General features: G+C 70.8%; 203 protein-coding genes, 12 tRNA genes and 6 pseudogenes (1 of these 221 cut by a window edge). 128 read left to right on the forward strand and 93 right to left on the reverse strand.

The window, feature by feature from the left end:
* The 3 genes from HAV39_RS07710 to HAV39_RS07720 form a co-directional block, all read left to right on the forward strand.
* Positions 1–272, forward strand: the 3' end of a protein-coding gene (locus HAV39_RS07710) for a metallophosphoesterase (protein WP_373311703.1). Its footprint begins 982 nt before the window's first position; 272 of the gene's 1254 nt are visible here — the last part of the coding sequence; its start codon lies off the left edge, out of view; it ends in the stop codon at positions 270–272.
* 65 nt (positions 273–337) lie between these two features.
* The gene (locus tag HAV39_RS07715; protein ID WP_239120454.1) at positions 338–3376 is read left to right on the forward strand and encodes a UvrD-helicase domain-containing protein; all 3039 of its coding nucleotides are present in this window, start codon (positions 338–340) and stop codon (positions 3374–3376) included.
* 115 nt (positions 3377–3491) lie between these two features.
* A complete protein-coding gene (locus HAV39_RS07720) occupies positions 3492–4100 on the forward strand; it encodes a response regulator transcription factor (RefSeq protein ID WP_239120469.1) in 609 nt (202 codons plus the stop codon).
* 24 nt (positions 4101–4124) lie between these two features.
* Here HAV39_RS07720 and HAV39_RS07725 read toward each other — a convergent pair whose 3' ends face one another.
* The 9 genes from HAV39_RS07725 to HAV39_RS07765 form a co-directional block, all read right to left on the reverse strand.
* Entirely contained in the window at positions 4125–5045 is a 921-nt protein-coding gene (locus tag HAV39_RS07725) for a type II secretion system F family protein (RefSeq protein WP_203736180.1), read from the reverse strand.
* A gap of 2 nt (positions 5046–5047) precedes the next feature.
* A complete protein-coding gene (locus HAV39_RS07730) occupies positions 5048–6949 on the reverse strand; it encodes a VWA domain-containing protein (RefSeq protein WP_191838497.1) in 1902 nt (633 codons plus the stop codon).
* The gene (locus HAV39_RS07735) at positions 6946–8394 is read right to left on the reverse strand and encodes a TadA family conjugal transfer-associated ATPase (RefSeq protein WP_191838498.1); all 1449 of its coding nucleotides are present in this window, start codon (positions 8392–8394) and stop codon (positions 6946–6948) included. The genes HAV39_RS07730 and HAV39_RS07735 overlap by 4 nt, the downstream gene beginning before the upstream one ends.
* 4 nt (positions 8395–8398) lie before the next feature.
* Positions 8399–9637, reverse strand: coding sequence for a CpaE/TadZ family protein (locus HAV39_RS07740; RefSeq protein ID WP_191838499.1), 1239 nt, complete (start codon positions 9635–9637; stop codon positions 8399–8401).
* A gap of 9 nt (positions 9638–9646) precedes the next feature.
* Entirely contained in the window at positions 9647–10414 is a 768-nt protein-coding gene (cpaB, locus tag HAV39_RS07745; RefSeq protein WP_191838500.1) for a Flp pilus assembly protein CpaB, read from the reverse strand.
* 18 nt (positions 10415–10432) lie between these two features.
* A complete protein-coding gene (locus HAV39_RS07750) occupies positions 10433–11644 on the reverse strand; it encodes a pilus assembly protein TadG-related protein (RefSeq protein ID WP_191838501.1) in 1212 nt (403 codons plus the stop codon).
* Entirely contained in the window at positions 11632–12039 is a 408-nt protein-coding gene (locus HAV39_RS07755; RefSeq protein WP_191838502.1) for a TadE/TadG family type IV pilus assembly protein, read from the reverse strand. Before HAV39_RS07755 ends, HAV39_RS07750 begins: the two co-directional genes overlap by 13 nt.
* 69 nt (positions 12040–12108) lie before the next feature.
* A complete protein-coding gene (locus tag HAV39_RS07760) occupies positions 12109–12282 on the reverse strand; it encodes a Flp family type IVb pilin (RefSeq protein ID WP_120317664.1) in 174 nt (57 codons plus the stop codon).
* Between the two features lie 401 nt (positions 12283–12683).
* On the reverse strand, positions 12684–13406 hold the full coding sequence (locus HAV39_RS07765; protein ID WP_191838503.1) for a prepilin peptidase: 723 nt from the start codon (positions 13404–13406) through the stop codon (positions 12684–12686).
* A gap of 126 nt (positions 13407–13532) precedes the next feature.
* Between HAV39_RS07765 and HAV39_RS07770 the strand changes: the two genes are divergently transcribed.
* The 3 genes from HAV39_RS07770 (at position 13533) to HAV39_RS07780 (ending at position 16253) form a co-directional block, all read left to right on the forward strand.
* Entirely contained in the window at positions 13533–13979 is a 447-nt protein-coding gene (locus tag HAV39_RS07770) for an LppU/SCO3897 family protein (protein WP_191838504.1), read from the forward strand.
* A gap of 10 nt (positions 13980–13989) precedes the next feature.
* Positions 13990–14511 (forward strand): DoxX family membrane protein, encoded by a 522-nt coding sequence (locus HAV39_RS07775; protein WP_191838505.1) that lies wholly within the window; start codon positions 13990–13992, stop codon positions 14509–14511.
* Positions 14512–14822: 311 nt separating this feature from the next.
* Entirely contained in the window at positions 14823–16253 is a 1431-nt protein-coding gene (locus tag HAV39_RS07780) for a glycosyltransferase 87 family protein (RefSeq protein ID WP_191838506.1), read from the forward strand.
* 99 nt (positions 16254–16352) lie between these two features.
* Here the strand turns inward: HAV39_RS07780 and HAV39_RS07785 are convergent, their stop codons facing one another.
* The 3 genes from HAV39_RS07785 to moaCB form a co-directional block, all read right to left on the reverse strand.
* On the reverse strand, positions 16353–16775 hold the full coding sequence (locus HAV39_RS07785) for a molybdenum cofactor biosynthesis protein MoaE (protein WP_191838507.1): 423 nt from the start codon (positions 16773–16775) through the stop codon (positions 16353–16355).
* On the reverse strand, positions 16772–17959 hold the full coding sequence (locus tag HAV39_RS07790; protein ID WP_191838508.1) for a molybdopterin molybdotransferase MoeA: 1188 nt from the start codon (positions 17957–17959) through the stop codon (positions 16772–16774). The genes HAV39_RS07785 and HAV39_RS07790 overlap by 4 nt, the downstream gene beginning before the upstream one ends.
* Before the next feature lie 102 nt (positions 17960–18061).
* A complete protein-coding gene (gene moaCB / locus HAV39_RS07795; RefSeq protein WP_275413917.1) occupies positions 18062–19060 on the reverse strand; it encodes a bifunctional molybdenum cofactor biosynthesis protein MoaC/MoaB in 999 nt (332 codons plus the stop codon).
* Between the two features lie 302 nt (positions 19061–19362).
* Between moaCB and HAV39_RS07800 the strand changes: the two genes are divergently transcribed.
* Together HAV39_RS07800 and HAV39_RS07805 are read left to right on the forward strand one after the other, a co-directional pair.
* A complete protein-coding gene (locus HAV39_RS07800; protein WP_239120453.1) occupies positions 19363–21897 on the forward strand; it encodes a putative bifunctional diguanylate cyclase/phosphodiesterase in 2535 nt (844 codons plus the stop codon).
* Positions 21898–21970: 73 nt separating this feature from the next.
* Positions 21971–23268 (forward strand): annotated as a pseudogene (locus HAV39_RS07805) (glycosyltransferase 87 family protein).
* A gap of 6 nt (positions 23269–23274) precedes the next feature.
* On the opposite strand, the gene crcB (HAV39_RS07810) reads toward HAV39_RS07805, so the two are convergent.
* From crcB (HAV39_RS07810) to dnaB, 4 genes are read right to left on the reverse strand one after another with little or no spacing between them, the layout of a single operon-like run.
* Positions 23275–23637, reverse strand: coding sequence for a fluoride efflux transporter CrcB (crcB, locus tag HAV39_RS07810; RefSeq protein WP_191838510.1), 363 nt, complete (start codon positions 23635–23637; stop codon positions 23275–23277).
* 22 nt (positions 23638–23659) lie between these two features.
* The gene (locus HAV39_RS07815; RefSeq protein WP_120317653.1) at positions 23660–23983 is read right to left on the reverse strand and encodes a DUF190 domain-containing protein; all 324 of its coding nucleotides are present in this window, start codon (positions 23981–23983) and stop codon (positions 23660–23662) included.
* Positions 23965–24357: a fluoride efflux transporter CrcB gene (gene crcB / locus HAV39_RS07820; protein WP_191838511.1), complete on the reverse strand. Its 393-nt coding sequence runs from the start codon at positions 24355–24357 to the stop codon at positions 23965–23967. The genes HAV39_RS07815 and crcB (HAV39_RS07820) overlap by 19 nt, the downstream gene beginning before the upstream one ends.
* Before the next feature lie 16 nt (positions 24358–24373).
* Positions 24374–25801 carry a replicative DNA helicase gene (dnaB, locus tag HAV39_RS07825; RefSeq protein WP_425321543.1) on the reverse strand — a complete coding sequence of 476 codons (1428 nt, stop codon included), beginning with the start codon at positions 25799–25801 and terminating at the stop codon, positions 24374–24376.
* A gap of 294 nt (positions 25802–26095) precedes the next feature.
* On the opposite strand from dnaB, the gene HAV39_RS07830 reads away from it, so the two are divergent.
* On the forward strand, positions 26096–26770 hold the full coding sequence (locus HAV39_RS07830; protein ID WP_191838512.1) for a hypothetical protein: 675 nt from the start codon (positions 26096–26098) through the stop codon (positions 26768–26770).
* 169 nt (positions 26771–26939) lie between these two features.
* Complete coding sequence (locus HAV39_RS07835; protein ID WP_191838513.1) at positions 26940–28391, forward strand: vWA domain-containing protein; 1452 nt, start codon at positions 26940–26942, stop codon at positions 28389–28391.
* 90 nt (positions 28392–28481) lie between these two features.
* Here HAV39_RS07835 and rplI read toward each other — a convergent pair whose 3' ends face one another.
* From rplI to HAV39_RS07860, 5 genes are all read right to left on the reverse strand, one after another.
* Positions 28482–28931, reverse strand: coding sequence for a 50S ribosomal protein L9 (rplI, locus tag HAV39_RS07840; protein WP_191838514.1), 450 nt, complete (start codon positions 28929–28931; stop codon positions 28482–28484).
* 14 nt (positions 28932–28945) lie between these two features.
* Entirely contained in the window at positions 28946–29185 is a 240-nt protein-coding gene (gene rpsR / locus HAV39_RS07845; protein ID WP_120317647.1) for a 30S ribosomal protein S18, read from the reverse strand.
* A gap of 52 nt (positions 29186–29237) precedes the next feature.
* On the reverse strand, positions 29238–29753 hold the full coding sequence (locus tag HAV39_RS07850) for a single-stranded DNA-binding protein (RefSeq protein WP_191838515.1): 516 nt from the start codon (positions 29751–29753) through the stop codon (positions 29238–29240).
* Between the two features lie 97 nt (positions 29754–29850).
* Positions 29851–30141: a 30S ribosomal protein S6 gene (gene rpsF, locus HAV39_RS07855; RefSeq protein ID WP_120317645.1), complete on the reverse strand. Its 291-nt coding sequence runs from the start codon at positions 30139–30141 to the stop codon at positions 29851–29853.
* Positions 30142–30505: 364 nt separating this feature from the next.
* Positions 30506–31348, reverse strand: coding sequence for a hypothetical protein (locus tag HAV39_RS07860; protein ID WP_191838516.1), 843 nt, complete (start codon positions 31346–31348; stop codon positions 30506–30508).
* Positions 31349–31530: 182 nt separating this feature from the next.
* Here HAV39_RS07860 and HAV39_RS07865 point away from each other — a divergent pair, with 182 nt between their 5' ends.
* Both HAV39_RS07865 and HAV39_RS07870 read left to right on the forward strand, forming a co-directional pair.
* Positions 31531–32316 carry a deoxyribonuclease IV gene (locus HAV39_RS07865; protein WP_191838738.1) on the forward strand — a complete coding sequence of 262 codons (786 nt, stop codon included), beginning with the start codon at positions 31531–31533 and terminating at the stop codon, positions 32314–32316.
* 10 nt (positions 32317–32326) lie between these two features.
* Positions 32327–34207, forward strand: a complete 1881-nt coding sequence (locus tag HAV39_RS07870; RefSeq protein ID WP_191838517.1) for a hypothetical protein — start codon at positions 32327–32329, stop codon at positions 34205–34207.
* Positions 34208–34281: 74 nt separating this feature from the next.
* Here the strand turns inward: HAV39_RS07870 and HAV39_RS07875 are convergent, their stop codons facing one another.
* From HAV39_RS07875 to HAV39_RS07885, 3 genes are all read right to left on the reverse strand, one after another.
* Positions 34282–35709, reverse strand: coding sequence for a glycosyltransferase family 87 protein (locus HAV39_RS07875; protein ID WP_191838518.1), 1428 nt, complete (start codon positions 35707–35709; stop codon positions 34282–34284).
* A gap of 115 nt (positions 35710–35824) precedes the next feature.
* Entirely contained in the window at positions 35825–38761 is a 2937-nt protein-coding gene (locus tag HAV39_RS07880; RefSeq protein ID WP_191838519.1) for a transglycosylase domain-containing protein, read from the reverse strand.
* A 3-nt stretch (positions 38762–38764) separates the two neighbouring features.
* The gene (locus HAV39_RS07885) at positions 38765–39232 is read right to left on the reverse strand and encodes a DUF5318 family protein (RefSeq protein WP_170213130.1); all 468 of its coding nucleotides are present in this window, start codon (positions 39230–39232) and stop codon (positions 38765–38767) included.
* 213 nt (positions 39233–39445) lie between these two features.
* Here HAV39_RS07885 and HAV39_RS07890 point away from each other — a divergent pair, with 213 nt between their 5' ends.
* The 7 genes from HAV39_RS07890 (at position 39446) to HAV39_RS07920 (ending at position 46062) form a co-directional block, all read left to right on the forward strand.
* A complete protein-coding gene (locus HAV39_RS07890; protein ID WP_308440459.1) occupies positions 39446–40099 on the forward strand; it encodes a PadR family transcriptional regulator in 654 nt (217 codons plus the stop codon).
* 57 nt (positions 40100–40156) lie between these two features.
* Positions 40157–41236 (forward strand): inositol-3-phosphate synthase, encoded by a 1080-nt coding sequence (locus HAV39_RS07895; protein ID WP_120317638.1) that lies wholly within the window; start codon positions 40157–40159, stop codon positions 41234–41236.
* 188 nt (positions 41237–41424) lie between these two features.
* Entirely contained in the window at positions 41425–41892 is a 468-nt protein-coding gene (locus HAV39_RS07900) for a DUF6584 family protein (protein ID WP_191838520.1), read from the forward strand.
* An 83-nt stretch (positions 41893–41975) separates the two neighbouring features.
* Positions 41976–42473, forward strand: coding sequence for a DUF6584 family protein (locus HAV39_RS07905; RefSeq protein WP_120317636.1), 498 nt, complete (start codon positions 41976–41978; stop codon positions 42471–42473).
* Between the two features lie 77 nt (positions 42474–42550).
* The gene (locus tag HAV39_RS07910; protein WP_239120451.1) at positions 42551–43054 is read left to right on the forward strand and encodes an NfeD family protein; all 504 of its coding nucleotides are present in this window, start codon (positions 42551–42553) and stop codon (positions 43052–43054) included.
* 22 nt (positions 43055–43076) lie between these two features.
* Positions 43077–44555: a flotillin family protein gene (locus HAV39_RS07915; protein ID WP_191838521.1), complete on the forward strand. Its 1479-nt coding sequence runs from the start codon at positions 43077–43079 to the stop codon at positions 44553–44555.
* Between the two features lie 148 nt (positions 44556–44703).
* Entirely contained in the window at positions 44704–46062 is a 1359-nt protein-coding gene (locus HAV39_RS07920) for an MFS transporter (protein ID WP_191838522.1), read from the forward strand.
* Positions 46063–46087: 25 nt separating this feature from the next.
* Here the strand turns inward: HAV39_RS07920 and HAV39_RS07925 are convergent, their stop codons facing one another.
* Positions 46088–47530, reverse strand: coding sequence for a CCA tRNA nucleotidyltransferase (locus HAV39_RS07925; protein ID WP_191838523.1), 1443 nt, complete (start codon positions 47528–47530; stop codon positions 46088–46090).
* 58 nt (positions 47531–47588) lie between these two features.
* Between HAV39_RS07925 and murJ the strand changes: the two genes are divergently transcribed.
* Positions 47589–49325: a murein biosynthesis integral membrane protein MurJ gene (murJ, locus tag HAV39_RS07930; protein ID WP_191838524.1), complete on the forward strand. Its 1737-nt coding sequence runs from the start codon at positions 47589–47591 to the stop codon at positions 49323–49325.
* A 164-nt stretch (positions 49326–49489) separates the two neighbouring features.
* Here murJ and HAV39_RS07935 read toward each other — a convergent pair whose 3' ends face one another.
* Positions 49490–51013 carry a helicase HerA-like domain-containing protein gene (locus tag HAV39_RS07935; protein ID WP_191838525.1) on the reverse strand — a complete coding sequence of 508 codons (1524 nt, stop codon included), beginning with the start codon at positions 51011–51013 and terminating at the stop codon, positions 49490–49492.
* Positions 51014–51287: 274 nt separating this feature from the next.
* On the opposite strand from HAV39_RS07935, the gene HAV39_RS07940 reads away from it, so the two are divergent.
* The 7 genes from HAV39_RS07940 to HAV39_RS07970 all read left to right on the forward strand — a co-directional run bounded on the left by HAV39_RS07940 (position 51288) and on the right by HAV39_RS07970 (position 58437).
* Entirely contained in the window at positions 51288–52823 is a 1536-nt protein-coding gene (locus HAV39_RS07940) for a protein kinase family protein (protein ID WP_191838526.1), read from the forward strand.
* Positions 52820–53458 carry an RNA polymerase sigma factor SigM gene (gene sigM, locus HAV39_RS07945; protein ID WP_191838527.1) on the forward strand — a complete coding sequence of 213 codons (639 nt, stop codon included), beginning with the start codon at positions 52820–52822 and terminating at the stop codon, positions 53456–53458. The genes HAV39_RS07940 and sigM overlap by 4 nt, the downstream gene beginning before the upstream one ends.
* On the forward strand, positions 53458–54306 hold the full coding sequence (locus HAV39_RS07950; RefSeq protein WP_191838528.1) for a hypothetical protein: 849 nt from the start codon (positions 53458–53460) through the stop codon (positions 54304–54306). Before sigM ends, HAV39_RS07950 begins: the two co-directional genes overlap by 1 nt.
* Before the next feature lie 118 nt (positions 54307–54424).
* Entirely contained in the window at positions 54425–55348 is a 924-nt protein-coding gene (trxB, locus tag HAV39_RS07955; protein ID WP_120317627.1) for a thioredoxin-disulfide reductase, read from the forward strand.
* A gap of 124 nt (positions 55349–55472) precedes the next feature.
* Positions 55473–55796: a thioredoxin gene (gene trxA, locus HAV39_RS07960; protein ID WP_120317626.1), complete on the forward strand. Its 324-nt coding sequence runs from the start codon at positions 55473–55475 to the stop codon at positions 55794–55796.
* 200 nt (positions 55797–55996) lie between these two features.
* Positions 55997–57151, forward strand: a complete 1155-nt coding sequence (locus tag HAV39_RS07965) for an N-acetylmuramoyl-L-alanine amidase (RefSeq protein ID WP_120317625.1) — start codon at positions 55997–55999, stop codon at positions 57149–57151.
* Between the two features lie 2 nt (positions 57152–57153).
* Entirely contained in the window at positions 57154–58437 is a 1284-nt protein-coding gene (locus HAV39_RS07970) for a DUF2786 domain-containing protein (protein ID WP_191838529.1), read from the forward strand.
* 7 nt (positions 58438–58444) lie between these two features.
* Here the strand turns inward: HAV39_RS07970 and HAV39_RS07975 are convergent, their stop codons facing one another.
* Positions 58445–59113 (reverse strand): GNAT family N-acetyltransferase, encoded by a 669-nt coding sequence (locus HAV39_RS07975; protein ID WP_120317623.1) that lies wholly within the window; start codon positions 59111–59113, stop codon positions 58445–58447.
* Between the two features lie 168 nt (positions 59114–59281).
* Here HAV39_RS07975 and HAV39_RS07980 point away from each other — a divergent pair, with 168 nt between their 5' ends.
* Together HAV39_RS07980 and HAV39_RS07985 are read left to right on the forward strand one after the other, a co-directional pair.
* A complete protein-coding gene (locus tag HAV39_RS07980) occupies positions 59282–60640 on the forward strand; it encodes an aminotransferase-like domain-containing protein (protein WP_191838530.1) in 1359 nt (452 codons plus the stop codon).
* Between the two features lie 7 nt (positions 60641–60647).
* Positions 60648–61625: a D-alanine--D-alanine ligase family protein gene (locus tag HAV39_RS07985; RefSeq protein WP_191838531.1), complete on the forward strand. Its 978-nt coding sequence runs from the start codon at positions 60648–60650 to the stop codon at positions 61623–61625.
* 173 nt (positions 61626–61798) lie between these two features.
* On the opposite strand, the pseudogene HAV39_RS07990 reads toward HAV39_RS07985, so the two are convergent.
* From HAV39_RS07990 to rpmH, 10 genes and pseudogenes are all read right to left on the reverse strand, one after another.
* A pseudogene (locus HAV39_RS07990) lies at positions 61799–62392 on the reverse strand (hypothetical protein); the annotation flags it as partial.
* A 6647-nt stretch (positions 62393–69039) separates the two neighbouring features.
* Complete coding sequence (locus HAV39_RS07995; protein WP_191838532.1) at positions 69040–69285, reverse strand: hypothetical protein; 246 nt, start codon at positions 69283–69285, stop codon at positions 69040–69042.
* 652 nt (positions 69286–69937) lie between these two features.
* The gene (locus HAV39_RS08000; protein ID WP_191838533.1) at positions 69938–70984 is read right to left on the reverse strand and encodes a ParB/RepB/Spo0J family partition protein; all 1047 of its coding nucleotides are present in this window, start codon (positions 70982–70984) and stop codon (positions 69938–69940) included.
* Positions 70985–71024: 40 nt separating this feature from the next.
* Positions 71025–72296, reverse strand: coding sequence for a ParA family protein (locus HAV39_RS08005; RefSeq protein ID WP_373311821.1), 1272 nt, complete (start codon positions 72294–72296; stop codon positions 71025–71027).
* Between the two features lie 520 nt (positions 72297–72816).
* A complete protein-coding gene (gene rsmG / locus HAV39_RS08010; RefSeq protein WP_191838740.1) occupies positions 72817–73533 on the reverse strand; it encodes a 16S rRNA (guanine(527)-N(7))-methyltransferase RsmG in 717 nt (238 codons plus the stop codon).
* Positions 73534–73559: 26 nt separating this feature from the next.
* Positions 73560–74114: a Jag family protein gene (locus HAV39_RS08015; RefSeq protein WP_373311820.1), complete on the reverse strand. Its 555-nt coding sequence runs from the start codon at positions 74112–74114 to the stop codon at positions 73560–73562.
* Between the two features lie 224 nt (positions 74115–74338).
* Complete coding sequence (gene yidC, locus HAV39_RS08020) at positions 74339–75211, reverse strand: membrane protein insertase YidC (protein ID WP_373311819.1); 873 nt, start codon at positions 75209–75211, stop codon at positions 74339–74341.
* The gene (gene yidD / locus HAV39_RS08025) at positions 75208–75492 is read right to left on the reverse strand and encodes a membrane protein insertion efficiency factor YidD (RefSeq protein WP_191838534.1); all 285 of its coding nucleotides are present in this window, start codon (positions 75490–75492) and stop codon (positions 75208–75210) included. Before yidD ends, yidC begins: the two co-directional genes overlap by 4 nt.
* A complete protein-coding gene (rnpA, locus tag HAV39_RS08030; RefSeq protein WP_191838535.1) occupies positions 75489–75932 on the reverse strand; it encodes a ribonuclease P protein component in 444 nt (147 codons plus the stop codon). Before rnpA ends, yidD begins: the two co-directional genes overlap by 4 nt.
* A 20-nt stretch (positions 75933–75952) precedes the next feature.
* A complete protein-coding gene (rpmH, locus tag HAV39_RS08035) occupies positions 75953–76090 on the reverse strand; it encodes a 50S ribosomal protein L34 (protein WP_120317612.1) in 138 nt (45 codons plus the stop codon).
* Between the two features lie 668 nt (positions 76091–76758).
* Here rpmH and dnaA point away from each other — a divergent pair.
* Positions 76759–78393: a chromosomal replication initiator protein DnaA gene (gene dnaA, locus HAV39_RS08040; RefSeq protein ID WP_191838536.1), complete on the forward strand. Its 1635-nt coding sequence runs from the start codon at positions 76759–76761 to the stop codon at positions 78391–78393.
* On the opposite strand, the gene HAV39_RS08045 is transcribed toward dnaA, so the two are convergent.
* Both HAV39_RS08045 and HAV39_RS08050 read right to left on the reverse strand, forming a co-directional pair.
* Complete coding sequence (locus HAV39_RS08045; RefSeq protein ID WP_191838537.1) at positions 78380–79141, reverse strand: hypothetical protein; 762 nt, start codon at positions 79139–79141, stop codon at positions 78380–78382. The two genes, dnaA and HAV39_RS08045, sit on opposite strands and share 14 nt — an antisense overlap.
* The gene (locus HAV39_RS08050; RefSeq protein ID WP_191838538.1) at positions 79138–79674 is read right to left on the reverse strand and encodes a SigE family RNA polymerase sigma factor; all 537 of its coding nucleotides are present in this window, start codon (positions 79672–79674) and stop codon (positions 79138–79140) included. The genes HAV39_RS08045 and HAV39_RS08050 overlap by 4 nt, the downstream gene beginning before the upstream one ends.
* 646 nt (positions 79675–80320) lie before the next feature.
* Here HAV39_RS08050 and dnaN point away from each other — a divergent pair.
* The 5 genes from dnaN (at position 80321) to HAV39_RS08075 (ending at position 84734) form a co-directional block, all read left to right on the forward strand.
* On the forward strand, positions 80321–81469 hold the full coding sequence (gene dnaN / locus HAV39_RS08055) for a DNA polymerase III subunit beta (RefSeq protein ID WP_191838539.1): 1149 nt from the start codon (positions 80321–80323) through the stop codon (positions 81467–81469).
* Positions 81470–81506: 37 nt separating this feature from the next.
* The gene (gene gnd, locus HAV39_RS08060; protein ID WP_191838540.1) at positions 81507–82382 is read left to right on the forward strand and encodes a phosphogluconate dehydrogenase (NAD(+)-dependent, decarboxylating); all 876 of its coding nucleotides are present in this window, start codon (positions 81507–81509) and stop codon (positions 82380–82382) included.
* 1 nt (position 82383) lies between these two features.
* A complete protein-coding gene (recF, locus tag HAV39_RS08065; RefSeq protein WP_191838541.1) occupies positions 82384–83490 on the forward strand; it encodes a DNA replication/repair protein RecF in 1107 nt (368 codons plus the stop codon).
* Positions 83483–84013 carry a DciA family protein gene (locus tag HAV39_RS08070; protein ID WP_191838542.1) on the forward strand — a complete coding sequence of 177 codons (531 nt, stop codon included), beginning with the start codon at positions 83483–83485 and terminating at the stop codon, positions 84011–84013. The genes recF and HAV39_RS08070 overlap by 8 nt, the downstream gene beginning before the upstream one ends.
* A gap of 145 nt (positions 84014–84158) precedes the next feature.
* Complete coding sequence (locus tag HAV39_RS08075) at positions 84159–84734, forward strand: hypothetical protein (RefSeq protein ID WP_191838543.1); 576 nt, start codon at positions 84159–84161, stop codon at positions 84732–84734.
* Here the strand turns inward: HAV39_RS08075 and HAV39_RS08080 are convergent.
* Positions 84719–85273: a hypothetical protein gene (locus HAV39_RS08080; protein ID WP_120317603.1), complete on the reverse strand. Its 555-nt coding sequence runs from the start codon at positions 85271–85273 to the stop codon at positions 84719–84721. The two genes, HAV39_RS08075 and HAV39_RS08080, sit on opposite strands and share 16 nt — an antisense overlap.
* 450 nt (positions 85274–85723) lie before the next feature.
* Between HAV39_RS08080 and gyrB the strand changes: the two genes are divergently transcribed.
* From gyrB to HAV39_RS08105, 6 genes are all read left to right on the forward strand, one after another.
* Positions 85724–87682 carry a DNA topoisomerase (ATP-hydrolyzing) subunit B gene (gyrB, locus tag HAV39_RS08085; RefSeq protein ID WP_239120837.1) on the forward strand — a complete coding sequence of 653 codons (1959 nt, stop codon included), beginning with the start codon at positions 85724–85726 and terminating at the stop codon, positions 87680–87682.
* 148 nt (positions 87683–87830) lie between these two features.
* Entirely contained in the window at positions 87831–90323 is a 2493-nt protein-coding gene (gene gyrA / locus HAV39_RS08090) for a DNA gyrase subunit A (RefSeq protein ID WP_191838545.1), read from the forward strand.
* Positions 90324–90326: 3 nt separating this feature from the next.
* On the forward strand, positions 90327–91112 hold the full coding sequence (locus tag HAV39_RS08095; protein ID WP_191838546.1) for a DUF3566 domain-containing protein: 786 nt from the start codon (positions 90327–90329) through the stop codon (positions 91110–91112).
* 267 nt (positions 91113–91379) lie between these two features.
* A tRNA-Ile gene (locus HAV39_RS08100) sits at positions 91380–91453 on the forward strand.
* 24 nt (positions 91454–91477) lie between these two features.
* Entirely contained in the window at positions 91478–91606 is a 129-nt protein-coding gene (locus tag HAV39_RS42170) for a DLW-39 family protein (protein WP_222106000.1), read from the forward strand.
* 25 nt (positions 91607–91631) lie between these two features.
* Positions 91632–91707, forward strand: a tRNA-Ala gene (locus HAV39_RS08105).
* Positions 91708–92051: 344 nt separating this feature from the next.
* Here the strand turns inward: HAV39_RS08105 and HAV39_RS43590 are convergent.
* A complete protein-coding gene (locus HAV39_RS43590; RefSeq protein ID WP_239120836.1) occupies positions 92052–92303 on the reverse strand; it encodes a tyrosine-type recombinase/integrase in 252 nt (83 codons plus the stop codon).
* A gap of 85 nt (positions 92304–92388) precedes the next feature.
* Between HAV39_RS43590 and HAV39_RS42575 the strand changes: the two genes are divergently transcribed.
* The 4 genes from HAV39_RS42575 to HAV39_RS08125 all read left to right on the forward strand — a co-directional run bounded on the left by HAV39_RS42575 (position 92389) and on the right by HAV39_RS08125 (position 98288).
* Positions 92389–92706, forward strand: coding sequence for a hypothetical protein (locus tag HAV39_RS42575; protein ID WP_239120835.1), 318 nt, complete (start codon positions 92389–92391; stop codon positions 92704–92706).
* Between the two features lie 316 nt (positions 92707–93022).
* Positions 93023–94636: a hypothetical protein gene (locus HAV39_RS08115; protein ID WP_191838547.1), complete on the forward strand. Its 1614-nt coding sequence runs from the start codon at positions 93023–93025 to the stop codon at positions 94634–94636.
* Positions 94637–95291: 655 nt separating this feature from the next.
* On the forward strand, positions 95292–96077 hold the full coding sequence (locus tag HAV39_RS08120; RefSeq protein ID WP_191838548.1) for a maleylpyruvate isomerase N-terminal domain-containing protein: 786 nt from the start codon (positions 95292–95294) through the stop codon (positions 96075–96077).
* A 228-nt stretch (positions 96078–96305) separates the two neighbouring features.
* Positions 96306–98288, forward strand: a complete 1983-nt coding sequence (locus tag HAV39_RS08125) for a cell wall-binding repeat-containing protein (RefSeq protein ID WP_191838549.1) — start codon at positions 96306–96308, stop codon at positions 98286–98288.
* Between the two features lie 104 nt (positions 98289–98392).
* On the opposite strand, the gene HAV39_RS08130 is transcribed toward HAV39_RS08125, so the two are convergent.
* A complete protein-coding gene (locus tag HAV39_RS08130; protein ID WP_191838550.1) occupies positions 98393–99160 on the reverse strand; it encodes a class I SAM-dependent methyltransferase in 768 nt (255 codons plus the stop codon).
* Positions 99161–99346: 186 nt separating this feature from the next.
* Between HAV39_RS08130 and HAV39_RS43215 the strand changes: the two genes are divergently transcribed.
* The 10 genes from HAV39_RS43215 to HAV39_RS08175 all read left to right on the forward strand — a co-directional run bounded on the left by HAV39_RS43215 (position 99347) and on the right by HAV39_RS08175 (position 101823).
* Positions 99347–99472 carry a hypothetical protein gene (locus HAV39_RS43215; protein WP_275413958.1) on the forward strand — a complete coding sequence of 42 codons (126 nt, stop codon included), beginning with the start codon at positions 99347–99349 and terminating at the stop codon, positions 99470–99472.
* Between the two features lie 185 nt (positions 99473–99657).
* A tRNA-Glu gene (locus HAV39_RS08135) sits at positions 99658–99728 on the forward strand.
* A gap of 92 nt (positions 99729–99820) precedes the next feature.
* On the forward strand, positions 99821–100264 hold the full coding sequence (locus HAV39_RS08140) for an HNH endonuclease (RefSeq protein ID WP_191838551.1): 444 nt from the start codon (positions 99821–99823) through the stop codon (positions 100262–100264).
* Positions 100265–100326: 62 nt separating this feature from the next.
* Positions 100327–100399: transfer RNA gene (locus HAV39_RS08145), tRNA-Ala, on the forward strand.
* Positions 100400–100409: 10 nt separating this feature from the next.
* A tRNA-Arg gene (locus HAV39_RS08150) sits at positions 100410–100483 on the forward strand.
* An 11-nt stretch (positions 100484–100494) separates the two neighbouring features.
* Positions 100495–100571, forward strand: a tRNA-Pro gene (locus HAV39_RS08155).
* Between the two features lie 10 nt (positions 100572–100581).
* A tRNA-Glu gene (locus tag HAV39_RS08160) sits at positions 100582–100655 on the forward strand.
* Between the two features lie 18 nt (positions 100656–100673).
* A tRNA-Tyr gene (locus HAV39_RS08165) sits at positions 100674–100754 on the forward strand.
* A gap of 8 nt (positions 100755–100762) precedes the next feature.
* Positions 100763–100836: transfer RNA gene (locus HAV39_RS08170), tRNA-Cys, on the forward strand.
* A gap of 51 nt (positions 100837–100887) precedes the next feature.
* Positions 100888–101823 (forward strand): threonine/serine dehydratase, encoded by a 936-nt coding sequence (locus HAV39_RS08175; RefSeq protein WP_191838552.1) that lies wholly within the window; start codon positions 100888–100890, stop codon positions 101821–101823.
* A gap of 6 nt (positions 101824–101829) precedes the next feature.
* Here HAV39_RS08175 and HAV39_RS08180 read toward each other — a convergent pair whose 3' ends face one another.
* Together HAV39_RS08180 and HAV39_RS08185 are read right to left on the reverse strand one after the other, a co-directional pair.
* On the reverse strand, positions 101830–102687 hold the full coding sequence (locus tag HAV39_RS08180; protein WP_191838553.1) for a PIG-L deacetylase family protein: 858 nt from the start codon (positions 102685–102687) through the stop codon (positions 101830–101832).
* Positions 102688–102803: 116 nt separating this feature from the next.
* On the reverse strand, positions 102804–104090 hold the full coding sequence (locus HAV39_RS08185; RefSeq protein WP_239120834.1) for an MFS transporter: 1287 nt from the start codon (positions 104088–104090) through the stop codon (positions 102804–102806).
* A gap of 177 nt (positions 104091–104267) precedes the next feature.
* Here HAV39_RS08185 and HAV39_RS08190 point away from each other — a divergent pair, with 177 nt between their 5' ends.
* Together HAV39_RS08190 and HAV39_RS08195 are read left to right on the forward strand one after the other, a co-directional pair.
* Positions 104268–104792: a SigE family RNA polymerase sigma factor gene (locus tag HAV39_RS08190; protein ID WP_191838554.1), complete on the forward strand. Its 525-nt coding sequence runs from the start codon at positions 104268–104270 to the stop codon at positions 104790–104792.
* Positions 104789–105928: a WD40 repeat domain-containing protein gene (locus HAV39_RS08195; protein ID WP_191838555.1), complete on the forward strand. Its 1140-nt coding sequence runs from the start codon at positions 104789–104791 to the stop codon at positions 105926–105928. Before HAV39_RS08190 ends, HAV39_RS08195 begins: the two co-directional genes overlap by 4 nt.
* A 132-nt stretch (positions 105929–106060) precedes the next feature.
* On the opposite strand, the gene HAV39_RS08200 is transcribed toward HAV39_RS08195, so the two are convergent.
* On the reverse strand, positions 106061–106747 hold the full coding sequence (locus HAV39_RS08200) for a DsbA family oxidoreductase (RefSeq protein WP_191838556.1): 687 nt from the start codon (positions 106745–106747) through the stop codon (positions 106061–106063).
* A 104-nt stretch (positions 106748–106851) separates the two neighbouring features.
* Between HAV39_RS08200 and HAV39_RS08205 the strand changes: the two genes are divergently transcribed.
* Positions 106852–107625 (forward strand): SGNH/GDSL hydrolase family protein, encoded by a 774-nt coding sequence (locus HAV39_RS08205; protein ID WP_191838557.1) that lies wholly within the window; start codon positions 106852–106854, stop codon positions 107623–107625.
* Positions 107626–107687: 62 nt separating this feature from the next.
* Here HAV39_RS08205 and HAV39_RS08210 read toward each other — a convergent pair whose 3' ends face one another.
* The gene (locus tag HAV39_RS08210) at positions 107688–108470 is read right to left on the reverse strand and encodes a maleylpyruvate isomerase family mycothiol-dependent enzyme (RefSeq protein ID WP_191838558.1); all 783 of its coding nucleotides are present in this window, start codon (positions 108468–108470) and stop codon (positions 107688–107690) included.
* Between the two features lie 314 nt (positions 108471–108784).
* Here HAV39_RS08210 and HAV39_RS08215 point away from each other — a divergent pair, with 314 nt between their 5' ends.
* From HAV39_RS08215 to HAV39_RS08225, 3 genes are all read left to right on the forward strand, one after another.
* Positions 108785–111658, forward strand: a complete 2874-nt coding sequence (locus tag HAV39_RS08215) for a hypothetical protein (RefSeq protein ID WP_191838559.1) — start codon at positions 108785–108787, stop codon at positions 111656–111658.
* Positions 111659–111702: 44 nt separating this feature from the next.
* Entirely contained in the window at positions 111703–112305 is a 603-nt protein-coding gene (locus HAV39_RS08220; RefSeq protein WP_425321542.1) for a TetR/AcrR family transcriptional regulator, read from the forward strand.
* A gap of 173 nt (positions 112306–112478) precedes the next feature.
* On the forward strand, positions 112479–113816 hold the full coding sequence (locus HAV39_RS08225) for an acetyl-CoA carboxylase biotin carboxylase subunit (RefSeq protein WP_191838560.1): 1338 nt from the start codon (positions 112479–112481) through the stop codon (positions 113814–113816).
* 58 nt (positions 113817–113874) lie between these two features.
* On the opposite strand, the gene HAV39_RS08230 is transcribed toward HAV39_RS08225, so the two are convergent.
* Positions 113875–117108: a S8 family serine peptidase gene (locus HAV39_RS08230; protein WP_191838561.1), complete on the reverse strand. Its 3234-nt coding sequence runs from the start codon at positions 117106–117108 to the stop codon at positions 113875–113877.
* 190 nt (positions 117109–117298) lie between these two features.
* On the opposite strand from HAV39_RS08230, the gene HAV39_RS08235 reads away from it, so the two are divergent.
* The 6 genes from HAV39_RS08235 to HAV39_RS08260 all read left to right on the forward strand — a co-directional run bounded on the left by HAV39_RS08235 (position 117299) and on the right by HAV39_RS08260 (position 123978).
* A complete protein-coding gene (locus HAV39_RS08235) occupies positions 117299–118201 on the forward strand; it encodes a hydroxymethylglutaryl-CoA lyase (RefSeq protein WP_191838743.1) in 903 nt (300 codons plus the stop codon).
* A 116-nt stretch (positions 118202–118317) separates the two neighbouring features.
* Positions 118318–118812 (forward strand): SigE family RNA polymerase sigma factor, encoded by a 495-nt coding sequence (locus tag HAV39_RS08240; protein WP_191838562.1) that lies wholly within the window; start codon positions 118318–118320, stop codon positions 118810–118812.
* Positions 118805–119680: a hypothetical protein gene (locus HAV39_RS08245; RefSeq protein ID WP_191838563.1), complete on the forward strand. Its 876-nt coding sequence runs from the start codon at positions 118805–118807 to the stop codon at positions 119678–119680. The genes HAV39_RS08240 and HAV39_RS08245 overlap by 8 nt, the downstream gene beginning before the upstream one ends.
* A gap of 374 nt (positions 119681–120054) precedes the next feature.
* Complete coding sequence (locus tag HAV39_RS08250; protein WP_191838564.1) at positions 120055–120954, forward strand: chaplin; 900 nt, start codon at positions 120055–120057, stop codon at positions 120952–120954.
* Positions 120955–121273: 319 nt separating this feature from the next.
* Positions 121274–122794 (forward strand): acyl-CoA carboxylase subunit beta, encoded by a 1521-nt coding sequence (locus HAV39_RS08255; RefSeq protein WP_191838565.1) that lies wholly within the window; start codon positions 121274–121276, stop codon positions 122792–122794.
* A gap of 11 nt (positions 122795–122805) precedes the next feature.
* Positions 122806–123978, forward strand: coding sequence for an acyl-CoA dehydrogenase family protein (locus HAV39_RS08260; protein ID WP_191838566.1), 1173 nt, complete (start codon positions 122806–122808; stop codon positions 123976–123978).
* Positions 123979–124078: 100 nt separating this feature from the next.
* On the opposite strand, the gene HAV39_RS08265 is transcribed toward HAV39_RS08260, so the two are convergent.
* The 3 genes from HAV39_RS08265 to HAV39_RS08275 form a co-directional block, all read right to left on the reverse strand.
* Complete coding sequence (locus HAV39_RS08265) at positions 124079–124870, reverse strand: hypothetical protein (RefSeq protein WP_191838567.1); 792 nt, start codon at positions 124868–124870, stop codon at positions 124079–124081.
* A 187-nt stretch (positions 124871–125057) separates the two neighbouring features.
* A complete protein-coding gene (locus HAV39_RS08270) occupies positions 125058–125936 on the reverse strand; it encodes a hypothetical protein (protein WP_191838568.1) in 879 nt (292 codons plus the stop codon).
* Positions 125929–126423, reverse strand: a complete 495-nt coding sequence (locus HAV39_RS08275) for an RNA polymerase sigma factor (RefSeq protein WP_191838569.1) — start codon at positions 126421–126423, stop codon at positions 125929–125931. Before HAV39_RS08275 ends, HAV39_RS08270 begins: the two co-directional genes overlap by 8 nt.
* Before the next feature lie 154 nt (positions 126424–126577).
* Between HAV39_RS08275 and HAV39_RS08280 the strand changes: the two genes are divergently transcribed.
* Entirely contained in the window at positions 126578–129031 is a 2454-nt protein-coding gene (locus tag HAV39_RS08280) for an ATP-binding protein (protein ID WP_191838570.1), read from the forward strand.
* Positions 129032–129385: 354 nt separating this feature from the next.
* Here HAV39_RS08280 and HAV39_RS08285 read toward each other — a convergent pair whose 3' ends face one another.
* Positions 129386–129823 carry a MarR family winged helix-turn-helix transcriptional regulator gene (locus tag HAV39_RS08285; protein ID WP_239120833.1) on the reverse strand — a complete coding sequence of 146 codons (438 nt, stop codon included), beginning with the start codon at positions 129821–129823 and terminating at the stop codon, positions 129386–129388.
* A 190-nt stretch (positions 129824–130013) separates the two neighbouring features.
* Here HAV39_RS08285 and HAV39_RS08290 point away from each other — a divergent pair, with 190 nt between their 5' ends.
* Positions 130014–131489: a glutamate-cysteine ligase family protein gene (locus HAV39_RS08290; RefSeq protein ID WP_120317553.1), complete on the forward strand. Its 1476-nt coding sequence runs from the start codon at positions 130014–130016 to the stop codon at positions 131487–131489.
* A gap of 52 nt (positions 131490–131541) precedes the next feature.
* Complete coding sequence (locus tag HAV39_RS08295) at positions 131542–132840, forward strand: CapA family protein (RefSeq protein ID WP_239120832.1); 1299 nt, start codon at positions 131542–131544, stop codon at positions 132838–132840.
* 30 nt (positions 132841–132870) lie between these two features.
* On the opposite strand, the gene HAV39_RS08300 is transcribed toward HAV39_RS08295, so the two are convergent.
* The gene (locus tag HAV39_RS08300) at positions 132871–134115 is read right to left on the reverse strand and encodes a hypothetical protein (protein ID WP_191838572.1); all 1245 of its coding nucleotides are present in this window, start codon (positions 134113–134115) and stop codon (positions 132871–132873) included.
* 97 nt (positions 134116–134212) lie between these two features.
* Between HAV39_RS08300 and HAV39_RS08305 the strand changes: the two genes are divergently transcribed.
* Positions 134213–134899 (forward strand): PASTA domain-containing protein, encoded by a 687-nt coding sequence (locus HAV39_RS08305; RefSeq protein WP_191838573.1) that lies wholly within the window; start codon positions 134213–134215, stop codon positions 134897–134899.
* A gap of 78 nt (positions 134900–134977) precedes the next feature.
* Entirely contained in the window at positions 134978–135928 is a 951-nt protein-coding gene (locus HAV39_RS08310; RefSeq protein WP_191838574.1) for a PASTA domain-containing protein, read from the forward strand.
* A 67-nt stretch (positions 135929–135995) separates the two neighbouring features.
* Here the strand turns inward: HAV39_RS08310 and HAV39_RS08315 are convergent, their stop codons facing one another.
* Together HAV39_RS08315 and HAV39_RS08320 are read right to left on the reverse strand one after the other, a co-directional pair.
* Complete coding sequence (locus HAV39_RS08315; RefSeq protein ID WP_191838575.1) at positions 135996–136319, reverse strand: hypothetical protein; 324 nt, start codon at positions 136317–136319, stop codon at positions 135996–135998.
* A gap of 172 nt (positions 136320–136491) precedes the next feature.
* Positions 136492–136809, reverse strand: a complete 318-nt coding sequence (locus tag HAV39_RS08320) for a hypothetical protein (protein WP_191838576.1) — start codon at positions 136807–136809, stop codon at positions 136492–136494.
* Between the two features lie 384 nt (positions 136810–137193).
* Here HAV39_RS08320 and HAV39_RS08325 point away from each other — a divergent pair, with 384 nt between their 5' ends.
* Together HAV39_RS08325 and HAV39_RS08330 are read left to right on the forward strand one after the other, a co-directional pair.
* Positions 137194–138078 carry a helix-turn-helix domain-containing protein gene (locus tag HAV39_RS08325; protein WP_191838577.1) on the forward strand — a complete coding sequence of 295 codons (885 nt, stop codon included), beginning with the start codon at positions 137194–137196 and terminating at the stop codon, positions 138076–138078.
* Positions 138048–138266, forward strand: coding sequence for a DUF397 domain-containing protein (locus HAV39_RS08330; RefSeq protein ID WP_120321590.1), 219 nt, complete (start codon positions 138048–138050; stop codon positions 138264–138266). Before HAV39_RS08325 ends, HAV39_RS08330 begins: the two co-directional genes overlap by 31 nt.
* Before the next feature lie 100 nt (positions 138267–138366).
* On the opposite strand, the gene HAV39_RS08335 is transcribed toward HAV39_RS08330, so the two are convergent.
* Positions 138367–139140 carry a hypothetical protein gene (locus HAV39_RS08335; RefSeq protein ID WP_191838578.1) on the reverse strand — a complete coding sequence of 258 codons (774 nt, stop codon included), beginning with the start codon at positions 139138–139140 and terminating at the stop codon, positions 138367–138369.
* Between the two features lie 166 nt (positions 139141–139306).
* Here HAV39_RS08335 and HAV39_RS08340 point away from each other — a divergent pair, with 166 nt between their 5' ends.
* Positions 139307–139645 (forward strand): hypothetical protein, encoded by a 339-nt coding sequence (locus HAV39_RS08340; RefSeq protein WP_191838579.1) that lies wholly within the window; start codon positions 139307–139309, stop codon positions 139643–139645.
* Between the two features lie 105 nt (positions 139646–139750).
* Here the strand turns inward: HAV39_RS08340 and HAV39_RS08345 are convergent, their stop codons facing one another.
* The 4 genes from HAV39_RS08345 to HAV39_RS08360 form a co-directional block, all read right to left on the reverse strand.
* Positions 139751–140569 carry a WecB/TagA/CpsF family glycosyltransferase gene (locus HAV39_RS08345; RefSeq protein ID WP_191838580.1) on the reverse strand — a complete coding sequence of 273 codons (819 nt, stop codon included), beginning with the start codon at positions 140567–140569 and terminating at the stop codon, positions 139751–139753.
* Positions 140570–140598: 29 nt separating this feature from the next.
* Complete coding sequence (locus HAV39_RS08350; protein WP_191838581.1) at positions 140599–141663, reverse strand: NAD-dependent epimerase/dehydratase family protein; 1065 nt, start codon at positions 141661–141663, stop codon at positions 140599–140601.
* Between the two features lie 194 nt (positions 141664–141857).
* Positions 141858–143078 (reverse strand): sensor histidine kinase, encoded by a 1221-nt coding sequence (locus HAV39_RS08355; protein ID WP_239120963.1) that lies wholly within the window; start codon positions 143076–143078, stop codon positions 141858–141860.
* Positions 143075–143731 carry a response regulator transcription factor gene (locus HAV39_RS08360; protein WP_191838582.1) on the reverse strand — a complete coding sequence of 219 codons (657 nt, stop codon included), beginning with the start codon at positions 143729–143731 and terminating at the stop codon, positions 143075–143077. Before HAV39_RS08360 ends, HAV39_RS08355 begins: the two co-directional genes overlap by 4 nt.
* A gap of 165 nt (positions 143732–143896) precedes the next feature.
* Here HAV39_RS08360 and HAV39_RS08365 point away from each other — a divergent pair, with 165 nt between their 5' ends.
* From HAV39_RS08365 to HAV39_RS08380, 4 genes and pseudogenes are all read left to right on the forward strand, one after another.
* A complete protein-coding gene (locus tag HAV39_RS08365; RefSeq protein WP_191838583.1) occupies positions 143897–144436 on the forward strand; it encodes a hypothetical protein in 540 nt (179 codons plus the stop codon).
* On the forward strand, positions 144433–145554 hold the full coding sequence (locus HAV39_RS08370; protein WP_191838584.1) for a peptidoglycan-binding domain-containing protein: 1122 nt from the start codon (positions 144433–144435) through the stop codon (positions 145552–145554). Before HAV39_RS08365 ends, HAV39_RS08370 begins: the two co-directional genes overlap by 4 nt.
* Positions 145551–146198, forward strand: a pseudogene (locus HAV39_RS08375) (ABC transporter ATP-binding protein); the annotation flags it as partial. The gene HAV39_RS08370 and the pseudogene HAV39_RS08375, both read left to right, overlap by 4 nt.
* Before the next feature lie 125 nt (positions 146199–146323).
* Entirely contained in the window at positions 146324–147538 is a 1215-nt protein-coding gene (locus HAV39_RS08380) for an ABC transporter permease (RefSeq protein ID WP_203736673.1), read from the forward strand.
* A gap of 203 nt (positions 147539–147741) precedes the next feature.
* Here HAV39_RS08380 and HAV39_RS08385 read toward each other — a convergent pair.
* Positions 147742–147827 (reverse strand) — tRNA-Leu (locus tag HAV39_RS08385).
* 301 nt (positions 147828–148128) lie between these two features.
* Here HAV39_RS08385 and HAV39_RS08390 point away from each other — a divergent pair.
* From HAV39_RS08390 to pknB, 7 genes are all read left to right on the forward strand, one after another.
* Positions 148129–148875 (forward strand): FHA domain-containing protein, encoded by a 747-nt coding sequence (locus tag HAV39_RS08390; RefSeq protein ID WP_120317540.1) that lies wholly within the window; start codon positions 148129–148131, stop codon positions 148873–148875.
* Between the two features lie 6 nt (positions 148876–148881).
* On the forward strand, positions 148882–149373 hold the full coding sequence (locus tag HAV39_RS08395) for an FHA domain-containing protein FhaB/FipA (RefSeq protein WP_120317539.1): 492 nt from the start codon (positions 148882–148884) through the stop codon (positions 149371–149373).
* Positions 149370–150734, forward strand: coding sequence for a PP2C family protein-serine/threonine phosphatase (locus HAV39_RS08400; RefSeq protein WP_191838586.1), 1365 nt, complete (start codon positions 149370–149372; stop codon positions 150732–150734). The genes HAV39_RS08395 and HAV39_RS08400 overlap by 4 nt, the downstream gene beginning before the upstream one ends.
* A 154-nt stretch (positions 150735–150888) precedes the next feature.
* Complete coding sequence (locus tag HAV39_RS08405) at positions 150889–152208, forward strand: FtsW/RodA/SpoVE family cell cycle protein (protein ID WP_191838747.1); 1320 nt, start codon at positions 150889–150891, stop codon at positions 152206–152208.
* Entirely contained in the window at positions 152205–153725 is a 1521-nt protein-coding gene (locus HAV39_RS08410; protein ID WP_191838587.1) for a peptidoglycan D,D-transpeptidase FtsI family protein, read from the forward strand. Before HAV39_RS08405 ends, HAV39_RS08410 begins: the two co-directional genes overlap by 4 nt.
* Positions 153725–154993, forward strand: coding sequence for a serine/threonine-protein kinase (locus tag HAV39_RS08415; protein WP_191838588.1), 1269 nt, complete (start codon positions 153725–153727; stop codon positions 154991–154993). Before HAV39_RS08410 ends, HAV39_RS08415 begins: the two co-directional genes overlap by 1 nt.
* Positions 154990–156693, forward strand: a complete 1704-nt coding sequence (pknB, locus tag HAV39_RS08420; RefSeq protein WP_191838589.1) for a Stk1 family PASTA domain-containing Ser/Thr kinase — start codon at positions 154990–154992, stop codon at positions 156691–156693. The genes HAV39_RS08415 and pknB overlap by 4 nt, the downstream gene beginning before the upstream one ends.
* A gap of 72 nt (positions 156694–156765) precedes the next feature.
* Here the strand turns inward: pknB and HAV39_RS08425 are convergent, their stop codons facing one another.
* The 4 genes from HAV39_RS08425 to HAV39_RS08440 are packed head-to-tail and all read right to left on the reverse strand — an operon-like array spanning position 156766 to position 159799.
* Positions 156766–157413 (reverse strand): aminodeoxychorismate/anthranilate synthase component II, encoded by a 648-nt coding sequence (locus tag HAV39_RS08425; RefSeq protein ID WP_191838590.1) that lies wholly within the window; start codon positions 157411–157413, stop codon positions 156766–156768.
* A 5-nt stretch (positions 157414–157418) separates the two neighbouring features.
* Positions 157419–157700: a hypothetical protein gene (locus HAV39_RS08430; protein WP_191838591.1), complete on the reverse strand. Its 282-nt coding sequence runs from the start codon at positions 157698–157700 to the stop codon at positions 157419–157421.
* The gene (locus HAV39_RS08435) at positions 157700–158977 is read right to left on the reverse strand and encodes a class E sortase (protein ID WP_239120962.1); all 1278 of its coding nucleotides are present in this window, start codon (positions 158975–158977) and stop codon (positions 157700–157702) included. The genes HAV39_RS08430 and HAV39_RS08435 overlap by 1 nt, the downstream gene beginning before the upstream one ends.
* Positions 158978–158995: 18 nt before the next feature.
* Positions 158996–159799 carry a DUF881 domain-containing protein gene (locus tag HAV39_RS08440; protein WP_120321583.1) on the reverse strand — a complete coding sequence of 268 codons (804 nt, stop codon included), beginning with the start codon at positions 159797–159799 and terminating at the stop codon, positions 158996–158998.
* A gap of 115 nt (positions 159800–159914) precedes the next feature.
* Between HAV39_RS08440 and HAV39_RS08445 the strand changes: the two genes are divergently transcribed.
* The 6 genes and pseudogenes from HAV39_RS08445 to HAV39_RS08465 all read left to right on the forward strand — a co-directional run bounded on the left by HAV39_RS08445 (position 159915) and on the right by HAV39_RS08465 (position 166512).
* Positions 159915–160178 carry a cell division protein CrgA gene (locus tag HAV39_RS08445; RefSeq protein ID WP_120317532.1) on the forward strand — a complete coding sequence of 88 codons (264 nt, stop codon included), beginning with the start codon at positions 159915–159917 and terminating at the stop codon, positions 160176–160178.
* Positions 160179–160413: 235 nt separating this feature from the next.
* Positions 160414–162078 (forward strand): annotated as a pseudogene (locus HAV39_RS08450) ((Fe-S)-binding protein); the annotation flags it as partial.
* An 18-nt stretch (positions 162079–162096) separates the two neighbouring features.
* A pseudogene (locus tag HAV39_RS43595) lies at positions 162097–162636 on the forward strand ((Fe-S)-binding protein); the annotation flags it as partial.
* Between the two features lie 288 nt (positions 162637–162924).
* Positions 162925–164229 carry a hemolysin family protein gene (locus tag HAV39_RS08455; protein ID WP_244958761.1) on the forward strand — a complete coding sequence of 435 codons (1305 nt, stop codon included), beginning with the start codon at positions 162925–162927 and terminating at the stop codon, positions 164227–164229.
* Positions 164222–165232, forward strand: coding sequence for a hemolysin family protein (locus HAV39_RS08460; RefSeq protein ID WP_191838593.1), 1011 nt, complete (start codon positions 164222–164224; stop codon positions 165230–165232). Before HAV39_RS08455 ends, HAV39_RS08460 begins: the two co-directional genes overlap by 8 nt.
* Positions 165233–165513: 281 nt before the next feature.
* Entirely contained in the window at positions 165514–166512 is a 999-nt protein-coding gene (locus tag HAV39_RS08465; protein WP_191838594.1) for a C40 family peptidase, read from the forward strand.
* A 64-nt stretch (positions 166513–166576) separates the two neighbouring features.
* Here HAV39_RS08465 and HAV39_RS08470 read toward each other — a convergent pair whose 3' ends face one another.
* Entirely contained in the window at positions 166577–168556 is a 1980-nt protein-coding gene (locus HAV39_RS08470) for an N-acetylmuramoyl-L-alanine amidase (RefSeq protein ID WP_191838595.1), read from the reverse strand.
* A gap of 148 nt (positions 168557–168704) precedes the next feature.
* On the opposite strand from HAV39_RS08470, the gene HAV39_RS08475 reads away from it, so the two are divergent.
* Both HAV39_RS08475 and HAV39_RS08480 read left to right on the forward strand, forming a co-directional pair.
* On the forward strand, positions 168705–169535 hold the full coding sequence (locus tag HAV39_RS08475) for a LamG-like jellyroll fold domain-containing protein (protein ID WP_191838596.1): 831 nt from the start codon (positions 168705–168707) through the stop codon (positions 169533–169535).
* Positions 169536–169672: 137 nt separating this feature from the next.
* The gene (locus tag HAV39_RS08480; protein WP_191838597.1) at positions 169673–170614 is read left to right on the forward strand and encodes a C40 family peptidase; all 942 of its coding nucleotides are present in this window, start codon (positions 169673–169675) and stop codon (positions 170612–170614) included.
* Between the two features lie 113 nt (positions 170615–170727).
* On the opposite strand, the gene HAV39_RS08485 is transcribed toward HAV39_RS08480, so the two are convergent.
* Positions 170728–171417 (reverse strand): NUDIX hydrolase, encoded by a 690-nt coding sequence (locus HAV39_RS08485; protein WP_191838598.1) that lies wholly within the window; start codon positions 171415–171417, stop codon positions 170728–170730.
* Positions 171418–171513: 96 nt separating this feature from the next.
* Here HAV39_RS08485 and HAV39_RS08490 point away from each other — a divergent pair, with 96 nt between their 5' ends.
* The 7 genes from HAV39_RS08490 (at position 171514) to HAV39_RS08520 (ending at position 176805) form a co-directional block, all read left to right on the forward strand.
* Positions 171514–172551, forward strand: a complete 1038-nt coding sequence (locus tag HAV39_RS08490; protein ID WP_191838599.1) for an SPFH domain-containing protein — start codon at positions 171514–171516, stop codon at positions 172549–172551.
* A 78-nt stretch (positions 172552–172629) separates the two neighbouring features.
* Complete coding sequence (locus HAV39_RS08495) at positions 172630–173532, forward strand: diacylglycerol kinase catalytic domain-containing protein (RefSeq protein WP_191838600.1); 903 nt, start codon at positions 172630–172632, stop codon at positions 173530–173532.
* A gap of 82 nt (positions 173533–173614) precedes the next feature.
* A complete protein-coding gene (locus tag HAV39_RS08500; RefSeq protein ID WP_191838601.1) occupies positions 173615–174244 on the forward strand; it encodes a TetR/AcrR family transcriptional regulator in 630 nt (209 codons plus the stop codon).
* A gap of 10 nt (positions 174245–174254) precedes the next feature.
* Positions 174255–174692, forward strand: a complete 438-nt coding sequence (locus HAV39_RS08505; RefSeq protein ID WP_191838602.1) for an acyl-CoA thioesterase — start codon at positions 174255–174257, stop codon at positions 174690–174692.
* A 50-nt stretch (positions 174693–174742) separates the two neighbouring features.
* On the forward strand, positions 174743–175618 hold the full coding sequence (locus HAV39_RS08510) for a polysaccharide deacetylase family protein (protein ID WP_239120960.1): 876 nt from the start codon (positions 174743–174745) through the stop codon (positions 175616–175618).
* Between the two features lie 44 nt (positions 175619–175662).
* Positions 175663–176049 (forward strand): hypothetical protein, encoded by a 387-nt coding sequence (locus tag HAV39_RS08515; protein ID WP_191838603.1) that lies wholly within the window; start codon positions 175663–175665, stop codon positions 176047–176049.
* A 111-nt stretch (positions 176050–176160) separates the two neighbouring features.
* Positions 176161–176805, forward strand: coding sequence for a DNA alkylation repair protein (locus HAV39_RS08520; protein WP_191838751.1), 645 nt, complete (start codon positions 176161–176163; stop codon positions 176803–176805).
* A gap of 11 nt (positions 176806–176816) precedes the next feature.
* Here HAV39_RS08520 and HAV39_RS08525 read toward each other — a convergent pair whose 3' ends face one another.
* On the reverse strand, positions 176817–177569 hold the full coding sequence (locus tag HAV39_RS08525; protein WP_191838604.1) for a GbsR/MarR family transcriptional regulator: 753 nt from the start codon (positions 177567–177569) through the stop codon (positions 176817–176819).
* Between the two features lie 225 nt (positions 177570–177794).
* Here HAV39_RS08525 and HAV39_RS08530 point away from each other — a divergent pair, with 225 nt between their 5' ends.
* The 3 genes from HAV39_RS08530 to HAV39_RS08540 all read left to right on the forward strand — a co-directional run bounded on the left by HAV39_RS08530 (position 177795) and on the right by HAV39_RS08540 (position 179799).
* Entirely contained in the window at positions 177795–178463 is a 669-nt protein-coding gene (locus HAV39_RS08530) for a DUF4097 family beta strand repeat-containing protein (protein WP_191838605.1), read from the forward strand.
* Between the two features lie 17 nt (positions 178464–178480).
* Entirely contained in the window at positions 178481–179287 is an 807-nt protein-coding gene (locus HAV39_RS08535) for an alpha/beta fold hydrolase (RefSeq protein ID WP_191838606.1), read from the forward strand.
* Positions 179288–179433: 146 nt separating this feature from the next.
* Positions 179434–179799: a hypothetical protein gene (locus tag HAV39_RS08540; RefSeq protein ID WP_191838607.1), complete on the forward strand. Its 366-nt coding sequence runs from the start codon at positions 179434–179436 to the stop codon at positions 179797–179799.
* A 169-nt stretch (positions 179800–179968) separates the two neighbouring features.
* On the opposite strand, the gene HAV39_RS08545 is transcribed toward HAV39_RS08540, so the two are convergent.
* The gene (locus HAV39_RS08545) at positions 179969–180274 is read right to left on the reverse strand and encodes a hypothetical protein (protein WP_191838608.1); all 306 of its coding nucleotides are present in this window, start codon (positions 180272–180274) and stop codon (positions 179969–179971) included.
* A gap of 582 nt (positions 180275–180856) precedes the next feature.
* Positions 180857–181180: a hypothetical protein gene (locus tag HAV39_RS08550; RefSeq protein ID WP_191838609.1), complete on the reverse strand. Its 324-nt coding sequence runs from the start codon at positions 181178–181180 to the stop codon at positions 180857–180859.
* 231 nt (positions 181181–181411) lie between these two features.
* Between HAV39_RS08550 and HAV39_RS08555 the strand changes: the two genes are divergently transcribed.
* Positions 181412–182089: a hypothetical protein gene (locus HAV39_RS08555; protein ID WP_191838610.1), complete on the forward strand. Its 678-nt coding sequence runs from the start codon at positions 181412–181414 to the stop codon at positions 182087–182089.
* A 1684-nt stretch (positions 182090–183773) separates the two neighbouring features.
* Positions 183774–184727, forward strand: coding sequence for a tyrosine-type recombinase/integrase (locus HAV39_RS08560; protein WP_191838611.1), 954 nt, complete (start codon positions 183774–183776; stop codon positions 184725–184727).
* Positions 184728–184785: 58 nt separating this feature from the next.
* On the opposite strand, the gene HAV39_RS08565 is transcribed toward HAV39_RS08560, so the two are convergent.
* Both HAV39_RS08565 and HAV39_RS08570 read right to left on the reverse strand, forming a co-directional pair.
* Positions 184786–184859, reverse strand: a tRNA-Gly gene (locus HAV39_RS08565).
* Positions 184860–184934: 75 nt separating this feature from the next.
* The gene (locus HAV39_RS08570) at positions 184935–185441 is read right to left on the reverse strand and encodes a pyridoxamine 5'-phosphate oxidase family protein (protein WP_239120852.1); all 507 of its coding nucleotides are present in this window, start codon (positions 185439–185441) and stop codon (positions 184935–184937) included.
* Positions 185442–185616: 175 nt separating this feature from the next.
* On the opposite strand from HAV39_RS08570, the gene dcd reads away from it, so the two are divergent.
* Together dcd and HAV39_RS08580 are read left to right on the forward strand one after the other, a co-directional pair.
* Positions 185617–186195, forward strand: coding sequence for a dCTP deaminase (dcd, locus tag HAV39_RS08575; protein ID WP_191838612.1), 579 nt, complete (start codon positions 185617–185619; stop codon positions 186193–186195).
* 180 nt (positions 186196–186375) lie between these two features.
* Positions 186376–187503 (forward strand): PP2C family protein-serine/threonine phosphatase, encoded by a 1128-nt coding sequence (locus HAV39_RS08580; RefSeq protein WP_191838613.1) that lies wholly within the window; start codon positions 186376–186378, stop codon positions 187501–187503.
* On the opposite strand, the gene HAV39_RS43220 is transcribed toward HAV39_RS08580, so the two are convergent.
* Positions 187500–187634, reverse strand: a complete 135-nt coding sequence (locus HAV39_RS43220; RefSeq protein WP_275413961.1) for a hypothetical protein — start codon at positions 187632–187634, stop codon at positions 187500–187502. The two genes, HAV39_RS08580 and HAV39_RS43220, sit on opposite strands and share 4 nt — an antisense overlap.
* A gap of 258 nt (positions 187635–187892) precedes the next feature.
* Between HAV39_RS43220 and HAV39_RS08585 the strand changes: the two genes are divergently transcribed.
* Entirely contained in the window at positions 187893–189728 is a 1836-nt protein-coding gene (locus HAV39_RS08585; protein ID WP_191838614.1) for an acyl-CoA dehydrogenase, read from the forward strand.
* 189 nt (positions 189729–189917) lie between these two features.
* On the forward strand, positions 189918–190430 hold the full coding sequence (locus HAV39_RS08590) for a SixA phosphatase family protein (RefSeq protein WP_191838752.1): 513 nt from the start codon (positions 189918–189920) through the stop codon (positions 190428–190430).
* A gap of 117 nt (positions 190431–190547) precedes the next feature.
* Here the strand turns inward: HAV39_RS08590 and trhA are convergent, their stop codons facing one another.
* Positions 190548–191228, reverse strand: a complete 681-nt coding sequence (gene trhA / locus HAV39_RS08595; protein ID WP_191838615.1) for a PAQR family membrane homeostasis protein TrhA — start codon at positions 191226–191228, stop codon at positions 190548–190550.
* 71 nt (positions 191229–191299) lie between these two features.
* Here trhA and HAV39_RS08600 point away from each other — a divergent pair, with 71 nt between their 5' ends.
* From HAV39_RS08600 to HAV39_RS08610, 3 genes are read left to right on the forward strand one after another with little or no spacing between them, the layout of a single operon-like run.
* Positions 191300–191878, forward strand: a complete 579-nt coding sequence (locus HAV39_RS08600) for a 5-oxoprolinase subunit B family protein (RefSeq protein WP_191838616.1) — start codon at positions 191300–191302, stop codon at positions 191876–191878.
* A complete protein-coding gene (locus tag HAV39_RS08605; RefSeq protein ID WP_191838617.1) occupies positions 191871–192791 on the forward strand; it encodes a 5-oxoprolinase subunit C family protein in 921 nt (306 codons plus the stop codon). The genes HAV39_RS08600 and HAV39_RS08605 overlap by 8 nt, the downstream gene beginning before the upstream one ends.
* Positions 192775–193509: a LamB/YcsF family protein gene (locus HAV39_RS08610; RefSeq protein ID WP_191838618.1), complete on the forward strand. Its 735-nt coding sequence runs from the start codon at positions 192775–192777 to the stop codon at positions 193507–193509. Before HAV39_RS08605 ends, HAV39_RS08610 begins: the two co-directional genes overlap by 17 nt.
* 103 nt (positions 193510–193612) lie before the next feature.
* Here HAV39_RS08610 and HAV39_RS08615 read toward each other — a convergent pair whose 3' ends face one another.
* From HAV39_RS08615 to HAV39_RS08655, 9 genes are all read right to left on the reverse strand, one after another.
* Positions 193613–195418 (reverse strand): NHL domain-containing thioredoxin family protein, encoded by a 1806-nt coding sequence (locus tag HAV39_RS08615; RefSeq protein WP_191838619.1) that lies wholly within the window; start codon positions 195416–195418, stop codon positions 193613–193615.
* A 73-nt stretch (positions 195419–195491) separates the two neighbouring features.
* Positions 195492–196778 (reverse strand): MFS transporter, encoded by a 1287-nt coding sequence (locus HAV39_RS08620; protein WP_191838620.1) that lies wholly within the window; start codon positions 196776–196778, stop codon positions 195492–195494.
* A 99-nt stretch (positions 196779–196877) separates the two neighbouring features.
* Complete coding sequence (locus HAV39_RS08625) at positions 196878–199292, reverse strand: hypothetical protein (protein WP_191838621.1); 2415 nt, start codon at positions 199290–199292, stop codon at positions 196878–196880.
* Between the two features lie 232 nt (positions 199293–199524).
* The gene (locus HAV39_RS08630) at positions 199525–199668 is read right to left on the reverse strand and encodes a hypothetical protein (protein WP_191838622.1); all 144 of its coding nucleotides are present in this window, start codon (positions 199666–199668) and stop codon (positions 199525–199527) included.
* Positions 199669–199756: 88 nt separating this feature from the next.
* Entirely contained in the window at positions 199757–201364 is a 1608-nt protein-coding gene (locus HAV39_RS08635) for an ABC transporter permease (RefSeq protein ID WP_191838623.1), read from the reverse strand.
* A complete protein-coding gene (locus HAV39_RS08640) occupies positions 201355–202110 on the reverse strand; it encodes an ABC transporter ATP-binding protein (protein WP_191838624.1) in 756 nt (251 codons plus the stop codon). Before HAV39_RS08640 ends, HAV39_RS08635 begins: the two co-directional genes overlap by 10 nt.
* 67 nt (positions 202111–202177) lie before the next feature.
* Complete coding sequence (locus HAV39_RS08645; protein WP_191838625.1) at positions 202178–204097, reverse strand: DUF4153 domain-containing protein; 1920 nt, start codon at positions 204095–204097, stop codon at positions 202178–202180.
* Entirely contained in the window at positions 204060–205214 is a 1155-nt protein-coding gene (locus HAV39_RS08650; RefSeq protein ID WP_239120854.1) for a sensor histidine kinase, read from the reverse strand. Before HAV39_RS08650 ends, HAV39_RS08645 begins: the two co-directional genes overlap by 38 nt.
* Positions 205211–205888, reverse strand: coding sequence for a response regulator transcription factor (locus HAV39_RS08655; RefSeq protein ID WP_120317501.1), 678 nt, complete (start codon positions 205886–205888; stop codon positions 205211–205213). Before HAV39_RS08655 ends, HAV39_RS08650 begins: the two co-directional genes overlap by 4 nt.
* Positions 205889–206083: 195 nt before the next feature.
* Here HAV39_RS08655 and HAV39_RS08660 point away from each other — a divergent pair, with 195 nt between their 5' ends.
* Positions 206084–206641 carry a Uma2 family endonuclease gene (locus tag HAV39_RS08660; RefSeq protein ID WP_191838626.1) on the forward strand — a complete coding sequence of 186 codons (558 nt, stop codon included), beginning with the start codon at positions 206084–206086 and terminating at the stop codon, positions 206639–206641.
* Between the two features lie 54 nt (positions 206642–206695).
* Here the strand turns inward: HAV39_RS08660 and HAV39_RS08665 are convergent, their stop codons facing one another.
* Together HAV39_RS08665 and HAV39_RS08670 are read right to left on the reverse strand one after the other, a co-directional pair.
* Positions 206696–208264, reverse strand: a complete 1569-nt coding sequence (locus tag HAV39_RS08665) for a sugar transferase (RefSeq protein ID WP_120317500.1) — start codon at positions 208262–208264, stop codon at positions 206696–206698.
* Between the two features lie 208 nt (positions 208265–208472).
* Positions 208473–209327, reverse strand: coding sequence for an Fpg/Nei family DNA glycosylase (locus HAV39_RS08670; protein WP_191838627.1), 855 nt, complete (start codon positions 209325–209327; stop codon positions 208473–208475).
* 50 nt (positions 209328–209377) lie between these two features.
* Between HAV39_RS08670 and HAV39_RS08675 the strand changes: the two genes are divergently transcribed.
* Positions 209378–210535: a glycosyltransferase family 4 protein gene (locus HAV39_RS08675; protein WP_191838628.1), complete on the forward strand. Its 1158-nt coding sequence runs from the start codon at positions 209378–209380 to the stop codon at positions 210533–210535.
* A gap of 82 nt (positions 210536–210617) precedes the next feature.
* Here the strand turns inward: HAV39_RS08675 and HAV39_RS08680 are convergent, their stop codons facing one another.
* The 4 genes from HAV39_RS08680 to HAV39_RS08695 are packed head-to-tail and all read right to left on the reverse strand — an operon-like array spanning position 210618 to position 214616.
* Positions 210618–212063 (reverse strand): ATP-binding protein, encoded by a 1446-nt coding sequence (locus tag HAV39_RS08680; RefSeq protein WP_191838629.1) that lies wholly within the window; start codon positions 212061–212063, stop codon positions 210618–210620.
* Between the two features lie 54 nt (positions 212064–212117).
* Positions 212118–212822 (reverse strand): CDP-alcohol phosphatidyltransferase family protein, encoded by a 705-nt coding sequence (locus tag HAV39_RS08685; protein WP_191838630.1) that lies wholly within the window; start codon positions 212820–212822, stop codon positions 212118–212120.
* Entirely contained in the window at positions 212809–213879 is a 1071-nt protein-coding gene (locus tag HAV39_RS08690; protein WP_191838631.1) for an iron-containing alcohol dehydrogenase family protein, read from the reverse strand. Before HAV39_RS08690 ends, HAV39_RS08685 begins: the two co-directional genes overlap by 14 nt.
* A complete protein-coding gene (locus tag HAV39_RS08695) occupies positions 213867–214616 on the reverse strand; it encodes a phosphocholine cytidylyltransferase family protein (protein ID WP_191838632.1) in 750 nt (249 codons plus the stop codon). The genes HAV39_RS08690 and HAV39_RS08695 overlap by 13 nt, the downstream gene beginning before the upstream one ends.
* Positions 214617–214828: 212 nt before the next feature.
* Here HAV39_RS08695 and HAV39_RS08700 point away from each other — a divergent pair, with 212 nt between their 5' ends.
* The 3 genes from HAV39_RS08700 to corA all read left to right on the forward strand — a co-directional run bounded on the left by HAV39_RS08700 (position 214829) and on the right by corA (position 218048).
* Complete coding sequence (locus HAV39_RS08700) at positions 214829–215227, forward strand: CBS domain-containing protein (protein WP_120321578.1); 399 nt, start codon at positions 214829–214831, stop codon at positions 215225–215227.
* Positions 215228–215378: 151 nt separating this feature from the next.
* Positions 215379–216473: an aminotransferase-like domain-containing protein gene (locus tag HAV39_RS08705; RefSeq protein ID WP_120317493.1), complete on the forward strand. Its 1095-nt coding sequence runs from the start codon at positions 215379–215381 to the stop codon at positions 216471–216473.
* A gap of 435 nt (positions 216474–216908) precedes the next feature.
* Complete coding sequence (gene corA, locus HAV39_RS08710) at positions 216909–218048, forward strand: magnesium/cobalt transporter CorA (protein ID WP_191838633.1); 1140 nt, start codon at positions 216909–216911, stop codon at positions 218046–218048.
* 76 nt (positions 218049–218124) lie between these two features.
* On the opposite strand, the gene HAV39_RS08715 is transcribed toward corA, so the two are convergent.
* Positions 218125–218805: a hypothetical protein gene (locus tag HAV39_RS08715; protein ID WP_191838634.1), complete on the reverse strand. Its 681-nt coding sequence runs from the start codon at positions 218803–218805 to the stop codon at positions 218125–218127.
* A 222-nt stretch (positions 218806–219027) separates the two neighbouring features.
* On the opposite strand from HAV39_RS08715, the gene HAV39_RS08720 reads away from it, so the two are divergent.
* From HAV39_RS08720 to HAV39_RS08750, 7 genes are all read left to right on the forward strand, one after another.
* Complete coding sequence (locus HAV39_RS08720; protein ID WP_275413962.1) at positions 219028–219552, forward strand: peptidylprolyl isomerase; 525 nt, start codon at positions 219028–219030, stop codon at positions 219550–219552.
* Between the two features lie 10 nt (positions 219553–219562).
* Positions 219563–220507, forward strand: a complete 945-nt coding sequence (locus HAV39_RS08725; protein WP_191838636.1) for a rhomboid family intramembrane serine protease — start codon at positions 219563–219565, stop codon at positions 220505–220507.
* An 89-nt stretch (positions 220508–220596) separates the two neighbouring features.
* Positions 220597–221091 carry a hypothetical protein gene (locus HAV39_RS08730; RefSeq protein ID WP_239120855.1) on the forward strand — a complete coding sequence of 165 codons (495 nt, stop codon included), beginning with the start codon at positions 220597–220599 and terminating at the stop codon, positions 221089–221091.
* 161 nt (positions 221092–221252) lie between these two features.
* Positions 221253–221933, forward strand: a complete 681-nt coding sequence (locus HAV39_RS08735; RefSeq protein ID WP_191838637.1) for a response regulator transcription factor — start codon at positions 221253–221255, stop codon at positions 221931–221933.
* Complete coding sequence (locus HAV39_RS08740; protein WP_191838638.1) at positions 221926–223338, forward strand: sensor histidine kinase; 1413 nt, start codon at positions 221926–221928, stop codon at positions 223336–223338. The genes HAV39_RS08735 and HAV39_RS08740 overlap by 8 nt, the downstream gene beginning before the upstream one ends.
* 34 nt (positions 223339–223372) lie before the next feature.
* Entirely contained in the window at positions 223373–223930 is a 558-nt protein-coding gene (locus HAV39_RS08745) for a hypothetical protein (RefSeq protein WP_191838639.1), read from the forward strand.
* A gap of 153 nt (positions 223931–224083) precedes the next feature.
* Entirely contained in the window at positions 224084–224782 is a 699-nt protein-coding gene (locus HAV39_RS08750; RefSeq protein ID WP_191838640.1) for a glycosyltransferase family 2 protein, read from the forward strand.
* On the opposite strand, the gene HAV39_RS08755 is transcribed toward HAV39_RS08750, so the two are convergent.
* The gene (locus HAV39_RS08755; protein ID WP_191838641.1) at positions 224742–225710 is read right to left on the reverse strand and encodes an NAD(P)H-quinone oxidoreductase; all 969 of its coding nucleotides are present in this window, start codon (positions 225708–225710) and stop codon (positions 224742–224744) included. The genes HAV39_RS08750 and HAV39_RS08755 overlap by 41 nt on opposite strands.
* A 75-nt stretch (positions 225711–225785) precedes the next feature.
* Between HAV39_RS08755 and HAV39_RS08760 the strand changes: the two genes are divergently transcribed.
* Positions 225786–225872, forward strand: a tRNA-Ser gene (locus tag HAV39_RS08760).
* Between the two features lie 187 nt (positions 225873–226059).
* Here the strand turns inward: HAV39_RS08760 and HAV39_RS08765 are convergent.
* Positions 226060–226332 (reverse strand): hypothetical protein, encoded by a 273-nt coding sequence (locus tag HAV39_RS08765; protein ID WP_155369362.1) that lies wholly within the window; start codon positions 226330–226332, stop codon positions 226060–226062.
* A gap of 224 nt (positions 226333–226556) precedes the next feature.
* On the reverse strand, positions 226557–227339 hold the full coding sequence (locus HAV39_RS08770) for a (2Fe-2S)-binding protein (RefSeq protein WP_191838754.1): 783 nt from the start codon (positions 227337–227339) through the stop codon (positions 226557–226559).
* Between the two features lie 320 nt (positions 227340–227659).
* Between HAV39_RS08770 and HAV39_RS08775 the strand changes: the two are divergent.
* Positions 227660–228613: pseudogene (locus tag HAV39_RS08775) on the forward strand (helix-turn-helix domain-containing protein); the annotation flags it as partial.
* Between the two features lie 73 nt (positions 228614–228686).
* On the opposite strand, the gene HAV39_RS08780 reads toward HAV39_RS08775, so the two are convergent.
* The gene (locus tag HAV39_RS08780) at positions 228687–229799 is read right to left on the reverse strand and encodes a globin domain-containing protein (protein WP_191838642.1); all 1113 of its coding nucleotides are present in this window, start codon (positions 229797–229799) and stop codon (positions 228687–228689) included.
* 63 nt (positions 229800–229862) lie between these two features.
* Here HAV39_RS08780 and HAV39_RS08785 point away from each other — a divergent pair, with 63 nt between their 5' ends.
* A complete protein-coding gene (locus HAV39_RS08785; RefSeq protein ID WP_191838643.1) occupies positions 229863–230660 on the forward strand; it encodes a CPBP family intramembrane glutamic endopeptidase in 798 nt (265 codons plus the stop codon).
* Positions 230661–230686: the final 26 nt, after the last annotated feature.

The raw sequence follows: 230686 nt of genomic DNA on the forward strand, positions 1-230686 counted from the left end.
CGGGCAAGCCCGTGGTGCTGCTGGCGCACCAGCCGATCCAGGCGTTCGAGGCGGCGAAGCACGGCGTGGACCTGCAGCTGTCGGGGCACACCCACGGCGGCCAGATGGTCCCGTTCAACCTGATCGCGGCCCTGCAGCAGCCGGTCATCTCGGGCCTCGGCGAGGTCGACGGCACCCAGGTGTACGTGACCAACGGCGCCGGGTTCTGGGGCCCGCCGGTGCGGGTCGGCGCGCCGCCGGATATCACATTGGTGGAACTGCGCGCGATGTAGGTAACAACTCTCACGGACGCGCGTGGCGGGTGCCGCCGGACGGGCCGGGCATGTCAGGATGCTGCGTGCCCCCCGTCTGGACTGCTGATCTGCATATCCACTCGCGGTACTCGCGTGCGTGCAGCAAGGACCTCGACCTGCCCACGTTGGCCTGGTGGGCACGGCGCAAGGGCGTGGCCCTGCTCGGCACCGGCGATGTCACCCACCCCGCCTGGTTCGAGCACCTGCGCGAGCAGTTGCGCGAGGCCGAGCCCGGTCTGTTCCGGCTGTCGCCGGAGGTCGAGCGGGACGTCGCGCAGCGGCTGCCCGCGCGCCTGGCGGCGGGGGAGCCGGCCCGCTTCATGCTCAGCTCGGAGATCTCCACGATCTACAAGCGGGGCGACCGCACCCGCAAGGTGCACCACCTGATCTACCTGCCGGACCTCGACGCCGCGCAGCGCTTCCGCGACCGGCTCGGCCGGGTCGGCAACCTGGCCAGCGACGGCCGGCCGATCCTGGGCCTGGACTCCCGCGACCTGCTGGAGATCACCCTGGAGGCCAGCCCGGACGCCTACCTGGTGCCCGCGCACATCTGGACGCCGTGGTTCTCCGCGCTGGGCAGCAAGTCCGGCTTCGACGCGATCGCCGACTGCTACGCCGACCTCGCCGAGCACATCACCGCCGTGGAGACCGGCCTGTCCAGCGACCCGGCGATGAACCACCGGGTGTCCAGTCTCGACCGGTACACCCTGGTCTCGAACTCGGACGCGCACTCGCCGCAGGCCCTGGCCCGGGAGGCGACCCGGTTCGACTGCGCGCTGGACTACTTCGCGCTGAAGGCGGCGCTGGCGGGCGCGCCCGGCCTGGCCGGGACGATCGAGTTCTTCCCCGAGGAGGGCAAGTACCACGGGGACGGGCACCGCGACTGCGGCGTCAACTGGACTCCGGCCGAGTCCCGCGCGACCGGCGGCATCTGCCCGGTGTGCGAGCGGCCGCTGACCATCGGCGTGCTGGCCCGGGTCGAGGCGCTGGCCGACCGGCCCGACGGCACGCCCGCGCCGAACGCCCGCCCGGTCACCCACCTGGTCCAGCTGCCCGAGATCGTCGGCGAGCTGGAGGGTGTCGGCCCGAAGACCCGCACCGTCGAAGGACGGGTGAACGGGCTGGTCGCGGCACTGGGCTCGGAGCTGTCCATCCTCATGGAAGCGCCGCTGGCCGAGGTCACCGCCGCCGGCGGCGAGCTGCTCGGCGAGGCGCTGCGCCGGTTGCGGGCCGGGCAGGTGCACCGGGTGCCCGGCTACGACGGCGAGTACGGCGTGATCCGGCTGTTCGAGCCGGGCGAGCTGCGCCCGCAGGACACCGCCGACACGCTGTTCGACCTGCCCGCCGCGCCGGTGACACCCGCGCCGCGCAAGGCCCGTGCGCCAAAGCAGGCCGCGAGCAAGCCTGCGGTACGCCGCACCAAGCCGGTCTCCGCTCCGCCGCTGCCGCCGGAGCCCTCGCCGCACGAGCCGTTCGAGCCGATGCTGGCCGGGATGGAGGAGGTCGGCACCGGGCTGCTGGACCGTCTCGACGCGATGCAGCGCGTCGCCGCGTCCGCCCCGGGCGGCCCGCTGCTGATCGTCGCCGGACCGGGCACCGGCAAGACCCGCACGCTGACCCACCGGCTGGCATACCTGTGCGCGGAGATGAACGTCTACCCCGAGGACTGCCTGGCCATCACGTTCACCCGGCGCGCCGCGGAGGAGCTGCGGCACCGGCTGCGCGGGCTGCTCGGCCCGGTCGCCGAGGACGTCACCGTCTCCACGTTCCACGCGCTGGCCCTGTCGCTGCTGCGCGAGCAGGAGCCCGACCTGGTCGTCGCCGACGAGCCGGGCGGCGAGGGCGTGCTGCTCGACGAGCTGATCCCGCGCCTGGTGGCGCTGCTCAAGGCGCAGCCGTCGCTGCAGGACAAGCTGCGTTCGCGCTGGCCGTGGGTGTTCGTCGACGAGTACCAGGACGTCGACCCGGACCAGTACGCGCTGCTGCGGCTGCTGGTGCCCAGCGACGGCAACCTGTGCGCGATCGGCGACCCGGACCAGGCGATCTACTCGTTCCGCGGCGCGGACGTCTCGTTCTTCCTGCAGTTCTCCCGCGACTTCGTGGACGCCCGGGTGGTCCGGCTGACCCGCAACTACCGCTCGTCCGCGCCGATCCTGGCCGCCGCGGTGCAGGCGATCGCGCCCAGTTCGCTGGTGCCCGGCCGCCGCCTCGACCCGGCGAAGGTCGACCCGGAGGCCGCGCTGATCGGGCAGTACGCCGCGAGCAGCCCCGCCGACGAGGCCGCGTTCATCGCCCGCAAGGTCGACGAGCTGGTCGGCGGCGTGTCGCACCGGACGAAGGCCGACGTGCGCGGGGTGACCGGCACGACGGTCTCGTTCAACGACATCGCGGTGCTGTACCGCACCGACGCGCAGGCCGCCGCGATCGTGGACGCGCTGTCGCGGGCGGGCGTGCCGGTGCAGAAGCGCTCGCACGACCGGCTGCGCAGCCGGGCCGGGGTCAACACCCTGCTGGCCGAGCTGCGCCTGGCCACCGGGCTGACCGGCTCCGTGGCGGCCCGGCTGAAGCTGACCGCGAAGGTGCTCATCGAACGGCCCGCGCTCGGCGGCGGCTCACCCGAGCCGGACGAGGTGTGGGCCGCGGTGGACCTGCTCACCCCGCTCGCCCTGCGCTGCGGGCAGGACCTGCAGCGCTTCCTGGGCGAGGTCGCCACCGGCGCGGAGGTCGACGCGCTGGACCCGCGCGCGGAGGCGGTCACCCTGCTCACCCTGCACGCGGCCAAGGGCCTGGAGTTCCCGGTGGTGTTCCTGGCCGGGTGCGAGGACGGGCTGCTGCCGCTGCGTTTCCCCGGCACCGCGCCGACCGAGGCGGAGGTCGCCGAGGAGCGCCGGCTGTTCTTCGTCGGGCTCACCCGGGCGCAGCGGCGGCTCTACCTGAGCCACGCGGCACGGCGGGTCCGCTACGGCAGCGAGCGGGACTGCCGGCCGACGCCGTTCCTGGCGGCGGTCGACGCGGGACTGCTGGAGCAGCTCGGCGACCTTACCCCACGACGGCCCCGTGACCAGCAACTTCGCCTGATCTGACGAAGGGTGCGGTCCGAACGAACGAGTTCGGTGACGTGACCAGTGACACCGGGAGCCCTGGCGGCGCTCAGTAGGACGGAAGCGTCCGCAGCGGCACCAGGAGCACCCCTTGTCAGTGAAGCTGATCACGGTTGACCCCGTCACGCTGGTGCGGTTGGGATACAGCGCCGCCTGCGCGACCTACACAGACATCGACCTGGTCGGTCAGGCCGCCACGGGCGAGGAGACCCGCGACCTGGTCGGTGACCTGGAACCGCACGTGGTCACCATCGACGCGGCCGTCCCCGGCGAGGGCGGGCTGCAGCTGGCCGCCGAGCTGCGTGCCGCGCGGCCGCGACTGGGGCTGGTCCTCACCGGCCCCGCCGAGGACGGGCTGCTGCTGCAGGCGCTGCAGGCCGGGCTGTCGGCATACCTGCCCCGCTCCGCGCCGGTCGAGCTGTTGATGTCGGCGGTGCGGCACGCCGCGGTGGCCCCGGCCTCGTTCACCGCGCCCAACCTCGCCGAGGCGATGGCGCGCCGCCGGACCCGGTCCACCGCGCTCAGCCCGCGCGAGGAGCAGATACTGCAGCAGCTGAACACCGGTGGCAGCCTGGCCGCGATCGCGGTGCGCATGCGGCTGACCGAGTCCACGGTGCGCACCTACGTGGCACGCCTCTACGACAAGCTGGGCGTGCACAACCGGACCCAGGCCCTGCAGGCCGCGGCCCGGTTGTACCTCATCTAGCCGACCGGCCCTGGTCGGGCCGGGTCAGAAGGCATCCATGATGCCGATGATGCCGGGCCCGAGGATGACGATGAACAGGGCAGGGAACAAGCAGAAGATCAGCGGGAAGAGCACCTTCACCGGCAGCTTGCGTGCTGTCTCCTCGGCGAGCTGGCGGCGCTTGACCCGCATCTGCCGCGCCTGTTCCCGCAGCACGCCCGCGATCGGGATGCCAAGCTCACCGGCCTGGACGAGGGCCAGGGTGACGGTCTTGAGTTCGCGGACCGTGGTCCGCGCCGCGAGCGCCCGCAACGCCGCGGACCGGCGCTGGCCCATCTGCATCTCCTGCAGCACCCGGGCGAATTCCCGGGACAGGGCACCGGGCATGGTGACGGCCACCTGCGCCAGCGCGGCGTCGAAGCCGAGTCCGGCCTCGACCGACAGCGTCAGCAGGTCCAGCCCGTCCGGAAGCCGGCGGCGGATCTCCTGCTGGCGGCGTACCCCCAGGTCGTAGACGACCAGGAACGGCACCCAGAAGCCCAGGGCGCCCCCGCCGACCACCCACGCCACGACTGCCCCCGGCCCGAAGTCCAGCGCCAGCGCCGCCGCCGCGCCCAGGGCGGCGAAGACGAGCAGGCCGAGGCCCTGCATCTCGACGATCCGCTCCGGCGGCCAGGCCACCGGGTTCCCGGCGTAGTCGAGCCAGTGCTGTAGCCGGGCGCCGGCACCCCTGGGTGTCAGCAGCCGGCCCAGGGCCGACATCTGCTGCGCCGCCGGCCGGAGCCGGTCACCGAGCTTCTCCTCGGCGGCTGCGGCGCTGCCCGGCGCGTAGACGGTGTCGATCGTCTCCAGCGCCTTGGCGACCCCGGCCCGGCCGATACTGGCCGACACCAGCGTGATCACCGCAAGCGCGATGGCGGCGAAGATGGCTCCGATGCCGACGTTGAGAATCAGCTGCGTGCCCACGGTCACACCTCGATCTTGATCAAGCGGGACAGCCAGAAGCCGCCGGTGAGCAGGAGGAGGACACCCACCACCAGCATCACGATGCCGCGCATGTCGGTGTAGAGGGGCCGGACGTACTCCCCCCGGCTGAGGAACATGAACGCACCGGCGCCGATCGGCAGCGCGAGCAGCACCCAGGCGCTGAGGCGCCCCTCGGCCGACAGCGAACGCACCTCGCGGTACAGCGCCTCGCGCTCCCGCATCGTCTCGACCGTCGTGCTCAACACCTCGGCCAGGTTGCCGCCGATGTCGCGCTGCACCCGGATCGCGACCACCGCCCAGGCCAGGTCCTTGCTGCGCATGCGCACGGCGACCCGGTCCAGGGCGTCCTCGATGTCGACGCCGAGGCGTGCCTCGCCCAGCGCGCGGCCGAACTCCGACGCGATCGGCTCGGGCAGCTCGCGGGCCATCGCGTCGATGGCCTGCGTCAGCGAGAAGCCGGACCGCAGCGAGCCGACGATCAGCTGGAGCGCCTCCGGCATCAGCTCGCGGAAGGCCTCGACCCGCTTCGTGGCGCGATTGCGGTGGTAGAGCGAGGTGAACAGCCAGCCCACGAGCGGGCCGAGCACGACACCCGCCAGCGGTGCCAGCATCACGCCGATCAGCACCGCGGCCACCACACAGGCGAGCGCGCGCAGCAGCAGCCACTCGTGCGGCCGGAGCCGCATGCCTGCCCGGTCGAGCTGCGTCGCGAGCCGGCCTTCCACGTTCGCCGACTTCACCACCTGCTCAGACAGCGCCAGCGCGGCGGCGGTGACCTGGCTGGAGCCGTCGACCGGGGCGGCGGAGCGGCGCGGCGCGACGAACTGGTCCAGCTGTGACAGGCGGCGCCGGCGGTCGGACGCGGAGAGCATCGGCCCCACCACGAGCAGGGCCGTGCCCAGCAGTCCGGCGAAGACCACCCCGCCGATCACCAGCAACCAGGTGTTACCCGGCGCGCCGCCGGGCACACCGACGAGCGGCCCGACCGCGCGGGTGTCGACGGCGAAGGCGACGGGCACCTCGGTGCTCACCCCACCCGCCGCCACCGTGAGCCGCAGCTGCTGCCCCGACAGCTCCGCCGGCACGGTCACCCGCACCAGCAGCTGCACCGCGAACGAGCCGGACGCCTCGGCGAAGGCCGCGCCGAGCGCCGCGGCGTCAGCCGCCGTGAACGCCCTGCCGCCGGTGGCGGTGGACAGCCCCGCGAGGATGCCCGCCGTGGTGTCCGGGGTGGCGAAAGCGATCGTGTCGACCGCAACCGCACCCGCCCCCTGCCGGGCCGTCGCCAGCGTGGCCTTCGAGGCGGTGTCGGCGCCGTCGGAGAGTGCGACGATGCGCCGCTGCCCCCACTCACCCTTGTTCATCAGGCCGGCCGCCAGCCGCACGCCGTCGTACAGGGCCGTCTCGCCCTTCGCCGCCAGCGCGTCGACCGCCCGGTTCGCGGCGGCGCGATCCTTCGTCGGCGCGAGCGCCACGGTCGCCGGGGCGCCCGCGGTCACCAGGCCGATCTCGACGTCGGCCGGGATCAGCTCCAGGTAGCGCCGCGCGGCGGTCCGGGCGGCGTCGATCGGACCGCCGGTCATGGAGCCCGACGTGTCCAGCACCAGCACGACGCCGCGCCGCGCCGCAGTGGTCTCCGCCGAGGCGACCTGCGTCGACGTGGCCTCGAAAGTGCGGTCGCCGGCCTTGACCGCGACCGTGTCGAACGCGGTGCCGGCCGGCAGGTCCTGTGCCGACAGGTAGAACTCCAGCAGTCCCGCCTCCTGGCGCAGGCCGGAGATGCTCAGCGCGGGATCCGCCGCCGCGGCGGGCGTGGCGACCAGCCAGACCATCGTGGCGAAGACCGTGGCGGACAGCGCCCCGAAGCCGAATCGGCGCTTCACTGGCCCCTCCCGAAGAGTTCCGGGGTGATGACGATGCCCTGGTCGGCGAGCTGATCCACGAATCTCGGGCGCAGCCCGGTGCTGGTCAGCGCACCCTGATGGCGGCCGTACTGGTCCTGGCCGGCGCGGTAGTCGAAGGCGAACAGGTCCTGCATGGTGATGACGTCGCCCTCCATCCCGGTGACCTCGGTGATGTGGGTGATGCGGCGGGTGCCGTCGCGGAGCCGGGCGAGCTGCACGACCACGTCGACGGCGCTGGCGATCTGCTCGCGGATGGCCCGGACCGGCAGGTCCATGCCCGCCATCAGCACCATGGTCTCGAGCCGGGCCAGCGAGTCGCGGGGCGTGTTCGCGTGCACCGTGGTGAGCGAGCCGTCGTGGCCGGTGTTCATCGCCTGCAGCATGTCCAGCGCGGCGCCGTCGCGGACCTCGCCGACGACGATGCGGTCGGGCCGCATCCGGAGCGCGTTGCGGACCAGGTCGCGGATGGTGACCTCACCGCGGCCCTCGATGTTCGGCGGGCGGTACTCCATCCGCAGCACGTGCTCCTGGGCCAGGCGCAGCTCGGCGGAGTCCTCGATGGTGATGATGCGCTCGTCGGACGGCAGGAACGAGGAGATCACGTTCAGCAGGGTGGTCTTGCCGGTGCCGGTGCCACCGGAGATCAGGATGTCGAGTCGGCCCTGCACGCAGGCGCGCAGCAGTTCGGCGACGCGCGGGCTCATGGTCCCGAATCTGACCAGGTCGTCGACCGTGTACGGGTCGGCGGCGAACTTGCGGATCGTCAGCGCGGCGCCGTCCAGGGCGATCGGCGGCACCACGGCGTTGACCCGGCTGCCGTCGGGCAGGCGCGCGTCGACCATGGGCGAGGACTCGTCGACGCGCCGGCCGACCCGGGACACGATCTTGTCGATCACGCGCCGCAGGTGCGACTCGTCCATGAACGCCGCGTCCACCGCGTGGATGTGGCCGAACCGTTCGACGTAGATGCGGTCCCAGGCGTTCACCATGATCTCGGTGATCTCCGGGTCGCGCAGCATCGGCTCGATCGGCCCGTGCCCCAGAATCTCGTCGAGGATCTGCCGGTATGCCGTGGCCCGGTCGCCGGCGGTGAGGTTGGCCTCCTCCTTCGACAGCACCTCGGGCAGCGCGTCGCGGACCCGCCGCTCCAGCTCGGCGTCGTCGGACACGGTGTCGTAGAGCTGCGGCCCGAGCAGGTCCAGCAGCGCCTGGTGGGCGCGCTTGCGCACGGCCGCCAGCGGGTCGTACGCCCGCCGCGTGTTGCGGCGGCCGAACTGGATGCCGCTGACCGGCATGGCCGACACGGGTGCGGCGTGCGCGGCCGAGGCACCGGAGGCCTCGTTCGCGCTGCCGATCCGCTCGCTGAGCACGCCGCCGCCGGCGACCGCGGTGGTGCGCTGTCCGAGACGATCCTGCAGGGACATCGGGTCAGCCCTTCTTCCGAGCGAACATCCCGCGCTTGGCGGGTGCGGCGGTGCCGAGGAATCGCTTGACGGCCAGGTCGCGGATGGCCACGCTGACCGCGTGCTGCGGCTGAGCCGCGGCCAGCGGCACACCGCGGTTGGCGGACAGCGGCACGTCGCGACTGCTGGGGATGAACCCGGTGATCGGCATCCGGATCACCTTCTCCACCTCGGCCATGGAGATGCCCACCTTGGAGTCGGCCCGGTTCAGCACGACGGTGCGGGCCTCGCGGCGGTAGTCCAGCAGCTCGAACATGTCGAGGGTGACTCGCAGGTTCTTCAGCGAGGGCAACTCCGGCGTGGCGACCAGTACGTAGTGGTGCGTGGCGTCGAGCGCGGCCAGCATCTGCTCGGTGAACGCGCTCGCCGTGTCGATGACGACGAAGTCGTACATGTCCCGGGCCAGGTGGATGATCTCGGTGATGAGGTCCCGGGTCACCTCCTCGGCGATTGCCGGCTGCACCGGGGCCAGCAGCACGTCCACCTCCGCGCCGCCATGCTGGTAGCGGGTGAGCAGGGTGCGCAGCCCGGTCTCGTCGATCCGGTCGGCCACCGGGATCGCGTCAGCGATCGTCCGCTGGGGTGTCAACTGCATCATGATCGCCACGTCGCCGAAGGCGAGATCGAGGTCGATGAGGCATACGCGGCGGGGCCCTGATGCCTTGGTGCCCTGCGCCAGGGTGATCGCCAGGTTGGTGGCGACGGTGCTCTTGCCGCACCCGCCCTTGGCCGCGAAAACGGTGATGACCTGGCTCTCGGCCGACTCACTCGGCACTGCCGCCGCAGGCGGGGCGGCCGGGGCCGCCGGGGGCGCCTGGGCCGGCACCGGGGCGCGGCCGGTGGGCCGGCTGAGCAACTGCCGGGACAGGTCCAGGGACCGGGCCGTCGCGGACAGCACCGCCGCATGATCTGAAGGATCGACCACTTCTCGCACACCCGCTTTCAGGGCATCGGCCAGCACGGCGACGTCGAGGGAGGAACGCAGCAGGACGACCCCGAGCTCGGGCCGCCGCAGTCGGCACTGGTCCGCGAAGGCGAACGCCTCCGCCAGCGGCGTGCTCGGCCCGAACAGGACCAGCTGCTCGGCGCGGTCGGAGTTGACCCTTTCCACCAGATCCGCAGCGGTCGGCACCGCCACCGCCTCGCCCAGCAGGAGGGTCAGCTGCTGGGCGAGGCCGTGCTCGTGCTCGTAGATGATCGTCATGAAGGGCTCTCAGCGCAGGATGGTGCGGTTGTCCACGGCGGTGCCGGGCTGCGTGCGGGTCTCCGACGAGTCGGTGAGCAGGGCCAGGTAGAGCTCCGCGATCCGCACCGAGTGGATCAGCTTCTCGGCCTGCTCCTGGGTGACCGCGACGGTCACCAGCAGGGTCACCTTGCCGGCCTCGGCCGGGGCGTCGTTGCGCTGCGCGGACGTGACACCGTCGTCGCCGTACGCACCGACGGCCAGCACCTCGACGCGGGGAAGCAGCAGCTTGGTGCCCTTGTTGTTCTCCCCGACGACCTTCTTGTAGGGCTCGTCCACCAGCGTGTACGTGCTGAAGACGGCGATCTGCGAACCCGGCCGGACGAAGCCGCCGACCTCCTCCTCGACCGCCATCTTCAGGCTGACGGCCATCATCTTCTCCGGCACCGCGATGCCGCCGGAGAGCGTGGTCGGCGCGCCGAACATGCCCTTGAGCAGCAACTGCCGGGGCTGGACGTCGTGCGTCAGCACCAGTTCGTCGAGCTCGGCGGGCAGGGCGGTCAGGCTGTCGGCAGGCAGGGCGCCGGCCGGCATCACGACTTCGTCGAACAGCTCGCGGGTCTTGATGGACGCGCCGCTGGTGCCGGCGGAGATGCGCTGCTTGGCCACCAGGACGGTCACCGCCGTCTGGCCCTCCGCCACCGAGCTGCGGGTCTTGCTGACGTAGAGGAGCACCGCGCCCGTCCCGATGACAGCCAGGACGATAGCGAGCACCACACCGAGAATGCGCCGGGTCATAGAGAGGTCCTTCGAGTTTCAGCCGATGGTCTTGATGACGGTCGCCCCGAGGTTCGGCGTGGATCCGAATTCGCCGTCCCACGGCACGAGAGCGTTGGTGAAGTAGCCGAAGATGCAGTCCTCGCCGTTGTCGCAGAGGGTGCTGGCGGCCCGGCCGGTCAGGGTGGAATCCGCACTGTGGAGTCCGTTGGGCAGGTTGCCCCAACCCGTGACCACGAAGGCGGCGAAGCCTTCGATGCGGTACGAGCCGGTGTTGCCGGTGCCGGTGTTCTGGTTGAAGATCGGGATCGAGACCGGCTGGCCACTTGCCCGCGCGTCGCGCAGCGCCTGCTCGCACGCGTGGGACACGTTCGCGCCGGGTTCGACCGTGTAGGAGCCGACTGCCGTCACGACGGTTCGGCAGAGACCCCGGTCCGGAGTGTCCGTCCAGCCGAAGCCGCCGGGCAGATCGCCACCGGACGGGCCCGCCTGGCAGGGATCGGCCGGTCCACCGCCGCCGTGGTTGCCGCCGCCGTTGCCGCCGCCGTTGTTACCCCCGCCGTTGCCGCCGCCGTTGTTTCCGCCGCCGTTTCCGGGGTCCTTGGTCTTCAGCACCACCTCGAACGACGCGGCCGGGACAGCCGGCGGAGCCGGTGCGTACCCGCCCGCGGTGCCTTCTGTCCACTCGCTCAGGCAGAAGGTCAGGGCGAGGCCGCCGCTCGGTGATCCCCAGCCGACCCGGGCGCACGCTTCCACCGTGCTGCCGGAGTATCCGCCGGCCAGCGTCTGGGCGAAGCTGGGAGGCAGGATGAAACTGCCGCTCGGCAGCCGCGTGCTCGTCCGGACCTCCACCCACGTGGCGTTCGCGGGCGGCTGCCCCAGGCAGTCCGTGAGATTGCCCTGCCCCCCGCCGGCACAGCCGGGCAGCCGGGGGTCGGTGCCGCAGACGTGGCGGACTCCGCTGGTGCCGTCACCGGCATTGTTGTTGGCATAGCCAGGTGCGGTGCCGGCCGCGGCACGGCATTCCCGATCACGGTCCGGGTCGTTCCGCTTCGCGCAGTCGAGCGCGACCGCCATGGCGGCGGCATCAGCCCCCGACTGGAGGTCCTCACGTTCGACGTAGAGCCTTCCCACGTCGACGACCAGGGCGGTCATGCCCAGCAGCACGCCGCCGGCCAGCAGGATGGTGACGATCGTCGCCGCGGCGCCCCTGTCCCGATCGGCGCCGGCGCGTGACTTCAGGAACGGCATGGCATGACTCCTGTCGCGCTCAACTGCACCGTGCCGGGGCTGGGGCCGCGGCCGAGCAGGGCTGCTATCGCGGAGATCGGCGTGACGAAATTGAAGCTGTGGTCGACGCGCACCGTGGCGTCGGTGCCTGGGACCGCATTGGCGCAAGGGGCGCTGCCGCCGGAGACGCTCACGGTCACCGGCGTGGTGCCGAGCACGGTGGCGACTCGGGCCCGCGCGGCGGTGCTGGTGTTCAGGATCGTCGCGGCCCGCGCGCCCTCGCGGGCCGCTTCAGTGATCTTGATTTGGGTGCTGAGCATCCGCCCGAAGTCGATGATGCCGAAGACGAGCAGCAGGAGGATCGGCAGTACCAGTGCCATCTCCACCGCGGCTGCGCCGCGATCGCGCCTTGTCATCGCTGCCTCGTAACTCTCCGCTGGAGGTGACAGCAGGACCGGCGGCGTGGCCGGCCCTGCTGCAGGGATTCAGATCGCGGCCGTGACGGCGTCGAAAGCCGCGTCGATGTCGACGCCGAGCGCCCGGACCGCGACGATGATGACCACCGCGATCAGGGAGACGATCAGGGCGTATTCGACGGCGGTGGCGCCACGGTCCCGGTTGGCCACAACGGTCTGGGCCTTGGTGATGAGCTTGCGCATGTGCGAGTGCACCCCCAGCTACGGCCGATCCGCATCCAGGCGGGCCGGTCCACGACGGATGCCGGCCTATTTGGCCGACGACTGGGAGCCTGCCCACTGAGCTACGGGCCGTCACTCAGTTGTCACGTCATGCTCACGGCGCGATCAAGATGGCCTCGGTTGGCGTTCAGTTGAACACTCAACGTGATCGTGGGCCCGACATCCGCCCGGAGGCGACGTACCCCACGTGACACGGGTCGGATGATCGGGCGAGGCGATAGGGCTTCGAAAAGGAGCGAAAGGGACACGCTGCGGCACTGCCGGGACCGCACCTGACAACCGCCGCCATGGGCCCCGCCGCGGAGTCGGGTTGCCGACACCACGGGCCGCGGTTCGTTCGTCCGGGTGAGACGGATGCCTGTTCAGGCCGCCGGGGGCAGCATCGGGCCGATCGCCACGACGGTCAACAGGGCAGCGGCGAGAATCGAAGGTCCCATCGGGAGCGAGCCGCGCCAGCTGATCCGGCGCAGCACCAGCAGCACCACGGCGACGGCTCCGTTCAGCAGCAGCGCCAGCAGGCCGCCGAGCAGCACCGGGCCCCAGCCGTACCAGCCGAGCAGCAGGCCCAGCACACCGGCGACCTTGGCGTCGCCGAGTCCGATCTGGCCGCCGGTCAGCAGTGCCATCAGGCCGAACACGGCCAGCAGGGCGGCACCGCCGCCGAGGGCGCGGCCATACGCCGCCCAGCTGCCGCCGGTCGCGGCGGCGAGCGCCAGCAGTCCGGCGACGGCCACGGCCAGCCGCCACACGATGGGGTCGGGCAGCCGCTGCACGGCGAGGTCGATCGCGGCCAGCAGCACGCCCACGACACTCAGCAGGACGCCGGCGACCAGCACCCAGCCCTGCCCGGCGAGGCTGGTCGCGGTCAGCCCGGCCGCGAGCGCCCCCACCGGCACGGTCCACCACAGGCTCGGTCCCTGGCGTACGCCGCAGGAGGCGCACCGGGCCGCGAACCGCCACCACCCGGCGGTGCCGGCGGCGAACGGCGCGCCGCACTCGGCGCATCCGGCCAGCGCCGGCTCGCCCCAGGTCACCGACAGCCGGTATGCCGTGCGCGGCGTGAGCGCGCCGAACAGTGCCCCCACGGCTAATGACAACATCGTGACGGAGGAGTCGACGGCCATGTCGCGCACGGTACCTTGGCACGCACCCCGATCTCGTCCCCGCGGAGCACCGCTTTGCACACCCCTGACCGATACCCGTCCGAGCCCTTGGCGCAGCCGACCGAGCTGCTGCCGATCGTGCAGCCACCACCCCGGCCGCGCATGGGCGGCCGAGGCCCCGCGATCATCGGCATCGCGCTGCTGGCGGCATCGCTGCTGATCTTCCTTGGTGTGCTCGTCGCACTGAAGATCATCCCGAACCCGTTCGGCGCCGAGGCCCCGCCGATCCCCGTCACCACCGCGACCCCCTCCGGGCCGCCGCGCACGGCGCGGTTCGCCCAGCCGGGTGACTGCGTGGCCAATCAGGGCACGGAGAAGGATCCGGACCTGGTCCTGGCCGAATGCTCGCCCGGCGCGCTGGAAGTGCTGGCGCGGTTCGACGCGACGAGTGACACGGGCGAGTGCGCCGCCGTGAAGGACTACCGCTACCACTACTTCTTCGACAGCGAGTTGGAGGGTTTGGATTTCGTCCTATGCATGGGCGAACGTCCTTGATAATGGCGGTATGAGACCAGTACGAGGGGTCGCGCGCGCTCTGCTCGGTGGACTGTTCATCGCTGCTGGGGCGCAGGCGCTGCTGAAGCCCGACCGGTACGCCGTGAAGGCGGAGCCCCTCGCGGAGCAGGTCGTGCCGCTGCTGGAGGCGGTCGACCCGCGGCTGCCCACGGAGACCAAGACCCTGGTCCGGGTCAACGCCGGAGTCCAGGTCGTGGCCGGCGCGATGCTGGCCACCGGCACCGCCCCCCGGCCCGCCGCGGCCCTGCTGGCCGGCACTCTCATCCCCGCCACGCTGGTGGGCCACCCGTTCTGGCGCATCGAGAACCCCGAGGCGCGCAACAACGAGATGGTGCATTTCGCCAAGAATCTCGGCCTGCTGGCCGGCCTGCTCCTGGCTGCCGTCGACACGGCCGGGTCGCCCAGCCTCGGCTGGCGGGGCCGCAAGGCGGTGCACGACGCGCAGAAGTCCGCCCACAAGTCGCTGCGCAAGGCGCAGCAGAAGGCGTCGACTCAGTTACATCTCGGCTGATGCGGGTATCCGACCGGAGAGGTGCCCGGACATCGGCGTTTCTTCGTTCCCGTGTGTGCCGTTGCGCCATACGAAGGTGCGTTTTCGCAGCCAGAGGTGATGATGTGACGCCAATCACCTTAACTTCGCAGGCGGCGTTAACCAGCTAGAAATGTCGCAAAGTCGTGTGGGATCGGACACGGTCGGGTAACACGGGAGGTACTGGAGTGGTGCGCCGTTCTAGGCTGCTCAGCAGACACGAACGGCCCGGCTCCGGATCGTCGCTGCGCGACGATGCCGAGACCCGACCCCTTGAAGGAGGTGGCGACGCCATGCCGGCACGCGGCGTGCGCAGTCTGCCCCGCCTCGCCAGGAGCCCCCGATTCATCCGTGACTGGAGATCCCCGCAGTGGGATCGTCGCACGCTCGTCCGGGTCGGCATCGTCGCCGCCATCTGCTACGCCGCCTGGGTGACGGAGCAGAACTTCGGACGGTGGTACGACTTCTTCGACATGAAGATCTATCACGGCGCGGTGGTCTGGTGGAGCGGCGGCGGCGAGCTGTACGAGTTCATCGCGCCCGACACGACGCTCGGGTTCACCTACCCACCCTTCGCGGCGCTGCTGATGCTGCCCATGGCGGCGCTGACACCATCCGCCGCGGGACTGTTCAACATGGTCTTCGGCCTGGTCGCGCTGGGTATGGTGCTCGCCGCGCTGCTGATCCCGGTCGCCGACCGGTGCGGCTGGCCGCGCTGGATGACCGTCGCGGTCGCGCTGCCGCTGTTCGCCGCCATCGAGCCGGTGCGCGAGACGCTCGGCTTCGGACAGGTGAACCTGCTGCTGTTCGCGCTGATCATGGCGGACCTGGTGGCGCTCCGCCGCGGTTGGCGCTGGGCCGGCGTCGGCGTCGGCATCGCCATGGCGATCAAGCTGACGCCCGCGCTGTTCATCGTGTACTTCCTGGTCAGCAAGCAGTGGCGGGCCGCGCTCACGGCCACGCTGTCCGGCCTGGCCGCCACCGCCGCCGCCTGGGTCGCCGTCCCGCACGAGTCCGCCCTGTACTGGGGGAGCGTGATCTTCCAGACGGAGCGGGTCGGCGTCGCGGACATGACGCCCAACCAGTCCCTGGCCGGGCTGCTGTCGCGGCTGTACGACACCGCGACCGCGCCCAGCCCGCTCTGGATCGCGTTCGCGCTGGTGCTGCTCGCGGTCGGGTTGACCCGTGCCGCCGCGGCCCATGCCGAGGGCGACGAGCTGATCGCGTTCACCCTGGTCGGCCTGACCGCGAATGTGGTCAGCCCGATCTCCTGGACGCACCACCTGGTCTGGGTCGTGCCGGCCGTCATCGCGCTCGCCGACCAGGCGCTGCGCCGCCGGGCGGCAGGTCGCGGGCTCGCGGCGCGCGGACGGTCCACCCCGGGCCTGCGGGAGCCGATCTGGTTCCCGGCGCTGGTCGGCGCGCGGCACGCGGGTGCGGCGATAGCCCTCTACCTGCTGTTCCTGATCTCGCCGATCTGGCCGTACGAGCACCAGCTCCCGGCGGTGTCGCACTACGCCGACGGCCTGTTCGGCATGCTGGCCGAGAACTCGCTCGCCATCGCGCTCATCGTGCTGGTCGCGGCCCTGCCGTCGCGGCCCGGCGCCGAGCCGGCGTTCGGCGGTGCCGCCCCGCTGCGGGTGCCCGTCGCCCGCCCGGCCGTCGTCCCGGCTCGCCGCGGCGAACCGGCCTCGGCCACCGCGGGTGCGCCGACCGATCACTGACGCAGTTCCAGGCAAGCCGCCGCCTCCAAGCACCACGGAGGCGGCGGCTTGCCTTTTCTGCAGCCTGTCTCGGCCCCGGTAACGCGTGGGGGCGCGCCGTCACGGGCAGTTGACCCACTCGTCGGTGCCGTCGGTGAAGGTCTGGTGCTTCCAGATGGGCAGGCGCTGCTTGACCAGGTCGACCAGCCGCGCGCAGGCGGTGAAGGCGGCCGCGCGGTGCGCGGTGGAGACGGCGGCGGCGAGCGCGACGTCACCGATCCTCAGCGGGCCGTACCGGTGGGACACCGCCACCGCGTAGACGTCGGGGTCGTCGGCCAGTTCCTGGGCCACCTCGCGCAGCACCTCGGCCGCGCTGGGGTGCGACTCGTAGGTGAGCGTGTCCACCGACCGGCCGTGATCGTGGTCGCGGACCACGCCCGCGAAGCTGACCACCGCCCCGGCCCGCGCGTCGGCCACCGCGGCCTCGTGCGCGGCCACGTCCAGCGGCTCGGTGGTGAGCTCGGCCAGCACGACCCGGTTCACGGGACCTCCACCAGTTCGACGGCGTCGCCGGCGCGGCCGGTGGCGCCGGGCGGGATGACGGCGAACCCGCGCGCGCCGGCCAGGCCGCGCAGCATCGCCGAGCCCACATGGGACACCGGCCGGGCGAGCCCGTCGACGGGGTCGATCCGGACCAGCGCGAGATGGGTGTAGTCGCCGCGGCCGGGCACCGGCTCGCCGAGGGTGACCCGCGGCAGCGCCGGCTCGGGCCGGCCGGCCAGGCCCGCCAGCAGCGGGACGACCAGCGACACCAGGGCCACCACGGCCGACTGCGGGTTGCCGGGCAGCCCGGCGACGAAGCGGGTCCGCCCGCCGTGCGGCACCGCGGCGACCAGCATCGGGAAGCCGGGGCGCACCGCCACCGTGTTGACTACATATGACGCGCCCAGCTCGGCCAGGGCCGGGTGCAGGTGGTCGACGGGGCCGTGCATGGTGCCGCCGGTGGTGCAGACCAGGTCGACGCCGCTCTCCAGCGCCGACCGCACCGCGGCGACGTGCGCGTCCAGGGTGTCCTTGATCGGTGCCGCGGCGGGCTCGCAGGCCACCCCTAGCCGTCGCAGGTAGGCGGGGATGGACGGGCCCAGCGCGTCGCGGATGCGGCCGTCGGCGGGCGGCCCGGCGGTCAGCAGCTCATCGCCGAAGACCAGCATCGCCGCCCGGGGCGCGGGACGCACCGGCAGCGTGTCGTGGCCACAGGACGCGGCCAGCCCGATCACCGCCGGGGTGACCGGCGTGCCGGCGGGCAGCAGCGGCTCACCGGCCCGGGCCTCCTCGCCCGGCACCCGCCACTCCTGCTCGCTCTTCGGCGTGCCGTCGACCAGGTCACCGCTGCGGGTGGAGTGCTCGACCCGCAGGATCGCCTCCGTGCCCTCGGGCACCATGGCCCCCGTGGCGATCTCGACGGCGACGCCGTCGCCGGACAGCGGCGCGGGCACACTGCCGGCCAGCACCCGGCCGGTGACTCGCCACGGGCCGCGGCCGCGCAGTGCCCAGCCGTCGACGCTCGACGTGGGGAAGGCGGGCAGGTCGCTGCGCGGCGCCAGGGCGGTGGCCAGGGTCAGCCCGTCGGCCTCGGCCAGCGGCACGGTGACCGGTGCGAGCTGTGCCCGCCAGCCCGCGGCGTGCACCGCGCGGCGGGCCGAGACCCAGTCCTCAGGAGCGGTCATGCTCCCTCCCCGCTTCGCTCATCGTCCATTTGACCTGGCCCTACTCGCTCGCTCGCCGGATGACCCGGATCGAACCGGACACGCTCGCCCATCTCCTTGACCCTAGCCCTGCGCACCGGGGCCGGCCGACGCCGGATGGTCCGCGCCGCGCAGCTGTTCCACGGCGTGCGGCAGCACCTGCGCCAGCACGGCGACGCCGTCGCGCACCCCGCCGGTCGAGCCGGGCAGGTTGACCACGAGGGTCCGCCCGGCCACCCCGGTGACGCCGCGCGACAGGGCCGCCAGCGGGGTCGCGCCGCTGCCGCGCACCGCGTCGGCGATGCCGGGCACCTCGTAGTCGATGAGGTCCCGGGTGATGTCGGGCGTGCGGTCGGTCGGGCTGATGCCGGTGCCGCCCGTGGTGACGACGGCGTCGGGCCGTTCGGCCAGGGCGGCCCGCAGCGCCTCGCGCACCGGCTCGCCGTCGGGCACCACCACGACCTCACCCACCTCGCAGCCGAACGCGCGCAGGCCGTCCGCGAGCAGCGGGCCGCCCCGGTCCTCGTACACCCCGGTCGCCGCCCGGGTCGAGGCGACGATGACCCTGACCTTGGGCGCACCGGTGTTTGACGCGGGAGCCGCAGGGGAAACCGCGGGCATGGCTCCGCGCTCCCAGAGGCCGGTCTTGCCGCCCTCCTTGCGCAGCACCCGCACGGCGTCGATCGACGCCGCGGGATCCACCGCTTTGATCATGTCAATGAGCGCCAGCCCGGCCGCGGCGACGCTGGTCAGAGCCTCCATCTCGACACCGGTACGGTCAGCGGTGCGGACGGTCGCCTGGATGTCGACACCGTCGTCAGTGACGGTGAGATCCACGGTGACGCCGTGGATGGCAATGGGATGGCAGAGCGGGATGAGATCGGGAGTGCGCTTGGCGGCCATGATGCCGGCGAGCCGGGCCACGCCGAGTGCGTCGCCCTTCGGCACGCCCTGCCCGCGCAGCAGATCGAGCACGTCACGCGTGGTGACCACGCGCCCCGCCGCGACGGCGACACGCAGCGTGATCTCTTTGCCCGCGACGTCGACCATGCGGGCCTCCCCGCGGGCGTCCACATGAGTCAGTTGAGGTGAGGAGGGAGCTGTTCCTTCTGTCACGACATGAGCCTAGTTGCTTCACGGGCGAACACTGGAAGTGAACACAGTGCGTAGGCGACTCACCACTATTCGTGATAAATCGCCTTAGTTATTTGAAATGTGAACCCACTACTAGAAATCGACCGTGCAGAAACTACGCTCTGCATCAGGACTTGGCAAGCGCGGGGAAGTTTCTGAAGGAGGCACAGATGCGTACCACCGAGTGGATCTGAAAATCGCATAGGCTGTCGGCACTCACGACCATCTGTCTCTGACGGAAGAGGTCCGATGTGACCGGCCAGACAGCATCCTCGCAGCAGACCGACCAGCAGCTACGCCTGCTCGTCGGTCTCGTTGCGTGTGTGGCGGGCCTCACGCTCGTGACGGCCGTCGTCGTCGCGACGCGGATGCCGGTCACCTTCGACCTCGTCATGCGGGCCAGCGCCTTGGCCGTGCTGGTGGTCCTCGCCTCGCTGGCGCAGGTGTACGTTCGCATCCGCTCCACCCATCAGGCCGTGCATTGGGCCGACGCCGCCCTGCTGATCGCGGCCGTGCTGTTGCCCGCACCGTGGGCCGTGATCTGCGCCGCGGTGGGCACCGCAGCCGAAAAGGCGGTCACCCGGCTGACGCCGATCAAGTCGGTGTTCGCGGTGGCGAAACAGACCATCACCTGCGGCCTCGCCGCGCTCATCCTGACCACCGGCGACGGCATGGCCGAGAACCCGCTGGCGCATCTCGACCTGCTGGCGCTGGCCTACGCCGCGGTCTTCCTGGCCGACGAACTCCTGGTCATCCCGGTCATCGCGATCGCCACCCGCACCAGCGCACGAGACCGTTTCCTGGCCGACCTCGACCTCCGGCTGGGCGCGGGCATCGTGCGCTTCGCCGTCGCCGTGCTGGCGCTGGCAGTGCTGGCGCGCGAACCGCAGCTGCTCATCGCCATCCCTGCGATCGTGCTCAGCCTGCAGCTGACCTACCGCGGCAAGCTCCGGGCCCGGGCCGAGCGCATGGCCTGGCAGCAGCTCGCCGAGGCGACCGACGCCATGAACGTGGTGCAGATGGAGACCGTGCTGCACAACGCGGTCCGCAACGGCGCCCGCCTGTTCGCCGCCGACCGGGTCGAGGTCGAGGTGTGGCTCGACGGGGCGCAACAGCTGGTTCGCGGCACCCACAGCGCCATCACCTACCAGGGCCCGATCGACCAGGGCGCGATCGATCCGAAGACCACGGCTGTCGTGTCGCTGGTCGGGGACAACGACGGCGAGAACGTCGGCGAGCTGCGGCTGTGCTTCCTGTCGCCGGTGGCGCTCTCCGAGCGGGAGCAGTTCACGCTGCGGGCGTTCGCCGGCGCGCTGTGCACCGCGATCCGCAACGCCACCTCGTACGCCCAGCTTGAGCACCTGGCCGGGCAGCACCAGCACGACGCCACCCACGACCTGCTCACCGGGCTGCCCAACCGGCGGCGGCTGCAACTGGAGACCGAGGACGCCCTCGACCGGCGGCGCGGCGGGCGCGGGGTGACCGCGTTGGTGGTGCTGGACCTCAACCATTTCAAGGACGTCAACGACGCTCTCGGCCACGCCGCGGGCGACCAGGTGCTGATCGCCGTGGCGCAGCGGCTGTCCGCGGCCGCGGGCCAGGAGGCGCTGGTCACCCGGCTCGGCGGCGACGAGTTCGCAGTGCTGCTGCGGAACCTGCCCGCCCCCGCGCTCGCCCTCTACCAGGCCGAGCACCTGCTCTCCACGCTGCACGAACCGGTCGACGTCGACGGCATGCCGCTGGTCGTGTCGGCCAGCGCCGGGGTGGCCACCGGGCCCAGCGAGAGCGGCTTCGTGGAGCTGCTGCGCCGCGCCGACATCGCGATGTATCAGGCCAAGCGCACCGGGCGCTCGGTCGCCGCGTACGCCCCGGACAACGACACCGCCGACCGGGCCCGGCTCGTCGTCGGCGGCATGCTGCCGCGGGCGGTGGCGGAGAAGGAGTTCATCCTCCAGTTCCAGCCCATCGTCGACCTGGCCAGCGGTGAGCCGATCAGCGCCGAGGCGCTGGCCCGCTGGCAGCACCCGGACAAGGGCATGGTCGACCCGCGCAGCTTCCTCGGCTCCATCGAGCGGTCGGGCCTGCTCACCGCGTTCACCGACGCCGTGCTCGACCAGGCCCTGGCGGGCGCGGCGCGCTGGCGCGAGCTGGGCTGCCGGTGGCCGGTCGCGGTGAACATCTCACCCCGCAGCCTGCTCGACCGCCGGCTGCCCGCGCTGGTCACCCGGCGGCTGGACGACCACGGCCTGCCCGGCGACGCGCTGGTGCTGGAGCTGACCGAGTCGCACACCGTCAGCCAGCTGGACATCGTGGACAAGGTGCTGGCCGAGCTGGCCGAGCTGGGCTGCATGATCGCGCTGGACGACTTCGGCACCGGATACTCCTCGCTGTCCGTGCTGTCCCGGGTGCCCGCGAAGGAGCTGAAGATCGACCGCTCGTTCGTGACGCAGATGGAGAACACCCCCAGCGCCGCCGCCGTGGTCCGCTCGCACCTGGAACTCGGTCGCCACCTCGACCTGCTGGTGGTCGCCGAGGGCGTGGAGCGTGACAGCCAGCGGCGCATGCTCTGGGACCTGGGCTGCACCGCCGGGCAGGGGCACCTGTTCGCCAAGCCGATGCCGATCGAAGAGGTCGTCGCCCTGATCAGCGCCGACGACGGCCCGGTCCGGCTGGCCGAACCGCTGCACGACCCGGCCGCGGTGGTGCGGATGCCGGCCAAGCGCACGCCCGGCCGGACCGCCCGGTCCTCCGGCACCACCGGCACGACCGGCGGCGAGCGGGTGTAAGACTCGTCCGCATGAGCGAGCGGATCATCGGCACGGCGGCGCGGGACGGCGCGCCTTTCCCCGAGGCGACGGCGTGAGCAGCGCACCCGGCCGCAGCTGGCGCCGGATCGACCGCGCCGCGGACGGCCTCGCCGCCGACCTGGGCCTGTACGCCCTGTCCGCGCTGTTCGCCTGGCTCACGATCGGCTCCACGCTCACCTCCCACCGCGCCTGGGGGGCCGTCGCCGTCTGGGGTTACGCCGCCGCGACCCTCGCGGTCCTCGTCCAGCTCATCCTCCGCCGCCAGGCCGCCACGCCCGTCGCGCGCGCAGGGGTGACGGCCGGGGCGTGGATCGCGGTCGTGCTGGTGCCGCTCGTCGGGCAGGCCGCGGAGCGGGCGGGCGGGATGAGCGGGCGGCGCAGGAGGAGGTGCACGTCGTCGAGCAGTCGGCGCGACTGCTGCTCGACAGCGGTACGCCCTACCTGGGGCGCGACGGCATCGCCGCGCTGCCGGACCCGCTGCTCGGATACACGCCGTACCAGCCGGGCATGTCGGTGTTCGGCCTGCCCCGCGCGGTCTTCGGCGACGTCTGGTGGACCGACGCCCGGATCTGGTTCGCGCTGGTCACCGCGGTCGTCCTGGCGCTCGCGGCGCGGCTGCTGCGCGACGGCACCGCAGCCCGCGACGCGCTGCTGGTGCGCGCCGTGCAGGCCGCGACCGTGCTGCCGCTGTGCGCGCTGACCCTGGCCACCGGCGGCGACGACCTGCCGGTGCTGGCGCTGTGCCTGCTGGCGTTCGCGCTCGCCGCCCGGGACCGGTTCGGCTGGGCGGGCTTGGCGATCGGCGCCGCGGCGTCCATGAAGCTGTTGGCCTGGCCTGTCGCGCTGGCGCTGGGCGGGTACGCCCTGGTCCGCCGGGCCGGCGGCCGCTACGCCGTGGGCGCGGCCGGCCTGCCGGTGCTGGTGCTGGTCCCGCCGATGCTGGTGGCCCCGGACGCGTTCGTCGAGAACGTGATCCGCTTCCCGACCGGCCATGGCCTGGTCACCAGCCCTGCCGCATCACCCCTGCTCGGCTACCTGATCGCCCAGCACGTCCCGGGCGGACGGCTCGTCGCGCTGACCCTGCTCGTGCTCGCCGGTCTGGCCATCGGCCTGTGGCTGCTGCGCCGACCGCCACACGACGCCGGCTCGGCAGCCCTGATCGCCGCCACCGGCCTGCTCGCGGCCATCATCCTGATGCCCGCCACCCGCTTCGGCTACCTCCTCTATCCCGCCGCCCTCGCCCTCTGGTCCCTCCCCCTCCGCCCACCCCCTCGCGTTGATCATGAACCCATGGCACGGCTCGACGGCGTGTCGGAGGAACAACTTCATGATCACCCAGGGCGGAGCTGAGCCGGTTCAGGCGATCAGGGCGTATCCCGTCGCGGCGGCGGCCAGCCCGGCCGCCACGCTGACGGCGACGTTGGCGAAGGCCTGGCCGAAGCTGCCCGTCTCGACGAGCTTGACCGTCTCGTACCCGAAGGTGGAGTAGGTCGTCAGCGCGCCGCAGAACCCGGTGCCCAGCAGCACCGTCACGCTGCCCGGCACCGCCCCGGCCAGCGCGCCGCCGGCCAGCAGGCCGAGCACGAACGAACCGGCCACGTTCACGGTCAGCGTGCCCCACGGGAAGACCGCGTCGTGCCGCGCCTGCACCGCCCGGTCCACCAGGTAGCGCAGCGGCGCGCCGACCGCCGCGCCGAGCGCCACCAGCAGGACGGTCACCACAGGACCTCCGGCGGCGCGGTCACCGCACCACCTCGACCGGGTCCAGCATGACCAGGCCCTCCAGGCTGAGTTCGGCGAGCTGCGGCAGGAAGCCGCGGACCCGTTCCTCCGCGTCCACGATGACGACCATCATGGGCAGCTCCTCGGCCAGCGACAGCAACCGGTCGGTATGGATGCGCGAGTGCGTGCCGAACCCCTCGACGCCGCGCAGCACCGACGCGCCCGCCAGTCCGGCCGCGTGGGCCCGGTGCACGATCTCGGTGTACATGGGGCGGTGCCGCCACCGGTCACCCTCGCCGACCAGGATCGTCAGTCGCAGGCCGTTCACCGTCGTACCAGCCATCTGGTCACCACCATCCCGCCGTACACCGCCGGCAGCGCGACCAGCAGCGTGCCCACCAGGTACGCCGCCGCGACCGCGACCGCTCCGGCGTCCGCCAACCGCACGATGTCGACGGTATAGGCGGAGAAGGTGGTGTACCCGCCCAGCACGCCGGTGCCGAGGAAGGGACGTAGCAGCCGCCGCCCGGGCCGCACGTGCGCGACCAGTGCCATCAGCACCCCGATGAGCAGGCAGCCGCTGACGTTGACCAGAAAGATCCCCCACGGGAACCCGGTGGGGGAGGCCGGCAGCGTCCGGCTCACCGCGTAGCGGGCCAGCGCGCCCAGCACGCCGCCCGCGGAGATCACCGCGAGCACGTCCCACTGCCTGCGCACGTCTACCGGCCTGCGGTCAGATCGCCATGTCCACGAAGCGCGAGAAGTGCAGCTGCGCGGCGACCGTGATGGTGTCGGTGGGGCCGTTACGGTGCTTGGCCACGATGAAGTCGGCCTCGCCCGCGCGCGGCGACTCCTTGTCGTAGTAGTCGTCGCGGTGCAGCAGGATCACGACGTCGGCGTCCTGCTCGATCGAGCCGGACTCACGCAGGTCGGACAGCTGCGGCCGCTTGTCGGTGCGCTGCTCGGGGCCACGGTTCAGCTGGCTGACCGCGATCACCGGGCACTCGACCTCCTTGGCCAGCAGCTTCAGGCCACGCGACAGCTCGGAGACCTCCTGCTGGCGGCTCTCGGTCTTCTTCGGCGAGCTCATCAGCTGGAGATAGTCGACGACAATCAGCTTCAGGTTGTGCCGCTGCTTGAGGCGGCGCGCCTTGGCCCGGATCTCCATCAGGTTCATGTTCGGCGTGTCGTCGACGAAGATCGGCGCCTCGGAGATCTCGCCCATGCAGCGGGCGAGCTTGGTCCAGTCGTCGTCGGACAGCTGCCCGGAGCGCAGCACGTGCAGGGGCACCCGCGCCTCGGCCGACAGCAGACGCATCACGATCTCGGTCTTCGACATTTCCAGCGAGAAGATGGCGCTGGCCATATCCGCTCTAACCGCAGCGTGGCGGGCAAAATCCATAGATGCCGTTGACTTGCCCAAACCAGGTCTTCCAGCAACAATGATCAATTGGCCCGGCTGCAGGCCGCTGAGCAGGCGGTCCAGGTCGCTGAAGCCGGTCGGCACGCCGCGCATGCTGCCGTCCGCGGCGCCCACCGCCTCGATCTCGTCCAGCGTCGGCTGGATCATGTCGGCGAGGATGGCGAAGTCCTCGCTGACCCGGCGCTCGGTCACGTCGTAGATGGCCTGCTGGGCCAGGTCCACCACGTCGTCGACGTCGCGGCCGGAGCCGGCTGCGGAGCCGTAGCCCAGTTGCACGATCTTCGTGCCGGCCTCGACCAGGCGGCGCAGCACGGCGCGCTCGCTGACGATGCGGGCGTAGTAGGAGGCGTTGGCCGCGGTCGGCACCGTCGAGATGAGCGTGTGCAGGTACGGCGCGCCGCCGATGCGGGCCAGGTCGCCGGCGCTCTCCAGCACCGCCGCGACGGTGATCGCGTCGGCGGGCTCACCGCGGCCGTAGAGGCCGAGCACGGCGTCGAAGATGGTGGAGTGGGCGGGGCGGTAGAAGTCGTTCGCCCGCAGGATCTCGACCACGTCCGCGATGGCGTCCTTGGAGAGCATCATGCCGCCGAGCACGCACTGCTCCGCGGCCACGTCCTGCGGGGGAGTCTTCTCGAAGGGCACCTGCTCGGCCGCCGGGGCTGCCTGGACCGCGGTGAACTGCCCGCGTACGCCGTCCCCGACCGATGTCACGGCGCCTCCCTCACAACCCGATTCGATTGACCCTAGGCGCGTGAATCACCCGGCACAAACACCCGTGGGGACGAGGCTGGGGGCAACCTGTGGACAACCCGCCCCAGGCTGTGGGGGACCCTGTGCACAGGGTGTGGACAACTTTCCCCCACACCCTGTGGATAACGCGCTGACCTGCTATTTCGATCCACACAGGCTGTGCAAACAAGATTCTTTCCAAGATTTTTCGCCCGGCGTGGCGCAGGTCATAAGATCGCCAGCCGCCTATTCTCGCCGGTTCGGGGGATTGCTTCGGATATCGGTCTCCGCCAGGCTCCCCCCGTGGGATATCCGGATTGGTCGGCGCAGGGCGACGGTTGGGGAGCGCAGCAGCCCGCCGCACCGAACATCAGGGCGGGCGGCTGGGCGGACCCCGCCGTGCCCCGGCAGCGCAACGCCGCCGACCGCTACGGCACGCCCGACGACCACGGTCCCGCCGACTACGGCCAGGCGATCGACTACGGCTCGGCCACCGACCACGACCCGGCCGCCGACGCCGGTTTCCACACCTATGTCAGCGCCGAGAGCTACGACAGCTACGACGACCGGTGGCCCGACAACCTCGCGAACCTCCGGCCGCCGGAGGTCTACGCCGGTCACGAGACGCGCTACGACGAGCCACCCCGCACCGAGCGCGACTACTGGACCGCCCTGCTGTGGGCGTCCGGCTTCTACGCCGTGCCGCTGCTGGTGCTGATCGTGCGGGCGCTGCTGCTGTCCGGCGAGTCCGACGCCGCCTGCGTCGCGGCAGGCCTGGGCGGCTGCGAGTCGGCGCGCTCGGCGGCCCTCGGCGATCTCATCGCCGGGTCCCCCCGCTGGGGCCTGGCGCTGCTCGGCGCCCTCGCCATGGCGGCGGTGCTCCGCTGGGCGAGCGACAGCTGGCGCGCGGCCACCATCGGCTTCTGCTCGGCCGTGGTGGCCGGCGGCGCGACCACTGTCCTGCTCAGCATCATCTGAGGCATTCTCGCCAGATCACGGCGAGCGCTCGGTTTGGTCACGGCCGGTTCCGCTTTCGTCTCAGGTGCGCCACGGAAGCGGTAAACGATCATCAATGCGCTTCCCATGAAGTCCGGTATCCGACCCGGCCGGAATCATCCGGCCCGGACCGGCTTCACGGGAGGTCCCGATGAGACTGAAGAGCGCCGCGGTCGTGTTCTGCACCCTGGTCGCCCTGGCGGGCTGCAGCTCCGCCGACGCACCGGACAGCGCCCCACGCCCACCCGGCAATGCTGACGGCGCGCAGAACGAGACGGGCCCGCAACGCCCCTCGCGGGACGACCTGTCCACCTTCGCCCTCGACGTCGACACCGCCTCGTACGGCTACGCCGCCGGGCGGCTGCGCGACGGCCGGCGTCCCGACCCGGACACCGTGCGCCCGGAGGAGTTCGTCAACTCGTTCGACCAGCACTACCCGCAGCCGAAGGGCGACGGTTTCGCCGTGCACGTGGACGGGTCGCGGCTGCCCGCCTCGCACGAGGCGTCCCGGGAGACCCGGCTGCTGCGGATCGGCCTGCAGACCCGCGGTGAGGACAGCGAGCAGCGCAAGGACGCCGCGCTCACCTTCGTCATCGACGTGTCCGGCTCGATGGACGACCCCGACCGCCTCGGCCTGGTGCAGGACGCCCTGCACACGCTCGTCGACCAGCTGCGGCCCACCGACGCGGTCGCCATCGTGACGTTCAACGACCAGGCCAGGGTGATCCGCAAGATGACCCGGGTGACCGAGAAGAAGGCGCTGCACGCCGCCATCGACTCGGTGCGGGTCGGCGGCAGCACCAACCTCAACAACGGCCTGGTCGCCGGATATGAGACCGCCCGTGACGGCTTCCGCGAGGGCTACAGCAACCGGGTCATCCTGCTCTCCGACGGCCTCGCCAACACCGGCACCACCGACCCCGACCGCATGCTGCGGCGGGTCCGCGAGGAGGCCGACAAGGAGATCGCGCTGCTGGGCGTGGGCGTCGGCAGCGACTACGGCGACGACCTGATGGAGCAGCTGGCCGACCGCGGCGACGGCTTCGTGGTGTACGTCTCCGAGCGCCGCCAGGCGCGGGACGTCTTCGTGCACAAGCTCCCCGCCACGCTGGCGCTGCGCGCGATGGACGCCAAGGCGCAGGTCCAGTTCGACACCAAGACCGTCGCGTCCTACGAACTCATCGGATACGAGAACCGCCAGGTCGCCGACGAGAACTTCCGCAACGACCACGTCGACGGCGGCGAGGTCGGCCCCGGCCACGCGGTGACCGCCCTCTACCTGGTGCGGCTGAAGCCCGAGGCGAGCGGCCGGGTGGCGGAGGTGCGGGTGCGCTGGCTGGACCCGAGCACGAAGCAGCCGTCCGAGACGTACGAGTCGATCGCGGTCGGCGACCTGTCCGGGGACTTCACCGGCGCCGACGTGCGGCTGCGCGTCTGCTACGCGGCTGCCTTCTTCGCCGTCGCGCTGCGCGGGGGTGACGGGGCCCGGGACGTGAACCTGACCGACCTCGCGAAGATCGCCGACGAGGCGGCAGGCCGCCTGGACGAGCGCCCGGTTGACGACCTCGCCGAGCTCATCCGCACCGCGCAGCGACTTTCCTGAACGATGGCGACCGCCTCGCCGGTCGCCACACGTGAACGGCGGAAGGCCCCGGACCGAGTGGTCCGGGGCCTTCCCTGTGTTGCGAGTGCCTTACTTGGAGGCGACCACGTTCAGGTTGAACTTGGCAGTCACGTCCGGGTGCAGCTTGATCTGCACCGTGTAGCCACCGGTCGACTTGATCGCGGCCGGCAGCTCGATCTTGCGCTTGTCCAGCGCCGGACCGCCCGCGGTCTTGACCGCCTCGGCGACCTCGTTCGCGGTCACGGAGCCGAACAGACGGCCGCCCTGGCCGGCACGCGCCGACAGGGTGACCTTCAGGCCCTCGAGCTGCGACTTGATCTCGTTGGCGTGACCCAGGTCGCGGACCTCACGAGCCCCGCGGGCCCGCTTGATCGACTCGACCTGCTTCTCCGCGCCCTTGGTCCACAGGATCGCGAAACCCTGGGGGAGCAGGTAGTTACGGCCGAAGCCGTCCTTGACCTCAACGATGTCGCCGGGGGTGCCGAGACCGGACACCTCGTGCGTCAGAATGATCTTCATCAGGTGCCCTCCTCTCAGCGACCGGTGGTGGTGTACGGCAGGAGCGCCATCTCGCGGGCGTTCTTGACCGCCCGAGCGATCTGCCGCTGCTGCTGCGTGGTCACGCCGGTCACCCGCCGAGCGCGGATCTTGCCGCGGTCGGAGATGAACTTGCGCAGCAGCGCGGTGTCCTTGTAGTCGATGTAGGTGATCCCCTCCTTGTCGAGCGGGTTCACCTTCTTCTTCGGTTTGCGCAGGGCCGCAGCCTTCGCCATGATCTCTACCTCAGTCTGTTTCCACTGACCGGGGACCGTGCACGGTCACCTGTCAGAACGGTGGCTCGTCGTCGAAATTGCCACCCGAACCGCCTGCGGGAGCAGCCGTCGCCCACGGGTCGTCGGAGAAGCCTCCGCCGCCGGAGCTGTTGCCGCCGCCGCTGGAGCCGGAGCCGTAGCCCCCACCGCCTCCGCCGCCGGAACGCGACATCTTCTGCACCTTCGCCGTGGCATACCGCAGCGACGGGCCGATCTCGTCGACTTCCAGCTCGTAGACCGTGCGCTTCTCGCCCTCCTTCGTCTCGTACGACCGCTGACGCAGCCGTCCGGAGACGATGACGCGGGAGCCCTTCTGCAGCGACTCGGCTACGTTCTCCGCCATCTGCCGCCACATGTTGCAGGACAGGAAGAGCGGCTCGCCGTCCTTCCACTCGCCGGACGCGCGGTCCAGCGTGCGGGGGGTCGAAGCGAGACGGAACTTCGCCACTGCCGCACCCGACGGGGTGAAGCGCAGCTCAGGGTCGTCGACAAGATTGCCGATGACCGTGATGGTGGTTTCTCCAGCCATGACCTTCTCCTCGGTTCACATATGTTCTGCCGCAAAGGTTCCCACAGGGATGCGACAGCACACGTGAAGTGGTCCGGGCGTCGCGGGTGTCAGGAAGTCAGCGGACTTCCGGACGGATGACCTTGGTGCGCAGCACGGACTCGTTGAGTCGCAGCTGGCGGTCCAGCTCGGCAACGGCCGCAGGCGTGGCCTGCAGGTCGATGACGGCGTAGATGCCCTCGGCCTTCTTGTTGATCTCGAACGAGAGCCGGCGACGGCCCCACACATCGAGCTTCTCGACCGAACCACCCGACGTACGGATCACGTTGAGGTACGTGTCGAGCGACGGGGCGACGGTGCGCTCCTCGAGACTGGGGTCGAGGATCACCATTACTTCGTAGTGACGCAAGACGTACTCACCTCCTATGGGCTTGGCGAGACCGGTGACCGGCCTCTTCGGCTACGGACTGTCCGTAGCAGGAGGTCTGCGTCGTCCCATGCGAATGCCGCGGGATAGGCCCGCGGCACACGGAACCCGACCATGTTACCTGGCCGGCCGCCCACCCTCGGCGTCGCCGTCCCCACCACGGTCGATCGCCCCCCGGAGGGGCGTCGGGATGTGGACAGACGGCGAGACGCGGCCACCGTTGCGGTGGCCGCGTCTCGTTGAGGAGGACCGCGGAGCGCCCTATCCGAACTGCTGGGTGGGACCTGGGGAGGAACGACCACACCGACGATGTTGGAGAGAAGCGCTCCGCGGAGTATTTAATATTTTACGCGAACTCTGCCCGAGTTGCTCGCTGAGCGATAATAGCGCGTATTGCCCCGGCTGCAACACCAACGACACACACTGTCGCGATAATTGCAAGAAGTCCGATTGGACCCTTATCAGGCGAGTTCCTCGACACGCTGTCCAAGTTGATCTTATCCGGGTCCTGGCCGACCACCGTCACGTCCGAGGACGCGTCGGGCGCGGGCTCGGACTTGGACTGGGGCTCGGTCTCCGGGTCCGGGTCCGGGAAGAGGGTCCCGTCGGGCTCCGGCACGTTCACCGTCTGGTCACCGTTCCCCGACGCACCACCGGGGCTGGTCCGCCGGCTCGCGCTCGGCTGGCTCGCCCCCTTGGTCGGGCTGGGCTTGGCGGACGGCTTGCGGCTCGGCGTCGACCCGCTGCCCTGCCCGCTGCTGCTGGAACTGCTGCTCGACGGGGTCGACGTCGAGCGGTTGACGACCTCGACCGTCAGCGGCTCGAAGGTCGGGTTCAGGTTCAGCAGGCATTCGGGCACCATGGCCACCTTGACCGGCCCCCGGTGGAACTGGACCTCCACCGTCTCGCCGTCGGCGACCTCCGCGCTGTCCTTGCCGTCGATCTTCAGCGTGGCGCCCTGGCCCAGGCCGTTGGTGAGGCGCACCTTCGCCTCGGCGGCGACGGTGATCTTCGTGGTGGCCGGCTTGGAGCCGCACAGCAGCAGGCCGAGTCCGCCGCCGCTGAAGCTGACGCCGGGCGCCGCCTCGGGCTCCGCGGCTCCGGCCGGGCTGGCGGCGAGCAGCGGCAGGCCCGCGAGAAGGCCGGCCGCCGCGAAGGCCGCGGCTCGCCGACGAATGGCGTACGACATGAGCGCATCTCCCCCTGGGGCGTGCGCCCCGGATCCGGTCGCCTCGCGGGGGGCGAGGAGGCACGCCCCGCAAGGTCCCCGGCTGGGGGAGCACGGTGCGGCATAGAAATCAACGCAACAAACCGGCTCCGGTTGCGCATGCGACCCGAGCGCGTGCGGAGCGGAGCGGTAATACTGGTCGAATGCTTATCGGGGCTCACGTCGATTATGAAGATCCACTAGCTGAGGCGACCGCGCGAAACGCCGATGTCGTGCAGTTCTTCCTCGCCGATCCACAGGGCTGGAAGGCCCCGGTGATCCGCCCGGACGCCGAGGCGCTGCGGGCCAGTTCGGTGGAGATCTTCGTACACGCCCCTTATGTGCTCAATCTCGCATCGACGAACAACCGGATCCGCATCCCCAGCCGCAAGCTGCTCGGCCAGCACGCCGCCGCGGCCGCCACGGTCGGCGCCAGCGGCCTCATCGTGCACGGCGGTCACGTCAACAAGGGCGAGGACATCGCGGTCGGCATCGACAACTGGCGCAAGGCGCTGCAGAAGGCGCAGGACGACGGCGGCCTGCCGACCCGGGTCCTGATCGAGAACACCGCCGGCGGCGACAACGCCTGCGCCCGGCGCTTCGACGAGCTGGCCCGGCTCTGGGACGCGGTCGGCGAGTTCGGCGTGGGCTTCTGCCTGGACACCTGCCACGCACACGCGGGCGGGGAGAAGCTGCTCGACATCGTGGACCGGGTGAAGTCCATCACCGGACGGATCGACCTCGTGCATGCGAACGGATCGCGAGACGGATTCGACTCCGGCCGCGATCGGCACGACAATCTGACAGTCAAGAACGTTGAACCCGGGATGATCGACCCCGAGCTGGTGGCCGCCGTGGTGCGCGCCGCCGGCGCGCCCGCCGTGGTGGAGACGCCCGGCGGGGCGGAGGGTCAGTCCGCCGACATCGCGTACCTGCGCGCACACCAGTAGAGGGGAACCTGTGAACGGGACCGACGCCGCGCCCGCCAAGGAGCCGACCGCCGTCAAGGAACCGGTTGCCCCTCGTCACGCCGCACCCGAACCGGAGCCGGTCGAGGACGACGCCTTCGCCAGGTTCAGCCCGGCGACGGAGGAGGAGAAGCCGACCCGGCTGCGCCGGGTGCTCCGGGGCACCGGGCGTGCGCTGCTGCACGAGTGGGCCCTGGCCGCCTACGCGTCGCTGGCGCTCGCCGTGGCGATGACCTGGCCCACCCTGCGCTACCCGGCGTACACGATCCCCCAGGACACCGGCGACCCCACCCTGCAGGCGTGGCAGATGGCCTGGTCCGGGCACGTGCTCAAGACGGACTGGTCCCAGCTGTGGAACTCCAACAGCTTCTACCCGGAGAAGTACAGCTTCGCCTTCTCCGACACGCTGCTCGGCTACGCGCCTGCCGGCCTGTTCGGCACCGGGCTGGAGGCGGCGCTGGTCCGCTACAACATCATGTACGTGCTGCTGCACGCGCTCGCCTTCTTCGGGGCGTACGTGCTGGTGCGGCAGCTCGGCTCGGGCAAGACCGGGGCGGCCGTGGCGGGCGCCGCGTTCGCGTACGCGCCGTGGCGGCTGGCTCAGGCGGGGCACATGCACGTGATGTCGGTCGGCGGCATCGCCCTCGCGCTGGCCATGCTGGCGCGCGGCCACGGTTACTCGCTGCGCCACGGCTACCGGCCGGAGCTGCGCAAGCCGGGCTGGGTGCTGGCGGGCTGGCTCGTCGCCGCCTGGCAGATCAGCCTCGGCTTCGGCATCGGCCTGCCCTTCGCGTACGTGCTGGCGGCGATCGCGATCACGTCCTTGATCACGTACTTCGTGCGCCGGAAGTGGTTCTGGAGCGAGCCGAAGCCGTTCGGCTGGATGCTGCTGTCCTGCAACGCCGTCGGCGGGTTCTTCTTCGCCGCCACCGGCGGCCTGTTGGCGCTGGCCTACTTCAAGGTCATTGAGCTGCACCCGTACGCGGAGCGCTCCGACGTCGAGGTCAGCTGGTATTCGCCGCCGATCCTCGGCTTCTTCACCAGCCCCGCCCAGTCGATGCCGTGGGGCGAGGCGCACTCCGGCGCCCGCGAGGCGCTGGGCTGGGCGGCGGGGGAGACCAGCCTGCTGCCCGGGTTCGTGCTCTACGGCCTGGCCTTCGCCGGACTGGTCATGTCGATCTGGACCCTGCGCCAGCGGCTGCTGCTGTTCGGCGGCGTGGTGCTGACAGTGATCCTGGCCATGGGCACCAAGTTCTTCGGGGGCCGTCCCGGCTACCTGACGCTGTACGACATCCTGCCGGGCTGGAGCGGCATCCGCACCCCCGGCCGGCTCGTCGTCTGGGTCACGCTGCTGCTGGCGATCCTGGCCGCCGGCGCGGTGACCGCGTTCGTCGAGCAGGCCAAGACGGTCGCGGAGGACCGGGTGCCGTCCCGCCCGCACCCGCTGCTGCGGCTGGCCACCTTCCTGCCGCTGCTGCTGGTGCTGGCCGAGGGCCTGAACGTGACCGAGCACCCGGTGGTGCCGCTGCAGCCCCCGTCCATGGCGACCGCGCAGGCGCCGATGCTGGTGCTGCCCAGCGACCCGCTGACGGACATGAAGGTGATGGTCTGGTCCACGGACCGGATGGCGCCGATCGTCAACGGCAACAGCGGCTTCACCCCGGCCACGCTCACCGAGATCCGTGAGCTGACCAAGACGTTCCCGGATCAGGCCAGCGTCAACCGGCTGCGCGAGCTCGGCGTCAAGACCGTGCTGGTGCTGCGGGAGGAGGCCAAGGGCACGCCGTACGAGCCGGCCCTGACCGCGCCCGCGGACGGTCTCGGGGTGCAGCGCGCCGACGCGCCGGATGCGGTCGTCTTCACCCTGTCGTAGACAGGCGGTACGACGGAGCCCCCGCCACCCGGAGACGATCCCGGTGGCGGGGGCTCTTGCGTGTGGTCGGGCGGCTAGGCGAGCGCGGGGACCGCCCGCTCGGTGGCCGGCTCGGCCGGCGGCGGCTCGTTGGCCGGGCCGCCGTCCGGGTCGGGGGTGTCGGTGTCGGCGTACGTGCGCCGCACCACGTCCAGTTCCGGGCGGACCATGTCCCGGATCACCAGCACCACGAGCAGGATCACGGTGGACAGCCGCAGCACCGAGGCGAAGATGAACACGCCCTCGGGGAAGACCTGCTTGCCCGAGGCGCCCATCAGCTCGCCGTAGAAGGCGACGAAGTAGCAGACCTCGGCGAGCTGCCAGGCCAGGAACGCGGGCCACTTCGGGCGGGCCAGCACCAGCAGGGGCAGCAGCCACAGCGTGAACTGCTGCGACCACACCTTGTTGGTGATCAGGAAGATCGCGACGACGAGGAATGCCAGCTGCGCCAGCCGCGGCGGCGTCTTCACCCGCAGGCCGAACACCAGCAGCCCCACGCAGCACAGCACGAACAGGCCGAGCGACAGGTTGGTCACCAGCGGGACGTTGTTCCACAGCTCCAGCCCGAACGGGTCGAAGTGGCGGCCGACGTACCAGGAGGTGCCCCAGTCGATGATGCGTTCGGAGTTGAGGTCGAGGAAGCGGCGCCAGTTCTCGAAGTTGATCAGCATGACCGGCACGTTCACCGCCAACCAGGCGATCACCCCGGCCGCGACCGAGTTCACCAGCGCGGCGTACTGCTTCGAGCGCAGCGAGACGATCAAGATCGGCAGGAACAGGAAGGCCGGCCAGAGTTTCGCCGCCATACCCAGGCCGAGCATCACCCCCGCCGCGGCCGGATACTTCTTCGCCCACAGCCATATCCCGGCCACCGCCAGCACGATGGCCAGCATGTCCCAGTTGACCGTCGCGGTGACCAGCAGCACGGGGGACAGCGCGAACAGCGCCGCGTCCCACGGTCTGCGCCGTCGCAGCGACAAAATCATGGCGACCGAGGCGATGGCGAACAGGCTGAGCACGAACGCGTTCGTGTCGTAGAACAGCGTCGCCTGGGGGATCGCGCTGTTCTTCTCACCGAGCGCGTGGATCGGCAGCCCCAGCGCGCCCATGAACGCGCCGGTCAGCACCGGATACTCCACCGGGTAGTCGACGTAGGGCACCATGCCCTCGTTGAGGTGCTCGGCGTAGTACAGCGCCAGCACGTCGGTGTAGCAGAAATGGGTGTACTGGCTGTGGTCGGCCCACGCGCCGTCCCGGCAGGGCGACTTCTGGACCCAGTGCAGCGCCAGCGTCAGGCAGGTGAGCGCGAGCACGATCCGCGCGGCCGTCCAGAACCGCCCGCCGCGCGAGGGTGTCTCGGGCACGGCGTGCTCGCCGCGCGGGCCGCCGATCGCCTCGCTGAGCCCCCGGACGAAGCCGTCCTCCCCGGCAGGTGACACCACGTGCTCACGAACATCACTCATAGCCCGACATCCTGCCTCAGAAACCTGGGAAGTGCAGCAAGGCGCCTCCCGCGTCGTCGATGCCCGGACAGACGAAGAGGGACCCCAGCAGGGGTCCCTCTTCGTCAGCTGACCGTCACGGGCAGGTTTTGCCCGGCCGCGGTATGCAGATCCCACCACCGCCGGTGCCCGACGGCGACGGGTTCGGGTTCGGGTTGTTCGGGTCACCCGGGTTGCCCGGGTTGCCGGGCTGGTTCTCGCAGCCCGGCTGCTGCGGGTTGAGGAAGCAGGCGTTGGGGTCCGGGGTCGGGCTCTCCTTGCCGTCGCCGACACCCGTGTCGCCGATGCAGCCGCCGCAGCCGACATCGATCGGCTGGGCCTTGAAGCCGAGCACGTCGTCGGCCTTGTTCATGAACTGGGTCCAGATCGTCTTCGGCAGGTTGCCACTGCCGATCTTGTTTCCGTTGGGGTCCCGGATCGGCTCGGACTCGTGCAGGTAGTTGCCGACCCAGACCGCGGTCGCGATCTGCGGCGTGTAGCCGACGTACCAGGCGCTGGAGTTCTCGCCCTTGAACTTGTCGCTGGCCTGCCAGGTGCCCGACTTGGAGACCGAGTCACGGTCGTTCAGCCTGGTGCCGCTGTAGTTCTTCAGCACGGCGTTGACCTCGCCCACGATGCGCGACTCGATACGCTGCTCGCCCTTGGTCTTCGGGCCGGTGCCGGGCACCGGCGTATAGACGACCTTCTTGTCCTTGACCGACTTGCGCTCGACCTTCGCGATGAAGTGCGGCGCGTGGTAGGTGCCGTTCGCCGCGAAGGTGGCGATGCCCGAGGCGTGGTCGAGCACGGTGATCGGGTACTGCCCGAAGCCGACGTGGTTGCCGAGCGGGACCGAGGTCGGCTTCGTCTTGGTGAGGTCGTAGGCCTTGTTGCCGTCGTCCCAGATCATGGTGACGCCGGCCTTCTTGGCCATCTCCACCACCGCGGACGGGCCGATCTGCGCGGTGACCTTGTAGAACGGCACGTTGAAGGACTTCTGCGCCATCAAGGCGAGCGTGCAGTTCGTGCCGCAGCCCGCGTCGTTGCCGTCCCGGCCGGCGTTGCGGATCGTGCCCTTGGCGCCCTTCGGCGTGAACTCGCTCGGATCCCAGTGCGACTCCACCGAGATGTCGTGCGCGACCGCTGCGGCCAACGTGTAGATCTTGAAGGACGACGCGGGGGAGTGCCCACCGCTGACGAACGGGCCGCCCTCGCCGTTCTTGCCGGCCTTGTCGTACGTGGTGCCGTCCATGCCGCCGTAGTAGGCGAGCACCCCACCGGTCTGCGGGTCGATGGCGACGGCCGCCGCCGTGACGTTCTTCGGGTACTTGTACAGCAGCGAGTTCACCTTGTTCTTGGTGTCCACGGTCGCCGTGACGTCAGACCGGCACACCACCTTTTTCACATCGGTGGACAGCGGCTTGCCGTCCGCGCCCAGCTTGGTCTTCCCGTCCTCGGCCAGCGTGAACGGGATGACCTTCTTGGTCTTGGCGTCCTTGCAGCCCTCGGCGACCGTGTACTCCCGGTAGAGCCGCTTCTCCAGCTCCGCCTGTGCCTTGGCGTTGATGGTCAGCGTGATCCGGAGACCGCCGTTCTTCCAGTCCGTGATGCCGATGGCCTCCAGCGCCTTCTTGACCTCCGGAGTCTCCATCTCCTTCTTGATGTAGTTGATCACCGGACCGGTGCTGGACCCCTTGATGCCCCAGGTGGCGTTGTTCTTACCGCCGGGAGTGAACGGAATCGGCATGGGGTAACCCTTGGCCTTGACCTCGTCGATCTCCGGCTGGGTCAGGGTCTTCATCTTCACCACGCTGTTGAGCACGTAGTTCCAGCGGTCCTTGGCGGCGGCCTCGTCGTTCTGCGGGTCGTAGCCCTTGTACTTGCAGTCCTTGAGGTCCACGTCGCCGCACTGCGGCTCGGGCTGCTTGAGCACCGCGCCGAGCACCGCCGCCTGCCCGATGGTCAGCTTCTCCGCGTCAACGTTGAAGTAGGCCTTGGCCGCCGCGCCGACACCGGTCGCGCCCCGGCCGAAGTACGCCGTGTTGACGTAGTAGCCGAGGATCTGGTCCTTGCTGTACTTCTGCTCCAGCTCGCGGGCCCAGACCGCCTCGCGCAGCTTGCGGGCGTAGGTGACCTCGAGGTCCTGCGCCGCGGCGCGGGCGTACTGCTGGGTGATCGTCGAGGCGCCCTGGGTCGCGCCGCCGGTGAGGTTGTTCCACGCGGCGCGGGCGATGCCCCAGATGTCGATGCCGTCGTGGTTGTAGAAGTCCTGGTCCTCACCCGCGATCAGGGTGTCCTTGATCTTCTTGTCCAGCACGGCCATGTCGACGATGCGGCGGTTCTCCGTGCCGAGCTGCGCCAGCTGCGTCTTGCCGTCGGAGGCGAAGATCAGCGTGTTCTCCTGGGTCTTGAACTGGCCCGGCTCGGGCACGCCGCTCAGGAACGAGGTGAACGCGATCATCCCGCCGCCGGCGAGCATGATCAGCACGGCCACGGACGCGAGTGCGATGGTGAGCTTGTTGCGCTTCTTCCTGGGCTTGCCGTTCTTGCCGGCCTTGCCGTTCTTGCCCTTGCCGGCGGGCCTGTCCTCGTCGTCCGTGTCGAGGCCCGCGGGGCGCACGCCGGCACGGCCGGCGACGCTCGCGCGGCCCGCCGAGCCGCCGACGGATGCCGAACCGACAGCCGCCGAACCGACGGCCGCCCGGCCGCCGACGGTCGCACGTCCGGCCGAGGAGCCGACGCTGGCGCGTCCGGCCGCCGGGCTGACCGGCGGGTTCACCGGGGCCTGGCCGTAGCCCTGGTCGCCGTAGCCATTCTGGTCAGCGCCACCGTATCCGCCACCCTGGGGCGCGTATCCGCCGCCATTGGCGGAGTACTGCCCGTAGTCCGCCTGGTCGCTCGACGAGTAGTCGTAGCCGTAGTCGGCGGATGGCACCGAGGCGCGGCCCGAGCTCTGCGCCGGCGCCGGGTATGACTGACGATACTGCTCGTCGTCATACCCGGGGCCGGCGTTGGGGTCGCCGTACGAAGTCATCTGTCACACCGTTCCGGTCGGGGATGGGGCGGTGGCGGCAGCCGCTGACAGCTGGGGGGCTGTCCTGTGTGCGCGTCCCAGAAGGTACTGCTCCACCAGGTGGTTCCAGTCACAGCCGCGGCACACCTCGACCACGTAGACCTGGAACTCACCGAGCGTGTTTGCCAGCACCGCGAGTTCCGCGCGCGAACGCGCCTGTCCCGCGGAGTTCTTGAGCTGATCGCCGTAAATGTAGTGCACATTGATCACGAACTCGCGCCGGCATATCGGGCACCGTTTCTCGGTGGCCTCGCCGTGAAAACGAGCCGCGCTCTTCAGGTAGGGCGAGGCATCGCACACCTCTGACGTGCCCACCCTTCCCGCGTACACCTCACGTAGCAGAGCTCGCCGCTGGAGGGAATAGTCAACGAATCCGTCGCCCTGCCGCTGGGCGGCACGAGGCGACGCAGAGACCCGTTGCTGCGCGCGCATGGAAAGCAGGGTAACCCCTCGTTCGGCGAGCCGCGACCGCCGTTACACAGCGTGACCAGGGCGAAGCCCAGCGCTCAAAGATCATCGGCCCGGGTGATCGTCGGCACCGCCGTATTGCCTCGACAGGTCCGACCGTTCTAACGTAACGATGTATCGCCGCGATACATCGCGACGAACCCAGACCGCGAGACCGATCAGAGGGGGGTGGCCGACATGCTCGACCTGGCCATCCTCGGCCTGCTGCATGAGTCCCCGATGCATGGATATGAGCTGCGCAAGCAACTCAGCACCAAGCTGGGCGCGATCCGCGCGGCGATCAGCTACGGCTCTCTCTACCCCACACTGCGACGCCTGCAAACCGCCGGCTGGATCACCGAAGCCGGGGAGACCCCGGCCGGCGACGCCGACGTGCCGCCGCTGACCAGCCGCCGGGGCAGGGTGGTCTACAAGATCACGGCCGAGGGCAAGGAGCGGTTCCAGGACCTGCTGGCGCAGGTGGGGCCGGAGGCATACGAGGACGCCGCGTTCGGCGTGCACTTCGCCTTCTTCTCCCGCACCGACGTCGACATCCGCCTGCGCATCCTGGAGGGCCGCCGCCGCAAGGTGGAGGAGCGCCGGGAGGGCTTCCGGGAGGTGCTCGCCCGAGCCGCGGAACGGCTCGACGCGTACACCCTGGAACTCCAGCGCCACGGCCTGGATGCCGCGGACCGCGAGGTCCGCTGGCTGGAGGAGCTCATCGCGAACGAGCGCTCCGGCCGCACCCCGCCGCCGCGCGGGGCCGAGGGCGAGCTCCGACCGAGCCCGCGCACCACAGATTCCGCACGACCGCTCACGGCCCGACCGGGCCCTGACGACTCCGCCGAGTGAGTTGGGCGGCGCGGCCGACCGGCTGTCCGCCCGAATATGAAGAAGGAGGCAGGAGCTATGGGCTCCGTCCGCGTTGCCATCGTCGGTGTCGGTAACTGCGCCTCGTCCCTGGTCCAGGGCGTGGAGTACTACCGGGACGCCGACCCGTCCGAACGGGTACCCGGCCTGATGCACGTCGATTTCGGCGGGTATCACGTCCGCGACGTCGAGTTCGTCGCCGCGTTCGACGTCGACGCCAAGAAGGTCGGCCGGGACGTCGCCGAGGCCATCGTGGCCAGCGAGAACAACACCATCAAGCTGTGCGACGTGGCGCCCACCGGCATCACCGTGCAGCGGGGCCCGACCATGGACGGCCTGGGCCAGTACTACCGCGAGATGGTCGAGGAGTCCGACGAGACCCCGGCCGACGTGGTCAAGGTCCTCAAGGACGCCAAGGCCGACGTGGTGGTCTGCTACCTGCCGGTCGGCTCGGAGCAGGCGGCCAAGTTCTACGCCGAGGCCGCGATCGAGGCGGGTTGCGCCTTCGTGAACGCGCTGCCGGTCTTCATCGCCTCCGACCCGGTGTGGGCCAAGAAGTTCGAGGACGCGGGCCTGCCGATCGTCGGCGACGACATCAAGAGCCAGGTCGGCGCCACCATCGTGCACCGCGCCCTGGCGAAGCTGTTCGAGGACCGCGGCGTGGAGCTGCTGCGCACGTACCAGCTCAACTTCGGCGGCAACATGGACTTCATGAACATGCTGGAGCGCAAGCGCCTGGTCTCGAAGAAGATCTCGAAGACGCAGTCGGTGACGTCCCAGATCCCGCACGAGATGTCGAAGAGCGACGTGCACATCGGCCCGTCGGACCACGTGCCGTGGCTCGACGACCGCAAGTGGGCGTACATCCGCCTGGAGGGCCGCTCCTTCGGTGACACCCCGCTCAACGCCGAGCTCAAGCTCGAGGTGTGGGACTCGCCGAACTCGGCCGGCGTCATCATCGACGCGGTGCGCGCCGCGAAGATCGCGCTGGACCGCAAGATCGGTGGCCCGATCCTGTCCGCTTCGAGCTACTTCATGAAGTCTCCGCCGGTGCAGTACAACGATCACGACGCGCACGAGTCGGTCGAGAACTTCATCAAGGGCACTGTTAATCGTTGATTTCGGACCCGTTCTTGAAAAGTGTGAGCGGGCACACTCATTCATCTGACGATGGCCTGTCTACTGCGGAAATTGACGAACGTCACGCGGTAGATAGGCCATCGTCTGTACTAATAGGCCCCTGACGCGCACCTTTACGGCACGCTCGATGTATGGACCCTCGGCCCGCGGATATGCATAGTGGGGTCATGGGGAAGTCAGATCTGATGGATCGGGTGACCACGGACCTGTCACGTGGCCATACCTACCCGGCGATCCAGCGCATGCACAGCCTGGTCGCCGCGCATCCCACCGACCTGGATCTGCGGCGCAGGCTCGCCGCGATCTACCGGGCCACCGGCAACCTCGTCGAGGCCGGCCGCTGGTCGTACCTGGACGACACCGCCGAAGCCGTCGAACTCGAGGCGTTCGAGACCCGCTACCCGGCACACCGCCGCCTCGAGGCGCTGCGCTGGCCGACCGGCGCACCCGCGCCGACCGACATCTCCCGCGTGAGGCTGGCACCGCTGCTGGCCGCCGCCGCTTCGGCACGGTCGCCGAGGCCGGACGCCCGCCGGGGATCCCGTCTGCAGACCGCGGCCGCCGTGGCGGCACTGTGCGCACTGTCCACATTGGTGGTCATCGGTGCCCGGACCGCACTGGACTGGATCTTCTAGCGCCGAAACCTCGGTGTGATCTGTGACCCGGCCGTTATAAATGCCTCTGGCGTGATGCGCCACCGGTCCATAAGGATCAGTGAGTGGCAAAGGCGGACGTACTCGCCCGGGTGCGCGCCGATCTCGCGGCCGGGCATACCCATCTGGCTGTGCAGCGTCTGCGGACCCTGCTGGCCGTCCTTCCCGACGACATCGACATCCGCGCGCTGCTCTCCTCCATCTACCGGCAGACCGGTAATCCCGTGGAGGCGGGCCGGTGGGGTTTCCTGACCGACGAGGTGCGCGACGCCGAGTTGACGGCGTTCGCCAAGGCCAACCCTGATCCCTGGCAGCGGCTGCGGCTGCTGCACTTCCAGGGCGACACCGTGCACCTGTCCGCGACCGCGGCCCAGCGGCTGGTGCAGCTGGCCGACGAGGCGGAGCGGTCGGGCAAGCCGACGCAGTGGGCCGGCTCCTACCGGGCGCCCACGAAGAAGCGCGGTGTGGTGGTGCCGTGCCTGTTCACCTTCGTGGTGATCGGCGTCGCGCTGGTGCTGGCCGGCATCGGCGCCATCAAGGTCATCGGCTGGGTGGCCGACTGAGGGTCCGTCTCCCGCGACAGCACTGAACACGCTGCCGTGACGGCCTGCTGTTGCCCGAGGTCGCTACGGTTCCCGGCGTGGGTACGGCGACACTGGTCTTTCTGATCATCGGGGCACTCGGCATCGTCATCGCGGCGGTCGCCGTGCTCGGTGGTGACCTCCTCGACCTCGGCGACGGCTTCGTCTCCACGGAACTGCTCGCCACCTTCGTCGGCGGCTTCGGCTTCACCGCCGCCATCGTCAACGAGCTGACCGACGACGCCCTGGGCATCGCCGCAGTGGTGTTCATCGCTACAGTCGCCGCGATACCACTCGCCTTTCTTGCCAGCTACCTGGTAAAACGCATGTCGAACATGCGCACCGACGCCACCCCCACCCGCGCCGATCTGGTCGGCACCCGGGGCGTGGTGGTCACCCCCATCCCCGCCGGCGGCTTCGGCGAGGTCCGCGTACGCATCGGCGGGCAGCCGGTCAAGCTGTCCGCCCGCGCCGAGCGTCCCGTGCCGCTGGGCACCAAGGTCGTCGTGACGTCCGCCGTCAGCGACACCAGCGTGATCGTCCAGGAAATCCCGGAGCAGTAGCTCCCCCTGAAGAAGGAAGGCAATGACAGCCCTCACCATTGCGATCGCGGGCGGCGTACTGCTCGTGCTCCTGCTCATCCTCTTCGTGCTGTCCCGGATCAAGGTTGCCGGGCCCAACGAGGCCTTCATCGTGACCGGCCGCAAGGGCCGGACCACCGAGACCGCCGACGGCGCGCGCTCGACGGACCTCTCCGGCCAGAAGGTCGTCATGGGCGCCTCGGTGTTCGTGCTGCCGGTGGTCCAGAAGCTGCAGGTCCTCGACCTGTCCAGCCGCCGTATCCACGTCGAGATCACCGGCGCGGTGAGCAAGCAGGGCATCCGTGCCAACCTGCAGGGCGTCGCGATCGTGAAGGTCGGCGGCACCGAGGACGCGATCCGCGCCTCGGCCCAGCGCTTCCTGCATCAGCAGAACGAGATCGAGGAGTTCACCCGCGAGGTGCTGGCCGGTGCGCTGCGCTCCATCGTGGGCCGGCTCACCATCGAGGAGATCATCCGGGACCGGGCCGCGTTCGCCTCCGCCGTCGCGGAGGAGGCGGAGCACTCGATGACCAACCAGGGTCTGGTGCTCGACACGTTCCAGCTGCAGGACATCCTCGCCGAGGGCTCGTACCTGCAGGACCTCGGCCGGCCCGAGGCCGCCCGGGTGCTCAAGGACGCCGCCATCGCCGAGGCGCTGGCCCGCCAGCAGGCCGAGCAGGCCCGCCTGCTGGCCGAGGAGTCCATCGCCGAGGCGCAGCGCAACCTGGCCCTCAAGCAGGCCGCCATCCAGGCCGAGATCGACGCCGCCAAGGCCGTCTCCGCCGCGGCCGGCCCGCTGGCCGAGGCCGAGCGCCAGCAGGTGATCATCGCCGAGCAGCGCAAGGTCGCCGAGCAGAACGCCGAGCTCAAGCAGCGCCAGCTCGACACCGAGGTGCGCAAGCCCGCCGACGCGGCGCGATACAAGGTCGAGCAGGAGGCCGAGGCCGACCGCAACGCCCGGGTGCTCGCCGCCGACGCGGCCCGCCAGGCGACCATCGCCGCCGCCCAGGCCCAGGCCGAGCAGTCCCGCCTGACCGGTGAGGGCGAGCGGGCCCGCCGCGCCGCGCTGGCCGAGGCCAACGCGATCGAGGGCGCCAAGGAGGGTGAGGCCGAGCAGCGGCGGCGTACCGCGATCGCGGACGCGGTCGAGCGCGAAGGCACCGCCGACGCGGCCGCGATCCTGGCCAAGGGCCAGTCCGAGGCCGAGGCGATGCGCCTCAAGGCCGAGGCGTTCGCCCAGTACGGCGAGGCTGCCGTGCTCGACCTGCTGGTCAGGGTGCTGCCGCAGGTCGTCGCCGCGGCGTCCGCGCCGATGAGCGCGATCGACAAGATGACCGTCATCTCGACCGACGGCGCGAGCTCGCTGACCAAGTCCGTGGCCACGAACGTGGCGCAGGGCCTGCAGCTGGGCAACGACCTGACCGGCATCGACCTGCCGGCGCTGCTGGCGAAGGTGACCGGCGCGACGAGCAGCAAGGAGTGATCCGCCCGCTGCGGGCGTTCCGGTCACCGGTGACGGCGCGCCCGCGGTGACGCGGAAGTGGACCGCCGCTGCGGGCGTTCGGGTCGTGGATGACCGGAACGCCCGCAGCGTTCATGTACGGGGCGGTCTCGCCACGTAGGGTGGTGACGTGCCGCACCCCGTGATGCCGAACACCGTGCCGTCGCCGAAGGTCGCCGCGACGTCCCGCGCGATCCTGGCCGGAGGGCCGTTCCGGCGGCTGCTCGGGGTGAGACTGACCAGCCAGATCGCCGACGGCTGGTTCCAGGCCGGGTTGGCCGGGTCGCTGCTGTTCAACCCCGACCGGCAGTCCAGCCCGGTCGCCATCGCCGCCGGTTTCGCCATCCTGCTGCTGCCGTACTCGCTGCTCGGCCCGTACGTCGGCGTGCTGCTGGACCGCTGGGACCGCCGCGCGTCACTGTCGACGGCCAACCTGGCCCGCGCCGCGATGGTCCTGCCCGCCGCGGCGCTGCTCTGGTCCGGGGCGCAGGGCCTCGGGTTCGCGGTCTGCGCGCTCATCGTCATCGCGATCAACCGGTTCTTCCTGGCCGGCCTGTCGGCGGCACTGCCGCACGTGGTGGAGGAGCGCAAGCTGGTCCCGGCGAACGCGCTCGCGTCCACGCTCGGCACCATCTGCTACTCGGTGGGCCTGTTCACCGCGGCGTCCGTGGTCGCGCTGCACCTGGTCGGCACGGACCGGCACGGCTACGGCGTCATCGCGGCCACCGCCGCGCTCGGCTACCTGGCTTCCGGGCTGCTGGCCCGGCGCTTCTTCCGCCCCGACGAGCTGGGCCCGCTGGCCCACGAACGGGCCACCACGAAGCTCGGCGAGGCCGTGGTCGAGGTGTTCCGCGGCATGATCAGCGGCGCCCGGCACCTGGGGCAGCGGCGCAAGGCGCTGCGGATCATGATGCTTCAGTCGGCCTACCGCTTCCTCTACGGCGTGCTCACGCTCGCGGTGCTGCTGCTCTACAGCCGCTACTTCGGGCACGCGGCCGATCGGGCCGAGCAGGTGTCCGGCGCGGCGACGTCGATGGGTCAGCTGGGACTGGTGGTGCTGTCCGGCGCGGCCGGGGCGGCGCTGGCGGCGGTGATCACCCCACTCGCGGTCCGCTGGTGGGACGCGCGGCGCTGGCTGAGCGGCGTGGTCGCCGCGGTCGGCGTGGTGGTGCTGGTCTTCGGGCTGCCGTTCGTCGCGCCGCTGCTGCTCGTCGCCGTGTTCCTGGTGAACGTCGCCTCACAGAGCATGAAGATCATCGTGGACGCGACCATCCAGCGCGAGTGCCTCGACGAATACCGCGGCCGCATCTTCAGCGTCAACGACACCGCGTTCAACCTGTGCTTCGTCACGGGCCTGTTCACCGCGGCGGTGACCCTGCCGCCGAACGGCAAGTCCGCGCTCGGCCTGATCATCACCGCCACGGCCTTCGTCCTGCTGGCCGCCTGGTACTGGTTCGCCACCGCGGCCCGCCCCGCGGCCCAGGCCTGATCACCCGGCACCCCGGGGACGCGGGTCAGGGGATGAGGCCCTCGGTGCGAGCCCAGCGCTGGAGTTCGGCCTCGGCCTCGTCGCGGCTGAGCGGGCCGCGCTCCAGGCGCAGCTCCTTGAGATGCTTCCAGGCGCGGCCGACGACCGGGCCCGCTGGGACGCCGAGCAGCTCCATGATCGCGTTGCCGTCGAGGTCGGGCCGCACCCGGGCCAGGTCCTCCTCCTCCTGGATGCGGGCGATGCGCACCTCCAGCGCGTCGTAGTCCGCGGCCAGCAGGGCGGCCTTGCGCTTGTTGCGGGTGGTGCAGTCGGAACGGGTGAGCTTGTGCAGGCGGGTGAGCTGGTCCCCGGCATCGGTGACGTAGCGGCGCACCGCCGAGTCGGTCCACTCGCCGCGGCCGTACCCGTAGAAGCGCAGGTGCAGCCCGACCAGCGCGACCACCGGCGAGATCACGTCCTTGGGGAACTTGAGCAGCTTCAGCCGCGACTTCGCCATCCGTGCGCCCACCATCTCGTGGTGGTGGAAGCTCACGCCGCCGTCGCCGCCCACCGCCTTGGTGGCCGGCTTGCCGATGTCGTGCAGCAGCGCGGCCAGGCGCAGCACCAGGTCGGGTCCGCCGTCGGCGGTGTCGAAGCCGACCGCGTTGCTGACCACCTTGAGGGTGTGCTCGTACACGTCCTTGTGCTGGGCGTGCTCGTCGATCTCCAGCTTGAGGCCGGCCAGTTCGGGCAGGAACTCGTCGGCCAGCCCGGTGTCGACCAGCAGCCGCAGCCCGGTGACCGGGTCCGCGCCGAGCAGCAGCTTGGAGAACTCGTCGCGGATCCGCTCGGCGGTGATCCGGCGCAGGTCCTGCGCCATGTGCTCCATCGCGGTGACCACGGCCGGGTCGACGGTGAAGCGCAGCTGGGCGGCGAAGCGGGCCGCGCGCAGCATGCGCAGCGGGTCGTCGCCGAACGACTGGGCCGGGGTGCCGGGCGTACGGATCACCCGCGCGGCCAGGTCGGCGAGGCCGCCGAACGGGTCCGCGAACTCGTGGCCGGGCAGGCTGACCGCCATCGCGTTGACGGTGAAGTCGCGGCGCACCAGGTCGTCGTGCAGGTTGTCGCCGTACTGCACCTGCGGGTTGCGGCTCACGCCGTCGTAGGACTCCGCGCGGTAGGTGGTGATCTCCAGCCGAAGGCCGTCGCGCTGGAGGCCGATGGTGCCGAACTCGCGACCGGTCTCCCAGATCGCCTCGGCCCAGCCCTTGACGATCTTGAGGGTGTCCTCGGGGTGGGCGTCGGTGCAGAAGTCGAGATCGTCACCGAGCCGGCCGAGCAGCGCGTCGCGGACGGATCCGCCGACGAGGTGCAGCTCGAAGCCTGCCTTGGCGAACCGGCGGCCCAATTCGTCGGCCACGGGGGAGACGCGCAACAGCTCGGAGACGGCGTTGCGCTGGACGGCGGTGAGTTCAGGTGAGGGCGACATCGATCATCCAGCGTACTGGGGAGGCTGGTCACGCCCGTTCGCAGGTATGGTGCATCCCATGACAGCCCCCGATCGTCTCCCCCCGGTCGAGTCGGACCACACCATCGTGATCCCGCACGTGGTGGGTACGGCACTGCCCGCCGAGGAGCTCGAGGCCGCGGCCGAGCCTACCTTCGAGGACGAGCACAAGGGGGCGGCCGGCAACTCCGCCAAGATGGCCGTCGGCTCACTGGTGAGCCGAGGCACCGGCTTCCTGCGCACGGCCGTCATGGCGGCCGCGCTCGGCAGCACCGTGCTGGGCAACGCCTACACCACCGCGCAGATCTTCCCCGGAATGATCTACGAGCTGCTGCTCGGCGGCATCCTGTCCAGCGTGCTGGTGCCGATGCTGGTCCGGGCCCGAAAGCACGACCCCGACCGGGGCCAGGCGTACACGCAGCGGCTGCTCACCCTCACCGTGATCGTGCTGGGCATCACCACCGTCCTGGCCGTGGCCTGCGCGCCGCTGCTGGCGATGGCGTACGCGGGCGGCTCCCCGGCGAGCTACCAGAGCCTGATCACGTCGCTGTCGTACCTCATGCTGCCGACGATCTTCTTCTACGGCCTGACCGGCCTGTGCAGCGCGGTGCTCAACACCCGCGGGCAGTTCGCCGCCCCCATGTGGACCCCGATCCTGAACAACATCGTGGTCATCGGGACCGGCGTGCTGTACCTGGTGGTCTTCGGCGACAAGTCGATCGACGACGCCTCCGCGGTGTCCCGCGGGCAGATCCTCCTGCTGGGCGGCGGCGTCATGCTCGGCATCGTGGTCCAGGCGTGCGGCCTGCTGCCCGCGCTGCGCCGGGTCGGCTTCCGCTGGCGCACCCGTTTCGACTTCCGCGAGCTGGGCCTGCGCCGGCTGGCCAGGGTCGGCGGCTGGATGTTCTGCTACGTGATCGTGAACCAGCTCGCGCTGCTGGTGCTGACCAACCTGCTCAACCGGGCGCAGAAAGACGGCGCCGGCACGATGGTCTACAACAACGTGTTCCTGCTGATGATGATGGCGCACGGCATCGTCGCGGTCTCGATCATCACGGCGCTGCTGCCCCGGATGAGCGCGGCGGCCGCCGACGGCCGGGCCACCGACATCGCCGCCGACCTCAGCCGCGGCATCCGCGTGGTGACCGTGATGCTCGCACCGATCGCCGTCACCTACGTCGTGCTGGCCCTGCCGATCTCGATCGCGCTCTTCGAACGCAGCAACTTCACCCGGACCGCCTCGATCCACACCGCGCCGGTGCTGGCCATGGCCGGTCTGGCGCTGCTGCCGTTCGCGATCAGCCAGCTGTTCAACTTCAGCTACTACTCGATGCAGGACACCAAGACCCCGGCCCTGCTCAACCTGCCGGTGATCACCATGCGGTTGTCGATCCAGCTCGGCTGGTGGGCCTTGTTCGCCGCGGCCACCACCGCGGTCGGCATGATGGTCGGCAACGCGGTCTCGTACGTCTTCGCGGCGCTGCTCTCGGCCACCCTGCTCAAGCGCCGGATCGGCCTGATCGGCCTGCGCCGGATCTCGCTCACCCTGGCCAAGGTCCTGGTGGCCGGGCTGGTCGCCGCGGCGGCCGGCTACGGCACGGTCCAGCTGCTCTTCATGGGCGCCACCCAGTCGACGGTCGGCACGTTCACCAGCTGGGTGACCCTGATCGTCGGCGGCATCGTGATCTGCGGCGTCTACGGCGCGACCGCCCTCGCGCTCAAGGTCAGCGAAGTCCAGGACGTCGTCGGCATGGTCCGCCGCAAGATCGGCCGCTGAGCCCACCCGCACCCGCCCTGCCCCGAGGCCGCAGTTTCCCCGAAACTGCGGCCTCGGCTTCTGCGGTGCCCCCGTCTTCCCCGGAACCGCACCCTCGCTGCGCCCGGCCATGGGCGCACTTTCCCCGAAACCGCAGCCTCCGCGACCGGGCCGGCCGGACGCGGTCAGCGGCGGCGGGTGCCGAAGATCGAGCGGATGATGGCCGTGCCGGCCGCCGCGGCGGCCGTGGTCAGCAGGCGTTTGGTCGTCCTGGAGCCGAGGATCTGCTCGGCGAGGTTCGGCTCGGCCCGAGCCGGCGGGGGAGCGGGCGGCTGGGCCGGGGCGGGCGCGGCCGGGGCGGGCGGCGGGGCGAGCCGGGCGGCCAGCATCTCGTACGCCGACTCCCGGTCGACGGGCTGGTGGTACTTCGCGCCCAGCGGCGACCCGGCGACCAGCGCGGCCATCACCGCGGGCTCGACCGCCGCCATCAGCGACTGGGGCGCCCGCAGCCGGGTCCAGGCGACCGGCGTCGGCGCGCCCTTCTCGTTCAGCACGGTCACGATCGCCTCGCCGGTGCCGAGCTGGGTGAGCACCTCCTCCAGGTCGTAATCCGACTTCGGGAAGGTGGAGACGGTCGCCCGCAGCGCCTTCGCGTCGTCGGGGGTGTACGCCCGCAGCGCGTGCTGGACCCGGCTGCCCAGCTGGGCGAGCACGTCGGCGTGCACGTCCTTGGGGGTCTGTGTGACGAAGAAGACCCCGACGCCCTTGGATCGGATCAGCCGCACCGTCTGGGTGATCGACTCCAGGAAGGCCTTGGAGGCATCCCGGAACAGCAGGTGCGCCTCATCGAAGAAGAACACGAGTCTGGGCTTGTCCGGGTCGCCGACCTCCGGCAGTTCCTGGTACAGGTCGGCGAGCAGCCACATCAGGAACGAGGAGAACAGGGCGGGCTGGGCGACCACCCCGGGCAGCTCCAGGATGGTGACCATGCCCCGGCCGTCGGGGGCGTTGCGGAGCAGGTCGGTGGTGGCGAACTCGGGTTCGCCGAAGAACGCGTCCGCCCCGGCGTCGCTGAACGCGATCAGCTCGCGCAGCAGCACCCCGGCGGTCTGCTTGGACAGCCCGCCCAGGCTTTTCAGCTCGGCCGCGCCCTCCTCGGACACCAGGTATTGGATCACCGATCGCAGGTCCTTGACGTCGACCAGCGGCAGGCCTTTGGCATCGGCGAAATGGAAGACCAGGTTGAGCGAGGACGTCTGCACCTCGGTCAGGTCCATGACCTTGGCCAGCAGCAGGGGCCCGAAGTCGGTGACGGTCGCACGGACGGGCACGCCGACGCCCTTGCCGCCGAGGGTGAGGAACTCGCAGGGGTACGCGGTCGGGGTCCAGGACTGGCCGAGCTCGGCCATGCGCTCGCTGATCCGCTCACCGGGCACCGCCGGGGCGGCCATCCCGCTGACGTCGCCCTTGATGTCGGCGAGGAAGACCGGCACGCCCGCCGCGGACAGCTGCTCGGCCATCACCTGCAGGGTCTTCGTCTTGCCGGTGCCGGTGGCGCCGGCCACCAGGCCGTGCCGGTTGAGCATGGCCAGCGGGACCCGGATCGGGCAGTCGGGGTCGGCCTTGCCGCCGTCGCCCACGAGTGCGCCGAGGTCCAGCGCTGGGCCATCGAAGGTGTACCCCGCCGTTGTCGCCGCCGCGTCCACCATGAGTACGTCCCCTTGCCATATTTTGCCCGATATGGAGGAAGCGTAGCCATTTTGGGTCACGCGCACGGAGTATCCGTACCGGCGACTGATATACGTTCGAGTCCCGGAACCGGCCCCTTGCCGGTGCGCCGATTCGTCGGATAGCTGTAAGGTCGCACTCGGCAACCGAGCGGAGCGCCTAGGCTCTCTAGATAGCGGACAACAATGCGACGGCTTCGACACGCGCCAGAAGGCTGATCGAATCCGAGCCGAGCTGATAGAGAGCGACTGCTTGATGAGGGAGGACGGGGTGACCCAGGTCGGCGAGGGTCCAGCGGCCGGGTCCGCTGCCGGATCGCTGAGCGGACTTGCGGTGGGCGACGTGCTCGCCGAACGCTACCGCCTTGAGGAGCACATCAACGACGACAGCGCCGGTCGCCAGGTCTGGCGCGGAGTCGACATCGTGCTGCGCCGTCCGGTCGCTCTCGTGCTGCGCACGCCGGGTGGAGCCTCCGCCGAGGAGATGCTCTCCGCCGCGGTGACCGCCAGCCGCGTCGTGCACGGCAACCTGATCGGCGTCTACGACGCGATCGACGAGGGCGAGCGGGCCTATGTGATCCGCGAGTGGATCGACGGCACCGCCCTGCGCGACCTGGTCGCCGAGGAGGGCCCCTTCGACGCCGAGCGCACCACCTCGGTGCTGCACGCCGTCGCCGACGCGGTGTCCGCGCTGCACGCCAGCGGGATGGCGCACGGCAACGTGCACCCCGGCACGGTCCTGGTCGCCACCGACGGGCGGGTCGTGCTGGCCGACGCCCGGGTCGACTCGACCACCAGCAACGAGGCCGACGTGCGCAGCCTCGGCGCGCTGGCCTACTTCATGCTCACCGGCCACTGGCCGCGCGCCGAGGCCGACCGCGTCACCGCGCTGCCCGACGGCCGCCGCGACAGCACCGGCGCCCTGGTCGCGCCCCGCAACGTGCGGGCCGGCGTGCCGACCTACCTCGACGACCTGGTCATGGACCTGCTCGACGCGAAGCTGGCGCTGCCCACGGCGCAGGTGCTCACCGGCGAGCTGGCCCGGCTGGACACCGGCGACCGCATGCTGTTCGGCGGCAACGGCACCCTGCGCTTCGCCGACGAGACCGCCCCGGCGGAGCCCGCGCCCCGCGCGGCCACCCCGCGGCTGCTGGTCGCCGGCGGCGTCGCGCTCGCGCTGGTCGTGTCCGGCCTGGTGCTGGCGGTCCGCGCGCTCAACGCCGACGCGACCGAGCCCCCCTCGGGCCAGCCGACCGGCAACGCCGTCCAGGCCAGCGCCAGCGCCGCACCGAAGCCCAAGGCGCTCGACCTGACCAAGGACCAGGTCCGCATCATCGCTCCGTTTGGGGACCGGGACAACGCGACCCAGGCGCCGAACATGGTCGACGGCAACGCGAAGACGGTGTGGAAGACGACCGGCTACACGCAGCCGAACTTCGGCAACAACGGCAAGAAGGGCATCGGCATCCTGATCACGCTGGACAAACCGCAGCTGGTGTCCAGCGTGACGGTCGAGCTCTCCGCGCCCGGCACCTCGGCCTCGCTGCTTGGCGGCTCCGCGGACGCGCCGAACTCGAAGGCCGGCGACAAGACCATCGTCGACACCTTCAAGCCGGTCGCCGGGTCTCAGTCCTTCGGCAAGGACTCGGGCACCACCATGGTGTTCTCGACCGACGCCTCCACGCCGTACCAGTACCTGGTGGTCTGGATCACCGATCTGCCGCGGGACCCCTCCGAGTCGGAATACCCCTACCGCGTCGGCGTGCAGGAGATCGTGGTAGAGGTGCAGTGACCGGGCAGGACCCCCGCACGGACGAGGAGCTGCTGGCCGCACACGCCGCCGGCGAGCCCGACGCCTTCGGGGTGCTGTTCCGCCGCCATCGCGACCGCCTGTGGGCGGTCGCGATGCGCACCACCAACGACCGCGAGGACGCCGCCGACGCGCTGCAGGAGGCGATGCTGTCGGCGCACCGTGCCGCGGCCCGGTTCCGGGGCGAGGCGGCGGTCACCACGTGGCTGCACCGCATCGTGGTGAACGCCTGCGTGGACCGGCTGCGCCGCCGTCAGGCCCACCTGACGGTCCCGCTGCCCGGCCAGGCCGGCGCGGACGACGAGGACCGGCACGCCCCAGCCCGCAACGAACCCGCGGCGCCCAGCACCGACCACGACACGGCCATGGTGGTCCGGGCCGCACTGGCCGAGCTGCCGTACGACCAGCGCGCCGCGCTCGTGCTCGTGGACCTGCAGGGCTACTCGGTCGCGGAGGTCGCCCAGCTGATGGGTGTGGCCGAAGGCACGATCAAGAGCCGCTGCTCACGGGGCCGTTCCCGGCTCGCTGTGATGTTGGGGCACCTGCGCAACCTCAGCGACTCCCCTGACGTCGGAGGGACACGAGCACAGGACGTCACACCGGGAGGGGGGCTCTGATGAGCGCAGTTGATCTCGACTTGCTGGCCGACTACGTCGGCGGTGCGCTGGACGGCACCCCCGAGCACGACCGGGTCGCCCGGCTCGTCGCCGACGATCCCGCCTGGCGCTCCGCCGCCGCCGACCTGCGTTCGGCGCTGCTGCTGGTCGACGCCGACCTGGCGGCCCTGGCCGCCGCCGCCGAGCCGATGCCCGACGACATCGCCGCGCGCTTCGACACCCTGCTGGCATCCCCTGAGTTCGCCGCGTCCCCGGCAGCCCCGGCTCGGTCCGGGGTGGGGGAGCGGACCCTGAGCCGGGACGCCCGCGGTGCCCGCCCGGCCCGGCGCGGCTGGCGGCGCTGGGCTGCCCCGGTCGCCGTCGCGGTCGGCGTGCTCGCGCTGGCCGGCGTCGTGCTGCCCCTCGGCCCGCTGGCCACCACAAGGCAGGAGGCGGCCACCGGCATGAGCGCGGAAGACGCGCCCGCCGTGGCTCCCGCGGACGGCCGCACGCCGATCAGCGCCAGCGGCACCGACTACCTCCGTGAGCAGCTGGGCGACGCCGACGTCATGACGCAGAAGAGCGCCCCGAGCGCCTCGGCCGCCAGGACCGGCGACACGCAGCTGTACACCTCCCCGATGCCCGGCCTCGACCGCCTGTCCGGGTCCGCCGACGCGCTCGCGTCCTGCCTGGCCGCGATCCGGACCGCCCTGCCGGGCACGGTCACCGGAGCCGACTTCGCCCGCTTCGAGGGGCGTCCCGCCCTCGTCGTGACGGTCGACACGACCAGCGGCGGCTGGTGGTTCGTGGCCGGTCCGGGGTGCGGCCTGAACGGCGCTGACGAGCTGTTCCGCAGCCACCGCAACTAGACACAGTGAGCTGACCCACCGCTGGGGCCGTAATGGAATGCTCGCTCCGTACGATGGCGTTTCAGCCAGCGACAAGTACGGCGCGAACAGTTCGTGTCGACCCAAGGGAGCGCGTCTCGTGGAGAACGTCCGAAACCTGATCATTGTCGGCTCGGGTCCGGCCGGGTACACCGCCGCCGTCTACGCTGCACGGGCCAACTTGAAGCCCCTGCTCATCGAGGGCGTCGAGTCGGGCGGCGCGCTGATGACCACGACCGACGTGGAGAACTTCCCCGGCTTCCCGGACGGGGTCATGGGTCCTGAGCTGATGGACCAGATGCGCAAGCAGGCCGAGCGCTTCGGCACCGAGTTCATCACCGACAACGCCACCCGCGTCGAGCTGTCCGGCGAGGTCAAGAGCGTATGGGTCGGCGACCGGGAGTACCGTGCCCGCGCCGTCGTGCTGACCACCGGTTCGGCCTGGCGCCCGCTGGGCGTGCCCGGCGAGCAGGAACTGCTCGGCCACGGCGTGTCCTCCTGTGCCACCTGTGACGGCTTCTTCTTCAAGGGCCAGCGCATCGTGGTCGCCGGCGGCGGCGACTCGGCCATGGAGGAGGCGACGTTCCTCACCCGTTTCGCCGAGCACGTCACGATCATCCACCGCCGCGACGAGTTCCGCGCCAGCAAGATCATGGCGGAGCGCGCGCTGGCCAACGAGAAGATCTCGGTCGAGTGGAACACCGTGATCGACGAGATCCTCGGCACGGACGGCAAGGTCTCCGGCATCCGCGTACACAACGTGATCACGAACGAGTCCCGCGAGCTCCCGGCGACCGGCGTGTTCGTCGCCATCGGCCACGACCCGCGCAGCGAGCTGTTCCGCGGCCAGGTCGAGCTGGACGACGAGGGTTACGTGAAGGTCGACGCGCCGAGCACCCGTACCAACATCCCCGGCGTCTTCGCCGCGGGCGACCTGGTCGACCACACCTACCGCCAGGCCATCACCGCGGCCGGCACCGGCTGCACCGCGGCGCTCGACGCGGAGCGCTTCTTGGCGCACTAGTGCGCCAAGAACAGGCAGCACAGCTTGGCGCACCGGTACGAGAACCAGCGGTCTCCGGCCGACGGGGTTCCGGCAGCCGGGCCAGGCACACAAACGGAAAGATTCCGAGATAGGAGAGACCCGAATGGGATCCGCGAAGGCGGTCACCGACGCGACGTTCGTCAGTGACGTACTGCAGTCCGACAAGCCGGTGCTGGTGGACTTCTGGGCCGAATGGTGCGGGCCGTGCCGCAAGGTCGCGCCGGTGCTCGAGGAGATCGCCACCGAGATGGGCGAGAAGGTCACCATCGTCAAGCTGGACATCGACGCCAACCCGGAGACCGCGCGGGCCTACCGCGTCATGTCCGTGCCGACGCTGACCCTGTTCAAGGGCGGCCGGCCGGTGCAGTCGGTCGCGGGCGCCAAGCCCAAGGGCGACATCGTCCGGCTCATCGAGTCGGCGCTCTGATCTTGCGCCACCCCGTGGGGCTCTGAGCTGCGGCTCGGGGTCCCACGGGTTTGTCCGGGGCCGGACCGTGGAACATGGTCGTGGTCCGGTGGAACACACCGGCACGGCGCGTCGGAACGACTACAGGTTCGAGGTCCCTACCGGCCCGCGCGGCGCGATAGGCTCCGGTGGCATTTGTGAGGTTTACCAGGAGGTCCGCTGTGCGAGCCATCAAGCGCGGTGAGCGCGGCCCGGCCGTCACCGAGATCCGGTCGATCCTGGTCGCGCTGGGGTTGCTGGAAGCCCCGACCGACCCGGCCGAGGCGGACCACTTCAACCCGCCCGTGGAACGGGCCGTTCGGGCCTTCCAGCAGGACCGTGGGCTGTCCGTGGACGGCGAGGTGGGCGCCGAGACCTGGCGTGCCCTGGACGCGGCTCGGTGGACCCTGGGCGCCCGCACGCTCTACTTCAGCGTCTCCGACCCGCTGCGCGGCGACGACGTGCGCCAGCTGCAGGAGCGGCTGCTGGAGATGGGATACGACGTCGGCCGCACCGACGGCGTCTACGGGCCGCGCACCGCGCGGGGCCTGTCGGCCTTCCAGCGCGAGATGGGCCTCACCCCCGACGGCACCTGCGGCCCGCAGACACTGCACATGCTGCGGCGGCTCGGGCGCAAGGTGGTCGGCGGCTCCCCGCTGAAGCTGCGTGAGGAGGTCACCTTCCGGCAGACCGGGCCGAGCCTGGTCGGACGGCAGATCATCGTCGACCCGGGGCACGGCGGCTCCGATCCTGGCGTGGTGGTACCCGACGGCCCGCTGCGCTGGACCGAGTCCGACCTGGCATACGACCTCGCCACCCGGCTGGAGGGCCGGCTCGCCGCGGCCGGCATGCGGGTGCACCTGACCCGCGGCCCGCTGCCGATCGAGGCCCCCAGCGATCTCGACCGGGCGCAGCTGGCCAACGACCTGGCCGCGGACCTGCTGATCTCGCTGCACATCGACGGCCACCACAACCCGCAGGCCGACGGGGTGGCCACCTACCACTACGGCACCTCCAACGGCGTCACCTCGACGATGGGGGAGCGGCTGGCCGGCCTGGTGCAGCGCGAGATCGTGGCGCGCACCGGCCTGCGCAACTGCCACACCCACGCCAAGACCTGGGAGCTGCTGCGCTACACCCGCATGCCCGCGGTGCGGGTGGACGTCGGCTACCTGACCTCCCCCAAGGACCGCGCGCAGCTGATCGACCCGATGTTCCGCGAGCGCGTGGTCGAGGCCATCGTCGCCGCCGTGCAGCGCATGTACTTCCCGGTCGAGATCGACGTGAAGACCGGCACCATCGACGTGAGCGCGCTGCGCCTCGCCCTGCCGAGCTGACCGTGCCGACCACCCCCACCGCGGAGCAGGCGCGCCGGTACGCCGACCGCATGCTGGTCGAGATCGCCGCCGCGCTCCTGCAGCGCGACCACCGGCGCTACCGCGTCGTGTGCGACCAGGTGTACGCCAGCACGCTCGACCCGCAGGCCGTCGACGCCGCCGTGTCGCACGCGCTCGAACAGGCGGTGCAGCACGCGTGGAACACCAACTGGCGGCCCGTCGAGTTGGACCACACGCTGCGCCGCTTCGCCGTGCGCGCGGGAGCCCCGAAGTCCGCCGGCAACTGGATGGCGCAGCTACTCGCCGACGTGACGGCGAGCCGGATGCGGGCGCACGACCCGGCGACCGTCGACCGGCGCTGGGCGGCCGAACTGGCGGCCGTCGAAGCGACCGTGTGGTGGCACGACGACGCCGGCCAGCTGGCCCAGTTCGGCGCCAGGCACTCGCTGGACCGGCTCAAGGTGCTGGGCGGTGCCTTCGAGCTGATGCGCTGGCTCTACCAGGAACTGCCACCACTGGAGCACGCCGGGCACGCGCCGGGAGCGCCGGGCCGACCGCGCCGGGCCGCGACCGCAGCGACAGAACACGCAGATCAGCGCATGCTGGACCGAATAAGGGCATTGCTGGCCAAAGCGGAGTCCACTGACTTCCCGGAGGAAGCCGAGGCGTTCACCGCCAAGGCCCAGCAGTTGATGGCCCGACACAGCATCGACCACGCGCTGGTCGACGCCGCCGCCGGGATCAGCGACGGGCCCGAGAGCCGCCGCATCGTCATCGCCAACCCCTACGAGGGGCCGAAGGCGATGCTGCTGCAGGTGGTGGCCGAGGCCAACCGCTGCCGCGCGCTCAACTTCAAGGACCTCGGTCTGAGCACCATCGTCGGTTTCGGCCCCGACCTCGATGCCGTCGAGATGCTCTACACCTCGCTGCTCGTGCAGGCGATCCATGCGATGACCACGGCGAACCAGCGCGCCGACCGGTACGGACGCAAAGACGTGCGCTCGTTCCGGTCGGCGTTCCTCAGCGCGTACGCCCACCGCATCGGGGAACGGCTCACCGAGGTCCGCGAGGAGGTCGACGCGGCAGCGTCCCTGGGCACCGACCTGGTGCCCGTGCTGGCCGCCCGGACCGAGGCCGTCGACACCGCGTTCGAGGACCTGTTCCCACACCGCGTCAGCCGGACCTCGCGGGTCGCCAACGCCGCGGGCTGGGCCTCCGGCCGCGCCGCCGCGGACCGCGCCGAACTGGCGATCCGCAACCCGCTGCCCGCGACGACCGAGCGCTGACCGCGCCTCAGTTGGTGGTGCTGCGCACCGCCGGCCGCACACCCGGGCGCAGCAGTTCCGGGCTCATCGAGCCGAGCAGCTTCTCCAGTGCGTACTCCACGTCGGACTTCCACGACAGCGCGGTGCGCAGTTCCATCCGCAACCGCGGGAAGCGGGGATGCGGTCGCACCGTCTTGAAGCCGACCGCGAGGAAGAAGTCTGCCGGGGCGAGACAGCTGAACTGCTTCGCGTCCTCCTCGGCGTGGTCGCCGAACTTCGCGTCGCCGAACGCCTCGATGGCCCGGATGCCGCGCTTGGTCAGGTCACGCGCCACGGACTGGATCAGCACCCGGCCGAGCCCGCCGCCCGCGAACGCGGCGACCACGTGCGCCGTCATCAGCTGCACCGCGTCGGGGGAGACCGGGGAGGTGGGGAAGGCGTTGCCGCGCGGGACGTACATCGGCGGGGCGTAGAGCACGAACGCGGCGGGCATGCCGTCGACATAGGCGATCTTGCCGCAGGAACCCCACTCCAGCAGGGTCTGCGAGACCCACGCCTCCTTCTCCAGACCCGGGTCGCCCGCGGCGCAGGCACGCTCTGCGGAAACCGGATCAAGCTCCCAGAACACGCAGTTACGACAGCCCTTGGGCAGATCTTCCAAGGTGTCCAGCGTCAGATTCACCACTCTGCGTGACATGAGCAGCTCCGTGCCCTTACCGCGGCGCAGCCGCGATCGCCGAATTCGGCCCGTCACCGAGCCAACTAACTGACTTTACGCCCGATTAAGGCCTCGCTGCACCCTATCCCGTTGGATGGATTCGACCGAATGTCGGTTCAAGACCCACATGACCCAGCGTACGATTCGATGACCAACTGTTTGTCTGGCCGGGGAGGGACCGTGTCGGAGACGGGCACCACGCTCGACGACTACACCGATCGGTACGCGCAACGCATGATCGGGATGACCGCCTCGGAGATTCGAGCTCTCTTCGCCGTGGCCAACCGCCCCGAGGTCGTGTCACTCGCCGGAGGTATGCCGTACATCGCCGCCCTGCCGCTGGACGCGGTCGGCGAGGTCATCGGCGACCTGGTCGCCAAGCAGGGCACCAGCGCCCTGCAGTACGGGCTCGGCCAGGGCATGCCCGAGCTGCGCGAGCAGATCTGCGCGATGATGGCCGACGTCGGCATCGACGCCTCGGTGGGCGCCTCGCCCGACGACGTCGTCGTCACCATCGGCGGCCAGCAGGCACTGGACCTGATCGCCCGGCTGTTCCTCGACCCCGGCGACGTCGTGCTCGCCGAGGGTCCCACCTACGTCGGCGCGCTCGGCGTCTTCCAGGCGGCGCAGGCCCAGGTCGTGCACGTGCCGATGGACCACGACGGCCTCATCCCGGCCGCGTTGGAGACCGCCATCTCCGAGCAGCGCCGGCTCGGCCGCCGCGTCAAGTTCCTCTACACCATCCCGACCTACCAGAACCCGGCCGGCGTGACGCTGTCCGAGGAGCGCCGCGAGCAGGTCCTCGACATCTGCGAGCGGGCGGGGCTGCTGGTCATCGAGGACGACCCGTACGGCCGGCTCGGCTTCGAGGGCGAGGCGCCGCGACCGCTGCGCGCCCGCCGCCGCGACGGGGTCTTCTACCTCAGCACGTTCTCCAAGACCTTCGCGCCGGGCCTGCGGGTGGGCTGGATCCTCGCCCCCCACGCGGTACGCGACAAGTTGGTGATCGCCACCGAGGCGAACATCCTGTGCCCGAGCAACTTCGCCCAGTCCGTGGTGAGCACCTACCTGGCCACCATGCCCTGGCGTCAGCAGCTCAAGACGTACCAGCAGATCTACGCGGAGCGCCGCGACGCGCTGCTGACCGCGCTGTCCGACCTGATGCCCGAGGGCACCACCTGGACCCACCCCACGGGTGGCCTGTTCGTCTGGGCGACCCTGCCCGCCGGCCTCAACTCGAAGGCCATGGTGCCCCGCGCCATCGCCGCCCGCGTCGCCTACGTGCCCGGCACCGGCTTCTACGCCGACGGCACCGGGCAACAGCACCTGCGGCTGAACTTCTCGTTCCCGCCGCCGGAGCGCATCCGGGAGGGCGTGCGACGGCTGGCCGGCGTGGTCGAGCAGGAACTGGCCACGCGCGCGGTCTTCGGCGACACGGGGCCGCTGGACGCGGTCACCGACCTGCCGAGGCCCGGCGCGCACGCGCCCGGTCCCGACTTGGCATGATTCGAGGGTGACCGCACCGTCCACCGCGCCTGTCGTCCGAGCCGATCTCCGCTGCCTGGTGCTGGCGGGCGGCCTGTCCTACGAACGTGACGTCTCGCTCCGGTCGGGCCGCCGGGTGCTGGACGCCCTGCGCGCCGTCGGCGTCGAGGCGGAGATGCTCGACGCCGACGTGGCGCTGCTGCCCGCGCTGAAGTCCGACCCGCCGGACGCGGTGTTCATCGCCCTGCACGGCTCCACCGGCGAGGACGGCTCGCTGCGCGGCGTGCTGGACCTGTGCGGCGTGCCCTACGTCGGCCCCGACGCACGCTCGGCCCGGCTCGCCTGGGACAAGCCGTCCGCGAAGGCCGTGTTCGTCGAGTACGGCATCCCCACCCCCGAATGGGTCGCCCTGCCGCACGACCGGTTCTCCGAACTCGGCGCCGTCGCTGTGCTGGAGCGCATCGTCGACCGGCTCGGCCTGCCGTTGATGGTCAAGCCCGCCCAGGGCGGCTCAGGGCTGGGCGCCGCGGTGGTCCGCGACGCCTCCGCGCTGCCGGCCGCGATGGTCGGTTGCTTCGCGTACGACCAGACCGCCCTGGTGGAACGCTACGTCGAGGGAGTCGATGTAGCGGTCTCCGTGCTCGACCTCGGCGAAGGTCCGTTCGCGCTGCCGCCAGTCGAGATCGTGCCCAGCAACGGGGTGTACGACTACGCGGCCCGGTACACCGCCGGCCTGACCACCTGGCACACGCCCGCCCGGTTGTCGGCGGAGACGAGCGCCGAGGTGGTCAAGACGGCGCTGGCCGCGCACCAGGCGCTGGGCCTGCGCGACGTGTCCCGGGTCGACCTGATCGTGGCGCCCTCGGGAGAGTGCACGGTCCTCGAGGTCAACGTCGCCCCGGGTATGACCGAGACGTCCCTCCTCCCTATGGCGGTGCAGGCCGGCGGGCTCGACCTGGGCGACGTGATCGCCCGCTTGGTCATGCAGGCGGCCGAGCGCGGCTGATCGGCACCACCCCTCGACAGTGAAGCGCCCGGGTTCATGGGAACCCGGGCGCTCTGCTTTATGTCGCTGTCTTCTGGTGCCAATCCTCGTCGGGCCCGACGCACCGGCCGTGACGAACCTCGGGCGGTGCCGCTCGCTGAGGCATGTCGCCGTCGAGAGCGTCAGGAGTCGGTCAACTTCGCCGGCGCCTGCCAGTCGATCCGTGGCGGCTGCGCCAACGGCGTGCCGCCGAACTCCGCGAGCCACGCCGCGACGTGGGCAAGGCTCTCTCGCCACTGGTCCTCGGCGATCGGCGGCAGGATGTCGTCCCACAGCGGGAGGAACGTGCCACGCAGTTGCAACTGCCCGACCGGGCGAGCCATGAACCACACATGGAGGTGCGCGGCCCCGTCGCCCCACCGGTAGACGTGGACCCGTGCCACGTTGTCCAGCGAACGGATGGCCCGTTCGAGCCGCACCGTCATCACGCCGAGTTCGGCGGCGAGGAGGTTCGGCAGGTCACCCAGATCGAGGTGGGACCGAGGCTCCAGCATGAGCACCATCGGCAGGCCCGTGGGCCGGTCCATGGTGCGCACGCGCCAGCGCTCGTTCACCCAGATGTAGGCGTCGTCGGGTGCGGTGCAAGCCGTGCAGTCAGCCGAGTCCTCGCCCTTGCGGGCAGGTTCGGCGTCCACCGGCGGGTCAAGATGCTTGATCTTCAAGTCGCCCTCGAACGGGAACGAGGGCCAAGCAGTGAAGCCGGGAAGGGGCATGGGGGTATCGGCCACCTGCAGAATCTAGCCCAGCCAGGCGGTCCTGTCTCCCCCCGGCTGTGGATTCACCCGGGCCGGTTTCACGTGAAACCACAGCCCACAGGGTGCCTGTGGATAACTCTGTGGATAGGCGGGGGTGTGCCTGTGGAATGTGGCATGGTGACCCCCGTTACTCCGGCGTCACGCAGGCCGGCGTCACATCTGTTCACGTGCTGATCCCGTTGGCAGTACATGGATTCGGCTCGCCCGTGACGATGGTTTCACGTGAAACCAGGCCTGTGGATAACTTGCTTCCGGCTGTGGAAATCGGACGGTCCAGGGCTGTGGACAGCGGATACGTGACCTTCCTCGCACTTGGGCGGGCCGGTGGAGATCGTTGACCTTGGGCATGCGGGTTGTGGATAACTTCCTGGACCTGTGTACGGCCGCCCGTGGCCGGCTCGTCACCTGCTCGTCACAGTCCAGGTGCCTCGAAACCGGGCCTGCCCCGTGCCGATTGCCCCATCCGGCATCTATCAACTGGGTACGGCGCCCTGGGTGGAGACCAGGCCCACCAGGGATCGTGGCCGTGATTGTGGCCGACCCTCGGGACGGTCGGATGCGCTGAGGACGTCGAGAGTGTCCGGACCTGTCGACCTTCGACGACGGCCCTGCCCGCGCCGCACTGGAGCACGGCACCGGCGGCACAGTCCCGTCCGACGCGGCAACCGCACCCGATAAACAAAGTCGGCGTGGGGAAGAGGCGAACTCGCCCGATCACCGACACCGGCCCGCCTGCGCCGGGATCCCCATGGCGGTCGAGCCACGGTGGGCCGCTTCAACGGCTGCCCGACTCTGCCAAAGGCCGGACAGCCAAAGGCCGGACAGCCAAAGGCCGGACAGCCGGAGCCGGAGCCGGAGCCGGAGCCGGAGCCGGAGCCGGAGCCGGAGCCGGAGCCGGAGCCGGAGCCGGAGCCGGAGCCGGAGCCGGAGCCGGAGCCGGAGCCGGAGCCGGAGTGCAACTGATCGGCTCCCTGGCGGTGACGCCATGCGGCACCGGTCTGGTCGTGGCGGCAACTGAGGCACACACAGCCCCGGCCTGGTCAGCGCGCTCGCATGGTGCTGGCCCGCAAACGCACCGCTTGTCCTCAGGGCAGCAACATCCGCCTGCATGTTCCACGATGGCATCGACATGGGCGCGGTGGGCGTGAGGCGTTGGGCGGAAGGCAGTGGGCGGTGGGCGGTGGGCGGTGGGCGGTTCAGCCTGACGTGTGGCACCGGTCCGCTGGTACTTCGTGTGGTCCGCGTAGACGGCCGATCTGCCGCAAACCGGGGAAGCCCGCCAGCACCACGACTCGGCGCCCGGCAGTCTCGCCACCGCACTGACCGCTTGACCTCCGCCTGAACTGACGCAGTCCGTGGCCCTGTCATCCGAGGCCGCATTTGGGCCGGGTGTTGTCGAGAGTCGACGAGTGCGAAGACGCACAACACCAGAGGCGGTCTACCGATCAACCCTGTGCGTCGGGCGTCGGGCGTCGGGCGTCGGGCGTCGGGCGTCGGGCGTCGGGCGTCGGGCGTCGGGCGTCGGGCGTCGGGCGTCGGGCGTCGGGCGTCGGGCGTGACTCAACGAGTGAGGATGGCAGCCGACACTATTGGTCCGTTCGTGGCGTAAGTCGTACTCGCGCGCCGACACCGGGGGGACAGAAAGTCGCCGTCGCCCGGAGACCTGGCGGCCACTGTCTCGTGGCACACAATCGGTCTTGGTTGTTTCACGTGAAACCACGATCTGATGCTCTGGTTGGTGAGGCCGCTCTGCCGTGAGACACCACTGAGACTCGACCCAGTCAGAGGCAACCTCGCATCATGAACCGTCGGCGCCTGAAGGTCTCGCCGAGCCCGCAACGGTCCCTCCGCACCGAGGTGGGAAACCCCCGACCAACTAGGCGCATCCGAAGGCTCTGAACTTGAACAGCCAAAGTCGACCCAGTCGAACCCGCCTGAGGCATAACGTAGGGCGGTCCTACACACGGAAGGCTCACCCGCCGCCGCATCGCTCGGAATCTGACGACACCCGCTAATCGCGCTCATCGGGAAGTGCACCGACCACGACGCGTGCAGCACGCGCCAGCTCGGCTTGCCACGCGGGCGGGCATCAGAACCTGCCGTCGTGCAGGTGCCTAAGCAGACCGTCGACTGCGATCCTGTGCCGCTTCCCTACGCCTCCAATGCTCGTCTGCCCTCATCGGCGCAGACCGCGTGGCCGAGACTGGACCTGAAGGCGCGAGCCTGAAGGCGCGAGCAACCTGCAGCCGAGAGCCGCCGAAAGGTTGGACCGTCGGCGTGCGCGGCACCCTGCTCCTACGCCTCGGTGCAGGCGTGTTCGCGTGACCCATCACAGGCCGGTGCGCAACAACAGACTTGTCCATCAAGCGAAGCCCCCGTGCCTGTGTCCCCGATCCGCTGTAGTTCCGCGGCACGCTGTTCGGCCTTCCCATACGCACGACGCCCGGGCCGGACGTTTCTCCACCGACGCAGGCTGACGATGCCGCACCCATCGCCGCCAAACCGCTCGCTCTCAGAGTCACCGGCACCCACCGACGTCCGCCCGGCCGTTTCAACTTTGCTCCAGCGCCAGCGTCTTGGCTCCCCGGTCGACGACAGTTCGCGGCCCGGAGGACGGGTGCTCGTGCCGACGATGACCCAGAGGCCGGCGACCTCATGATGGAGTGCAACCGACAGTCCACCGCGTGGTCGCACCCGCCGCCAAGCGTGCTCGCGATGCTGTGCACACCTAGGACATCCCGGCGGTTCCCGCGTCACTCCCACGCTCGCCGGCAACTCGCGGGTTGCAGCGACTGTTCCGACACATGGCGCCCTGCGCGGTCCCCACGCCTCACTGGCTCACCCGCTCAGAGCCCTTCGCCTCAACGCCTTCCGCGTTCGTTTCCAGCTGGAGGCGGATGAGGTCCGAGACAGCCCTCCGCGAACCGACGATGCCGGTTACCCAGAACGTTCAGGGCCACAAACGCGATCATCGTGTTTCACGTGAAACGGCGCACACGCCGACGCCGCGCCACGGATTGCTCGACCCGTCGCTCCTGCGGAGCCGGCCCGATCCGAGCCGGGGCGTCCCGCCCCCCGAAGTCCATCGGTCCCGCAGGAGGCACTCGTCTACTTGCCGCCCCCAGCACCAACCGCCGCGCGTCCGAATCTGTCGGCTGGACCCGCGCACGGCCCACGGCATGATCCGAGCACCCAAGCCGGCCGCTCAGACCTCGTCGTAGCGGGCGCGTATTCCACTGCTCCTGGTTCGCGGATACCGTGCCCGAAGGAGGAGTTCGACTCGCTTGAGGGACGGAACAGACACCGTTGGGGGGACACTCGGGTCGGCACGATCGCGGCATCAGTCTCCCTGGAGTACCGCGCCGACGTTCCCTCAACTTCTCAACCATCTGTGTCGCCGGGTGGCACGCTGTCAGCGCGCCGGCAGCTGGGTCGCCGAAGACGATAGGCTCGCCTGCCCACGCAGTCTCTGGGTGTGGCCACCAGGGCGCGGTCGTGGATAGCACGCCCGATCGGAGTGCCGCGGGTCTCGCTGTTGGCCGTCCTCGTTCGCTTCGGTGAAGCCAACACACCCTTCGTCCACCGCGCACTTCCGGGGTGAGTGGGCACGAGCCGCCAGAAGCGCACGGCTTCCGCCCTCGGCACCGTCAATCCCCGGCCGCCGGGCACGGTGGGGGAGTGAGTTCGGCCAACTGCCTCCTTGCAGAACCGGTCACGGTTGGCCGGCATCGTCCGGCACTCGTAACGGCAACCGCCGTACGCCGCCGCGCGCCGCGCCATGGCGCTGTCGTCGCCGATGCCTCGCGTTGGCTGCCCGAGTTCGCGAGCCGAGTGGAGCCCATAACTCGTACACCGAGCGACGAATGGCCGGGGCGGCTGTTCCGAAAATCCCGTCCCTTGGCGTCCCCTGAGCCCTGGCGCTCCCACAGCGTCTGAAGTTGGTCGGCCGGCCCATAGGTTGTTCGACCACCAGGGCCGGCGAAGCCACTTCAACCGGGCCACGGACACAGACACCCGCTGTCCCTGACCAACCTGCAATGGCTGGGCGGCCATCCCCGTCGACCGCATCAGTTGCGGCTCACCCCGTGAGCCGCGCCCTCGGTCACCAACATCGGTCGGCCCACCGCGATGGCAGGCCAGCAGGATCGAACGCCCCAGGAGGTGCGATGCGCGATCGCCGGCCAATGCCAACCGGACGTCAGGCAGAAGGCTGGAGCCCGAGCGCGCCTACTGTGCCACGGGAACGCCCCGCACAAAGTCACCGGCTTTTGAACGGCCCGCCTCCCCGTGACCGCTACGCCGAACGTCATCCGCCTCGGCTTCGGGACCCACGCACTTTCGCCCGACCCGGGTCACGGACGAGACGACGCAGGACTCGCCCCAAAGCGTCATCGCGCACCACCACGGGATGCCGAACCCAGCGCCCGTTCTCCAGATGTACGAACCTCGCCGTGGGCCGTGGGCGCTCACGGCCCACGTCTCGCCGAGGTGCCGCGGTACCCACTCGCGTCAGGTTGGCGAACCCCGCGCGCGGCCAACCCCTTGCCAGTGAGGTGGTGCGCTGACAGACCCGGGCGTGCCATGGCTGGACGGACACGTGGCGGCGTGCACTCGGCCGACGAGGTGTCCACTCGATGGCACTCAACAGAGCCGACCTCGCGCCAGGACGGCGGCGTTGTCTCCTGTCACCCCGACACCCGTCGCGATCCGACGCCGGACCGCTCTTGCTCACGACTGCAGGCATATTCGAGCATCGCGGCCGGCCGGCTCGGGACCACCGGCGGAGACCATCGTGATCGCAGACCGCCGGCAGCCCGCGAGGGATGGCAGCTCGTGGTGGGGCGGCACGGCACCCCGATACCGAACGACCTCGCCGCTTCGGCAGCACTCGACAAAGGCACCGTCGCGCGAGTCTGCCCGAGGTTGAGGTTTCACGTGAAACCACGAGATCACCACCAGAACCCACGGGTGCACACGGTGCGGCATTCCCCGAGCGCCCACCAAACGTCCTCCCCGTCCACGCCCGGCATGCGGCGCTCCACGCTGAAGACCGCAATGCTGGTGCGACCACCGACCACCGTGGGCCGCCGCACTCGCCGGTCAACGCCCCGGATCGGCAGACTGCGTCGGCAGTACTCGTCCGCCCCTGCGGCGCACGTTGTCGAAGGCGGCTCGTGCCTCCACCGTCACACACCACCTGGTACTCCGGGGCGCCGGCACTCGCGGCCGAGTCCGGTCGGATCTTTCAGTGGGACGAACACGGACCCGGAACAGCGTCCGCACAGTTGGCGCACGTGCAGCCACGGTCGCCTGGACTCCCGCTCGTCTGGCGGAAGAGTCCGGGCGCTCGGTCCCAGCCCACGCCAGCGGCCGGCGCGGGGACGCGGGGACGCGGGGACGCGGGGACGCGGGGACGCGGGGACGCGTCGAAGGCTTCGACGGTAGGGCGTCGCCCGGCAAGCTCGACCCCACCAACGACGTCTGCCCGAGCCCGAAGGGCCGAGCGTCGCCATCGCCTTCGAAACAGCCACGCTCGACCGCCAGTTGAAACACACACAGTCCCCGCCAGGCCTCAACGTCAGTCACAAGTCGAGGTCCGCAGGCGCACCAAGTCTGGCGCTGAGCTGACTGCGCGGATGCGCCACAGCATCAACTGGTCCCCGCGCAAAGTCGCCTCGACCTCCGCGCTGAGACGATCTCTCGGTTTCACGTGAAACATCGCAACGTCACCGCCACGGCACCGACACTGCCACGGCACCGGCGCGGGAACGGGAACGGGAACGGGCACCGACACCGGCATAAGCCGGTGTTCCACCGTCGAGCAGGACATGACGCCGGCCATTAGTTGTGGAGATATGGCCAGCCGCATCGCCGATAGGGGATGCACCACGCGCCACACGGACGCCGCCGCCTGGTTGCTCCCCGGCAGCCGCCTGCCCACCCGGAAGACCAGTCCACGCTCTCACTGGAGATCCGTCCAACGCCGAGGCAACTCGTGGACCACGGATGCGGTTGACCTTCCAGCGCACCTGACGGTCAGCGGGCACCCGGGTCCAACATGTGCGTTCATCCGAGGAGGGCTCCTGGAGCGAGCCGTATGGGACCGGAGCGCGTCCTCGTCCGGCGGCGGCATAGGCCTCGCGGCGGGCCTCCCCGGTTCAGCCGGCGACGTCCTCACCCATGTCCGGCGCGACTGCGGGACCGCCCGTCACGCGAGGACCTGGCTGCGCTCAGCGCGCACCAACGAGAACAGCAACAGTCCCCGCCCAACACCGTGTCACAACGGGACTAAGTGGCCGTTGCGTCAGGCGGGAGAGGAAGGCGATTCTCGACGAGCGAGCGGAGGATGATCGGGACAGGATCGTCTGCCAAAGACTGTGCGCCACGGCGTTTGGGCCTGACCCGCGCACAGGACCGACCCCGAAGCCGACGCCCTACGCAGTCGAGCCACGTCGAGGTCCGAGGCGCGTTCGATCGGGCCGGATCGGAGCAACGCCGCGGACGGAGCCACGCCAGAACCGAACCACGCCGGATCGCGGGCACCGGAATCGGAGTGCCGGATCGGGTCGCGGAACAGCATCCCGGACTTCAGAGTTCTCGGACGTACGCCTCGCAACAGGTCACTGGCCCGGCCTCGTGGGCATCAGCCCGGGCTGGCGGAGCGACAGCATGGCCCCGGCGGGCCGGTTGATCGCCGTCGTGCCGTTCAGCCCCACGGTGGCGCTGCCGGTCGTGGGCGCGTCGGGTTGCTGAGCGCCGATCCACCAGGCGGCACCCGTAGGTCCCGCGGCGGTCGCGACCGCACCGGCCGCATTGGCACCCAACCAGGGTCGCCGGGCCCAGACGACGGAGGCGATCGCCAGCAAGGCACCGCGAGCCTGCCGAGACCGAGCAGCGGAAGGTCGGCGATCATGCCCCAGCCGAGTGGCGGTGATGATCGAGCGGCCGATTCCTCCAACTAGACCCCGTCGTCGTGCGCGGCCTGGTGCCGCTGGCCGCCATCCACCCGCCCGACCCGGACAGGTTTCGAGTCCAGCAGGCGACCAGCCCCATAACCGGGACCGCTTCAACACCCCCACCCGGCAAGGAAGGGGGACGCGGACGCGTGAACCTGCTGGCTTCGGCCGTCAGCCGACGGCCACGGCCGAACCCGATGGGCCTCAACTTCCGTCAGGAAGCCGGACGGTTCCGGTGCTGGAGTCGGAACTGGCTCCCACGAGCGATCACCGATCGACGCGCGGTCCAGCCCCACGGGCTGGACGATCCGCCGGCACGACCGTCGGTTCCTTCGACCCACCACCTCGATCCGACCACGATCCGACCCTGAGGACCGGGAACGGTGTTGCGGTCGACGGCACCCTCGTCCGGGAGCCGTCGGCTCTACCTATACCGACCGGCTCTGCCGCGAAGCGGGGCAGGGGACCGGGGACATCATCAGGACTCGTGGCAGGTCGACGAAGACCCAGAGACAGAAAAGCGGGCCGCCCCATCAAGGACGGCCCGCATCATCAACCTAGTCTATTCTTGCTGTTCCACGCCGATGATCCCGACAATCCGCTCCAGGTCGTCTACCGTCGCGAACTCTATCGTGATCTTTCCCTTGCTCCGGCCGATGTCGACCTTCACCTTGGTGTCAAACCGGTCCGACAGCCGATCGGCCAGATCGACCAGCGCCGGAGCATGCGGCTTGGCGCGCCGCTTGGCAGCGGGCTGCTTCGCCTCACCCTCGGCGTTGGCGAGCGTCACCAACTCCTCGGTCGCCCGCACCGAAAGGCCCTCGGCGACGATGCGGGTCGCCAGCTTGTCCTGGGCGTCGGCCTGGTCGAGGCTGAGCAGGGCCCGGGCGTGGCCCGCGGAGAGCACTCCGGCAGCGACCCGCTTCTGCACCTGCGGGGGCAGGTTCAGCAGGCGGATGGTGTTGGAGATCTGCGGCCGGCTGCGGCCGATCTTCTTGGCCAGCTCGTCGTGCGTGGCGCCGAACTCCTCCAGCAGCTGCTGGTATGCCGCAGCCTCTTCCAGCGGGTTCAGCTGTGCCCGGTGGATGTTCTCCAGCAGAGCGTCGCGCAGCATGGCGTCGTCGCGGGTGTCCCGCACGATCGCCGGGATCATCTCCTTGCCGACGGCCTGGGCGGCACGCCAGCGCCGCTCGCCCATGACCAGTTCGTACTTGTCCTGGCCGAGCTCGCGGACGACGATCGGCTGCAGGAAGCCGACCTCCTGGATCGAGATCTTCAGTTCGTCGAGCATCTCGTCGTCGAAGATCTGCCGCGGTTGCTTCGCGTTGGGCACGATCGAGCCGACCGGGATCTCCGCGAACCGCGCACCGGGCACGGGTGCCAGGTCCGAGACCTGCGCCGGGGGAGGCATCTCCACGGCCTGAGGCACCTGCGGGGCCTCCACGGCGGCCGTGGTGGCCGGGGGAGCAGAGACTGGCATGACCTCGACCGGAGCGGCCTGCGCAGGCACTGGGGCCGTTACCGGGGCCGCGGGCGCGACCGGGGCCGACGGGATCAGTGCGCCGAGACCACGGCCGAGGCCTCCCTTACGAACGGGGGGCGGGGTCATACCGGCGCCTCGCCTTCCGCAGTGATGCTGTTCCGCGTGGTCATGCCGCAACTCCGATCTTCGCGCCGCGCTCGGCGATCTCCTGCGCGGCCTCGAAGTAACTGGTGGCTCCGCGCGAACCGGGATCATAAGTCATGACCGACTGCCCGTAGCTCGGTGCCTCGGAGACGCGCACGTTGCGGGGGATGACAGAGGTCAGCACCTTCTCCCCGAAGTGGTTGCGCACGTCCTGCTCGACCGCGTCCGCAAGGCGGGTACGGCGGTCGTACATGGTCAGCAGGATCGTGGACACGTCCAGGTTCGGGTTGAGGTGGGCCTTCACCAGGTTGATGTTGTTCAGGAGCTGGTTGAGGCCCTCCAGCGCGTAGTACTCGCACTGAATCGGGATGAGCACCTCCTGGGCGGCGCACAGCGCGTTGACCGTGAGCAGGCCCAGCGACGGGGGACAGTCGATGAAGACGTAGTCGAACTCCATCGGGAAGCCCTGGATCGCGCGGCCGAGCCGCGACTCGCGGGCGACCACGGAGACGAGCTCGATCTCGGCACCGGCGAGGTCGATGGTGGCCGGCACGCAGTAGAGGTTCGGAATGCCCTCGACCGCCTGTGCCACCTCCTCCATCGGCACCTGGTCGATCAGACAGTCGTAGACGTCCGGCACGCCCGCGTGGTGCGGCACGTTGAGTCCGGTCGAGGCGTTGCCCTGCGGGTCGAGGTCGACCACCAGGACACGGTTGCCGTGCAGGGCCAGGGCCACCGCAAGGTTCACGGTCGTGGTGGTCTTACCCACGCCGCCCTTCTGGTTGGCGACGCACATGACACGCTGCCGGGTCGGGCGAGGCATGGTCACCTCGCCGCTCGGGTTCAGGATCTGTACGGCGCGCATCGCTTCCATGGCCAACGGTGGGTCCTCCGAACTACCGGACGCTGTCGTGTTCGCGTCAGAAGCACCGTACGCGGTCGCACTCTGATCCTCACCCGCGACATGCGTAGAACTGGGTTGAGGGCGGGGCGACGGCGGCCGGTTGGCCGGGGGAGCGGACACCGGCACGTAGCCGGTGGCGCCGTGCGGAGCTGATGAGAACTCCGCGGGCGGCACACTGCTCCCCGGTGGCGGCACCGAGGCCGTCGCGCGGAAACCGGTCGCGTCAGGACTCGCCGGACCACTGGGCACCGGGTAGGGGTCCACCGCGCTGGACGAATACGTGTTCGCGACGGTCGGCCTCATACCGGAGCCCGGGTTGGCGGCGCCTCGCTGCGCCGGGGTTGATGTTTCACGTGAAACAACGCCGTAAGAGCCCTGGGGGAGGCTCATGCCGTATTCCTGCACCGTGTCATCCCTGCCCGCATCGGATCGGATGGCTGCGCCGGCCGGTCCGGCGCGCGCTGGCGTCTCTGCCGGCGGTGCAACGACCGCACCCGCGACAGTCGGGTCCACATTATCGACGCGCGGCCAGCCTACGGCGGTCGGGCGACGGAAGCTACCACAGTCGTCCGGTTGGGCACGCCCGAGACCGCCTTCTGGCTGGACATACACCAAGAATCCCGGCACGAGTGACATGCGACATCCGAGTTGTCTCCGCGCCGCCGAAACACCCGGCCAGCCGCCGGCCACGGGAGCGACGGGCGCGGCGCGCATGACCCGTCTGGCAGGCGGCGTGCCGGTGGCGAGCACCGCACCGGACAGGGGTGAGCGGATGGCCGCGCCCGCACCGGGGAACGCCCCGGCGTAGGTACGGGGGTGCGGCACGTCGGCCGAGGCGGACGCACCGGCACCGTCGGTTTGTAGGACACCCATCGTCGTGCGCCCTCTCCGTGAGCGGAGGGCGCACCGCTCAGCGCCGCCGTCCTCCGCGCCCTGCCCGCCGGGACGGCTTGGCAGTCTTCGGCACGACTTCCCGCTCCCGGACGATCTCCACCACGGTGGTCGGCGGATCGATCAGCCCGACGCCGCACTGGTGGATCACGGGCGTTCCGCCGCCGAGCCGGGCGACGGCGTCGCCGTGCTCCACGATCTCGTCGGCGGCGGACACCCCCTTGAGCGCCAGCAGGCGGCCACCCAGTGAGGCCAGCGGCAGACACCAGCCCGCCAGCCGGTCCAGCGGCGCCACCGCGCGAGCGGTGACCACGTCCGCGCTGAGCTGGCCGATCTGCTCCTCCGCGCGGCCGCGTACCACGGTGACCTGGCCGGTCAGGCCGAGGGCTGCCACCGCCTCCTCCAGGAAGGCGGTCCGACGTGCCAGTGGTTCAACCAGAATGACCGAAATATCCGGTCTAGCCACTGCGAGCACGATACCGGGCAGACCCGCCCCGGAGCCCACGTCGACGACCGTGGCGGACGGGGAAATCAGCTCGGCCACGGCGGCGCAGTTCAGCAGGTGCCGATCCCACAGCCGCGGGGCCTCGCGCGGGCCGATCAGGCCACGCACCACGCCGTCGGTGGCCAGCAGCGCCACGTAACGCGTGGCGGTGTCGAGCCGGTCGCCGAACAGTGCCTCGGCGGCCGGACGAAGGTCGGGGGAGAGCACGGAGCCGGTCACCCCGTCGGGGATGACCGGCTCCGTCACGTCGTCGGAACTCACGCCGGACGTACCACGATCCGACGGTTGGGCTCGACGCCCTCGGACTCGCTCTGCACCCCCGCCGCGGCGTTGACCACGTCGTGCACGCACTTGCGCTCGAAGGCGGACATCGGCTCCAGCTTGACGGCCTCACCGTGCTGCTTGACCTTCTCGACCGCGTTCTTGGCCAGCGCGCCCAACTCCTTGCGACGCTGGTCGCGGTAGCCGCCGACGTCCAGCAGCAGCCGGCTCGGCTCGCCGGTCTGCTTGAAGATCGCCAGGCGGGTCAGCTCCTGCAGGGCCTCCAGGGTCGCCCCGCGCGGGCCGACGAGGGACTGCAGGCGGCTGCCGACCACCTCGACCACCGGGCGGCCGGCGGAGACCAGCTCGTCGATGTCGCCGTCGGCGTCCAGGATGTCCAGCAGGCCCTCGATGTAGTCCGCCGCGATCTCGCTCTGGCGGAACAGGTCGGCGTCGCTGGTGGCCTTGCGCTTGGGAGTGGCGGCCTCGTCGGCGCCCTCCTCGGTCTCGGCCGCGCCGTCCTCGGTCTCGGCGAGGTCTTCGACTGCCACGTCGTCCAGCTCAGTCTGGTCGGTCACGTTCTTCTCCGGGTGTTCGGTCCGATCAAAACCCCGTGATCGGCCCCGCGCCTCACGACGCGGGGATCACGAGCAGGTCTGTGTGGGGGTGGCAGTCAGCCGCGAGTTGCCTGCGGTAGCGGCCGCTCGGTGTCATCCGCAGCGGAGCGGAGGATGACACCGATTAAGGCGGCGGTAGCGGGCAACCATGTCACAGCTCAGCCGACGTTCTTCTTCACGGTCTTGCGCTTGGCGTTGGCCGGCTTGGCGCCCACCTTCGGCGCGAGCGCCTTGGCGACCTCCGGGTCGACGACCTTCGGCTCCGGCTTGCCGCCCATCTTCGGCGGCGGGTACTTCTTCAGCACCCACATCTGCTGGCCGAGGGTGAAGAGGTTCGTCGTGGTCCAGTAGATGATCAGACCCAGCGGGAAGGCCACGGCGGAGATGATCAGGGTCGCCGGGATGCCGTACAGCATCAGCTTCTGCATCATCTTCTGGGTGGGGTCCTCGGACCAGCCGGTCTTCAGGATCATCTGGCGGCTGGTCATGTAGGTCGTGATGATCATGACAACGCCGAGGATGCCGCAGAGCACGGCGGCGGTGCCGCCGTCACGGAAGGTCGCGCCGATGGAGACGCCGAACAGGTCGGCGGACATGCCGCTCTGGAACTGGGCCGCGGTCCACCCGTAGAGGGTCTCGTCGACGGTGCCCGTGCCCAGGCGCTTGATGACGTGGAACACGCCGAAGAAGATCGGCATCTGGATCAGCAGCGGCAGGCAGCCCATCAGCGGGTTGGCCTTCTCCCGCCGGTAGAGCTCCATCATCTCGCGCTGGAGCGTTTCCTTGTCACCCTTGTGCTTCTCCTGCAGCGCCTTGAGCTGCGGCTGGAGAGTCTGCATCGCCCGCTGTGAGCGGATCTGCTTGATGAACAGCGGGAACAGCAACACCCGCACCGTCAGCACCAGGAACACGATCGCCAGGACCCAGTCCCAGTTGGTGGCGAGCCACGTGCCGTCGCCCCAGAGTTTGTCGAAGAGACTGTGCCATAGCAGCAGGACCTTCGAGACGATCGTGTAGATCCAGTCCATCATGAGGGTGTTGCTCCAGTCACATCAGTACTACGGCGGGTGTTGGGTGGCACAGGGTCATATCCGCCCGGGTGAAAGGGATGGCAGCGACCGAGCCGCTTGACCGTCAGCCAGAACCCCCGCAGCGCGCCGTGGAGCGCTATCGCCTCCAGCGCGTACGCGCTGCAAGACGGGTAGAACCGGCAACGGGCCGGCAGGCCCGGACTCACCCAACGACGGTACGCGATGATGGGTAGGGCCAGCACGCGCCCGGCGAGTGTCGTGGGTCGCGACGGCTGCGTCATGGCTTACCCCCCGTTGACCTGCGGCGCGAGGCCTGGCCGGGGTCGCGCTTGAGCGCCGCGGCGAGCGCGCCGTCAAGGTCCCGGCCCAGCTGTTCGTACGAGGCGGACGCCGCCTGCGGCAGCGCGCGCACCACTACGGTGGACCCGGCAGGCAGCCGACCCAACCGGTCGGCCGCCAGATGACGCAGCCGGCGCTTCACCGTGTTGCGGGTCACCGCGTTCCCCACCGCCTTGGAGACCACGAATCCCGCCTGTGAGACCTGCCCGGGCACGACAACGGCGTGGCCGGGAGCGTCTCCCTGCCACGCCGTTTCATGTTCGGTTGCCGTTGCGGGCACCGTCAGGTGCACCACCACGGCGCCACGACCGGCTCGGCGGCCGGCCCGCACGGCGGCGGCGAAGTCAGCGCTTCGCCTCAACCTGTGCGCAGCTGGCAGCATCCGAGGCCCGTCCGGGGGTCTCAGACCGCCAGGCGGGCGCGGCCCTTGCCCCGGCGCGACGACAGCACCGCGCGCCCGGCGCGGGTGCGCATACGCAGCCGGAAGCCGTGGGTCTTCGCGCGCCGACGGTTGTTCGGCTGGTACGTGCGCTTGCTCACGTCAGGTCTCCTGGGGATCGCCCCGCCCTTGAGCGGGGATGTTCTAGCTTCTCGCGGATGCACCGCCCGGTTGACGGCAGGATCGGGACGAAAGATCTCGATCTTGTCTGAGTCAGGGCGGACGCCGCAACCGACACCCTAGCAGAGGGTGATGGAGCAACCGCTCCAGGGTACACGTGCGGTCGATGTCCGCCAAGAACTCTTCGCAGCTCACTCATCGTGTCAACAGCGGGCGCTCGGTGGCAACCGACAGTGTCGTTATCAACACTCACCGAGAGTGAAGCTGTGGACAACAGGTGGACGCCTGTGGATAACCCTGTTAGCGTGCCGGAGTGCCCGACTGACGGCGCTGCCCATTAATTGTGGCGGTTACCGCAAAACCGGGCAATAAGGTGGCTCGTTCGGCACGGTGGGCCGTGTTGCAGGCGCTCTTGCGCCGGATAGGGCGACCCACACCAGCCGGACCCCGGATACCGATCGACACACAGCCTGTGGATAACTTGTGGAGAACCTCGTTTATTCGGGGGATAACCCGGGGGAAAACCACGGACCGTGATTACACCGTCATTGATCGGAGCCGTCGTGCGGGAGCTGACGGGTAGCCCGGTCCGGAACCGAGCCCCCGCTACACGGAATCGAAGGGTCGAGCGCATGAACGAGGCTGACAGGTGAGCGACCTCAACGCCGTGTGGCTGGCTGCCACCGACGAGCTGGCCGACGAGATCGTCTCGGCGCAGCACCGCGCGTACCTGCGGCTCACCCAGGCCCTCGCGGTGGTCGACGACCTCGTGCTGCTGAGCGTGCCGGACGCGTTCATCCGCGACATCATCGAGACGAAGCTGCGCACCGCCATCACCGACACGCTGTCCCGGATCATGGGCCGGCCGGTGCAGGTGGCCGTGAAGGTGCGGCCCCCGGACGAGTCCGCGGCCCGCGCGACGCCACCGCCCCCGCCGCCGCTGCCCACCGAGTACACCCCGGTGGCGTACACCGCGCCCGTCTACACCCCGCCGCCCACCGAGCACCCCGTCGTGGCACCCGCCGCCGACGGCGAGGACGCGCTGTTCGCCGTCCCGGTGCCGCGGCACCCCGAGGTCGCCCCGGTGCGCGCCGCCGCGCTGCGCACCCCCGACCGCGACGGACCATCCGACTCCGGCCCCGGCCGGGGCACCGGCCCGATGGACAGCCGCGCTGTGCCGCACCCGCTCGCCGCGGTACGCGAGGAACGGGAGCGCCGTCCCGGCGCCACGCCCGGCTCGGCCGCGGGCGACGCCGGCGGCAACAAGCTGAACCCGAAGTACCGCTTCGAGACCTTCGTCATCGGCTCCTCCAACCGGTTCGCGCACGCCGCGTCGGTGGCGGTCGCCGAGTCCCCGGCGAAGGCCTACAACCCGCTGTTCATCTACGGCGGCTCGGGGCTGGGCAAGACCCACCTGCTCCACGCGATCGGCCACTACGCCCAGGAGCTCGGCCACGCCCGCAGCGTCCGGTACGTGTCGACCGAGGAGTTCACCAACGACTTCATCAACTCGATCCGCGACGACAAGGCCAGCGCGTTCCAGCGCCGCTACCGCGACGTGGACATCCTCCTGATCGACGACATCCAGTTCCTGGAGAAGCGCGACCGGACCCAGGAGGAGTTCTTCCACACCTTCAACACCCTGCACAACGCGAACAAGCAGATCGTCATCACCTCCGACCGCTCGCCCAAGGCGCTGTCGACGCTGGAGGACCGGCTGCGCACCCGGTTCGAGTGGGGCCTGCTGGCCGACATCCAGCCGCCGGACCTCGAGACCCGCATCGCGATCCTGCAGAAGAAGGCCGCCCAGGAGCGCCTGCACGCGCCCGCCGACGTGCTGGAGTTCATCGCCTCCCGGGTGTCCAACTCCATCCGCGAACTCGAGGGCGCGCTGATCCGCGTCACGGCGTACGCCAACCTCAGCCGCGAGCAGGTCAAACTGTCGATCGCGGAGGAGGTGCTGCGCGACTTCATCCCCGACGACGCCGCACCGGAGATCACCGCCGACCAGATCATGCTGTCCACCTCGGAGTACTTCGGCGTCAGCCTGGAGGACCTGCGCGGCCACTCCCGCTCCCGGGTGCTGGTCAACGCGCGTCAGGTGGCCATGTATCTGTGCCGCGAGCTGACCGACCTCTCCCTGCCCCGGATCGGGCAGGCCTTCGGCGGCCGCGACCACACCACGGTCATGCACGCCGACCGCAAGATCCGGCAGCAGATGGCGGAGCGGCGGTCCCTCTACAACCAGATTGCCGAACTCACCAACCGCATCAAGCAGATCTAGGGGGCAGCGGAGGCGGCGGGAACGTCGGTCCGCTGACCTGGACGAAAGCCCCATCGCGGTACGCGAACCCGCGCTCCTCGGGCTCGATGCGCTCGGCCCCGTCATCGTTGCCGCGACCCTCGATCCGCACCGTGACCACGTCCCCGCGTACCGACACGTGCGCGGGGTCGATCGACGGCCCGAACGCGAAAGTGGCCGGGTCGAGCACGAAACCGAGCGGGCGGAGCGTGCCGTCGGCGACGGTCAGCGCCAGCAGCTGATCGCGCGTGAAGATCCCGTCGATCCGGCAGCTGACCAGAACCACAAGCTCGTCGCCGGGCACCCCGTCGAGATCGGCGCGCACCGGCGGCGACAGCTCGGAGACGGACAGCCGGTTATAAGGAGGGTCCTTCTCGACGCCGTCGACGAAGGTCCGCCGGCCCGCCGTACACAGCACCAGTTCCGGCAACTCGAAGGAAGAGTTGCCGACGTCGACCTTCGGCGCGGACCGGGCCGCGGTGGGGGACGCCACGGCAGGCCCGGAAGCGGAGGCCGACGCGGAGGACGTGACCACCGGACTCCTCGACCGCCCGGCGTACAGCGTCGTCGCGGCGACCGTGCCGCCGGAGAGCACCGCGACGGCGACGAGCGCCGCGGCCGTTCTGCGCCGGGTCCGGCGGCGGGACGCGACGAGCACCCGGGGGTAGAGGTCGACAGGCTCGACCTGTGCCGCGAGGTCGGCGAGTCCGGCGCGGAAGAAGTCGTTCATCGCAGCTTCCTGTCGCTGATCGGGGAGTCGAGCAGATGCGGCGCGACCGTGCGCAGCCTCGCCAGGGCCTTGGACGACTGCGACTTGACCGTGCCGACCGTCACGCCGAGCAGCTCGGCGACCTCCGACTCGGTCCGGTCCTCGAAGTAGCGCAGGACGAGCACGGCACGCTGGCGGGCGCCGAGGTGGCCGAGCGCATCCTGGAGAGCGAGCCGGGTGACCGCCCGCGCCTGCTCGTCGACGGCGTGCCGCAGACCCGCACCCGGCTCGGGCGGCAGGTCGGTCAGCCGTTCCGGGGAGCGCTTGCGGCGACGCCACCACGAGATCTGCAGGTGATACATGATCTTGCGGGTGTACGCCTCCGGGCTGCTGTCGCGCAGACGGTGCCACACCTGATGGGTGCGGATCAGGGCGTCGTTGACGAGATCCTCGGCCAGATGCTGGTCACCGGTGAGCAGATACGCCGCTCGCAGCAGCGCCGGTGTCCGCCCCCGGACGAACGCCTCGAACTCGTCGGCGCGCGATGCGTCCATCGTGATCCGCCTTGTGGGTAGGGGGTGTTCCGAGCCGGGTACGCCCCCAGTAAGTCGTCCGCGGAGGGGAAAGGTTGCCCGTTGTCCACAGTGATCGTGGATAACTCCGTGGATAACCCGGTGGATTGCCTGTGGATCCGCTGTGGACGGATGTGGACAGAGATTCCGCCAAAAATCTTGCTGTGGAAAGAGTGTGGACGCCCGTGTGGACGGAGCCCTTGATCCGTGGACAGCGAGCCATGATCGGTGGATATCGCTGTGGAGAACGTGGATGGCCTGTGTCCACAGTTTGGGGAGAACCACTGGGGATTGCCGGTGGATAACCTGTGGACGCCGGTGGACAACCGGTGGACGAAGCTCGGGCTGTGGAGAACTCGGCCGGTTATCCACCGCCCGTCCACCGCTCCTCCACAGCCCTGCATGCGCACTGACCAGGGGTAACGGCGTTAATCCACAGTTTCCACAGCACCGATGATGAAGACGGGAGTTATCTCTAAGAGAGAAATCAAGAAATCATCGGGGTTCGGGAAGTTGTGGATGCTCGGCCGCCGCCGATCCACAGGGGTCGCCGAGGGGAGATCGCCCGGAGGTCCTAAGGTTTCAGTGGTCAGCTTGGCAGCATCGACGTGACCACAGGAGGGCTGAGATGAAGTTTCGGGTAGAGCGTGACGCGCTCGCCGACGCCGTGGCCTGGACCGCCAAGAGCCTTCCGAGCCGGCCCTCGGTGCCGGTCCTCGCGGGCGTGATGCTGCGGGTCGCCGACGGCCGCCTGCACGTCTCCGGCTTCGACTACGAGGTCTCCAACCAGGTGGACGTGGAGGTGCAGGCCGACGCGGACGGCGCGACCCTGGTCTCCGGCCGCCTGCTCGCCGAGATCACCAAGGCCCTGCCGGCCAAGCCGGTGGAGATCGCCGCCGTCGGCGCGCACCTGGAGCTGGTCTGCGGCAGCGCCCGGTTCACCCTGCCGACGATGCCGGTCGAGGACTACCCGACCCTGCCGGAGCTGCCCGCCAGCGCGGGCCGCGTCGACGCCGCGGTGTTCGCCTCGGCCGTGTCCCAGGTCGCCATCGCGGCCGGGCGCGACGAGACCCTGCCGATGATGACGGGCGTGCGGCTGGAGCTGTCCGGGGACACCCTGGCCCTGCTCGCCACGGACCGCTACCGGCTGGCCATCCGGGAGATCTCCTGGACGCCGGACGACCCGGAGATCAGCGTCAACGCGCTCGTCCCGGCGCGCACCCTGGCCGACACCGCCAAGACGCTCGGCCCGACCGGCGGCGACGTCACCATCGCGCTGGCCAGCGGCGGCGCGGGCGAGGGCATGATCGGCTTCCTGGGCGGTTCGAAGGTCGGCGGCTCCCGCCGCACCACCAGCCGCCTGCTCGACGGCCAGTCGTACCCGCCGGTGCGCTCGCTGTTCGCGCCCAGCTACGCCTCCGAGGCCCGGGTCACCGTCTCGGCGCTGGTCGAGGTCGTCAAGCGCGTCTCGCTCGTCGCCGAGAAAGCCACGCCGGTGCGGTTGAGCTTCAGCGAGGATGGTCTCGTGGTCGAGGCGGGCGGCACCGAAGAGGCACGGGCGAGCGAGGCGATGGACGCCACCTTCACCGGTGAGTCGATGACGATCGCCTTCAACCCGCAGTACCTCATCGAGGGCCTGGCCGCGCTCGGCGCGCCGACCGCGGTGTTCTCATTCAACGACCCGTTCAAGCCCGCGGTGATCACCCCCGCCGACGCCGACGGTGCGGCGATTCCCGGGTTCCGCTACCTGATCATGCCGATCAGGGTGGGCCGCTGACACAGCGGCCAGGCTCCAACGCACCAAGGGGGAAGACATGCAGCTCGGTCTGGTCGGACTCGGCAAGATGGGCGGCAACATGCGTGACCGCCTGCGCGAGGCGGGTCACGACGTCGTCGGATACGACCGCAACCCGGCACTGTCCGACGCCGAGAACCTGGCCGACCTCGTCGCCAAGCTGGCGGCCCCGCGCGCGGTGTGGGTGATGGTGCCCGCGGGCGTCACCGAGGCCACCATCGACGAGCTGGCCCCGCTGCTCAGCCCCGGTGACCTGATCATCGACGGCGGGAACTCGCGCTTCTCCTCGGACGGCCCGCGCGCCGGCCGGCTGAGCACGCGGGGCATCGGCTACATGGACGTCGGCGTGTCAGGCGGCGTCTGGGGCAAGGACAACGGCTATGGCCTGATGGTCGGCGGTTCCGACGAGAACGTCGCCCGGATGATGCCGATCTTCGACACGCTCAAGCCGGCCGGCGAGTTCGGGTTCGTGCACGCCGGCCCGGTCGGCGCCGGCCACTACGCCAAGATGGTGCACAACGGCATCGAGTACGGCCTGATGCACGCCTACGCCGAGGGCTTCGAGCTGCTGGAGGCCTCCGAGCTGGTCACCAACGTGCCGGGCGTGTTCCGGTCGTGGCGGGAGGGCACCGTCATCCGGTCCTGGCTGCTCGACCTGATGGACCTCGCGCTCACCGACGACGCGCACCTGGAGAAGCTCAAGGGCTACGCCGACGACACCGGCGAGGGCCGCTGGACCGTCGAGGAGGCGATCCGCCTCGCGGTGCCGATGCACGTCATCTCCGCGGCGCTGTTCGCCCGCTTCGAGTCCCGCCAGGACGACTCCCCGGCCATGAAGGCGATCGCCGCGCTGCGCAACCAGTTCGGTGGACACGCCGTGCAGCAGGCCGGCTGAGTTGTACGTCAGAAGGCTCGAACTCGTCGACGTCCGCTCGTACCCACGGGTGGGCGTCGACCTCGAGCCGGGGCCGAACGTGCTGATCGGCCCGAACGGGGTGGGCAAGACCAACCTGGTCGAGGCGCTGGGCTACGTCGCCACGCTGGCCAGCCACCGGGTCTCTACCGACGCCCCGCTGGTGCGGGTGGGCGCGAGCACCGGGGTGATCCGCTGCGCGATCGTGCACGAGCGCCGCGAGCTGCTGGTCGAGCTGGAGATCGTGCCGGGCAAGGCCAACCGGGCCCGGCTCGGCCGGTCCCCGGCCCGCCGCCCCCGCGACATCCTCGGCGCGCTGCGGCTCGTGCTGTTCGCGCCGGAGGACCTGTCCCTGGTTCGCGGTGATCCCGACCAGCGGCGGCGCTACCTGGACGACCTGCTCACGGCCCGGCAGCCCCGGTTCGCCGCGGTGCGGGCCGACTACGACCGGGTGCTCAAGCAGCGCAACGCCCTGCTGCGCACCGCGTACCTCAGCCGCAAGGTCGGCGGGGCGCGGGGCGGTGACCTGAGCACCCTCGAAGTGTGGGACAGCCACCTCGCCGAGCACGGGGCGCAGCTGCTGCGCGCCCGGCTCGCCCTCGTCGAGCAGCTCGCGCCCTACCTCGAGGACGCCTACCAGCAGGTCAGCGCCGGAATGGGCAAGGCGGTCGCGGAGTACCGCGCCTCGGTGCCCGAGCCGACACCGGAGGCGATGCTGGCCGCGCTGGCCGAGGTGCGCGCCGACGAGATTGCCCGGGGCACCACGCTGGCCGGGCCGCACCGCGACGACCTGGTGCTGCGGCTCGGCGACCTGCCGGTGAAGGGCTATGCCAGCCACGGCGAGTCATGGTCGTACGCGCTCGCGCTCCGGCTGGCCGGCTACAGCCTGCTGCGGGCGGACGGCATCGAGCCGGTGCTGGTCCTCGACGACGTGTTCGCCGAGCTGGACACCGGCCGGCGCGAACGGCTGGCCCAGCTCATCGGCGACGCCGCCCAGGTGATCATCACGTGTGCGGTGGAGGCCGACGTGCCGGCCGCACTGCGCGGCGCGCGATACTTCGTGACACCCGGGGAGGTGAACCGTGGCTGATCCCGTACCCCCCGCGGAGCAGCACGGCCCGGAGCTGGCGCGGGCCGCGCTGGACGCGGCGCTCAAGAAACGCGCGGCGCGGCACCAGGCCGCGGCGGAGGCCCGGGCCAAGGGCGACAGCCCCGCCCGCTACCGGCCGCGCGGCTACTCCGGCCCCGGGCCCGACCCGCGCGACCCGGCCAAGCTCGGCGACGTGCTGTCCCGGCTGATGAAGGCGCGCGGCTGGCAGCGCCCGACGGCCGAGGCGACCGTGTTCGGCGAGTGGGAGAAGTGCGTCGGCCCGGACATCGCCGCGCACAGCCGCCCGGTGAAGCTGGAGAACGGCGAGCTGACCGTGGAGGCCGAGTCCACGGCCTGGGCGACCCAGCTGCGCCTGCTCGCCCGCACGATCCTCACTCGCATCGCCGGCACCGTGGGCAACAACGTCGTCACCAAACTCCACATCCACGGCCCCGCCGCCCCCTCCTGGACCCACGGGCGCAAGCGCGTCCGCGGCACCGGCCCCGGCGACACCTACGGCTGACCCACCCGGCCACCCGCCTCATGCTGCCGTCGGACCGCACCTCCGGACCACAAACAGCGATCATCACCCGGCGGGAGGCGCCCCTGGTCGGCGGCCGGGCGATGGATCTTTGGAACCGGGGCGGCGGGTGGGGCATCTGAGGGCCATGCGGAGACTGTGGGGACATCTCGCGGTGCTGATGGTGCTGACCTCGGCGCTGGTGGTCGGACCGTCGGGGACGGCGTGCGCGTGCAGCTGTGCCGAACCCGACCCGGTGAAGAACACGGAATGGGCCGACCTGGTGTTCGTCGGGGTGGTCGTCGACGTCGACCGGCCCGCGTTCAGCATGTCGAGCGGCGACCTGATGACCGCCCGGCTCACCGTCGAGCAGGTGCGCAAGGGGAGCGCGACGGGCCACGTCGAGGTGAAGACCGCGATCGAGGGCCCGAGCTGCGGCTTCGACTTCGTCGAGGGCAACCGTTACCTGATCTACAGCCGGGAGGGTCAGACCAGCCTGTGTTCGGGCAACGAGTTGCTCGGCGCGGCTCCCGAGGTGGAGCTGGAGGGCGACGTGCCGGTCATCGCGCTGCTCGGTGGCGGCGCGGTGGTGCTGCTCGCCGGGCTGGCGCTCTGGTGGGTGCTGCGTCGTAGGTCAGCGTCGTCCGCTGCCGCCGTTGCCGACCCCGGACCTGCGACCGACGGACAAGGCGAGGCCCGCCCGGACGGTCAGGACTCGGCGTAGACGGCGAACCCGCGGTCGGCGCAGCGGCGGTAGAACTGGGCCAGCACCCCGAACTCCGACAGCGGGAAACTCCACTGCGGGTCGCCGTCGGTCTCCTCGCGCAGCGCCTCCAGGCGCTGTTCGAGCCAGCGCAGCTGCTGCTCCGGCAGTCGGGAATCGGTCAGTGCGGCACGAAGCACCGCGGCGACGCTGTCGAACGTGACGGTGTCGCCGTGCGGCGCGTGCCCCGCGACGAACTTCTCCAGGCCGCCGGCGATCCAGGCGCAGCCGTCGGGGTCGATGACCGGGTCCTCGTCCTCCTCGGCGGCCTCGGTGGCGTAGAGCACGCCCTTGAGCCCGAGCAGCAGGTCGACGACCTCGGTGTACGCCGTCGCGCGGACCGTGCCGGTGCGGGCGATGTGACCTGCCAGGGCGGCGGTCGGGGCGGCGGTGCTCGGCTGTTCGGCCAGGTCGGCGAAGTCGACGAATTCCGCGGGCGCCACCGGGTCGTAGAAGCGGCCGGTGGCCGGCCACTGCACCGCGACGTTGTCCAGACCCATGTCAGCCTCTCGAGCGCTTGAGTTCCAGGCCGTGCGCAACTTACGGCATACCGGGGACATTGCGCGACCCTCTGAACCGGTGCTTCTGGGCCCGCTCGCCACCGGCCCTCGGGAGCATCGTGCCCGTGGGGGGAGTTGCGACCGGAGGCTTTCGGGCGGCTACGGGGCTGCCAGGGCCTTGAAACGACGTTCTGTGGGTGCCGCGTGCGGCAGATGTCGGCACGACACAGTAGGATCGAGGGCGAGAGCAGAACACTGGGTGGACCGTGTACGCGACACCGGTGGGTTGTCCCGCACACCGCAGGTCCGCCCTGTGTTGTGCCGTGTGTCACCCCCGTCCCGCGTATGCCGATCCCGGCGAAGCCTGTCCCGGGTGCGTGGGTATGCGGACGCGGTAGGCAGGACTGGTTGTCGTCCCCGTCGCCTCGGGCGGCGGAGGAGGGATTGAGAGTGGCAACGCCGAAGCAGCAGAACAGTGAGTACACGGGTTCCTCGATCACCGTTCTCGAGGGCCTGGACGCGGTTCGCAAGCGTCCCGGCATGTACATCGGCTCCACCGGTGAGCGGGGCCTGCACCACCTCGTGTGGGAGGTGGTCGACAACTCCGTCGACGAGGCGCTCGCGGGGGTATGCGACCACATCTCCATCACGCTGACCGCCGACGGCGGGGTGCGGGTCGCCGACAACGGCCGAGGCATCCCGGTCGACATCCACCCCGTGGAGAAGCGGCCGACCGTCGAGGTCGTGATGACCGTGCTGCATGCGGGCGGCAAGTTCGACGGCAAGGCGTACGCGGTCTCCGGCGGTCTGCACGGCGTCGGCATCTCCGTGGTGAACGCCCTGTCGACGCGCATCGACCTGGAGATCCACAAGGACGGGTTCGTCTGGCGCCAGCGCTACGACCACTCCAAGCCCGGTCCGCTGGAGAAGGGCGAGCCGACCAACCGCACCGGCACGACCACCACCTTCTACCCGGACCCGAACATCTTCGAGACGGTCGAGTTCAACTTCGAGACCATCTACCGCCGCGTGCAGGAGATGGCGTTCCTCAACCGGGGCCTGACCATCGCGCTGCGCGACGAGCGCGCGCTGGCCGCCGACGGCGAGGACGCCGAGGTCCGCGAGGTGACGTTCTGCTACAAGGGCGGTATCGCCGACTTCGTGCGGCACCTGAACAACACCAAGAGCCCGATCCACAAGTCGGTGGTCGAGTTCGACGCCGAGGGCGAGAACATGTCGCTCGAGATCGCGATGCAGTGGAACGAGTCCTACGGCGAGTCGGTCTACACCTTCGCGAACACGATCAACACCCACGAGGGCGGCACGCACGAGGAGGGCTTCCGGGCGGCGCTGACGACCATCATCAACAAGTACGGCGCCGACAAGAAGATCCTCAAGGGCGACGAGAAGCTCTCGGGTGAGGACATCCGCGAGGGTCTCGCCGCGATCATCTCGGTGAAGCTGGCCAACCCGCAGTTCGAGGGCCAGACCAAGACCAAGCTGGGCAACACCGAGGTCAAGAGCTTCGTGCAGAAGGCCTGCAACGAGTGGCTGGCGGACTGGCTGGAGCGCAATCCCGCCGACGCCAAGATGATCATCACGAAGGCCTCGCAGGCCGCCCGTGCCCGTATCGCCGCCGCGCAGGCGCGCAAGCTGGCCCGCCGCAAGTCGCTGCTGGAGTCCGGCTCGATGCCCGGCAAGCTGGCCGACTGCCAGTCGACCGACCCGAAGGCCTGCGAGCTGTTCATCGTCGAGGGCGACTCGGCCGGCGGTTCGGCCAAGCAGGGCCGCGACCCCCGGGTGCAGGCGATCCTGCCGATCCGCGGCAAGATCCTGAACGTGGAGAAGGCGCGCATCGACAAGGTGCTGCGCAACAACGAGGTCCAGGCGCTGATCACCGCACTGGGCACCGGCATCCACGACGACTTCGACATCGAGAAGCTGCGGTACCACAAGGTCGTGCTGATGGCCGACGCGGACGTCGACGGCCAGCACATCCAGACGTTGCTGCTGACGCTGCTGTTCCGCTTCATGCGCCCGCTGGTCGAGCTGGGGCACGTGTACCTCGCGTCGCCGCCCCTGTTCAAGATCAAGTGGAACAAGAAGGGCGACGACGCGCAGTACGCGTACTCCGACCGCGAGCGCGACGGCCTGATCCGGCTGCGCCAGGAGACCAAGCCGAACGCCAAGCCGGACGACATCCAGCGGTTCAAGGGTCTGGGCGAGATGAACTACCCGGAGCTGTGGGAGACCACGATGAACCCGGGCACCCGGACACTTCGTCAGGTGACCTTGGACGACGCGGCAACCGCAGACGAACTCTTCAGCGTGCTGATGGGCGAGGACGTTGAGGCACGCCGCTCGTTCATCCAGCGCAATGCGAAGGATGTCCGGTTCCTGGATATCTAATCCGGGAGGGATGTCTGAGTTTGGGCATCTAAGGCCAGGAAATTGCCGACCTGTGGATAGACATACTGTTTATCCACAGGTCGGGCCCTGATCCACAGCGTTATCCACAGCTTCCTCAGCTTCATACGCAGGAAAAGAGTTTTGAACAGTGAGCGAGACTCCTGACACTCAGCCGGAAGAGGTCGGCGTGCACGGCCGCATCGAGCCCGTCGGGCTCGAGGTGGAGATGCAGCGCTCGTACCTCGACTACGCCATGAGCGTCATCGTCGGCCGGGCGCTTCCGGACGTGCGCGACGGCCTCAAGCCGGTGCACCGCAAGATCCTGTACGCGATGTACGACGGTGGCTTCCGCCCCGACCGCGGCTACTTCAAGTGCGCCCGCGTCGTCGGCGAGGTGATGGGTAACTACCACCCGCACGGCGACACCGCGATCTACGACTCGCTGGTGCGTATGGCCCAGCCGTGGTCGCTGCGCTACCCGCTGATCGACGGCAACGGCAACTTCGGCTCGCCGGGCAACGACCCCGCCGCCGCCATGCGGTACACCGAGTGCCGGCTGTTCCCGCTCGCGATGGAGCTGCTGCGCGACATCGACGAGGACACCGTCGAGTTCATCCCGAACTACGACGGGCGTAACCAGGAGCCGACGATCCTGCCGGCCCGGTTCCCGAACCTGCTGGTCAACGGCTCCGAGGGCATCGCCGTCGGCATGGCCACCAAGATCCCGCCGCACAACCTGCGCGAGATCGGCAAGGCCGTGCAGTGGTGCCTGGACAACCCCGAGGCCACCGAGGCCGAGGTGCTCGACGCCGCGCTCCAGATCGTCAAGGGCCCGGACTTCCCGACCCGCGGTCTGATCGTCGGCACCAGCACGATCGAGGAGGCGTACCGCACCGGTCGCGGCTCGATCCGGATGCGGGCCGTGGTCGAGGTCGAGGAGGACAAGAAGGGGCGCGCCTGCCTCGTCGTCACCGAGCTGCCCTACCAGGTCAACCCGGACAACCTCGCCGAGCGCGTCGCCGAGCTGGTCAAGGAGGGCAAGCTGGGCGGCATCGCGGACATCCGCGAGGAGTCGTCCGGCCGCACCGGCATGCGCCTGGTGCTCGTGCTCAAGCGCGACGCCGTGGCCAAGGTGGTGCTGAACAACCTCTACAAGCACACCCAGCTGCAGGAGACCTTCGGCGCGAACATGCTGGCGCTGGTCGACGGCGTGCCCCGCACGCTGAACCTCGCCCAGTTCCTCATGTACTACGTCAGCCACCAGATGGAGGTCATCCAGCGACGGACGGCCTTCCGCCTGCGCAAGGCCGAGGAGCGGGCCCACATCCTGCGCGGTCTGGTCAAGGCGCTGGACATGCTGGACGAGGTCATCGCCCTCATCCGCCGCGCGCCGAGCGCGGAGGAGTCGAAGACCGGCCTCATGGCGCTGCTCGACGTCGACGAGATCCAGGCGACCGCGATCCTCGACATGCAGCTGCGCCGGCTGGCCGCGCTGGAGCGTCAGCGGATCATCGACGAGCTGGCCCGGATCGAGATCGAGATCGCCGACCTCAAGGACATCCTGGCCAAGCCCGAGCGGCAGCGGAAGATCATCTCCGACGAACTCGGCGAGATCGTGGCCAAGTGGGGCGACGACCGGCGCACGAAGATCATCCCGTTCGACGGCGAGGTCTCCATGGAGGACCTCATCGCGCGCGAGGACGTCGTGGTGACCATCACCCGTACCGGGTACGCCAAACGGACAAAGGTTGACCTGTACCGCTCGCAGAAGCGGGGCGGCAAGGGGGTCTCCGGGGCCACGCTGCGCCAGGACGACATCGTCAGCCACTTCTTCGTGTGCTCCACGCACGACTGGATCCTGTTCTTCACGAACAAGGGCCGGGTCTACCGCGCCAAGGCGTACGAGTTCCCCGAGGCCTCGCGCATCGCGAAGGGCCAGCACGTGGCGAACCTGCTGGCCTTCCAGCCGGACGAGCAGATCGCCCAGGTCATCGAGATCCAGAACTACGAGGTCGCGCCCTACCTGGTGCTGGCCACGAAGAACGGCCTGGTCAAGAAGACCGCGCTCGGGGAGTTCGACTCCAACCGCAGTGGCGGCATCATCGCGATCAACCTGCGCGACGACGACGAGCTCGTCGGCGCCGCACTGATCGCCGCGGAGGACGACCTGCTGCTCGTCAGCAAGCAGGCGCAGGCCATCCGCTTCAATGCCACCGACGACGCGCTGCGCCCCATGGGCCGCGCCACGTCGGGTGTCATCGGCATGCGCTTCGGCGACGGCGACGAGCTGCTGGCCATGGAGGTGGTCCGGGACGGTATGGACGTCCTCGTGGCGACCAACGGCGGCTACGCCAAGCGCACCCCGATCGACGAATACCCGGTCCAGGGCCGGGGTGGAAAGGGCGTACTGACCGCAAAGATCACCGAACGCCGTGGCGGACTGGTGGGTGCGGTCGTTATCAGCCCGGAAGACGAGCTCTTCGCTATCACGAGCAACGGCGGAGTTATCCGAACTCCGGTGAAGCCCGTGCGGCGGACGCGCGATCGGAACACAATGGGTGTCAAGCTGATGGACCTCCCAGAAGGCGTAACCCTCGTCGCCATTGCCCGCAATGCCGATGAGCCGGACGAACAGGACTAGTGCATGACGGAGACACAGGCGATGTCGGAGACCGCGGGGGCTCCGGCGAGTCCGGTCGAGAAGGACGGCGGCGACGCCGCCTCGTCGACCGGCCGGGCGGCCGTAGGCCGCGCGACAGTCCCCGCTGATCAGTCCGAGCCGACCCCGGCCCGGTCCGCGACCGGGGGGGACGAGTCGGCCGGCAGCACCGCTGCTGCCGCCGCGACCACCACCGGCACCTTCACCCGGCCGGCGGGCATGCCCGCCCCGGACTCGGAGCCCACGGGCGCCATCGCGACCTCCGGGCGGCCTTCCACGGCCACCGGGCGGGCCGCGGCAGGCACCTCGACGCTGCGCTCGGTGGTCAACAGCGCCAGTGCCGGCGCGGTGCGGGTCACCGAAGCCGTGCGCGCGGCGCGCACCAGTGCCGGCTCGGCCGCCTCGCGCGGCCCGCGCCGGGCCCGGTTGAGCATCAAGCGCATCGACCCGTGGTCGGTCATGAAGTTCTCCTTCGCCGTGTCCTTCGTGCTCCTGGTCGTCATCGTGGTCGCCACCTCGGTGCTGTACCTGGCGCTGGACGCGATGGGCGTGTTCACCTCGCTGAACACGACCCTGGCCGACCTGTTCGCCTCGAACGGCAGCGCGGGAGACTTCCGCATCAGCGCCGGCGCGGTGATCGGGACCTCGGCCATCCTGGGCGCGATCAACGTGGTGCTCTTCACCGCGCTGATGACCCTGGGTGCGTTCATCTACAACGTCTGTGCCGACCTGGTCGGCGGCGTCGAGATCACGCTCGCCGAGCGCGACTGACCTCACGCCACACCCACAGCGGTCCGCGGCTCGCCCCCGGACCGCTGTGGTGTGCCCGCCCACCGGCGCCCTGCCGCACGCCTGCGCGGGCTCCGGCGGCCGGGGCGCAAGATCGCTGTTCGAGTCAGAATCGCGGGTGGGACGACAGATGCCGGCATCAAACGACGATCTTCATGGTCGGCCGGCGACCGGGGCGGGACACGCCACGCGGGAGGGGATACCGGTTTGGAAGAGCCGTCAGCGGTGCGGTAAGGTTCGTTGTCGCGCGGGGCTATAGCTCAGTCGGTTAGAGCGCAGAGCTGATAACTCTGAGGTCGCTGGTTCGATTCCAGCTAGCCCCACTCCCGAGCGTTAAGGTGCTCATCATGTGGAAGAAGTTGCTGATCGTCGCCGGAGTCGGCGTGGCGGTCGCACTGGTCGCCAAGAAGCTGCGGGCGGCCAACGACGAGCGGGCACTGTGGCACGAGGCCACCACCGCACCGGATCTCCGCTGAGTCAGACGGGTCGAGCCCGTCCCTCGGGGCCTTAGCTCAATTGGCAGAGCACCGCCTTTGCAAGGCGGGGGTTAGGAGTTCGATTCTCCTAGGCTCCACCAGCGAAAACTAGGCTGTACCGAAGGCTGTAGTACAGCCACCGGTACAGCCTAGAGTTTTACTCAGCTCGTTTCGTATGGGTCGTTAGGTACCAGGCACACTCACCTGTGCTCTCGAACAAGACCAGGTAACACGGGAACTTGCCGCCTTGGCCCATGCCGCGCGAGTCGATCATTAGGCCGACCTCTTCTCTCCCGTCTACCTGGAGGCGGGTCGACCCTGGGATCATGTAGCCCATTGGCTCTGTGGCTGTCATGAACCTTCAAACGGCAGCGTGTCGTTTTGAGCAACGTGCAACGAACTGTGCCGTTGAAATCACATTTCCGTGCCAGCGGGCCTGTGCTGGCTAGTCGTCGCCAATGACTCGGTCGATTCCGTCCGCAGCATCGCGGGACTTGGACGGCAGCACATGACCGTACGTATCAGCAGTAAGCCGGATCGTGGAGTGGCCGAGCAGGTCCATCACCGTTCGCATCTCCTGCCCATCGTGTAAAAGGAACGTCGCGAAGGCGTGCCTGAGGTCGTGCGACCTGAGCCACTCCAGCCCGACTGCCCTGCGCGCCTGCTCGAACCGGCGGTTGACATTCCGGGGCTCCATCGGGCCGCCAGCGTGTTGGCGAAACCAGGCCGGAGTCACGCCACAGCTCGGCTACAGCCGCCATTTCCCGGTCTTGCACCTCACGGTGACGCACCAGAGCTTCGCAGGCGAGCCGGGCCAGCGGCACGGGCCGCGCCGACCGGTGCGTCTTCGGCGAGACGATCTGGAGCTTGCCGCCGACTCGCTGGAGTGTCTGTCGCACGAAGAGCACCTTCTCGTCGGTTTCCACATCGACCCATCGCAGGCCGAGCACCGACACCGGGGCCGGGCCGCCGGTCATGACACCCCAACCCGCATCGTCCACGGGCTTGTAGACGCCCGATGGCAGCAGGCGTTCCTGTATGACGCGGGCCGGACCTGCCGGAACAACTGGGTGATGGACCTGCCCCGCGTCGCTGGATGACCGTGGGTGATCGGCGGACAGGAACGGGCGATCGTGCCGCCGTCTCGATCGCTCAAGCCTGCCGCAACCGCAGGAGCGGCTCAGCTCGCTTTCGGAAGACAGATTCCCCGCGCCCGGCCTCGCTGGAGCTGCCGTCGCGGAGGAAGGCGACGATCGAGGACGGGCCCGCGTGATCTGTCCGCGGACGCGACGGGCAAGCAGAGATGCCGTGCCGGATGTGGAGGCATCGTGAGAAGTCGTGTCGCCAACCTTTCCGCCGATAGTTACGATGCCGGGCGTCCCGCGTCGCGGGGCATCTTCATCACGGGAGGATCCCTTGGCACCCCTGCGCAAACGCATGCTCGCCGTGGCTGCGTTCGCATCCCTGGCCACGCTCGTGGCCGCCGGTCCGGCTGCGGCCGCGTCGGCCGGGGCTGACCGGAACAAGATCAACCTCACCTCGCTCGGCTTCGCGGCCGACCACGTGGACGCGACCGGCAACGACCCGGTCAGCTACCCCGCGGTCGACGTGAAGTGGACGATCACCGACGGCGACACCGCCGCAACGAAGATCCAGGGCAGCATCAAGCTGCAGCTGTTCCACGGCGACAAGGCCGTCGGGCCGGCGAAGGCCTACACCTGGGCGCTGGAGCCGGACGGCGTTGCCGACGTCTTCGCCGACGACTGGTGGCAGGCCCGGCCACAGGAGTCGTCGTACACGCTGACGTTCGTCGTGCCGCAGTACGGCCCGGCCGAGCAGGTCACCTGGCGGGTGACCAGCCTGGCGGCGACCGATGACCGCGGCAACACCCGCGAGTTCAGCGGCAAGGTGCTGTCCCAGCACGACGCTTCGGTGGCCGTCACCGAACTGGTCGACACCGCGAACCCGGACCTGCAGTCCTTCACCCGGGGCTGGGGCCAACTGTCGGAGCTGTTCGACCACGGCGGCCCGCTGACGTTGAAATACAACTTCTACGTCGCCGAGCAGGCGGGCTTCTGGAAGGGCCGGCTGAAGCTGGACGGGCCGGACCGGGCGAAGGCTTCCGCGTCGTTCGAGCTCACCAAGGCGAACTCGTACACCTGGATGTGCGGCGAGGGCCAGAACTACGACAACCAGATGGTGTGGTGCGAGGTGGCTGTCACCCTGCCGGCCGGGGCGCCCGCGGGCGTCTGGCGGGTCGCCGGCGTGGAGCTCACCGACACCGTCGGGCACCGTGGCACGTACACCGTGGACTCCACCACGGACGTGCGGGTCACCCGCAACGAGCAGCTGAGCGCGAGCGGGTTCGCGCTGAGCGCCACGGAGGTGGACAGCTGGCGCGAGAGCAAGACCGTGCGCCTGAGCATGCGCCCCGCCGGGGCGCAGGGTGCGGTCACCGCGGTGCGGCTGACCTCGCGCTGCTGGTCGGCTGACACCACGCCGCAGGTGGAGGCGGACGGCACCGTGTCGGTGGAGCTGGTGATGCCGACGATCTTCGACAAGTGCAGCATCGACGGCATTGCGATCGACGACGCCGCGGGCAACCTCGCCCTGTACGGCAGCCACTACGGCGGGCCGGACCTCGGTCTGACCGTGCGCCGCGTCGCCGACACCACCGCTCCGGTGGTGCTCAGCGCCGTGCTGAGCCGGACCACGGCGCCGTCGAGTGAGCTGTACGCGATCAGCGCCACGGTCACCGTGGAACGCTCGGTCGCGCCGATCCACCAGTACAGCTTCACGTTCTACGACAGCCGGGGCTGGTCCAGCGGCGGCGGTTCGGGCGGGATTCACGAGAACCCGGACGGCACCGTGACCATCACGGCGTGGCTCTACAACCCGCCACCCGGCGTGTACACGGGCGGTTTCACCCTAACCGACGCGGCTGGGAACCACGCCCAGTACGGATATCCGAACGGTGCCGGCAACCCGGTCCCGAATGGGCCGCTGGTGCTGACGGTCACCGAGGGGTGAGAGTGCGGTGGCGGGGGCACAGCCGTCCCTCCACCGCTCCTGCTGCCCGGTTGGCACGGGAGGCCGTGCCGACCGGGCGGTTGTGCTGCCAGGCCCTCAACCGAGCCGATCGGTCCGATCGATACCTGGGAACACCTGAAGCCTCTTGGTGCCCCCACCCCGTCCCGTGGACGGTCGGGTTGGGGCGCGGTTTCGCCACTGACCTGGTGACGCCCGAACCAGCGTCGTGCAAGGCGGGGTTAGGAGTTCGATTCTCCTAGGCTCCACTCAAGGCCCACGCCGGCTGGTCACCGCCGTCCCTCGGCGAGTGGCCAGTTTTGCTTTTCGGGTCGGGAAGATCCAAAGTCAGCATCTCGTCAGTGGCAGACCCGAAGACGTAGCGCACCCGGCGGCCGTAGTCATCCGGCGCGCTCTGCCTTCGGCCCGCGCGAGGGCGGTGCAGCCTCGGATTCCGCCGTGGCCTGTCTGCGCCCCGTGGGACGTCTTACGCTCGAATAATGATCTCCTTGCGGTGACACACGAGGGCGGCGGACACCGTCCCGACACTGTGGTTCAGACGGTCTTCGGTGGCCCCACTCGGACGGTTTCCGGTGGCCGCCGGGTTGGCTGCGAAATTGGCTGTCCGCTCGTCGGAGCACAGTGATAGAAAGCCGGGATGCACAAAGGCCTCACGTTCCCTGATCATCTGCGGCTGATCAACGAACGGTCGGCCGCCTTCCGCGCTGCGGTCGCCGCGGCACCCAGCCTCGACGCGCTGGTGCCGACCTCGCCCGAGCGGACGCTGTTCGATCTCGTGCAACACGTGGGGATGGGCCGCCGCAAATCAGCCGCCGTCGTCGCCGCAGGACCCGCGGACACGCCCCCGGAGAAGTCGGCTTGGGATGACGGCCTGGGTGCCCCTCGGGAACGCGAGGCTCTCCTGGCCTGGTGGACCGAGTCCGTCGAGCAGCTGACGAGCGCGCTGCGTGAGGCCGGCCCGGACCGCGGTTGCTGGACGTGGTGGGGGGACTCGCCGTCACCGCAAACCTCTGGTGCCTGGGCGCGGCGACAGGTTCCCGAGATCGCGGTGTACACCTACGACGCCCAGCTCACGATGGGTGCCCCGCAGCCGCTGTCGGACGAGGTCGCCCTCGACGGTTTCGACGACTGCCAGTTCACCCTCTGCGCGACGACAGTCGCCTGGCCACACGAACCCGCCATCGTCGATTACCACGCCACCGAGGGCCACTCCTGGCGCCTTCGGCTTTCCCGCGACGGCGCACAGGTCGCCCACCTCGCATCCGCGGCCGGCGAGGACCCCGACCCGGCCGACGCCTCCGCCCGGGGCACGGCCAGTGACCTGGTCCTGTTCTTCTACGGCCGCATACCGCTGGATTCGCTGACGTTCGATGGCGACCGTCGTATCTTCGATCAGCTCGCAGCCTGGGACCCGTCCGTGTGACAACCGACTGACACGGGGCGCGCGCTCTTGCCTCCACCGCCGCGCGGTCGCCCGCGCAGGGGACGGACGGGCAGGATCGCCCCGGCCGTCACCGTGTCACCGAATCCATACGAATCGCCGGTAGCGCCGCTTGACATCTGATCTTAAAGTCAATCCCTGCGCCGCCCGGAGCCGATAGATCGGCTACCACGTGGGACTGGTTCGGCGCACATCTCAGGGAGTTTCCCCTTGATCGCAAAGCCTCTCAAGAAGCCGCTGGCTGCCGCCTCCGTGCTGGCCACCGGTGCGCTCACCGCGCTCGGCCTGCCGGTGGCGGCTGAAGCCAGCTACCCGGGCAGCACCGGCGTGCTGACCGCAGGGTACGGGTCCAACATCAACTTCCAGGGCGGCGGTTCGCTGAAGCCGACCCACCCCAAGTACTCCGGCGTCGAAAGTGTCGCGTGGTCGCCGGACGGCAGCCGCGCGCTGTGGGCCAGCCACGAGGGTGCCATCCTGACCGTGCGGTTCAACGACGCGTCGAACGTCTGGTACGTCGAGGACGCGAAGTCCTCGGTGGAGCGGCGCCACGTGACCTGGCGGGGCACCGGCTCGGTCGCCTGGGCCGAGCGCTCGTCGGGCGGCCCGCACCGCATCATGACCGACAGCAGCTCGGACGGCTGGCTTGCCGAACAGGTCTCCGTGAACGACGGCGCCGACTACTCGAATCCGGACGGCGCCATCGACGGCCGGCTCGTGTACCAGCGGAGTGCGCCGGGAGCCAGCGGGTCTGACGTGATGCTGTACGACTACTACCTCGGTGACACGCCGGAGCAGCGTCAGCGGCTGTTGGTCACTGACGCGGCGCAGCCGGCGTGGTCGCCGGACGGCACCAAGGTGGCGTTCGCACGCAGCGGCAACATCTGGGTGCTGACCGTCGGGGACCCGACGAGTTCCGACGACGACTCGTTCCTCCAGATCACCAACACCACGGGGGACGGCAACCCCACCTGGTCCGCCGACGGCAACACCGTGGCCTTCACCCGTGGTGGCGGCAACAACGTGTTCACCGTTCCGGCGGCGGGCGGGACGGCTGCCGACTCCGGCATCGTCGGGTATCCGGCGTACCGGCCGGTGAACGCGAACCGGATGGTCCGGCTGTCCGGATCGAGCCGGTTCGGCACCGCGGTGGCGGTGTCGCGCTCGCTGTGGACCGACGGCGGCGCCCAGTCGGTGGTGCTGTCGCGGTCGGACAACTTCGCCGACGCGCTGGGCGGTTCGGCTCTGGCGGCGGCCAAGGAGGGGCCGCTGCTGATGACCCCGCCGACCAGCCTCAACCCGGAGATCCGGGCCGAGATCGTGCGGGTGCTGGGTGCCGGATCGGGCAAGACCGTGTACATCCTCGGCGGCACCGGTGCCATCTCGGCCCGCGTCGAGGCTGAGATCCGGGCCATGGGCTACGACGTCAACCGCCGGCAGGGCGCCAACCGGTACGAGACCTCGGTCAGGATCGCTGAGGCGATCAACCCGGACCCGCACCTGGTGCTTGTCGCCACGGGCCGGAACTTCCCGGACGCGCTCGCCGCGGGCGCGGCCGCCGGCTCGTACAACGTGCCCGGCAGCGACATGTCGGCCGTCGTGCTGCTGACCGCCGACGGCGCCCTCCCCACGGAGACCCGGGGTTACCTGAACACGGTGCTGGCGAATCCCGATGTCAGGACCGACGTGTACGCGATCGGCGGCCAGGCCGCGTCCGCGCTGCAGTCCAACTCCTACCAGTTCATGGACCTGGTCGGAAGCACCCGCTACGCGACGGCGTACTTCGTCGCCGAGGTGTTCTTCGGCGGACACCGGGTCGCAGGCGTCGCGACCGGCACGAACTGGCCGGACGCGCTCGCCGGTGGGGCGATGATGGCGACGCTCAACGGTCCGCTGCTGCTGACCCCCGGCACTTCGCTGGCCCTCCCGACCGAGTACCACGTCGACAACAACAGCGGAACGATCGACACGGGCTACGTGTTCGGCGGCGCTGCCGTGGTGAGCGACGGCGTGATGAACAGCGTCGGCACGTGGATCAGCCCGGGCATCGCCTTCACCCGCTTGGTGAACCCGGTCGCCGCCCCGGCGCCCGCGCTCCGTTCGGCGCGGGTCGAGCCGGCGGCGCCGGCCGTCACGCTGCCCACGGCAGACCAGATCAAGGCCGCGGCTGAGGCGCTGGACAACCACCAGCGCTGATCATCAGTCCGGTCACTCGCGGGTCCGGTTCCTTCGGGAACCGGACCCGCCGGTGTTTTCGGCCCGAGTTGCCGGGCCAGGCGGCGGTAAGCCGTGCCGGTGGCTCAGCGCGAAGCGGTGATCAGGACCGTGTGCTTGCGGACGCGGTAGGCGCCTTCCGCGTCGATCCGGGACTGGACGAGGTCGCGGGCGGCCGAGCGCTCCGCCGGCGTGAGCGGTTCGCCGGCCAGGCTGGCGAGGTAGGCGAGGATCGGCTCGGCGGCCGGGACGTCGAGGTCGCAGTGGTAGCGCTCGACGGTGACACCGGTGAAGTGGCGGGCCATGCACGCGGGGCCGGTCTGCGCGGTGAAGTCGTTCTGGGTGGCGTGCAGCGTGAGTTCGGGGCGGCCGATGGCGGGCCCGATCGCGTTGAGCTCGTCGAGGTGGTCGCTGCCGTTGACGGCGACGGCGACCCTTCCGCCCGGTCGGAGCACCCGTCGGAACTCCCGCAGCGCGGCGGCCGGGTCGTCGAGGTGATACAGCATGTGGTTGGCCACGACGGTGTCGAAGGCGACGTCGGCGAACGGAAGGTCGGTCGCGTCGCACTGCCGGACCTGTGCGCCGGGCACGGTGCGCAGTTGCTCGCACATGGCGGGGGAGAAGTCGGTCAGTGTGAGGTTGAGGCCCCGCCCGACGTGGTCGACGTGGGTCCACAGCTCGCCGGTGCCGGCCCCGACTTCGAGGACGTCGCCGCCGAGCGGAAGACGCCCGTCGAGCCAGGCGAACCAGCTCTGCGGGTTCGTGCCGTAGGCGTGCAGGGCGATGCGGGCGGTGAGGTTCCCGGTCGTGGTCGCGTACTGGCTGATGGCGTGGGCGGACGGCGTCGTCTTCATCGCCGGAGCTTAAATCGGATCACGGACTCGCGCGGGGTGGTGGTGTCGCGTGTGGCCGTCGACCGGAAAAGGCCATGAACTGCGCTTACTCCATGCGCGGAAAATGAGGTTGCCTCGCCGATGCGGCGGCCAATACCGTATGCCCACACCAAGAACGACACCGCGGGAAACGGACCGGAGACAGACATGAGCAGCTTCTCGTACGCGATGCAGCGGCTGACGCCGTGCGTCGAGAACGCCATGCCCGCCGCCGCCCGATGTGGTGAGCGTTATGGCTGGGAACTCGTCCCCGGACGAGGCGGATGGTGCTGACCAAGCACCATGACAAGCGGCTCCCGCCGCCCGCCTCCGGACTCGGAAGCGGGCGGTTTTCTTTTGTCCGGCACCGATGAGCAGCGAAGACAGCACGAAGCCCCGAGCTGGGGCCGGCGGGTCGCACCTTGAGAACTCCACAGTGGATGACGTATCAGAAGGCGCGTCGCATTTCGCGGCGCAGCGGTCGATTCGGCTATGGGTAGGCCTCCGCGCTCTCGACGCGGGAAAGCGGGTTCGAGTCCCGCATCGACTACGCAATGAAGCAAGCTCGCGGTTTTCGCACAGCGCCAGTGCGCTGCCGGCCACCGCTCCCTGTCCATCACAGCATTCCCAGGAGGTGACCCGATGAACGCAGTACTCGTCCTCAACGCCGATCTCGGCCCGCTCCACCGGGTCAGCCTGCGTCACGCCCTGCGCATGCTGTGGCGGCAGGTCGCGGTGGTGCACGAGGCGGAACCCGATCAGGCCATCGGCGTCTGGCCGATGCCCAAGGTGGTCCGCCTGGTCAGCTACGTGGTGACGCGTTGGCGCTACCACGGCGGCCCGGCCTGGTCGCGGCGCGGCGTGCTCGCCCGTGACCAGCACCGGTGCGCCTACTGCGGCGGTCCGGCGTACACCATCGATCATGTCCTGCCCAGCTCCCGAGGCGGGCGCAACACCTGGCTCAACACGGTGGCCGCCTGTGGCGGCTGCAATCAGCGCAAGGGTGACCGTACGCCCGCCGAGGCGCGGATGCCGCTGCGGTTCTCCCCGTCGGCACCGTCCTGGACGGTGCTGGCCAGGCGCTGACACGAGCTGCGGGGCCACGGGGGCCCGCAGCTCCGGGCTGCGGATGGGGGTCCGCAGCCTTCGGGCCCATAGCTCATCTGGTAGAGCGCCGCTCTTGCAAAGCGGAGGCGGCCGGTTCGACTCCGGCTGGGTCCACGGTTCACCCGCCCTGATGGCGCAACTGGACGGCGCACCGGTCTACGAAGCCGGGGGTTGCAGGTTCGAATCCTGCTCAGGGCACGCAGTGACAACGGGATGTGGCGCAGCTTGGTAGCGCGCTGCACTGGGGGTGCAGAGGCCGTCGGTTCGAGTCCGGCCATCCCGACCAGCAAGTCCACGGCGCGGTGGACGAAGGGAAGAGTCACCCGCCTTTCAAGCGGGAGTGTTGCGGGTTCGAATCCCGTCCGCGCTGCAGAGAAGGCAACACCACGCGGATGCGCCGACGTAGGAGAGTCGGGCCTGGCTGTAAACCAGGTGCTCTGCTGAGGGAGTTCGAATCTCCCCGTCCGCACGTTTCCCGGCTTCGTGACGTCCCGGGTGGGGCGCTCCGTCTGCAAAACGGATGACCTCGGGTTCGACTCCCGGCGAGGCCTCTTCTTCACGTCATCCACCGTGGGTTCTCGCGGCTCGGTTATGGTGCCCGAATGATCACCAAAGTCGACGTGGCCGACGCGGCCGCGCGCATCGCCGGGCGCTTCCGGCGTACGCCGCTGGCGGCGGTCGAGCCGGGCGGGCTGTTCGGCACGACCTGGCTCAAGTGCGAGTACATGCAGCACACGGGCAGTTTCAAGGCGCGCGGTGCGCTCAACCGGGTGCTCGCGGCGCAGCAGGCCGGTGAGCTGGACCCGGCGGTGGGCGTCGTCGCCGCGTCGGGCGGCAACGCAGGGCTGGCGGTCGCATACGCGGCCCGTGCCTGCGGGGTGCCCGCGACGATCTTCGTGCCGGCGACGGCTCCGGCGTTCAAGGTCGACAAGCTGCGCGAGCTCGGCGCGCGGGTGGAGCAGCGCGGCACCGAGTACGCGATGGCGTACGAGGCGGCGGTGAAGCACGCCGCCGACGCGGGCGCGGTCTACTGCCACGCGTACGACCAGGCGGAGATGGTCGCCGGGGCCGGGACGATCGGGCTGGAGCTGCTGGCCGACATTCCCGGCGGGTTCGACACGGTGCTGGTCGCGGTGGGCGGCGGCGGGCTGATGGCGGGGATCGCCACCGCCGTGGCGGGCCAGGCCCGGGTGGTCGGCGTCGAACCCGAACTCGCGCCGAGCCTGCATGCCGCGCTGGCCGCCGGCCGTCCGGTGGACGTCGCGGTTTCCGGCGTCGCCGCCGACTCGCTGGGCGCCCGCCGCGTCGGCGACATCGGGTACGCGGTCGCGGTACGCGACGGGGTGCGCAGTGTGCTGGTGAGCGACGACGACATCGTGGCCGCCCGGCGGGCGCTGTGGGCCGACCGGCGCATCGTGCTCGAACACGGGGCCGCGGCCGCGCTGGCCGCCCTGAGCAGCGGCGCCTACCGCCCCGCCGACGGCGAGCGGGTCGTCGTCATCGCCTGCGGCGCCAACACCGACCCCACCGGTCTCTGAGCCTGGTCAGAAGACCTGGGTGAAGTATTCGCGGCTGAGGATGCGGAAGTAGATCCAGGACGGGAGTTTGTCATAGCCGGGCTGGACGGCCTGGAGGACGGTGACCTGGCTGACGTGTGCGTCCAGGGCGGCGCGCTTCTCGCTCGCCACGCTGTCGATGGTCATGGCGACCGTCGGCTCGGGCAGGCCCTGCGCCGGGTCGGTCGGGTACATGTCGCGGAAGGTGGGGGACAGCTCCTTCGCCACCGAGATCATCGACTCGGGCAGGGTGGCCTGGTAGAAGTGCTTGACCGGGAAGTCGGGCGCGTGCCGGCGGGTGTTCAGCACGGTCTTGACCCACACCCCGACCTGCGCGTGGTCCGGGTGGCCGTAGAAGCCGACCCGGTCGTCGAAGCTGATCACGACGCTCGGCCGGTACTCGTCGATCAGGGCCGAGACGGTCTCCTGCGCCTTGGCGGCGTCGGCTGCGGGCAGCCCGCTGTCCCGGAAGTCGAACAGCTCGACGTTGTCCGCCCCAAGCACCTTGCCGGCGTTGTCCGCCTCGATCGTGCGCCGCTCCGCGAGGTCGGCGAGGGAGGTCTTGGGCACGTCCGCCGCTTCGCCGCGGGTGAGGTACGCGATGGTGATCTCGGCGTCGGCCTCTTCGCTCATCCGGCGCAGCGAGCCTGCCACGGTGATCTCGTCGTCGGGGTGCGCGAAGATCGCCAGCAGCCGCTTGGGCGCACTTTCAGGGAAAAGGCTGTCGGTCAGCGGCACCGAGGTGTCGTTGACATACCGGTTGAGTCCGAAGACCGTGACCGCCGGCAGGACCAGCAGGCATGCCAGCACCGACAGGAGGATCTTGTTTCGCCGGGTGACGCGCATGTGCTGTTCCGTTCCGAGGGGGTGGGCGGAACCGCCGCCCCCGGCGCGCCGCCCGGCCGCGCCCGGGCCAGCCCTGCTCCGGTCGGACCACCTTAATGGGTGTTCAGCGTTCCTCGTCAGCGGGCCGGTCCGCGGTAGCGCAGGAACGCGGGCACGGCCAGGGCGAGCACCGTCATGGCGACGATCACGAGCACGCCGCCGCCCGCCACCGCGGCACTCGCACCGGCCACCGGCACCGCCACGCCGTGCAGCAGGTCGGCCAGCCGGGGGCCGCCCGCCACCACGACGGTGTGCACGCCCTGCATGCGGCCGCGCATCTCGTCGGTCGCCGCGGCCTGCAGGATCGCGCCGCGGAACACCATGGAGACCATGTCGGCGACGCCCGCGATGCCGAGGAACACCACGGCCACCCACAGTGAACTGCTCAACCCGAAGCCCGCGATCGCCGCGCCCCAGGCGCAGACCGCGATGACCAGCATCAGGCCGTGCCGGCGGAGGTGCGAGAAGGTGCCCGAGAGCAGGCCGCCGAGCAGCGCGCCGATCGGCACCGCGGCGTAGAGCATGCCGAGCGCGAAGTTCTCGTTCACGCCGGGGAACGCGGTGTCGGCCAGCTGCGGGAACAGCGCCCGCGGCATGCCGAAGACCATGGCGATGACGTCCGCGGCCATGGACACCATGAGCAGCCGGTGGGTGGCCAGGTAGCGGAAGCCGGCCACGATGTCGGCCACGCCGGCCCGGCGGGCGACGCCGGACAGCGGGGGCAGCGAGGGCAGCCGCCACACGGCGTACAGCGCGGCGCACAGCGCGATGGCGTCGAACAGATACAGCAGGGGCAGGCCGAGCAGCGGGATCAGCGCGCCGGCCAGCATCGGACCGGCGATCTGCCCACCCTGCATCACGGTCGAGTTGAGCGCCCCGGCGGCGGGCAGCTCGGCGGCGGGCACCAGCCGGGCGACCGAGGCGGTGCGGGCGGGCATGTTCATGCCGAACAGCGCCTGCTGGACGGCGACCAGCACCAGCAGCAGGGGGATGGAGCGCACGTCGAGAGCCGCCTGCAGCCAGAAGACCACGCACAGCAGGGCGATGCCCGAGTTGGTGAACAGCAGCATCCGGCGGCGGTCGACGGTGTCCGCGATCGCGCCGCCCCACAGCGCGAAGACGATCAGCGGGGCGAGCCCGGAGATGCTGGCGATGCCGACCCAGACCGAGGACCCGGTCATGTCGTAGATCTGCTTGGGCACCGCGACCGCGGTCAGCTGGCTGCCCAGGGCGGTCACGATCGTCGAGGTCCAGAGTCGGCGGTACGGCCGGTGCCGCAGCGGCCGGGTGTCCATGAAGAACCGGCGGCGCGGCGCGGGGACGGCCGTGCCGGGGTCGGCCTGCTTCTCGGCTACCTCGCTCACGCGGGAACCTTAGCCGAGCAAACGATCTGCGGACCAGGGCTGGTGACCGACGCAACGAGTCCGCGAAGAAGATCTCGGAGACGGCGGCAACCTTCTTCGCGGAGCGCGCATCTTGCAGGTCGTCACTACGGCAGGAACACCTCGCCTGCCGCCACTCCTCAGCCAACGGGGGCATACGTGGTCGACTCGCATGCCGCGGAGTTCGACAGCTTCGTCAGGTTTCGCTCACCGGCGCTGCTGCGCGCCGCCTACCTGCTCACCGGCGACCAGCACCTGGCCGAAGACCTGGTGCAGTCGGCGCTCGCCCGGACCCACCGGTCCTGGCGGCGGCTGCACGACAGCGGCAACGCCGAGGCGTACACCCGCAAGGTCATGTATCACCTGCAGGTCGCCTGGTGGCGCCGCGGCAAGGTCGCCGAGGTCCTTCCGGGTGAACTGCCCGAACGGGGCCGGGGCGGCGACCATTCCGGCTCGTCGGCGCTCAAGCTCAGCCTGCGGGCCGCGCTGCTGAAACTGTCCGACAAGCAGCGCGCGGTGCTGGTGCTCCGCTTCTTCGAGGACCGCACCGAGGCGGAGGCCGCCGAGGTGCTCGGCGTCTCGGTCGGCACCGTGAAGTCCCAGACCGCCAAGGCACTCGCCCGGCTGCGTGCGATCGCCCCTGAACTGTCCGACCTCCACGTCGTGAACGGAGCCGCCCGATGAACGCCCCGATGGACAACCTCAGGTCCGGCCTGGCCGAGCTGGCCGGCGACGTCGACGCGGTGGACCTGCGTGATCGAGCACTGCGGACCTCACGCCGGATCGGCCTGCGGCGCACGGCGATGACGTCGGCGCTGTCGCTGGTGCTGCTGGGCGGCGCGGGCCTCGCCGTGGTCACGATGACCGGGGGCGGCGCGCCCGCCGAGCCTGCCACGATGCCTACCGTCTCGCCCACCGGTCAGGTGCCGCCCACGGACCCGGCGACCGCTCCCGTCGCGGGCGCCTACTACCTGCTCCGCATGGCCGGGGATACGAAGATCGAACTGCACGTGCTGCACGAGAGCTACCGCTGTGGCACGCCGGATCCCGGGACGTGTGCTCCGGACATCCGCCCCGAGCGGCTGCGCACGATCAACGTGCAGAAGGGCGACCGCTGCCCGTGGAACTCCGTCGCGGTGTCGCCTGACGGCGCCCAGGTCGCCTGGGTGGTCGGGACCGACCAGAGCGACGGCAGTGGTGATCTCATGGTGGCCGACACCCACGCCGGCGAGGCGCACAAGATGGCCACCGGTGTGCTCTGCGAGGGAAGCCGCGCGCTCGTGTGGGCGCGTGACTCGCGCCGGCTGTTCGTCGGCACGCTCGGCCACGCGGCGACCGTCGGCGTCGTCGACACGGCCGGCGGAGCGTTCACGCCCATGGAGCCGCAGGCGTGGAAGGAAGCGGAGACGCTGGCCAGCGGGCCGTTCCGGGGCTCGGTCCGCGACGGCCTGCTGACCGTCACCAGAGCGGACGGCACGGATCCCCGCTCGGTCGCCTACCGGGACGAGCACGACATGGACGCGGTGGTGCTCGGGGTGTCGGCCGACGGCCGGTTCGCCGCGGTGAGCACGGGAGCCGGCGATCCGAGCCGGCGCGTGTACGTCGCCGCGGTCGTCGACATGACCACGGGCAAGCCGGTCGAGTTCGCGGTCGGCAAGGTCAACCAGGCGTGGTTCCAGGCGGACGGGTCGATGGTCGTTCGGGTCGCAGGGGATGCCGGCACGTTCTATCGCCTGAACCCGGACCGCCGGCTGATCGCCGAGATCCCGGTCGAATCCGCGCTCACGAACGCCATGCCCTTCCAGGCCGTCTTCGGCTGAGCCGGGAACGGCGGACAGCGGTCCGCCAGGGCACTGCGCGACATCGGCAAGCGACGATCTTGTTTCACGTGAAACATCGACAAAAGGAACAAAAAGGCCCCCGCAAGGGGGCCTTTTTGTTGGTGTATCGGGTCACACCGTGCACGAGTCGTCGTCGCACGACTCGCCCTTCGGAGCCGACAGCACGGTCAGCGGCGAGCCGCCCTCGCGGCGGCGCACCTCGTCGAGCACCTCGCGCAGTGTCGACGGGTCCTGCGCGCCACTGATGGCGTACTTCCCGGCGAAGACGAACATCGGCACACCGGTGACGCCGAGCTCGCGGCCCATGGCCAGCTCACTCTGCACCTCGGCGACGCCCTCGGCCGACTCGAGCAGGGCGCGCATCTCCTGCTCGTCGTGGCCGAGGCCGGCCGCGACCGTCGCCAGCGTCGCGCGGTCGCCGAGGTCGAGGCCGTCGGTGAAGTGGGCGCGGTGCAGTGCCTCGACCATCGGGCGCTGCTCGCCGTGCCGGCCGGCCCACCAGATCAGCCGATGTGCGTCGAAGGTGTTCGCGTTGATCGCGCGGTCGAAGTTCATGGTGAGGCCCTCGCCCCGGCCGACCTCGGTCACCTGGGTGAACATGCGCTTCGCGTTGGCCTCGCCGCCGTAGCGGCGGCCCAGCCACTGCACCAGCGGCGCGGACTCGGCCGACGGGTCCAGCTGGAAGGCGCGCCAGGTCAGCGTCACCGGCTCGGCGACGCCGTCGAGGGCCTTCAGCAGGCGCCGCTCGCCGATCCAGCACCAGGGGCATACGACGTCGGAGTAGATCTCGATCTGCACGTGCTCATCCAACACGGCGGCGGCGGGTTCTGTTCCCCGCGCCACACGCGGGTGTGCGCAAGGGCACTACCCGCCGGTAGGCCCGGCGATGGCAAGATGTCGCGGTGAGTTGGAGCAGGTATGTGGCGCTGGGGGACAGCTTCACGGAGGGCATGGACGACCCGTACGCCGACGGAGTGTTCCGGGGCTGGGCGGATCTGGTCGCCGGACGGCTCAGCCAGGTGAGCGGGCCTGGGTTCGGTTACGCGAACCTTGCCATCCGCGGGCGGCTGTTCGACGGCATCGTCGGCGAGCAGGTCGAACCGGCGCTGGCCATGAAGCCCGATCTGATCAGCTTCGCGGCCGGCGCCAACGACGTGCTGCGCCGCAAGTGCGATCCGCCGACCCTGATGGCGCGCTTCGACGCGACCGTGGCCAGGCTCCGGGGCACCGGCGCCGACGTGCTGCTGTTCCGGTTCGCCGACGTGATGTCGCGGCTGCCCGGCAACAACCTGGTGGCCCCGCGCATCCGCTACCTCAACCAGGCGGTCGGCGAGGTCGCCGACCGCAACGGCGCCCGCCTGGTCGACCTGTGGCACGACGACGAGTACGCCAACCCGGCGCTGTGGAGCATCGACCGGCTGCACCTGTCGGCAGCCGGGCACCGGCGCACCGCCGCCCACGTGCTCGCGGCACTCGGCGTGCCGGCCGACCCGGCCTGGTGGGACGTGCCGGCCCGGCCGGCCGTGAAGTCCTGGCCCGCCGCCCGCGCCGACGACCTGGTCTGGGCAGGGCGTTACCTCGCCCCCTGGATCAAGCGCCGCCTCACCGGCCGCTCGTCCGGCGACTCCGTCATCGCCAAGCGCCCCGACCTCGGTCCCATCGACCCCACCGGCTGACCTGGTCCTCCCGGGCTCGGGCGACCGCCCTCACGCAGGGTCGACCTGATGTTCCGGAGGTGCTACGGGGCGATGTTCAGCTGGTCGAGGACGCGCTCGGCCAGTTCGATGTCACCGGTGAGCCAGACCTGCTGCCGGTCCCGGGTGCTGCGGCCCGTGGCGAGCAGCGCGTACGCCTCCCAGCTCAGCGTGGCGTGGGCGGTGGACCGGTGCGCGTCGCTGGGCACCACCGAGGCGCGGCCGTGCTCGTCGACGTACACGGTGAAGTCCTGGGGCAGCTCGCCGAGCGTGGTGAACCGCACCGCCGCGCCGGGCACGGCACCGGCCTTCTTGGCCACGATGCGGGGCAGCGCCTGCAGGACCAGGTCCCGGGCGACCTGCGCGCCTGCCGAACCCAGGTTGCCGGGGCGGCGCACGGCACGGCGCACGTCCTGCTCGTGCACCCACAGGTCGAACGCCCGCGCCGACAGTTGCACCGCGAACGGGACCGCCGCGTTCGCCCATCCCCACCAGCCCGGTGCGTCCGCCGCCCGCAGGTCGTCGGTGAGCTGACGTTCGCGTACCGGCAGCAGCGTGTGCAGGGCTTCCAGCACCGTGGCACGCGGGGCACCGCGCCACCGGGCGACTCCGGTGTCGATCAATTGCTGCGGCGGGCCGTCCGGGGCCTCGCCGCCGTCGGCCATCCACTGCTCCAGGCTCACCACATGGGCGTACACGTCGCCCACGGTCCAGCCGGGACAGTCGGTCGGAGCGGCCCACTGCTCGTCGGTGAGCTGGTCACCTATCTTGACGAGGGCGTGCAGGCTGTGACGGCAGGCCGCGGCGGCGCGGTCGTGTGCGGACATGGCCGCAGCTTTCCGCGTATGCACCTGCGGCGCAAGACTCGTGGCGGGTGCGGCGCAGGGGGCCCGCTCGTTCGTCACGCCGCGCGCGCACGGGCAGGTCCGGGGTACGGTGTCCGTCGTGGACCACTCGTTTCAGGTCGAGCCACGGGGCGCCGTCGACCTGTCGATCCCGCGCCGCCTCGCCGCGCGAGCCGTGCGGTCGTGTCCACAACTGGTCGCCCGTCAGCGCGACCCTTTGGCGCTGCCTACCGCGTCTTTACCGGAGCCGGACCCACGGAGCCGGTCGTGAGCACCGACGAGGAGAACCGCGCTCCATGACCACCCCCAACCCCGACCGGATCCGCGCGCTGATCGAACAGTGCTGGGACGCGCCCCATGGCGCGGGTCAGGTGGCGCTGGCCGAGGAGGCGATCGCGCAGGCGGACGCGCTGGGCGACGAGCAGCTGCGGTTCCACGCCCGGATGGCGGCGACTGAGGCGTATCAGCGCGGCGGCCTGCCGGCCAAGGGGTTCGCGACGTTCACCTGGTGCCTGGCCCGCTTCGACTCCTATCCCGAACGCCACGGCGACCAGGAGTACCTGCTGCTCTGGCACTACAAGTACATGGTCAACTCACTGACCCGGTTCCCTGACGTGCCGCTGACCCGGACCTATGCGGTGCTCGACGACATGCAGCGCCGCTACGCCGAGGGCGGGCACAGCCTGCAGGCCGTGCACAAGCACCGCTGGCTGGTGGCCTCCCACCTCGGTGACTGCGCCGCGGCCGACCTGCACTACGCGCAGTGGCAGGCCGCGCCGCGCGACGGCAACTCGGACTGCGTCGGCTGCGACCCGACCGACCAGGTGCGGCACCTGACCGACCGCGGCCGCGACGAGGAGGCCATCGAGCTCGTCGGCCCGGTGCTCGCCGGGGAGCTGACCTGCGTCGAGCAGCCGCAGGAGATCCTCACCGCGCTGCTGCTGCCGTACCTGCGCACGGGCCGGTTCGACGAGGCGCGCAGGGCGCATCACCAGGCCTACCGCGCGGTCCGGGCCGATCGGAGCCAGCTCGGCACGATCGCCGACCACGTGTACTTCCTCGCGGTGAGCGGCAACGCCGGCAGGGGCCTGGAACTGGTCGAACGGCACCTGCCGTGGCTGCCCGAGGCGTCCTCGCCGCTGGTCGAGATGGCGTTCGCCGCCGCGTCGTCGCTGGTGCTGAGGATGCTGGCCGCCGCCGGACACGGGGCGAAGCCGGTGCGCGGCGCCGAGCACGATGTCGCGGAACTGGCCGAGCAGCTCGCGGCACGCGCCGTCGCGCTGGCGAAGCGCTTCGACGACCGGAACGGCACCGCCGCGCAGAGCGAGCGGGTGGCCGCGACGCTGGCAGCCGAGCCGCTGGTGGAGCGGCTGCCGCTGAGCCTGACCGCGCGGGTGGGCGCGGCGCTGGGGCGTACGCCCGCGGGGTCGCCGCCGGCGTCGGTCCCGGTCGTGGCCGACCTGCCGGACGTGCCCCCGGACGCCGGCCTCGACCTGCTCCTCGATCTGATCGAGGAGGCGCTGCGGCGCGACGACGAGCCCCGCTCGGAGGCGCTGTGGCAGCTCATCGAGCCGTTCACGGTCGCGAGCGGGCTGACCTCGCTGCAGCTGGGCCGGCTGGCCGACCTGCGCGGCATGCGGCTGCACGGGGAGACGGCCGAGCAGACCGAGCAGGCCTGGACCGAGGCGCTGGAGCGCTACACGCAGGCCGGGGACGAGGTGCGCGGGCAGCGGATCCGGGGCCGGCTGGGGCTGCATCGCAGCCGGCACGGCCAACCGGAGGAGGGGCTGGCGCAGGTCCGCGCCTCGTCGGACTACCTGCTGGCCCACGGTGGGCCGAAGGACCAGGCCGGGGCGCTGCGGCGGCTCGCGGTCGCGCTGCTGCACGCCCAGCAGCCGGGCGAGGCGCTGCGGGAGCTGGACCGCGTCGACGCGGTCGGCGAGCCCGATCCGGGTGCCCGGGTGCGGCTGCAGGTCATGCTGCTGCGGGCGCAGGCGCTCGGTGCGGACGGCCGGGTCCAGGAGTCCGCCGACGCGGCGCGGGAGCTGATCGCGCGAGCCGTGGCCGAGGGCCAGGACGAGATGATCGGGCTGGGTGAGTTCTTCCTCGGCCAGGGTCTGAGCATGCTCGACGACAACGCGGGCGCGGCGGCCGCGTTCGACCGGGCGCTGGCACGGGTGCTGCCCGAGCCGCTGGAGCGCGAGGTCCGGGAGCGGCGGGCGGTGCTGCTGGCCGGGACGCCGCGGGCGCGGGAGGCGGTCGACGACCTGGCCGCCATGGTCGCCCGGCTCGGCGGCGAGCCGGCGGCCGGGCAGGAGCACGACGACGACGCCGAGCACGCCCGGTTCCACCTGGCCGTGGCGCTGTTCAACACGGGCCGGGTGGAGGAGGCCGCAGAGGTCGCCGAGGAGGCCGTGTACGGCGCGGACCGGGCCGGCAACCAGAACCTCGCCGACCAGGTGCGTCACCTGCTGGCCGCGATCCACCAGCGGTTGGGGGAGACCGACCAGTCGCTGGCCTACCTCGACGAGCTGGCGGCGAACCTGGACGGGTTCGACAACGCCGCAGGACGGGCCCGGGTCCTGGAGCAGGCCGGTGAGCTGCTGTTCGACCTCGACCGCGATGCGCTGGCGGCGACCCGGCTGGGTTCGGCCGCCGCGGCGTACCGGGTGGCGCGGCTGCCGCTGGACGAGATGCGCGCCCGCCGCCGCCAGGCCGTGGCCGCGATGTACGCCGACGACCCGGAGCGGGCCCGGCAGGCCGTGGAGCTGGCCGACGCCGCCGCCGCCGAGCTGCCGCCGGGGCTGGCCAAGGAACCGGAGGCGCAGTACGAGCTGGCCTGGCTCGCCCTGGACGGGGCGCGGGCCATGGTCGGCGTGGGTGATCCGGAGACGGCGCTGACCCGGGTGCGCGGGGCGGCGGAGCGCTTCCGCGGGCTGGAGGCGTTCGGGGAGGCGTTCCTCGCGGACCTGACCATGGGCGAGGTCCTGCTGACGCTGGGCCGGGCCGAGGCGGCGGAGCCGATCCTGCGCGAGGTGCTCAACGGCCTGCCGCGGGATTCCGCGACGCTGCCGCGGGCGGCGTACGCGCTCGCGCACACGCTGATGCAGTGTGACCAGGAGGAGGAAGCCCGCCGCCTGGCCGGGGAATATGGGTTCGAACTGGACTAAACGGACGTTAAGCTGCGGCTTGACCGGCGAGTAGCATGTCTCGGGTGACGGCAGTGGAGCAGCAGGTAGACACCCCCCCGACCAAGCCGGCGCGCAGGTCGCGACGTGAAGAGATCCTCGAGATCGCCGTCGGGTTGTTCGCCGCGCGCGGCTACCACGGCGTGTCCATGGACGACATCGGCACCGCCGCCGGCGTCACCGGGCCCGCCCTCTACCACCACTTCGCCGGCAAGGAGGCGATGCTCGTCGCGGCGCTGATGCCGGTGAGCGAGGGCCTGCTGGCGGGCGGCCGCGGCCAGGTCTCCGCGCACCCCGCCGACCCGCGGGCCGCGGTCGAGGCCCTGGTCGACTTCCACGTCGAGTTCGCCCTGGCCAACCCGGCCGTGATCGCGCTGCACCTGCACGAACTGGACCGCCTGCCCGAGGAGCCGCGCCGGGAGATCCGCCGGCTGCAGCGCCAGTATGTCGAGGAGTGGGTGCAGGTGCTGACCGCCGTGCGTGCCGACGTCACCGGCGGCGAGGCCAGGGTGCTGGCCCACGCTGCCTTCGGCCTGATGAATTCCACCCCCTTCCTCGGCGGTGAAGTCGAACGCCAACGCCGCGCCACCCTCCTGCGCGCCGCCGCCCTCGCCGCCCTCCTGGGCTGACACCCGCCGGCTGCGTTTCGCAGTTTCAGGGAAACTGCGCCTTCGGCGCGGCCCAAGCCAGCAGTTTCCCTGAAACTGCTGGTCACCCCTCGTGCCGCGGCCCGCCCGACGAGCAGAACTGAACGTGCGTTTAGGCTGGGTGTGGTTGTCTGGGCCCAGGAGGGGACGCACGCATGATCGAGTCATTGCTGGTCGCGAACCGGGGAGAGATCGCCCGGCGCATCATCCGCACCGCCAGAGAGCTGGGCATCCGCACCATCGCGGTGTACTCCGAGGCCGATGCCGAGCTGCCGTTCGTGCGCGAGGCGGACGAGGCGGTGTGCGTCGGCCCGGCCAACCCGGCCGAGTCGTACCGCAACACCGAAGCGATCCTGGCCGCCGCGAAGCAGACCGGCGCGCAGGCGATCCACCCCGGCTACGGCTTCCTCTCCGAGAACGCCGACTTCGCGCGCACCGTCACCGCGAGCGGCCTGATCTGGGTCGGCCCCGGCGCCGACGCCATCACCGCGATGGGCGACAAGATCAACGCCCGCAACCTGATGGCCGCCGCCGGAGTTCCGGTCGCCCCCGGCACCGCCGACCCGGCCGCCACGGTCGATGCCGCGCTGGCCGCCGCTGAGGAGATCGGCTACCCGGTCATGGTCAAGGCCGCGGCCGGCGGCGGCGGCATGGGCATGGCCGTCGCCGTTGACGCCGCGAAGCTGACCGAGCAGTACGAGACCGTCCGCGGCTTCGCCGAGCGCATGTTCGGCGACGGCTCGGTGCTGATCGAGCGGTACTTCCCCCGGGTGCGCCACGTCGAGGTGCAGATCCTCGGCCTCGCCGACGGCACCGTGCTGGCCCTGGGCGAGCGCGAGTGCTCGGTGCAGCGGCGCAACCAGAAGCTGGTCGAGGAGTCGCCGTCCCCGGCCCTCACCCCCGGGCAGCGGGAGAAGCTGCTGGCTGCCGCGGTCCGCGCGGGCGCGGCGGTCGGCTACCGCAACGCCGGCACCGTCGAGTGCCTGTTCGACCCGGCCACCGGCGAGTTCTACTTCCTGGAGATGAACACCCGGCTGCAGGTCGAGCACCCGGTGACCGAGGCGGTGTTCGGCATCGACCTGGTCGAGGCGCAGCTGCGCGTCGCGGCCGGACTGCCGGTGCAGTTCGACCCGGCCGCGCTGGTCTCCCGGGGCCACGCCATCGAGCTGCGGATCAACGCCGAGGACCCGAAGCGCTTCCTGCCCGGCCCTGGGGCGATCAAGACCTGGGTCGAGCCGGCCGGCGAGGGGGTGCGGGTGGACTCCGGCTACGCCGAGGGCAACGTCGTCACCCCGAGCTACGACTCGCTGATGGCCAAGGTCATCGTGTACGGCGCCGACCGGGCCGAGGCGATCGATCGGGCCAAGGCGGCGGTCGCGGAGTTCGAGCTGATCGGGCCGAAGAACAACCTGCCGTTCTTCGCCGAGCTGCTGGACAACGCCGAGTTCGTCTCGGGCGACTACGACACCGCCCTGGTCTCGCGGATGCGCTGACCGGGCAGCCGAAGGGCCCGGCGACCACGGTCGCCGGGCCCTTCCCCGTTGCAGGTGATCAGCGGATCTCGTACGCCCGGATGACGGTCTGGTCGAAGGTGTTGCCCTTCGCGTCAGCGCCCGACGCCTGCAGCGACACGAAGCCGCCCGCCTTCGGGTGCACCACCATGACCAGCCACTGCCCGCCCAGGTGCAGCACCGGCACCTTGACCCAGGTCTTGCCGTCGTCGTACGACGCCTTCACCGACAGCTTGACCACGCGGCCGGAGCCCTCGGTCTGGGTGAAGGTGGCCGGGTAGACGCCCAGGCCGCCGGCCTTGCCGACGTTCTGGACGTCGAGGCTCGGCGCGAAACTGACCGCGGTCAGCGGCAGCGACGCCGGCTTGTCCCCGCTGCCCGAACGGAACGTCCAGCTCACCGACATCTTCGTGGCGAGGCGGGAGTTCCGTTCCAGGCTGCCGTCGAAGCGGAACGAGGCGCTGGCCGGGTCCACCTCCTCGGCGTAGACGTACGGCCCGTCCGTGGCTTCGGCGACCAGGTCACCGTTGCGGTAGAGCGCACCCCGGCCGCTGGTGATCTGGCCGAAGCCCGCCCGGCCCTGGCCGTCGCCGAGCAGCGCCGGTCCGACGTACATGACGTCGCCGTCGCGCAGCGCCGGCTTCTCGCCCGGGAAGAACGGGGCCACGCTGGGCCCGAACGCGCCCTTGTTCCACTGCTCCTGGTAGGTCTTGCCGGCCCGGTAGTCCGCACCGGCGCTGTTGTCGGAGACCGTCTCCGGCCAGTCCTCGCCCTCGGCCGGCTTCTCCGCCATGAGCTCGACCTGCCACGGCACGTTGCTCGCGTAGTAGTCGGTGCGGGTGAACGGCAGCGGGACCGGCCAGCCGGTGGCCCAGCCGCCACCGCCGCCGGGCGGCGCGAGGAAGCTGAGCCGCACGCCGTTGGTGCCCTTGTCGACCACCGCGTGCGTCGCCTTCACCGTGGCGAGGTCGCTCCAGCGAAGGTGCTTGACCAGCCCCGGCAGCATGCCGTCGGCCTTGTGCCAGCCGAGGTTGTAGACGTGCGGCGCGAGCGCCGGGTTGCCCTCCTCGTCCATCTCGGCGAGCGTTCCGGAGAGCGCCGAGCTGAGCCCGGTCACCTTCTTCGGGCCGAGCTGCTTGGCGAAGATGTTGGCGAACGCGTCGCCCAGCGCACTGATGCTGAGGCCGGCGTTCTCGAACTCCATGTTGACGTCGTACGCGGCGAGCACCACGTCGGCCTTCGGGTCGGGCACGGTGACGTCGAAGGCGCCCGCGCCGCGCGCGTCCATCGACAGCGACTCCGCACCGTCGACCTTGAACACCGGGTAGACCACCTGCGTGGTCGAGTACACGCCGTCGTTCTCCTCGTCGACCCAGCTGAACGCGAAGAACTCGCCCGGCGGCAGGCGCAGGTCGGCGCCGGCCCCGAACACGATGTAGTCCCTGAACCGGACGGGGTCGAACAGCACGGTGAACGCGTTCTCCGCCGGGTCGCCGTCGCGCTCGGTGGCGGTGACGTGCACCGAGTGCTTGAGCTCCTCCCGGACCACGCCGAACGGCGTCTGCACGGAGACCCCGGCCGCGGTGGCGGTGAGCTGCCCGCCGATACCGCCGGTGAGGTCCCCGCCCTGGCGGGTGTCGGCGATGATGGTCACCGACGCGTCGCCGCCCGCCGGCACCGTGACGGTGGCGGCATTGAGCGAGAACACGCCGGCCGGAGCCCCGGTCAGCGCGAGCTGCAGGGTCACCGCCGCGCTGCCCCCGTTGTGGTAGGTGACCGTGCTGGTGCGCACCTCGTCGTCGTCGTGCGGCCACTCCTGCAGGCCGAACGTGACCGACGCGGGGCTGGTGGTCACCTGCTGGGTGATCGCCCGCGCGACGTCGACCCGGCCCGCGCCCTGCGCGAACACGCCGACCCCGGCGGACGGCTTGGCGGAGGCCATCAGCGCGGACTTGCGCTGCGCCGCGGTCCACTGGGGGTGCACCTGGGTCAGCAGCGCGGCCGCGCCCGCGACGTGCGGAGTGGCCATGGACGTGCCGTCCAGCGGCATGTACAGCTGGCCGGGTTCGCCGAGGAAGCCGTCCTTGCTCCGTGCGGCCACGATCTCCTGGCCCGGCGCGGCGATCTCCGGCTTGACCGCCCAGCCGTCGGCGCTGGGGCCCCGGCTGGAGAACTCGGCGAGCTCGTCGGTCTTGGTGAACGCCCCCACGGCCAGCGCCGCCTCGGCGGTCGCCGGGGAGCCGACGGTATCGTCCGCGCCGGAGTTGCCCGCCGCGATGACGAACAGGGTGCCGTACTGCGCGGTCAGGTCGTTGACGGCCTGCTCGAGCGGGTCGATCTCGGGGGTGTTGCCGCCGCCGAGGCTCATGTTCGCCACGTCGGCCCCGGACTCCGCGGCCCACTGCATGCCGGCCAGGATCCAGGACTCGGCGCAACCGCCCTCGACGCAGACCTTGCCGTCGAGCAGCGACGCACCGGGCGCGACACCCTTGTACTTGCCGCCGGAGCCGGCCCCGCTGCCCGCGATGGTCGAGGCGACGTGCGTGCCGTGGCCGACCCGGTCGAGGTCGTCCTCCTCACCCTCGGTGAAGTTCTGCCGGCCGCTGATCTTGCCGGCCAGGTCGGGGTGCGTGATGTCGATGCCGGTGTCGAGCACCGCGACGGTCACGCCGGTGCCGTCGAACCCGGCGGACCAGGCCGCGGGCGCGCCGATCAGCGGGACGCTCTGGTCGAGCGCCGGCTTGCGTACGGCGTCGAGCCAGATCTTGCCGGTGCTCGCCTTGCGGGTCGCCTGCCACTGCGTGGCCAGGGCCCCCTCGGGCACCTCGGCCGCGAAGCCCTTCACGGCCGGGAGCCTGCGCTCGGCGGTCAGGCCGGGCGCGGAGCTCGCGCCGGAGACGATGAGCGGCAGCGTCGCCTGGCGCGCGGCCTTGACCTTGAGCAGCTCGGTGACGTCGAAGAGCCGCTTGTCGAGGCGGTTCGCCGCGAGCAGCGGCACCGCGTCGGAGGGAATGACGTACTGGTGGTCCTTGACCCGGTAACTGCGGTACGTCACGCCGTGCCGCGGGGTCAGGCTGATCCGGTTGTCGCCGTGCACCGACACCCGGTCGCCGGTGATCAGCGACACGGTCTGCGTCTTCGTGTTACCGAGCGCGGGTCGGGCGGCCAGTGGTGCGGCGGCCTGTTCCGCGCCCGCGGTGCCGGGCGCGGCCGTCAGCAGCGCGGCGGCGATCCCCCCGGCCAGCAATGCCCTCGTTCCTCTGCTGGATCGCATGTTCCTCCCCGTCCGTTCGACCAATCCGCCTTGGACTGTCGTTTGTAGAGACGCCCCGAACGGTCGACGCGTTGTGCAGAGACATGAATGAATACCTCAAATCCATGTGAAGGGTCGGCGAACAGCGAGGTCAGGGGAGGGGTGGGCAGGTGAGGTTAACGAGGGTTAAGGTGGCGGCATGGGTGCTGTGCTGCCGGACCGGGTGTCGATTCGTGAGGTGGGCCCGCGTGACGGGCTGCAGAACGAGGACCCCGTGCCCACCGCCGACAAGGTCAGGCTGGTCGACGCGTTGAGCGCCACCGGCGTGGGGCGCGTCGAGGCCGTCTCGTACGTGCATCCCAAGGCCATCCCGCAGATGGCCGACGCCGACGAGGTGTGGCGCACCGTCGCCCGGAACCCGCAGGTGCGCTACAGCGCCCTCGTGCCCAACCTGCGCGGCGCCCAGCGCGCCCTGGCCGGCGGGTTCACCGAGGTCGAGGTGGTGGTGTCGGCCTCCGACACGCACAACCGCCGCAACATCAACCGCGCCACCGAGGAGTCGCTGGACGAGATCGCCCAGCTCATCCCGGCGTTGCACGAGGGCGGGTCCACCGCCGAGGTGATCATCGCGACGAGCTTCGGCTGCCCGTACGAGGGGGACGTGGACCCCAAGCGGGTGGCCGCGATCGTGGACCGGGTCGTGGCCGACGGCGCGGACCGGGTCGCCTTCGGCGACACCACCGGCATGGGCACCCCGCGCAGGGTCCGCGAGCTGCTGTCGGTCGTGCGCGAACGGCACCCCGACGTGCCGATGCTGCTGCACTTCCACAACACCCGCGGCACCGGCCTGGCCAACATCCTCACCGCGCTCGAGTTCGGCATCACCGAGTACGACGCCAGCGTCGGTGGCCTGGGCGGGTGCCCCTACGCGCCGGGCGCGTCGGGCAACGTGGCCACCGAGGAGGTCGTGCACATGCTGCACGACATGGGCATCGACACCGGGATCGACCTGGAGAAGCTGATCGAGGCGGCCCGGCTGGCCGAGCAGATCGTGGGCCGGGAGCTGCCCTCCGGCGTGCTGCGGGCGGGCCCGCGCAGCCGCACCGTGAGCTGACCTGGGCGGACACCGCCCCGCGGGAACGTCAGAACGAGACGAGCAACGCTCGCAACCGGGCACCGGGTGCGAGCGTGACTTGTGGTGACATGACAGCCACCAGCGGGGAGCCACGGATGTCACCACCCGTGTTCGACGATTTCTATCTGGGCAGCAGGCAACGACTGCTGCGCTGTGCGTACGCCGTCACCGGCGACCTGCAGGACGCGCAGGACGTGCTGCAGGAGGCGTACGCGCGGGCGTGGCAGAACTGGGGCAGGGTCGGCTCGTACGACGATCCCGAGGCCTGGGTGCGCACCGTGGCGTTCCGGATCGCGGTGAGCCGCTGGCGGCGGGCCCGCAACAGGTTCACCGCGCACCGCCGGCACGGCGTCGAGACGAGCGCGCAGCCCCCGGACGAGAACACCGTCGCGCTGGTGACCGCACTGCGCGGCATCCCCGAGGCGCAGCGCACCGCCATCGTGCTGCACCACATCGCGGGCCGCTCCGTCGCCGAGATCGCGGCCGAGACGGGCGTCGCCGAGGGCACCGTCAAGGCGCGCCTCGCCCGAGGGCGGCAGGCCCTCGCCCTTCTGCTCCGCACCGAGACGACGGGGAACAGCTATGCGTGACGACATCTCCCAGCAGCTCGACGGGTTCGGAGCGGACATGCCGGCGATGACCTGGGCCTCACCCGAAGAGATCCGCGGCCGGGGGGAGCGCCGCCGCCGCGTCCGCGCGGCGGGCATGACCACTGCGGCCGTGGTGGCCACCGTTCTGGTCGCGGGTACCGCGTTTGCGCTCGGCGCCCGGCCCGGCGATCCCGCGCCACCCGCCACGACGGCGACCCCCGCGGTCTCCGCGGTGCCACGGATCAACACGTCACCCTCGGCTCGACCGGCCCTGACCTCGCCGTCGGCCGGGCCGTCGGTGCCGGGAAGCACCTCGGCCGACCTGGTGATCCCGGCCGGAGCCATGCTTCGGGCGTCCGACGCCGGCCCTTCGTATCGCGTCGTCGACGGCGAATACATGGGTGAGAACTACCGGTACGTGACCGGACTGTGCCAGGAGAAGGGGCAGTGGGACGGCGAGCCGTCCGCGCCGACCGGCACGCGCCCACTGGGAGCATTCCGGCAGCAGGTGCTGGCGTCGGACAAGCTCCGCATGCAGCTGGTCCAGCAGGTCGACGGCTACGGGTCGGCGGAGCTGGCCCGCGCCCGGATGGCCCACGAACGTGCCGGGTTCGAGCACTGCGCGAAGGTCGACCACCGGGAGACGCACGTGACGTTCGACGTCGTCCGGAGGGGCTTCGCCGGCGCGGAGTCCCTGATGGTGCTGCAGAGCCCGAACGTGCTGCTGGTGCTCGTCCGGGTGGACCGGATGTACACCGAGATCTCCATCTTCTACCCCGGGACGCCGAGTGCCGTCAGCATGGCCACCGCCGGGAATCTTGCCGAGGCGGCGGTGGCGAGGATCTGCGCGGCGACCACGGCCTGCTGAAAAGACGGCGGGGCAACATGGACAGGGAGTGACCATGGGTCACTCCCTGTCAGCTATTTGACTGTTAATGGCATCTGAATCTAGAGCAATTCGGACATAAGCCGTAATTCGTGCAAGGAATGGCATTTGCCGCCAGGGGTGATCGGTTCGGTGATCCGTGTCCGAGGAATGGCAGCCTCGTTGACCCTTGCGATGTCATAAATGCCCTATTTGTACGAGCCGAATCAGGTGACTACGGGCGCACGTCGACAGCCGGAGTGATCGTGCTCCGGCGCGCTCACCGTGCACACAGGACGCTCCGCAAAGTGGCCGTGACATGGCAAGACACTGCATCTCCCCGTGGCAATTCCAGATCGAAAGGCACTGCGATTCACATGACTGCGACTTCGCTGGGCACGTGGACCAAGACGTCCGTGAAGGTCGGCGTCCTGTCCGCCGGCGTGCTGCTCGTCGGCGGTACGGGCGCGCACGCGGCTGACAACTGGAACACCTCCTTCAACAGCGGTATCGGCAGCGGCAACCAGATCAAGCTGCCGGTGCAGGCCCCGATCAACATCTGCGGGATCGCCATCGGCATCCTGGGCAACGCCAACGCCAGCTGCACCGGCGGCAGCGAGGCCAACTACGGCGAGGACGCCCTCGCCACCGACTGGAGCACCTTCGGCAACTCGGGCATCCTGAGCGGCAACCAGGTGCTGGCCCCGATCCAGGTCCCGATCGACGCCTGCGGCGTCGGCGTCGGGGTGCTCGGCAACGCCAACGCGTGGTGCGTGGGCGGCGCCGAGGCCAACCTGCCCGGCGAGCCCGGCGAGCCCGGCGAGGACGTCGACGACGACCCGAACCCGCAGCCCTACGGCGAGCCGAACTGGCACAAGCACAAGAACAAGAAGAAGGACCTCGTGTCCACGGCGGCTCCGATCGAGAGCACCGTGGCCGAGAGCTCCCCGCTCGACGTCATCACCGGCCTGCTGCCGATCAACGGGCTGACCAGTGGCCTGACCAGCGCGGTCGGCAACACCAGCGCCAGCGTCGGCATCGGCGCCAAGCAGCAGCAGATGCAGCAGCGGCTGAACCAGCGCAAGAAGTGGCAGCACGCCGCGCCGAGCACCTGCGACCTGAACTGGAACACCTTCGGCAACTCGGGGATCCTGAGCGGCAACCAGGTGTTCGTGCCGGTCCAGGCGCCGATCGACGTCTCCGGCGTGGCCGTGGGCGCGCTGCTGGGCAACGCCAACGCCTCCAGCGTCGGCGGCTCCACCGCGAACTTCTGCTGAACGATCTTCCCCACCGAAAGGGCCGGCGCGGACGCGCGCCGGCCCTTTCCCGCGTCCAGCGCCCCGCCGCCGAGCGACGAAAGCGCGCCACTCGCCCCGCGCCCCGCCGCTCAGCGGCCACGCCGCTGCACCGCCGCGCCGCCCGCCATGATCGCCCGACTTGCCAGGCACCTGTGCGAAAGCGGCCTCAAGATACGCACGATTGCCAGGCAAGTCGGGCGATCATGGGCGGTGCGTCCGGTCGGGGGAGGCGGGGCGTCTCACCTGGTGGTAACTTAACTATCGTTCAGGTCGGGGCTGTGGGAGGAGTGGCGCGGGTATGCACGAGGGGCTGGATGAGCTGAGAGAGCGCATCGGGGCCGGTGGGGCGCCGAAGTACCACCACGCCAACGAGGCCAAGGGCAAGCTGTTCGCGCGGGAGCGGATCGCGCGGCTGGTGGACAAGGGCTCGTTCGTCGAGGACGGGATGTTCGCCAACGCGCTGGCGCACGGGCTGCCCGCCGACGGGGTGATCACTGGCCAGGCCACCATCGACGGCCGCCCGGTCTGCCTGATGGCCAACGACTCCACGGTCAAGGCCGGCAGCTGGGGCGCGCGCACCGTCGAGAAGATCATCAGGATCATCGAGCGGGCGTACGGCCAGGGCGTGCCCATGGTCTACCTGGTCGACTCGGCCGGTGCGCGGATCACCGACCAGGTCGACCTGTTCCCCGGCCGCCGGGGTGCGGGCAACATCTTCTACCAGCAGGTGAAGTCCTCGGGCAGCATCCCGCAGGTGTGCGCCCTGTTCGGGCCGAGCGCCGCGGGCGGCGCCTACATCCCCGCCTTCTGCGACGTCGTCGCCATGGTCGACGGCAACGCCTCGATGTACCTGGGCTCGGACCGCATGGTCGAGATGGTCACCGGCGAGAAGACCACGCTGGAGGCGATGGGCGGCGCGAAGGTGCACACCGAGCAGTCCGGCGTCGGCCACTTCCTGTGCAAGGACGAGGACGAGGCGCTCGGCGTGGTCCGCCGCTACCTGTCCTTCCTGCCCTCGAACTGGACCGAGCAGCCGCCCGCGCTGGAGCCGATGCCCGCGCCGGAGACGGACCTGGCCGCGATCGTGCCGGAGAGCGAGCGCCGGGCGTTCGACATGCGCAAGCTGGTCAAGGGCCTGCTCGACGGCGGCGAGTTCTTCGAGATCCAGGCACGCTGGGCCAAGGAGCTGACGGTCGGCTTCGGCCGGCTCGACGGCCAGGTCGTAGGCGTCGTGGCCAACAACTCGTTGCACAAGGGTGGCGTTCTGTTCGTCGACTCGGCCGACAAGGCCAGCCGGTTCGTGCAGCTGTGCGACGCGTTCAACGTGCCGCTGCTGTTCCTGTGCGACGTGCCCGGCTTCATGGTCGGCAGCGCGGTCGAGCGGCAGGGCATCATCCGCCACGGCGCGAAGATGGTCACCGCGATCAGCGAGGCCACCGTGCCGAAGATCTGCGTCGTGGTGCGCAAGGCGTACGGCGCCGGCCTCTACGCCATGGCCGGACCCGGCTTCATGCCCGAGGCCACCATCGCGCTGCCCACCGCGAAGATCGCGGTCATGGGCGCCGAGGCCGCGGTGAACGCCGTCTACGCCAACAAGATCGCTGCGATCGAGGACGAGGCCGAGCGGGAGGCGTTCATCGCCGCCAAGCGCGCCGAGTACGAGACCGACATCGACCTGGTCCGGCTCGCCAGCGAGCTGGTCATCGACACGATCGTGGAGCCCGATCGGCTCCGCGACGAGCTCATCCAGCGGTACCGCGCCGCACACGGCAAGGACCGTCACTTCTCACGCCGCCGACACGGCGTGACTCCGGTTTAAGAGAGGCCGTGATGACCGACTTCGGGCTGTCCGAGGAGCACCGCGAGCTGCGCGACACCGTACGCCGTTTCGCCCAGGACAAGGTGGCGCCGGTGATCGGCGACCTGTACGAGCGGCACGAGTTCCCGTACGACCTGGTCCGCCAGATGGGCGAGATGGGGCTGTTCGGGCTGCCGTTCCCCAGCGTCGTGCCCGGAACGGGCACCATGATTGACGTTGGCGGCATGGACGGCGACTACCTCGCCCTGTGCATCGTGCTGGAGGAGCTGGCCCGGGTCGACTCGTCGCTGGCCATCACGCTGGAGGCGGCGATCTCGCTGGGCGCGATGCCCATTTACCGCTTCGGGAGCGATGAGCAGAAGCGGCGCTGGCTGCCGGCGCTGGTGCGCGGTGAGGCGCTGGCCGGGTTCGGCCTCACCGAACCGGGCGCGGGCTCCGACGCGGGCGGCACGCGCACCACGGCGCGGCTGTCCGAGGACGGCACCGAGTGGATCATCAACGGCAGCAAGGCGTTCATCACCAACTCCGGCACCTCGATGACCAGCCTGGTCACCGTCACCGCGCGGACCGGTGAGAACGAGATCTCCTCGATCATCGTGCCGTCGGGCACGCCCGGCTTCACGGTCGCGCCCGGCTATTCCAAGGTGGGCTGGTGCAGCTCGGACACCCACGAGCTGACCTTCGTCGACTGCCGGGTGCCGGTGGAGAACCTGCTCGGCGAGCGGGGCCGCGGCTTCGCGCAGTTCCTGCAGATCCTCGACGAGGGCCGGATCGCCATCGCCGCGCTGTCCACGGGCCTGGCCCAGGGCTGCGTCGACGAGTCGCTGAAGTACGCGTCGCAGCGTGAGGCGTTCGGCCACACCATCGGGTCGTACCAGGCCATCCAGTTCATGATCGCCGACATGGAGACGCGCGCCCACACCGCGCGGCTGGCCTGGCGGGACGCGGCTGCGCGGCTGGTCGCGGGCGCGGACTTCAAGCGCCAGGCGGCCATCGCCAAGCTGCACGCCAGCACGGTCGCGGTGGACAACGCCCGGGACGCTACGCAGATCCACGGCGGCTACGGTTTCATGAACGAGTTCCCGGTGGCCCGCATGTGGCGCGACAGCAAGATCCTCGAAATCGGCGAGGGCACCTCCGAGATCCAGCGCATGGTCATCGCCCGCGACCTCGGCCTGCGCTGACGCCGACCCCCTGCCGCAACTTTTAAGGAGTCGCGCCCATCCGGCCACCCGGAAGGCGCGACTCCTTAAAAGTTGTGCGGAGATGGGCGGCGTGCGGGGTTCAGGGGGTGGGGAGGAGGCGGGCGGATTGGGTGAAGACGGCGGTGATGGCGGGGGTGCGGGTGGGGGTGCCCTCCCAGCCGTGGTCGAACACGACGGCGACGTGGTCGCCGCGGCGGATCACGGCGATGAGGTATCGCGCCTCCCGCGGCATGCCTTCCTGGGGCTGCACGTAACGCCTGGCCAGGGCCAGCCGCAGCGACTCGTCGCCCAGCTTCGGCGCGCTGACCAGGGAGTAGTCGTAGCGGGCACCGTCGCGGGTGTACGCCCCGCAGCGGTTCACCGCCGCGCGCAGGTCGGCCAGGTAGTCCCGGGCTCCGCTGCCCGAGTAGCGGGTGACCGTGTGGTCGTACGCGTCGGTCGAGATCTCACCCGGGGTGCTGCTGCTGTTCCACAGCCTGCGGCCGCCGCGCCGGTCGGCGATCAGCGCCTCGCTGGGCAGCGTGCCGGTCGCGCAGACCCGTGGCAGATGGTCTTCCTCCGGCCACTCCTCCTCACCGGGCCGGGCGGGCCGGACCTCGTAGCAGAGGTCGCCTTTCTCCTCACCGAACGTGCCCGGCAGGAACGCCGTGTCGGCGATGGCGCCCGGGTACGTGTCCAGGCAGCGGTCGTCCGCCGACGGCTCGGGTGACGGCTGCGGGGATGCCGCCGCGCTCGTCGGCGCGGACGCCTGGGGTGTGCCGCTCGCCGGAGCCGACGCCGAAGGGGACCCCGGCCGGTCACAGCCGCCGGCCAGCGTCGCGGCCAGCGCCAGCGCGGCCAGCCCGCGCCACGGGATGGTCGGTGCGGTCATGAGTGCTCCCTCCCCGGCGGCCGCGGCACACCCGAGGTCCCCATCGGTTGACCGGACCGCCCCGTGACGGCCCGTTAACTGAAGACACTCGATGTGTCGGTATCCGGTTGCGGCCCTGTCGGCAGGCGGACAGCGTCACGCCCACCGGATCCGGGCGGCAGAGCCTGCGTCGCCCGGATCCGGTGGTTCAGAGCGCGGACAGCTTCGCCTCGGCTTGCGCCAGCACGGGGTCCAGCTCGACCTCGGCGTTCGACGTGGGCGATCCCTCCCAGCCGTGGTCGGTCACCACGGAGACGTACGCGCCGACCCGCACCACCCAGATCTGAAACATGGCCAGCTCCGGCATGCCCTCCGCGGGCGGGTCGACCTTGATGGTCCTGGTCAGAGTGAGGGACTCGTCGCCCAGCGGCGGGCCGTCGGTGACGGCGTAGTCGTAACGGAGGCTGCCGACCCGGTACTCGCCGCAGGCCGCCACGGCGGCGCGCAGCCCCGCCAGGTAGGCGGTCGCCGCCCCGGGAGCCGTGTACTCGGTGACCGTGTGGAAGTAGGTGTTCGGGGTGTAGCCCTCCTGCACCGGCTTGAGGTAGGCGAGGATGCCGCGACGGCCGAGGATCGAGGCAGCACCGGCGTCGGCCCCGTCCGGACACACCTTGGGCAGCGCGTGCTCCGCGTCGCCCGTCGCGGGTTCTCCGCAGCGGTACTCCAGCGGGATGTCCGGGGCGTCGCGGCTGGTGCCCGAGACCAGCGCCTTGGCGGGGATCGTCTTACCGAACCCCCCGCTGGGGCATCCCGCAGTCGGCGGCGAGGGCGGTGCCGACGTCTGCGTCACCGGCGAGCTCGTCGCCGTGCCGGACGGGAAGGCGACCTGGTCCGGTGCCTCGCGCCCCAGCTGCGGCAGCAGCACGGTGGCACCCGCCGCGAGCACGGCGGCGACGGCCAGCGTGCCCACCACGGCCCGCCGCCGGGTGCGCCGGTCACTGCGGGCACGCAGCTGCGCCGCCATCGGCAGCGCGCGGTGCTCGGCCTCGACCACCACCCGGGCGAATGCGTTCTCGATCTCACTCATCACGATCACCGTCCTTTGCCTGCAGCGCGGCCGCCAGGCCGGCACGTCCACGAGAGAGCCAGCTCTTCACCGTGCCCACCGGCACCCCCGTGTCGAGGGCGATCCGGGCGACCGGCATGCCGAACAGGTAGTGCATGGCCAGCGCCTGGCGCTGGACCCCGGGCAGGCCGCGCAGCGCCTGCTGCAGCAGCACCGCGGACTCGTCGGCGGGTGCGGCGTCCTCGCTCGTGCCCAGCAGGCGCATCGCCGCACGCCAGCGCTGCAGCCGCCGCCACACGTCGGTGGCCAGGCGCGACACGACCAGCCGCAGCCAGGCCTCGACGTCGTCGTACTCGGACAGCCGCCCCCACTGCCGCCAGGCCCGCATGTACGCGTCCTGGACCAGGTCCTGCGCCTGCGCCCAGTTCCCGGTCAGCGCGTACGCATAACCGAGCAGGCGATGCGATGTCGCCCGGTAGCACTCGTCGAAGCTCTCCGTGTCACGCACTGCTCACCCCTTTCCCTTTCCGTCGACAGGTGAGAGGAGACACGAACAGCTCGCCGGAAAGGTTGCGCTGTGACACCGGTCATGTCCCGTGAGTGCGCCAAAAAGTAGACGCTCGACTCCCACGTTCGGCTTCGGGTGCGTAGTCTTTGCGGCCATGGCCCCAGGTCACCCGGTTCCCGCAGAGGCCGCCGACGCGTCGGCGGCCTCCTTCAGCGCGCTCCTTCGCGCGCACCGGGATGCCGCGCGGCTGACCCAGTCGGAACTCGCCGCACGGGCCGGGCTCGGCGTGCGCACGGTCCGGGACCTGGAGCACGGACGAGCGGCCCGCCCGCAGCGCAGCACGGTGGAACTGCTGGTCGGTGCGCTGTCGCTGACCGGCGACGCGGCCGCCGAGTTCCACCTCGCCGCCCGCGGCCAGGTGTCCACGCCGCCCGCCCGGCCCGCGTTCACCCTGCCCGCGCCGCCGGAGCTGTACGGCCGCGCCGAGGAGTCCGCCGCCCTGATCGAGCACCTCGCCGCCCAGCCCGGCCTCACCACGCTGGTGGGCCTGGCCGGGGTGGGCAAGAGCGCACTCGCGATCACCGTGGCGCACCAGGCGCAGCAGCGGTTCCCGGCAGGCGTGCGCGCGATCAGCGTCGCCGCGGGGGACACCGTCAACGACGTCCGTGACGTGATCTGCGCAGTGCTGGAAGTCGCCCGGCCGGCCGACCTGCCGACCCGGCTGGCAGAGCCGGTGCTGCTCATGCTGGACGCGGTCGACCGCTCGCCGGACGCCTCCCGGACCGTGCTGGCCGAACTGTTCGCCGTCGCGCCCATGTTGCGGGTGCTCGCCTCGGCACGGGCTCCGCTGGGGCCGGTGGGCGAGCAGGTGTGGCCGCTGGGGCCGCTGGCGCTGCCACCCGCCGGGACGCGGTCGCTGGCCGAGGCCGAGCGGCACCCGGCGAGCGCGCTGTTCCTGGCCAGGTGGCGGCAGGTGCGTCGCGCGCCCGCCGACGTCGAGGTCGAGGCGCTGGTCACGCTGGTACGCCGGCTGGGCGGGCTGCCGCTGGCCATCGAGCTGGCCGCGGCGCGGGGCCGGGTGCTCGACCCGGCCGAGATGCTTGCCCGCTACGGCAACCGGCTGCTGGAGCTGGGCAGCGCCGACGTCGCCGCCTCCCCGCCGGTGGTGACCCTGCGCGACGTGGTGACCGCCAGCTACCGCCTGCTGGAGCCCGCGCAGCGGGAGGCGCTGCGGCGGCTGGCCGTGTTCGGCTACCGCTGGTCCGTGGAGCTGGCCGAGGACCTGCTCGGCCCGCAGGTCGACGTGGTGCCGGTGCTGGAGCGCCTGGTGGAGCTGGGGCTGGTGCAGGTGCGCGGCTCCGGCGCGTTCCGCTTCGTGCTGCTGGACGTCGTGAAGGAGTACGCCACCGAGCAGGCCGCGGTGGCCGGTGAGCTGGCCGAGGCACGGCGGCAGCACGGCGTGGTCTTCGCCCGGTTCGCGGCTCGCACCGCCCCGACGATGGTGGGGCCGACGCTGGCCGCGGCGGTGGCCCGGCTCGACGACGTGGCCAGTGATCTGTGGGCGGCGCTGGTCCACGCGGCCGAGCACGACCCGCACACGGCGCTGTGCCTGGCCTCGAAACTCCCCCGCTGGTGGCGTTTCCGCGGCCGGGACCAGCAGGGCAGGCAGTGGCTGCTGCGGCTGCTCGACGATCCGCGCACCGCCGACGCCGATCCGATCGTGCGGGCCTGGGCGAACCTGGGCGTGGTGCAGCTCGCGGCCGAGCACGGCGCGGGCCGGGCGGAACTCGCCCGAGGAGAGACCGCGCTGGCGGCGTTCCTGCTGGTGGGCGACGTGACCGGGGAGCTCGCGGCGCGCGGCGTGCTGCAGGTCGTGCACCAGAGCGCGGGGGAGTACGACGACGCCCGCCGCCACGGTGAGGCGACTCTGGCGCTGGCCACCCGCACCGGCCGGGTCGACGACATGGCGGTGGCCCAGCACAACCTGATCTGGCACGACCTGCGCGAGGCCGATCTCGCCGCGGCACAGCGGCGGCTGGCCGCGGTGGACCGGCTGTCGGCGCGGTCCGGCGAGCACAAGCTGCGCGCACTGGCGCGGGCCAACCTCGCCGAGGTGCTGCGCCTGGACGGCCGCTACGACGAGGCGGTGCGGGTCGGTTTGCAGGCCGCGGAGATGCTGGCCGAGGTCGGCAACCCGGGGGAGCGGCGGCGGCTGGTGGGCGTGGTCGGGCTGGCGTACGCCCAGGGCGGGCGGCTGGAGGAGGCGGAGAAGACGCTGTCCGACATCCGTGCGGCGCTGGTGGAGGAGCCCGGTCCGGGGCCGGACATGCTCGACGCGGCCGAGCCCGAGGAGGACTGGCACTGCGCGATGATCGAGGCGACGGTGGCCTGGCAGCGGGGTCACCGCACGCTGGCGGCCTCGTGGTTCGCAGCGGCGGCGCGGCTGACCAGCGGCCTCAACGACCGGCGGGACATGATGGAGGCGCTGGTCGGGCTGGCGGCGACCAGCAACGAACCCGCCGAGGTGGTGGCCCGGCTCTACGAGCTGCGGGACAGCACGGGCATCTCGCTGACGCCGCACGCGCTGGGACTGCTCAGCCATCTGTGAGCGCCGCCGTGGCTTGCCATGTGGATCCCGCCACGCGGTCTTGATCGGTGTCATCCTGCGCTGCGCTCCAGATGACACCGAGCGGCCGCTTCGAGGCGCTGGGTTCGGCGCGGGCGGCCCCCCGACGGTGATGTCCCTCCGCGGCCCGCCGTGGCGAACCGCGCCCCCCGCCGTCTCCGCCCGCGCCGATGCAGCCCCCGTGAAAAGGCCGGCCGGACCGTCCTCCCACAGGGCCATGACGCTAGCAGCCCGGTTCACCCGATTCGGGGCTTTAACCGTCCTTTCTGGCACGTCCTCGGCAGTTCTGCCGCCGGTTCTGCCGCAGCGGCAGCAGTGCCGCGCCGCAGAGGATCGTCACTGGTCATGAACGCCCGCGGTCGCCTCCGGGCGGACCGCGTCGCGCACCACGCGCAGGCCGACCAGCAGCCCCTGCAGTTGGCGCTGGGTCAGCGGGCCGACGAGCCATTCGTCAAGCAGTTCCAGGTGGCCGGGGATGGTCTCCTGCAGGCGGGCCAGGCCTTTGCTGGTGAGGGCGGCGTATGAGCTGCGCCGGTCGATGTCGCAGGGCACCCGGCAGACCAGGGCTTCCCGCTCGAGCCGGTCGATCATGCGGGTCACCCCGCTCGTGCTCATGGAGGTCTGTCGGGAAAGGTCGGTCATGCGCAGTCGTCGCGCGGGTGAGCGAGCCAGCCGCAGCAGCACTTCGAACTCGACCGGTGCCAGGCCGTGCGCGGCGAGCTGCTCCGCGCAGAGGGTGTTGAGGCTGGTGTACGCCTCTGTCAAAAGGCCCATGGCGGTGAGCCTCGAATCCTCGAGTAGCTCCATTTCCGCATCGTATATGGAGAGATGGCACATTTGTTGCCCTTCGTTTCCCGCAGAGTGGGACGACGGGCGTGCCAATCGGGACGACCACCCGATACGACTGTCGCTCGCGAAACGTACTCTGAGGGTTCGTTTGGTGACCGTGCGTCGGGGAGGGCTCATGGGCAAGGACGTTTCGCTGCAGACGTTCAGCCGCCAGGAACGGGAGCACTACCGCCAGAAAGTCAGGCGCTGCCTGGACGTGTTCGCGTTGATGCTCAACGACTTCAGCTTCGATGCCGACCACCCGACCACCGGGCTGGAGATCGAGCTGAACCTGGTCGACGCCGAGCACCTGCCGACGATGGTGAACGAAGAAGTCCTGCGCGACCTGGCCGATCCCCAGTTCCAGACCGAACTCGGACGGTTCAATCTGGAGCTGAACGTGCCGCCGCGGCTCATCTCGGGGGACGGGCTGGTGCAGTACGAGCAGCAGATCATCGAGAGCCTGCGCCGCGCGGACACGCACGCCCGCAAGCACGACGCGGCGCTGCTGACCATCGGCATCCTGCCGACGCTCACCACCGACCACACGGTCACCGAGAACCTGTCCGTGAACGGGCGCTACCGCTCGCTCAACGAGGAGATCCTGGCCGCCCGCGGCGAGCAGATCGGCGTCGACATCAGGGGAGCCGACCGGCTGCGCATCCGCACCGACTCCATCGCACCCGAGGCCGCCTGCACCAGCCTGCAGTTCCACCTGCAGGTGTCGCCCGCGGAGTTCGCCGCGTACTGGAACGCCTCGCAGGTCATCGCCGGGGTGCAGGTCGCGGTCGGCGCCAACTCGCCTTACCTGTTCGGTCATCAGCTGTGGTCGGAGACCCGGATCGCGCTGTTCGAGCAGGCCACCGACACCCGCCCGGACGAGCTCAAGGCCCAGGGCGTACGCCCCCGGGTCTGGTTCGGCGAGCGCTGGGTCACCTCGATCTTCGACCTGTTCGAGGAGAACGTGCGCTACTTCCCGCCGCTGCTGCCGATCGCCGAGGAGGAGGACCCGCTGACCGTGCTGCGCGACGGCGGGGTGCCCCGGCTGGGCGAGTTACGGCTGCACAACGGCACCATCTACCGCTGGAACCGGCCGGTCTACGACATCATGGGCGGCCGGCCGCACCTGCGGGTGGAGAACCGGGTGCTGCCGGCCGGGCCGACCGTGGTCGACATGCTGGCCAACGGCGCGCTCTACTTCGGACTGGTGCGCGCGCTGGTGGAGGAGGACCGTCCGCTCTGGACACAGCTGCCCTTCAGCGTGGCGCAGGACAACTTCCACGCCGCCGCCCGCCGGGGCATCGTCGCGCCGGTCTGGTGGCCGCGGCTCGGCGAGATCCGGGTGACCGATCTGGTGCTGGAGATGCTGCTGCCGAAGGCGGCGGAAGGGCTCGACCGCTTCGGCGTCGACCCGGCGCAGCGCGACCGGCTGCTCGGCATCATCGAGCAGCGCTGCCTCACCGGGCAGAACGGCTCGACCTGGCAGGTGGCCACGGTGCGGGCGCTGGAGGCGGCGGGCGCGACCCGGCCCGCGGCGCTGCGCGCCATGGTGGGCCGGTATGCCGAGCACCAGCGCACCAACGAACCGGTGCATACCTGGCCGGTGGGCTGACTCGGCCTGACAGCGGATGGCGTGATCGACGACCTCGGGGGAGTGTGCAGCCGTGACCGGTGAGCGGAGTGACGTCAGGCCCTGGGCGCTGCCGGCGACCCTGGCCGTGCTGCTGGCCGCGGTCGCCGCGGCGGCGCTGCCACCGTGGCTGCCCGGTCAGGCGCCACGGCCGTCGTCGACGTACCTGCCGACCGCGCGCGTGCCCGCTCCGCGACCCGCGCTCACCAGCGCCGGAGCCTCGCCGAACCGGGCACCCGCGCCGAGCCGTGTCGGGGCGTCGCCGAGCCGGTCATCCGTGCCGAGCGCGTCGGCCGCTTCGCCGACGCCTGCGGGCGGGCCGTTCGTGCCGCGCACGTTCACCGTGGTCGGCAGCGGCGATGTGCTGCTGCACGGCGGGCTGTGGCGGCAGGCGCAGCAGGACGCGGGCGGCCGCGGGTACGACTTCGCGCCGCTGCTCAAGGGCGTGCGCCCGGTGATCGAGGGGGCCGACCTCGCCATCTGCCACCTGGAGACGCCGCTGGGCGGCCCGCAGGGGCCGTTCACCGGATACCCGATCTTCAAGGTGCCGCCGCAGATCGTGCCCGCCCTGCGGCAGACCGGCTACGACGCCTGTTCCACCGCGTCCAACCACTCCCTGGACGGGGGCGAGGCGGGCGTGCGCCGCACCCTTGCCGCCCTGGACGCGGCCGGGATCGCCCACGCGGGCATGGCTCGCAGCCGCGCCGAGCAGGACCAGCCCACGATCGTCACGGTGCGCGGGGTCAAGGTGGCGCTGCTGTCGTACACCTTCTCGTTCAACGGACTGACCCGGCCCAAGGGCAAGGAGTGGCTGGTCAACTCGCTCGACCCGGAGCGCGTCCGGCAGGCCGCGAACGGGGCCCGGCGGGCCGGGGCCGAGGTCGTCATCGTCTCGATCCACTGGGGCACCGAGTACCAGCAGCGGCCGAACGAGCAGCAGGTGTCCGTCGCCCGCCGGTTGCTGCGCGACGGCGCGGTCGACCTGATCCTCGGCCACCACGCGCACGTGGTGCAGCCGTTCGAACGGATCGAGGGGCGCTGGGTCGTCTACGGCATGGGCAATCACGTCTCGAACCAGAGCTTCTCGGCCGTCACCCGGGACGGGGTGATCAGCCGGTTCACCTTCCTGGAAACGGCGCCCGGCCGGTTCACCGTGTCGGAGGTCGCCGCGCTGCCGACGTACATGCAGCTCGACAACGGGCCGGCCCGGGCGCTGCTGGTGACCGCGTGCCCTGCGGCCAGCCGTGCGGACTGCCGGGCCAGCGGCGAACGCTCCGCCCGCGTGCTGCGCTCGCGCGGTGCCGGCAACGTCGGCATGGTCGTGGTGCGCTGATAGGCGCCGGGTGAGCGGGTCTGGACCCCGTCAGCGCTTCTTGCGCGGCTGACGCGGGCCCGGCGGGTCCGCGACGGGGGATACCCCGCTCGGGCCCGTGGACGGCATGGCGCCGGTCGCGCTCGGCTCGTCCGCCGGTGGCTGCGCCGCGGTGTCGTCCGCGGTCGCCTTGGCGACGGTGGCCCGGCCGGCGGCGGTCCTGCCCGATGCGGGCTTGTCGGACGCGGCCTTGTCAGAGCTGTCCCCGGCCGCGCTGTTCTTGTCGGAGGCCTTCTTGCCGGAGCCGGTCTTGTCCGGGACGGGCTGTGCGGGCACGGCCGGAGCGGGCGCGGCGTCGGATCCGGTGTACTGCGGCGGGACCGGCGCGGCCGGCGCGGTGACCGGCCGGGGGCGGCGCGGGCCGCAGAGCACGAGCGCCAGCACCGAGCCGAGCAGACCGGTGACCACCGCGTACGGCGCCACCAGGTGTGCGGAGAGCTGATCCGGCAGCGCACCGGTCAGCCTCGGCGCGGCCAGCAGGTAGGCCACGGCGACCAGGGCCGGGCCGGCGGCGCCGGAGAGCGCCACGCCCGCCTGGCCGTCGCGGCGGCGTGCGGCGGGCAGCGCGGCGAGGAAGCCGATGACCACGGCGGCGACCGCGGCGATGGCCGCGCCGGGCAGGTAGACGCTCTTGAACCAGGGCCCGTCCGTGGTCACCGGCCAGGAGCCGAGCTGCGCGACGACGGGGTCGCGCCCGGCCGCGATGCCGTCGGCCACCGCGGTGACCGCGAGCAGCCACAGCCATCCGCCGGTGGCCAGCACGTTCGCGGCGATCGAGCGGGCGACCAGGGCGGCCACCGAGATGAACAGGCCGAGCAGCACCCCGGCGATGGCATAAGCGCCGACGATCAGGTGCGGCGCGAACGTGTCGGCGCGCTCGGCCACCCGGGCGGGCACCGCGGTCAGCGCCACGACGACCAGGCCGCCCAGCGAGGCGGCGATCGACAGCGCGGCGCGGCGCAGCACGCGGACCGCTGTCGACGACTGGACAGTCGGTTGGCCGACGCGATCGGCCACTACGGCACCGAGCACCACCGACAGGGCGGAAATCCACACCGTCCAGGCCAGACTCGCCAACCACGCGGCCTCGTCGCCGCCGTGCACGGTGGGCACCCAGGAGAAGACTCCCAGGCCGTAACCGACGCCCAACTGTGCTGCTCCCGCAGCGGCGGCAACGCCCGCCGCGACGGCGACCGAGCTCAGTCCCAGCCGCGTACCCGGGCCCTGAAGTGACATGACGCGAGCGTATAGCAATGCGAGGGCGGTTCGTGTGAACGGTTTACTCTCGTTGCGGCGTAGCGTTCGCCGGGCGTACCCCAAAGAGGAGACCATCATGACCGACCCGTGGGCACAGACGGCGCCGCTGACGCCGCAGCGACCACGCGGGTTCAGCCCCGGCACCGTCGCCATCCTGGCGACGGCCACCGTGCTGCTGGCCGTCGCGGGACTCGCGATCGGATGGTTCGCGGCCGGCGACGGCGATCCGGCCGCCCAGCCGAGCGCCAGCCCGACCGCGGTGATCTCGCCGACGCCTGACGCGTCGCCGAGCGAGCAGCCCTCGCCGAGCCCGACGGTCGCGCCGAGCGCCGCCTCGCCCGCACCCGGCGGCCAGGTGATGCCCGACGTGAGCACCCGGGAGTTCCGCGAGGCTCGCGCACAGATCATCAAGGACCTGAAGGTCAGCGTGACGGTCAAGTTCGTGGAGGAGGCCGGCACGCCGCACACCGTGCTGCGCACCGAGCCCGCAGCGGGCATGTCGGCACCGAGCGGTACTCACGTGCGTCTCATCGTGGTGGGTCCGGTTTTCGAATTCGACATGCCGAACGTCGTGGACAAGCCGTGCGACGCGGCGAAGACCGAACTCCTCGCGGCCGGCCTGCGGATCGGCAAGTACGTGAGCGGGCGTGACGGAACCGTGCGCGAGACCTCGATCCCGGCGGGCGACAAGGTCAAGTGGGACGACACGGTCGACCTGACCTGCTCGGTGGCGACCGAGCCTTCTCCCGCCACGGCAGGCTGACGACGGTGCGCGGGGTGCGCCGCACGCCACGTGCCCTGGTGAGGCTTAACCGGACCGGCGACGTGGTAGGACCTCTGCATGTCCGATGAGCAGCGGCACGACGACAGCGATCCGGCGGCGGGCGGGAGCGGCCCGGGGCCGTCTCCCGACGAGACCGCCCCCATGCCTGCTCACCGCCGGGACGGAGGGCCCGAGTCCGACGACGAGGCGACGACAGTGCTGCCCGCGGGCGGGTCGGCCGACGACGAGGCCACGACCGTCCTTCCCGCGGGTGGGCACAGCCCGGACGATGCGACGACCGTGCTGCCCGGGGGCGGCCGAACCGGCGACGAGGCGACGACCGTGCTGCCTGCGGGCGGGCCCCCGGGCGTGCCTCCGGGAGGCGAGCCGACCTCGGTGCTGCCGCCCGTCGCCGGCCGTCCGGCACCGGCGGACGAGCGCACCTCGGTGCTGCCGGCCCAGGACGTCTGGACCGGCCGTGCGGGCGTGCCCGCCCGGGAGTCCGGGCCGATGCGCGGTGCCACCCCGCCGCCGCCCGGCATCGAGTACGGCGAGGGCCAGCGCACCTGGCGTGCGCCCCTGGTCATCATCGGGATCGCGCTGCTGCTGCTGGCGTTGTTCGCGGTGGCCGCCTGGCTCGCGCTGCGCGGCGGCGGGCCCGCGCCGGTGCCGAGCACCTCGCCGACCCCCGCGCTGACCTCGGCCGCGCCCAGCAGCGCCGCGCCGAGCCCGTCGGCGTCGGTGTCGCCTTCACCGGCGGCGTCGACGGTCGCGGTGCCGTCGGACCTGGTGGGCATGTCGCAGCAGGAGGCCATCGACGCGCTGAACGCGGTGGGCCTGAGCCCGCGGATCACGCTGCGCGCCACCGATGAAGCCGATCCGGGCACCGTGGTCGAGGTGGACCCGGAAGGCGGCTCGGTGGTGGAGGCAGGGGACACGGTGACCATCGTGGTGGCCTCGGCCCCGGCCAGCCCGTCCGCCGAGCCGAGCCCGAGCGCGGAGGCGAGCCCCAGCCCGGACGAGGACTGACCGCAGCACACGAGCGCGCCCATGCCGTGCTCGGCATGGGCGCGTTCTGTTCCGGTAGGCCGGCGGGTCACCACTGGCGGCGCCGGTGGGTGACGATGACGATCCCGCCCAGCGCGAGACCGATGCCGATCATGCCGGTGGAGATGAGCGAACGTGCCATCAGCTCGGGTGGCACGGAGTGGGCACTGACCACGGCGGGCGCCGCTGCCTGCCGCGTGGTGGATGCGTCCGCGACCGTTGCGGCCCGCACCTCGGTCGTCCCGGCGGTAGCCGGCACCGGCGTGAAGAACGCCGCTGCCAGCGCCGCACCGCACAGTGCGGCCAGCCGGTGGGACCGATGTGGAATGGTCGCCCGGGACTCGCGTCCAGAAGCGATCGTTCGGTTGTCCATGGCGCCGTCCCCCGGGTGAGCGGGTGCCGTGCCACGCGAGGGCAGACGGTAGTGACTCGTCGCGGCCGCCTGCGGACCGCAGCCGACCGGGCGAGTCGCCACCGTCGTTCAACTAGGGTTATTCGAGCGTAGATCCGTTATGGCCGGGCCGGAGGCCGATCGCGAGAAATCCTCAGCGAGCGCCCGCGGTCGCGGGACGCAGGTGCGGGGTGCGGCTCAGTGCGGGGCGCTGGCCGATGCGGCCGGGCGCCGTGCGGGCGCGGGCCGAGGCGCTGTTGTCGGGCACGATGCGCAGGCCGGCGCGCTGTACGAAGATCGAGCGGCGTTCCACCGCGTCCCCGGCGGCGTTGAGCTGGTAACCGTCGAGCCAGACCCAGCCCTCGTACGTCGGCCAGTCGTGCACGCGGATCACCCGGAACATCATCGGGCGCAGGAACTGGACGCTGGCTTCGCGAGTGACGTGGAGGATGTCGCCGGCTTGGGGAGTCACCTTTTCTCCTTGCTCTCTCGTACCGGTGCGAATGGACAACACGTAATCGGGAGTCGCTCGTTGAACGCTAGAGGTGAAGCTCCGCCCACCGTGCGTGATCATGAAAACGGAAGATCAGCACAGCGGGGGCCATAACAGACACTGTGCCGGAAGACTTTGCTGAATGCAAGTTGCAAAGTGCGTATGCGCACTGGTGTCCTTCGTCCGGTATGTGACAAGCTGGTGTCGGTCTCCCCGGTGATGCCGAGTCGCACCCTCTGTGCGTTCGGCCGGTTGAAGATTCGCCGATCGTCGGAGCAGACTCGCAACACGACATAGGCAAGTTCCATCGGGCGGGGGCATCGACTTTCGTGCCTCCGCCGACGTGCGTCGCGGAGGTGCGCCGTGACAACCCGACAGAGCCCGACCGTGCGCCGACGAAGACTCGGTGCCGAACTGCGCAAGCGGCGCGAACATGCCGGCATCACGCTGGAGTTCGTGGCCGAGAGGATGGAGTGCTCACAGTCCAAGATCTCGCGGATCGAGACCGGGCACAGCTCGGTGACCAGTCGCGACGTCCGCGACATGCTGACGATCTACAACACGCCGGCCGACGAGGTCGACGTGCTGGTGGAGATCGCCAAGGAGGCACGGCAGAAGGGCTGGTGGCATCCCTACAGCAGCGTGCTCGTGGGCGCTTATGTCGGGCTGGAGGCCGCGGCCAGCTCCATCCGCGCGTACGAACAGCAGGTTGTCCCCGGCCTGCTGCAGTCAGCAGATTATGCCGAGGCGATGATTCGCGGCGCCTGGCCGGACTGGGACGAAGAAGCGATTATGAATCGTGTCCGTGTCCGGATGGGCCGTCAATCGTTGCTCACGCGACAAGACGATGCGATCAGGTTTCAGGTGGTGCTCGATGAGTCGGTGGTGAGCCGGCCCGTGGGCGGCGACGAGGTTATGCGAGACCAGCTTCGACTACTGGCCGAAGCAGCCTCGTGGCCTAACGTGACCTTGCAGGTGTTGCCGTTCGAGGCAGGTCCACACGCCGGTATGGACGGTACTTTCGCCATCCTGGAGTTTCCCGAACCGGGCGACTCAGATGTCGTTTACGCGGAGAATGCGACCGGGGGACTCTTCCTGGAGAAAAACGACGAGCTGGGGAAGTACACCAAGATCTTCGAGAACATCCGGAGGGCTGCGTTGAGCCCCGAGGAGTCCGCCGAGCTGATCGCACAACTGGCGGAGGAGCCACTATGGAAATCGAGACCAAGGGGTTTCGAGTCGATCTGAGCGAAGCGCGTTGGTACAAGAGCACGCGGAGTGGGCCGAACTGCGACAACTGTGTTGAAGTCGCGTTCGTTGGTGGTGCGATCGCGTTGCGCGACTCCAAGAATCCCACCGGGCCGGCACTGATCTTCACGCCGGACGAGTGGGACGCCTTTGTGGAGGGTGCCAAGGACGGGGAGTTCGATCTCTAGGTCGAATCCCGCACCTTGTGACAGCTCTGGATCACGCTTACGGAGGACCCTCTTCCGCGCCACCCTCAAGGGCGCCGGGGAGGGTCCTTCGCCATCTCGGTCACAGCAGCACCCGGTGCAGGTTGGCCCGCCGCCGCTCGATCATCGTCTCGCGGGCGTGCTGCAGCCACTCCCGGCGCGTGCCGGGCTCCGGGGGGTAGTCCAGCCCGAACTTGAACCAGGCGGGTGGCTGTGCCATCCGGGCGTACCGGTCGATCAGGTCGTCGAGCACCCGGGTCAGCTCCACCCGCGCGTTGCGCCCGGCCTCCAGCGTGGCGCGATGCGCCGTGAGGTAGTCGGCCCGCCGGTTGGCGACGGCGCGCAGCCGCCCTCGGATCTCCTCGATCCGCCCCCGCTGGATCGCGGTCAGCACCGCGGCGGCCCGGTCCTCACGCAGGTGCCGGGCGAGCGCGGCGCGGTGGCGGGGCCGTAGCCACGACGACGGCTGGGCGAGCGCGGTGATGGTCGCGTGGATGCGCGACTGGACCTTCTGCTCGGCCTCGTACGCCTCCTGGCAGCGCTGCTCGGCGAGCGCGACCTGGCGCGGGTCCGGACCGGGCGGCGCGGCCGCGGCGACACGCTCGGCCTCCTCGACCAGGCGCCACAGCCAGCGCTCGTCGTCGCCGATCTCGTCCAGCGGGTCGAGCGGGGCGACGTCGTCGTAGGGCTCCCGGGCCGCCGGGACCAGCGCCTGGGAGTGGGCGCGTGCGGAGTCGGCGCCCTCCTGGCCGCAGTGCGGACAGGGCAGCTGCCGGACGAGTCGGCTGATCTCGCCGATGAGCTGCGCCGGCGTGACCTGAGATGGCAATGGTGTGGACGCCGGTTCAGCGACCATGGTGGTTCCCCCGCACGTGATGCACAACTGGTTAGCTTGCGCTTAGTCACGCAAGCAACACGTGCAGTGACGATCGCGGGTAGACCGTCGCCTGCATTCCGTTGCGGTCGTTGTATCAGACGGCGCCCCACCACACCGCGAAACTCGCCGACCGGGTAGGACGAAGATGACGATGCCTGAACACGTGCCCAGCCAGAACGCCAGCCCCGCGCCGCGCGAGCGCGCCCTGCGCGACTCCGACCGGGTCCAGTTGCCGGGAGACACCCTGCTGGAGCCCGGCTCCGGGCCGCTGCAGGCGCTCGGCCTGGACCGGTTCGGCGAGCAGTCGTTCGCGCCGTCGAGCTGGCTCGACATGCCCGCCGAGTCGACCCTCGTCGACCACCCGCTGCTGCGCGGCCTGCTGCTGGAACTGCCGCCCCGCAACTCGCCGCCCACCGACGAGTGGTTCGACCGCTGGTTCGAAGCCACCCGCTCCGTCCTGGGCCTCATCTACCTGCGGCGCTGAACCGATCTTCCACGGCCCACGAGGCCTGGCGTCATCTGCGAAGAGCTCGCCCCGAGTGTCCTGGGGCGAGCTCTTCGCAGATGACTCGATGAGTGCCGGCCAGCGTCAAACGGCGAACGTCGACGGGGAGTCGGTGGCCGGGGTGACCGGGGTGGCGCGCCAGAGGCGGACCTTCTGGGCACCGAGGCGGGCCAGGTACTTCGGGTTGAGGATCAGGTAGCGACGCCACAGGCGCTTGGGTTCCAGGCCCAGCCGCCACAGCCACTCCAGGGCGTGCCGCTGCATCCACGCGGGCGGCTTGTGCAGCCCGCCGGCGTGGTAGTCGAACGCCGCGCCGACCGCCAGCAGCGGCATCGCCAGGTGCGGGCGCATCGCGTAGGCGAACTTCTCCTGCCGCGGGCAGCCGAGACCGACCAGCACGATCCGCGCGCCCGAGCCGGTGATGCGCGCCGCGATCTGCTCGGCTTCGCCGTCCTCGACGCCGCGGAACTTCGACGGCTCGCTCCCGGCGATCTTCAGCGCCGGGAACTTCGCGGTCAGTGCCGGGATCAGCAGGTCCAGCACGGGCTGGGTGGAACCGTAGAGGTAAACCGGCAGGCCCTGCTCAGCGGCCCGGCCGAGCACCCGCAGGGTCAGCTCCGGACCGTAGACCCGATCGCGCAGCCCGGCTCCGTGCAGCAGGTTGAGCGCCCAGCGCACCGGCTGGCCGTCCGGGGTGACCAGATCGAAGCTGTTGAGCTGTGCGCCGAGCGTGCCGTCGGCGACACCCTCCATCACCCCGTGCACCGCGAGCGCGGTGACCGCGTACGGCCGTCCGTCCGTGGCAGCGCGGATTATGCGCTCGGTGGCGTCGGTGTAGTCCGTGGCGTCGACGAGGACGCCGAGCACGTTGCGCTTGCTGCTGGTGTTCAGCGTCGTCGACATCGGGTTCCTCGAAGTTCGCGCAAGTGGGCCTACATCCACTTGTCGACGTTGGCCTCATAGATCTCGTTGAGAATAGCGGGCACGTCGTACGTCATCCGCCAGTCCGGGTAGTGCGCCTGGAACTTGGCCATGTCGCTGACATACCACTGGTGGTCGCCCATGCGGGCCTGCTCCACGTAGTTGACCTTCGCCTCCCGGCCGGTGATCTTCTCGGCGATGGCGAAGGCCTCGACGTGCGAGGTGTTGGAGAAGCGGCCGCCGCCCAGGTTGTAGACCTCGCCGGAGCGCGGGTTGCGGAAGAACGCCTCGAACGCGGTGAGCACGTCGTGCGAGTGGATGGCGTCACGGACCATCTTGCCCTTGTAGCCGAACAGGTTGTAGGTCCGGCCCTCCATCACGCAGCGCATCAGGTACGCCAGGAAGCCGTGCAGTTCGGCGGCGCTGTGCGCGGGGCCGGTCAGGGTGCCGCCGCGGAAGGAGGCCGTCTTCATGCCGAAGTAGCGGCCGTACTCCTGCACCGCCACGTCCGCGGCGACCTTGGACACGCCGAAGATCGAGTGCATGCTGTTGTCGATCGTCATGTCTTCGGTGATGCCGCCGGCGAACTGGTGGTTCGGGTCGATCTCGTACCGGGTCTCCTGCTCGACCAGCGGGAGGCGGTTCGGGGTGTCGCCGTAGACCTTGTTCGTCGAGCAGAAGATGAACGCGGCGTCGGGGCAGTGCTGGCGGGTGTACTCCAGCACGTTCAGCGTGCCGACGGCGTTGACGTCGAAGTCGGTGAACGGCTCCTTGGCCGCCCAGTCGTGGCTGGGCTGGGCCGCGGTGTGGATCACCAGGGAGATGTCCTTGCCGTACCGCTCGAAGATCTTGTTGAGCACGTCACGGTCGCGGATGTCGACGTCGTAGTGGGTGTACGAGTCGCCGAGCTTGCTGGTGAGGTTCACCAGGCTCCAGGCGGTCGAGCCGTCCTCGCCGAAGAAGTACTTGCGCATGTCGTTGTCGAGGCCGACGACGTGCATGCCCAGACCGGCGAAGTGGCGGGCTGCTTCGGAACCGATCAAACCGGCCGAACCGGTAACCAACGCAACGCTCACCAGAGACTCCCTGTACCAATCGACGATCGCGACCAGCGGAGAGCTTACCTGGCCAACCGCGCGTTGTGACCAGCTGCCAGTGGGGGCGCGGGGCAGCTCCGCCGGAAAGGGGCGAAGGCACCCGCCCGGACGTGACGCCCCGATCGGACGTGTACGTCCCCTACCCCGCTAGGAGATCTTGAAACAGGATGGTCCTAGCGAGGCAGCGAGACCGTCACCACGAGCCCGCCGCCCTCGCGCGGCCGGGCCGCGACCGTGCCGCCGTGCGCCCGGGCGATCGCGCGCACGATCGACAGGCCCAGCCCCACGCCCTGGTCGGAGCGGGTGCGCTCGCTGCCCCGGCGGAACGGCTCGAACAACCCTTCCACCTCATACGCAGCCACCACCGGCCCGCTGTTGGACACCTCCAGCTCCACCCGGTCGCCCCGGCCGGCGGTCGCGGCCCGCACCCAGCCGCCCGCGGCGTTGTGCCGGATCCCGTTGCCGATGAGGTTCTGCGCCACCCGCTCCAGCAGGACGGGATCGCCGGTGGTCTCGGCGGGGGCCGTCGCGACGGCGACCGACACGCCGGCCTCGGCCGCCGCACCCGCGCTCTGCAGCCCGACATGGTCGACGATGTCGGCGAGATCCACTGGCCGCCGCTCCACCACCTCGTTCTCCGAGCGGGCCAGCAGCAGCAGCCCCTCGATCAGGCGCTCGTGCCGGCCGTTGATGTCCAGCAGCGTCTCGCCGAGCCGTTTGACGTCGTCGGACGCGGTCCTGCGGTGCATGGCCAGCTCCACCAGCGACCGGTTCAGCGTCAGCGGCGTACGCAGCTCGTGGGAGGCGTTCGCGACGAAGCGGCGCTGCCCGTCGAAGGCCTGGTCCAGCCGGGCCAGCATGGCGTCGAAGGTGTCGGCCAGCTCCTGGATCTCGTCGTTGGGGCCGCGCAGCGCGATGCGCTCGTGCAGCCCTCGGTCGGCGGCCGGGGCGGTGCTGATCCGGCGGGCGGTGTCGGTGATCCGGTGCAGCGGCGACAGCAGCCGCCCGGCGATCAGCCAGCCCAGGGCGATGGCGACCGCCCCGACCACCAGCAGCGCGATCGCGCCCTGCTGGAGCAGCGCGACCATGGTCGCGTGGCGCAGCGACTCGGCCTGCTTGTCCATGTAGTAGACGAGGTCGGGGTTGTTGTCGATGAGCACCCGCACCCGCGTGCCGCCGCCCTGCCCGGCCATCCCCGCCACCCCGGGCGGCTGGCCGAGGTCGGGCAGTGGTGCCCGGAAGGTGAACTTCTGCAGCAGTGACTGGTCCACCAGGAAGTAGGTCACCACGAGCAGGGCCAGCCCGGCGAGGAAGAACAACCCGCCGTAGACGAGGGTGAGGCGGGCGCGGATGGTCAGGCGGTACGACGGCGGGCTGAACGGACGCAGCTTCACGGGAGGCGATACCCCACTCCGGCGACGGTGGTGATGACGGGCGGGTCGCCCAGCTTGCGGCGCAGCTTGAGGATGGTCAGCCGGACCGCGGAGGTGAACGGGTCGGCGTGCTCGTCCCAGACCTTCTCCAGCAGGCTCTCCGCGGAGACCACCGCTCCCTCGGCCCGCAGCAGCTCGGCCAGCACGCCGAACTCCTTGCGCGACAGCGGCACGTAGTGGCCGTCCCGGAAGACCTCCCGGCGGGCCTGGTCGAGCCGGATCCCGCCGCGGACCAGAGTCGGCGCGCTGGCCGGTCGGGCGCGCCGGCCGAGCGCGTGCACCCTCGCGGCGAGTTCGGCGAACGCGAACGGCTTGGACAGGTAGTCGTCGGCGCCCAGGGTCAGCCCCGACACCCGGTCGCCCACCTCGGCGGCCGCGGTGAGCATCAGCACCCGGGCGCTGGACTCCGAGCCGACCAGGGAGCGGCATACGTCGTCGCCATGCACCACCGGCAGGTCCCGGTCCAGCAGCACCACGTCGTAGTCGTGCACGGCCAGCCGTTCCAGCGCCGCGTCGCCGTCGTACACCACGTCGACGGCGTGAGCGTCGTCACGCAGCCACTCGGCGATGGCGTCGGCGAGCAGCGCCTCGTCTTCGACCACGAGCACCCGCATGTCGCGTTCCACCTCCCCGCCGGTCCTTCCGGCCTGCCAATAGTTACCCGACGTGATGTTTCCTCGGCGTTATCGCGAGCGGAAACGGCCGCGAAACGGTCGCCCGCGTGAACTGGGCCCCGTGCCGCCGGCGACCGGCCGGCGGCCCGACGAAGGAGACACGCGATGAAGCGAGGGCTGCTGGGGGCGGCGTTGGCGTTGCCCCTGATGGCGGCGCTGGCGCTGACCGGTTGCGCGCAGCAGGGCGGCGGCGACGGCATCGCCTCGGCCGGCGACGGGACCGCCGCGGCGACGCCCGGCGCCGGGCCGAGCCTGAGCCAGGAGGAGAAGGGCCTCAAGTTCGCGCAGTGCATGCGCGAGAACGGGGTCGACATGCCCGACCCCGACCCCAACGGCGGGCCGGTCCGGGTGCAGATCAGCGGCGGCCCGGTCGATCGGGACAGGTTCGAGAAGGCGCAGGAGGCGTGCAAGCAGTATTCGCCGTTCGCCGAGGGCGGGCAGGCGAACGCCGATCCGCAGATGGCGGAGAACATGCGCAAGTTCGCCCAGTGCATGCGCGACAACGGGGTGCCGAACTTCCCGGACCCGGACGGCGGCCGCGTGATGATCGACAAGTCGATCGGCGACGACCCGGACTTCGAGGCCGCGCAGAAGCTGTGCCAGGAGAAGTTCATGCCGGGCGCGTTCCAGAAGAAGGCGCCGTGACCGAGACCGCGGAGCTTGTCGCACTCCAGACCCCGAACGGCACGGCGCCCGCCCGGCGCCGCCGCCGTGGGGCACGTACCGCGCTGCTGGTGCTCGGCGCGCTGGCCGCGGGCGGAGCCGCCGCGGCGGCCGCGGTCGGCTTCGGCGGCGGGGACGGCGCCACCCCGGCCGCGAGCAACCTGCCGCCGGCCACCGCCCCGGTGACCCGGCAGACCCTGCAGGACACCCAGACCGTTGACGGCGAGCTGGGCTTCGGGCCGACCTACTCGGCCGTCAACCGGCTCCCCGGGACGGTTACCTGGCTGCCGGAGTCCGGCGCGGTGGTCTCCCGCGGCCGGCCCCTCTACAAGATCGACAACGCGCCGGCCGTGCTGATGTACGGGGACGTGCCCGCGTACCGCGAACTCAAATCGGGTGACGAGGGGGCCGACGTCAAGCAGCTGGAGCAGAACCTCCAGGCGCTCGGCTACCGCGGCTTCACGGTCGACGGCGAGTTCACGGCGTCCACCGCCGCCGCCGTGCGCAAGTGGCAGGACAAGCTCGGGCTGAAGGAGACGGGCCGGGTCGAGTTCGGCCGGGTCGTCTTCGCGTCGGCGCAGGTCCGGGTGGAGAGCCTGGAGGCCACGGTCAGCGCACCGGCGCAGCCCGGGTCGGCGGTGCTCAAGTACACGGGCACCGTCCGGGTCGTGGTGGTGCAGCTCGACGTCGCCGACCAGCGGCTGGCCGAGGTGGGCGCGGCCGTGCGGGTCGAGCTGCCCGCGGGCGGCACGGCCGCCGGCAAGGTGGCCAAGGCGTACACCGTGATCGAGGCCGGTGGCCAGGGTGAGGAGGCCACCACCAAGATCGAGGCGGTGGTGTCGCTCGCCGACCAGAAGGCGGTGGCGGGCTTCAACCAGGCCGCGGTCGACGTGACCTTCACCGCCGCGGAGCGCCCGGACGTGCTCACCGTCCCGGTGTCGGCGCTGGTCGCGCTGCGCGAGGGCGGATACGGCGTCGAGGTCGTCGAGGGCGGCACGAGCCGCTACCTGGCGGTGCGGCCGGGCCTGTTCTCCGGCGGCCGGGTCGAGGTCAGCGGCGCGGGCCTGGCCGAGGGCATGACCGTGGGGATCCCGCGATGATCGCCCTGGACGGCGTGACCAAGGTCTACGGGGGCGGCGTGACCGCCCTGGACGGGGTCTCGCTGACCGTGCGGCCGGGCGAGATGGCGGCGATCGTCGGGCCGTCCGGCTCCGGCAAGTCGACCATGCTGCACATCGTCGGCACGCTGGACCGGCCCGGCGCCGGGTCGGTGCGCATCGCCGGTTACGACGTGGCGGCCCTGTCGGACCGGCAGCTGTCGGCGCTGCGGGCGGCCCGGGTGGGCTTCGTGTTCCAGCAGTTCCACCTGGCCGCCGGGGTGAGCGCGCTGGACAACGTCGCCGACGGCCTGCTCTACGGCGGGCACGCCCTCGGCGAGCGCCGCCGCCGCGCGGTCGCCGCACTGGACCGGGTCGGGCTGGCCCACCGGATGGACCACGAGCCGCACGAGCTCTCGGGCGGCGAGCGCCAGCGCGTCGCCATCGCGCGGGCGGTGGTCGGCAACCCGCCGCTGCTGCTGGCCGACGAGCCCACCGGCAACCTGGACTCGGCCTCCGGCGCGGGGATCATGGCACTGCTGCACGAGCTGCACGCCGCGGGCACCACCGTGGTGATCATCACCCACGACCGGGAGATCGCCGCGGGCGTGCCCCGCCAGGTGCAGATGCGCGACGGCAAGGTGGTCGCCGACAACGGCCCGCCAGTCGCAGCCCTTTCCACGGCCACGGCCGGTCATCCGGTCCTCGGTGAAGCTCCGCGGTCGGCGGCCGGGCCGGCGGCGCACGCCCTGGGCACCGGCGGGAGGGCACGATGACGGCCCCCGCCCTGCCCAGGCTGCATCCGGCCCGGATGCGCCCCCGCGACGTGCTCCGCGTCGGGGGAGTGGGACTGCGCACCCGGCCGGTGCGGGCGTTCCTGTCGGCGCTGGGCATCGCGATCGGCATCGCGGCGATGATCGCCGTGGTCGGCATCTCCTCGTCCTCGCGGGCCGAACTGGACCGCACCCTGGACGCGCTGGGCACCAACCTGCTCACGGTCACCCCGGGCCGGACCATGTTCGGCGGGGACGCGCAGCTGCCGGTGGAGTCGGTCGCCATGATCTCCCGGATCGCCCCGGTGGAGCAGGTGTCGGCGATCGGCAAGGTCGACGGCGCCAAGGTCTACCGGTCGGACCGCATCCCCGCGGCGCAGACCAACGGACTGGCCGTGTACGCCGCCCGGCTCGACCTGCTGGACACGGTCGGCGCGAGACTGCGGGCCGGGACCTGGTTGAACGCGGCCACCGAGCGCTACCCGGCGGCGGTGATCGGGGCGGACACGGCCGCCCGGCTCGGCATCGGCGCGGTCGGTCCGGACACCCAGATCATGGTCGACGGCCGGCGCTTCACCGTGGTGGGCGTGCTGGAGCGGGTGCCGCTGGCACCGGAACTGGACGCGTCGGTGCTGGTCGGCTGGCCGGCCGCGGCGGACCGGCTCGCCTTCGACGGGCACCCGACGACCGTCTACACCCGCTCGGTGGAGTCGGCCGTCACGGCGGTGCAGGGCGTGCTCGCGGCGACCGCGAACCCGGAGGCCCCGAACGAGGTCGACGTGTCGCGGCCGTCCGACGCGCTGCAGGCCAAGCAGGCCGCCAACCAGGCGTTCACCGGGCTGCTGCTGGGCCTGGGCGCGGTGGCGCTGCTGGTCGGCGGGGTCGGGGTGGCCAACACCATGGTCATCTCGGTGCTGGAGCGGCGGGCCGAGATCGGCCTGCGGCGCTCGCTCGGCGCGACCCGGGGGCAGATCCGGCTGCAGTTCCTGGCCGAGTCGCTGCTGCTGTCCGCGCTGGGCGGGATCGGCGGGGTGCTGCTGGGCATCGTGGTGACGTCGGGATACGCGGCCTATCAGGGCTGGCCGACGGTGGTCCCGGCCTGGGCGATGCTCGGCGGTCTGGGCGCGACGCTGGTGATCGGCGGCCTGGCCGGCCTCTACCCGGCCGTCCGCGCCTCCCGGCTCTCGCCGACCGAGGCTCTCGCCACGCCGTGACGTGAGGAAGGGCACCTTTCCGAGGTGCCCTTCCTCACGTCCGGCCGCTGACACCAGATTGTGATCTTTGGGGTCGGGGTGAGGTGGGGGTGAGGCGGTTCTGACCGGAAACAGCGATCTTCCTGGGTAACCGCCGACAGTCGGGCGGCCGTTGCGGAGTCGAGACAAAAAGAAGAGGTCTCCCGGAGGAGACCTCTTCTTGCTGGTGGGGAAGGGGGGAGTTGAACCCCCACGCCCTTTCGGGCACACGGACCTGAACCGTGCGCGTCTGCCATTCCGCCACTTCCCCTTGCGGACGATGTTGCTGTCCCGCGGCGTGTGCAGGAACTTTAGCAGTCCCGGCGGCTCGCCCGGGAGTCACCTCCCGTTGCGTGCTGGCACAGCTTACGCTATGCCTGCCCCGCCACACCAACCGGTTATCCCGGTCGGCGTTGCGGGGAGAACACTAACACGACCACCTGGCCATGGGTGAAATCGGAGGCAAGGATGGTCGTCATGCTGGCGTGGCGTCGGCAACGGCGGACGTATTGGGCGAAGACGCGGGAGTGGAGGGCAGATAACATCATGTCCTCGGAACCCGAGGAGGACCGGTGAGCGTGTTGCAACGCTTCGAGAAACGCCTGGAAGGCCTGGTTGAGGGCGCCTTCGCGAAGGTATTCAAGGGGGTCGTCCACCCTGTGGAGATCCTGAATGCCATGCAGCGTGAGGCAGAAGCTCACAAGGCGATCCTGGTTGGTGGGCGCACGCTCGTGCCGAACCGCTATGTGATCGATCTCTCTCCGTACGACCACAGCCGGCTGGCGCCGTACGCGGCCGCGCTGGCTCAGGAGTTGGCGCAGTCGCAGGCCGAGTTCATCGGCGAGCAGGCCTGGACGGTCTACGGCGACGTGATCGTCGAGATCGAGCGTGGAGACGGGCTGGACACGGGCATGTTCCGGGTCTCGGCCGAGGTCTACACGGCCGACCAGGCGCCGCAGGCGAGCTACGAGGCCCCGCCGCAGTACCCGCCGTACGGCGGTCAGCAGGCCGGCCCACCGCCGGGTGGCGGCGGTGCCCGCAACATCCGCCTGGTCTCCGGTGACGGGCGCACGTTCCCGCTGGCCATCGGGTCGACCACGATCGGCCGGGGGGACCAGGCCAACCTGCGCCTGCCCGACGTCGGCATCTCGCGGCGGCACGCCCGGCTGGACTTCGACGGCGCCCAGGTGGTGCTGACCGATCTCGGGTCGACCAACGGGACGATGGTCAACGGCCAGCGGGTCTCCGCGGTCGCCCTGAACCCCGGCGACATGATCCAGATCGGCACCACGACCCTGACGTTCCGCGTGGACGGCTGATCGGCCTTGCCCGAAATCGTTCTCACCGCCGCCCGGTTCGGCTTCCTCGTGCTGCTGTGGATCTTCGTGTTCACGGTGGTCGGGGTCATCCGACGGGATCTGTTCGCCGGCTCGCGTACGAGTCGGCTGGTCGCCGCGCCCCGCGGAGTCGCGGGGGCCGCGCAGGCGGCGGGCAGCGCGCGCCCGGCCAAGGTCAAGAAAGGCCGGGCCGCGCACACCTTGGTGGTCACGGCGGGCTCGCTCGCCGGCACCAAGATCACATTGGGTGAGGCGCCGATCACCATCGGCCGGGCGGAGGACTCCACACTCGTCATCACCGACGACTACGCCTCCGCCCGCCACGCCCGCCTGGTCCCCCGGGACGGGCAGTGGATGGTGGAGGACCTCGGCTCGACCAACGGCACGTATCTGGACCGCAGCAAGGTGAGCGGACCTACTCCCGTACCCCTCGGCGTGCCGATTCGCATCGGCCGCACGTCCCTCGAATTACGGCCATGACAATCATCCTGCGCTACGCGGCCCGCAGTGACCGCGGCCTCATCCGAGACGGAAACCAGGACTCCGTCTACGCTGGGCCGCGGCTGCTCGCCGTTGCCGACGGCATGGGCGGCATGGCCGCCGGTGACGTCGCCAGCAACATCGTCATCGGCGCCATGGCCCCGCTCGACGAGGACGTCCCCGGCGATGCGATCGTCGACGCCCTCCGGTCGGCCGTCAACCTCGCCAACCAGCAGCTTCGCGACACCGTGGATGCCAACCCCCACCTGGAGGGTATGGGCACCACCCTGACCGCGATGCTCTTCACCGGCTCCAAACTGGGCATGGCCCACATCGGCGACTCGCGGGCCTACCTCCTGCGCGACGGCGAGTTCAACCAGATCACCAAGGACGACACGTACGTCCAGATGCTGGTGGACGAGGGTCGCATCAGCGCGGAGGAGGCCAGCAGCCATCCCCAGCGCTCGCTGCTCACCCGCGCCATGGACGGGCGCGACATCGAGCCGGACTACACGGTCCGGCCGGTGCATCCCGGTGACCGCTACCTGATCTGCTCCGACGGCCTGTCGGGCGTGGTCAGCGCGGACACCATCGGGCAGACCATGCGCGAGTACGTCGACCCGACGGCCTGCGTGGAGCGCCTGATCGCGCTCGCACTGCGCGGCGGCGGGCCGGACAACATCACCGTGATCATCGCGGACGCCACCGACGAGGACATCGTCGAGCAGGCGCCCGTCGTGGGCGGCGCCGCGGCCCGCGATCGTGGGAACACCAGCGAGGCGCAGGTCGAGTCGACCCCGGCGGCCCGCGCCTCGGCGCTGACCGCCACGCCGCGGCCCGCCGCGGCCGAGCCGCCGGTCCCGGCGGCGGAACCGGCGGCTCGGCGCGCCCGGCACCCGGTGCGTGCCGGGCTGCTCGTGCTCGGCCTGCTCGTGGTGCTCGGCACCGGTGTCTGGTTCGCCTGGGACTACTCCCAGTCGCGGTACTACATCGGCGCGACCGAGGCCGGGCAGGTGGCGATATTCCGCGGCGTGCCGGGCCAGATCGCGGGCTTCGACCTCTCCCAGGCGGAGCAGGTCAGCGAAGTCACGCTGGACGACCTGACCACCGTCGCGCAGGAACAGGTGCGCAAGGGGATCCAGGCCGACGACGAGGCCGACGCGGTCTCCCGGCTGGAGAACCTGATCCGCGACGATCCGGCCAACATGAACATCCTGCCCAGCTGCCCGAGCTCGGCCGACCCCTCGCCGTCGGCCACGCCGTCGCCCGGGGCCACGCCGTCGGCCACCCCGGCCGCCGACACGAGCAGCCCGCCCAGCGAGCCGGTGGTGCCGAGTCCGGTGCCCTGCCGGCCGAATTGAGCATGAGGACGTCGTGACCACCCCCCATACCGCCCCTCCCGCAGCAGCCGCCGCCGTCCCCGAGACGCCGGCGGCGCCGAAGCCGTCGGTGCTGCGTCTGGATCCGGCGGCCCGCAGGGTGCGCCGCACCGAGTTGTGGCTGCTCCTGCTCGCTATGGCCATGGTCGCCGGTTACCTGGCGGCGGTCGAGGCGAACATGCTCGACACGGTCACGATGGACTTCTGGTACCCGGCGGGTGTGCTGACCGCCGTGTTCCTGGCACTGCACGTGGTCATCCGGCTGCGCGCGCCGTTCGCCGATCCGGTGCTGGTGCCGACCGTGGCCCTGCTCAACGGGCTCGGCGTGGCCTTCCTGCGCCGGCTCGACCTGGGCCGGGCGAAGATCGACGACCGGCCCGAGCTCGCGATCTTCGCGGGGGACGGCGGCAAGCAGCTGCTCTGGACGCTGATCGCGGTCACCGGCGCGATGGCGCTGCTGTGGTTCGTCCGCGACCACCGCGAGGTCTCCAAGTTCGCCTGGACGCTCGGCCTGGCCGGCATCGTCCTGGTGCTGCTGCCGGCCGTGCTGCCGGGCAGCGTCTCCGAGGTCAACGGCGCTAAGCTGTGGATCCGGTTCGGCGGTTTCTTCGCCATCCAGCCCGGTGAGTTCGCCAAGCTGATGCTGCTGGCCTTCTTCGCCTACTACCTGGTCCGCAAGCGCGAGGTGCTGGCCCTGGCCAGCCGCCGCTTCCTCGGCATCGACTTCCCGCGCGGCCGCGACCTGGGCCCGGTCATCGTGGTCTGGGCGATGAGCCTCCTGGTCCTCATCTTCGAGAAGGACCTGGGCACCTCGCTGCTCTACTTCGGCATGTTCGTGGTGACGCTCTACATCGCCACCGAGCGGGTCAGCTGGCTGATCATCGGTCTGGTGCTGTTCTTCGGCGGCGCGGTGCTGGCGTACGTGCTGGCCGGCGCGGTCGGCGGCCCGTTCACCAACTTCGGCCAGCGCGTCGAGATCTGGCTGGACCCGTTCGCCGAGCCGTACGACCGCGGCTACCAGCTCGTCCAGTCCATGCTCGGCCTGGGCACCGGCGGCATGTTCGGCACCGGCCCCGGCGCGGGCAACCCGCTGCTGGTGCCCGAGGTGCGCAACGACTTCATCTTCGCCGGCATGGGCGAGGAGATCGGCCTGTTCGGCCTCACCGCCATGCTGGCGCTGTACCTCCTCGTGGTGTCCCGCGGCCTGCGCGCCGCGCTGGCCGTGCGCGACTCCTTCGGCAAGCTGCTGGCCGGTGGCCTGGCGTTCACGCTGGCGTTGCAGGTGTTCGTGATCATCGGTGGGGTGAGCAAGCTGATCCCGCTGACGGGGCAGACCACGCCGTTCCTGTCCGCGGGCGGCTCGTCGCTGGTGGCCAACTGGCTGCTGGTGGCGCTGCTGCTGCGGATCTCAGACGCGGCGCGCACGCCCGCATCGACGGGAGGTGTACGCCGGTGAACGCCCCTCTGCGCCGTGTCGGCGTGGTCGTGATGGTGCTGTTCGGCCTGCTCTTTGCCAACCTGAACTGGGTCCAGGCGTACAAGGGCAACGACTACCGGACCAGCCCCTACAACGGCCGCGTGCAGATCGACGAGTACGACCGGCAGCGCGGCTACATCATGGTGAGCAACCCCGGCAGCAAGCCGATCGCGCTCTCCGAGGCCACCAAGGGCAACCTGAAGTACCTGCGCAGCTACCCCAACGGCGCCGCGTACGCGCACGTCATCGGCTACAAGCCGGTCAACGGCACGGCGACCGGGGTGGAGCAGCTGGAGAACGACTTCCTCTCCGGTAGCTCCGACAAGCTCTTCGCCGACCGGCTGCGCGACATCTTCACCGGCTCGCACACCGCCGGTGGCAACGTGACGCTGACGCTGTCGAAGACCGCCCAGGACACCGCGTACAAGGAGCTGGCGAACAACAAGCTCGACGCGAAGTCGGGCGCGGTGGTGGCGCTGGACCCGAATACCGGCGGGATCCTCGCCATGGCGTCCTTCCCGAGCTTCGACCCGAACCCGCTGGTCGCCCACGACGGCAAGGCCGGTGACGCGTACAAGCGGCTGGAAGGCCAGGCCGGCAACCCGCTGCTGAATCGGGCGCTGCAGGAGACCTACCCGCCGGCGTCGACGTTCAAGGTGCTGGTCTCGGCCGCGGCGCTGTCCGCCAACCGCAACCCCGACACGCCGCTGCAGGCCGGTCCGGGCTACCAGGCGCCGGGCACCAGCCACATCATCCGCAACGCGACGTCGTCGACCTGCCCCCAGGAGCAGATGACGCTGAAGGAGGCGCTGACCGTCTCCTGCAACACGGCGTTCGCCCGCCTCGGCGTGGAACTCGGCGCGCAGCGGCTCAACGACACCGCGCGGGCCTTCGGCTTCTACGACAACAGCCTGCGCGTGGGCAACCTGTCCGCCACCGATCGCGGCCTGCGCGTCTCGGAGAGCGTGCTCGGCCCGCTGACCACCAGCTCGGGCGGCGACGACAAGCCGAACATCGCGATCTCGTCGATCGGCCTCAACGAGGTCCGGGTCACCCCGCTGCAGAACGCGATGGTCGCCGCGGCGATCGCCAACGACTGCTCGCAGATGCGGCCGTACCTGGTCGAGCGGCTGGTCGGGCCGGACCTCACCACCGGGCTCTACGCCGCTGCCCCGAAGGAGCTGCGGCGCAGCTGCACGGCGAGCGAGGCGGCGCAGCTGCGCGAGATGATGGTCAGCGTCGTGGAGAACGGCACCGGCAAGAAGGCGCAGATCAACGGATACGTGGTCGGTGGCAAGACCGGCACCGGCACCGCCGACGAGGAGGCCAACGCCGGATCCGACGGCTGGTTCATCGGGTTCGCCATGAAGGACGGCCGTCCGGTCGCCGCCGTCGCGGTGATCCTGGATGATGCCGGCAAGGGCGGCAGCGGGGAAGCGGCCCGGATCGCCGGGCTGGTCATGCAAGGCGTGATCAAGGACAAGGGTGGCAAGTGATGGTCTCCCCTGGCACCGTGCTGAACGGCCGCTACCGCATCGACTCGCGCATCGCCTCCGGCGGCATGGGCGACGTCTGGAAGGGCACCGACGACGTGCTCGACCGGACCGTCGCCATCAAGATCATGCTCTCGGCGCTGCTGGAGGAGCCGGGCTTCGTCAAGCGCTTCCACGCCGAGGCCAAGACGATGGCGGGCATCAACCACCCCGGCGTCGTGCGCATCTACGACTTCGGCAACGACCAGCACCTGGCGTACCTGATCATGGAGTTGATCGAGGGCGACCCGCTGTCGCGCACGCTCAACAAGGTCGGCCGGCTCACGCCGGCCCGCACCATGCTGCTGATCGCGCAGGCCGCCGACGCGCTGCAGGCCGCCCATGACAAGGGCATCGTGCACCGCGACGTGAAGCCGGGCAACCTGCTGGTGCGCCCCAACGGCACGCTGGTGCTGACCGACTTCGGCATCGCCCGTTCGGCGGCGGCCAGCCAGCTGACGGCCACCGGCGCGGTCATGGGCACCGCCTCCTACCTTGCCCCGGAGCAGGCGTCCGGGGTCGGCGCCTCGGCGGCCTCCGACGTGTACTCGCTGGGCGTGGTGGCCTACCAGTGCCTCACCGGGCACCGGCCGTACGACGGCGACACCCCGCTCGAGATCGCGATGAAGCACGTCACCGGCACGCCCAAGGCGATGCCGAACGACATCCCGCCGGTGGTGCGCCAGATCGTCGAGCGGGCCATGTCCAAGGAGCCCGGCAACCGGTGGCCGACGGCGGCGTCGTTCGCCAACGCCGCCCGCCAGGCCGCGGGCGCGCTGACCCACGGCAGCGGGCCGATGCTGCCGGTGCAGCCGGTGTCGCCGAGCCCGGTGTCGGCCACTCCGGTGTCGCCGGGGCCGTCGCGGCCGCTGAGCCCGGCGACCCCCGTTCCGGTTCGCCCCAACGGGGGCTACCAGCGAGGATCTGCGCCCGTCCCGGCTGCGCCTGCCCCACTGACCCCCGTCCACGCGGTACCGTACGGGCCGCAGGCTCCCGCGCCCGCCGGTGGTGGCGGCCGGACTGCCCTGACCGTGGTCCTGGTGGTCGTCGGGATGCTGGCGGTGCTCGCCTGCGCCGGTTGGCTGGGGTACCAGGCCAAGAAGGCCAAGGACGAGGAGAACCGGAGCAGTCCGGCACATTCCGAAATCGTCACACTTTCGGCTGGCGGATGGCTGAACGGGGCTGACCACGTGAGCATGGACCCAATGACCGAAGGACGACGTACGCGATGAACGCGCAGGCCCGCCTGCTGGGTGGCAGGTATCAAGTCGGCGAGTTGCTCGGCTACGGCGGCATGGCCGAGGTGCACCGGGGACGCGACCTGCGCCTCGGGCGCGACGTCGCGATCAAGTTGCTGCGCACGGACCTGGCCCGGGACGCGACGTTCCAGATGCGGTTCCGCCGCGAGGCGCAGAACGCCGCGGCGCTGAACCACCCGGCGATCGTCGCCGTCTACGACACGGGCGAGGAGCGAGCGCCCACCGGCGAGGTCCTGCCCTACATCGTCATGGAGTTCGTGGCCGGCCGCACCCTCAAGGAGGTGCTGGCCGCCGAGGGGCGGCTGATGCCCCGGCGTGCCATGGAGATCACCGCGGACATCTGCGCCGCGCTGGAGTTCAGCCACCGGCACGGCATCATCCACCGGGACATCAAGCCCGGCAACGTCATGTTCACGCCGAACGCCCAGGTCAAGGTCATGGACTTCGGCATCGCGCGGGCGCTCGCGTCCGGCGCGACCACCATGACGCAGACCTCCGCCGTCATCGGCACCGCGCAGTACCTCTCCCCGGAGCAGGCCCGCGGCGAGGCCGTGGACGCCCGCTCCGACGTGTACGCCGCCGGTTGCGTGCTGTTCGAGCTGCTCTGCGGGCACCCGCCGTTCGTCGGCGACTCCCCGGTGGCGGTGGCCTACCAGCACGTGCGGGAGGAGCCGCCGGCGCCGAGCGAGTCGAACCGGGACGTCACCCCCGACATCGACGCGGTCGTGCTCAAGGCGCTGTCGAAGAACCCGGCCAACCGCTACCAGTCGGCCGGCGAGATGCGCGCCGACCTGCTGCGGGCCTCCGCGGGCCGCCCCGTCCTCGCGACGCCGGTGCTCCGCGAGGAGCAGACGGTGCCGATGACCGCGCCCGCGCGGACCGGCACCAACCGCAACGCCCCGGCCCGGGTCGGCGACGCCCGCCGCCGCCGCGCCTCCGGCTGGGTCATCGCGACGCTGACCGCCCTGGGCGTGCTGGCCGTGGTGGCGCTGACCGCCGGCCTGATCCTGGCCAGCCAGCCCAAGGACGTGCCGGTCCCCGACCTGTTCGGGTTGACCGAGCAGCAGGCGAGGCAGGCCGTGACCGGGGCGGGTCTCAAACCGACCCTCGGCAATCCGCTGCGGCAGTCGAACTGCACGGAGAACACTGTCGCCAAGCAGGACCCGCCCAAGGGCCGCGAGGTCCGCGAGCAGAGCGAGGTCACCTACCAGATCTGCGGCGGCAAGCCGCAGGTCAAGGTGCCGCCGCTGATCGGCTCGAACCGCGCCAACGCGCAGAGCCAGCTGACCGCGCTCGGCCTGGTGCCGGAGTTCAAGGAGAAGGACAGCGAAGAGCCGGCCGACCAGGTGCTGGAGACCAGCCCCAAGGAAGGGGAGATGATCTCCGAGGGCGGCACCGTCACGGTGATCGTCTCCAAGGGCCTGGTCAAGGTCCCCCCGCTGGTGGGAAAGACCCAGGCCGAGGCGATCGCGATCCTGACCGGCCTGGGCCTGGGCAACAAGGTGGTGAAGGGTGACGAGGTCACGAATCCTGCCGAGGCGGGCATCGTGCAGGACACCGATCCCAACAAGGACGCGCTGAAGCCGAAGGGCACGGTCATCACGTTGCGGGTGTCGTTCCTCAAGGAGCAGGCGCCGCCGTCAGCGACACCTGACCCCTCGCCCTCGCCCTAGCGACACGAGAAGTGGCGCCCACCCGCTCAGGGTGGGCGCCATTTTTGATGCCGTGCGGGTCGACGGCGAGGATCAGGCGGGGAAGGCCGCGAGGCGGCGCTGCTCGACCTCTTCGGCCAGTTCGGGGGCGTGGTCAAGGGCCTCGGGGAAACCGCAGGAGGCCAGCCAGTTCGCCAGCATCAGGTGGCCGCCCTGGGTGAGCACCGACTCCGGGTGGAACTGCACGCCCTCGATGGGCAGCGTGCGGTGCCGCATCGCCATCACGACGCCCGACTCCGTGCGCCCGGTGACCTCGATCTCGGCGGGCAGGGTGTCCTCCAGGACGGCCAGGGAGTGGTACCGGGTGGCCGTGAACGGGTCCGGCAGGCCGGCCAGCACACCCGCGCCGGTATGCGTCACCTGGGACGTCTTGCCGTGCAGCAGCTCCGGGGCGCGGGTCACCGTGCCGCCGAAGGCCTGCCCGATGGCCTGGTGGCCCAGGCAGACCCCGAACAGCGGGATCTTCCCGGCGTACTCGGCGATCACGTCGAGGCAGATGCCGGCCGACTCGGGCGCGCCCGGGCCGGGGGAGAGCAGCACACCGGCCGCCCCGACCCGTCCGACGTCGGCGACGCTGATCTCGTCGTTGCGCCGGACCTCGCACTCCACCCCGAGCTGCCCGAGATACTGCACCAGGTTGTAGACGAACGAGTCGTAGTTGTCGATCACGAGAACGCGCATGGCCCTCACCTGCTCGGCGTCGGCGCCGGGGTCTCCCCGGTGTCGTACGGGATGTCGTGGCCGTCGCCCGGCTCCGGCGTGCCCGACGGATCCGGGAACGTCTCGTCCAGCTGCGTGTATCCGCTGTCCGGGTCGCCGACCTGGACATCGTCGAAGGGCAGCAGTGGCTCCGCCCACGGGAAGATCACGTACCACAGCAGCGCGCCGATCACACCCAGCAGCACCGCCGAGCCGGCCAGCTTGCCGCCGAGGCCGAACGGCAGCTTGCGCCAGATCCACGCGTACATCAGGCCATCCCCGCCAGTTCGACCGGACGTCCCTCGGAGCGCGGCTGCTCGTCGACGAGCTTCCCGTGGATGATCAGCCGCTGGTAGTTGTCGAACTTCGGGTTGCAGGTCGTCAGCGTGATCAGCTTGCCCGCCGTCATGGTCGGCGGCACCGCGCGCACCACCTCCACCGCGGTCGGCAGCACGATGCGCTGCTTGACCACCTCGTAGACGTAGAACATGGTGGGCGTCTCCACGACGATCTTGTCACCGGCGTGCAGCTTGTCCAGATCCCAGAAGGTGGCCCGGTTGCGGTGCCCGGCGACCGAGAAGTTGCCCTTCTGGCCGGGCATCGCGCTGTTGGGGTAGTGGCCGGGCGCGAACCGGATGTCCTTCTGGGTCACGCCCTGCACCACCACCCAGTGCTTCTTCAGCTTGGGCAGGTAGAGCTTCGCCACCGCGCCGCCGGGCAGCGGCGCCAGCGGGGCGGCGGAGGTCGTGGGGGTCGGCCCGACGGTCGGCTCGTCCCAGTTCAGCTGCTGCTCCAGCTCGCTCTGGTGGGCGTCGACGATGGCCGTCTTGCCCCACACCTCGTACCCGGCGAACAGCAGGATGACCAGGCCGAACGTGATCATGAGCTCGCCGGTGCCGCGCAGCGTCGTGCGGATCACCGATCCCACGGTGGTGCGGGTGTACTCGGAGTGGATGCTCCGGTAGTTCTTGTCGCCGGCCCGGATCGCCTTGACCGGGGCCGGCGGCGGTTCCCCGCTCCAGCGGGGCCGTGGTGACGGCTTGGCATCGTCCTCGGGCGACGAGGGCGGCGCGGGCGGGATCGCGCCCAGCAGGCCGGTCTCGTCGGTGGCCACGGCCCGTCCGGTCGCCAGCGCGGGCGCGGGCCGGACGATGCGCGGCAGCTGCGTGGTCTGGTCCGTGATCCTGGGCAGCTGGGTCGTCGCATCGGCCGCCGCGGGGCTCAGCGGTGCCACCGGGGCAGGCGTGGCTGCCGGGCTCGGTGAAGCCGGCTGAGTCGACGCTGCTGCCGGGATCAGTGGTTCCGCGGGGTTCCGTGGTGCCGGTGGGGTCTGCGGTGCCGCTGGCCGGGGTGACGGCGGTGCAGTGGCGGCGCTGATGACCGGGAGCACCGTGGTGGCGTCCGCGGGAAGCACCGTGGTGGCCTCCGCCGGGACCACCGGCAGCACGCTGGTGATGGAGGCGTCCGCTTTCGGCGCGGCCTCGGCCACCCGGGGGAACATGGTCGTCTCGTCGTCCTCGGGTTCGTGCGCCCGATGCCTGCTCATCCGTGTCTCCGGCTCTTACTAACGCGGCACCGAAGCATGGCGCAGCAGCACCGATCCCTGGTACGCGGGAGCGACGATGTCCGTCTCGCGGGTGACGCTATATCCCAGGCCGTACGCGCGTACAGCGTCCCGGAAGGCCTGCACGCCGGCGGCCCGGTCGAGCGACGCCTGCATCCGGGCCGGGTCGCCGATCGCCGAGATCACGAATTCGGGGGAGTAGCGCCGCCCGTCGAGCAGCAGGGTGTTGCCGACGCACAGCACGGCGGTCGTGGTGACCACCCGTACGCCCATGATCGTCATGGCTTCGGCCCCGCCCGCCCACAGCGCGTTGACCACGGCCTGCACGTCCTGCTGGTGCACCACCAGGTCGTCCTGGGTGGCCCCGGTGGACAGGCCGTTGCCACCGGACGGCGCGTCGTCCATGCGCACGGTCAGGCCGGGGCCGTGTACCGCGGTGAGGCCCGCGTCGGCCAGGTAGCCCTCGCCGCGGGTGCGCTCGGCCATCAGCGGGCCGTCGCCGCCAGCCTGCGTGCCGGTCAGCGCGTCGATGTCGGCGCGCAGCCGGTTCACGTCCTGGACGGCCGCGCTGACCTCGACCTCTTTCTTTCCCACCAGTTGATCCAGCCGAACGCTGTTGTCCTCGCGTAGCGTGGTTCCCTGGGAGGTGGTCGCGCTCACGGTGAACAGCAGACCGGCGGTGGCCGCGATCAGCGGCACGCCGAGGGTCCACCCGCTACGGCGCCGACCGGGTATGCGACTGAACGCGCGCCCGGCTCGGAGCACGGCTTTACGCCATGACGAGGTGCCGGATGTGTATTCCACCACTCCCCCTCCGTGCCAAAACGCGACGATCTGACTACGCTATCTGTCGAACATTATTCAGGCCCATGCTCGAGGTCATCGACCGGTGTGGGCAGGGCCCCTCCAGGAGACAACCGTGCCGAAGTCGCAGGTCCGCAAGAAGAAGATCTACACGCCGCCTACCGACGTGGTGCCCTCGGCGACCGCCGCGGACAAGAAGCCGAGCCCGATCTGGCTGCCGATCACCGCGGTCAGTCTGATCGTTTTCGGCATCGCCTGGCTGGTCGTGTACTACCTGTCCGAGACGCTGTACCCGGTGCAGGGCTGGGGGTACTGGAACCTCGCTGTCGGCTTCGGCGCCATGGTCGGCGCGCTCGGTCTGCTCTCCAAGTGGCGCTGAGCTTGCGCAGCGCTCCACGATAGCTCGCGATCCGGGGTCGCGGCCTGTTCGCGCGTTCGCGCGCACGGGCTGTGACCCCGGTTGCTGTCCGGAGCCGTCCGAGCCCGGGTGACCTGCCGCTGCCCTAGGGTGATGGGCAGCCCTGTGCGAACCCTCACATTACTGAACGGTAACTAGGGCGTAGGCTGCGGTGGGATTTATACACAGGGCTGTTCCGACGCAGGGAGGCGTGGGTATGGGCGGCGTACAGATCGTCAGCACGGTCATCGCGGTCGCCGTGACCGCGGTCGCGGTGGCGCTGGTCGTCCGGGCGGTGCGGCAGATGCTCGCCGTGATCAGGCTGGGCCAGCCCGACCCCACCCGCACCAACGACCGGGGCACCCGGCTCGCCACCATGTTCCGGGAGACCTTCGGCCACACCCGGATGTTCAAGTGGTCCGTGGTCGGCGCCGCGCACTGGTTCGTGATGATCGGCTTCATCGTGCTGTCGACGCTGGTCGCGGGCGCCTACTTCGAGGTCGTCAACCCGGCCTGGGAGCTGCCGATCCTCGGCGGCTGGGACGTCTTCGCCTTCGTGACCGAGTGGATCGGCATCCTCGGCATCCCGGCGATCATCGTGCTGATCGCGATCCGCCTGCGCCAGCGGCCCAGCCGCACCTCCAACTCGCGCTTCGCGGGCTCGACCATGTGGCAGGCCTACTTCGTCGAGTACGTGATCCTCGCGGTGCTGATCCTGGGTTTCCTGATCCGTGGGTTCAAGGTCGCCAACGGCATGTTCCACCACCCGGCCTGGGCGACCCCGCTGTCGCACGCGCTCGGCGCGGTCCTGCCCGCCTGGCCGAACGCCATCACCGTCACCGCGCTGGTCAAGATCCTGGTCTCCATGGCCTGGGCCATCACCATCGGCCTGAACGTGACCATGGGCGTGGCCTGGCACCGCTTCCTGGCCTTCTTCAACATCTACTACAAGCGCAACGCCGACGGCGCGCCCGCGCTCGGCGCGCTCAAGCCGATGACCTCCAACGGAGCCCCGATCGACCTGGAGGAGGCCGACCCGGAGAAGGACACCTTCGGCGTCTCCCAGGTCGAGCACTTCGGCTGGAAGGGCCTGCTGGACTTCTCCACCTGCACCGAGTGCGGCCGCTGCCAGTCGCAGTGCCCGGCCTGGAACACCGGCAAGCCGCTGTCGCCGAAGCTGGTCGTGCTGTCGCTGCGCGACCACGCGTACGCCAAGGCCCCCTACCTGCTGGCCGGTGGCGGCAAGGACCTGTCCGGCGAGGAGAAGGGCACCGCGGAGCAGCTGGCCGGGGTCAACGTGCTCGCGCTCGCCGAAGCCGAGCGGCCGCTCGTCGGGGGCGCGGCCGAGCTGGGCATCATCGACCCGGACGCGCTGTGGTCCTGCACCATGTGCGGCGCCTGCGTCGAGCAGTGCCCGGTGGACATCGAGCACATCGACCACATCGTCGACATGCGCCGCTACCAGGTGATGATCGAGTCGAGCTTCCCGTCCGAGGCCGGCGCGATGCTGCGCAACCTGGAGAACAAGGGCAACCCGTGGGGCGCGCCGCCCAACACCCGCGAGGACTGGACCAAGGGCCTGGACTTCGCCGTGCCGCGGGTCGGCGAGACCGAGGAGTTCGAGTACCTGTTCTGGGTCGGCTGCGCCGGCGCGTTCGAGGACAAGGCGAAGAAGACCACCCGCGCCGTCGCGACGCTGCTCAACGAGGCCGGGGTGAAGTTCGCGATCCTCGGCAACAACGAGACCTGCACCGGCGACCCGGCCCGGCGCATCGGCAACGAGTTCGTCTACCAGATGCTCGCCCAGCAGAACGTCGAGACGATCAAGGAAGCCGGAGCTTCGCGCTCATTGCCGCCCAACCTTCTGGGCCCAGACGCAGGCGCAGGCGCGTCGGGCGCGCTGAAGATCGTCGCGACCTGCCCGCACTGCTTCAACACCATCGGCAACGAGTACCAGGAGCTGGGTCTCGACGTCGAGGTGGTGCACCACACGGAGCTGCTGGCGCACCTGGTCAAGACCGGCAAGCTCACCCCGGTCGCGCCGGTCGACGGCGGGCTGACCTACCACGACCCGTGCTTCCTGGGCCGCCACAACCGCGTGTTCACCCCGCCGCGCGAGGTGCTCGGCGCGGCCATCGGCGCGGGCGCGACCGCGTCGGCTGGGAGCGGCACCGGGATCCTGGAGATGGGCCGCCGCGAGGAGCGCTCGTTCTGCTGTGGCGCCGGTGGCGCGCGCATGTGGATGGAGGAGCGCATCGGCAAGCGGATCAACGTCGAGCGCACCGAGGAGGCCCTGGCCACCGGCGCGAAGACGATCGCCGTCGGCTGCCCCTTCTGCTCCACGATGATCACCGACGGCGTCCGCTCCAAGGGCCAGGAAGAGGTCGAGGTCATCGACGTCGCCTCGGTCCTGCTCCGCTCGGTCAAGCCCACCACCTGACGCACCGGCGGAACCCACCACCTCCCGCCTCTTTCGGTGTCCGGCTCCGCGGACACGCGTCCTGCTCCGGCCGGACGCGCTCGGCGGGCCGGGACTGGCCAAGATCGTTCGACTTGCCTGGCACCTGTGCGTATCTTGCGCGTTGATACGCACAGGTGCCAGGCAAGTCCGATGATCTAGGGCGCCCACGCGACAGGGAGCGGGCGGGCCGGGTCGCGCCGGTGGTCGGAGAGGGGTTGGGCGGATCTGACTACAATCTGGCGCTGAGGTGATCTCGTCATCGACGCGTTGTCGGCAATCCTGCCCATTCTGTTCTTCGTGCTGCTCACGGTCGGCACCGCGTTCTTCGTGGCGGCCGAGTTCGCGCTGGTCACGGTCGACCGGGCAGAGATCGACACCCGGGCCGACCGAGGTGAGCGCCAGGCCCGCACGGTGCGCCGTGCGCTGCGGGAGCTGTCCTTCCAGCTCTCCGGCGCGCAGCTGGGCATCACGCTGACCGCGCTGCTCACCGGTTACCTGGCCGAGCCCGCGCTGCGGCCGCTGGTCGAGCCGCTGGGCGTGTCCGCCGGGCTGAGCCACGTGATCTCGCTCGGTATCGCGACCCTGTTCTCCATGCTCTTCGGCGAGCTGGTGCCGAAGAACGCCGCGCTGTCCCGGCCGATGCCGGTGGCACTGCGCACGGCGGGACCGATGCGGGTCTTCTCGCGGGTGTTCAAGCCGCTGATCTTCACGCTGAACGGCACCGCCAACTGGCTGGTGCGGCGGATGGGCATCGAGCCGCAGGAGGAGCTGGCCAGCGCCCGCTCACCCGAGGAGCTGGGCCTGCTGGCCGCGATCTCGGCGCAGGCCGGGGCGCTGCCCACGGACACCGCCCTGCTGCTGCAGCGCACGGTGCGCTTCGGCGACAAGCACGCGGCCGAGGCGATGACGCCGCGCATCGACGTGGTGGGCCTGGCCGGCTCGGCGACGGTCGCCGAGCTGTTCGAGGCCGCGCGGGAGACGGGACACAGCCGCTTCCCGGTGTACGAGCAGACGCTGGACACCGTCACCGGCGTGGTGTCGGTCAACGACGCGCTCGCGGTGCCGCCCGCTCGCCGCTCGTTGACCACGGTCGCCGCGGTGGCCCGCGAACCCGTGCTGGTGCCGGGCTCGCTCGACCTGGACAAGGTCGTCGCCGCGCTGCGGGCGGGCCGCTCCGACTTCGCCATCGTCGTCGACGAGTACGGCGGCACCGACGGTGTGGTCACCATCGAGGACCTGGTCGAGGAGCTGGTCGGGGAGATCGCCGACGAGCACGACACCGCCGAGGAGGAGGAGTCGGGCTCGATCGAGGTGACCGTGCCGGGCGGGGTGCGCACCTGGCTGGTCGACGGCATGCTGCGCGAGGACGAGCTGGACGAGCAGACCGGGTTCCGGCTGCCCGAGGGCCCGTACGAGACGCTGGGCGGATACCTGATGGCGGAGCTGGGCCGGATTCCGGTGGTGGGCGACGCGCTGGTCGCCAACGACTGGGAGTTCACCGTGGTGGAGATGGACCGGCACCGGGTGGAACAGGTGCGGCTGGTCCGGCTGGCGGGCGACGACGATGACTGAACTGCTGATCACCGCGGCGCTGCTGCTGGGCAACGCGTTCTTCGTCGGCGCCGAGTTCGCCCTGATCGCCTCCCGGCGTACCGTCATCGAGCCGAAGGCGCAGACCTCGCGCCCCGCGGCCTGGGCGCTGTCGGCGATGAACCAGATCCCGCTGATGATCGCCGGCGCGCAGCTGGGCATCACGCTGTGCTCGCTGGCGCTGGGCGCGATCGCGGAGCCGGCGCTGGCCCACTTCATCGAACCGGCGTTCCACGCCCTCGGCCTGCCCGAGAACATGCGGCACCCGATCGCGTTCGTGCTGGCCCTGCTTGTCGTGGTCTTCCTGCACACCGTGATCGGCGAGATGGTGCCGAAGAACATCACGCTGGCCGGGCCGGAGGCCAGCGTGCTCTGGCTGGGGCCGCCGATGCTGGCCTTCTGCATCGCCACCAAGCCGCTGCTGGTGGCGATGAAGTGGGCCTCGCGCAAGGTGCTGCGGTTGTGGCGGGTCGAGGCCGCGGACGCGGTGAAGACCGTCTTCACCGCGGAGGAGCTGGCGGGCCTGGTGCAGCAGGCGCACACCGAGGGTCTGCTGGACCCGGAGCAGCACGCCCGGATCGCGGGCGCGCTGGCGCTGCACCAGCGCACCGCCGCGGACGCGCTGCGGCCCTGGTCGTCGGTCACCATCGTCACCGACGACACCTCCCCGGCCACGCTGGAGGTGCTGGCGACCCGCACCGGGCGGTCCCGCTTCCCGGTGGTGGCCCGCGGAACCCGGCGGGTGCTGGGTTTCGTGCACATCAAGGACGTGATCGGGCTGGCGGGCGCGAGCCGTCGCGAGCCGATCCCGGGCAACCTGGTCCGGCCGCTGGCGATCGTGCCGCCGGACCGTTCGCTGGCCGAGCTGCTGCTGTCGATGCGCCGCGAGCGGCGGCACATCGTGCTGGTGAGCGAGGGCCAGCTGCCGCTGGGCGTGGTCACGCTCGATGATGTGCTCAACGCCATCATGGCCCCGGCGGTATGACGCCATCCTTACGGAGAGTGACTGTCCCGGACGCCCGTGCAGGTCAGGCCTGCCGCCGGCGCGACCCGCGGATCGAGAATCGTAAGGCACGCTGAGTGACATCAGTGCAGCTCAGCGAAGTTGTCCCGCTTCTGGCTTGAAACCGGCTCACCTTCTTTCCTAGGGTTGGTGACCGTCTGGTGCGTACGCCGGGTCGTGACCCCACGCGACCCCGCCCTGGACACCGCGCCCGGTTCCACCCCCGTGCTTCACCGGACGCGGTCGGCGGAAAAGGAGCTCCGGTGACCCCCCTCCGTACCGCGTCGCGCTCGCTCACCCGGGCGCTCGTGCTGATCGGCGCCTTGCTCGTCGGCCTCGCGCCCGCGCTGCCCGCACATGCCGAGCCGACCCTCCCCGAGATCGAGTCGCAGATCGCCAAGGAGTGGAACCAGCTCGAGCCGCTGATCGAGGAATACAACAAGGTCCACGGCGAGCTGAAGAAGCTGCAGAAGAAGGCCGCCGCGCTCGACGCCAAGCTCCAGCCGCTGCGGATGACCGTCGAGGTGACCCGGACCCGGGTCGGCGTGATCGCCGCCGAGTACTACAAGGGCGGCCGTAACACCGAGGTCAACGCACTGCTGGCCAGCGGCTCGCCCCAGCAGTTCGCGGAGCAGCTGATGATCCTGCAGCAGATCGCCCACGGCAAGCAGGAGCAGATCTCGGCGACCTCGGAGGCCAAGGCCAAGTTCGACGTCGAGAAGGCCGCGCTGGACAAGGCCATCGCCGACCAGAAGGCCAAGGACGAGGAGATGGCCAAGAAGAAGCAGGCCATCGAGGCGGACATGAGCAAGCTGCAGGCGCTGCGCCTCAAGGCATACGGCAGCGGCGCGCCCGGCGGCAGCTACAAGATCGGCTCGCTGTGCCCGGCGACCGCCATCGGCGGCAAGGGCCAGACGGCGGCCACCTGGGCGTGCAAGCAGATCGGCAAGAGCTACGTCTACGGCGCCGACGGGCCGGATCACTTCGACTGCTCCGGCCTGACCCAGTGGGCCTGGGCCAAGGCGGGCGTGAGCCTCTCCCACTACACCAAGGCGCAGTGGGGCGAGGGCACCCGGGTCAGCACGCCGCAGACCGGCGACCTGGTGTTCTTCTACCCCAACGACGGGCTTCACCACGTCGGCATGTACGTCGGCACGGTGAACGGCAGGCGGGTCATGGTGCACGCACCGCACACCGGTGACGTGGTGCGCATGGCCTACATCGACACGATGCCGCTGGCCGGATACGTGCGCCCCAGCTGACCGACCCCGGACATGGAGAAGGGCTCCCCGCCGATCGCGGGGAGCCCTTCTCCATGTCACCGGCTCAGAAGCTGACCGCCGGCTTCAGCACGACGTCGGCCCGGAGCACGTAGGCGATGCGCTGGCCGAACTGGATCTGCACGTACTGCTGCCCGCCCCGGATGACGGTGCCGTCACCGGGGGCCGACCAGTCGAACGTGGTGGCGCGGTAGTACTCCCCGGCGAGCACCGGCCCGGCCGCATACCGCTGACCCGCCGCGATCGTGTACTGCGCCAGCGGGCTGACCGCCTGCACCGGCACGCCGGCCGGGTAGGCCGCCGCCTCCGGGTAGGCCCGGCCGAACACCGGGATGCTCGCCAGGCCCGGCTTGGGCTCGACCACGAACCCGACGTTCCACAGCGGTCCCGCGTCGGCGTTGCGGAACCAGGCCTTCTGGCCGAGGTACCAGATCGCGGTCCACTCCCCGGCCCGCTCGGCGACCGCGTACGTCTGGCCGGCCGAGGCCCGCGCGCAGTGGTCGCTGATCAGCATGGTGCTCGCCTTCGTGCCGCACCGGCCCGGGTCGCGGACCAGCGGGGCGGTCAGGTCGGGCGCGGTGCGCAGGATGACCGACGAGCTGGCGCGCAGCGGGCACGGGTTGCTCGCCGCGCCGGTGCAGCCGGTGAACGCCGGCTTGTTGGTGGCGAAGTCCGGGTTCATGGTGACCAGCCCGGCGTGGCCCGCCAACGGCTCCGGCAGCCCGCGGAACGGGGCCTTGAGCAGGTCGAAGTAGTGCGACCAGTCCCAGTACGGGCCCGGGTCCCAGTGCATGCCGGCGACCGTCGAGGTGATGGTGCCGGGCACGTTGTCGTGGCCGATGATGTGCTTGCGGTCCAGCGGGATGCCCAGCCGCAGCGCCAGGTGCCGCACCAGCTTCGCCGAGGTGCGGTAGAGCGCCTCGGTGTACCAGCCGCCCTGCGCCGCGAAGCCCTCGTGCTCCAGGCCGATGGACTTGGCGTTGACGTACCAGTTGCCCGCGTGCCAGCCGACGTCCTTGGCCTTGACGTGCTGGGCGATGTGCCCGTCGACCGAGCGCAGCGAGTAGTGCCAGCTGACGTACGTCGGGTCGGCGACCAGCTTGAGGGTGGTCGCCCAGCTGGCCTCGGTGTCGTGGATGACGATGTACTCGATGCGCTGCGCCTGCGGCCGGTTGCCCTTGTCGTGGTTGCCGTAGTCGCCGTCGCCGAACGCCTCGTACGGGGCGGGCAGCGACTCGCACGAGATGTCGATGGGGCACTCGATGCCGTCGGGCCGGGCCAGCTTGCGCAGGCCGAGCCGGATCAGCCAGTCCTTGACCGGGGTCACCGACCGGGCGTTCAGGCTCAGCGCGTGGCCCTCGTCGGTGGTGCGGGCGACGCCGTCGCGCAGCGTCGCGTACACCTCGTCGGCGAACGCCGCCGCGGCCTGCTCGGTGTCCGCGCCGGAGTAGCGCGCGACCGCGCCGTACCAGGCAGCCGGGTCGGTGTCCGCGCCCTTCGGCGCGCCCAGCGCCTGCTGGTACGAGGCCAGCAGCGCGGCTCCGCCGCGGATGTTGGCGACCGGGTCGGTGCGCAGCGTCTCGGCGGGCAGGCCGGTCAGCTCCGCCGCGGCCGGCAGCGTGTGCAGCGACGCCTCGGCCGGAGCCGGGGCGCCGTCGGGGTGGCCGACCGCTCGCGGGCGGCTGTCGTCGCCGCGGGCGTCCTCGGCGGGCACGGGGTCACCCGCGGCCTCCGGTTCGGCTGCGGGGGCCAGGGCGGCCAAGTAGGCCGCGTCGGTGAGGTGCATCGGGCCGTAGCCGCCCGAGGTGCTGGGCGCGCCTGCGTTGGCGTCCCAGCGGGACTCCAGATAGGAGACGCCCAGCAGCACGTCCGCGGGTACGCCGTACTCCTGGGCGGCGGCCTCGTAGTCGGCCTGCCGGGTAAGTGGCGATGCGGCCTGGGCGGCCACCGGCGAAACGCCGGCGCCGAGTCCCAGGCCCACCGCGGTGAGCAGCGCCAGCCGGCGCAGGGGGAATCGGGGTGACACGTACGGCTCCCTTCGACTGTCCGATGCGGTCACCCTGCCCTCGGCCGTACGGTTAGTCAATAGTTACCGATACGCGTTGCCAACATGAAACTATTCTTCAATGGCTGCGTGAGGCCGTGCCGGCTGCCGTTCTGGTAAATATGGGCAAATGGGATTCAAACGGTGGCCCGCGATCATCGCTGGACTGGTGCTGCTGGCCGTGGTCGTCACGGTCGCGGCGGTGTGGCTGTCCAGCGACGAGCCTGAGTCCCCCAGTGCCACGCCGCCCTCACCGCCGACCTCCCCGAGCCCCAGTGCCGCTGCTCCCAGCCCGTCCGCCCAGGTCACCCGCCAGGGCGTGGTGTTCGACTTCGCCGACGGTCTGGAGCGGGCCCGCGTGGTCGGCGCGGCAGCCGGGCCCCTGGCCGTGCGCGAGGAGAGCCAGACCGGCGGCGACGTCGCGCTCGTGCCGCGCGACGGCGACTTCGCGGTGCGCTTCCCCGGCCCCTGCAAGAAAGCCGACGAGAAGCAGTGCCCGCGAGCGATCCTCGACGCGGGCGCCGACGCGGCGCTCAACCCCCGCCTGCGGGCGTTCCGCTGGGGAGCCGCGGTGCTGATGGCCCCCGCCGAGACCAGCAAGGGCTCGAACGTGCTGCAGAAGGGCTACTCGCAGTTCGGCACGCAGTTCAAGCTGCAGGTGGACGGCATCGAGGGCAAGCCCTCCTGCGTCCTGGCCGGGCCGCAGCGCGGAAAGAACGTCATCCACGTGGCGCAGGCCGCGCGAGGCGTCGCCGACGGACGCTGGCACACCGTCGAGTGCGCGCGGGACGGGTCCGTGCTGCGCATCTCGGTGGACGGGGTGCCGCAGGGCACGGCCGCCGTGCCGGCCGAGCTGAGCGTCGAGAACGACGCTCCATTGCGGATCGGCGGCAAGGGTGTGGCCCCCGGCAACGACCAGTTCCACGGCACGGTCGACGACCTGTTCGTCGCGATCGGATAGAACGCCTGGTGACACGCGGCGGCATCGGCCGAATTGCGTTCTTGTAACGGTCTTGCCTAACGTGAATCCCCGTGTGTAGCCATAATCGGCCCCTCGACGCGGGGCTCCCCAGTGCACCACGCATACGCCGCGGCCTCATGACGGCCGCCGTCGTCCTCCTCGCCCTGCTCGCGCCAGCGGCGCAGGCCCACGCGGCCCCCACGCCGGCCGAGATCGAGAAACAGATCGACGAGCAGTGGGAAAAGCTCGAGCCGGTCATCGAAGAGCACAACGCCACCAAGCTCAAGTTGGCCAAGCAGCGTAAGAAGGCCGACGAGCTGGCCACGCAGCTCGCACCCCTGGAGCAGAAGGTGCAGGTCGCCCGGGCCCGCATCGGCGCGCTGGCCGACCAGCTCTACCGTGGCGGCACCCTGGCCCAGGTCAACGCCTTCCTGCGCAGCGGCGACGCCGGTGTCATGGCGCAGCGGCTGCTCGTGCTCGACCAGCTGGCGCACGACAAGAAGGAACGGATCGCGGACACGCTGGCCGCGAAGTCGGCATTGGACGCGGTGAAGCAGCCGCTGGACGAGACGATCGCGCAGCTCACCAAGATCGAGGCCGAGCAGGCCACCCGGTCCAAGGCCGTCGAGGCGGAGATCGCGAAGCTGAACAAGCTGCGCCTGCAGGCGTACGGCAGCGGCAGCGGCACCGGCGCGCTCGCCCCCGTCGCCTGCCCGACGGCGTATCCCGGCGGCCCCGCCGGCAAGGCGGTCCAGTTCGCCTGCCGCCAGATCGGCAAGATGTACGGCTGGGGCGACGCCGGCCCGAGCACCTTCGACTGCTCCGGCCTGACCATGGCCGCCTGGGCCCAGGCCGGTGTCTCCCTGCCGCACAACGCCAGGTCCCAGCGCGCCAACGTCAAGTCCGTCAGCCGCGCCGACCTCAAGCCCGGCGACCTCGTCTTCTACTACAGCGACCTGCACCACGTCGGCATGTACGCCGGCAACGGCTGGATCGTCCACGCCTCCCAGACCGGCAAACCCATCGCCATGCGCCGCATGGACGCGGCCCCCATCCACAGCTTCGGCCGCCCCGCCTGACCCACCCCGTCCCGCCCCCGCCCCCGCCCCCGGCGCAACTCTTAAGGAGTCGGCCTCCCCGAACAACTCCGAGGCCGCGAGTCTTCAAGAGTTGTGCCGGGTGGAGGGCGGGGTCAGGGGGTGGGGCGGAGCATGGGCGGGTGGAGGAGGCGGGCGGGGCCGCGGCGGAAGAGCTGGGCTGGGCGGCCGCGTTCGGCGGCGATGCTGCGGCCCACCGGCTCGACGAAGCCGGGTGTGCCGGTCACCTTGCGGTGGAAGTTGCGCGGGTCGAGCCGGGCGTCCCAGACCGTCTCGTAGACCTCGCGCAGCTCCGTGATGGTGAACTCGGGCGGGCAGAACGCCGTCGCCAGCGGGGAGTACTCCAGCTTGGCGCGGGCGCGCTCGACCCCGTCGGCCAGGATGCGCTCGTGATCGAAGGCCAGCTCCCCGACGGGTAGCGCCGCCCAGGCCGCGCCTTCGGCATCGCTGCCCGCGACCGGCGCGGGCAGGTGCGGCAGCAGCGCCAGGTAGGCCACGGTCACCACGCGCCCCCGCGGGTCCCGGCCGGGCGTGCCGTAGCTGGCCAGCTGCTCCAGGTGGCCCACCGGCGCGGTCAGCCCGGTCTCCTCCCGCAGCTCGCGTACGGCGGCCGCGTCGAGGTCCTCGTCGGGCAGCACGAAGCCGCCGGGCAGCGCCCAGGCCCCCCGGTAGGGCTCGATGCCCCGGCGCACCAGCAGGACCCGCAACTCGCTGCTCTGCACCGTCAGCACGACCAGGTCGGCTGTGACGGAGACGGAGCCGCCGGGACTGGAGAAGTCGGCCATCTGATTTATCACCACCTTGACGAGAATGTAGCACAGGGCTTATCGTCAGCATGACGAAAAAGGGACCGGGGAATCCTCCGAAGGAGAACGATCACGATGGCTGACGTGTCCAAGCGCTTCTTCCTGCGCCACCTGCGCAGCACGCCGACGAACTGGGTGCGCCACAGCGTGCGCGGCCGGGCCAAGCGGGAGGGCATCGGCCTGGCCTTCTGGTATCGGCCGCTGACCGCGGTGCTCAGCGAGGTGCCGGTCGACGACCGCGAGCTGCCGCTGCTGTTCCACGCCCGCACCAGCGACTTCACCGACGTCACCGTGCAGGCCACGGTCACCTACCGGGTGGCCGACCCGGCCGTCGCGGTCGGCCGGCTCGACTTCTCGATCGACCCGTACCAGGGCAAGGCCCGCGCCCGGCCGCTGGACCAGATCGCGACCCTGCTGGCCGAGCTGGCCCAGCAGCCCGCGCTCGACCTGCTCACCCGGCTGCCGCTGGCCGAGGCGCTGACCGAGGTCGCCGCGGTCCGCGAGGCGGTGTCGGCCGCGCTGGGCAACGAGCCGCGACTGTCCGATCTGGGGGTGCAGGTGGTCAGCGCCCGGGTGGTGGCGATCCGGCCCGAGCCCGAGCTGGAGCGCGCGCTGCAGACCCCGACCCGGGAGGCGGTGCAGGTCGAGGCCGACCGGGCCACCTTCGCCCGCCGCGCGCAGGCCGTCGAGCAGGAGCGCGGCATCGCGGAGAACGAGCTCCAGAACAAGATCGAGCTGGCCCGGCGCGAGCAGCAGCTCGTCGAGCAGAACGGCGCCAACACCCGCCGCAAGGCCGAACTCGTCGCCGCCGCGCAGCTCGTCGAGGCGCAGGGCCGCGCCGAGCGCGAGAAGCTGCTCAACGCCGCCGAGGCGGAGAAGGAGCAGCTGCTGGCCGAGGCGAAGGCGGCGGGCGTGCGCGCGCTCGGCGTCGCCCAGGGTGAGGCCGAGGCGGCCAAGCTCGCCGCCTACCGGGACCTGCCCCCCGAGGTGCTGCGCGGCCTGGCGCTGCGTGAGCTGGCCGGACAACTGCCGGAGATCGGCCAGCTCACGGTCACGCCCGACGTTGTCACCGGCCTGCTCTCGCGCTTCGGCGCGGGCTCGTCGGACCGCTGACCGGTGCGGCCGGGACAGGCGGAGCGGGCAGATGAACGAGCGGACTGAGCAGATCCCGCGGCGCGGCGGAGCGCTCCGATGAGCGCGACGCTCGCCCCGCGGGCGGTCGTGGTGTCCCGGCGCAGCGAGCTCGACGAGCTGCTGGGCCGGCACGGCACCCGGGCCGCGGCGGCGTACTTCCTGAAGGAACGGGGGAGGGAGATCGCCGAGGTCGAGGCGCGGCACGCCGCGCAGGAGGCGGCGCTGGCCACGGTCAGCGCCGCCCTGCCGGCGGACTGGCGGCGGGGGCAGGTGCACCGCGACGACCTGTCCCGGTTCCTGTTCGCGGCGGAGGACATCGTGGTCACCGTCGGGCAGGACGGCCTGGTCGCGAACGTGGCGAAGTATCTCGCCGGGCAGCCGGTGCTGGGGGTCAACCCCGAGCCCGACCGCAATCCCGGGGTGCTGGCCAGGTTCGCCGCCCGCGACCTGGCGGACCTGCTGCCGGCGGTGCTCGCCGGGCGCGCGCCCACCCAGTCGCGCGCGATGGCCGTGGCCACCCTCGACGACGGTCAGCAGCTCGCCGGTCTCAACGAGATCTACATCGGCCACCAGACCCACCAGTCGTCGCGATACGTCATCGCCACGCCGCAGGGGGAGCAGGAGCGGCACTCGTCGTCCGGCGTGCTGGTCGGCACGGGCACGGGCGCCACCGGCTGGTGCGGCTCGGTCGCGCTGATGCGGGACCTGGCCGGCACCCTGCCCGGCCCGGACGCCTCCGAGCTGTGCTGGTTCGTCCGCGAGGCCTGGCCCTCGCCGGCCACCGGCGCGGGCCTCACCGCCGGCCGCGTCGGCTCGGGCCAGCGCCTCACGCTGACCAGCGAGAGCGAGCGCCTGGTCGCCTTCGCCGACGGCGTCGAGGCCGACCACCTGGTGCTGGCCTGGGGGCAGCGCATCAGCATCGCCACCGGCACCCGCCAGCTGACCCTCGTCGTCCCCTGACAAAGCCGTCTGAAGTGCCGCGATGCGGTGAGTCGCCTCACAAAACCGTACGACCGATCGGTCTTCTTAATAGTCTGGCACCATGACCGGAACGGACGGGCGGCTGGCCCGCGGCGAGCGCACCCGCACCGCGGTGCTCGACGCCGCCGTGGCGCTGGCCAGCGAAGCCGGGCTCGACGGCCTGTCCCTCGGCCAGCTCGCCGAACGGCTGCACGTCAGCAAGTCCGGGCTCTTCGCGCACTGGTCCTCCAAGGAGGAGTTGCAGCTCGCCGCGATCGAGCACGCCCGCGACCAGTGGGCCCGCCGTGTCGTCGGCCCGGCCTTCGACCGGCCCCGCGGGGTGCGCCGGCTGTTCGCGCTGCACGAGTCCCGCCTGGCCTTCTACAGCGAGCGGGCGCTGCCCGGCGGCTGCTTCTTCGCCATCGCCGAGTTCGAGTCCACCGGCCGCACCGGCACGGTGCCGGACCGGCTCGCGATGGTCCTCGCGGAGTGGATCACGCTGCTGGAGCGCCTGGTCACCGAGGCCGTGGAGCTGGGCGAGCTGCCGCCCGACACGGTGCCCCGGCGGCTGGCCTTCGAGGTCGACGCGGCCGGGGTCGCGGCGCTGCTGCACTCGCGCCTGCTGGCGCGCAGCCTCGACGACGCCCGCCAGGCCGTGCTCGCCCGCCTGCGCGGCCTCGCCACCGACCCCGACCTGCTACCGCACCACTGAAAGGCCCGAGATGACCACCGCCACGCTCGACACCACCACCGGCACGGTCCGCCGGGCCGTCGTCCACATCGACGATCTGGACATCGTCGGCATCATGCACAACGCCCGCTACGCCCTGGTCCTGGAGCGGGCCATGTCGGAGTTCTGGGCCGAGCACGGCTACGGGTTCCAGGACGGGGTGCCGAGCAGCCCCGACATGATCGCCGCGGTGCGCGAGTTCACCATCACCTACCACGCGCCCGTACGCGGCACCGGCCCGATCCTGGTCCAGTTCTGGCTGGACAGCATGGGCGAGACCAGCGCCGTCTACGGCTTCCGCTTCCTGTCCGAGGACGGCGCGACGGTCTTCGCCGACGGTCGCCGGGTCATGGTCAAGATGGACCGCACCGGCCGGCCCGCGCCGTGGACAGCGCAGGGCCGCGAGATCGCGGGCAGCCTGCTGCGCTGAGTTTCGGATAGGGGTGACGCGGGCGGTCCCCTTGCTGCGATCATTGCCGCGTGCGCCTCCCCTCGGCTGTACCCGGGCTGCTCGCTGCAGTCCTCCTGCTCGCCGCATGCGGTGCAGAAACGGACGAACCGGCCTTCGTGGCCGCATCCACCAGCAGCGCGGCTCCGCCGACCACGGCCGCCCCGCCGGTGACGCCGAGCCCGTCGGCGTCACCGACCGCACCGCCAGGCAAGCCCGGCCAGACCAAGCCCGGCCTGCTGCCGCCGGTGGTCGACCACGGACCGCGCACGGGCAATCTGGTCGCGCTCACCTTCGACGCGGACATGACCGACCGCATGCTGGCGCAGCTCGACAAGGGCAGCGTCACGTCGTACGCGAACGTCCGGATCATCGAGATGCTGGAGCGCGACCAGGTCCCGGCCACGTTCTTCCTGACGGGCAAGTGGGTGCAGCGCTACCCCGAGCTGACCGCGCGCCTCGCCGGCAACCCGCGCTTCGAGCTGGCCAACCACACCTTCGGCCACCAGGCCTTCACCGCCGGGTGCTACGACCTGCCGCGCATCCCGTCGGCCGCGATGACCGAGGACGTCGCGAAGACCTTCAAGATCATTGAGCGGTACGGCGGACGCCAGACCCGCTACTTCCGCTTTCCCGGCCTGTGCCACGACCGGGCGGCGCTGCGCGCCATGTCCCCGCTGGGCCTGACCGTCGTCGACGGTGACGTCGTCAGCGGCGACCCGTTCGCCACCAGCTGGAAGCCGATCGTCAACGCGGTGCTCAAGAAGGTCAAGCCCGGCTCCGTGATAATCCTGCACGTCACCGAGGCCAACGCCCGCTTCACCGACGAGGCCCTGCCGCACATCCTGCGTGGGCTGGCCGAGCGGGGACTCCAGCCGGCGACGCTGTCCGAGGTGCTGGCAGGCTGAACCGCTGCCCCCACGAATCCGGCCGGGCCACGTAGCCTCGCCGCATGGGGGCGTCGAGATGGGCGCGACGGTGCGCGGGTGTCCTGGTCGGACTGTGTCCGGCCCTGATGGCGTTGCTGGTGGGCCGATCGCAGTTCGGCAACTGCGCGCAGGCGTGGTACATGAGCGCCGCCTTCCTCGGCGTCGTGCCGTGGTGCATCGTCTTCCTGGGCAGCGTGTCCACGCTCTTCGAGACCGACTCGGCGAAGTCGCGTGACTTCGCGATCGGCGGGATCGTCGGCGCGCTCGCCCTGGCGGCCGCGTTCGCCACCGGCTTCGCCACCGATGCCGCCCCGCCCGGCGTGCACACCACCAGCCACTGCATGGTCGGCCCGAAACCGGCCAAGCCCGCGACGGTGCCTGATCCACCGGTGCGGTGGTCCGCAGGCTGAGCCCGGCCCAGCGGACCGGGCGACCGCGCTTTCCTCGTAGGCTGACTACCTGACGGACAGGAGGCTGAGGTGGACGGGACGACGGTGGACGGGACGACGGTGGCCGAGGTGATGGCCGAGCTGGCCGCGCTCGACGATCCGAAGATCCGCGAGGTCAACGCCAGACACGGCGACGACCACGGGGTGAACCTCGGCAAGCTGCGCGAGCTCGCGAAGCCCCTGAAGACGCAGCAGGACCTCGCCCAGCGGCTCTGGGCCACCGGCGACAGCGCGGCGCGCCTGATGGCGCTCCTGATCTGCCGGCCGAAGGCGTTCGGGCGCGACGAGCTGGACGCCATGCTGCGCGAGGCGGGCACCCCCAAGGTGCACGACTGGCTCGTCAACTACGTGGTGAAGAAGAACCCGCACGCCGAGCAGCTGCGCCTGGCCTGGTTCGCCGACCCGGACCCGGTGGTCGCGAGCGCCGGCTGGGCACTGACCACCGAACGTGTCGCGAAGAAGCCGGCGGGCCTCGACCTCCCCGGGCTGCTCGACGTGATCGAGGCGGAGATGAAGGGCGCCCCGGACCGCCTGCAGTGGGCGATGAACCACTGCCTGGCGCAGATCGGGATCGACCACGCCGAGCACCGTGCCCGTGCCATCGACATCGGTGAGCGCCTGGAAGTGCTCAAGGACTACCCGACGCCGCCGAACTGCACGTCCCCGTTCGCGCCCATCTGGATCACCGAGCTGGTGCGCCGGCAGCAGGAGAAGTAGCAGGCCGCGGCCTATCCGCGGGCTGAGCCCGCCTCGCCGGTGCCGTCCGGGCTCGTGGGTTTCGTATAGAGGATCTCCCGGACCTGCTCCGCGGCGCGGAAGATGCTCTCGCTGATGAAGTCGCTGAAGCGGGCGATGTTCTCCAGGCGGACGGTGGCCGGGCTGCCGGGGCCGAGGACGTCGACGCCCTTGCGGGCGGTCTCGGCGACCTGGGCGATGCCGCGGGCGCTGGCGATCGTCGACTGGTACCAGACGTCGTCGTCGACGAAGTAGCGCTCGCGGCGGCGCTCGTCGCGCTGCCGGCGGATGAGGCCCTGCTCTTCGAGGAACGCGATCGCCTTGGACACCGACGCCGGGCTGACCTGCAGGTGCTGGACGAGTTCGGACGCGGTGAGGCTGCCCGCGTCGGCGATGAACAGGCAGGTCAGCACCCGGGCCATCATCTTGGGCAGGCCCTGGTGCATCAGCAGGGTGGTGAACGCCTCCTCGTACTCGCGCACGGCCTCGGGGTCGCGCCCATGGCCCTGCGCGACCGCGCCCTGTCCGCGGGGCAGGGTGGCCCTGCGCCGGTGAGCGCGCCGCTCGGTGGCCCGGTGGGCCAGGTCGGCACGGTAGGCGGTAGGGCCGCCGTTGCGCATCACCTCGCGCGTGATCGTCGACGTGGGCCGGTCGAGACGCCGGGCGACCTCCGCGTAGGCGAGGCCGTCGGCCAGTCCCAGCGCGATCTGCTGACGTTCCTGCTGGGTGAGTCTGCCTCCCGGCAACGTGATCCCCTTCCGTGCTTCCTGGTGCGGCCATCGTAGCGTTCGGTCGTAGTCCAATGCAACGTTCATGACTGTTGCATTGCGTTAGCTTCAGGCCTGTTGCAACGATTTCTCGCCGTTTACCTGCGATGACAGTGCATACGCGCAACGAACTTGTTGCGAGATATTCGAACGCAACGTAGCGTTTCGCACATCAGAAACAACCGCCAAGCGCTGGAGTACACGATGCAGAAGTTCGACACCCTCGCCACGATCTCCGCCGTCCTGGACATCCCCGCCGGGCGCATCCAGTTCATCGCCGCCGACCGGTCCGACACCGTCGTCGAGGTCCTGCCGGCCAGCGCCGCCAAGAGCCGCGACGTGAAGGCGGCCGAGCTGACCACGGTCACCTTCGACGACGGCGTCCTGCGGATCACGGCCCCGGCGGAGAAGAACCAGATCCTCGGCCAGTCCGGATCCGTCGAGGTGACGGTTCGACTGCCCGCCGGATCCCGCGTCGAGACGAAGGCCTCCGCCGTCGAGTTCCGGGGCGTCGGGCGGCTCGGCGACGTCACCTGCGAAGGCGCGGTCGGCGCAGTCAAGATCGACGAGGCCGCGAGCGTGCGCGTCACCGCCCACGCCGGCGACATCACCGTCGGCCGCCTCACCGGCCCGGCGGACATCAGCACCCAGAAGGGCGACATCACCATCGCCGAGGCCGGCTCCGGCACGGTCGTGCTGCGCACCCGCACGGGCGACGTGACGGTCGGCGCCGCCGCCGGAGTCTCCGCCTCCCTGGACGCCGGCACCAGCTACGGCCGGATCCACAACGCGCTGAGCAACACCGACGGCGCGCCCCGCCTGACCATCCACGCGACCACCGACCACGGCGACATCACCGCCCGCAGCCTGTGAAGAAGGAGCCACCCGTCATGAACAGCAACTCCTCGACCGATACGAAGTGGACCGGCATGGTGCCGGTCGACGACACGGCCCTGGCCGTCACCGACACCGGCGGAACCGGCGTCCCCGTCCTCTACCTCAACGGCCAGTTCGCCACCCAGGGGTACTGGCGGCGGGTCATCGCCGAACTCGGGCCCGGATGGCGGCACATCACCTACGACGAGCGGGCCCGCGGCCGCAAGTCGCAGCGCTCGGCGGACTACTCCTTCGAGGCCGCCGTCCGCGACGTCGACGCTGTGCTCGCGGCCCGGGGCGTGCAGCGGGCGCTGCTGGTGGGCTGGTCCTACGGGGCGTTCGTCGGGGCGCACTGGGCCAGCCGGAATCCGGAGCGCACCATGGGCGCGGTCCTGGTCGACGGCGCATTCCCGTACGACTGGCTCGACGAGGCCATGGAGCAGCGGATCCGCACGATGTTCCGGCGGATGGGCTGGTTCACGCCGCTGCTGCGCCCGACCGGCCTGATCCCGCGGATGACCGCCGACCAGCAGGCCGACAGCAACATCGAGATCGGCCGGATCTCCCGCGAGCGGGAGCTGGGCCCGGTGCTGGACGCCATCACCGGCCCGACCCGGTACGTGGTCGCCTCGGGAACGTCCCTGGGCAGCCGCGGTGACGAGCAGGAACGGATCCGCGCCGGCCTCGACGCGGTGGTCGCCCGCAACCAGCACATCGGGATCAGTGCGAAGGTCGCCAGCAACCACGGGGCGATCCTGCGCAAGGACTTCCGTGCCATCGCGGACGCCGTACGAGAGGTCGCCACCCTCGACCAGCACTGAAGCCCTGACCTGCGGACCGGCGATCGATAGTCGAAAAGGCCTGGCCGAGACTCGTGTCTCGCCAGGCCTTTCGCATGGACCGGGCGTCGGCCTCTACCGCGAGGACTCACGGCCGCAGATCATTGTCAACGATGAGGGGCGGTCAGATGAGTGTCGAGCAGGAGCCTGCCCGGGTGCCGTCCGGCAGCCGCTCGCCGGTGCCGGCAGGCGCCGTGCCCGCGTTCATGCTCGGAATCGCGATACATCTGTTTGCCGTCGCGGTCTACCTTGCCGGAGCGTGGCTGCGGTTGGAGGGATGCGACGAGCATGACGGGCTGGCGCTGGCACTTGTGCTGGCCGCGACTGTCGACGTGATCGCATCATCGGGTGCGTTGGCGCTGCTGCTCCGGCGTCGCCGTGGAACACGATCGGCGCTCGTGCTGGGATGGGGGGCCAGTTTCACTCTCGCATGCGGCCTGCTGGGCTTGGTCGCGAACCACATCGCCACCCTTACCTCGGGTTGTCCCGTCTAGCCGGCGGCGCGGGCCTTCCGTGTGCCTTTGCGGACATGTGTGATGCGGCGACCCGCCGGCCAGGCGGTCCCAGTGTCATCGACTGCGGCCGCCAAATGCTCAAGACCCATCCGGCGCGGGCTCTCGTCGAACGTCGCGCCAAGTTCCGCTGACGATCAACGGCCGCCCATTATTCCTCAGCGGTGCGTGAGTCCTTTGGCTGCCCGGTTATCGCATCCGCAGCTCGGTCGATCAACCTCTCGTAGACCGCTTTCCCGAGCGCCAGCAGCACCACCAGCGCCAACGAGCCGAGGGCCGTCAGTGCGGCGCCGTTGATGGAGATCATCGCCGTCACGAACCAGGCCGCCAGTATCGCGACTGAGAGGGCAAGAACGACGGCTGCGCCCTCGACCAGAGCAGCGCCTGCCTCACGTAGGAAGGCAATTCCACGCTGGCCCGCGCCCTTTTTCATGATGGTGGACGGCGTCGCTGCCATCGGGCCCCCTTCGATGATTTTTGCGGTGGGGAAACCATGACACGGCATCGACGTACAGAACTAGCCCCATTGGTTGGGATCAACGTCCACCCAACGGGCGGTGTGCGGCCTTGCGCATGCGGCGCATAAGATCGAACCCTTCGAGTGCATGCACCCCCCCGCGCTTGAATCAAAAGGCGCTTCTGCGACGACCCGGCGCCAGTCGGGCCTCACTATGCGGATCATGGCGCAAATATCGCGAGAGCCGGCCGGGCCGACAAGCAGCTTGGGAAGCCCGACCCACCTGCCGTCGGCACGCCGCATGACCTGTCGCGATCCTGGTCGGCGGCGGTGACCTGATCCCTGACGATCTCGGCCGCCCGCCGATGTCCCCGGACCTCGGCCTCTACCCCGACCGGCATCCCGCTGATGGCGTAAACGAAAGCCCAGGCCCGGAATCGCTTCCGGCCTGGGCTTTTTCGTGTGGAGCGGGTGAAGGGAATCGAACCCTCACTGTCAGCTTGGGAATCGGCCAGATCAGCATCTCCGACCTCGGTTCAGCTGGTGGGGACCCGGTCCCGAGTGGCCTCGGTTACCCCTCCTTCACCCCGACTTATGGCCCGTGGATGGCCCGTGGTGTGGCAGGTCGGGATCAGCGATATCCGACATGGCTCGAGCCGCTTCCCAGAGATCTCGCCGGAGAGCTTCGTTAGCCTCCTGTTGGTCCTGCCAGGCCGGACTCATGTCGATGGCCTGCTTCGCTTCGGCGAGGTTCAGGCCGGCCGCGTGCATGAGGACCCTGATGGAGTCGATCTGGTTGAAACCCTCGGCGCGCAGGAAGGCGATCACATCGTTCAGCGGGATGCCCTCCGCGAGTTGGCCAAACACAGCTGCGACCGCTGCCTCGAACCCCTGATCTTTGAGCACGGCCCAGTATGGCTCGGAGCGGTTCAACTCAGTGGGGACAAGCAGCTTGGGAAGCCCGATCCGCTCATGTCCGGCGTAGCCGTCAACCTGGCCTTGCCGAGGTCGGGCCGTTGGTGCGGTGCCTGGCGTGTGCCGTGGTTCCCCGGTGCTTCCTTCAGCAACGGGCACGCAGCGGGCACGGCCTCAGACCTCGGACGGTCAGTGCCTTCGCCGCATGATTGGATAGCCGCCGTGTCGAAGACCGAGGCACTGCTGGCACGCGCCGCAGCCGACCCGCACGCGACGGCCTGGGATGAGTTGTACGTGACGGCGTGCCATTACGGCTTCCCAGACATGGATGAGGCGACGCTTCTTCCGTGTCTGGCCGACATTGCGGCCCGCTTCGAGCCATCCGACCGCGACAACGTCTTGATCCTTGCCGGGCAGATCGCGACACGCCTGGACGAAACGTCATGGCCTCTGTACGCCGAACCGTTGACGGCTCTGCAACACCTGGCCGCTGGCTGGGCTATGACACCTACCGATCCGCCGGCCTTCATCTACCGCCTGCGAGCCGTCATGGCACTGGATGGCGACGAAGTGTGGGGCACGGAGCTAGACCGGATCGGGCACGGTGAGATCGAGACCGATTGTCCGGCCTGCGGAACATCGCTGTTCGTGGTGTTCGGCGATCATGGTTGTTTTGCCACCCATGAGGACTACGCAACCAGATCTGATGTCGAGAAGGCACCGCTGTTCCCGGCCGAGCCGACCGAGCTGGACGGTGCTGGACGAAGGTTGTACTCGCTGAGCGTGCAGGCGGGCCAGCACTCCGTTGCCACGACGCTGATGTACCTGTTTGGTCGCGCCACCTGCACGCAATGCGGCACCGAGTTTCGTGTGTCAGAGCAGGTCGAGCGTCGCCGCTAGTTGGCCGGCAGACGTTGAAGCGGAACGGCCCACGTTCTAGAGTTCGCCAAGGTGAACATCTCCGGCCTGGAGAGATTCGCGCCAAGCGCTCTTCGTCAGTGGTCGGCTTTTCCCGCTGTTTCACACCCTCATGTGCCCCAGGTGTGCCCCGACGTCATCCCGGTCAGTCCTCGCCGTCCCGCGGCCCCAACGCCGGGAGCACTGCTGTGTGTGGCACGCGGATGACACGCTTCTGGACATGGAGGCCCTCGCGGATCAGCTGCCTGCGCTAGTGGGTGTTCTCGTCGGTGTGATCGGCACGATCGTGGCGACGGAAGTCGGGGATCGGAGGCGGTGGCGACGCGAGCACAGTGTTCGGTGGGACCAACGGCGGCTCGACGCCTATGCCGACTACGGTCGATCACTAAAGCACATTCAGTTCTTGACTGGCCGCCTGTCCGCGCCGAACCGTCCGAACGCAAAGACACAACCGATCGATCGAGAAGCTGGGCTTGCTGCGCTGGCCCAAGCTGAAACGGAGCGCGCGGCGATCTGGGAGAACGTGCTGCTAACAGGTGATGCTACGACGGTTAGCGCCGCACGTGATTGGCGAAAAGCAGTATGGAAGATGGAACTAATCGCGCGAGGGATTGAAGTGTCAGACGTGACGTGGGAGGAAGCACTTCAGATCGCGGCAGCAGCACGAGACGGCTTCTACGAGGCAGCGCGCAGCAGCCTGGCCGTGACTGGAGGACCCCTACCTCCCAGCCTGCGATCTCTTGGCAGGTTTCGTGGCGGACCAGCCGGGTCCCCCCACTGACCGGTGCACCTTCAGTTTGGAAGACCGCCAGGACTCGACCGTAATGACCGAAGTACCTAGTCGTCATGGCCAGGCTTCCGCCCGTTGATGCCCGCCCGCAACCCTCCATGGCACGGCCATCTGGCACGCCGCAGGCACGGACGCTGTCATACATTCGGCTGACTACCCAGCTTGTGAGCAGGGGGCATGATGGCCGCCGTGACGGGACTCTCCAGCATCGCGTTCTACCGGCCGCCAGCGGTATGGCGGGACCGTCTCCGTGCGTATCGGCTTGTCGTGGACGGATACGAGGTAGGCGAAATTCGACGTGGTCAGGTACTCCGTGTGCAGGTAAGTCCCGGTCGACACGAGGTGCAGGCGCGGATCGACTGGACGGGGAGCAAGCGGTGGGTATTCGACGCGGTCGAAGGGTGCGAGGCTCGGTTCAGAGTTGAGCCTGCGGGCAACTCATTGATGTTTTGGCAGGCGTTCGGGTCGGAGGACTGGCTGCGGATGAGCTTTGACGGGATGACCCCGGGCTCCGTCTGACTCGGCGAGTGGTGATCTCCTTGCGGCGGCAGTCTCAGACCAAGTCAGGGGTTCTCGGCACCGAGGTTCGCTGACATGCCCTCCGGGTGACGTCGTAAGGAGATCACCACCCCAACCCCCTCCTCCCCCAACTGCATTCCGCAGCTATGCCGGGTGCATCTCTGAAGCGGTGGCCGGGGTTCGGGGCAGAGCCCCGAGGTCTGAGGTAGCTGTGTGCTCGGACGTGACGGCGTCACGGGAGGGACGGTCCGGTCCACGATGGTGATCCGACATAGCTCTTGAGGTTCTGGGCGAACAACTGCGGCTGGCGCCCGCGTCCCCCGCGCGGGCCGCAGACATAGCGCGGGGGGAGACGCGGTGCGCCGGGCCGCGCGTGCGCGGCCCTTGTTACGGCTGCACATCGCGCCGAAGCTGGGCGGCCTGGCGCTGGTCGAGATCACCACGCCTCGGTTGAGGACGTGGCGGCATGACCTGCTCGGCTCGATCGGGCCAGTCACGGCGGCGAAGGCGTACCGCCTGCTGCGGGCCGTGCTCAACACCGCTGTGACGGACCGGCTCATCACCTGCAACCCTTGCCAGATTGTCGGCGCTGGTCAGGAGAAGAGCCCGGAGCGACCGATCGCCACCATGAACCAGGTCCTGACGATCGCGGACAACGTGCCGGCAAGGTTCCGGGCCATGGTGCTCCTGGCGTGCTTCGCCAGCATGCGCTTCGGGGAGCTGGCCGCACTGGCGCGCAAGCACGTCAACACGAGCACGGGTGAGGTGCTGATCGAGCGGACCATGGGGGAGATGGTCAACGGGCAACTGGTGTTCGGTCCGCCGAAGTCGGCTGCGGGTGTGCGCGTTGTGACCGTTCCTTCGGCAATCCTGTCCGCGCTCACCGATCACCTCGCCGAGTTCACCGCCGAAGGCGCGGAGGCGCTGGTGTTCGTCGGCCCGATGGGTGCGGCGGTCCGGCGATCGAACTTCCAGGAGCACTGGACGAAGGGCACCACAGCGGCTGGTGTCATGGGTCTGCACTTCCACGACCTTCGCCATACCGGCAATACCTGGGCGGCCGAATCCGGCGCGACGCTGCGCGACCTGATGGATCGGATGGGCCACGCCTCCACCAAGGCGGCGCTGATCTACCTGCACCGCTCCGGCGCGCGTGACCGCGCCATCGCCGATGCTCTCAGCGGGATGGTCGAGCGCGCCCAAGCGCAGAAGAGCAAGGACGAAGGACAGCCGGAAGAACTAACCGTGGCTGCCGACGATGACGGGCACGACCAGGGCGACGGGCACGCAGCGGGCACGACGTCGGGTTAGAGATCGCGGGAAATAGAAAAGCCTGGTTGGGACTCGCGTCCTACCAGGCTTTTCTTCGTGGAGCGGGTGAAGGGAATCGAACCCTCACTGTCAGCTTGGGAAGCTGATGTTCTGCCATTGAACTACACCCGCGAGCGGCCACCACTGTACCTGACGTCACGGGTCGCGTGCACGTAGGTAACCGCGGCAGTTCGCCGTGGTCCTCGCTCACGCAGCCACGAGCTGGAGGAACGGTTTGCGGGGCCGGCGCTCGTGCGCCGGCCCGTTCCGGCCTGCCGCCGGGTCGCGCCAGGTGTTCGGGTATGCGCCCGCCTCGTGCCGGTGCAGCAGGGCCGACTCGACGGTGAGCTCGTACAGCCGCCAGTCGACGGTGGGCGCGGCGCGGTGCTGGCGGACGAGGTGCTCGACGGTGGCGATGCTGGTGACGGGGCGGGCGCGGCCGCTGACGTATGCCTCGACGTCGCTGTCCTCGGCGGGGAAGGCGTGCAGGGCGTAGCGCCCGTCGCGTTCGAGGTCGCGCCGCTTCGGTGAGTCGATCACGAAGCAGTAGAGGCCCTCGTCGGTGACGACGGGGGAGACGGGGTGCACCCGCGGCCCGCCGTCGGCCCGTACGGTCGCCAGGTAGCCCATGCCCGGCCCGTACTGGTGCAGCAGGGCGCGGATCGACGAGGCCAGCCACGGCGTGGCGGCGGCGAATTCGGTCCAGGTAGCCATGGGGTGGACTTTATCGAACACATGTTCTAGTGCGCCATCGAGACACGCGGTGCGTCCCCTATCGAGTGATCGCTGCCCGAAGAAGCCCTTGTGGCCCGCGAGGGAGCGCAGAATTCCGGCTGTTCGGGTGGGCCGCGGCGGCGAAGGGGCAAGCCGGGGACGGTAGGCTCCCTGCGTGTTGCTATCCGACCGGGACCTCGTGGCCGAGATCAAGTCCGGCCAGCTGCAGCTGGAGCCGTTCGAGCCGAGTCTGGTGCAGCCGTCGAGCATCGACGTCCGGCTGGACCGCCTGTTCCGGGTGTTCAACAACCACCTGTACACGCACATCGACCCGGCCGAGCAGCAGGACGACCTGACGACCCTGGTCGAGGTGCAGGACGGGCAGCCGTTCGTGCTGCACCCGGGTGAGTTCGTGCTCGCCTCGACGCTCGAGGTGGTCACCCTGGGCAACCAGCTCGCGGCGCGGCTGGAGGGCAAGTCGAGCCTGGGCCGGCTGGGGCTGCTGACGCACTCGACAGCGGGTTTCATCGACCCGGGCTTCTCCGGGCACGTGACGCTGGAGCTGTCCAATGTGGCGACGCTGCCGATCCGGCTGTGGCCGGGGATGAAGATCGGCCAGCTGTGCGTGCTGCGGCTGTCGTCGGAGGCCGAGCACCCGTACGGCTCCAGCGTGAACGGCTCGCGTTATCAGGGCCAGCGCGGCCCCACGGCGTCGCGGTCTTACCTCAACTGGCGGACCTGGCCGACGGCCTGACCTCGACGGTCGCCCGCGGATCGGCGGGAGATCCGGCGCGCGCTGCCCGCCGCGAGCTGGTTGCTCAGGCAAACCCGGCCAAACAGTTTCTGAAAAATCGTGAAAGAGCGTCTCGTCCGACCGTACAGAATGCGATCCGCCGACGAGACAATCTGAGCGGTGAAGCGAAGTTGATCAGGCATGCTGGTTGCCGTACGCATACCACTTGCCCTGTCGGGCGGACGCCCGCTAAGCCCTGGATTCCGCGCCGGACTCGGCGCGGCCTTCGTGCTGCTCTTGTTGATCAGCGCGGTCGAGCTGGCCGACGGCCGGGAGGCCCGCTTCGTCGGCCTGATGGCGACGGTGCCGTTCCTCGCCGCGGTGTTCGCGCCGTGGCAGGCCGTGCTGGTCGCCGGCGGGGTCGCGACGGCGGTGGGCACGGTCTTCGCCTTCTTCGGGATGAGCCAGGACGACCTCTCCGCGTTCATCAACGTGATCGGCATCGGCCTGGCGACCGGCATCGCGGCGCTGGTGGCGGTGGTCCGCCAGCGGCAGGCCGAGCGCATCGCCGAGCTGGCCAAGCTGGCCACCATCGCCCAGCAGGCGGTGCTGCGGCCGCTGGGTCCGAAGGTTGGCACGCTGGCGGTGGCGGGGCGGTACATCTCCGCGACGGCGGCCGCCGACATCGGCGGCGACCTGTACGAGGCGCTGGACACCCCGTACGGCGTGCGCATGATCATCGGTGATGTGCGGGGCAAGGGCCTGGACGCGGTGCGCACGGCGAGCATCGTGCTGGGCTCGTACCGCCATGTCGCCTTCGAGCGGGCCGACCTGCGCGCCATCGTCGCCGACCTGGACCGGGCCGTGGCCCGCAGCGTGGGCGACGAGGACTTCGTCACGGCGTGCCTGGTGGAGGAGCGCGGCGGCACGCTGACGATCGTCAACTGCGGCCACCCCGCGCCGATCCTGATCCGCCGCGGCGAGGTGATCACCCTTGATCCGCCCTCGCCCGCGCCGCCGCTGGGCTTCATGCCGGTGGTGCGCAGCCGCGTGGAGCGGCTGGAGCCGGGCGACCGGCTGCTGCTGCTGACCGACGGCCTGGCTGAGGCGCGGCGGGACGGCGAGTTCTTCCCGATCACCGAGCGGGCCTGGAAGCTGCTCGGCCACGGCACCGTGGGCGACGGCCTGGCCTCGGTCGAGTCGGCGCTGATGGAGTGGGTGCACAACCGGCTCGACGACGACATCGCGCTGATCCTGATGGAGTACGCGGGCCCGTCGCAGCCCACCCTGGCGCCTGTGCCCAGCTGGGAACTCGGCGCGACGAACTAGGCGACCGAGGTGGACCGGTTGCGCCGGACCGCGAGGGACAGCACGGGCAGCGCGCTCGGTGCCCGGTGGCGGCCGATGTAGCGGATCGGGTAGCGCGGCTCGAACATCAGCTTGCGCAGGTTCTCGATCATCTTCTTCCTCCCCTGTGGCGGGCGGGGCGAGGGTGCCCGCGCGTCACCCGGAAGAACGACGTCGATCCGGAAAGGTTGCGCCACGCGGTGTGGCGACTTGCTTATGTCCGTTTTGTTGACTATGTCCGCTCGGGCCTGGTCGGGAGATTTCACCTGGATGTGATGTGAACTTCTCGGCTGTTCGCTTGCCGATGGTTACTGACGAGTAATACAGTCGGACTTACTGGTCGGTAACTGAATGCGCTGAGGGCGGGAAGAATGAGCCACTACCAGAGCAACTTGCGGGATCTTGAGTTCAACCTGTTCGAGGTCTTCGACACGCCCTTCGGCGAGGGTCACTTCGCCGACATCGACGCGGACACCGCGCGCAGCGTGCTGAGCGAGATCGATCGCATGGCCCGCGTCGACCTGGCGGCGAGCTACGCCGACGCCGACCGCAACCCGCCGGTCTACGACCCGGCGAACTACACCGTGACCATGCCGGAGAGTTTCAAGCAGTCCTTCAAGACCTGGATGGACTCGGAGTTCTGGCGCCTGGACCTGCCGCCCGCCCTCGGCGGCAGCTCCGCCCCGCGCACCCTGACCTGGGCGTTCGCCGAGCTGGTGCTGGGCTCGAACGCACCGGTCTGGATGTTCGGCTCCGGCCCCTCGTTCGCGCACGTGCTCTTCCTGGAGGGCACCGACGAGCAGAAGAAGTGGGCCGAGCTGTTCGTCGACAAGAAGTGGGGCTCGACGATGGTGCTCACCGAGCCCGACGCGGGCTCGGACGTCGGCGCGGGCCGCACCAAGGCGGTCAAGCAGGAGGACGGGTCCTGGCACATCGAGGGCGTGAAGCGCTTCATCACCTCGGCCGAGCACGACATGTCGGACAACATCATCCACTACGTGCTCGCCCGGCCGGAGGGCCACGCGGCGGGCACCAAGGGCCTGTCGCTGTTCGTGGTGCCGAAGTTCCACTTCGACGCCGAGACCGGCGAGCTGGGCGAGCGCAACGGCGTCTTCGTGACCAACGTCGAGCACAAGATGGGCATCAAGGTCTCCACGACCTGCGAGACCACCTTCGGCGGCCACGGCGTCCCGGCCAAGGGCTGGCTCGTGGGTGAGGTGCACGAGGGCATCCGGCAGATGTTCCTGATCATCGAGAACGCCCGGATGATGGTCGGCACGAAGGCCATCGCGACGCTGTCGACCGGCTACCTCAACGCGCTGGCCTACGCCAAGGAGCGGGTGCAGGGCGCCGACCTGCTGAAGATGACCGACAAGACCGCGCCGCGGGTGGCCATCACCAACCACCCGGACGTGCGCCGCTCGCTGCTGCTGCAGAAGTCGTACGCCGAGGGCCTGCGTGCCCTGGTCGCGTACACCGCGTACTGGCAGGACCGGGTCGCCATGGCCAAGGCCGCGGGCGACGAGAAGGCCGCCAAGCGGGCCGAGAAGATCAACGACTTCCTGCTGCCGCTGGTCAAGGGCTGCGGCTCCGAGCGCGCGTTCGAGCTGCTCGGCTCCGAGTCGCTGCAGACCTTCGGCGGCTCCGGCTTCCTGCAGGACTACCCGCTGGAGCAGTACGTCCGCGACGCGAAGATCGACTCCCTGTACGAGGGCACCACCGCGATCCAGAGCCTCGACCTGGTGTTCCGCAAGATCGTGCGGGACAACGGCCGGGCCCTGATGTCGGTCGCCGGCGAGATCCAGGAGTTCCTCACCAACGAGTCCGGCAACGGCCAGCTCAAGGAGGAGCGCGCGTCGCTGGCCGCCGCGCTCGGCGACGTGCAGGCCATGCTGGGCACCTTCACCGGCTGGCTGGCCGAGTCGCAGGGCGACGACCCGCGGGCGCTGTACAAGGTCGGCCTGCACTCGCGCCGCCTGCTGCTGGCCGTCGGCGACCTGGTCGTCGGCTGGCTGCTGCTGCGCCGCGCCGAGGTCGCGCTGCGCGAGCTGTCCGGTGAGCCGGGCACCGACCAGGCGTTCTACACCGGTGTCGTGGCCACCGCGCGCTTCTTCTCGCGCGAGGTGCTGCCGCGGCTGGGCTCCGACCGGCGCATCGTCGAGCTGGCCACGCTCGACGCGATGGACCTGGACGAGGCCTCCTTCTGACCCCACGGGGCGCGGCCCCGGCCGCGCCCCGCACCCATCCCACGAATAGGTGAACGGCGCCCCCTCGCCACGCGGAACGCGTGAGGGGGCGCCGTCGCCGTACGCGGGGTCGGCCGGGTGCCGGGCTGTTATCGCCGAAGTTGGGATGCGCAACCGAGCCGCTTGCGGCAAGCTGGGCACATGGCTCCGCTGACCGGCGCCGCAACGCGCCCACGCACTCTGGTGCTGCTGCGTCACGCCAAGGCCGACCGTCCGGCCGGCTTGTCCGACACCGATCGCCCGCTCACCGACCGCGGGCACGCCGACGCCGCCGCGGCGGGCGCCTGGCTGGTCAACCACGGCTACGTGCCCGACCTCGTGCTCTGCTCACCGGCCCGGCGCACCCGGCAGACCTGGCACGGGGTCGCGGTCGCGCTGGCCGGCGCCGGGTCGCCGGTGGTCCGCTACGAGCGTTCGCTGTACGAGGGCGCGACCGGCGAACTGCTCGCCCTCATCCGGTCCGTGGAACCCGAGTTCCGCACGGTCCTGGTCATCGGGCACAACCCGACCATCTCCCAGCTCTCCGAGCAGCTCGACACGGGCGGCGGCGAGGTCGACTCCGACGGCCTGCGCACCTGCGGCATAGCCGTCCACCAGCCCGAAGCCGACTGGCCCGACACCGAAACCGCCAAACTCGTCGCCGCCCACACCGCCCGCGCCTGACCGCCCTAGATCATCCGACTTGCCTGGCAGATGTGCGTATCTTGACGACTCATTCGCCCAGTTGCCTGGCAAGTCGAACGATCATGCGAGCGGGGCGGTGGGTGAGCGGGCGGTGGGTCAGGCGAAGAGGGCGAAGTAGATGGCGATGTGGTGGCAGATGGCGGCGACCAGGGTGCAGGCGTGGAAGAACTCGTGGTGGCCGAAGACGGTGGGCCAGGGGTTGGGGCGGCGGAGCGCGTAGAAGACGGCGCCGGCGCTGTACGCCGCGCCGCCGGTCAGGAGCAGGACCAGCGCGGTGACGCCGCCGTTGTGCAGGATGTCGGGCAGCACCGCCACCGCGACCCAGCCCAGGGCGAGGTAGAGCGGCGCGGACACCCAGCGCGGCGCGTGCGGCCAGATCAGCGACATCGCCGCGCCGCCCAGCGCGCCCGCCCAGACCAGCGCCAGCAGCAGCGTCGCCTTCCCGGACGGCAGTAGAAGCAGGCAGAACGGGGTGTACGTGCCGGCGATGAAGATGAAGATCATGGCGTGGTCGAGCCGTCGCATGGTCTGGTAGCCGCGTTCGCTCCAGACCCGACGGTGGTAGAGCCCGCTGACGCCGAACAGCCCGCACACGGTGAGGCTGTAGACCGCCACGCTGATCACCGGCGTGCTGCCGGGCCGGAACGCGGCGATGGACACCAGGACGGCGCCGCACACCAGCGCGACGAAGAAGGCGTACGCGTGCAGCCAGCCGCGCATCCGCGGCTTGCCGATGTCGACGGGGCGCAGACGTTGCGGGGTGGCCGTGCCAGTCATGCCCCCTAGGCTACGGCACCGTAGGTTACTGGCGCGTAGCCTCCGGGGGTGAGGCCGGTAACATCTGCGTCGTGCTGGTCCGGAGGTACGGCTGGGACGGCTTGCTGCTGGAGGTCGACGACCCGGCGGCGTGGTTCCGCACGCTGCGGGCCGCCCGCGAACGCGGCACGCTGAGCTGCGAGGAGATCGTGCCCGCGGCCCGCACCGTGCTGCTGCGCGGGGTACGGGGCGAGCCGCGCTGGGCCGACCTCGCGCCCGCTGCCGCACCGCCCGCACCGCCGCAGCGGGTGGACGTGCCGGTGCACTGGGACGGGCCCGACCACGACGCCGTCGCGGCGGCCTGGCAGACCGACCCGGCGCGGGTGCTCCGCGAGACCGTGTTCACGGTCGCGTTCTGCGGGTTCGCGCCCGGCTTCGGTTACCTGACCGGGCTGCCCGAGCGGCGCTGGCTGCCCCGGCTGGCCAGCCCGCGAACCCGGGTGCCGGCAGGGTCCGTCGCGCTCGCGGGGCCGTACGCCGGAATCTATCCGCGCAGCTCGCCCGGCGGCTGGCAGCTGGTCGGCCGCACCGACGCGGTCCTGTTCGACCTCGACCGGGAGCCGCCCGCGCTGCTCGCGCCGGGCACGCTGGTGAGGTTCACCGATGCTTGAGGTGGTGGGGCCGGGGCCGCTGGCGACCGTGCAGGACCTGGGCCGGGTCGGGTACGCCGAGCTCGGGGTGTCCCGGTCCGGCGCGCTCGACGGTCCGGCGCTGCGGCTGGCCAACCGGCTCGTCGGCAACCCGGAGAGCTGCGCGGGGATCGAGTTCACCTACGGCGGGGCGAGCCTGCGGGCCCACACGTCCGTCTGGTGCGCGCTCACCGGGGCGCCCGCGCCCCTGTCGGTCGACGGCCGCCCGGTGCCCTACGGGGTCGCGTTCGGGTTGCCCGCGGGCGCACGCCTGGAGATCGGGCTCCCGCGTCACGGCATCCGCAGCTACCTCGCCGTGTCCGGTGGTGTCGCGGTCCCGGCGGTGCTCGGCTCCCGCAGCACCGACACCCTCTCCGGCATCGGCCCCGATCCGCTGCGGTCCGGTCAGGTCCTGCCGGTCGGGGCATGGCGGGACGGCAGCGCACACGGCGGTGGGACGGGTGACCTCGGCACGGCAGGCGCAGCGGTCGAGCCGGCACCGATCGGGGCAGGCGGGTGGGGGGTCGACTTCGTTCCGGTGAGCGCGCCGGGAGCGGAGATCCGGCTGCGGGTGCGGCTCGGGCCGCGCGACGACTGGTTCACCGACGCCGGTGAGCTGCTGCGACATGCGTACACGGCGGGCCAGGGCGACCGCATCGGGGTGCGGCTGGACGGGCCGCCGCTGGCCCGCGCCGTGCCCGGCGAGCTGCCCAGCGAAGGGCTGCTGGCCGGGGCGATCCAGGTGCCCGGCGACGGGCGGCCGCTGGTGTTCCTCGCCGACCACCCGACCACCGGCGGTTACCCGGTCGCCGGGGTGGTCCACCCCGACGATCTCGGGCTGCTCGCGCAGGCGCGTCCAGGCACTAGGGTGGTCTTCCATGGATCTCAACGCTGATCTCGGTGAGGGTTTCGGCCGCTGGGAGCTCGGTGACGACGAGGCCCTGCTCGACGTGGTGACCAGCGCCAACGTCGCCTGCGGCTTCCACGCCGGGGACGCCGCGACGATGCGCCGCATCTGCGAGCTGGCCGCCCGGCAGGGGGTGGCCGTGGGCGCGCAGGTCGGCTACCGCGACCTGGCCGGCTTCGGGCGCAGATTCATCGACTACGAACTCGACCAGCTCCGCGACGAGATCATCTACCAGGTCGGGGCGTTGCAGGCGCTGGCCGCGGCCGAGGGCGCCCGGGTGCGATACCTCAAACCGCACGGCGCGCTCTACCACGCGACCGCGCACATCGACGCGATCGTCGAGGCGGCGCAGGCCACCGGGCTGCCGGTGCTGTGCGCGCCCGGCTCACCGCTCGCGACGGCGGCCGGGGACGCGGTAGTGCCGGTATACGCCGAGGGCTTCGCCGATCGCGCCTACCGGGCCGACGCGACCCTGCTCCCACGCAGCAAGCCCGGCGCGGTCATCACCGACCAGGAGGAGGTGGTGGCCCGCGCGCTGCTGATGGCGGTGGACCAGCGCGTCATCGCGCTCGACGGCACCGTGCTGCCGCACGCCGTGGACTCCATCTGCCTGCACGGCGACACCCCCGGCGCGGTCGCCCTGGCCCGCGCCGTCCGCGAGGCCCTCCAGTACGCCGACGTCCCCCTCCGCCCCTTCCTCTCCTGACCCACCCCCACCTGCCGCAACTCTTAAAGAGTCGCGGTTTCGGCGGGCACCGGAAGGCGCGACTCTTTAAGAGTTGCGCCGCCAACTCGGGTGGGTGGGTGGGTTAGGTGTCGAGGCCGCGGAGGATTAGGGGGAGGCGGTCGGGGGCGTCGGGGGTGATCACGATGGGGACGCCCCAGTCCTGGCGGGTGAGGTGGCAGGCCGGGAACTCGGCGTCGGCGTCGCAGGTCGCCGCCTGGGCCACGACCTGGAGCACGCCTTGGCCCACGGCCGGGTTGAGGACCAGCTTGCGGGACAGGTCGGTGGTCACCCCGGCGCCTTCGAGCAGCAGCTCGGCGGGGGAGGCGGACACCTCCAGCCGGGTCGGTTCGCCGAAGCTGCGGTCCAGCTTCTGCCCCGGCGCGGGCGTGAAGATGACGTCCAGCGTGACGCTGCCAGCGGCCAGCGGCGACGGCGGCCGCTCGACCTTGTGCCGGCCGCCGTCCACCAGGCCGGCCGCCGCGGGCGCGAGCCGGACCAGCCGGTGCGCGGCCGACTCGACCACGATCACGCTGCCGTCCGCGTCGAGTACGACGTCGCTGGGCTCGGCCAGGCCGCTGTCCACGGTGGACACCGTGCCGTCCTGCCAGCGCCGGATCGCCCCGTTGTACGTGTCGGCGATCAGCACCGAGCCGTCCGGCAGCGCGCACACGCCCAGCGGGTGCTGCAGCAGGGCCTGGTCGGCGGGGCCGTCCACGTGCCCGAAGTCGAACAGGCCCTGCCCGACCGCGGTGTGCATCTGCCCGTCGGCGATCCATCGCAGCGCGCTGGTCTCCGAGTCGGCCAGCCACAGCCGGCTCCCGTCGGGCGAGACCGACAGCCCCGACGGCTGAGCCATCCACACCTGGTCCAGCGCGCCGTCGCGCAGCGCCTCGACGGTGGTGCCCGCGTACAACCCGACGGTCCGCTTCACGGGGTCGAACCACCACAGCGTGTGCGTGCCCGCCATGGCCACGATCACCTTGCCGTCGAACCAGGCGACGTCCCACGGCGAGGACAGGTCCATGGCGCGGGCGTCGTGGGAGTGGCCGTCCAGGCTGGACCGCCACTGCTTGCCGGTGCCGGCCACCGTGGTCACGGCCAGGTCGCTCAGGCGTACGCCGCGCAGCAGGTGGTTCACCGTGTCCGCGACGACGACGTCGTAGCCGGCCAGGGCCGCCACCTCGGGCGGCAGCAGGCACAGGCCCTGGGGCTCGGAGAAGCTCGCCTCCGCGGCGTCGCCGTCGGCCCGGCCGCGCCGGCCTGAGCCGACGCGCCGCAGCACCGCCGACAGATCCTGGTCCAGCACGGCCAGGCTGTGCCGGGCCGAGTCGGACACGAGCAGGGTGCCGTCGGGCAGCGGCAGCGCCTTGCCGGGGAAGCGCAGCAGGCTGTCGCTCGGCGGCGGGGGCACGAACGGGCCGTCGCCGCGGTGCAGCGTGCCCTTCGCCTCGTGTACGGCGATCAGCTCGTCCAGCAGGCGGCTCAGCCCCTCGGCGTGGCCCTCGCCGGCCATGTTCGCCACCACGTAACCCTCGGGGTCGATCACCGAGAGCGTCGGCCAGGCCTTGGCGGCGTATTGCTGCCACATGTCCATGGCCGGGTCGTCGAGCACCGGGTGGTCCACGCCGTAGCGCTCGACCGCCGCGGCCAGCGCGTCCGCGTCGCGCTCGTGCTCGAACTTCGGCGAGTGCACCCCGATGATCACCAGCACGTCGGCGTACTTCTGCTCGAGCGGGCGCAGCTCGTCGAGCACGTGCAGGCAGTTGATGCAGCAGAAGGTCCAGAAGTCCAGGATCACGATCCGGCCGCGCAGGTCGGCCAGCTTGAGGTCCTTGCCGCCGGTGTTCAACCAGCCTCGTCCGCGCAGCTCCGGCGCCCGTACCCGCATCACGCCATTCTGCCCGATCATGCGGGGAGCCGGTCGGGGGCGGGGTGTGACGTCCCGTACCGCCGGTGCGAGGTCAGGCTGGGACGGGCACCGGAGCCGCGGGCGTCGCCGGCTCGGCGAGGCGGCCGTCCTGCTCCGGGGTGATCAACTTGCGCAGCGACAGGGCCACCAGCGAGGCGGCGAGCGTGCCGACGGTGACCAGCGCGATCCACACGCCGCCCAGCCCAGCGCCGAGCAGCGGGCCGGCGCTGACCGGGGCGACGATCGCGGACATGCCCCACACCATCGAGGAGAGCGCGTTGTAGCGGCCGCGCAGCTCGTCCGAGGCGAGCACGTTGACCAGGGCCGGGCTGACCGGTGACAGCATCGTCTCGCCCACCGCGAAGATCGCGCCGAACAGGATCACGATCACCGCGCTCAGCACCGCGTTGCTGCCGTCGACGTAGCCGGCCAGGCCGAGCACCAGCCAGGCGGTGCCGAAGACGCCGCCGACCGCGGCCAGCGCCCGGGTGCGGCTGCGGCCCTGAAGCTTCCTGATGACGAGCAGCTGAGCCAGCACGATCACGATGGTGTTGGCGGTGAAGGCGTACCCGATGATCTGCGGGGTGACGCCCGCGACCTTGGTGGCGAAGCCGGTGAAGCCGACCTCCAGCTGCGCGTATCCGGACACGGTGAGCAGCACGCTGAAGATGATCAGGCGGCGGAACGGCTTGTGCCGCAGCACCTCGGCATAGCCCCGCTTGCGGCCGTTCTCGTTCAGGGTCGGCGTCTCCACCAGCCGCCGACCCACCCCGGGCATGGTCAGCAGGATCAGGAACGGTCCGGCGTAGCAGAGCATGTCCAGCAGGTAGATCAGCTGGAAGGTGCCGGGCCGGGCGGTGTCCACGATCGTGCCGGCGGTCGCCGAGCCGATGCCGATGCCGAGGTTGAGCAGGGCGAACTGCAGGCCGAACACCCGCTGCCGCTCCTGCTCCCCGGTGATCGAGGTGAGGATGGTGTTCTGGCCCGCCCAGATCGTCGAGGCGCCCAGGCCGCTCAGTGTCAGCGCTGCGGCTGCCTGCCAGGTGTTGCCGACCAGCGCCAGGGAGCCGACGCCGACCGCCTCGATCAGCAGCGCGGGCATGACCACCCGGCGCGCGCCGAACCGGTCGATCAGCGAGCCCGACAGTGGCGAGACGGCCAGGGTGAGCAGGCCGAACCAGCCGATGAGCAGGCCCACCGTGGTGCCGGACAGGTGCCGCACCTCGGTGAGGTAGATGAACAGGAACGGCAGCGTCAACCCCCGGCCCAGCGCGGAGAAGAGGGTGCCGACGAGCATCCGGCGTGCTTCGGGCCTCGCGGGCAGGGCGTCGCGCAACATGCGCCCAGTCTGGTGGCCGGGTGTGACGTCACGCGAACGAAATATAAGGCCCTGTGGTCAGTACCACAGGGCCTTTCAACACTTACGAGTGCCGGACCGTCACGAGGTCGGGGTGGCCGCGGGCTCCGAGGGCGCCGTCGACGGCTGCGCGCCGTCGCCGGAGTTCGGCACCAGGCACAGCACCTTGCTGCCGACCGTGACATGCGGCTGCGTCTTGTCCTCGCACTGCTCCTTGTTGTCACCGACCGAGACGACCTTGTAGGTCTGCGGCTCGGTGCACGCGGAGGCGACGGCCACGTCGCCCGACTGCTTGAGGCAGTCGCCGACGCCGAACGTCGGCGCGGCGGCGTCGTCGCCGTTGAGCAGCTTGTCCACGCCGATCAGGACACCGAAGGCGACGGCCAGCAGCAGCGCGCAGCCCACGACCACCATGATGATCACGCGACCGCTGCGGACCGGCTTGATCTCGAGCGCGCCGGTGCCCGTCTCGTCGGGCTTGAACTTGTCGAACTTCGACTGGTCCTGCGGCGGCGTGTCCAGCGGCGGCCGCTGGCCGGGCACCACGCCCGTGCCGGGCGGGGGACCGGACGGGCGGGCCGGGGGCTGCATCGGGCCGCGCGGCGGCGGGCCCGACGGTGCCTGGCCGGCCGGTGACGACGGCGGGGTGCCGTACACGCTGGGCGGCGGGCCGGCCGGGGCCGGCGGTGCGGCCGGGGGCGGCGGAGCCACCGGGGGCGCGGCAGCGGCCTGCGGGGCCGCGGCCGGCTGGAGCAGATCGCCGAACGCGTGCTGGCGGGGCTGGCGCTGGGCCGGCACCGGAGCGCCGCCCTGCGGCCCGGCGTGCTCGGGCGCGGCCGGGGCAGGCTGCTCCGCCGGGCGGGCGGGCGCGCCGTACACGGTGGACGAGCGGGCGATCGGCGGCGTGACCGGCTGCTCGGGCGAAACCGGCTGGGCACTGGGCACGGTCACCCGTGCGGTGGCCCGCGCGGCGCCGGCGGCGGGCTGCGCCGGGGGAGGCGGCGACACCGGAGCGGACGCCGGAACCTCCGGCTCGGCAGGCGCGGAGACCGCGGCGGAGCCGTACACCCGGCCCTGGGACTTGGGCAGCGCGGCGGGCACGTCCTCGGCCGGGCTGATCCGGCTGGCGGTCGGCACCGCTGCGGAGGCGACCCCGGCGGAGGCGCGCGCGACGGCGGGCGGCGGGGTGACCGGGATGGCCGGCGGAGTGCTCACGGGCGTCTGCGACGCGGGCGGCGAACTGACCGGGCCCGCGGCCGGTGGCGGGCTCACGGAAGCCGCGGCGACAGCCGGCTCGTAAGACGGCGCGGGCGTCGGCTCGTAAGACGGCGTGGGGGTGGGCTCGTACGACGGCGCGGGCTCGTAGGACGGCGCAGGCTCGTACGAAGAGGCGGGCTCGTAGGACGGCGCAGGCTCGTACGAAGAGGCGGGCTCGTAGGACGGCGCGGGCGTCGGCTCGTAGGACGGCGCAGGTTCGTACGACGGCGCGGGGGTCGGCTCGTAGGACGGCGCGGGCTCGTACGACGAAGCGGGCTCGTACGACGGCGTGGCCGCGGGCTCGTAAGAGGACGACGGCTCGTAGGCAGGCGCAGGCTCATACGACGGCGCGGGCTCGTAGGACGGCGCGGGGGTCGGCTCGTACGGCGCGGCGGGCTCGTAGGCGGGTGCCGCGGGCTCGTACGTCGAGGTCGACGAGTACGTCGAGGACTCGTACGGCGTCGGGGCGGGTTCGTAGGCGGGCGGCGGCTCGTAAGCCGGCGCGGCCGGGGACTCCGGCTCGGGGTCCATCAGCGCGGCGACCGCGGGCGGGGGCGTCCACGGGCCGGTCGGGGCGCTGGGCTTGGGCGACTCGCCAGCCGCGAAGGCGGCCCAGGAGCCCGACGCGGTGGCCGGCTCGGCCGGCTGCTCGAACGTGGGCGCCGCGGGCGGCTGCTCCTGCGGCTTGCTGAAGTCGGAGTAGTCCGGCCAGGCCTGCTCCGCGGCGGGCGCGGCGGCGGCCGACTGCCACGGCTGCTCCGCGGCGGGTGCGGCGGCCGACTGCCAGGGCTGCTCGGCGGCGGGCTCGGGCTGCCACGGCTGCTCGGTGGGGGTGGACCAGTCCGGCGAGGTGGCCCAGTCCGGCTGTGCCGGCGGCGTCGACCAGTCGGGCTCCGCCGGGGGAGTCGAGGTGACGAAGGGCTCGTGCGCGGCGAACGACGACGACATCTCGTGGCGCACGCCGGGGATCGGCACGACGGCCGGGGCCGGCACGTACGGCGCCTCGTCGCCTGCGGGGGCCGCCGCGGCGGGTTCGGCCGGGAATCCGCTGAACGCGGGCGGTGCCTGGTCGGCGACCGAGTCCGGCGGGAACGACGACTCCTCCGGCGTGCTGCCGTAGGGAGTGAAGACCGGGAACTCGTCGGGCGCCGGCGGCGCTTCGAACAAGCCGAACCCGCTCTTGCGCTCGGCTGGCTCAGCCGGCGGCCAGCCGGACTGCTGCGGTGCCTCGGACGTCATACGCGCACGCCTCCCTCTCTTTCGCCAGCCCTGGGAGACGCCGAGCGGAAGGAACGCAGGGGTCATGAGCCGAGGGGTGGCGGCCGTGCCCACCGTACCGGTACTCACGCGCGACCGGAATACGGGGAGGCGGGTTCACGTCAGCCGCCCGCCACGACCGCGGACGCATTGCGGCCCCTGTCGCCGGATGGCGCGACAGGGGCCGCAACGCTCTTGGAGGAGGAGAAACGACTCAGTGCAGGCGTGCGAAGACGGCTGCCATCGGGTCACCGAGTTCCGCGGCGCGGCGACGCTGCGCGCGCTCGGCATGGGTGCGCTCGAGGTGGATCTGCTCGGCGCTGCGGCTCCGCGTCCGCATCTTCTTCATGATGCTCATACCAACTATTACAGCGCATCGGGCCCTACCTGTGCCAACGATTATTCGGTGAGTTGCACCACGAGCCGACGATTCGTAGGTGAACGCCTCATGTCCGCGGAGTGATCGCAGCCAGCAACTCGGGTTGCCGGTGGTCGAGGATGTCACCCGCGGTGAGCACGCCGAGCCAGATCGCACCTGCCGCGTAGGCGAGACCGACCGGCAGCGCCAGCGCCGCGCCGACCGAGCCGCCGAGCAGCACCAGCAGCAGCACCGGCACGGCCAGCACCATGCCGGCGAACCAGGCGGCCATCGCCAGCAGACTCTTCGCGACGCCGGTGCCCGTGTTGATCGCGAACGGGTTCTGGTTCTCCGGAAGGGCGTACGCAGCCCAGACCGACGCGTGCGTGGCGCACGCCAGGCCGGTCCCGTACGCGGCGAACAGGGTCCCGACCATCGCCGGGAGCAGCAGCAGGTCCCCGCGCAACACCGCGTTGAGCACGGCGAGGGCCAGCAGCAGCGGCACGATGTACCAGGAGTACGCCACCGCCCTGGCCCGCAGTTCCACCCGGCCCGGCACGCCGACCACCACGTGCATCGCGTACGCGGTGCCGTCGTAGCCGAACTGGTTCGCGATGCCGAGCCCGGCCAGCGCGCCGACCAGCACCATCGAGCCGCCGTGCACGCCCTGGGCGACGACGTTGCCGTCGGCGCCCGGACCCAGGTTCGTGACCACCGGCAGGAACACCCCGATCACCGCGAACGTGATCAGGCTGGCCCGCCGCCGCACGTCGCGCACCCAGTAGCGCAGCTCGCGCTGCACCATCGCGCCGTACGGGGTGCGTGGCAGGCGGGCCCGGCCGAAGAACCGGGCGACCGGCGCGCCGGTGGCCGCCCGCACCCGGACCTCGCCGCCGCCGGACGTGCCGACCATCGCCGACTCCAGCGAGCTCGACCACCACCACAGGAGCAGCAGCACCGTCCCGACCGTGACGGCCAGCCGCCCCGCGACCGCCGCCCAGTCCCCGTGCACCGCATCGAGGCCCACCACGTACGGCGCGGCCAACGGGGTCCAGCCGAGCACGTCGGCGAACGCGGTCAGCCGCTCGGTGCCGACCTGCTGCGCGCCCGAGGTGAGCAGGAACTGGATCGGGCCCAGCGACGCGGCGAGCACCGCGAGCACCACGGCGGCCAGGTCACGGGTGCGCCGGGCCCGCAGCGCGCGGGCGAAGCCGCTGGTCACGGCCCGGCTCACCACGACGCACAGGAGCAGGCCGAGCAGCAGTCCGACGGCCGCGACCAGAGCGGGCAGCGGCCCTCCGGCCATGCCCGCGCCGATCGCCAGTCCGGTGGTCGCCAGCAGCGTGCCGAACGCGGGCACGCCCAGCAGCGCGGCGATCAGCAGGCCGCGCAGCAGCGTCGGCCGGGGCAGCGGGAGCAGGGCGAACCGGCCGGGCTCCAGGGTCTCGTCGACGCCGAACCAGACCAGGGGCATCAGGATCCAGCCGAGCACCAGCACGGTCCCGGAGAACGCGGGGATCACGGCGCCCCAGGCGGGAGCGTTGGGCAGGAACGGGATCAGGAGGAACAGCGCCGCCAGCACGCCGTAGAACAGCGCCGAGAGCAGGCCGATCACGAACAGGATCACCTTGCCGGGGCGGCCGCGGAAGCCGTTGCGCAGCACGCGCAGCTTGAGGTGGGCGAAGGTCAGAGCCATGACAGCTCCGAGCCGGTCGACACGCGCCCGCCGACCACCGCGACGAACGCCTCCTCCAGGCTCCGCCCGTCGCGCACCTCGTCGAGCGTGCCGACCGCGCTGATCCGGCCGTTCGCCATGATCGCGACGTGGCTGCACAGCCGCTCCACGACCTCCAGCACGTGGCTGGAGAAGATGACGGTGCCGCCACCGGCGACGTAGCGGGTGAGGATGTCGCGGATGGCCGCGCCGCTGACCGGGTCGACGGCCTCGAACGGCTCGTCGAGCACCAGCAGCCGGGGCGCGTGCAGCAGCGCGCAGGCCAGCGCGATCTTCTTCTTCATGCCGGCCGAGTAGTCGATCACGAGGGTGCGCCCGGCGTCGGTCAGCGCGAGCACGTCGAGCAGCTCGGCGACCCGGGCGTCGATGACGTCGGGCGCCATGCCGCGCAGCAGCCCCTGGTAGGTGAGCAGCTCGGTGCCGTCGAGGCGGTCGAAGAGGCGTACGCCGTCGGGCATCACGCCGATCAGCGACTTGGCCCGGACCGGGTCACGCCAGACGTCGTGGCCGAGCACCAGGGCCCGGCCGGCGTCCGGCCGCAGCAGGCCGACCGCCATGGACAGGGTGGTGGTCTTGCCCGCCCCGTTCGGCCCGAGCAGGCCGAAGAACGAGCCCGCCGGCACGGCCAGCTCCACGCCGTCGACGGCGACCTTGGTGTCGAACTTCTTGACCAGGCCCTGGAGGGCGAATGCGCTGTCGGGGATCACGCGTCCGACTGTAGACGCGGGGTGCCCGCCCGTCGCCCCCTGCGAGAGGCGACGGGCGGGCGGCTGACTACCTGCGGGCGTTGAGGTTGTCGGACTCGGTGCAGGCCCGGCCGGCGGGCATGGTCTGGATGTCGGCGAGCAGCTCGCGGGCGTGCGCGCGGCTGAGGTTCCAGGAGTACCACTGGTCCGGGTTGGCCTTCAGATCGCGGATCATCCAGCTGAGGGCGCAACTGCGGTACGGCTCCGGCAGCTGGGCCAGGGCCGGCGCCGCGTCCGGGCCCAGGGCCCGCAGGTACCAGAAGTCGATCTTCTGGAAGCGCTCGACGTTCTGCTCGGCGATGAAGTGCTCCGGGTTCGCCGCGCCCAGGAACAGCAGCAGCCCCGCGAAACCGGCCACCGCCGCCCGCGGGAACCACGAGGCCCGCAGCTTCCACCCGGCGATCGCGATCAGGATGAAGACGCCGCCGAGGTAGAGCTCGACCGAGCCGAAGAACAGCCGCTCGCGGGTCCAGCCGTAGGTGTTCTGGTAGAGCCACATGCGCCAGACCGCCGAGCCGACGATCACCATGCTCAGCAGCACCAGCGCGCCGAGCAGGGTGCGCAGCAGCACCCGGTCCTGCGAGGTCTCCTTTGACGCCCAGCGCGACACCAGGCCGATGACGACCAGGGTCAGCATGGTCACCACGAGCAGCTGGCCGAAGCCCTGCACGGCGTACTCGGAGAAGGTCAGCCCGCTGGTCTTCTGGATGTAGGCCTTGTCGCCGAAGATGAACCGCAGCTGCACGACCACGAACGCGCCGAACAGCAGCACCAGGCCGCCGAGCGGCAGCGCGACCTCGATGCGGCCGATGCGCCGCGTGGCGGGCCGCTCCAGCCCGGACAGGTCCGGCGGCGCCAGCACGGTGAAGATCGCACCTGCGGTGATCAGGCCGCCGACGACGGTGTACAGCACTCCACGGAAGATCGCGCGGGCGTTGATCTCAGGCAGGATGTCGCCGAGCATGGTCGCGAACGCGGCGTCCGCCGATGCGAACAGCGCACCGAAGACGACCAGCAGCACGAACGTCACCACCAGGGACAGCACGATCCGGCCCGCGGTGCCGCTCTTCTCCCGCGTCTGCTGCCAGGCACGGGCGCCCTTGGCCAGCCACGGGATGGACCGGAAGAAGGCCAGCGGCAGTGCCAGCGCGCCCACCACGACGGCCCGGACCGAGTGGCCGCCGGCCACCGCCAGCGAACCGCAGGCCAGCGCGCCGAGGACGCAGAAGACGTACAGCCAGCCCGCGTCGCGGAACGTGCCGACGGCCAGCAGCGCCACAGCCAGCACCGCCCAGCCGATCCGCACCCAGCGCTCGGTCCGGGTGTCCGGCTTCGGGCCGAACCGCGCCGCGTGCCAGACCGCACCCGTCATGACGAGGCCGACCAGCAGCCAGCCGATGCCGGGGCGGCTCAGCGGCAGCGCGATCGCGGTGGCCAGGCCGCCGATCAGCGCGGCGACCCAGGCCGCCGACCCGCCCGCGTAGTCAGGCCCCTGCCAGCGCGTCTGCAGGAAGCCCGGCGGGGGCGGGGGCAGCGGGGAGAACCGGGCCAAGTCGGCCGGGTACGTCTGCGGTGGCACGGCGGCGGTCGCCACGGGCACCGCAGCCGTCACGGCGGGCGCGGCGGCGGCCGGAGCAGGCGTCGCCGCTGCCGGCTCGGCAGCCGGGGCCACCGCGTCGGGTGCGGCCCACGTGCCCGCATCCGGCGCGGGCGCGTCCACCGCGTGCGCCTGTGCTGCGCCGGCCGCGGGGTCCGCGGTTGCGGCGTCGCCGGTGGCGGCCGCAGCCGCCTGCTCCGCCTCGGCGGCGTCGGTGGTGGCCGGGGCCTTGGCCGCCTTCGCGGGGGTGCGCTTGCGGGCCGGTGCCTTCTTCGCCGGTGCCGCCGCCTCCGCGGCAGGTGGCGACGGCTCGTCAGGCTGCGGTGGGTTGTCCGGAGAGGTGTCTGACATCGTTGGCTCCGACTTCTGCGGGCGACTGATGAGGTACAGGTTTCTGGGGCAGGGTGATGCGGACGCGGCAGCCGATCCCGCCGGGCGGGTCGACGATCGCTATCGAACCGTGGTGCAGTTCCACCGCCCAGCGGGCGATGGCGAGGCCGAGACCGGTGCCGCCGTCTGACGACTCGGCGCTCTTGCCTCTGGTGAAACGCTCGAAGACCCGCTCCCGGAGGGCGGGCGCGATGCCCACTCCCTGGTCGAGCACCTCGAAGACGGTATGGGTGCCGGTCGGGTGGGCGCTGACGGTGACCAGCCCGCCGGCCGGGCTGTGCCGGGCGGCGTTCTCCAGCAGGTTCGCGAAGACCTGGTGCAGGCGTGCCGGGTCGGCGTCGATGGTGTGCGGAACGACGTCGTGCAGCCGGAACCGGGTCGCCGGCGCGTTCAGGCTCGCCTCCTCGACGACCCGGGCCAGGAACTCCGCGACCGGCATCGGCGCCCGGCGCAGCGCCGAGGCGCCCGCGTCGACCTTCGACAGATCCAGCAGCTCGGTGACCAGGCGGGACAGCCGCTCGGTCTGCGCCAGGGCGGTGCGCAGCGTGGCCGGGTCGGCACTGCTCACGCCGTCGACGATGTTCTCCAGCACCCCGTGCAGCGCGGTGATCGGCGTACGCAGCTCGTGCGACACGTTCGCGATCAGCTCGCGCCGCTGCTGGTCGCTGGCGGCGAGGTCGGCCGCCATCAGGTTGAACGCGCGGGCCAGCTCGCCCACCTCGTCCCGGCTCGTGGCGCGCACCCGGCGGCTGTAGTCACCGCGGGCCATCGCCCGCGCCGCCGCGGTCATCTCGCGCAGCGGCTTGGTCATGCCGTGCGCCAGCACCTGCAACGTGATCAGCCCGACCAGGGCCGCGGAGAAGGCGACCGGCCAGTTGACGAACCCGAGCCGGCCCCAGAACACCACCAGGCCGGTCGCGCCGGAGATGCCGAGCAGGATGGCCAGCTTCAGCTTGATCGACCGGAACGGGTCGAGCGGCCGGGGCAGCCGGTCCAGCGCCCGGTTGGACAGCACGATCAGGGGCCCCAGCACGCGGTACATGGGCTGGGTGAGCCAGTCGAGGACGCGTTCGATCACGTGGTTTCGGCTTCCAGGGCGTATCCGACTCCGTGCACCGTGCGAATCAGGTCGGCACCCAGCTTGCGGCGCAGCGCCTTGATGTGGGAATCGACCGTGCGGGTGCCGTAGCCCTCGGCCCAGCCCCAGATCTCGGCCAGCAGCCGCTCCCGCGGCAGCACCGCCCGGTGCCGCTCGGCGAGGTAGACGAGCAGGTCGTACTCGGTCGGGGTGAGGTGGGCCTCGGCCCCGTCCCGGCGCACCCGGCGCTCCGATCGGATGATCTCCAGCGGGCCCAGCTTGAGCGGCGCGTCCGGGGCGGTCGACCGGTCGGCGCGGCGCAGCAGCGCGTGCACCCGGGCGGCCAGCACCCGCATCGAGAACGGCTTGGTGAGGTAGTCGTCGGCGCCCACGGCGAGCCCGACCAGCAAGTCGTTCTCGTCATCGCGGGCGGTGAGCATGAGCACCGGCACCGGCCGCTGCGCCTGCACCCGGCGGCAGACCTCCAGCCCGTCGAAGCCCGGCAGCATCAGATCCAGCACGATCAGGTCGGGCTTCAGCCGGCCCGCGGCCTCCACGGCGGCCGGACCCGTGCCGGCGTGCGCGACCGCGAAGCCCTCGGCCCGCAGCCGGGCGATCACCGACCCGGCGATGGTGGGATCGTCCTCCACCACCAGGACGCGACGTTCACTCATGACCAGGGACTGTAGCGGTCACCTGTGCATGTCCTCAGTCCCAGTTGTGAAGGACTTGTGCGCGGGACCGGTGTGAACGCATCGCTGAACGTGCCCGGCGTCCGTCATTTGACCTGGGGAAGCTTCCTCGCCGCAGATTCGTGCTGCACTCTGGAGATGTCACACGGGCACCGATAGAGAGGACGGGTGACAACGATGACCCATCCGCTGCTCCGGCCTCAGCCGCCGCGCGCCTGGCAGTTCGAGGACCTGCTCGACACTCCCGACGACGGCTACCGGTACGAGATTTACGACGGGAGCCTGCTCGTGACGCCCCAGCCCCCGCTGCCCCATGCCGGCCTGGTGTTCCGGTTGCGCCGCGGCCTCGACCGGCAGGCGCCCGAGACGCTCGCCGTGAGCGAGGGCATCGGAGTGCTGCGGGACAACGGCACCTCCTATTTCGTTCCAGACCTAGTGATCTTCGACGCGGACCTGTTCGGCAGGCCTTTGTCTGCGCTTCCTCCGACCGCGGTGCATCTCGTGGCGGAGGTGGTGTCCCCGGGTAATCCGAACAACGATCTAGTGATCAAGCGCCATGGCTACGCCATGATCGGTGTTCCCGAATACTGGATCATCGACTCGCGGACCCGCGAATTCTTGGTCCTCACGGACCCGAGCCCGTTCGGTTACCAGGCTGAGGAGAAGCGGTCGAGGGAGATTCGCGGCACCGCGCCGTTCCCCTACCGACTCGACCTGGACGCGCTCTTCGGCTGAGAACGAGACGGCCGGGCAGCTCGATGAGCTGCCCGGCCGTCTCTCAGATCTGCGTCAGTAGGCACCCTTGCGCCGGAGCACGACGCCGACGGTGCGCCAGAGGATGCTCAGGTCGTATGCCAAAGACCAGTTGTCGACGTAGTAGAGGTCCAGCCGGACCGCTTCGTCCCAGCTCAGGTCGGAGCGGCCGGAGACCTGCCACAGGCCGGTCATGCCGGGGCGCACCAGCAGCCGTCGGCGTACGTCGCCGAGGTAGTCGCCGTCGTCGGCGGGCAGCGGGCGCGGCCCGACCAGCGACATCTCACCCTTGAGCACGTTGATCAGCTGCGGCAGCTCGTCGATCGAGCTGGCCCGCAGGAAGCGCCCGACCGGCGTGACCCGCGGATCGTCGCGGATCTTGAAAAGCATGCCGTCGCCCTCGTTCTGGGCTTCGAGCTTGCTCTTGCGCTCCTCGGCGTCGGTGTACATGGTGCGGAACTTCCACACCTTGAACACCCGGCCCTCGTGGCCGACCCGCAGCTGCCGGAAGAACGCCGGGCCGCGGTCGGTGATCGAGATGGCCAGCGAGATGACCAGCAGCAGCGGCGTCAGCAGCAGCAGGCCGAAGAAGGCGGCGACCCGGTCCAGCAGGTTCTTGGCCAGCCAGGCCATGCCGGAGAGCTTGGGCTCCTCGACGTGCAGCAGCGGCAGGCCCTCGATCGGGCGGATGTGCACCCGGGGGCCGGCGATGTCGGTGAGCTGCGGCGCGACCACCAGGTCGATGCCGGTGCCCTCCAGCTGCCAGGCGAGGCGGCGCAGCTCGTCGGGCTCCGCGCCGGCCGAGCCGCACACCGCGATGGTGTCGGCGCGCAGCTCGTGCACGAGGTCGACCAGGTTGCGGCCGTAGTGCACCGGCACCGGGGCCTGGGCGCGGCGGGAGGCCGGCAGGTGCTCGGAGAGGTGGATGGCGACGGGCACCAGGCCGGCCTTCGGATTGCGCGAGACGACCTTGTAGACGAAGAGCGTCTCGGGCAGGGAACCGACCAAGAGCATCCGGTATGTGGCCAATCGGCCGCGGCGGCGCACCACGTACAGGGCGCGGCGGGCCAGTAATCGCATGCCGAAGATGTAGGCCATCGCGGCGATGATCACGAACGCGACGATGCCGCGGGACAGGCCTTCTCCCGGCCCGCCCTTCTGGAAACCGAAGGCGAGGAAGGAGACGCTGGCCGCGACGGCGATGGTGGACCGGAACACCCGCTTGAACTCGTCGGTGCCCAGGCCGATGACGCGGCGGTCGTAGGCGCCGTTGGCCCACAGCAGCAGCAGCCAGATCAGCGGCATGAAGGCGTACGCGACAAGCTGGAACTGGATTTCCCGGTCGAAACCGGAAGTGACCCGATTGCTCTCGAACTGCGTGATGGCGGTCCAGCTCGCCGCGGCGGCACAGAGCAAGTCGCCGATGACCAGGCAGAGGATGTAGGGCCGGTGCCAACGGGCGCGGCGCGCGGTGGACCGGGCGAACGCGTTGCGGGCGACGCCGTCGGTCTTCGGCACTGGGGGCAGCTCGTATCGGTCGGCTACGTAATCCGGGACATTCGACCGCTTGGGCACGGTGGTCGGGTGCTTCAGGCTCGTCGTCACCTCACCTGGGTCCTCCCGTGCGTCACGTTCCTGCCCGGTGGTGCCGGCAGGTGCTGTAGCCCTGCGGTCGGAACGTGCGGCAGGACGGGTGTCGCCCACAACGTTCAGTCTCGCATGGTTTGTCCGGGGTCGGCGGAGACACCGTGTCGGCGATGCGTCCGAAGACTCCCAGGACCGGGACACTATACGAACTGGGCTGTGCGTGACACTAGCGCAGGAGTTTGGAAAGTCGGCGGTCTGCGAGCGGTTTTCCACCGGTTTGGCAGGTGGGGCAGTACTGCAGGCTGGAATCGGCGAACGACACCTCACGTACCGTATCGCCGCAGACCGGACAGGGCTGCCCAGTCCTCCCGTGTACCCGCAGGCCGGCCCGCTTCTCCGCCTTCAGCGTGGCCGCCTTCTGCCCCACCGAGCGCTCCAGCGCCTCCGTCAGCACCTGCTGGATCGCGCTGTGCAGGCTCTCCAGCTGCTCCGACGTCAGCCGGTCCGCCCGCGCGTACGGCGACAGCCGCGCCACGTGCAGGATCTCGTCGGAGTACGCGTTGCCGATCCCGGAGAGCACCTGCTGGTCCCGCAGCACCCCCTTGATCTGGGAGTTGAGGGGGCGCAGCAGCTCGGTCAGGCTCGCCAGGTCCAGGCCCAGCGCGTCCGGACCGAGCCGGGCGATGCCGGGCACCTGGTTCACGTCGGTCACCAGGTACGCGGAGAGCTTCTTGCGGGTGCCGGCCTCGGTCAGGTCGAAGCCCGACCCGTCGCCCAGCCGCACCCGCAGCGCGATCGGCCCGCTGCCCGGTTTGAGCAGCGTGTCCGGCAGCGCGTCGCGGTAGTGCAGCCAGCCGGCGCGGGCCAGGTGGATCACCAGGTGCAGGTCCCCGAGCTCGATGTCGAGGAATTTGCCGTGCCGGCCGGCACCGGTGATCGTCAGTCCGTGGGTCGCTGACAGGGGCGGGTCGAACGTCTTGAGGGCGCTGATCGCCGACACGTCGACCCGCTCGACGCGCTGGCCTACCGCTCGCTCGCGCAGGTACGCGGCGAGCGCCTCCACCTCGGGCAACTCGGGCACGGCGCTAACGCTACCGTTCTATGGTCAGCCGAACAGAGAGCAGGAAACCGTTGAAGGTCGTCGTCGCCCACAATCGGTACCGCTCCGAGCTGCCCTCGGGCGAGAACGTCATCGTCGACCTCGAGATGGCGCAGCTGGAGGCGGCCGGGCTCACCGTGCTGCCGTTCCTGCGCAGCTCCGACGACATCCCGTCGCTGACGGCCGCGCAGAAGGTGCTGCTGCCGATCTCCCCGATCTGGGCGCCGTCCGCGCAGAAGGACCTGGCCCGGCTGCTCCGCGAACAGCGCCCGGACGTGCTGCACCTGCACAACCCGTACCCCCTGCTCTCGCCCTGGGTGGTGCGCACCGCGCACGCGCACGGCGTGCCGGTGGTGCAGACGGTGCACAACTACCGCCAGGTGTGCGCGCCCGGCCTGTACTTCCGCGACGGCCACGCCTGCCACGAGTGCCGGGGCAGGGCGTTCGCGCTGCCCGCGATCAAGCACAAGTGCTACCGCGGGTCCACCGCGCAGAGCGCGATCATGGCGACCACGCTGGCGGTGCACCGCTCCACCTGGCGCTCGGTCGACCGCTACATCGCGCTGACCGAGGCGATCGCCGACCACCTGCGTGACTACGGCATCACCGACGGCCAGATCACGGTCAAGCCGAACGCGGTCGAGGACCCGGGCCCGCCCCCGGCGGCCGGTGACGGCCTGCTCTTCGCGGCCCGGCTGTCCCCGGAGAAGGGGCTGGGCCTGCTGCTGGACGCATGGCGGCGGCACCCCGACGGCGCGCTGGGCCGGCTGCGCATCGCCGGTGAGGGCGAGCTGCGCCCGCTGGCCGAGCAGGTGGCCGCGGAGCGCACCGACGTGGAGTACCTCGGCCCGATGGACCGGATGGGGGTCCGCGCGGCGCTGCGCACCTCCGCCATGGTGGCCGTGCCGTCGACCTGGCACGACGTGCTGCCGACCGCGATCCTCGAGGCGCTGGCGAACGGCCGGCCGGTGCTCGGCACCAACCTCGGCGGCATCCCGTACCTGATCGGCGACGCCGGGTTCGCGGTCCCGCCCACTGTCGACGACTGGGCCGCAGCCCTGCCCGACGCCCTCAAGGCCGCGCCGACCCTCACCGACGCGGCCCGCCGCCGCTACCTCGACACCTTCCACCCCGACGTGGTCACCTCCCAGCTCATCGACGTCTACACGTCCCTCCGCCCCCGCAGCTGATCACCCGACCTGCCGGGCGCCTGTGCGTATCTTGGAACCGCACCTGCCCGGCAAGCCGAACGATCATGGCTGGCCGCGACCGTCACGGTTGGGCGTAGAGCGCCGGGAGGTCGACCAGGAGGACGTTCTCGGTCTCGGCGGCGCTCAGCAGATCGGGCGTGAAGCCGGCACCGCTGTAGCAGGCCAGGCGGGTGCCGGCGGTCCGGTGGCCCTTGGCAGCCAGCAGGTCACGAGCCCGCCGCAGTCGGTCGAGGTGGGGCAGGCCCATGGTCTGCTTCCACTTGGCCTCGCCGAGCGAGAGCACCTGCCCCTCGGTGCCCAGCACCGCGACGTCGACCTGGATCTGCGACCGGGCTGCCGGATCGGCGACCGTGCCGGCCGCGACCGTGCTCGGTGGCCCGCCGAACAGGGCCACCGCGTTGCGCAGGGCGTACTCCCGGCACAGCTGCTCGAAGTGCGGCCCGGCGACCTGGGACCGGAACGTCTCCTGACCAGCCTGCCAGGCCTGCTCGGCCATGCCGCGCTCCAGGAAGCTCCAGTTGCGTCGCATCACCGCCGAGTAGAACGTGACCAGCGGTTCCGCGATCCGGTACGTCGAGCGCCCGGTGCGGAAGGCGTCGGGCTCCTTGGACACCAGCCCGCAGTCCTCCAGCACGGTCAGCGGGTGGCTGATGTTGGTCGAGGGCCTTTCCAGGTAGCTCGCGATCCCGCCACGGGTGTTGTGGCCGAGTGCGATCGCGCCCAGGACACCGTGGTAGAGCGGGGTGTCCCGGGCCCCGGTCTCCTCGGCCAGCAGGTAGCGAGCCTCGCGGAACAGCGGGACGGACGGGTTGAGCACGGTGCGGATCACCCAGTCACCGAAATCGGCGAGGTCGGCCGGGGCGTCCGAGTGCACGAACTCGTGCCGGTAGGCGGGTGTGCCGCCGACGACGCTGTGCAGCAGCACGGCCAGTTCCGGCTGGTCGAGCACGCCCCAGAACTCGGCCGCGGTGCGGTAGTCCATGGGCGGCACCACCAGTTCGAGGCTCGCCCGGCCCCGCAACGGTGCGTTGCCGCTCAGCAGGCCGCCCATCACCGCCATCGCCGAACCACAGACCAGCAGCTTCGACGTGGTGTCGCGGGCGAGTCCGCCGGGGTCCAGCACCTGCTGGAGCTGCGAGGCCAGGGCCGGGCTGGCCGCCAGGAGGTAGGGCAGTTCGTCGATGATGATCAAACCATCAGGCACCACGGCGTACAGCTGCCGCAGCGCGTCCTCCCAGTTGTGCAGCTGGAACTCGCCGCCCGAACCGGTGCGAGCGGCCAGCGCGCGGCCGAACCGGCGCAGCGACTCCAGCTCGGTGTCCTCGGTCGCCGCGAAGTAGAAGCCACCGGTCGCTCGTGCCAGCGCGTCGAGGAGGAACGTCTTACCCTGCCGCCGCCGCCCGCTGACCACGCCGAACCGGGCGCTGGCGGCGGGGGACCCGGCGAAACGGGCGAGTGCCCCCCACTCGGCGGTGCGGTCGAAGACGTTGTCAGGTTTCGCGAGCATATGTAGAACCATAGTTCTTAGAGGTGTAGTTCTAAGAACTATGGTTCTAACAAGTCAGCCGCGTAGTGCCGTACGGGCGGTGAAGGTGATGCTGGCCAGCAGGAAGCCGAAGTTGACGACGGTGAACGCGGCGATGAACCAGATCGTCAGCGCCGGGGCCAGGGTCAGCACCAGCCCGGCGACGAAGATGACCGCGCCGTAGTCGCGCACCAGTTTCACGATGCGCACCGGCAGCGACGTCGAGGTGACCATCGAGTTCGCGTCGCCCGCGCTGGCGAGCACGCTGGTGACGAGGTTGACCATCCAGGAGCCGGCGAACAGCGCGCTCAGCCACAGCGGCGGCCGGGCCACCGCCACCAGCGCGGTGACCAGCAGGATCTGCGTGGCCACGTCGCACAGGATGTCGATGCGGGCGCCCGCGGCGCTGCGCTGGCTCGTCACCCGGGCCAGCTGCCCGTCGGCGCAGTCCAGCGAGTACGCCACCTGCCAGCCGAGCAGCGCGAGCAGCCCGTACAGCGGGGTGATCGCGGCCGTGCCGTCCTGCGCGCGCAGCACCAGGACCACCGACACGGCGATGCCGAGCACCAGGTTGAGCAGGGTCAGGTGCGTCGGCTTGAGCCCGGTGCGGGCCGCGACCAGCGCGAACACCGCGCCGAGGCGCTGGCTGAACGCCTCGGAGAACAGCCCGCCGCCCCGGTTCACCGCGTAGAAGTCGGCGACCCGGGGACGGGGCGTGGTCAGCGTGTCAGTGGACGGCATCCGCGTAGTCTGCCACTCGTGTGATCAGCTCGTCGCGACCCAGGTCGAGGTGCTCCAGGATGGTATAGCGGTCCGGCCGCGTACGCGGCGCGAACTCGACCGCGGCCACGAAGTCGTGGTCACTGATGCCCAGGTCGGCCGGGGTACGCGGCAGGCCGTGGCGCTTCATGCAGGCGCTGAGCCGGTCGAACCGCGACTGTTGCGCGGGCTCGATCGAGGCCCGCAGGAACGTGCAGAACAGCGCGCCGAGCCCGCACTGCTCGCCGTGCGAGGCGGTGCCGGGGTGCAGCCGGTCCAGCGCGTGCGAGATCTCGTGGCACCCGCCGCTGGCGGGCCGGCTGGACCCGCACACCGCCATGGCCAGCCCGCCGAGGATGAGCGATTCGGCGAGGCTGGTCAGGAAGTCGTCGTCGGTCAGCGAGCCGGGGTGGTTGAGCAGGGCTTCGGCACTGGCGCGGGCCAGCGTCACGGCGAGGCCGTCGATCGGTTCGCCGCGCTCGCGGTGCGCCAGCTCCCAGTCGGCCACCGCGTTGAGGTTGCTCAGCGCGTCACCGATGCCGGCCCTGGTCTGCGCATCCGGGCCGTCGTCGACGAAGTCGAGGTCCACCACCACGGCGATCGGGATGTGCACGCCGTAGGAGCCCTTGAAGCCGTCGTGTTCCAGGGAGGCCACGGGCGAGGCGATGCCGTCGTTGGCGAGGCTGGTGGCGACGCTCACCATCGGGATGCCGAACCGGGTGGCCGCGTACTTCGCGGTGTCTATGGTCTTGCCGCCGCCGATGCCGACCACGGCGTCGTAGTTGCGGCGGCGCAGCTTCTCGCCCACCTCGTGGGCCGAGTCGAGCGTGCCGCCGACGACCGTGAACACGTCGGCGCTGCCCAGGCCGGGGCGGCACAGCTCGGCGACACGTTCGCCCAGCCCCGGCCCGACCACCAGCGCGACCTCGCCGCCCGCGGAGATGCGCCGGTCGGCCAGCAGCGTGCCGAGGTCGGCGATGGCGCCTCGCCGGACCTCGATCGCCAGCGGCGTGTTGACCGTGCGGGCTAGTAGTGGCATGCGATCTCCCGCGCGCGGGCCAGGTCGTCGTGGTTGTCGACCTCGACCCAGGGGATCTGCCCGATGGACGCGCCGCGGATGACCCCGCCCCGGTTCGCCAGCTCCTGGTAGCCGTCCTCGTAGTAGAGGTTCGGGTCCCGCTCGAAGGTGGCCTGCAGCGCGTCGGCCAGCGCCGCGGCGGCCTCGGGCCGGATCAGGGTCGCGCCGATGTACTCGCCGTGCGCGGTGGCGGGGTCCATCAGCTTGGTGATCTTCGCGAGCTTGCCGTCCGCCGTGAAGATCGCCTTCATCTCCTCGTCGGCGAGCGTCTTGTGGTCGTCGAGCGCCAGCACGATGCCCGCGTCGGCGTGCTCGTCGCTGGCCATGGCGGTCAGCAGGGTCTGCTCGACCGAGACCGGGTGCACGGTGTCGCCGTTGACCAGCAGCACGCCCCGGGCGAAGTGCTCCCGGGCCAGCCAGAGGGAGTACGCGTTGTTCCACTCCTCGGCCTTGTCGTTGTGCACGAGGGTGAGGGTGACGCCGTACTTGCTCTCCAGCGCCGCCTGGCGGGCCTCGACGGCCTCGGCGCGGTAACCCACCACGACCACGACCTCGGTGAGCCCGACCTTCGCCAGGTTGCGCAGGGCGATGTCGAAGATCGTCGTTTCGCCGTCCACCGGCACCAGGGCCTTGGGCAGCGTGTCGGTGTAGGGGCGCAGCCGGCGTCCAGCGCCCGCGGCCAGCACCATCCCGATCATTGGTGGCTCCTTCGAGGGGGTACGGAGGGTGTTTCGTCGCTGGTGAAGGCTACTGCACCTGAGCGTGGCGGCCGAGCCAGCACAAGCCGCGACCTATAACAAGTCTTGTGAGTTGCCCACAACCCGGCCCAAGATGTCCGTACGGTGCGTTTCAATGGGGTTGCGTTCCGAAGGGGTGATTGCATATGGCTAACGCTGCACAGGCGCACGCGATGCATGTTCGTGAGGCGATGAGCAAGCCGGTCCTGATGGTCGGCCCACAGCACACGTTGCGCCAGGCGGCTCAGCTCATGGCGATGCGCCGGGTGGGCTCGGCGATCGTGATAGACCCGGACGGTGAGGGTCTCGGCATCATGACCGAGCGCGACGTCCTCAACGCCATCGGCTCCGGCCTCGACCCGGATGTGGAGCAGTGCGCCAACCACATCACCTGGGACGTCGTCTACGCCGCGCCGCACTGGAGCCTCGAGGAGGCCGCCATGGCGATGGCCCGGGGCGGGTTCCGCCACCTGGTCGTCCTCGACGGCGACGAGGTGCTCGGCATCATCTCGGTCCGCGATCTGATGCGGGTGTGGGCGCTGCGCCGCGCCGAGGCCGCCGCCTCCGTCTGACCGCAACCGACGATCTTGCGGGGACCGGGGTCTTCGCGCGCCTTTTTCCGGCGATCGACCCTGGTTCCGGCAAGGATCGTCGTGATCATGTCGGATGACACGAAGGGGCGGGTGGAGCGGTCTCGCATTTCGGTCGCATTAACCTGTCAACATGACCGCCGAGCAGCTCATCTCGTTCGCCCGGGGCGCTCCGAGCCTCGACATCGTCGATGTCGAAGGGCTCAGCGCCGCGGCTGTCCGCGCCTTCGCCACCGACCCGGCCGGCCTCACCGCGTACGGCAACTCCTACGGCTACGGCCCGCTCCGCAAGTGGATCGCGGCCAAGCACGGGGTGGCCGTCGACCAGGTGCTGATCACCAACGGCTCCCTGCAGGCCGACGCGTTCCTCTTCAACCACCTCGTCAAGCCCGGTGACCACGTCGTGGTGGAGAAGCCGACCTACGACCGGACCCTGCTGAACCTGCAGAACCTCGGCGCGGTCGTGCACCAGGTGACGCTGCACCCGGACGGCATCGACACCGCCGAGCTGCGCGCCCTGCTGGAGTCGGGGGTGCGGCCGAAGCTCGCACACATCATCCCGAACTACCAGAACCCGGCGGGTGTGACGCTGTCCGAGGCCAAGCGGCACGAGCTGCTCGCGCTGGCGCAGGAGTTCGGCTTCACGATCTTCGAGGACGATCCGTACGTCGACATCCGGTTCCGCGGCGAGGCGCTGCCGACGATGCTGTCGCTGGACACCGCGGGCGTCGTCGTGCACGCCAGCTCCTTCACCAAGACGGTGTGCCCGGGGGTCCGGGTCGGTTACCTGGTCGGCGACAAGGCGCTGATCGACGCCATCGCGGGCAAGGCGACCAACCTCTACATCTCCGCGGGCCAGGTCGCGCAGGGCATCGTGTACGAGTTCTGCGCCTCCGGCGACATCGACCGTTCCGTGGCCACGGTCAGCGCCGCGCTCGCCGAGCGCGCCACGGTGCTGGCGGAGTCGCTGCGCAAGCGGATCGACGGGGTGTCGTTCACCGAGCCCGACGGCGGCTACTTCCTCTGGATCGAGCTGCCGGCCGACGTACACGTCGACAAGCTGCTGCCGGCCGCCGCCGAGCGCGGCGTGGCGGTGGTGAAGGGCTCGGACTTCCTGCTGGAGGGTGGCGAGAACTCGCTGCGCCTCGCGTTCAGCGCGGTCACCGCGGACCAGATCGACGAGGGTGTGCGCCGCCTCGCCGAGGCCATCGACGCCATTCGCGGTTGATTCGCCGGTTCGGATATCCGACCACCCTTCTGTCGTATTTCTGACAGTCAGATCGGGGGTGGGTGGGGTTCCCCTCGCGAGGTTACGAGGATCACAATGCGTCGGGCGCCCGTCGCCGACCGAGTGAAGAGCACGCGGCACGCCGTGGTGATCTGGCCTCGTCGCGCGTGGGGCCCTCCGCCCGCATTGCCCCCGCCCCCAATGAAAAAGGAGCGTCACCCACCCCCCACCCCGGGTGGCGTTCCGGCGCCGGGTGGACCGAGCCGCATTCCCCCCGATAGCGGCAACGTGGTCCACCCGGCGCCTCTTTTCCCGCCGCGCCGGGTCCACTCACGATCACGGCCGGCCCGCAGCGGTATGTGCGCCAAGTAGCCTGTCTGACGGAGTCTCCGGGTGGTCGGCGACCCGGTGAAGGGGGCGGTTGTGGTTGACGACATGCGAGACGACAACGGCCGGCGATCCTCCAACGGCGATCGCCTGACCCGCGCCTTCACCGCCCCCGCCCGGGTGATGGGCCGCCTGGTCGGGCTGAGCGGCGACGCCGACGCCCACCCGGTGCCCCCGCAGCCGGGCGAGCGCCGCGACGCGATCGTGGACTGCGCCATCTACCTCGACGGCATCCGCCAGCCGGCGGCCGGTGACTACCGGGAGGCACTGGTGCTGGCGCGCCGGCAGCGCGGCGCTTTCGTGTGGCTCGGCCTGCACGCCCCCGACGAGCTGCAGATGGCCGGCATCGCCGACGCGTTCGGCCTGCACGAGCTGGCCGTGGAGGACGTGATCAGCGCGGGGCAGCGACCCAAGCTGGAGCAGTTCGGCGAGGTGCACTTCCTGGCCCTGCGAGCGGCGCGCTACGTCGAGCACAAGGAGCTGACCGAGCACTCCGAGGTGGTGGAGACCGGTCAGATCATGCTGTTCATCGGGCCCGACTTCGTGATCTCCGTACGCCATGGCGAGGCCTGCCGGCTCAAGCCGGTGCGCGAGCACCTGGAGGCCCGGCCCGAGCTGCTCAAGCAGGGGCCCTGGGCGGTGGCCTACGGGGTGCTCGACCATGTGGTCGACCTCTACGTCGAGGCCGCCGACGGGATCAGCCAAGACGTCGACCTGATCGAGGAGAGCGTCTTCGCGCGCGACTCCAGCGGCCGGATGCAGCGCATCTACCAGCTCAAGCGGGAACTGGTCGAGTTCAAGCGGGCGGTGCTGCCGCTGCAGCGGCCGCTGCAACTGCTGATCGGCGACACCCCCGAGGTCACCAAGGAGTTGCGCAAGTACTTCCGGGACGTGCAGGACCACCTGGCGCGGGTGGTCGACCAGGTCAGCTCCTTCGACGACCTGCTGATCTCGATCATGCAGGCGCGGCTGGCGCAGGTGACCGTCGACCAGAACAACGACATGCGCAAGGTCGCCGCCTGGGCGAGTATCGCCGCGGTCATCACCGCGATCGCGGGCATCTACGGCATGAACTTCGACTTCATGCCGGAGACCAGCTGGAAGTACGGCTACCCGATGGCGCTGTCCGTGATGCTGGCCGCCTCCTACGCCGTCTACCGCATGCTCCGCCGCTCCGGCTGGCTCTGAGACAAAGGAAGGGCACCTTCTTAACGCTATGCGTGGTAGAAGGTGCCCTTTATAACGGTCGAGTGCGCTGACCTCGTCACATGCGGCTGTTTTTCGAGCCGGTGGACGAGTACTTCGACGCGAAGCTGTCCGTGGCGTCGTTGGCCGCCTCGGCCGCGTCGTTGATCTTCGCCTTCATGGTGTCCCGGCCGCCGCCCTTGAGCGAGGAGGCCGCCTCGTGCAGCTTGTCGGCGGTCTTGTCCATCGCCTTGCTGGTGTGGTGCGTGGCCTTGCCGATCACCGAGTCGGCCTTGCCGGCGGTCTTGTCCGTCATCGACTTCGTCTCGGCGCGCATCGACTCCAGCGCCTGGCTCGGGTCGTACTCCGACCACTGCTGCTGGCGGCGGCGCTTCATGACCAGCGCGCCGGCGATGCCGACGGCCGCACCCGCGGCGAGCAGCCCGATCAGCATCCCCGTGTTGCCACTACGCGACACGTGGCCCCCCTTCTTGTGCTTGCGCGCCTTGGCGTTGGCCTTCTTGCTGGCGTGCATGGCGTCGGCGGCGCCCTCCCGGTACGCCGCGGCCAGCGGCGCGAGGGCGGACACCGTCGTGTCCATGCCGCGTGAAGTGACACGGCGCATGCGTCCGGTGGTCGGGCCGAACGACGCCCCGACCCCGCCGGCGGCATGTGTCGCCGCCTGCAGGAAATGGTCCCAGCTCTGGCCCATTTCCTCGCGCATCAGCTCTCCGCGCGTCTTCTTGTGAAATCCGAGCATCTTCCCCCGCCTTCCTGCCCGGCGCCCCCGCGCCGGACAGACAGTCGCTCCGGGCGCCCCCGCGCCCGTGCGGTGGTATCGCAGGGCGCGCCGTCACGACGAAAGCGCGCCCCGTTCATGTCCCTGCCTGCCATCCTGCCTCGCCGGACGCCATCGCACACCCGGAACGGGCACATGGGAGAATCTGTCGGTAACCAACCACTCGAATATCAGGAGTTAGACGTGGCTGACGCCCGTTTCGCCGTCCTGCACACCAGCGCCGGTCCCATCCGCCTGGAGCTCTACCCGAACCACGCCCCGAAGACCGTGAAGAACTTCGTGGAGCTGGCCGAGGGCACCAAGGAGGGGGCGACCGACCCGCGGACCGGTCAGCCGATCACCGGTCCGTACTACGACGGCACGCCGTTCCACCGTGTGATCGACGGCTTCATGATCCAGACTGGCGACCCGACCGGCACCGGTCGTGGCGGCCCGGGGTACACCTTCGACGACGAGTTCCACCCGGAGCTCAGCTTCAACGCGCCGTACCTGCTGGCGATGGCGAACGCCGGCCCGAAGACCAACGGCTCGCAGTTCTTCATCACCACCGGTGCCACGAACTGGCTGAACTTCAAGCACACCATCTTCGGCAAGGTCGCCGACGCGGACTCGCAGAAGGTCGTGGACGCGATCTCCAGCACGCCGACCGACGCCGGTGACCGGCCGCGGGAAGCGATCATCATCGAACGAATCGACATCGAGCGCTAATCTCGCTTCCATGACGTCTCCCGCACCCCAGGGTGGCCTGCCGCCCGTACCCAGCTGCTACCGCCACCCGGGGCGGGAGACGCACCTCAAATGCAGCAGATGTGACAAGTCCATCTGCCCGGACTGCATGATCCCGGCGTCGGTGGGCCACCACTGCCCGGACTGCGTCGCCGAGGGCCGGCGCACCCAGCGCCCGGCGCTGACCCACTTCGGCGGGTCACAGCTCGGCATGCACGGCTACGTGACCAAGGCCCTGATCGGGCTCAACGCGCTGGCGCTCATCGCCGGGGCGCTGCTGGTGGGCATGCCCGCGATCTTCGGCGGGGGCCTGTTCTCCCCGCTGACCGAGTGGCAGTTCATCGGCGGCGTGCTCGGCGAGACGATCACCGTCGGCCCGCAGCACGCGGTGTACGCGGGGGCCCTGCCGGAGTACGGCTCGGTCTGGCCGGGCCTGGACGACGGCGGCTACTACCGGCTGTTCACCGCGATGTTCATCCACTACGGGATCATCCATTTCGCGATGAACATGTGGGCGCTGTGGGTGCTCGGCCGTCCGCTGGAGGCGGCGCTGGGCCCGGTCCGGTTCGCGGCGGCCTACCTGCTCTGCGGCATCGGCGGCAACGTGGCCGGCTACATCTTCAGCGCCAACGGGGTCGGCGCGGGCGCCTCGACCGCGATCTACGGCCTGTTCGCCATCTACTTCTTCGTGCTGAAACGGCTGGGCCGGGACGCGTCCGCGATCATCCCGGTGATCGTGGTGAACGTGGCGATCTCCTTCGCCATCCCGGGCATCGGCATCGCCGGTCACCTCGGCGGGCTCGTCACCGGAGCGATCGTGGGGGCCGGGCTGGCGTACGCGCCGAAGGAGCACCGCACCCTGGTGCAGACGGCCGTGCTGGTGCTGACGTTCCTAGGTCTCATGGGTGTGACAGTGGCCCTGTCGTTGACGCGGTGACCAGCGAAAACGCATCCATCGACGAGGGTCGCGATCGATCGCATGAGTGACTCGCGTGACGTGTGTCACGCGCGCTCGTTGCTCCTTACATGGACGTCTTCTCGCGTACGTTCCTTCCCGCCACCGGCGAAGCCGGCATTCCCATGGCCACGGTCAGCCGACACATGCCGATCTTCCGGCGCTGTGTCGAGGCCGGTGACGCCACGGTGCTCGTCGCCCGCGCCCTGCGCCCCGAGCGCCCGCTCGGCCGCGAGTTCCTGATGCTGCTGACGTACCGCCGGCTGGTGATCACTCAGGAGAGCCGCATCCTGCGCCGGCTCCGCCTGCACCTGAACACCGACCTGCGCCACCTCGCCAACGTCACCTGGCACCCGGACCCGCGCCTGTCGGCGATCGAGTTCGCGGCCACCGCCGTCGACGGCATCCGGGAGCGCTTCTGGATCCACGCGGGCCACCCCAAGCAGGTCTGGCACCTGGACGCCCTCTTCTCCCACGTCTTCAAGCCCAAACTGATCGCCCAACGCACCGCCGGCCTGAACGCCACCCCCTACGCCTCCTTCGCCGACCACCTCGTCGGCGCCTGACCCCCCGCCGCCAAGATCGCGACGATCTTGCGTGAACTGTTGGCGATACGCCCGAAATAGGCGTGTCGTACCCACGGTTCGCGCAAGATCGTCGTTTGGTGGGGGCGGAAGGTTTGCGGTGGGCTTACGTGGTTCGTACGTGGGTCGGACATGATGGCGGCGTGAGTGAGAAGGGGCTGGTGCTCGTTGTCGAGGATGAGCGGCCCATTGCGGATTTGATTCGGCTTTACCTGCAGCGTGACGGGTATGGGGTGCAGGTCGAGTCGGATGGGGCCGCGGGGTTGGCGGCGGCGCGGAGGTTGCGGCCTACCGCTTGTGTGCTGGACATCGCGTTGCCGTCGATGGACGGGACGGAGATCTGCCGGCGGCTGCGGGCCGAGGACATCTGGGTGCCGATCATCTTTCTCACCGCGCGGGACGACGAGGTCGACCGGATCGTCGGGCTGGAGCTGGGGGCCGACGACTATCTGACCAAGCCGTTCAGCCCGCGTGAGCTGGTCGCCCGGCTCAAGGCGGTGCTGCGCCGCTCCGGCGGGACGCCGGAGCCCGACCGCAGCCGGGCCGTCGGCCCGGTGCGGCTCGACCCGGCCCGGCGCGAGGTCACCGTCGACGGCGTCACCGTGCACCTGACCAGCACCGAGTTCGACCTGCTGGCGCACCTGATGAGCCGGCCCGGCCGGGTCTACACCCGCGACGAGCTGCTGTCCACCGTCTGGGGGTACGCCGCGCACGGCGGCACCCGCACCGTCGACGTGCACGTGGCGCAGGTCCGCGCGAAGCTCGGCACGGCCGCGCACATCGTGCGCACCGTCCGGGGCGTGGGGTACACCGCCGATGCCTGACCGCCGCGCCGATCTCACCGTGCCGATCCGGGTGCTCGCCGCGCCGCCCCGGCCCACGGCCAGCACCAGCACGCTGACCACCCGGGCGGTGCTCGCCGGGGTGATCGTCGCACTTATCACCCTGGTGGTCACCGCGCTGATCGCGGTGCCGCTGACCGCGCGCGCCACCGAGCAGGCCGCCCGGGAGGGGCTGGCCTCGCAGACCGACGTGGTCGCCCAGGTGCTGCGCAACCGGCGGCCCGCCGCGGACGCCAAGCTGATCGAGCAACTGCGCAAGCTCAACGGCGACGTCAGCGCATACCTGATCACGACAGGCGCGGCCGACCGGCCCGGGCTGCCCACCCGGGTGGTGCAGCAGGTCGCGGACGGCAAGCCGGTCAGCGAGCGGCTGGCGATGGTCGGCGGGCGGCTCTCCATGATCGAAGGCCGCCCACTCGGCGGTGGCGACGGCGTCGTGCTGGCCCGGCCCGCCGCGACCGGCATCAGCCGCCAGGTGCTGCGCAACCTCTGGCTGCCGCTGCTGGCCGGGCTCGGCGCCGGCGTGCTGGCCGGGGTGCTGCTGGGCCGCCGCCTGGCCCGCCCGATCCGCAACGCGGCCACCGCCGCGGCCCGCCTCAGCTCCGGCGACCGCACGGTGCGCCTGGCCGCCGAGCCGCCGCAGGAGGTGGAACGGCTCGCCCACTCGATCAACGAACTGGCCGAGGCGCTGGCCACCAGCGAGGGACGCCAGCGCGAATTCCTGCTGTCCATCTCGCACGAGCTGCGCACCCCGCTGACCACCATCAAGGGGTACGCCGAGGCGCTGTCCGACGGTGTGGTCGGCGCCGACTCCGCGCAGGAGGTCGGGCAGACCGTGCTCGCCGAGGCCGAACGGCTGGACCGGCTCGTCGCCGACCTGCTCTCACTCGCCCGGCTCGACGCCGCCGACTTCGCCGTCCAGCTCACCGACGTCGAGCTGGTCTCCCTGGTGACCTCGGCCGAGCGCGCCTTCGCGCCGCGCGCCGCGCAGGCGGGGGTGCCCGTGCGCGCGGAGGTCCCGGCGGGGGAGGTGTGGGCGCGCACCGACCCGCTGCGCCTGCGCCAGATCGTCGACGGACTGGTCGAGAACGCGCTGCGGGTGGTGCCACCGGGCCGTCCGATCGTGGTGGCGGTGCGCCCGCTGCCCGACCGCACCGCGATCGAGGTCCGCGACGGGGGCCCCGGACTCACCGACGACGACCTGGCCGTGGCCTTCCAGCGCGGCGCGCTGCACCAGCGCTACCAGGGCGTCCGGCAGACCGGCAGCGGCCTGGGCCTGGCCCTGGCGGCCGGCCTGGCCCGGCGCCTCGGCGGCACCATCGAGGCGGGTCACGCGGCCGAGGGCGGCGCCAGGTTCACGGTTTACCTGCCCCGAACGTCGGCCTGACCGCGCCCGCGCGACGGCCGGGCAGGCTGCGGTCATGAGAAAACTCAGCCTCACCGTCGCCCTGGGTCTGACCGCGCTGCTGGGCCTGACCGCCTGCGGCCCGTCGGACATGCCGGCGGCCGCCACCGGACTGGTCGCCTCGGTGGAGGCCGAGGCGCTCGCCGCGATGGGCGTCGCACCCGTCGACCTCGTCGCCGCCGAGACCGACCTGGACGCCACCGCCTCTCCCGCGCCCGCGGCCCAGGACAAGATCGACAACCGCCTGCAGAACTGGCGCAAGCGGCACGCGCTGCGGGTCGCGCTGCGCCGCGACGTGCAGCACGGCGAGGCCGTCGTGGAGACGAAGAAAGGCCCCGTCACCGTGCTCGTCCAGCGCGGCGTCGTCACCGCCGTCGACGGCGGTTCGATCACCGTGAAGTCCGCCGACGGATACACCCAGACCTGGCACTACGGCGAGAAGCTGCGGGTGGTCGAGAAGCGGGCGACGATCCAGGCCACCGAGCTGAAGGCAGGCGCCCAGGTGGCGCTGGCCGGGCCGAAGGAGGGCGACGTGCCGACCGCCCGCCTGATAGTGATCCCGCTCGCCCGCTGAGCCCGGAGTGAGGAAGGGCGCCTTCCTGTACGTGAACCGTAAAGAAGGTGCTCTTCCTTTTTGTCGCGAGGCGCTGACGTTGCCGGATGTGCAGGGACCCGACACAAGGGCTAGACTCGCCCGGTCCAACCAGTGTCAGCAGCGGAGTGCCCAGTGAAGCTATCGATCCTCATGCCGGTCTACAACGAAGAGGCCCGGCTTGGCGAGGCTCTCAAGCAGGCCCTCGCAGTCGACTATCCGTGCGAGATCGAGCTGGTCGTGGTCAACGACGGCAGCAAGGACCGCACCGCCGAGATCCTCGACAACTGCGACGACCCGCGGCTGCAGGCATTCCACCACGCGAAGAACGCCGGCAAGGGCGCGGCCATCCGCACCGCCGTCGGTTCCGCGACCGGTGATTACATGGTCATCCTGGACGCCGACCTCGAGTACGACCCCAAGGACATCCCGAAGCTGCTCGGCCCGGTGCTCGACGGCCGCGCCAAGGTCGTCTACGGCAACCGCAGCTTCGGCGGCCACGCGGCTTTCTCGTTCTGGTACGTGATGGGCAACAAGGGTGTCACCCTGTTCGCCAACGTGCTGTTCAACTCGTACATCGGCGACCTCGAGACCTGCTTCAAGCTGATGCCGCTCGACCTGTACCGCTCGCTGAACGTCAAGTCCAAGGGCTTCGGCATGGAGGCGGAGGTCACCGGCAAGCTCCTGCGCCGCAAGAACCGGCCGTACGAGGTGCCGATCAGCTACACCGCCCGCACCCGCGAGGAGGGCAAGAAGATCACCGCGATGGACGGGATCGAGGCCCTGCTGATCCTCATGCGGGAGCGCCTGCGCCGGGTGCCGAAGCAGCGCTAGCCACCAGCAGCACCTTGCCGACGTGCTCGTTGGCCGAGACGATCCGCTGTGCCGCGGCCGCCTCCGCCAGCGGCAGCACGCGATCCACCACCGGGCGGATCGCGCCAGAGGCCAGCAGTGGCCACACGTCCTGCCGCACCCCGGCCACGATCGCGGCCTTCTCCGCCGCGGGCCGGGAGCGCAGCGCGGTCGCGGCGACGGACGCCCGCTTGGCCAGCAGCGCCCCCAGGTTGAGCTCCGCCCTGGCGCCGCCCTGCAGCCCGATCACCACCAGCCGCCCGCCGGTCGCCAGCGCCTGCACGTTGCGCTCCAGGTAGGCCGCGCCGATGATGTCGAGGATCACGTCCGCGCCCACGCCCGTGAAGTCGTCGCTGGTGTAGTCGAGGCACTCGTCCGCGCCCAGCTCGCGAAGCTGGGCATGCTTGGCCGCCCGCGCCGTGGCCACCACCCGCGCCCCCAGCGCCTTGGCGTACTGGATCGCGAACGTGCCCACCCCGCTGCCACCGCCGTGGATCAGCACCGTCTCGCCGGCCCGCAGCCCCGCCACCATGGTCAGGTTCGACCACACCGTGCACGCCACCTCGGGCAGCCCGGCCGCGGTGACCAGGTCGACCCCGTCCGGCACCGGCAGCACGTGCGCCGCGTCGACGGCCACCGCCTCCGCGTATCCGCCCCCGCCGAGCAGCGCGCACACCTCGTCGCCCGGCCGCCACGGCCCGGCTCCCCGCTCGACCACGCCCGAGCACTCCAGCCCCGGATAGGGCGGTGCGCCCGGTGGCGGCGGGTAGACACCGGCGACCTGGAGCAGATCGGCCCGGTTGACCGCGGTGGCGGCGGTCCGGATCAGCACCTCGCCCTCGGCCGGAATCGGATCGGGGACCTCTGACCAGGCAAGTTCACCCTTGGCGGGGATCGTCATGGCGTACACCAGACCATCTTGCCCCGAGACCGGTCCGGACGGGCGGGCGACGCGTCTGGCACACTGGTCGTCGGCGATGCGCCTGGAGGGTTCGCCTAGTGGCCGATGGCGGTGGTCTTGAAAACCACTAAGGCAGCGATGTCTTCAAGGGTTCGAATCCCTTACCCTCCGCCGAGACGACACGGTCAGGGGCCGGCAGGAAGGTTATCTCCCGCCGGCCCCTGACGCGTACCTGCTCGTCCCATGGGGGTGGAGCTCCGGCGAACGGCCGGTCTCCACCGGGTGGGCGCGGCACTTACATTGAGGGGGTGCGGCCCTCGGACCCAGGATGTTCGAGGGCCGCACCCGGTTCACACCGTCAGACCGCGGCGAGCCGGCACGCCACGTCCGCCGTCGCCGGCGGGACGCTCAGCAGGGTGAGCTGCGTGGTGCAGACGGTGTAGGACAGGTCGCCCAGGGTGCAGGCGAGCCCGAACTCGACCCCGCCGAACCCCTGCGCCGCCAGGTACGCGCTGCAGTCGCCGGGGGTGGCGTGGGCCGGGGTGGCGGCGATCGCCGATGCTCCGGCGAACGCGAGGGTGGCCGCGCCGATGACGGCGAGCCGTTTGCCGATGCCGTTGAGCTTGCGCATCGTGACACCTCCATAACTAGGAGTGATAGGGAGATGCCAACATATCGATTACCGAGGATCGGCGATAGCGCCCGTCACCCCTTCGGCGACGAATGAATCGCAGGTGGGGACGCTGAGGCATGGCTCACGCCGCTCATCTACATAGGATTCGAGCCCGCGCCGAGGTGGGGCGGCCCGATGGAGCGGATTCGTGAGACGACGTTTCTCGCCGGGAAACGGTGCGGTCAGCGCAGGCAGCAGCCGGAGCAGACCTTCGGCTGCGGCAGGGTGAAGGCCAGGCAGCAGGTGCGCCGGTGGACCTCGGGCTCGCCGTTGTCGCCGGTGCCGATGTCGACGAGGTCGTGCAGGTCCAGCGCGTCGAGCAGCTGCCGCGCGGTGTCGGCGGCGGTCGAGCCCGGCAGGGCGGGCGCGCTGCGCAGCACCGCGTACGCGATGCCGGAGGCGACGGAGCCGAGCAGGGTGCGCCGACCGACCTTGACCTCGGCGCGGATGCGCTCGGACAGCGGGTCGAGGTGCTGGTCGAGCAGGCTGTTCCGCAGCGTCTTGAGCAGCAGGGTCTCGTCGGAGACGACGGTGATGCCGGGGACGCCGGAGTGCGCCAGCGGGTCGTCGGGCAGCACCGCGACCTGGGGTGCCCGCAGGCCGACCTGCACCAGGGCGGCGCCGGGCTCGCCACCGCCGAAGCGCAGCAGGGTGCTGTCGGCGTCGACCAGCGGCACCCGGCGGGCCGTGGCCCAGCTCAGCACGGCGGGCATGGCGACCCAGTAGGTGTACGACTTCCAGGCGAGCGTCGCGGCGGCGTGCGGGGCCGCGCCCCAGCGCTGGACGGCGGTGTCGAACAGGGCGGGCAGCGCGGAACCGTCGAGCAACCGCGATGCCGGGGTCCAGCCCTCGTCGTCGGTCACCAGCAGCGGGTCGGCCAGACCGTGCACGGCCGTGAACCCTCGGCGACGGCGCACCGCACTGAGTGTGACGGTGAGGGGGCGCAGGGCGTCGGTCAGGACCAGAGGCGTCAGCGTACGCACTCGTTCCTCACCGATCCTTTCCTGCACATGCACCAGCCCATACGGGGTTGAGCTCACTGTACCCCGATAAGGCTAGGCTAACCAGACCGGTGCCAGTTTACGCCACTTGGCTCACCGTGTGTCACTTTCTGCGACGGTTATGGATCGTCACGCACCGGCTGGCCCCTTGATCGCCTGTCAAGGTTTTTGTCAGGTAATCAGCAGTTCCCATTAACTGGTCCAGCAGCCGCGAAGAATGAGGATTCACGACGAGCGGAGGAGGGGGCGAGGTGTGGCATGACCGAGCGGAGCGGGGCAGGGTCATGAGCGTTTCGCCGGTGGAACGCGCCGTCGAGGCGTTCGCCGCCGAGCTCGGCCGGTGGCGGATCGATCGCGGCATGACCAAGAAGCAGCTCGCCAGCAGGATGGGGTTCGACCCCTCGTACATCAGCCACATCGAGGGCCGAAGACATCGGCCGACCGAGGACTTCGCCCGCCGGGCGGAGGCCGTGCTCAACGCCGGCGGCGCGATCTGGCGCCGCTTCCAGGAGTACGAGGAGGCCAGGCAGGCCCGTGGTCCGGCCACCCTGCTGACCAGGGAACCCGCCGTGCCCACGCAGTGGCTGCCACCCGGCACGGGTCTCGTCGTCGAGCTGGAGGAAGCCCAGCTGACCTACGTGGACGGCGACTACCACGTGATAGTGCGCCGCGCGCTCTACAACGCCGGCAACGAGCCGGTGACGCGTTACCTCATCCGGGTCGCGGTGGACCGCTACCCGGGCCAGCCACAGCGCTCCAACGCCCACCACCGGGCCTATCCGCTCGGGCTCGACGAGCTGAACCTGGTGGCGTTCTGCGGCGAGCCCGGCGCGGCCGAGCCGATGGTGTGGCGGGCCAAGCAGGACCGTGACGCGTTCAAGGAGATCTGGCTGCTGTTCGAGAACGCCGACGGCCGCTTCCCGCTCTACCCGGGCGAGCGGACCACGGTGGAATACCGCTACCGCGTCGACGAGCTCAAGTGGGGCACCTGGTTCGAGCGGGCCGTCCGGCTGCCCACGCGGCGGCTGGTGGTGCAGATGCGGTTCCCGGCCATGCTCGACCCGCAGGTGTGGGGAGTCGAGACGTCCATGGCGGCCGAGGAGGCGCCGCTGCGCACGCCGATCGTGCGCGAGCTGGAGGGCGACCGCGCGGTGTTCACCTGGCGCACCGAGGACCCGTCGCTGAACGCCCGGTTCCAACTGCAGTGGCGCTTCCGTGCCCTCACCTCCGCCCCGCCGGCCGTAGCGGCCCGCTGAGAGACACGAAGAGGCCCGCCGGACCGGCGGGCCTCTTCACGTGTTCGGGAACGGCTCAGTGCTCGCTGAAGGCGTCGTACCGGATGCGGGTCTGCGGCACCTTCAGCTGCGACAGGGTGCGCAGCGTGGTGCGGACCATCATCGGCGACCCGGACACGAAGAAGTCGTGCTCCATCCACGGGCCGAACCGTGACAGCGTGTCGGTGACCGAGCCCTCCTCGCCGCCCCAGCCCGGGTCCTCGCTGCACACCGGCACGATCGACAGCCACGGGTACGCCGCCGCCATCTCCTGCAGCGACGCCAGGTCGTACAGGTCGTCGCGGTTGCGCGCGCCGAAGAAGACGTGCACCCAGCGGGTCCGGTTGAACGTGGTCAGGTCCTCCAGCAGCGCCTTGATGGGCGACAGCCCGGTGCCGCCGGCGACGAAGACGATGTCGCGGGTGGACCGCCGGTCCAGCACCATGGTGCCCATCGGGGCGGCCAGCCGCAGCAGGTCGCCGGCCTGCACCCGGCGCACCAACGCGCCGGAGACCCAGCCCGCGCCCAGCGCCCGCACGTGGAAGTCCATCGTGTTATCGGTGCGCGGCGCGTTCGCGACCGAGTAGGTGCGCCACACCCGCGGGTGGAACTTGGGCACCTCGACCGACAGGTACTGCCCGGCGCGATATTCCAGCTGCTGGAACGGGCGCACGGTCAGCATCGCGATGTCGCTCGACCGGCGCTCGTGCGCGATGACCTCCGCGTGCCACCAGGCCGGGTTGCTGTCGGCCGAGGCGCCGGCGAGCATCTTGCGGGCGATGACGTCGTACGCGTCGCGCCAGGCCTGGTCGTACTCGTGGGACCACTCCGGGCCCGCGAACGTCCGCATGGCCTCCAGCAGCGCCGCCCCGACCACCTCGTAGTGCTCGGGCACCACCTGGAACTTGCGGTGGTCCCGGCCCAGCGAGCGCAGGTACTCGTCGAAGCGGTCCGGGTCGTCGACGGACTGCACCGCGGTCACGATCGCGCCCAGCAGCCGGGCCCGCTGCACGTCCATGGTCACCGGGAACATGTCCCGCACGCCCGGATTGTTGAGGAAGATCCGCGCGTAGAAGTAGCCGGCCACTTTGTCCTGTTGTTCCTCGACAAGTGTCCAGCTTTCTTTCAACAGCCGCTGAAGGTCGCTCACGTTCGTAACGATGTCAACGCTGCGCGTTCGCCCGTCGCACAGACTGTGCGACCCTCTTGTGTCATGGCTGCTGAAGAGCTCGTCCGGGGGATCTCCACCCCCACCCGCCCGGTCCTGCGCAACGAGGTCTGGTTGCTGCTCGGCGTCTCGCTCGGGCACTCCGCGGTCTGGTCGGCGCTGTCGCTGATCGACAAACTGACCCGCCCGGCCCCGCTGAACCAGCAGGCCTCCGAGCTCAACGTCGCCCGCACCCCGGACCGGCCCTGGCTGGATCTGGCGTTCCAGCTCGCCGGCATCTTCTTCGCGCTGGTCCCGGCCCTGTTCGCGGCCCACCTGCTCAACCGCGGGCCCGGCTGGGACGGCCGCTTCGGCGCCCGCGGCCTGCTCGGCCTCGACGGGACCCGCCGCGGCTTCGACGCCGGGACCGGGGCACTGCTGGCCGCCGTGATCGGCATCCCCGGACTGGCCCTCTACGTGGCTGCCCGGGAGCTGGGCCTGAACACCACGGTCGTCGCCGAGGGCCTGGGCCACGTGTGGTGGGCGCTGCCGGTGCTGCTGCTGTCCGCCGTGCAGAACGCGATCCTGGAGGAGGTGGTCGTCGTCGGCTACCTGATCACCAGGCTGCGCCAGCTGTCCTGGGGCGTGCCCGCCGTGATCGCGATCAGTGCGCTGCTGCGCGGCGCATACCACCTCTACCAGGGCTTCGGCGGGTTCGTCGGCAACGCGGTGATGGGCGTGGTGTTCGCGCTGTTCTTCCTGCGCTACCGGCGCACCGGACCGCTGATCGTCGCGCACTCGCTGCTCGACATCGTCGCCTTCGTCGGGTACGCCCTGCTCGCCGACCAGTTGGACTGGATCTGAGCGATCTTTGCGCGAGTGGGGTAGTC

Source organism: Catellatospora chokoriensis, assembly GCF_011297315.1.
Classification (GTDB): Bacteria; Actinomycetota; Actinomycetes; order Mycobacteriales; family Micromonosporaceae; genus Catellatospora; species Catellatospora citrea.

Bases quoted from the DNA above. Each gene is read 5' to 3' on its own strand.
- HAV39_RS07735 (WP_191838498.1), bottom strand. From the start codon at position 8,394: ATGTCCCTGCAGGATCGTCTCGGACAGCGCACCACCGCGGTCGCCGGC.
- HAV39_RS07740 (WP_191838499.1), bottom strand. From the start codon at position 9,637: ATGACGATCATCTACGAGCACGAGCACGGCCTCGCCCAGCAGCTGACC.
- cpaB (WP_191838500.1), bottom strand. From the start codon at position 10,414: ATGACCCGGCGCATTCTCGGTGTGGTGCTCGCTATCGTCCTGGCTGTC.
- HAV39_RS07750 (WP_191838501.1), bottom strand. From the start codon at position 11,644: ATGCCGTTCCTGAAGTCACGCGCCGGCGCCGATCGGGACAGGGGCGCC.
- HAV39_RS07755 (WP_191838502.1), bottom strand. From the start codon at position 12,039: ATGACAAGGCGCGATCGCGGCGCAGCCGCGGTGGAGATGGCACTGGTA.
- HAV39_RS07760 (WP_120317664.1), bottom strand. From the start codon at position 12,282: ATGCGCAAGCTCATCACCAAGGCCCAGACCGTTGTGGCCAACCGGGAC.
- HAV39_RS07775 (WP_191838505.1), top strand. From the start codon at position 13,990: ATGAGACCAGTACGAGGGGTCGCGCGCGCTCTGCTCGGTGGACTGTTC.
- HAV39_RS07780 (WP_191838506.1), top strand. From the start codon at position 14,823: ATGCCGGCACGCGGCGTGCGCAGTCTGCCCCGCCTCGCCAGGAGCCCC.
- HAV39_RS07790 (WP_191838508.1), bottom strand. From the start codon at position 17,959: ATGACCGCTCCTGAGGACTGGGTCTCGGCCCGCCGCGCGGTGCACGCC.
- HAV39_RS07815 (WP_120317653.1), bottom strand. From the start codon at position 23,983: ATGGCTGGTACGACGGTGAACGGCCTGCGACTGACGATCCTGGTCGGC.
- HAV39_RS07835 (WP_191838513.1), top strand. From the start codon at position 26,940: ATGAGACTGAAGAGCGCCGCGGTCGTGTTCTGCACCCTGGTCGCCCTG.
- rplI (WP_191838514.1), bottom strand. From the start codon at position 28,931: ATGAAGATCATTCTGACGCACGAGGTGTCCGGTCTCGGCACCCCCGGC.
- rpsR (WP_120317647.1), bottom strand. From the start codon at position 29,185: ATGGCGAAGGCTGCGGCCCTGCGCAAACCGAAGAAGAAGGTGAACCCG.
- HAV39_RS07850 (WP_191838515.1), bottom strand. From the start codon at position 29,753: ATGGCTGGAGAAACCACCATCACGGTCATCGGCAATCTTGTCGACGAC.
- HAV39_RS07860 (WP_191838516.1), bottom strand. From the start codon at position 31,348: ATGTCGTACGCCATTCGTCGGCGAGCCGCGGCCTTCGCGGCGGCCGGC.
- HAV39_RS07865 (WP_191838738.1), top strand. From the start codon at position 31,531: ATGCTTATCGGGGCTCACGTCGATTATGAAGATCCACTAGCTGAGGCG.
- HAV39_RS07875 (WP_191838518.1), bottom strand. From the start codon at position 35,709: ATGAGTGATGTTCGTGAGCACGTGGTGTCACCTGCCGGGGAGGACGGC.
- HAV39_RS07880 (WP_191838519.1), bottom strand. From the start codon at position 38,761: ATGACTTCGTACGGCGACCCCAACGCCGGCCCCGGGTATGACGACGAG.
- HAV39_RS07885 (WP_170213130.1), bottom strand. From the start codon at position 39,232: ATGCGCGCGCAGCAACGGGTCTCTGCGTCGCCTCGTGCCGCCCAGCGG.
- HAV39_RS07890 (WP_308440459.1), top strand. From the start codon at position 39,446: ATGCTCGACCTGGCCATCCTCGGCCTGCTGCATGAGTCCCCGATGCAT.
- HAV39_RS07895 (WP_120317638.1), top strand. From the start codon at position 40,157: ATGGGCTCCGTCCGCGTTGCCATCGTCGGTGTCGGTAACTGCGCCTCG.
- HAV39_RS07900 (WP_191838520.1), top strand. From the start codon at position 41,425: ATGGGGAAGTCAGATCTGATGGATCGGGTGACCACGGACCTGTCACGT.
- HAV39_RS07915 (WP_191838521.1), top strand. From the start codon at position 43,077: ATGACAGCCCTCACCATTGCGATCGCGGGCGGCGTACTGCTCGTGCTC.
- HAV39_RS07925 (WP_191838523.1), bottom strand. From the start codon at position 47,530: ATGTCGCCCTCACCTGAACTCACCGCCGTCCAGCGCAACGCCGTCTCC.
- murJ (WP_191838524.1), top strand. From the start codon at position 47,589: ATGACAGCCCCCGATCGTCTCCCCCCGGTCGAGTCGGACCACACCATC.
- HAV39_RS07935 (WP_191838525.1), bottom strand. From the start codon at position 51,013: ATGGTGGACGCGGCGGCGACAACGGCGGGGTACACCTTCGATGGCCCA.
- HAV39_RS07940 (WP_191838526.1), top strand. From the start codon at position 51,288: ATGAGGGAGGACGGGGTGACCCAGGTCGGCGAGGGTCCAGCGGCCGGG.
- HAV39_RS07950 (WP_191838528.1), top strand. From the start codon at position 53,458: ATGAGCGCAGTTGATCTCGACTTGCTGGCCGACTACGTCGGCGGTGCG.
- trxA (WP_120317626.1), top strand. From the start codon at position 55,473: ATGGGATCCGCGAAGGCGGTCACCGACGCGACGTTCGTCAGTGACGTA.
- HAV39_RS07975 (WP_120317623.1), bottom strand. From the start codon at position 59,113: ATGTCACGCAGAGTGGTGAATCTGACGCTGGACACCTTGGAAGATCTG.
- HAV39_RS07980 (WP_191838530.1), top strand. From the start codon at position 59,282: ATGACCAACTGTTTGTCTGGCCGGGGAGGGACCGTGTCGGAGACGGGC.
- HAV39_RS08000 (WP_191838533.1), bottom strand. From the start codon at position 70,984: ATGACCCCGCCCCCCGTTCGTAAGGGAGGCCTCGGCCGTGGTCTCGGC.
- HAV39_RS08005 (WP_373311821.1), bottom strand. From the start codon at position 72,296: ATGAGCCTCCCCCAGGGCTCTTACGGCGTTGTTTCACGTGAAACATCA.
- yidC (WP_373311819.1), bottom strand. From the start codon at position 75,211: ATGATGGACTGGATCTACACGATCGTCTCGAAGGTCCTGCTGCTATGG.
- yidD (WP_191838534.1), bottom strand. From the start codon at position 75,492: ATGACGCAGCCGTCGCGACCCACGACACTCGCCGGGCGCGTGCTGGCC.
- rnpA (WP_191838535.1), bottom strand. From the start codon at position 75,932: ATGCTGCCAGCTGCGCACAGGTTGAGGCGAAGCGCTGACTTCGCCGCC.
- HAV39_RS08045 (WP_191838537.1), bottom strand. From the start codon at position 79,141: ATGAACGACTTCTTCCGCGCCGGACTCGCCGACCTCGCGGCACAGGTC.
- HAV39_RS08050 (WP_191838538.1), bottom strand. From the start codon at position 79,674: ATGGACGCATCGCGCGCCGACGAGTTCGAGGCGTTCGTCCGGGGGCGG.
- dnaN (WP_191838539.1), top strand. From the start codon at position 80,321: ATGAAGTTTCGGGTAGAGCGTGACGCGCTCGCCGACGCCGTGGCCTGG.
- gnd (WP_191838540.1), top strand. From the start codon at position 81,507: ATGCAGCTCGGTCTGGTCGGACTCGGCAAGATGGGCGGCAACATGCGT.
- HAV39_RS08075 (WP_191838543.1), top strand. From the start codon at position 84,159: ATGCGGAGACTGTGGGGACATCTCGCGGTGCTGATGGTGCTGACCTCG.
- HAV39_RS08080 (WP_120317603.1), bottom strand. From the start codon at position 85,273: ATGGGTCTGGACAACGTCGCGGTGCAGTGGCCGGCCACCGGCCGCTTC.
- HAV39_RS08095 (WP_191838546.1), top strand. From the start codon at position 90,327: ATGACGGAGACACAGGCGATGTCGGAGACCGCGGGGGCTCCGGCGAGT.
- HAV39_RS42170 (WP_222106000.1), top strand. From the start codon at position 91,478: ATGTGGAAGAAGTTGCTGATCGTCGCCGGAGTCGGCGTGGCGGTCGCA.
- HAV39_RS43590 (WP_239120836.1), bottom strand. From the start codon at position 92,303: ATGGAGCCCCGGAATGTCAACCGCCGGTTCGAGCAGGCGCGCAGGGCA.
- HAV39_RS08120 (WP_191838548.1), top strand. From the start codon at position 95,292: ATGCACAAAGGCCTCACGTTCCCTGATCATCTGCGGCTGATCAACGAA.
- HAV39_RS08130 (WP_191838550.1), bottom strand. From the start codon at position 99,160: ATGAAGACGACGCCGTCCGCCCACGCCATCAGCCAGTACGCGACCACG.
- HAV39_RS43215 (WP_275413958.1), top strand. From the start codon at position 99,347: ATGAGCAGCTTCTCGTACGCGATGCAGCGGCTGACGCCGTGCGTCGAG.
- HAV39_RS08140 (WP_191838551.1), top strand. From the start codon at position 99,821: ATGAACGCAGTACTCGTCCTCAACGCCGATCTCGGCCCGCTCCACCGG.
- HAV39_RS08175 (WP_191838552.1), top strand. From the start codon at position 100,888: ATGATCACCAAAGTCGACGTGGCCGACGCGGCCGCGCGCATCGCCGGG.
- HAV39_RS08180 (WP_191838553.1), bottom strand. From the start codon at position 102,687: ATGCGCGTCACCCGGCGAAACAAGATCCTCCTGTCGGTGCTGGCATGC.
- HAV39_RS08195 (WP_191838555.1), top strand. From the start codon at position 104,789: ATGAACGCCCCGATGGACAACCTCAGGTCCGGCCTGGCCGAGCTGGCC.
- HAV39_RS08210 (WP_191838558.1), bottom strand. From the start codon at position 108,470: ATGTCCGCACACGACCGCGCCGCCGCGGCCTGCCGTCACAGCCTGCAC.
- HAV39_RS08215 (WP_191838559.1), top strand. From the start codon at position 108,785: ATGACCACCCCCAACCCCGACCGGATCCGCGCGCTGATCGAACAGTGC.
- HAV39_RS08225 (WP_191838560.1), top strand. From the start codon at position 112,479: ATGATCGAGTCATTGCTGGTCGCGAACCGGGGAGAGATCGCCCGGCGC.
- HAV39_RS08230 (WP_191838561.1), bottom strand. From the start codon at position 117,108: ATGCGATCCAGCAGAGGAACGAGGGCATTGCTGGCCGGGGGGATCGCC.
- HAV39_RS08240 (WP_191838562.1), top strand. From the start codon at position 118,318: ATGTCACCACCCGTGTTCGACGATTTCTATCTGGGCAGCAGGCAACGA.
- HAV39_RS08245 (WP_191838563.1), top strand. From the start codon at position 118,805: ATGCGTGACGACATCTCCCAGCAGCTCGACGGGTTCGGAGCGGACATG.
- HAV39_RS08250 (WP_191838564.1), top strand. From the start codon at position 120,055: ATGACTGCGACTTCGCTGGGCACGTGGACCAAGACGTCCGTGAAGGTC.
- HAV39_RS08255 (WP_191838565.1), top strand. From the start codon at position 121,274: ATGCACGAGGGGCTGGATGAGCTGAGAGAGCGCATCGGGGCCGGTGGG.
- HAV39_RS08260 (WP_191838566.1), top strand. From the start codon at position 122,806: ATGACCGACTTCGGGCTGTCCGAGGAGCACCGCGAGCTGCGCGACACC.
- HAV39_RS08265 (WP_191838567.1), bottom strand. From the start codon at position 124,870: ATGACCGCACCGACCATCCCGTGGCGCGGGCTGGCCGCGCTGGCGCTG.
- HAV39_RS08270 (WP_191838568.1), bottom strand. From the start codon at position 125,936: ATGAGTGAGATCGAGAACGCATTCGCCCGGGTGGTGGTCGAGGCCGAG.
- HAV39_RS08280 (WP_191838570.1), top strand. From the start codon at position 126,578: ATGGCCCCAGGTCACCCGGTTCCCGCAGAGGCCGCCGACGCGTCGGCG.
- HAV39_RS08285 (WP_239120833.1), bottom strand. From the start codon at position 129,823: ATGGGCCTTTTGACAGAGGCGTACACCAGCCTCAACACCCTCTGCGCG.
- HAV39_RS08290 (WP_120317553.1), top strand. From the start codon at position 130,014: ATGGGCAAGGACGTTTCGCTGCAGACGTTCAGCCGCCAGGAACGGGAG.
- HAV39_RS08300 (WP_191838572.1), bottom strand. From the start codon at position 134,115: ATGTCACTTCAGGGCCCGGGTACGCGGCTGGGACTGAGCTCGGTCGCC.
- HAV39_RS08305 (WP_191838573.1), top strand. From the start codon at position 134,213: ATGACCGACCCGTGGGCACAGACGGCGCCGCTGACGCCGCAGCGACCA.
- HAV39_RS08310 (WP_191838574.1), top strand. From the start codon at position 134,978: ATGTCCGATGAGCAGCGGCACGACGACAGCGATCCGGCGGCGGGCGGG.
- HAV39_RS08315 (WP_191838575.1), bottom strand. From the start codon at position 136,319: ATGGACAACCGAACGATCGCTTCTGGACGCGAGTCCCGGGCGACCATT.
- HAV39_RS08335 (WP_191838578.1), bottom strand. From the start codon at position 139,140: ATGGTCGCTGAACCGGCGTCCACACCATTGCCATCTCAGGTCACGCCG.
- HAV39_RS08340 (WP_191838579.1), top strand. From the start codon at position 139,307: ATGACGATGCCTGAACACGTGCCCAGCCAGAACGCCAGCCCCGCGCCG.
- HAV39_RS08345 (WP_191838580.1), bottom strand. From the start codon at position 140,569: ATGTCGACGACGCTGAACACCAGCAGCAAGCGCAACGTGCTCGGCGTC.
- HAV39_RS08360 (WP_191838582.1), bottom strand. From the start codon at position 143,731: ATGCGGGTGCTCGTGGTCGAAGACGAGGCGCTGCTCGCCGACGCCATC.
- HAV39_RS08365 (WP_191838583.1), top strand. From the start codon at position 143,897: ATGAAGCGAGGGCTGCTGGGGGCGGCGTTGGCGTTGCCCCTGATGGCG.
- HAV39_RS08380 (WP_203736673.1), top strand. From the start codon at position 146,324: ATGACGGCCCCCGCCCTGCCCAGGCTGCATCCGGCCCGGATGCGCCCC.
- HAV39_RS08400 (WP_191838586.1), top strand. From the start codon at position 149,370: ATGACAATCATCCTGCGCTACGCGGCCCGCAGTGACCGCGGCCTCATC.
- HAV39_RS08405 (WP_191838747.1), top strand. From the start codon at position 150,889: ATGGCCATGGTCGCCGGTTACCTGGCGGCGGTCGAGGCGAACATGCTC.
- HAV39_RS08415 (WP_191838588.1), top strand. From the start codon at position 153,725: ATGGTCTCCCCTGGCACCGTGCTGAACGGCCGCTACCGCATCGACTCG.
- pknB (WP_191838589.1), top strand. From the start codon at position 154,990: ATGAACGCGCAGGCCCGCCTGCTGGGTGGCAGGTATCAAGTCGGCGAG.
- HAV39_RS08425 (WP_191838590.1), bottom strand. From the start codon at position 157,413: ATGCGCGTTCTCGTGATCGACAACTACGACTCGTTCGTCTACAACCTG.
- HAV39_RS08430 (WP_191838591.1), bottom strand. From the start codon at position 157,700: ATGTACGCGTGGATCTGGCGCAAGCTGCCGTTCGGCCTCGGCGGCAAG.
- HAV39_RS08435 (WP_239120962.1), bottom strand. From the start codon at position 158,977: ATGAGCAGGCATCGGGCGCACGAACCCGAGGACGACGAGACGACCATG.
- HAV39_RS08460 (WP_191838593.1), top strand. From the start codon at position 164,222: ATGACTGAACTGCTGATCACCGCGGCGCTGCTGCTGGGCAACGCGTTC.
- HAV39_RS08475 (WP_191838596.1), top strand. From the start codon at position 168,705: ATGGGATTCAAACGGTGGCCCGCGATCATCGCTGGACTGGTGCTGCTG.
- HAV39_RS08480 (WP_191838597.1), top strand. From the start codon at position 169,673: ATGACGGCCGCCGTCGTCCTCCTCGCCCTGCTCGCGCCAGCGGCGCAG.
- HAV39_RS08485 (WP_191838598.1), bottom strand. From the start codon at position 171,417: ATGGCCGACTTCTCCAGTCCCGGCGGCTCCGTCTCCGTCACAGCCGAC.
- HAV39_RS08490 (WP_191838599.1), top strand. From the start codon at position 171,514: ATGGCTGACGTGTCCAAGCGCTTCTTCCTGCGCCACCTGCGCAGCACG.
- HAV39_RS08495 (WP_191838600.1), top strand. From the start codon at position 172,630: ATGAGCGCGACGCTCGCCCCGCGGGCGGTCGTGGTGTCCCGGCGCAGC.
- HAV39_RS08500 (WP_191838601.1), top strand. From the start codon at position 173,615: ATGACCGGAACGGACGGGCGGCTGGCCCGCGGCGAGCGCACCCGCACC.
- HAV39_RS08505 (WP_191838602.1), top strand. From the start codon at position 174,255: ATGACCACCGCCACGCTCGACACCACCACCGGCACGGTCCGCCGGGCC.
- HAV39_RS08515 (WP_191838603.1), top strand. From the start codon at position 175,663: ATGGGGGCGTCGAGATGGGCGCGACGGTGCGCGGGTGTCCTGGTCGGA.
- HAV39_RS08520 (WP_191838751.1), top strand. From the start codon at position 176,161: ATGGCCGAGCTGGCCGCGCTCGACGATCCGAAGATCCGCGAGGTCAAC.
- HAV39_RS08530 (WP_191838605.1), top strand. From the start codon at position 177,795: ATGCAGAAGTTCGACACCCTCGCCACGATCTCCGCCGTCCTGGACATC.
- HAV39_RS08535 (WP_191838606.1), top strand. From the start codon at position 178,481: ATGAACAGCAACTCCTCGACCGATACGAAGTGGACCGGCATGGTGCCG.
- HAV39_RS08540 (WP_191838607.1), top strand. From the start codon at position 179,434: ATGAGTGTCGAGCAGGAGCCTGCCCGGGTGCCGTCCGGCAGCCGCTCG.
- HAV39_RS08545 (WP_191838608.1), bottom strand. From the start codon at position 180,274: ATGGCAGCGACGCCGTCCACCATCATGAAAAAGGGCGCGGGCCAGCGT.
- HAV39_RS08570 (WP_239120852.1), bottom strand. From the start codon at position 185,441: ATGGCTACCTGGACCGAATTCGCCGCCGCCACGCCGTGGCTGGCCTCG.
- HAV39_RS08580 (WP_191838613.1), top strand. From the start codon at position 186,376: ATGCTGGTTGCCGTACGCATACCACTTGCCCTGTCGGGCGGACGCCCG.
- HAV39_RS43220 (WP_275413961.1), bottom strand. From the start codon at position 187,634: ATGATCGAGAACCTGCGCAAGCTGATGTTCGAGCCGCGCTACCCGATC.
- HAV39_RS08585 (WP_191838614.1), top strand. From the start codon at position 187,893: ATGAGCCACTACCAGAGCAACTTGCGGGATCTTGAGTTCAACCTGTTC.
- trhA (WP_191838615.1), bottom strand. From the start codon at position 191,228: ATGACTGGCACGGCCACCCCGCAACGTCTGCGCCCCGTCGACATCGGC.
- HAV39_RS08605 (WP_191838617.1), top strand. From the start codon at position 191,871: ATGCTTGAGGTGGTGGGGCCGGGGCCGCTGGCGACCGTGCAGGACCTG.
- HAV39_RS08610 (WP_191838618.1), top strand. From the start codon at position 192,775: ATGGATCTCAACGCTGATCTCGGTGAGGGTTTCGGCCGCTGGGAGCTC.
- HAV39_RS08615 (WP_191838619.1), bottom strand. From the start codon at position 195,418: ATGCGGGTACGGGCGCCGGAGCTGCGCGGACGAGGCTGGTTGAACACC.
- HAV39_RS08620 (WP_191838620.1), bottom strand. From the start codon at position 196,778: ATGTTGCGCGACGCCCTGCCCGCGAGGCCCGAAGCACGCCGGATGCTC.
- HAV39_RS08625 (WP_191838621.1), bottom strand. From the start codon at position 199,292: ATGACGTCCGAGGCACCGCAGCAGTCCGGCTGGCCGCCGGCTGAGCCA.
- HAV39_RS08630 (WP_191838622.1), bottom strand. From the start codon at position 199,668: ATGAGCATCATGAAGAAGATGCGGACGCGGAGCCGCAGCGCCGAGCAG.
- HAV39_RS08635 (WP_191838623.1), bottom strand. From the start codon at position 201,364: ATGGCTCTGACCTTCGCCCACCTCAAGCTGCGCGTGCTGCGCAACGGC.
- HAV39_RS08645 (WP_191838625.1), bottom strand. From the start codon at position 204,097: ATGTCAGACACCTCTCCGGACAACCCACCGCAGCCTGACGAGCCGTCG.
- HAV39_RS08655 (WP_120317501.1), bottom strand. From the start codon at position 205,888: ATGAGTGAACGTCGCGTCCTGGTGGTGGAGGACGATCCCACCATCGCC.
- HAV39_RS08660 (WP_191838626.1), top strand. From the start codon at position 206,084: ATGACCCATCCGCTGCTCCGGCCTCAGCCGCCGCGCGCCTGGCAGTTC.
- HAV39_RS08680 (WP_191838629.1), bottom strand. From the start codon at position 212,063: ATGCTCGCGAAACCTGACAACGTCTTCGACCGCACCGCCGAGTGGGGG.
- HAV39_RS08685 (WP_191838630.1), bottom strand. From the start codon at position 212,822: ATGCCGTCCACTGACACGCTGACCACGCCCCGTCCCCGGGTCGCCGAC.
- HAV39_RS08690 (WP_191838631.1), bottom strand. From the start codon at position 213,879: ATGCCACTACTAGCCCGCACGGTCAACACGCCGCTGGCGATCGAGGTC.
- HAV39_RS08695 (WP_191838632.1), bottom strand. From the start codon at position 214,616: ATGATCGGGATGGTGCTGGCCGCGGGCGCTGGACGCCGGCTGCGCCCC.
- HAV39_RS08700 (WP_120321578.1), top strand. From the start codon at position 214,829: ATGCATGTTCGTGAGGCGATGAGCAAGCCGGTCCTGATGGTCGGCCCA.
- HAV39_RS08705 (WP_120317493.1), top strand. From the start codon at position 215,379: ATGACCGCCGAGCAGCTCATCTCGTTCGCCCGGGGCGCTCCGAGCCTC.
- corA (WP_191838633.1), top strand. From the start codon at position 216,909: ATGCGAGACGACAACGGCCGGCGATCCTCCAACGGCGATCGCCTGACC.
- HAV39_RS08715 (WP_191838634.1), bottom strand. From the start codon at position 218,805: ATGCTCGGATTTCACAAGAAGACGCGCGGAGAGCTGATGCGCGAGGAA.
- HAV39_RS08725 (WP_191838636.1), top strand. From the start codon at position 219,563: ATGACGTCTCCCGCACCCCAGGGTGGCCTGCCGCCCGTACCCAGCTGC.
- HAV39_RS08730 (WP_239120855.1), top strand. From the start codon at position 220,597: ATGGACGTCTTCTCGCGTACGTTCCTTCCCGCCACCGGCGAAGCCGGC.
- HAV39_RS08740 (WP_191838638.1), top strand. From the start codon at position 221,926: ATGCCTGACCGCCGCGCCGATCTCACCGTGCCGATCCGGGTGCTCGCC.
- HAV39_RS08745 (WP_191838639.1), top strand. From the start codon at position 223,373: ATGAGAAAACTCAGCCTCACCGTCGCCCTGGGTCTGACCGCGCTGCTG.
- HAV39_RS08765 (WP_155369362.1), bottom strand. From the start codon at position 226,332: ATGCGCAAGCTCAACGGCATCGGCAAACGGCTCGCCGTCATCGGCGCG.
- HAV39_RS08785 (WP_191838643.1), top strand. From the start codon at position 229,863: ATGGCTGCTGAAGAGCTCGTCCGGGGGATCTCCACCCCCACCCGCCCG.